This is a genomic window from Mycolicibacterium chitae (genome assembly GCF_900637205.1).
GTDB lineage: Bacteria > Actinomycetota > Actinomycetes > Mycobacteriales > Mycobacteriaceae > Mycobacterium > Mycobacterium chitae.
The window spans coordinates 2,226,179-2,456,864 of sequence record NZ_LR134355.1 but is presented as its reverse complement, the minus strand read 5'-3'; the positions used below and the strand labels follow the sequence as shown (position 1 = coordinate 2,456,864).

General features: G+C 68.2%; 194 protein-coding genes, 1 tRNA gene, 2 rRNA genes, 5 pseudogenes and 2 riboswitches (2 of these 204 cut by a window edge). Of the genes and pseudogenes, 74 read left to right on the top strand and 128 right to left on the bottom strand.

Going from position 1 to position 230,686, the window contains the following annotated elements; translation table 11 throughout:
- Positions 1-643, top strand: partial view of a cytochrome P450 gene (locus EL338_RS11500; RefSeq protein WP_435404902.1) — the 3' portion only. Its footprint begins 647 nt before the window's first position; only the last 643 of its 1,290 coding nucleotides appear in the window; the start codon falls outside the window, past its left edge; it ends in the stop codon at positions 641-643.
- On the opposite strand, the gene EL338_RS11495 is transcribed toward EL338_RS11500, so the two are convergent.
- A complete protein-coding gene (locus EL338_RS11495) occupies positions 640-1,065 on the bottom strand; it encodes a hypothetical protein (RefSeq protein WP_126333867.1) in 426 nt (141 codons plus the stop codon). The two genes, EL338_RS11500 and EL338_RS11495, sit on opposite strands and share 4 nt — an antisense overlap.
- A 64-nt stretch (positions 1,066-1,129) precedes the next feature.
- Between EL338_RS11495 and EL338_RS11490 the strand changes: the two genes are divergently transcribed.
- Positions 1,130-2,440 carry a cytochrome P450 gene (locus EL338_RS11490; RefSeq protein WP_126333866.1) on the top strand — a complete coding sequence of 437 codons (1,311 nt, stop codon included), beginning with the start codon at positions 1,130-1,132 and terminating at the stop codon, positions 2,438-2,440.
- A gap of 4 nt (positions 2,441-2,444) precedes the next feature.
- Here the strand turns inward: EL338_RS11490 and EL338_RS11485 are convergent, their stop codons facing one another.
- The 3 genes from EL338_RS11485 to EL338_RS11475 all read right to left on the bottom strand — a co-directional run bounded on the left by EL338_RS11485 (position 2,445) and on the right by EL338_RS11475 (position 4,945).
- A complete protein-coding gene (locus EL338_RS11485) occupies positions 2,445-2,846 on the bottom strand; it encodes a hypothetical protein (RefSeq protein WP_126333865.1) in 402 nt (133 codons plus the stop codon).
- A gap of 80 nt (positions 2,847-2,926) precedes the next feature.
- Entirely contained in the window at positions 2,927-4,039 is a 1,113-nt protein-coding gene (locus tag EL338_RS11480; protein ID WP_126336815.1) for a glycosyltransferase, read from the bottom strand.
- Positions 4,040-4,117: 78 nt separating this feature from the next.
- A complete protein-coding gene (locus tag EL338_RS11475) occupies positions 4,118-4,945 on the bottom strand; it encodes an acyl-CoA thioesterase (protein ID WP_126333864.1) in 828 nt (275 codons plus the stop codon).
- Positions 4,946-5,067: 122 nt separating this feature from the next.
- Here EL338_RS11475 and EL338_RS11470 point away from each other — a divergent pair, with 122 nt between their 5' ends.
- Complete coding sequence (locus EL338_RS11470) at positions 5,068-6,852, top strand: N-acyl-D-amino-acid deacylase family protein (RefSeq protein ID WP_126333863.1); 1,785 nt, start codon at positions 5,068-5,070, stop codon at positions 6,850-6,852.
- Positions 6,842-7,309 (top strand): nuclear transport factor 2 family protein, encoded by a 468-nt coding sequence (locus EL338_RS11465; protein WP_126333862.1) that lies wholly within the window; start codon positions 6,842-6,844, stop codon positions 7,307-7,309. Before EL338_RS11470 ends, EL338_RS11465 begins: the two co-directional genes overlap by 11 nt.
- 7 nt (positions 7,310-7,316) lie before the next feature.
- Here the strand turns inward: EL338_RS11465 and EL338_RS11460 are convergent, their stop codons facing one another.
- The 3 genes from EL338_RS11460 to bfr are packed head-to-tail and all read right to left on the bottom strand — an operon-like array spanning position 7,317 to position 10,383.
- Complete coding sequence (locus EL338_RS11460; RefSeq protein ID WP_126333861.1) at positions 7,317-7,811, bottom strand: carboxymuconolactone decarboxylase family protein; 495 nt, start codon at positions 7,809-7,811, stop codon at positions 7,317-7,319.
- Positions 7,812-7,853: 42 nt separating this feature from the next.
- Positions 7,854-9,845, bottom strand: coding sequence for an MDR family MFS transporter (locus EL338_RS11455; RefSeq protein ID WP_126333860.1), 1,992 nt, complete (start codon positions 9,843-9,845; stop codon positions 7,854-7,856).
- Positions 9,846-9,903: 58 nt separating this feature from the next.
- Positions 9,904-10,383: a bacterioferritin gene (gene bfr, locus EL338_RS11450; protein ID WP_126333859.1), complete on the bottom strand. Its 480-nt coding sequence runs from the start codon at positions 10,381-10,383 to the stop codon at positions 9,904-9,906.
- Positions 10,384-10,642: 259 nt separating this feature from the next.
- On the opposite strand from bfr, the gene EL338_RS11445 reads away from it, so the two are divergent.
- On the top strand, positions 10,643-10,831 hold the full coding sequence (locus EL338_RS11445) for a (2Fe-2S)-binding protein (RefSeq protein ID WP_126333858.1): 189 nt from the start codon (positions 10,643-10,645) through the stop codon (positions 10,829-10,831).
- On the opposite strand, the gene EL338_RS11440 is transcribed toward EL338_RS11445, so the two are convergent.
- Positions 10,828-11,583, bottom strand: coding sequence for an enoyl-CoA hydratase/isomerase family protein (locus tag EL338_RS11440; RefSeq protein ID WP_126333857.1), 756 nt, complete (start codon positions 11,581-11,583; stop codon positions 10,828-10,830). The genes EL338_RS11445 and EL338_RS11440 overlap by 4 nt on opposite strands.
- 11 nt (positions 11,584-11,594) lie before the next feature.
- Positions 11,595-12,302: an EthD domain-containing protein gene (locus EL338_RS11435; RefSeq protein WP_126336814.1), complete on the bottom strand. Its 708-nt coding sequence runs from the start codon at positions 12,300-12,302 to the stop codon at positions 11,595-11,597.
- Positions 12,303-12,336: 34 nt separating this feature from the next.
- Here EL338_RS11435 and EL338_RS11430 point away from each other — a divergent pair, with 34 nt between their 5' ends.
- From EL338_RS11430 to EL338_RS11380, 11 genes and pseudogenes are all read left to right on the top strand, one after another.
- Complete coding sequence (locus EL338_RS11430; RefSeq protein ID WP_126333856.1) at positions 12,337-14,337, top strand: FUSC family protein; 2,001 nt, start codon at positions 12,337-12,339, stop codon at positions 14,335-14,337.
- 41 nt (positions 14,338-14,378) lie between these two features.
- Positions 14,379-16,039, top strand: a pseudogene (locus EL338_RS11425) (tetratricopeptide repeat protein).
- A 105-nt stretch (positions 16,040-16,144) separates the two neighbouring features.
- A complete protein-coding gene (locus tag EL338_RS11420; protein ID WP_126333855.1) occupies positions 16,145-18,742 on the top strand; it encodes an ABC transporter ATP-binding protein/permease in 2,598 nt (865 codons plus the stop codon).
- Positions 18,739-20,484, top strand: coding sequence for an ABC transporter ATP-binding protein (locus tag EL338_RS11415; protein ID WP_126333854.1), 1,746 nt, complete (start codon positions 18,739-18,741; stop codon positions 20,482-20,484). Before EL338_RS11420 ends, EL338_RS11415 begins: the two co-directional genes overlap by 4 nt.
- An 11-nt stretch (positions 20,485-20,495) precedes the next feature.
- Complete coding sequence (locus tag EL338_RS11410) at positions 20,496-20,975, top strand: nucleoside deaminase (protein ID WP_126333853.1); 480 nt, start codon at positions 20,496-20,498, stop codon at positions 20,973-20,975.
- A complete protein-coding gene (locus EL338_RS11405; RefSeq protein WP_126333852.1) occupies positions 20,972-22,300 on the top strand; it encodes an alpha-amylase family glycosyl hydrolase in 1,329 nt (442 codons plus the stop codon). Before EL338_RS11410 ends, EL338_RS11405 begins: the two co-directional genes overlap by 4 nt.
- Before the next feature lie 64 nt (positions 22,301-22,364).
- A complete protein-coding gene (locus tag EL338_RS11400; RefSeq protein WP_163792127.1) occupies positions 22,365-24,551 on the top strand; it encodes an adenylate/guanylate cyclase domain-containing protein in 2,187 nt (728 codons plus the stop codon).
- On the top strand, positions 24,551-25,954 hold the full coding sequence (locus tag EL338_RS11395; RefSeq protein ID WP_126333851.1) for a mechanosensitive ion channel domain-containing protein: 1,404 nt from the start codon (positions 24,551-24,553) through the stop codon (positions 25,952-25,954). The genes EL338_RS11400 and EL338_RS11395 overlap by 1 nt, the downstream gene beginning before the upstream one ends.
- 64 nt (positions 25,955-26,018) lie before the next feature.
- On the top strand, positions 26,019-28,403 hold the full coding sequence (gene lon / locus EL338_RS11390) for an endopeptidase La (protein WP_126333850.1): 2,385 nt from the start codon (positions 26,019-26,021) through the stop codon (positions 28,401-28,403).
- A 107-nt stretch (positions 28,404-28,510) separates the two neighbouring features.
- Complete coding sequence (locus EL338_RS11385; protein WP_126333849.1) at positions 28,511-28,900, top strand: nitroreductase family deazaflavin-dependent oxidoreductase; 390 nt, start codon at positions 28,511-28,513, stop codon at positions 28,898-28,900.
- 25 nt (positions 28,901-28,925) lie between these two features.
- Positions 28,926-30,134 carry an NAD(P)/FAD-dependent oxidoreductase gene (locus tag EL338_RS11380; protein WP_126333848.1) on the top strand — a complete coding sequence of 403 codons (1,209 nt, stop codon included), beginning with the start codon at positions 28,926-28,928 and terminating at the stop codon, positions 30,132-30,134.
- Here the strand turns inward: EL338_RS11380 and EL338_RS11375 are convergent.
- The 4 genes from EL338_RS11375 to EL338_RS11360 all read right to left on the bottom strand — a co-directional run bounded on the left by EL338_RS11375 (position 30,094) and on the right by EL338_RS11360 (position 37,251).
- Positions 30,094-31,851, bottom strand: coding sequence for a Rossmann-fold NAD(P)-binding domain-containing protein (locus EL338_RS11375; RefSeq protein WP_163792125.1), 1,758 nt, complete (start codon positions 31,849-31,851; stop codon positions 30,094-30,096). The two genes, EL338_RS11380 and EL338_RS11375, sit on opposite strands and share 41 nt — an antisense overlap.
- A 108-nt stretch (positions 31,852-31,959) precedes the next feature.
- The gene (locus EL338_RS11370) at positions 31,960-33,447 is read right to left on the bottom strand and encodes an acetyl-CoA acetyltransferase (protein ID WP_126333846.1); all 1,488 of its coding nucleotides are present in this window, start codon (positions 33,445-33,447) and stop codon (positions 31,960-31,962) included.
- A gap of 25 nt (positions 33,448-33,472) precedes the next feature.
- Entirely contained in the window at positions 33,473-34,906 is a 1,434-nt protein-coding gene (locus tag EL338_RS11365) for an aldehyde dehydrogenase (RefSeq protein ID WP_126333845.1), read from the bottom strand.
- The gene (locus EL338_RS11360) at positions 34,903-37,251 is read right to left on the bottom strand and encodes a CaiB/BaiF CoA transferase family protein (RefSeq protein ID WP_126333844.1); all 2,349 of its coding nucleotides are present in this window, start codon (positions 37,249-37,251) and stop codon (positions 34,903-34,905) included. The genes EL338_RS11365 and EL338_RS11360 overlap by 4 nt, the downstream gene beginning before the upstream one ends.
- Positions 37,252-37,402: 151 nt before the next feature.
- Here EL338_RS11360 and EL338_RS11355 point away from each other — a divergent pair, with 151 nt between their 5' ends.
- The 3 genes from EL338_RS11355 to EL338_RS11345 all read left to right on the top strand — a co-directional run bounded on the left by EL338_RS11355 (position 37,403) and on the right by EL338_RS11345 (position 41,810).
- On the top strand, positions 37,403-39,871 hold the full coding sequence (locus tag EL338_RS11355) for a phosphoketolase family protein (RefSeq protein WP_126333843.1): 2,469 nt from the start codon (positions 37,403-37,405) through the stop codon (positions 39,869-39,871).
- An 89-nt stretch (positions 39,872-39,960) separates the two neighbouring features.
- On the top strand, positions 39,961-40,728 hold the full coding sequence (locus tag EL338_RS11350) for a CPBP family intramembrane glutamic endopeptidase (protein WP_126333842.1): 768 nt from the start codon (positions 39,961-39,963) through the stop codon (positions 40,726-40,728).
- A gap of 80 nt (positions 40,729-40,808) precedes the next feature.
- Positions 40,809-41,810 (top strand): Acg family FMN-binding oxidoreductase, encoded by a 1,002-nt coding sequence (locus tag EL338_RS11345; RefSeq protein WP_126333841.1) that lies wholly within the window; start codon positions 40,809-40,811, stop codon positions 41,808-41,810.
- On the opposite strand, the gene EL338_RS11340 is transcribed toward EL338_RS11345, so the two are convergent.
- Positions 41,807-42,130: a GlsB/YeaQ/YmgE family stress response membrane protein gene (locus tag EL338_RS11340; RefSeq protein ID WP_126333840.1), complete on the bottom strand. Its 324-nt coding sequence runs from the start codon at positions 42,128-42,130 to the stop codon at positions 41,807-41,809. The genes EL338_RS11345 and EL338_RS11340 overlap by 4 nt on opposite strands.
- Before the next feature lie 156 nt (positions 42,131-42,286).
- Positions 42,287-43,402 carry an alanine and proline-rich secreted protein Apa gene (locus tag EL338_RS11335; RefSeq protein WP_126333839.1) on the bottom strand — a complete coding sequence of 372 codons (1,116 nt, stop codon included), beginning with the start codon at positions 43,400-43,402 and terminating at the stop codon, positions 42,287-42,289.
- Between the two features lie 270 nt (positions 43,403-43,672).
- Between EL338_RS11335 and EL338_RS11330 the strand changes: the two genes are divergently transcribed.
- The 3 genes from EL338_RS11330 (at position 43,673) to EL338_RS11320 (ending at position 46,750) form a co-directional block, all read left to right on the top strand.
- Positions 43,673-44,350 (top strand): SDR family oxidoreductase, encoded by a 678-nt coding sequence (locus EL338_RS11330; protein ID WP_179967269.1) that lies wholly within the window; start codon positions 43,673-43,675, stop codon positions 44,348-44,350.
- A 32-nt stretch (positions 44,351-44,382) separates the two neighbouring features.
- The gene (locus EL338_RS11325; protein WP_126333838.1) at positions 44,383-45,300 is read left to right on the top strand and encodes an LLM class F420-dependent oxidoreductase; all 918 of its coding nucleotides are present in this window, start codon (positions 44,383-44,385) and stop codon (positions 45,298-45,300) included.
- Positions 45,301-45,379: 79 nt separating this feature from the next.
- Positions 45,380-46,750 carry a type II NADH:quinone oxidoreductase Ndh gene (locus tag EL338_RS11320; RefSeq protein WP_126333837.1) on the top strand — a complete coding sequence of 457 codons (1,371 nt, stop codon included), beginning with the start codon at positions 45,380-45,382 and terminating at the stop codon, positions 46,748-46,750.
- Between the two features lie 11 nt (positions 46,751-46,761).
- Here the strand turns inward: EL338_RS11320 and EL338_RS11315 are convergent, their stop codons facing one another.
- From EL338_RS11315 to EL338_RS11280, 8 genes are all read right to left on the bottom strand, one after another.
- Positions 46,762-47,400, bottom strand: a complete 639-nt coding sequence (locus tag EL338_RS11315) for an urease accessory protein UreD (protein WP_126336811.1) — start codon at positions 47,398-47,400, stop codon at positions 46,762-46,764.
- Entirely contained in the window at positions 47,400-48,083 is a 684-nt protein-coding gene (gene ureG, locus EL338_RS11310) for an urease accessory protein UreG (protein ID WP_126333836.1), read from the bottom strand. Before ureG ends, EL338_RS11315 begins: the two co-directional genes overlap by 1 nt.
- A 25-nt stretch (positions 48,084-48,108) precedes the next feature.
- Positions 48,109-48,744 (bottom strand): urease accessory protein UreF, encoded by a 636-nt coding sequence (locus EL338_RS11305; RefSeq protein WP_126333835.1) that lies wholly within the window; start codon positions 48,742-48,744, stop codon positions 48,109-48,111.
- A gap of 3 nt (positions 48,745-48,747) precedes the next feature.
- Positions 48,748-50,481, bottom strand: coding sequence for an urease subunit alpha (locus tag EL338_RS11300; protein ID WP_126333834.1), 1,734 nt, complete (start codon positions 50,479-50,481; stop codon positions 48,748-48,750).
- Entirely contained in the window at positions 50,478-50,792 is a 315-nt protein-coding gene (locus EL338_RS11295; protein ID WP_126336810.1) for an urease subunit beta, read from the bottom strand. Before EL338_RS11295 ends, EL338_RS11300 begins: the two co-directional genes overlap by 4 nt.
- A gap of 8 nt (positions 50,793-50,800) precedes the next feature.
- On the bottom strand, positions 50,801-51,103 hold the full coding sequence (locus EL338_RS11290) for an urease subunit gamma (protein ID WP_126333833.1): 303 nt from the start codon (positions 51,101-51,103) through the stop codon (positions 50,801-50,803).
- 76 nt (positions 51,104-51,179) lie between these two features.
- On the bottom strand, positions 51,180-51,590 hold the full coding sequence (locus tag EL338_RS11285; protein ID WP_126333832.1) for a PaaI family thioesterase: 411 nt from the start codon (positions 51,588-51,590) through the stop codon (positions 51,180-51,182).
- Positions 51,591-51,721: 131 nt separating this feature from the next.
- A complete protein-coding gene (locus EL338_RS11280; RefSeq protein WP_235666444.1) occupies positions 51,722-52,543 on the bottom strand; it encodes an iron reductase in 822 nt (273 codons plus the stop codon).
- A 251-nt stretch (positions 52,544-52,794) separates the two neighbouring features.
- Here EL338_RS11280 and EL338_RS11275 point away from each other — a divergent pair, with 251 nt between their 5' ends.
- The 4 genes from EL338_RS11275 to EL338_RS11260 are packed head-to-tail and all read left to right on the top strand — an operon-like array spanning position 52,795 to position 57,155.
- The gene (locus tag EL338_RS11275; protein ID WP_126333831.1) at positions 52,795-53,211 is read left to right on the top strand and encodes a BlaI/MecI/CopY family transcriptional regulator; all 417 of its coding nucleotides are present in this window, start codon (positions 52,795-52,797) and stop codon (positions 53,209-53,211) included.
- Between the two features lie 14 nt (positions 53,212-53,225).
- Positions 53,226-54,176 carry a M56 family metallopeptidase gene (locus EL338_RS11270; protein WP_126333830.1) on the top strand — a complete coding sequence of 317 codons (951 nt, stop codon included), beginning with the start codon at positions 53,226-53,228 and terminating at the stop codon, positions 54,174-54,176.
- A gap of 55 nt (positions 54,177-54,231) precedes the next feature.
- Positions 54,232-55,695, top strand: coding sequence for an NADP-dependent phosphogluconate dehydrogenase (gnd, locus tag EL338_RS11265; RefSeq protein WP_126333829.1), 1,464 nt, complete (start codon positions 54,232-54,234; stop codon positions 55,693-55,695).
- Between the two features lie 23 nt (positions 55,696-55,718).
- Entirely contained in the window at positions 55,719-57,155 is a 1,437-nt protein-coding gene (locus tag EL338_RS11260; protein ID WP_126333828.1) for a GuaB1 family IMP dehydrogenase-related protein, read from the top strand.
- Here the strand turns inward: EL338_RS11260 and EL338_RS11255 are convergent.
- The 3 genes from EL338_RS11255 to EL338_RS11245 are packed head-to-tail and all read right to left on the bottom strand — an operon-like array spanning position 57,108 to position 60,797.
- On the bottom strand, positions 57,108-58,187 hold the full coding sequence (locus EL338_RS11255; RefSeq protein ID WP_126333827.1) for an ABC transporter ATP-binding protein: 1,080 nt from the start codon (positions 58,185-58,187) through the stop codon (positions 57,108-57,110). The genes EL338_RS11260 and EL338_RS11255 overlap by 48 nt on opposite strands.
- Positions 58,180-59,733 (bottom strand): ABC transporter permease, encoded by a 1,554-nt coding sequence (locus EL338_RS11250; RefSeq protein WP_163792123.1) that lies wholly within the window; start codon positions 59,731-59,733, stop codon positions 58,180-58,182. The genes EL338_RS11255 and EL338_RS11250 overlap by 8 nt, the downstream gene beginning before the upstream one ends.
- 5 nt (positions 59,734-59,738) lie before the next feature.
- Entirely contained in the window at positions 59,739-60,797 is a 1,059-nt protein-coding gene (locus EL338_RS11245) for an iron ABC transporter substrate-binding protein (RefSeq protein WP_126333826.1), read from the bottom strand.
- A gap of 371 nt (positions 60,798-61,168) precedes the next feature.
- Between EL338_RS11245 and EL338_RS11240 the strand changes: the two genes are divergently transcribed.
- The 5 genes from EL338_RS11240 (at position 61,169) to EL338_RS11220 (ending at position 69,139) form a co-directional block, all read left to right on the top strand.
- Positions 61,169-62,539: a hemolysin family protein gene (locus EL338_RS11240; RefSeq protein WP_126333825.1), complete on the top strand. Its 1,371-nt coding sequence runs from the start codon at positions 61,169-61,171 to the stop codon at positions 62,537-62,539.
- Positions 62,539-63,594 carry a hemolysin family protein gene (locus EL338_RS11235; protein ID WP_126333824.1) on the top strand — a complete coding sequence of 352 codons (1,056 nt, stop codon included), beginning with the start codon at positions 62,539-62,541 and terminating at the stop codon, positions 63,592-63,594. Before EL338_RS11240 ends, EL338_RS11235 begins: the two co-directional genes overlap by 1 nt.
- A 6-nt stretch (positions 63,595-63,600) precedes the next feature.
- A complete protein-coding gene (locus tag EL338_RS11230; RefSeq protein WP_126333823.1) occupies positions 63,601-64,503 on the top strand; it encodes a 3-methyladenine DNA glycosylase in 903 nt (300 codons plus the stop codon).
- A 101-nt stretch (positions 64,504-64,604) separates the two neighbouring features.
- The gene (locus EL338_RS11225) at positions 64,605-66,818 is read left to right on the top strand and encodes a malate synthase G (RefSeq protein ID WP_126333822.1); all 2,214 of its coding nucleotides are present in this window, start codon (positions 64,605-64,607) and stop codon (positions 66,816-66,818) included.
- Positions 66,819-66,871: 53 nt separating this feature from the next.
- Positions 66,872-69,139, top strand: a complete 2,268-nt coding sequence (locus tag EL338_RS11220) for a vWA domain-containing protein (RefSeq protein ID WP_126333821.1) — start codon at positions 66,872-66,874, stop codon at positions 69,137-69,139.
- 10 nt (positions 69,140-69,149) lie between these two features.
- On the opposite strand, the gene gcvP is transcribed toward EL338_RS11220, so the two are convergent.
- From gcvP to EL338_RS11160, 12 genes are all read right to left on the bottom strand, one after another.
- The gene (gcvP, locus tag EL338_RS11215) at positions 69,150-72,005 is read right to left on the bottom strand and encodes an aminomethyl-transferring glycine dehydrogenase (protein ID WP_126333820.1); all 2,856 of its coding nucleotides are present in this window, start codon (positions 72,003-72,005) and stop codon (positions 69,150-69,152) included.
- 47 nt (positions 72,006-72,052) lie between these two features.
- A riboswitch (glycine riboswitch) is annotated at positions 72,053-72,160 on the bottom strand.
- A gap of 1 nt (position 72,161) precedes the next feature.
- Positions 72,162-72,259, bottom strand: a riboswitch (glycine riboswitch).
- Between the two features lie 44 nt (positions 72,260-72,303).
- Positions 72,304-72,918 (bottom strand): MerR family transcriptional regulator, encoded by a 615-nt coding sequence (locus EL338_RS11210; RefSeq protein ID WP_179967193.1) that lies wholly within the window; start codon positions 72,916-72,918, stop codon positions 72,304-72,306.
- Positions 72,919-73,138: 220 nt separating this feature from the next.
- Positions 73,139-73,633, bottom strand: coding sequence for a bifunctional nuclease family protein (locus EL338_RS11205; RefSeq protein WP_126333818.1), 495 nt, complete (start codon positions 73,631-73,633; stop codon positions 73,139-73,141).
- 49 nt (positions 73,634-73,682) lie between these two features.
- The gene (gene ftsR / locus EL338_RS11200) at positions 73,683-74,426 is read right to left on the bottom strand and encodes a transcriptional regulator FtsR (RefSeq protein ID WP_126333817.1); all 744 of its coding nucleotides are present in this window, start codon (positions 74,424-74,426) and stop codon (positions 73,683-73,685) included.
- Positions 74,426-74,905: a glycogen accumulation regulator GarA gene (garA, locus tag EL338_RS11195; protein ID WP_126333816.1), complete on the bottom strand. Its 480-nt coding sequence runs from the start codon at positions 74,903-74,905 to the stop codon at positions 74,426-74,428. Before garA ends, ftsR begins: the two co-directional genes overlap by 1 nt.
- Before the next feature lie 145 nt (positions 74,906-75,050).
- Entirely contained in the window at positions 75,051-75,446 is a 396-nt protein-coding gene (gcvH, locus tag EL338_RS11190) for a glycine cleavage system protein GcvH (RefSeq protein WP_126333815.1), read from the bottom strand.
- A 48-nt stretch (positions 75,447-75,494) separates the two neighbouring features.
- Positions 75,495-76,250, bottom strand: coding sequence for a DUF881 domain-containing protein (locus EL338_RS11185; protein ID WP_126333814.1), 756 nt, complete (start codon positions 76,248-76,250; stop codon positions 75,495-75,497).
- A gap of 10 nt (positions 76,251-76,260) precedes the next feature.
- A complete protein-coding gene (locus EL338_RS11180) occupies positions 76,261-76,593 on the bottom strand; it encodes a small basic family protein (RefSeq protein WP_126333813.1) in 333 nt (110 codons plus the stop codon).
- A 34-nt stretch (positions 76,594-76,627) separates the two neighbouring features.
- The gene (locus EL338_RS11175; protein WP_126333812.1) at positions 76,628-77,551 is read right to left on the bottom strand and encodes a DUF881 domain-containing protein; all 924 of its coding nucleotides are present in this window, start codon (positions 77,549-77,551) and stop codon (positions 76,628-76,630) included.
- Positions 77,548-78,135 (bottom strand): CDP-alcohol phosphatidyltransferase family protein, encoded by a 588-nt coding sequence (locus EL338_RS11170; RefSeq protein ID WP_126333811.1) that lies wholly within the window; start codon positions 78,133-78,135, stop codon positions 77,548-77,550. Before EL338_RS11170 ends, EL338_RS11175 begins: the two co-directional genes overlap by 4 nt.
- A 24-nt stretch (positions 78,136-78,159) precedes the next feature.
- The gene (gene secA2, locus EL338_RS11165) at positions 78,160-80,514 is read right to left on the bottom strand and encodes an accessory Sec system translocase SecA2 (protein ID WP_179967192.1); all 2,355 of its coding nucleotides are present in this window, start codon (positions 80,512-80,514) and stop codon (positions 78,160-78,162) included.
- A 50-nt stretch (positions 80,515-80,564) separates the two neighbouring features.
- Positions 80,565-82,205 carry an acetolactate synthase gene (locus tag EL338_RS11160; RefSeq protein WP_126333810.1) on the bottom strand — a complete coding sequence of 547 codons (1,641 nt, stop codon included), beginning with the start codon at positions 82,203-82,205 and terminating at the stop codon, positions 80,565-80,567.
- Positions 82,206-82,339: 134 nt separating this feature from the next.
- Here EL338_RS11160 and EL338_RS11155 point away from each other — a divergent pair, with 134 nt between their 5' ends.
- On the top strand, positions 82,340-84,256 hold the full coding sequence (locus tag EL338_RS11155) for an ABC transporter ATP-binding protein/permease (protein ID WP_276005305.1): 1,917 nt from the start codon (positions 82,340-82,342) through the stop codon (positions 84,254-84,256).
- A gap of 22 nt (positions 84,257-84,278) precedes the next feature.
- Here EL338_RS11155 and EL338_RS11150 read toward each other — a convergent pair whose 3' ends face one another.
- The 6 genes from EL338_RS11150 to EL338_RS11125 all read right to left on the bottom strand — a co-directional run bounded on the left by EL338_RS11150 (position 84,279) and on the right by EL338_RS11125 (position 91,633).
- On the bottom strand, positions 84,279-85,787 hold the full coding sequence (locus EL338_RS11150; RefSeq protein ID WP_126333808.1) for an FAD-binding protein: 1,509 nt from the start codon (positions 85,785-85,787) through the stop codon (positions 84,279-84,281).
- Between the two features lie 149 nt (positions 85,788-85,936).
- On the bottom strand, positions 85,937-86,617 hold the full coding sequence (locus tag EL338_RS11145) for an Rv1815 family serine proteinase (protein ID WP_126333807.1): 681 nt from the start codon (positions 86,615-86,617) through the stop codon (positions 85,937-85,939).
- Positions 86,618-86,842: 225 nt separating this feature from the next.
- Positions 86,843-87,451: a LysM peptidoglycan-binding domain-containing protein gene (locus EL338_RS11140; protein ID WP_126333806.1), complete on the bottom strand. Its 609-nt coding sequence runs from the start codon at positions 87,449-87,451 to the stop codon at positions 86,843-86,845.
- Between the two features lie 142 nt (positions 87,452-87,593).
- The gene (locus tag EL338_RS11135; protein WP_126333805.1) at positions 87,594-89,009 is read right to left on the bottom strand and encodes an NAD(P)/FAD-dependent oxidoreductase; all 1,416 of its coding nucleotides are present in this window, start codon (positions 89,007-89,009) and stop codon (positions 87,594-87,596) included.
- Positions 89,010-89,072: 63 nt separating this feature from the next.
- Positions 89,073-89,951, bottom strand: a complete 879-nt coding sequence (locus EL338_RS11130) for a sterol desaturase family protein (RefSeq protein WP_126336806.1) — start codon at positions 89,949-89,951, stop codon at positions 89,073-89,075.
- Positions 89,952-90,073: 122 nt separating this feature from the next.
- A complete protein-coding gene (locus tag EL338_RS11125; protein ID WP_126333804.1) occupies positions 90,074-91,633 on the bottom strand; it encodes a carboxylesterase/lipase family protein in 1,560 nt (519 codons plus the stop codon).
- 93 nt (positions 91,634-91,726) lie between these two features.
- Between EL338_RS11125 and EL338_RS11120 the strand changes: the two genes are divergently transcribed.
- Both EL338_RS11120 and EL338_RS11115 read left to right on the top strand, forming a co-directional pair.
- A complete protein-coding gene (locus tag EL338_RS11120; protein WP_126333803.1) occupies positions 91,727-92,077 on the top strand; it encodes a DMT family transporter in 351 nt (116 codons plus the stop codon).
- Positions 92,078-92,090: 13 nt separating this feature from the next.
- Positions 92,091-92,414, top strand: coding sequence for a DMT family transporter (locus tag EL338_RS11115; RefSeq protein ID WP_126333802.1), 324 nt, complete (start codon positions 92,091-92,093; stop codon positions 92,412-92,414).
- Here EL338_RS11115 and EL338_RS11110 read toward each other — a convergent pair.
- Entirely contained in the window at positions 92,394-93,575 is a 1,182-nt protein-coding gene (locus EL338_RS11110) for an MFS transporter (protein ID WP_235666443.1), read from the bottom strand. The two genes, EL338_RS11115 and EL338_RS11110, sit on opposite strands and share 21 nt — an antisense overlap.
- 87 nt (positions 93,576-93,662) lie before the next feature.
- Here EL338_RS11110 and malQ point away from each other — a divergent pair, with 87 nt between their 5' ends.
- The 4 genes and pseudogenes from malQ to EL338_RS11090 all read left to right on the top strand — a co-directional run bounded on the left by malQ (position 93,663) and on the right by EL338_RS11090 (position 99,103).
- Positions 93,663-95,792 (top strand): 4-alpha-glucanotransferase, encoded by a 2,130-nt coding sequence (gene malQ / locus EL338_RS11105; RefSeq protein WP_126333801.1) that lies wholly within the window; start codon positions 93,663-93,665, stop codon positions 95,790-95,792.
- A 124-nt stretch (positions 95,793-95,916) separates the two neighbouring features.
- Positions 95,917-97,320, top strand: a complete 1,404-nt coding sequence (locus tag EL338_RS11100) for an IS1380 family transposase (protein ID WP_126333800.1) — start codon at positions 95,917-95,919, stop codon at positions 97,318-97,320.
- Between the two features lie 147 nt (positions 97,321-97,467).
- Positions 97,468-98,505, top strand: a pseudogene (locus EL338_RS11095) (serine/threonine-protein kinase); the annotation flags it as partial.
- Positions 98,506-98,656: 151 nt separating this feature from the next.
- Positions 98,657-99,103, top strand: a complete 447-nt coding sequence (locus tag EL338_RS11090) for a hypothetical protein (protein ID WP_126333798.1) — start codon at positions 98,657-98,659, stop codon at positions 99,101-99,103.
- Position 99,104: 1 nt separating this feature from the next.
- Here EL338_RS11090 and EL338_RS11085 read toward each other — a convergent pair whose 3' ends face one another.
- Both EL338_RS11085 and EL338_RS11080 read right to left on the bottom strand, forming a co-directional pair.
- Entirely contained in the window at positions 99,105-99,977 is an 873-nt protein-coding gene (locus tag EL338_RS11085) for an SDR family NAD(P)-dependent oxidoreductase (protein ID WP_126333797.1), read from the bottom strand.
- Positions 99,974-100,822: an aldo/keto reductase gene (locus tag EL338_RS11080; protein ID WP_126333796.1), complete on the bottom strand. Its 849-nt coding sequence runs from the start codon at positions 100,820-100,822 to the stop codon at positions 99,974-99,976. Before EL338_RS11080 ends, EL338_RS11085 begins: the two co-directional genes overlap by 4 nt.
- A gap of 291 nt (positions 100,823-101,113) precedes the next feature.
- Between EL338_RS11080 and EL338_RS11075 the strand changes: the two genes are divergently transcribed.
- From EL338_RS11075 to EL338_RS11060, 4 genes are all read left to right on the top strand, one after another.
- The gene (locus EL338_RS11075) at positions 101,114-102,598 is read left to right on the top strand and encodes an aldehyde dehydrogenase family protein (RefSeq protein WP_126333795.1); all 1,485 of its coding nucleotides are present in this window, start codon (positions 101,114-101,116) and stop codon (positions 102,596-102,598) included.
- Positions 102,595-103,014, top strand: coding sequence for a nuclear transport factor 2 family protein (locus EL338_RS11070; protein ID WP_126333794.1), 420 nt, complete (start codon positions 102,595-102,597; stop codon positions 103,012-103,014). The genes EL338_RS11075 and EL338_RS11070 overlap by 4 nt, the downstream gene beginning before the upstream one ends.
- A 94-nt stretch (positions 103,015-103,108) precedes the next feature.
- The gene (locus EL338_RS11065) at positions 103,109-105,487 is read left to right on the top strand and encodes a xanthine dehydrogenase family protein molybdopterin-binding subunit (RefSeq protein ID WP_126333793.1); all 2,379 of its coding nucleotides are present in this window, start codon (positions 103,109-103,111) and stop codon (positions 105,485-105,487) included.
- A 2-nt stretch (positions 105,488-105,489) separates the two neighbouring features.
- On the top strand, positions 105,490-106,185 hold the full coding sequence (locus EL338_RS11060) for an SRPBCC family protein (protein ID WP_126333792.1): 696 nt from the start codon (positions 105,490-105,492) through the stop codon (positions 106,183-106,185).
- Positions 106,186-106,320: 135 nt separating this feature from the next.
- On the opposite strand, the gene EL338_RS11055 is transcribed toward EL338_RS11060, so the two are convergent.
- Together EL338_RS11055 and EL338_RS11050 are read right to left on the bottom strand one after the other, a co-directional pair.
- Positions 106,321-106,806, bottom strand: a complete 486-nt coding sequence (locus tag EL338_RS11055) for a (2Fe-2S)-binding protein (RefSeq protein ID WP_126333791.1) — start codon at positions 106,804-106,806, stop codon at positions 106,321-106,323.
- The gene (locus EL338_RS11050) at positions 106,799-107,698 is read right to left on the bottom strand and encodes an FAD binding domain-containing protein (RefSeq protein WP_126333790.1); all 900 of its coding nucleotides are present in this window, start codon (positions 107,696-107,698) and stop codon (positions 106,799-106,801) included. The genes EL338_RS11055 and EL338_RS11050 overlap by 8 nt, the downstream gene beginning before the upstream one ends.
- Before the next feature lie 187 nt (positions 107,699-107,885).
- On the opposite strand from EL338_RS11050, the gene EL338_RS11045 reads away from it, so the two are divergent.
- The 9 genes from EL338_RS11045 (at position 107,886) to aceA (ending at position 119,777) form a co-directional block, all read left to right on the top strand.
- Entirely contained in the window at positions 107,886-108,956 is a 1,071-nt protein-coding gene (locus EL338_RS11045; protein ID WP_235666506.1) for an FHA domain-containing protein, read from the top strand.
- Positions 108,953-110,023, top strand: coding sequence for a phosphotransferase (locus EL338_RS11040; RefSeq protein WP_126333788.1), 1,071 nt, complete (start codon positions 108,953-108,955; stop codon positions 110,021-110,023). The genes EL338_RS11045 and EL338_RS11040 overlap by 4 nt, the downstream gene beginning before the upstream one ends.
- A 127-nt stretch (positions 110,024-110,150) precedes the next feature.
- Complete coding sequence (locus EL338_RS11035) at positions 110,151-110,513, top strand: heme-binding protein (RefSeq protein WP_126333787.1); 363 nt, start codon at positions 110,151-110,153, stop codon at positions 110,511-110,513.
- Between the two features lie 197 nt (positions 110,514-110,710).
- Complete coding sequence (locus tag EL338_RS11030; protein WP_126333786.1) at positions 110,711-111,934, top strand: DUF7373 family lipoprotein; 1,224 nt, start codon at positions 110,711-110,713, stop codon at positions 111,932-111,934.
- Between the two features lie 2 nt (positions 111,935-111,936).
- A complete protein-coding gene (locus EL338_RS26845; protein ID WP_126336804.1) occupies positions 111,937-113,874 on the top strand; it encodes a serine/threonine-protein kinase in 1,938 nt (645 codons plus the stop codon).
- 49 nt (positions 113,875-113,923) lie between these two features.
- A complete protein-coding gene (locus EL338_RS11020) occupies positions 113,924-115,144 on the top strand; it encodes a DUF7373 family lipoprotein (RefSeq protein WP_126333785.1) in 1,221 nt (406 codons plus the stop codon).
- A gap of 25 nt (positions 115,145-115,169) precedes the next feature.
- On the top strand, positions 115,170-115,745 hold the full coding sequence (locus EL338_RS11015; protein WP_126333784.1) for a DUF4333 domain-containing protein: 576 nt from the start codon (positions 115,170-115,172) through the stop codon (positions 115,743-115,745).
- A gap of 31 nt (positions 115,746-115,776) precedes the next feature.
- Entirely contained in the window at positions 115,777-117,396 is a 1,620-nt protein-coding gene (locus EL338_RS11010) for a serine/threonine-protein kinase PknH/PknJ (protein ID WP_235666442.1), read from the top strand.
- 98 nt (positions 117,397-117,494) lie between these two features.
- Positions 117,495-119,777, top strand: coding sequence for an isocitrate lyase ICL2 (aceA, locus tag EL338_RS11005; RefSeq protein WP_126333783.1), 2,283 nt, complete (start codon positions 117,495-117,497; stop codon positions 119,775-119,777).
- Between the two features lie 15 nt (positions 119,778-119,792).
- Here the strand turns inward: aceA and EL338_RS11000 are convergent, their stop codons facing one another.
- The gene (locus EL338_RS11000; RefSeq protein ID WP_435404932.1) at positions 119,793-122,147 is read right to left on the bottom strand and encodes a Tex family protein; all 2,355 of its coding nucleotides are present in this window, start codon (positions 122,145-122,147) and stop codon (positions 119,793-119,795) included.
- Positions 122,148-122,211: 64 nt separating this feature from the next.
- Positions 122,212-122,622, bottom strand: a complete 411-nt coding sequence (locus tag EL338_RS10995; protein WP_235666441.1) for a hypothetical protein — start codon at positions 122,620-122,622, stop codon at positions 122,212-122,214.
- Positions 122,623-122,722: 100 nt separating this feature from the next.
- Here EL338_RS10995 and EL338_RS10990 point away from each other — a divergent pair, with 100 nt between their 5' ends.
- A complete protein-coding gene (locus EL338_RS10990; RefSeq protein WP_126333781.1) occupies positions 122,723-123,226 on the top strand; it encodes an Rv2253 family sensor-like surface protein in 504 nt (167 codons plus the stop codon).
- A gap of 6 nt (positions 123,227-123,232) precedes the next feature.
- Here the strand turns inward: EL338_RS10990 and EL338_RS10985 are convergent, their stop codons facing one another.
- The 13 genes from EL338_RS10985 to EL338_RS10930 all read right to left on the bottom strand — a co-directional run bounded on the left by EL338_RS10985 (position 123,233) and on the right by EL338_RS10930 (position 136,631).
- Positions 123,233-125,470: an NADP-dependent isocitrate dehydrogenase gene (locus tag EL338_RS10985; RefSeq protein ID WP_126333780.1), complete on the bottom strand. Its 2,238-nt coding sequence runs from the start codon at positions 125,468-125,470 to the stop codon at positions 123,233-123,235.
- Between the two features lie 132 nt (positions 125,471-125,602).
- Positions 125,603-126,190: a hypothetical protein gene (locus EL338_RS10980; RefSeq protein ID WP_126333779.1), complete on the bottom strand. Its 588-nt coding sequence runs from the start codon at positions 126,188-126,190 to the stop codon at positions 125,603-125,605.
- Between the two features lie 223 nt (positions 126,191-126,413).
- A complete protein-coding gene (locus EL338_RS26770) occupies positions 126,414-126,545 on the bottom strand; it encodes a hypothetical protein (RefSeq protein WP_258538481.1) in 132 nt (43 codons plus the stop codon).
- A gap of 92 nt (positions 126,546-126,637) precedes the next feature.
- Positions 126,638-127,624 carry a hypothetical protein gene (locus EL338_RS10975; protein ID WP_126333778.1) on the bottom strand — a complete coding sequence of 329 codons (987 nt, stop codon included), beginning with the start codon at positions 127,622-127,624 and terminating at the stop codon, positions 126,638-126,640.
- An 80-nt stretch (positions 127,625-127,704) separates the two neighbouring features.
- Entirely contained in the window at positions 127,705-128,211 is a 507-nt protein-coding gene (locus EL338_RS10970) for a DUF5994 family protein (protein ID WP_126333777.1), read from the bottom strand.
- Between the two features lie 231 nt (positions 128,212-128,442).
- Positions 128,443-128,793 (bottom strand): heme-binding protein, encoded by a 351-nt coding sequence (locus EL338_RS10965; RefSeq protein WP_126333776.1) that lies wholly within the window; start codon positions 128,791-128,793, stop codon positions 128,443-128,445.
- 48 nt (positions 128,794-128,841) lie between these two features.
- A complete protein-coding gene (locus EL338_RS10960; RefSeq protein WP_126333775.1) occupies positions 128,842-129,078 on the bottom strand; it encodes a hypothetical protein in 237 nt (78 codons plus the stop codon).
- 89 nt (positions 129,079-129,167) lie between these two features.
- The gene (locus EL338_RS10955; protein WP_179967191.1) at positions 129,168-131,561 is read right to left on the bottom strand and encodes an AAA family ATPase; all 2,394 of its coding nucleotides are present in this window, start codon (positions 131,559-131,561) and stop codon (positions 129,168-129,170) included.
- Entirely contained in the window at positions 131,554-131,772 is a 219-nt protein-coding gene (locus EL338_RS10950) for a hypervirulence associated TUDOR domain-containing protein (protein WP_126333774.1), read from the bottom strand. Before EL338_RS10950 ends, EL338_RS10955 begins: the two co-directional genes overlap by 8 nt.
- Positions 131,773-131,810: 38 nt before the next feature.
- The gene (locus EL338_RS10945) at positions 131,811-133,367 is read right to left on the bottom strand and encodes an enoyl-CoA hydratase-related protein (protein ID WP_126333773.1); all 1,557 of its coding nucleotides are present in this window, start codon (positions 133,365-133,367) and stop codon (positions 131,811-131,813) included.
- Between the two features lie 5 nt (positions 133,368-133,372).
- Complete coding sequence (locus EL338_RS10940; RefSeq protein WP_126333772.1) at positions 133,373-134,587, bottom strand: acetyl-CoA C-acetyltransferase; 1,215 nt, start codon at positions 134,585-134,587, stop codon at positions 133,373-133,375.
- Positions 134,588-134,610: 23 nt separating this feature from the next.
- The gene (locus tag EL338_RS10935) at positions 134,611-135,774 is read right to left on the bottom strand and encodes an acyl-CoA dehydrogenase family protein (RefSeq protein WP_126333771.1); all 1,164 of its coding nucleotides are present in this window, start codon (positions 135,772-135,774) and stop codon (positions 134,611-134,613) included.
- 38 nt (positions 135,775-135,812) lie between these two features.
- Positions 135,813-136,631, bottom strand: coding sequence for a CoA transferase (locus EL338_RS10930; protein WP_235666440.1), 819 nt, complete (start codon positions 136,629-136,631; stop codon positions 135,813-135,815).
- A gap of 118 nt (positions 136,632-136,749) precedes the next feature.
- On the opposite strand from EL338_RS10930, the gene EL338_RS10925 reads away from it, so the two are divergent.
- From EL338_RS10925 to EL338_RS26835, 9 genes and pseudogenes are all read left to right on the top strand, one after another.
- Positions 136,750-137,337, top strand: coding sequence for a TetR/AcrR family transcriptional regulator (locus EL338_RS10925; RefSeq protein WP_126333769.1), 588 nt, complete (start codon positions 136,750-136,752; stop codon positions 137,335-137,337).
- A 314-nt stretch (positions 137,338-137,651) separates the two neighbouring features.
- Positions 137,652-137,915: pseudogene (locus EL338_RS26840) on the top strand (hypothetical protein); the annotation flags it as partial.
- Positions 137,916-138,062: 147 nt separating this feature from the next.
- Positions 138,063-138,215 (top strand): hypothetical protein, encoded by a 153-nt coding sequence (locus EL338_RS26515; protein WP_235666585.1) that lies wholly within the window; start codon positions 138,063-138,065, stop codon positions 138,213-138,215.
- 111 nt (positions 138,216-138,326) lie between these two features.
- Complete coding sequence (locus EL338_RS10915) at positions 138,327-139,787, top strand: DDE-type integrase/transposase/recombinase (RefSeq protein WP_126333767.1); 1,461 nt, start codon at positions 138,327-138,329, stop codon at positions 139,785-139,787.
- A pseudogene (locus EL338_RS10910) lies at positions 139,784-140,317 on the top strand (ExeA family protein); the annotation flags it as partial. The gene EL338_RS10915 and the pseudogene EL338_RS10910, both read left to right, overlap by 4 nt.
- A 137-nt stretch (positions 140,318-140,454) precedes the next feature.
- On the top strand, positions 140,455-141,816 hold the full coding sequence (locus tag EL338_RS10905) for a Mu transposase domain-containing protein (protein WP_085130821.1): 1,362 nt from the start codon (positions 140,455-140,457) through the stop codon (positions 141,814-141,816).
- Positions 141,813-142,655 carry an IS21-like element helper ATPase IstB gene (gene istB / locus EL338_RS10900; RefSeq protein WP_126333766.1) on the top strand — a complete coding sequence of 281 codons (843 nt, stop codon included), beginning with the start codon at positions 141,813-141,815 and terminating at the stop codon, positions 142,653-142,655. The genes EL338_RS10905 and istB overlap by 4 nt, the downstream gene beginning before the upstream one ends.
- Before the next feature lie 49 nt (positions 142,656-142,704).
- Positions 142,705-143,004, top strand: a complete 300-nt coding sequence (locus EL338_RS10895; RefSeq protein WP_435404901.1) for a hypothetical protein — start codon at positions 142,705-142,707, stop codon at positions 143,002-143,004.
- A gap of 338 nt (positions 143,005-143,342) precedes the next feature.
- Positions 143,343-144,929: pseudogene (locus tag EL338_RS26835) on the top strand (FAD-dependent oxidoreductase); the annotation flags it as partial.
- Here the strand turns inward: EL338_RS26835 and EL338_RS26505 are convergent.
- Genes EL338_RS26505 through EL338_RS10880 form a run of 3 tightly spaced genes read right to left on the bottom strand, consistent with a single transcriptional unit; the run spans position 144,875 to position 147,322 of the window.
- Entirely contained in the window at positions 144,875-145,459 is a 585-nt protein-coding gene (locus EL338_RS26505; protein ID WP_235666438.1) for a ferredoxin--NADP reductase domain-containing protein, read from the bottom strand. The pseudogene EL338_RS26835 and the gene EL338_RS26505 sit on opposite strands and share 55 nt — an antisense overlap.
- A 46-nt stretch (positions 145,460-145,505) precedes the next feature.
- On the bottom strand, positions 145,506-145,745 hold the full coding sequence (locus EL338_RS10885; RefSeq protein ID WP_235666505.1) for a 4Fe-4S dicluster domain-containing protein: 240 nt from the start codon (positions 145,743-145,745) through the stop codon (positions 145,506-145,508).
- A 59-nt stretch (positions 145,746-145,804) separates the two neighbouring features.
- Entirely contained in the window at positions 145,805-147,322 is a 1,518-nt protein-coding gene (locus EL338_RS10880) for an aldehyde dehydrogenase family protein (RefSeq protein ID WP_126336799.1), read from the bottom strand.
- A gap of 298 nt (positions 147,323-147,620) precedes the next feature.
- Here EL338_RS10880 and EL338_RS10875 point away from each other — a divergent pair, with 298 nt between their 5' ends.
- The 3 genes from EL338_RS10875 to EL338_RS10865 all read left to right on the top strand — a co-directional run bounded on the left by EL338_RS10875 (position 147,621) and on the right by EL338_RS10865 (position 149,867).
- Positions 147,621-148,592, top strand: coding sequence for an SDR family oxidoreductase (locus EL338_RS10875; RefSeq protein WP_126333764.1), 972 nt, complete (start codon positions 147,621-147,623; stop codon positions 148,590-148,592).
- 61 nt (positions 148,593-148,653) lie between these two features.
- Positions 148,654-149,196 carry an RsbRD N-terminal domain-containing protein gene (locus EL338_RS10870; protein ID WP_126333763.1) on the top strand — a complete coding sequence of 181 codons (543 nt, stop codon included), beginning with the start codon at positions 148,654-148,656 and terminating at the stop codon, positions 149,194-149,196.
- Positions 149,196-149,867, top strand: a complete 672-nt coding sequence (locus EL338_RS10865; protein ID WP_126333762.1) for a PucR family transcriptional regulator — start codon at positions 149,196-149,198, stop codon at positions 149,865-149,867. Before EL338_RS10870 ends, EL338_RS10865 begins: the two co-directional genes overlap by 1 nt.
- A 254-nt stretch (positions 149,868-150,121) precedes the next feature.
- Here EL338_RS10865 and EL338_RS10860 read toward each other — a convergent pair whose 3' ends face one another.
- The 18 genes from EL338_RS10860 to EL338_RS10765 form a co-directional block, all read right to left on the bottom strand.
- A complete protein-coding gene (locus EL338_RS10860) occupies positions 150,122-151,123 on the bottom strand; it encodes a homoserine dehydrogenase family protein (protein WP_197721925.1) in 1,002 nt (333 codons plus the stop codon).
- A gap of 176 nt (positions 151,124-151,299) precedes the next feature.
- Positions 151,300-151,692 carry a hypothetical protein gene (locus EL338_RS10855; RefSeq protein ID WP_126333760.1) on the bottom strand — a complete coding sequence of 131 codons (393 nt, stop codon included), beginning with the start codon at positions 151,690-151,692 and terminating at the stop codon, positions 151,300-151,302.
- 2 nt (positions 151,693-151,694) lie between these two features.
- Positions 151,695-152,786 (bottom strand): ABC transporter ATP-binding protein, encoded by a 1,092-nt coding sequence (locus EL338_RS10850; protein ID WP_126333759.1) that lies wholly within the window; start codon positions 152,784-152,786, stop codon positions 151,695-151,697.
- Between the two features lie 318 nt (positions 152,787-153,104).
- Complete coding sequence (locus tag EL338_RS10840; protein WP_126333758.1) at positions 153,105-153,989, bottom strand: esterase family protein; 885 nt, start codon at positions 153,987-153,989, stop codon at positions 153,105-153,107.
- Between the two features lie 64 nt (positions 153,990-154,053).
- Entirely contained in the window at positions 154,054-154,260 is a 207-nt protein-coding gene (locus tag EL338_RS26500; protein WP_235666504.1) for a DUF732 domain-containing protein, read from the bottom strand.
- Positions 154,261-154,349: 89 nt separating this feature from the next.
- Positions 154,350-155,488, bottom strand: a protein-coding gene (locus tag EL338_RS10830; RefSeq protein ID WP_085980696.1) for an IS3 family transposase whose coding sequence is annotated in 2 segments (ribosomal slippage) — positions 154,350-155,218 and positions 155,218-155,488 — 1,140 coding nt in all. Because the reading frame shifts where the segments join, the coding sequence is not laid out codon by codon here.
- 265 nt (positions 155,489-155,753) lie between these two features.
- Entirely contained in the window at positions 155,754-156,407 is a 654-nt protein-coding gene (locus tag EL338_RS10820; protein WP_126333756.1) for a sigma-70 family RNA polymerase sigma factor, read from the bottom strand.
- Between the two features lie 265 nt (positions 156,408-156,672).
- Complete coding sequence (locus EL338_RS10815; RefSeq protein WP_396909334.1) at positions 156,673-157,182, bottom strand: CAP domain-containing protein; 510 nt, start codon at positions 157,180-157,182, stop codon at positions 156,673-156,675.
- A gap of 80 nt (positions 157,183-157,262) precedes the next feature.
- Entirely contained in the window at positions 157,263-157,949 is a 687-nt protein-coding gene (locus EL338_RS26935) for a hypothetical protein (protein ID WP_235666436.1), read from the bottom strand.
- Entirely contained in the window at positions 157,946-158,578 is a 633-nt protein-coding gene (locus EL338_RS10805) for an Rv1363c family protein (protein WP_126333755.1), read from the bottom strand. The genes EL338_RS26935 and EL338_RS10805 overlap by 4 nt, the downstream gene beginning before the upstream one ends.
- On the bottom strand, positions 158,545-159,984 hold the full coding sequence (locus tag EL338_RS10800) for an MCE family protein (protein WP_126333754.1): 1,440 nt from the start codon (positions 159,982-159,984) through the stop codon (positions 158,545-158,547). Before EL338_RS10800 ends, EL338_RS10805 begins: the two co-directional genes overlap by 34 nt.
- 1 nt (position 159,985) lies before the next feature.
- Positions 159,986-161,080, bottom strand: coding sequence for a virulence factor Mce family protein (locus EL338_RS10795; RefSeq protein WP_235666502.1), 1,095 nt, complete (start codon positions 161,078-161,080; stop codon positions 159,986-159,988).
- A gap of 59 nt (positions 161,081-161,139) precedes the next feature.
- Positions 161,140-162,456 (bottom strand): virulence factor Mce family protein, encoded by a 1,317-nt coding sequence (locus EL338_RS10790; RefSeq protein ID WP_126333752.1) that lies wholly within the window; start codon positions 162,454-162,456, stop codon positions 161,140-161,142.
- The gene (locus tag EL338_RS10785) at positions 162,453-163,802 is read right to left on the bottom strand and encodes an MCE family protein (protein WP_396909323.1); all 1,350 of its coding nucleotides are present in this window, start codon (positions 163,800-163,802) and stop codon (positions 162,453-162,455) included. The genes EL338_RS10790 and EL338_RS10785 overlap by 4 nt, the downstream gene beginning before the upstream one ends.
- Positions 163,803-163,804: 2 nt before the next feature.
- A complete protein-coding gene (locus EL338_RS10780; RefSeq protein WP_435404970.1) occupies positions 163,805-164,791 on the bottom strand; it encodes an MCE family protein in 987 nt (328 codons plus the stop codon).
- Between the two features lie 41 nt (positions 164,792-164,832).
- The gene (locus tag EL338_RS10775; protein ID WP_126333749.1) at positions 164,833-166,257 is read right to left on the bottom strand and encodes an MCE family protein; all 1,425 of its coding nucleotides are present in this window, start codon (positions 166,255-166,257) and stop codon (positions 164,833-164,835) included.
- 2 nt (positions 166,258-166,259) lie between these two features.
- A complete protein-coding gene (locus EL338_RS10770) occupies positions 166,260-167,078 on the bottom strand; it encodes an MlaE family ABC transporter permease (protein WP_126333748.1) in 819 nt (272 codons plus the stop codon).
- Between the two features lie 61 nt (positions 167,079-167,139).
- Positions 167,140-167,913 carry an MlaE family ABC transporter permease gene (locus EL338_RS10765; RefSeq protein ID WP_126333747.1) on the bottom strand — a complete coding sequence of 258 codons (774 nt, stop codon included), beginning with the start codon at positions 167,911-167,913 and terminating at the stop codon, positions 167,140-167,142.
- Positions 167,914-168,731: 818 nt separating this feature from the next.
- Between EL338_RS10765 and EL338_RS10760 the strand changes: the two genes are divergently transcribed.
- Positions 168,732-169,982, top strand: a complete 1,251-nt coding sequence (locus tag EL338_RS10760; RefSeq protein WP_126333746.1) for an NAD(P)/FAD-dependent oxidoreductase — start codon at positions 168,732-168,734, stop codon at positions 169,980-169,982.
- A gap of 55 nt (positions 169,983-170,037) precedes the next feature.
- Complete coding sequence (locus EL338_RS10755; RefSeq protein WP_126333745.1) at positions 170,038-171,138, top strand: NAD(P)-dependent alcohol dehydrogenase; 1,101 nt, start codon at positions 170,038-170,040, stop codon at positions 171,136-171,138.
- A 228-nt stretch (positions 171,139-171,366) separates the two neighbouring features.
- Here EL338_RS10755 and EL338_RS10750 read toward each other — a convergent pair whose 3' ends face one another.
- On the bottom strand, positions 171,367-172,332 hold the full coding sequence (locus tag EL338_RS10750) for an aldo/keto reductase (protein ID WP_126333744.1): 966 nt from the start codon (positions 172,330-172,332) through the stop codon (positions 171,367-171,369).
- 87 nt (positions 172,333-172,419) lie between these two features.
- Positions 172,420-174,009: a long-chain-fatty-acid--CoA ligase gene (locus tag EL338_RS10745; RefSeq protein ID WP_327391031.1), complete on the bottom strand. Its 1,590-nt coding sequence runs from the start codon at positions 174,007-174,009 to the stop codon at positions 172,420-172,422.
- Positions 174,010-174,280: 271 nt separating this feature from the next.
- Between EL338_RS10745 and EL338_RS10740 the strand changes: the two genes are divergently transcribed.
- The gene (locus EL338_RS10740) at positions 174,281-175,462 is read left to right on the top strand and encodes a helix-turn-helix transcriptional regulator (RefSeq protein ID WP_235666435.1); all 1,182 of its coding nucleotides are present in this window, start codon (positions 174,281-174,283) and stop codon (positions 175,460-175,462) included.
- A 40-nt stretch (positions 175,463-175,502) separates the two neighbouring features.
- On the opposite strand, the gene EL338_RS10735 is transcribed toward EL338_RS10740, so the two are convergent.
- The 3 genes from EL338_RS10735 to EL338_RS26490 form a co-directional block, all read right to left on the bottom strand.
- Positions 175,503-175,751, bottom strand: coding sequence for a 2Fe-2S iron-sulfur cluster-binding protein (locus tag EL338_RS10735; protein WP_327391060.1), 249 nt, complete (start codon positions 175,749-175,751; stop codon positions 175,503-175,505).
- Between the two features lie 92 nt (positions 175,752-175,843).
- On the bottom strand, positions 175,844-177,160 hold the full coding sequence (locus EL338_RS10730) for a cytochrome P450 (RefSeq protein WP_126333741.1): 1,317 nt from the start codon (positions 177,158-177,160) through the stop codon (positions 175,844-175,846).
- Between the two features lie 323 nt (positions 177,161-177,483).
- Positions 177,484-177,825, bottom strand: a complete 342-nt coding sequence (locus EL338_RS26490; RefSeq protein ID WP_235666434.1) for a hypothetical protein — start codon at positions 177,823-177,825, stop codon at positions 177,484-177,486.
- 107 nt (positions 177,826-177,932) lie between these two features.
- On the opposite strand from EL338_RS26490, the gene EL338_RS26485 reads away from it, so the two are divergent.
- Positions 177,933-178,208, top strand: a complete 276-nt coding sequence (locus tag EL338_RS26485) for a hypothetical protein (protein ID WP_235666433.1) — start codon at positions 177,933-177,935, stop codon at positions 178,206-178,208.
- 347 nt (positions 178,209-178,555) lie between these two features.
- Here EL338_RS26485 and EL338_RS10720 read toward each other — a convergent pair whose 3' ends face one another.
- The 12 genes from EL338_RS10720 to pgi form a co-directional block, all read right to left on the bottom strand.
- Positions 178,556-180,073, bottom strand: a complete 1,518-nt coding sequence (locus EL338_RS10720; protein ID WP_126333740.1) for an aldehyde dehydrogenase family protein — start codon at positions 180,071-180,073, stop codon at positions 178,556-178,558.
- 222 nt (positions 180,074-180,295) lie between these two features.
- The gene (gene gnd / locus EL338_RS10715) at positions 180,296-181,312 is read right to left on the bottom strand and encodes a phosphogluconate dehydrogenase (NAD(+)-dependent, decarboxylating) (RefSeq protein ID WP_126333739.1); all 1,017 of its coding nucleotides are present in this window, start codon (positions 181,310-181,312) and stop codon (positions 180,296-180,298) included.
- Positions 181,312-183,291: an enoyl-CoA hydratase-related protein gene (locus EL338_RS10710; protein ID WP_170217435.1), complete on the bottom strand. Its 1,980-nt coding sequence runs from the start codon at positions 183,289-183,291 to the stop codon at positions 181,312-181,314. The genes gnd (EL338_RS10715) and EL338_RS10710 overlap by 1 nt, the downstream gene beginning before the upstream one ends.
- Positions 183,292-183,347: 56 nt before the next feature.
- Positions 183,348-184,556 carry an acetyl-CoA C-acetyltransferase gene (locus EL338_RS10705; RefSeq protein ID WP_126333737.1) on the bottom strand — a complete coding sequence of 403 codons (1,209 nt, stop codon included), beginning with the start codon at positions 184,554-184,556 and terminating at the stop codon, positions 183,348-183,350.
- A 132-nt stretch (positions 184,557-184,688) separates the two neighbouring features.
- Positions 184,689-185,840, bottom strand: coding sequence for a CaiB/BaiF CoA transferase family protein (locus tag EL338_RS10700; protein ID WP_126333736.1), 1,152 nt, complete (start codon positions 185,838-185,840; stop codon positions 184,689-184,691).
- Entirely contained in the window at positions 185,837-187,024 is a 1,188-nt protein-coding gene (locus EL338_RS10695) for an acyl-CoA dehydrogenase family protein (protein ID WP_126333735.1), read from the bottom strand. Before EL338_RS10695 ends, EL338_RS10700 begins: the two co-directional genes overlap by 4 nt.
- The gene (locus EL338_RS10690; RefSeq protein WP_126333734.1) at positions 187,021-188,091 is read right to left on the bottom strand and encodes a phosphotransferase family protein; all 1,071 of its coding nucleotides are present in this window, start codon (positions 188,089-188,091) and stop codon (positions 187,021-187,023) included. The genes EL338_RS10695 and EL338_RS10690 overlap by 4 nt, the downstream gene beginning before the upstream one ends.
- Positions 188,092-188,097: 6 nt before the next feature.
- Entirely contained in the window at positions 188,098-189,210 is a 1,113-nt protein-coding gene (locus tag EL338_RS10685) for a TIGR03617 family F420-dependent LLM class oxidoreductase (protein WP_126333733.1), read from the bottom strand.
- A gap of 95 nt (positions 189,211-189,305) precedes the next feature.
- Complete coding sequence (locus EL338_RS10680) at positions 189,306-190,346, bottom strand: AraC family transcriptional regulator (protein ID WP_163792119.1); 1,041 nt, start codon at positions 190,344-190,346, stop codon at positions 189,306-189,308.
- Between the two features lie 172 nt (positions 190,347-190,518).
- The gene (paaK, locus tag EL338_RS10675) at positions 190,519-191,811 is read right to left on the bottom strand and encodes a phenylacetate--CoA ligase PaaK (protein WP_126336794.1); all 1,293 of its coding nucleotides are present in this window, start codon (positions 191,809-191,811) and stop codon (positions 190,519-190,521) included.
- A 61-nt stretch (positions 191,812-191,872) separates the two neighbouring features.
- Complete coding sequence (locus EL338_RS10670; protein ID WP_126333731.1) at positions 191,873-193,213, bottom strand: MFS transporter; 1,341 nt, start codon at positions 193,211-193,213, stop codon at positions 191,873-191,875.
- Between the two features lie 484 nt (positions 193,214-193,697).
- Complete coding sequence (pgi, locus tag EL338_RS10665; RefSeq protein WP_179967267.1) at positions 193,698-195,350, bottom strand: glucose-6-phosphate isomerase; 1,653 nt, start codon at positions 195,348-195,350, stop codon at positions 193,698-193,700.
- 180 nt (positions 195,351-195,530) lie between these two features.
- Between pgi and EL338_RS10660 the strand changes: the two genes are divergently transcribed.
- A complete protein-coding gene (locus EL338_RS10660; protein ID WP_126333729.1) occupies positions 195,531-195,710 on the top strand; it encodes a hypothetical protein in 180 nt (59 codons plus the stop codon).
- Positions 195,711-195,891: 181 nt separating this feature from the next.
- Here EL338_RS10660 and fgd read toward each other — a convergent pair whose 3' ends face one another.
- The 3 genes from fgd to EL338_RS26480 all read right to left on the bottom strand — a co-directional run bounded on the left by fgd (position 195,892) and on the right by EL338_RS26480 (position 199,101).
- Positions 195,892-196,902 carry a glucose-6-phosphate dehydrogenase (coenzyme-F420) gene (gene fgd / locus EL338_RS10655; RefSeq protein WP_126333728.1) on the bottom strand — a complete coding sequence of 337 codons (1,011 nt, stop codon included), beginning with the start codon at positions 196,900-196,902 and terminating at the stop codon, positions 195,892-195,894.
- Between the two features lie 218 nt (positions 196,903-197,120).
- Positions 197,121-197,873, bottom strand: coding sequence for a 3-hydroxyacyl-CoA dehydrogenase (locus tag EL338_RS10650; protein WP_126333727.1), 753 nt, complete (start codon positions 197,871-197,873; stop codon positions 197,121-197,123).
- A 574-nt stretch (positions 197,874-198,447) separates the two neighbouring features.
- Positions 198,448-199,101, bottom strand: coding sequence for a hypothetical protein (locus EL338_RS26480; RefSeq protein WP_235666432.1), 654 nt, complete (start codon positions 199,099-199,101; stop codon positions 198,448-198,450).
- Positions 199,102-199,416: 315 nt separating this feature from the next.
- On the opposite strand from EL338_RS26480, the gene mobF reads away from it, so the two are divergent.
- The 4 genes from mobF to EL338_RS26470 all read left to right on the top strand — a co-directional run bounded on the left by mobF (position 199,417) and on the right by EL338_RS26470 (position 207,800).
- On the top strand, positions 199,417-205,233 hold the full coding sequence (gene mobF, locus EL338_RS10640) for a MobF family relaxase (protein WP_126336793.1): 5,817 nt from the start codon (positions 199,417-199,419) through the stop codon (positions 205,231-205,233).
- A gap of 224 nt (positions 205,234-205,457) precedes the next feature.
- On the top strand, positions 205,458-205,775 hold the full coding sequence (locus EL338_RS10635; RefSeq protein ID WP_126333726.1) for a hypothetical protein: 318 nt from the start codon (positions 205,458-205,460) through the stop codon (positions 205,773-205,775).
- A 421-nt stretch (positions 205,776-206,196) separates the two neighbouring features.
- Entirely contained in the window at positions 206,197-206,283 is an 87-nt protein-coding gene (locus EL338_RS26475; RefSeq protein WP_234411628.1) for a hypothetical protein, read from the top strand.
- A gap of 116 nt (positions 206,284-206,399) precedes the next feature.
- The gene (locus tag EL338_RS26470; RefSeq protein WP_235666431.1) at positions 206,400-207,800 is read left to right on the top strand and encodes a tyrosine-type recombinase/integrase; all 1,401 of its coding nucleotides are present in this window, start codon (positions 206,400-206,402) and stop codon (positions 207,798-207,800) included.
- A 109-nt stretch (positions 207,801-207,909) separates the two neighbouring features.
- Here the strand turns inward: EL338_RS26470 and EL338_RS10620 are convergent.
- The 10 genes from EL338_RS10620 to EL338_RS10575 all read right to left on the bottom strand — a co-directional run bounded on the left by EL338_RS10620 (position 207,910) and on the right by EL338_RS10575 (position 217,185).
- A tRNA-Pro gene (locus EL338_RS10620) sits at positions 207,910-207,986 on the bottom strand.
- 83 nt (positions 207,987-208,069) lie between these two features.
- On the bottom strand, positions 208,070-209,065 hold the full coding sequence (locus EL338_RS10615) for a sulfite exporter TauE/SafE family protein (protein ID WP_126333725.1): 996 nt from the start codon (positions 209,063-209,065) through the stop codon (positions 208,070-208,072).
- Between the two features lie 231 nt (positions 209,066-209,296).
- Entirely contained in the window at positions 209,297-210,064 is a 768-nt protein-coding gene (locus EL338_RS10610) for a sulfite exporter TauE/SafE family protein (RefSeq protein WP_179967266.1), read from the bottom strand.
- Between the two features lie 87 nt (positions 210,065-210,151).
- Entirely contained in the window at positions 210,152-211,555 is a 1,404-nt protein-coding gene (gene der, locus EL338_RS10605; RefSeq protein WP_126333723.1) for a ribosome biogenesis GTPase Der, read from the bottom strand.
- The gene (gene cmk / locus EL338_RS10600) at positions 211,552-212,238 is read right to left on the bottom strand and encodes a (d)CMP kinase (protein WP_163792117.1); all 687 of its coding nucleotides are present in this window, start codon (positions 212,236-212,238) and stop codon (positions 211,552-211,554) included. Before cmk ends, der begins: the two co-directional genes overlap by 4 nt.
- Positions 212,235-212,984 carry a pseudouridine synthase gene (locus tag EL338_RS10595; RefSeq protein WP_126333722.1) on the bottom strand — a complete coding sequence of 250 codons (750 nt, stop codon included), beginning with the start codon at positions 212,982-212,984 and terminating at the stop codon, positions 212,235-212,237. The genes cmk and EL338_RS10595 overlap by 4 nt, the downstream gene beginning before the upstream one ends.
- A 1-nt stretch (position 212,985) precedes the next feature.
- Entirely contained in the window at positions 212,986-213,660 is a 675-nt protein-coding gene (gene scpB, locus EL338_RS10590; protein ID WP_126333721.1) for an SMC-Scp complex subunit ScpB, read from the bottom strand.
- Positions 213,657-214,496 (bottom strand): segregation/condensation protein A, encoded by an 840-nt coding sequence (locus EL338_RS10585; RefSeq protein WP_126333720.1) that lies wholly within the window; start codon positions 214,494-214,496, stop codon positions 213,657-213,659. The genes scpB and EL338_RS10585 overlap by 4 nt, the downstream gene beginning before the upstream one ends.
- On the bottom strand, positions 214,493-215,356 hold the full coding sequence (locus tag EL338_RS10580) for a ParA family protein (protein ID WP_126333719.1): 864 nt from the start codon (positions 215,354-215,356) through the stop codon (positions 214,493-214,495). The genes EL338_RS10585 and EL338_RS10580 overlap by 4 nt, the downstream gene beginning before the upstream one ends.
- A 122-nt stretch (positions 215,357-215,478) precedes the next feature.
- Positions 215,479-217,185, bottom strand: coding sequence for a thiamine pyrophosphate-binding protein (locus EL338_RS10575; protein ID WP_179967265.1), 1,707 nt, complete (start codon positions 217,183-217,185; stop codon positions 215,479-215,481).
- A 438-nt stretch (positions 217,186-217,623) separates the two neighbouring features.
- On the opposite strand from EL338_RS10575, the gene EL338_RS10570 reads away from it, so the two are divergent.
- Entirely contained in the window at positions 217,624-218,376 is a 753-nt protein-coding gene (locus EL338_RS10570) for an O-methyltransferase (protein ID WP_126333717.1), read from the top strand.
- Between the two features lie 6 nt (positions 218,377-218,382).
- Here the strand turns inward: EL338_RS10570 and xerD are convergent, their stop codons facing one another.
- From xerD to EL338_RS10505, 13 genes are all read right to left on the bottom strand, one after another.
- Complete coding sequence (xerD, locus tag EL338_RS10565; RefSeq protein WP_126333716.1) at positions 218,383-219,330, bottom strand: site-specific tyrosine recombinase XerD; 948 nt, start codon at positions 219,328-219,330, stop codon at positions 218,383-218,385.
- An 11-nt stretch (positions 219,331-219,341) separates the two neighbouring features.
- A complete protein-coding gene (locus EL338_RS10560; RefSeq protein WP_126333715.1) occupies positions 219,342-219,959 on the bottom strand; it encodes an NUDIX domain-containing protein in 618 nt (205 codons plus the stop codon).
- Positions 219,952-221,709, bottom strand: coding sequence for a CTP synthase (gene pyrG, locus EL338_RS10555; protein WP_126333714.1), 1,758 nt, complete (start codon positions 221,707-221,709; stop codon positions 219,952-219,954). Before pyrG ends, EL338_RS10560 begins: the two co-directional genes overlap by 8 nt.
- Positions 221,710-221,822: 113 nt before the next feature.
- On the bottom strand, positions 221,823-222,764 hold the full coding sequence (locus tag EL338_RS10550; RefSeq protein WP_126333713.1) for a copper transporter: 942 nt from the start codon (positions 222,762-222,764) through the stop codon (positions 221,823-221,825).
- A 1-nt stretch (position 222,765) separates the two neighbouring features.
- Positions 222,766-223,950: a putative cytokinetic ring protein SteA gene (steA, locus tag EL338_RS10545; RefSeq protein ID WP_126333712.1), complete on the bottom strand. Its 1,185-nt coding sequence runs from the start codon at positions 223,948-223,950 to the stop codon at positions 222,766-222,768.
- Between the two features lie 121 nt (positions 223,951-224,071).
- Complete coding sequence (gene recN, locus EL338_RS10540; protein WP_126333711.1) at positions 224,072-225,835, bottom strand: DNA repair protein RecN; 1,764 nt, start codon at positions 225,833-225,835, stop codon at positions 224,072-224,074.
- 3 nt (positions 225,836-225,838) lie between these two features.
- Positions 225,839-226,762, bottom strand: a complete 924-nt coding sequence (locus tag EL338_RS10535; RefSeq protein ID WP_126333710.1) for an NAD kinase — start codon at positions 226,760-226,762, stop codon at positions 225,839-225,841.
- Positions 226,759-227,568 carry a TlyA family RNA methyltransferase gene (locus EL338_RS10530; protein ID WP_126333709.1) on the bottom strand — a complete coding sequence of 270 codons (810 nt, stop codon included), beginning with the start codon at positions 227,566-227,568 and terminating at the stop codon, positions 226,759-226,761. Before EL338_RS10530 ends, EL338_RS10535 begins: the two co-directional genes overlap by 4 nt.
- A 7-nt stretch (positions 227,569-227,575) precedes the next feature.
- Positions 227,576-227,761, bottom strand: coding sequence for a hypothetical protein (locus EL338_RS10525; protein WP_126333708.1), 186 nt, complete (start codon positions 227,759-227,761; stop codon positions 227,576-227,578).
- Positions 227,762-227,774: 13 nt separating this feature from the next.
- Complete coding sequence (locus tag EL338_RS10520) at positions 227,775-228,791, bottom strand: HAD-IIA family hydrolase (RefSeq protein WP_126333707.1); 1,017 nt, start codon at positions 228,789-228,791, stop codon at positions 227,775-227,777.
- Between the two features lies 1 nt (position 228,792).
- Positions 228,793-229,635 carry a tetratricopeptide repeat protein gene (locus tag EL338_RS10515; protein WP_126333706.1) on the bottom strand — a complete coding sequence of 281 codons (843 nt, stop codon included), beginning with the start codon at positions 229,633-229,635 and terminating at the stop codon, positions 228,793-228,795.
- A 207-nt stretch (positions 229,636-229,842) separates the two neighbouring features.
- A 5S ribosomal RNA gene (rrf, locus tag EL338_RS10510) occupies positions 229,843-229,956 on the bottom strand.
- A 205-nt stretch (positions 229,957-230,161) separates the two neighbouring features.
- Positions 230,162-230,686: ribosomal RNA gene (locus tag EL338_RS10505) — 23S ribosomal RNA — on the bottom strand; it runs 2,589 nt beyond the window's last position.

Genomic DNA, 230,686 nt, shown 5'->3' with positions numbered 1-230,686 from the left:
CGGCGCCTTCGCGCACGAGCTGGCCGAGGACCGGCGGCGCGCACCGCGCGAGGACCTGACCACCAGCCTGGTGCAGGCCGACGTCGACGGGCAGCGGCTGACCTCGGCCGAGGTGGCCTCGTTCTTCATCCTGCTGGTCGTCGCCGGCAACGAGACCACCCGCAACGCCATCAGCCACGGCCTGCTGGCGCTGAGCCGCTACCCCGAACAGCGGCAGCTCTGGTGGGACGACTTCGCGGCCGTGACCCCCACCGCCGTGGAGGAGATCGTCCGGTGGGCCTCCCCCGTGGTCTACATGCGCCGGACCCTGACCCGCGATTTCGAGCTGTCCGGGGTGCCGATGGCCGCCGGGGACAAGGTCACCATGTGGTACTGCTCGGCCAACCGCGACGAGGAGAAGTTCGACAACCCCTGGCGCTTCGATGTGCGCCGCGACCCCAACCCGCACGTCGGTTTCGGCGGCGGCGGCGCGCACTTCTGCCTGGGCGCCAACCTGGCCCGCCGCGAGATCACCGTCGCCTTCGACGAACTTCGCCGCCAGATCCCGGACATCACCGTGACCGAGGAGCCGGCCCGGCTGCTGTCGGCGTTCATCCACGGCATCAAGCGGCTGCCGGTCGCCTGGACGCCGCCGCGCGGTTAGAGCGTGACGGTCTTCGGCCCCAGCGTCGTGCAGAACGCCAGCGGCGGCTGGGCCTGGTTGGCGCACCCGCGGCCGCGCACCGTGTAGCTCTGGCCGGGGACATACGGCGAGAGGTAGACCTGCGCCTTGGCGTAGCCGGGCAGCTCGGCGCACCGCCCCGCCAGGCTGCCGGTGGATAGGCACACCTGCGACGACGTCGGCTCGGCCGTGCCGTTGCAACCCGACGGGGTCAGCGACGCGTTGACCATCTTGGTGCCGGAGACCTCGACCACCTGCGGGTCGCTCATCGTGTATTGGCACAGGATGGGGTCGGCCGCGGGCTCCGCGGAGCCAACCGCCGCGACGCCCAGCGCACCGCCGAACAAACCGAGCACCGACATCGCGACCGCACCCGCACGAACAAGACCAGCACCAACCAGCATGGCCGGAAGCCTATGTCGTCGGCATCGGAACCGACAACGAAACGTGGCGGGTAGCTTGAATCCCGTGAGAGAACGCCTGCATTGGTTGGCGATGCACGGGTTCGTGCGGGCGGTGTCGCACGCGGCGGCCAAGCGCGGCGATCCGCAGGCCCGGCTGCTGGCCGACCCCACGGTCCGCGCGGACCCGGTCGCCTTCTGCGACGAGTTACACCAGCGCGGCCCGCTGATCCGGTGCCGGGTGAACTACCTGACGCCCGACCACGCCGTGGCCGATACGGTGCTGCGCTCCGAGGACTTCCGGGTCAACCGGCTGGGCACCAGCCTGCCGGCCCCGCTGCGCTGGCTCGAGGAACGCACCCGCGCCCAGACCCTGCACCCGTTGCAGCCGCCGTCGTTGCTGGCCGTCGAGCCGCCCGAGCACACCCGGTACCGCAAGACCGTGTCCTCGGTGTTCACCGCGCGCGCTGTGCAGAGCCTGCGCGACCGGGTCGAGCAGACCGCCGGCACCCTGCTGGACCGGCTGACCGCGGAGTCCGGTGTGGTCGACGTCGTCGACCGATACTGCGCGCAGCTGCCGGTCGCGGTGATCAGCGACATCCTCGGCGTGCCCGACGACGAGCGGGCCCGGGTCCTCGAATTCGGCGAGTTGGCCGCCCCGAGCCTGGACATCGGGCTGACCTGGCCGCAGTACCGCCGGGTCCAGCGCGGGCTCGACGGCTTCGACGCCTGGCTGGCCGGGCACCTGGCGACGTTGCGCCGCAGCGGCGGCGACGATCTGATGAGTCAGCTGATCCGTGCGGCCGACGAGGGCGACCAGCTCGACGAGCTGGAATTGCGCGCGACCGCCGGGCTGGTGCTGGCGGCGGGCTTCGAGACCACGGTCAACCTGTTGGGCAACGGGATTCGCATGCTGATCGAGGCGCCCGACCAACTCGAGACGCTGCGCCGCAACCCGGACGGCTGGCCGAACGCCGTCGAGGAGATCCTGCGGCTGGACTCGCCGGTGCAGCTCACGGCGCGGTTCACCACGGCCGACACCGAGGTGGCCGGGCTGCCGATTGGCGCGGGCGAGATGGTGGTGACCTACCTGGCCGCGGCCAACCGCGATCCCAAGGTCTTCGACGATCCGCACCGGTTCGACGTCACCCGCCCCAATGCCGCGCGACACCTGGCGTTCTCGGGCGGCCGGCACTTCTGTCTGGGTGCGGCGCTGGCCCGCGCGGAGGGCGAGGTGGGCCTGCGCGCGTTCTTCGACCGGTTCCCCGACGCGAGCATCGCGGGCACCGGGGTCCGGCGGGACACCCGCGTGCTGCGGGGCTGGTCCCGGCTGCCGGTCCGGTTGGGCACCGACCGGGCGCACGCGGGGTCCCGGTAGGGGCTCAGCGCGGCAGGTCGTCCGCCTGCGGCCGGTCGCCGGTCTTGACTTTCGGGTCGGTCTTGACCTTCGGGTCGATGGAGTCGGCGTGCTCGCGGCGCGCGTCGAGGTCCGCGCGACTCGAGGTCGCGGCGCTGTGATGCTGTTCAGCGCGATCGGCAAGGCGCTGCGCCTCGGCGGCCTTGGCCTCGGCCTCGGCCTGCGCGGCGCGGGCCCGCGCCTCGGTCTCGGTGGCCAGCGCGCTGCGGCGGTCGACCTGCACCGACTCCTGCTGTATTTCGTCCCGAATGCGTTCGGCCTTGCCGTGCATCTTGGTGTTGCGGGTCCGGCGGCCGACGAGCATGAGCACGCCCAGCACGATCAGTACCGCGACCACGGCAATGATGATCCAGAGGGCACCGTCCATGACTGTTCCTTTGCTCGGGGGGCCGTAGTGGTCGACGGCCCCGTCAAAAGGCGGTGTTCCCCGATCCGGCGATGCCAAACTCAGATCCGGCCGGCGCCCAACGCCGAGAGCATCCCGGCCGCGGCGCTCGACCAGGTGAAACATTCGGCGCGTCGGCGGGCGGCGAGCCGCCGATGGCGCTCCGGACGGTCGATGAGCGCGGTGACCGCCGCCGCGAGGGCGGCCGGATGGTTGTCGGCGCTGGCACCGCTGGCCGCGCAGAGGATCTCGGTGAGCGCCGAGGTCCGCGACACCACCGCGGGCGTGCCGCAGGCCAGCGCCTCGAGCGCCGCGAGCCCGAAGGTCTCGTGCGGGCCCGGAGCCAGCACCACGTCGGCCGTGGCCAGCAGCGTCGCCACCGCCGCCCGGTCGTCGATGAAGCCGGTGAAATCGACCGGCAGCCGGGCCGCCTGGCGCTGCAGGCGGGCGCGCAGCGGGCCGTCGCCGGCCACCACCAGGCGCGCATCCACCCCCGAATCGCGAAGGGCCGCAACGGTGGCGATGCTGCGGTCGGCCCGTTTCTCCGGCGACAGCCGCCCGCAGTGCACCAGCAGCAGCTGCCGCGGGTCCACCCAGCGGCGGCGCAGCGCCGCGGAGTGCCGGCGGGGATGGAAGAGCTCGAGGTCGACGCCGAGCGGAACGGTGACCGCGTTGGGCGCCCCGATCCGGTCGAACTCCTCGCGGGCGAACGCCGTGGTGCACAGCACCGTGTCGTAGTCGCGGGCGGTGCGCCGGTTGGCCACATCGGCCAGCGCCCGCGCGGCCGCGGTGGGCAGCAGCTGACCCGTCAACCGGTCGAGCCGCTCGTGGGAGATCATCACCGTGGTCACGCCGTTGCGGCGCCCCCAGCGGCCCAGCGAGCGCAGCGTGAAGCGGTCGGAGACCTCGAGCGCGTCCGGCGCCAGCGACTCGAGCACCTCGACGACGGGCCCCGGCAGCACCGCACGGTAGCCACCGGTCAGCGGGATTCGTCTGGCGGGCACACTGATTCGCACCACACCGGTGGGCAGCAGGGCGCGGTCCGGCCGCGGCCCGGGCACCACCAACGCGACGTCATGGCCGGCGGCCACGTACTCGGCGCCCAGCCGGTCGACCGCGGTCCGCAAGCCGCCGGATCGGGGTCCGTAGAAGTTCGCCACCTGCACCACCTGCACCTGCGCAAGCACAGCGGCCGCCGGTGTGCGGGCCCCCACGGCGGCACCACGAGCCGCTGAACCCGCGGTGAAATCCGCTCAGCGCGGCGGCGGGAAGTACATCTCCTGGGTGACCGTGCACACCAGGTCACCGTTGCGGTTGAACATCCGGCCCTGCGCCAGGGCCACGGCGTCGGCGCTGCTCGGCGAGGCGCGGTCGTACAACAACCAGTCGTCCAGCACCGGCGGCCGGTGGAACCACACCGAGTGGTCCCGCTGCGCCGAGGGACCCAGCTCGCCGCGGGCCGCGAAGGCCGGTTCGGTCAGGGCGATCGCCGACAGGTAGGCGACCAGGGCCGCGGCCAGGGCCGGGTCCTCGGGCACCGCCCCGCCGGGGCGCCACCAGATCCGGGAGCGCGCGGGCGGCAGGCGGTCGGCGTCGACGATGCGGCGCTCGTACCAGCGCAGGCTGGCCCACTGCCCGCGGCCGCCCTCGTCGTTCTCGGCGGCGTGCGGGGGCACCGGCGGCAGCGACTCCGGCTCGGGCACCGCCGGCAGCGGCGGCTGATACTCGATGGGCTCGGCCCCGCCGGCGCCGGCGGCCTTGAACGACGACATGGCCTCGAGCAGCACCTGACCGTCCTGGCGCGCGGTGACCCGGCGCGCCGAGAATGTGCGGCCCTCCTGCAACTCGACGACCTCGAAGTCCACCGGATGACGCGCGTCGCCCGGGCGCAGGAAGTAGGTATGCACGCTGTGCACCGCGCGGCCCGGCGCGGTCTGGCCCGCGGCCAGCAGCGCCTGCGCCGAGATGTGACCGCCCAGGATGTGATTGGCCGGGGCCGGCAGTTGTTGCCCCACAAAGGAGCTGGCGTTCACGCGGTCCAGCGCCAGGCTGGCCAGGACTTCACCGATCGACGACGACACCCGGTCAGCTTAATTCCGCGGCCACGAGGCGGAACCCGCAGGTCACGGTCACAGTAAACAAATCTGAAAATCTGTTCACCAAATCGTTGACTTCCGCCTTCCCGACGGGGTTCCATGGAGCTGTGACCTACGACACGATCATCCGCAATGGCCGCTGGTTCGACGGCACGGGCGCACCGTCGGCGATTCGCAACATCGGCCTGCGGGCCGGCCACGTCGTGGCGATCTCGCCGCACGAACTCGACGCCACCGACTGCCCGCGGGTCATCGACGCCACCGACAAGTGGGTGCTGCCCGGGATGATCGACATCCACACGCACTACGACATCGAGGTGCTCGGCGGGCCGGCGCTGGCCGAATCCCTGCGCCACGGCGTCACCACCGTCATGCTCGGGTCCTGTTCGCTGTCGACCGTGCACGTCGGCGGTATCGACGCGGGTGACCTGTTCGGCCGGGTCGAGGCGATCCCGCGCGAGCACGTCATCGCCGCCGTGGACGAACACAAGTCCTGGACCACCTGCGAGGAGTACATCGCCGCGCTCGAGGCGCTGCCGCTGGGCCCCAACGTCGCGGCCTTCCTGGGCCACTCCGACATGCGCACCGCGACCCTGGGACTGGACCGCGCCACCCGCGCCGACGTGCGGCCCACCGCCGCCGAGCAGGCCGCCATGGAGCGGATGCTCGCCGAGGCCCTGGCGGCCGGCTTCGTCGGGATGTCCTCGCAGCAACTGCTCTTCGACAAGGTCGACGGCGAGACCTGCCGGTCGCGCACGCTGCCGTCCACCTACGCCAAGCCCCGCGAACTGCGTCGACTCAAGGCGCTGCTGCGCCGCAGCGGCCGGATCCTGCAGTCCGGCCCGGACATCGAGAACCCGCTGAACCTGGTGTCTCAGCTGGCCCAGTCGGTGGGGCTGTTCCGGCGCAAGCTGAAGACCAGCCTGCTCTCGGCTGCCGACGTCAAGGCCAATCCGTACGCCATCAAGATCATGGGCCCCTCGGCCCGGCTGGTCACCCGCCTCGGCGGCGACTTCCGGTGGCAGCACCTGCCGGTGCCGTTCGAGGTCTACGCCGACGGCATCGACCTCGTGGTGTTCGAGGAGTTCGGTTCCGGTGCGGCGGCCCTGCACCTGCGCGACGAGGTGGAGCGCAACGCGCTGCTGGCCGACCGGGAGTACCGCCGGCGGTTCCGCAAGGATTACGACAGCAAGTTCGGTGTGCGGGTGTGGCATCGGGACTTCTTCGACGCCGAGATCGTCGCCTGCCCCGACGCCGCGGTCGTCGGAAGATCGTTCGGTCAGGTGGGCCGCGAGCGCGGGGTGCACCCCGTCGACGCGTTCCTGGACCTCGTCCTCGAGCACGGCCAGGAACTACGTTGGCGCACCACGATTTCCAATCACCGCCCCGAGGTGCTCAAGCAGATGGCCCGGGAACCGGGGATCCAGATGGGCTTCTCCGACGCCGGCGCACACCTGCGCAACATGGCCTTCTACAACAGCGGGCTGCGGCTGCTGCGCCACGTGCGCGACGCCGAACAGGCGGGCACCCCGTTCCTCAGCGTCGAGCAGGCCGTGCACCGGATGACCGGCGAGCTTGCCGACTGGTATCAGCTCGACGCGGGCCATCTGCGGATCGGCGACCGCGCCGACCTGATGATCCTCGACCCGAGCAAGCTCGACGACCGGCTCGACGCCTACGCCGAGGAGGCCGTGCCGCAGTACGGCGGGCTGTCCCGGATGGTCAATCGCAACGCCGACACCGTCGCGGCGGTGTTCGTGGCCGGCCACGCGGCCTTCCTCGACGATCGGCCGGCCGACGACCTCGGTGTGGTTCGCACCGGCAGCTTCCTGCGGGCCGGGCGGCCCGCCCCGGCCCCCACCGCGAAAGGCGATCTGGCCCATGCTGGTTGAGCGAACCGACACCACCGATGTCACCGCCCCCGTGCACGGGATGTGGCAGGCCCTCTCGGCGCGGGACTGGGACCGCGTGCAGACCTACCTCGCACCGGACTGCATCTATCTCGACATGCCCGTCGGGCCGGCGGCCGCCGCGCGTGGGCCGGAGGACATCGTCAAGCGCCTCAAGATCGGGCTGGAGCCGCTGGCCGGCTACCAGAACTTCCCCGGGTTGATGGTCGACAACGGCGTCGACGTCATGTACGAGCATCACGAGCAATGGCGTTGGGCCGGCGGGGAATCTGCGACGCTGAAGTTCGTCACCGTGCACAAGGTGCGGGACGGCAAGATCACGCTGTGGAAGGACTACTGGGACATGGCGGCGCTGGCCGACTGCGCTCCCCCGACCTGGCTGGCCGACTTCGCCACCGCCGACATGTCCTGGGTGTTCGACGCGACCGGCCTGGTCTGAAGCTCCGTCAGGCCCGCGCCGGGATGGTCAGCGCGCAGGTCTGGCCGATGTCGAGGGTGCGCAACATCCGCCCCATGCCGACCCACATCGCGCAGGACAGCGCCAGGTCGGTCAGCAGTTCGTCGGAGTAGTGCTCGGCGGCGCGGGCCCAGAAGTCCTCGTCGTCGCGCAGTTCGGTGTGCCCGGTGGCAAACCGGTGGGCGAATTCGGCGGCGATGCGCTCCTGTTCGCTGTACCCCGACCAGGTGCGCCACTCGTGCGCGTGGTCGTAGAGTTCCTCGTCCACGCCGGCGGCCGCACCGTCGGCGTCGCGGGTGTTGATGCACACCGCGCACTCGTTGGCGTGCGCGATCACGATGCGTGCCAACTCGCGAACCCGCATCGGCAACCGGTTCTGGTTGTAGACGGCGTGGGTGAAGCCGGCCATCGCGCCCCCGATGTCCGGCGATTTGAGCAGCCAGCCCGCGACGTCGTCGTCGGGAAAGTCTCCGATTCGGCTCATGGGCGCGATGCTACGCGCGCGGCGACACCATTGGAACGTGTTCTAGTTTTTTGCGGCCGCGGCGTCGTACCAGTCCCGCTGCACCAGCATGCGGTGCGCGATGCGGTCCAGCGCCGCAGTGACCTGCTGGCGGTCGGGGCGGCCGTCGAAGGACGACGAGGTGGCCAGCTTGGCCACGATCTGCTCGACGATGGCCGACGACACCGCGTCGACCCGGTCGACCCCGGCCGGGGTCAGCATCAGTTCCTCGCCGGCGCGCCGCACGCAGCCCCGGTCGACGAGCGCGTCGAACGTCGGCTCGAGCACCTCCCGGGGCACCCGCAGTCGCTCGCCGATCCGGGTCAGCTCCGCCGAACCGTAGACCTGCTGGTGCCGATAGACCTGCAGCAACGCCCACAGCTGCGGCACGTCCAGATCCCAGCGGTGCGCCGCGGCCAGATACCGCAGCCGGATCTCCGGCGCATCCCGGAACAACCGGCCGATGGCGACCTCGAGGATCTTCTCCCCCGATTCGGCGCCGGGCATGCCGAAGCCCTCGCCCAGATCGCCCGCCGCGGCGGCCTCGGTCTCGCGCAGCGGCACCTCCTTCAGGAACAGCGAGACCACGAAACCGAGCACCGCCACCGGCACCGCGAACAGGAACACGGTGCCCAACGATTCGGAATAGGCGTCGACGATCGGCCGGGCCATCTCGGCCGAGAGCCGATGCAGCGCCTGCGGGGATTCGGCGGCCTCCGGCGGGGCCCCGGAGGCGGCCAACGCGGCGGGGATGCGGGCGGCCAGGAAGTTGGCGAACAGCGACCCGAAGATCGCCGCGCCGAACGAGCTGCCGATGGCCCGGAAGAACGTGACGCCGGAGGTCGCGACGCCGAGGTCGGCGAGGTCGGTGGTGTTCTGCACCGTCAGGACCAGCACCTGCATGCACATGCCGATCCCGGTACCCAGCACGAATAGGTACAGCGCCTCGCGCCACAGCGGGGTCTCGACGTTCATCCGCGACAGCAGGAAGAAGCCGACCGCCATGATGGCCGTGCCCAGCACCGGGAAGATCTTGTAGCGGCCGGTGCGCCCCACCAGTGAGCCGCTGCCGATCGACGTGATCAGCAGACCGACCACCATGGGCAGCGTGCGCAGACCGGACTCGGTGGCCGACACCCCGTCGACGAACTGCATGTAGGTGGGCAGGAACGTCATCGCGCCGAGCATGGCGAAGCCGACGATGAACGCCAGGACGCAGCAGACGGTGAACACCGGGTTGGCGAACAGCCGCATCGGCAGGATGGGTTCCGTGGCGCGCAGTTCGACCACCACGAATGCGACCAGCGCCACGGCCGAACCGACAAACAGGCCGATGATCATCGGCGAGGACCAGGCGTACTCACCGCCACCCCAGCTGGTGGCCAGCGTCAGGCCCGAGGCGCCCAGACCCACCAGCACGATGCCGGCGTAGTCGATCCGCGGGCGGGACTTCTCGCCGAGAGCCGGGATGGCCACCGCCGCGACCGCGAACACCAGCACCGCCACCGGCAGGTTGATCCAGAACGCCCAGCGCCACGTCATGTGGTCGGTGAAGAATCCCCCGAGCAGGGGCCCGATGACGGTGGTCACGCCGAACACCGCACCGAGGGCGCCCTGGTAGCGGCCGCGCTCGCGCAGCGGGATCACCTCGCCGATCACCGCCATGGCGGTGACCATGATCGCGCCGCCGCCGATGCCCTGCACCGCACGCGCGGCCACCAGCGCGCCCATCGACCCGGCCAGCGCGCACAGGATCGAGCCGGCCAGGAAGATGACCACCGACACCTGGAAGACGGCCTTGCGGCCGAACAGGTCGCCGAGCTTGCCGACGACGGCGGTGGCGATCGTGGAGGCCAGCAGGTAGCTGGTGACCACCCACGCCTGGTGGCCGGCGCCGCCGAGGTCGGCGACCACCGTCGGCAGCGTGGTCGCGACGATGGTCTGGTCCAACGCCGCGAGCAGCATGCCCAGCAGGACCGCGACGAAGATCAGGTTGCGGCGCGCGGAACTGGTCATGCGGGGTGTATCGGCACCCCGGCCAATTTTGTTAGCAGAGCTATGCGAATTGGCCGGATCAGCTCGGCGGCCGCGACACGCACTGCGCCGAGTAGAGCTCCTCGCCGAGCTTGTCCATCAGCTCCAGCTGCGTCTCGAGGTAGTCGATGTGCGACTCCTCGTCGGCGATGATGCCTTCCAGCAGCGCCGCACTGGTGCTGTCCCGCTTCTCCCGGCACATGATCACGCCGGGCCGGAGCCGTTCGAGCACCTCGTACTCGATGGCCAGGTCCGCCTCGAACTGTTCGCGCAGCGTCTGGCCGACCCGCAGCGAGAACAGCCGCTGATAGTTCGGCAGGCCGTCGAGCAGCAGGATTCGGTCGGTGATGGCCTCGGCGTGCCGCATCTCGTCGAAGGACTCGGCACGGGTGTGCGCCGCCAGTTCGGTGAAGCCCCAGTTGTCCTGCATCTTGGAGTGCAGAAAGTACTGGTTGATGGCCGTCAATTCGCTCGAAAGCTGCTCGTTGAGCAACTTGAGCACTTCTGGATCGCCTTGCATTGGTTCTCCTCACACCAGGGGGCTGTCTAGGGAGTCGAAACCGCAGGCGACGTGGGCTGGACGTCGCGACTGCGTGTCTTGAATCTAGCCCACTTCGGGTGAGAAAACACGCCAAAACACACCGCCACCGCAAACGGCGCCGGGTAGGTAAGCCTCACATATGTGAAGGTAGGTAGGCCTAACAATAGCGCAGAAGTTAGGTTAGACTCCACTAATCGCGAAGTTCGCGGTCATCGATTTCAGCAAGGAGGCAACGTCGATGTTCGTCTGCCTCTGCACCGGCGCTACCAGCCACGAAGTCGCCGACGCCGTGGCCCGCGGGGCCTGCACATCCAAGCAGGTCGCGGTCGCGTGCGGGGCCGGTACGGACTGCGGACGCTGCCGTCGGACCGTCCGCGCGATCATCGAGGCCGAGTCGGCCAAGGTCAACAGCGTCGCCGCCAGCTAACTTTTTGCCTGATTGAAATCGGCCAGCGCGCTCGCGTTGGCGGCCCCACCCATCAACTCCGCGAAGCATGCGTTCTCCCGGTTGCGCGCCGCCGCCACCTCCGCGACGAGCGGCGCGGTCATCGTGCGCTTGACGGCCATCAGGCTGCTCAGCGGACGCGACGCGAGCACCTCGGCGTGGCGGCGCGCCTCCGGTAACAGGTCGTCGGGTTCGCAGACCTTCCACACCAGGCCCATCTCCCGGGCCTCTTGCGCGCCGATCCACTCCGAGGACATCAGCACCCAGGCCGCGTTCTGCCGGCCGATCAACTGCGGCAGCAGATACGACGACGCCGCCTCCGGGGCCACCCCCAGGCTGGTGAACGGACACTTCAGCCGCGCCGTGGTGGCCATGAAGGCCAGATCGGCGAAACCCAGAATCGTTGCGCCGATACCGATTCCAAAGCCGTTGACCGCACAGATCAGCGGCTTGGGGAACTCGGCGAGCGCATCGACCAGTCCGATGAAGCCGTGCTTGCCGGGGGTGAAATCCGGATCGGTGACCATCGCCTGCATCTCGGCCAGGTCGGTACCCGCGCTGAACGAGCGCCCGGTGCCGGTCAGCAGCAACACCGAGACCTCGGCATCGTCGGCGGCCGCCCGCAGCGCGTCCGTGGTGGCGTCGTACAACGCCTCGTCGAACGCGTTCAGCGCCTCCAGCCGATTCAGCGTCAGCGTGCGGACCCGGTTGTCGTCGGTGATCGTCAGCGTCACGAGCGCAGAGCCTACCGAGCGGCCCGCCACGGGGAACGCAACACATAGCGACTCGTCGGCACGGTGTCGACGTCGCGGTTCGCGCCGAAGGCCGACGTGCTGGCCACCATGCGCTCGATACGTTCGGCGAGATCGGCGTCGTCGGCCGCGCCGAAGAACGCCTTGATGTCGGTGACCGCGGCGTCGGGAAACAGTTCCTCGACGATGGCGTCCACCGCGGGCGCGTCCGGACTCAGCGCCCGCACGACGGCGTTCTGCGTGTAGCCGAAGGTCGTCTGGGTCTCGAGGGCCACCGCGGTGTGGTCGCGATGCCAGCGGGTGCGCCAGGTCGGCTCGTCGAGTTCGGGCGGCCGACGCAGCAGCGCGACATTGGCCAAACCCGGTGTGCGGGCCCCCAATTCAATTTCCGGAGCGCGCAGCGGCACCGACTCGGTGACCAGATAGCCCGCGACAGTGTCGGATTCGCGCGCCAGCCGCTGCAGCGCGGCGTCGACCTGCGGTCCGTAATGCTGATCGGTCCACAGGCTCAGCACCGCCGCGACCGGCGGATCCAGGGTGGTCAGCGTCATCAGGGACTCGCGCACCGCGGAATCCTTGACGTTCACGGCAAGTCCGGGCAGACCCAGATCCAGCAGTTCCTCGGCGACCGGGCCGCGCAGGCGCGCGCACCAGGAGTCGTCCGCGACGGCGGCGCGCGCCACGAGGATCACCTTCTCCACGATCGCGAACCTACCGAGCGGCATAATGGCAGCCATGTTCAGGGGCCTCGCCGTACCCCATTCGTGGCCGTACGTCGGCGAAGTGGCCCGCAGTCTGCTTCCGGTGTTGCTGATCGGCGCCATTGCGCTGCAGTGGGCCTCGCCCGCGGCGGCGGTCGCGGCGGCGGGCAGCGCCGCGGTCGTCGGCGCCACCGCCCTGCAGGACAGCGCGATCCGTCGACTACTCCCGATGTTGTGCGCCGTGGTGCTGGGCCTGGGCGTGGCGACGTTCCTCGGGCATCTGACCTCGCCGCACACCTGGTTGTACGTGCCCGTCGTCGGAGTCTGGACGCTGGGCACCGGTCTGTTCTGGGCGCTCAGTTCGCCGGCCGGGTTGGCCGCCGCGGCCGGCGCCGCGCTGATGGTCACCGCCCCGCCCACCCCCGCCGGCTGGTCGGCGGCGCTGGGTTCGGCCCTGGCGGCGGCGGCCCTGGCGGTCCTCGGCGGAGGGCTGCAGGTGCTCCTGGTCGCGGTCTGGCCGCGGCAGCGCTGGGTGGCGCAGCGGTCCGCGCTGGCCGACGCCTACGGCTGGGTCGCCACCACGGCACGCAAACTCGCCCTGAACCCCGCCGCCTCCTGGGACCCCACCCCGCTGATGGACCTGCGGGAGGCCGTCCACGCCACCGACCGGCACACCCGTCGGCGCCCGCCCGCGTTCCGGGGGAGCCACGCACTGCCCGAACGCATCGCGATGACGCTGAACGCGCTGCGCGCCGACGCCGACGAGCCCGAGGTCCGCGAGGTGCTGCTGGCCAGTGCCGACGCGCTGGCCGCCATCGGCGCGGGTGGGCCCGCCGCGCCCGTGGACGCCACGATTGCGTTGCGCCGCGCCGAAGACTGCGCCGCGGCGCTGAGCGGGTCGGCCGCGACGGCGGCCCAGCGCCTGCACACCCAGATCGCCAAAGCCGGTGCGCTGCAACTCCCCGGCTGGCCGGCCGCGCGGGGCACCGAGCAGGATCCGCAGGGCGGCCTGCGAGGTCACCTGCGCGCGGCCCGGGCCACCATCGCCGCGCAGTGCAACGGCGACTCCCCCATCCTGCGGCATGCGCTGCGGGTGACCGCCGCCGTGGTCGCCGGCCTGCTCATCGCCCGACTCACCGAGACGCCGCAGGGCTACTGGGTGGCCCTGACCGCGTTGCTGGTGTTGCGCCCGGAGACCGCGCACACCTACACCCGCTGCGTATCCCGCATCGCCGGCGTCACCATCGGTGTCGTGGCGGCCAGCCTCGTCACCGTGTTGTGGCAGCCGACGGGCATGGTGGCCGTGACGGTGGCCGTGGCGCTGCTCGCGCTGGCGTACGCGGTGGCGTCCTACGGCCCCGTACCGCTGTACGCGGCGCTGGCCGGCGGCATCATCCTCCTCATCGACATGGCCGGCACGACCGACAGCGCCGCCATGGGCCAGCGCGTGGTGGCCACCGTGGTCGGCGGCGGCCTCGCGGTGACCTGCCACGTGCTGCTGCCCGACCGCACCCTGGTCCGGCTTCGTCAGCGCGCGGGCGAGTTGTTACGCGCCGAAAGCGATTACGCGGCAACCGTTGTCCGCGCCTTCGCGCATCCGCTGGACCAGCCCGAGGTCACGTTGAGCGCGGTGTGGCAGCGCACCACCCGGGCGCGCTCGGCGTTCGAGGCCGCCGGCAGCGGCGTGCGCGCCGACATGGCCGAGGTGCGCCACTGGCTGACCGCCTACCGGGCCGCGCTCAACGCCATCACCGGCGCCTGCGCCGCCCTCGAGGCCCAGCTGCCCGCCGTCCACCACAGCACGCTGGACCCGCGCTTCGTCGTCGCCGTCGACGATTACGTGGACGCGCTGCAGGGCGAACTGCCCAGCGCCGGGCAGATGTGGACCATCGACGCCCGCCACCTGGCCGAGGCCGACGCGCAGCTGCGCCAGGCCGCGGCCCGGCTGGGCAAGCAGGACACCGCCCAACGCGTCCTGGTGGCCGAGACCGAGACCATCACCCGGCACCTGTTGACCGTCGCCGAATTGTCCTGAGGGCGCACTGGATAGCCCCGGTCGGCGTAGCGTGAGCAGGCGTGAGGAGCACCGGCCCGCAGCCCTACTACGACCTCGGTGCGCACCACCGTGCGGTCGACACCGCATCCGAGCAGGCCCAGCTGTGGTTCGACCGCGGGCTGGTTTGGGCGTATGCGTTCAACCACCAGGAGGCCATCGACTGCTTCGAGCGGGCGCTCACGGCCGACCCCGAGTTGGCGGCGGCGCGCTGGGGCATCGCGTATGCGGTCGGGCCGAACTACAACAAGGCCTGGGACGCCTTCGATCCCGCGGACCGCACCGCCTCGCTGGCGCGCGCCCGCCGGGAGCTGGACCTGGCCGCCCGGGGCCGCGCGAGCCCGGTCGAGCACGCGCTGATCACCGCGCTGGCCCGTCGCTTCCCGACCGACGATGCCGACGACCTCGACCCGCTGGCCGCCGGAGGCCGCGCCTACGCCGAGGCGATGGCGGAGCTGGCCGCCGCCCATCCCGACGACATCGACATCCAGGCCCTGGCCGCCGACGCACTGGTCAACGTCACGGCCTGGGCGCTGTGGGACACCGCCACCGGCGAACCCGCACCGGGATCGCTTGTGCGACAAGCGCAGCGGCTGCTCGAAGACGCGCTGAGCACCGAGGCCGGGCGCGTCCATCCCGGGGCGCTGCACCTCTACATCCACACGATGGAGATGTCGGCGCGGCCCGAGGCCGCGCTACCGGCCGCCGATCTGCTCCGCGACCTGGTACCCGACGCCGGCCACCTGCGACACATGCCCAGCCACCTGGACGTGCTGTGCGGCGACTATCACAGCGCCGTGGAAGCCAACCTGGCCGCCGAGGCGGCGGACCGCAAGTTCGTCGAACGCTCCGGACCGCTGAACTTCTATTCGCTCTACCGCGCCCACAACCTGCACTTCGTGGTGTATTCCGCGATGTTCAGCGGGCAATCGCGCATCGCGCTGCAGGCCGCCGACGACCTGGCTGCGCAGCTGACGCCGGAATTGCTGTCGATCGAGTCCCCGCCGATGGCCGACTGGCTGGAGGCGTTCGTTCCCCTGCGGGTGCACGTGCTGGTGCGCTTCGGCCGCTGGGACGACCTGATCGCTGCGCCGCTGCCCGCCGATCCCGCGCTGTACTGCACGACGACGGCCACCTGGCACTACGGCAAGGGCGTCGCCTACGCGGCGAAGGGCCGGCTGGCCGAGGCCGAACAGCAGCGGGAGCGGTTCGCCGCGGCCTGCCGGAGGGTCCCGGAGTCCCGCTACCTGTTCAACAACACCAGCCGCGACATCTGGCGGTGGCCGCCGCCATGCTCGACGGTGAGATCGACTATCGGGCGGGCAGATTCGACGCGGCGTTCGCGCACCTGCGCCGCGCCATCGCGCTGGACGACGGGCTGCCCTACGACGAGCCGTGGGGCTGGATGCAGCCGACCCGGCACGCCTACGGCGCGCTGCTGCTCGAGCAGGAGCACGTCACCGAGGCCGCCCGGGTCTACGAGGCCGACCTGGGCCTGGACCCGACGTTGAACCGCTGCTGCCAGCATCCGAACAACCTGTGGAGCCTGCACGGCTACCACGAGTGCCTGCAGCGCCTCGGCCGCGCCGGCGAGGCGGCCATCATCGAACGTCAGCTCGCGCTCGCCGCGGCCCGCGCAGACGTCCCGGTCCGGGCGTCCTGCGCCTGCAGGCTGTCGGCCTGAGCCGAGGAACCTACACCGCCGCGCCGCCATCGGTGAGGCTACCCTTAGTCGGCAGCCGCCCGGCGGCATCGCGGTCGATCCCCAGACCGCGGGAGAGGGGTGAACATGGCGCGCGGTTTCCAGGGCGTGATGATGAAGGGCTTCGGAGCCCGCGACCACCAGGCCACCGTCGTCGAAACGTTCCTGCTGGCCCCACGTTTCCTGCGGGTCCGGATGGTCTCGCCGACGTTGTTCGAGGACGCGGTGGTGGAGCCGACGTCGTGGCTGCGCTTCTGGTTCCCCGACCCCGAGGGCTCCGACACCGAGTTCCAGCGCGGCTACACGCTCTCAGAGGCCGACCCGGAGACCGGGCGCTTCGCCATCGACGTCGTCCTGCACGAACCCGCCGGCCCCGCCACCACCTGGGCCCGCGCCGCGACCGCCGGCGACACCGTCCCGGTGATCGTGCTGGGCTCGCGGGGTTTCACCGTTCCCGAGGCCCCCGAGGACCAGCCCGCCGGCTACCTGCTGATCGGCGACCCGGCGTCGATACCGGCCATCAACGGCATCATCGAGGCGGTTCCGGCCGAATTGCCCATCGAGGCCTACCTCGAATACCACGACGACGACGACCGGCAGATCCCGCTGGCCGAGCACCCGCGGCTGCGGGTGCAGTGGGTGCAGCGCCGCGACACCAACTCGCTGGCGGCGGCCATCGAGACCCGCGACTGGTCCAACTGGTACGCGTGGGTGACCCCCGAGGCCGGCTCGCTCAAGGTGCTGCGGACCCGACTGCGCGACGAGTTCGGGTTCCCGAAGTCCGAGATGCACCCGCAGGCCTACTGGACCGAGGGTCGCGCGATGGGCTCCAAGCGCGGCGACGAGAAGACCGCACCCGCGCCGGCCCGGCCCGCCGCCGAGACCGCTCCGGCCCCGGAACCCAAGCCGGCCGCCGCGCCCGCCGCGGCGGCCCGACAGGGCAGCTGGCGCGCGCAGGGTGCGGGCCGGCTGCTGGCACCGCTCAAGACGCCGCTGATCGTCTCGGGCGTGCTGCAGGCGATCATCACGCTGATCCAACTCGCGCCGTTCGTGCTGCTGGTCGAACTGGCCCGGTTGCTGCTCATCGGGGCCGAATCCGAGCGGCTGTGGAGCCTGGGCCTGGCCGCCGTGGGTCTGCTGGGCACCGGCACCGTGCTGACCGCGGCGCTGACCCTGTGGCTGCATCGGGTCGATGCGAACTTCGCCCGCGACCTGCGGGCCCGGCTGCTGACGAAGCTGTCCAAGCTCCCGCTGGGGTGGTTCACCGCGCGCGGATCCGGTTCGGTCAAGCAACTGGTGCAGGACGACACGCTGTCGCTGCACTACCTGATCACCCACGCGATCCCCGATGCGGTGGCCGCGGTCATCGCGCCGCTGGCGGTGCTGATCTACCTGTTCGTGGTGGACTGGCGGCTGGCGCTGGTGCTGCTGGTGCCGGTGCTGTTCGCCCTGGTGCTGATGTCGGTGATGTCCATCCAGTCCGGACCCAAGATCGGGCAGTCGCAGAAGTGGACGGAGCGGATGACCGGCGAGGCCGGCGCCTACCTGGAGGGCCAACCGGTGGTGCGGGTCTTCGGCGGCGCGGCGGCGTCGACCTTCCGACGCCGCCTCGAGGAGTACATCGCGTTCCTGGTGGACTGGCAGCGACCCTTCGTCGGCAAGAAGACCCTGATGGATCTGGTCACCCGCCCGTCGACGTTCCTCTGGCTGATCATGGCCGTCGGGACCCCACTGGTGGTGGCGGGCTGGATGGACCCGGTGAACCTGCTGCCGTTCCTGTTCCTGGGCACCACCTTCGGCGCCCGTCTGCTCGGTATCGGCTACGGGTTGGGCGGCATCCAGGGCGGCATGCTCGCCGCCCGGCGCCTGCAGGGAGCGCTCGACGAGAACGAACTCACGCTGCGGGCCGAATCGGGCGCTTCCGCGACGACACCGCTGCCCGACGGCACGGTCACCTTCGACCGGGTGACCTTCGGCTACCGCCCCGGTGTCGCGGTGATCGACGACGTCAGCCTCGAACTGCGCCCCGGCACGGTCACCGCCCTGGTCGGGCCGTCGGGGTCCGGGAAGTCCACGCTGGCCGCGCTGCTGGCCCGCTTCCACGACGTCGGCGCGGGCGCAATCCGCATCGGCGGCAAGGATATTCGCTCGCTGGAGGCCGACGACCTGTACCAGCGTGTCGGTTTCGTCCTGCAAGAGACCCAACTGGTGGCCGGCACCGTGGCCGAGAACATCGCGCTGGCCCGGCCCGACGCCGGCGCGGCGGAGATCGAGACCGCGGCCCGCGAGGCGCAGATCCACGACCGCATCATGGCGCTGCCGCAGGGCTACGACACGGTGCTGCAGGCCGGTGGGCTGTCCGGCGGCGAGCGGCAACGCCTGACGATCGCCCGCGCGATCCTGGCCGACACCCCGGTGCTGATCCTCGACGAGGCCACCGCGTTCGCCGACCCCGAGTCGGAATTCCTTGTCCAGCAGGCGCTCAACCGGCTGACCCGGGACCGCACGGTGCTGGTGATCGCGCACCGCCTGCACACCATCACCCACGCCGACCAGATCGTGGTGCTCGATCACGGCCGCATCGCCGAGATCGGCACCCACGACCAGTTGTTCGCCGCCGGGGGTCGGTACCGCGCGCTGTGGGATTCCGGTCGCGGCGCCGCGGTCGAGGAGGCCCGCCGATGATCCGCACGCTGCTCGCTCTCGTTCCCGCGGATCAGCGCGGCAAGATCAACGGCTACGCCGTCCTGACGGTGGCCTCGGTGCTGCTGCGCGCGGCGGCCACGGTGCTGTTGGTGCCGCTGGTCGCGGCCCTGTTCGGCGACGACCCGGCGCGGGCCTGGCCCTGGCTGGGCTGGCTGACCGTCGTCACCGTGGCGTGCTGGATCATCGACACCAGCACCGCCCGACGGGGTTTCGACCTGGGCTTCGCACTGCTCGACCACACCCAGCACGACGTCGCGGACCGGCTGCCGAACGTGCGGCTGAATTGGCTCGACGCCGACAACACCGCCACGGCCCGGCAGGCCATCGCCTCCACCGGGCCGGAACTGGTCGGCCTGGTGGTCAACCTGCTCACCCCGCTGGTCAGCGCCATCCTCCTGCCGGCCGCCATTGCGGTTGCGCTGCTGGCGATCTCGCTGCCGCTGGGGCTGGCGGCGCTGGTCGGGGTGGCCGTGCTGCTGGGCGCGATGTGGGCGGCCGGCCGGTTGTCGCGGCGGGCCGACGCCGTCGCCGACGAGACCAATTCCGCACTCACCGAGCGCATCATCGAATTCGCCCGCACCCAGCAGGCGTTGCGGGCGGCCCGCCGGGTCGCCCCGGCCCGCAGCCAGGTCGGCGCGGCGCTGGAGGCCCAGCACGGCGCCACGCTGCGGCTGCTGACCATGCAGATTCCCGGTCAGCTGCTGTTCAGCCTGGCCAGCCAGTTGGCGCTGATCCTGTTGGCCGGCATGACCACGCTGCTGACCGTGCGCGGGGAACTCGGTGTGCCGGAGGCGATCGCGCTGATCGTGGTGATCTCGCGTTACCTGGAGCCGTTCAGCGCGCTCAGCGAGTTGGCGCCGGCCATCGAGACCACGCGGGCGACCCTGGGTCGGATCCAGGCCGTGCTGGACGCGCCCACGCTGACGGCCGGCACCGCCGGATTGGCCGCGCCGCAGGCCCCCCGCATCGAGTTCGAGGACGTCACGTTCGGTTACGGGGATGAGCCGCTGCTGTCGAACGTGAGCTTCACGCTGGATCCCGCGGGCACCACGGCCATCGTCGGTCCGTCCGGTTCGGGGAAGAGCACCATCCTGGGGTTGATCGCCGGGCTGCACGAACCGCAGCGCGGCCGGGTGCTGTTCGACGGAGTGGATCTGGCGACGCTGACCCCCGAACAGCGCCGCGCCGCGGTCAGCGTGGTGTTCCAGCACCCGTATCTGTTCGACGGGTCGGTGCGCGACAACATCCTGGTCGGCGACCCGCAGGCCGGCGACGGTGCGGTAACCGAGGCCATGCGCCTGGCCCGGGTCGACGAGCTGACCGGCCGGTTGCCCGACGGCGATCGGACCGTGGTCGGCGAGGCCGGCACCGCACTGTCCGGCGGCGAGCGGCAACGGGTCAGCATCGCGCGCGCCCTGGTCAAACCCGCGCCGGTGCTGCTGGTCGACGAGGCCACCAGCGCCCTGGACACCGAGAACGAGGCCGCCGTGGTGGACGCGCTGACCGCCGATCAGCGGCCGCGCACCCGGGTGATCGTCGCGCACCGGCTGGCCAGCATCCGCAACGCCGACCGGGTGCTGTTCGTCGAATCCGGCCGCATCGTCGAGGACGGCAGCATCGAGCAGCTGCTGGTCGCCGACGGCCGCTTCGCCGAGTTCTGGACGCAGCAGCGCGCCGCGGCCGAATGGCAGATCGCCGGGGCCGCCGCCGACGGTGCGTAGACTCGGCGAGCGTGGCCGTGACCGAGGTGGATGTCGAATACCTGGCGCGCTGTGTCGAACTGGCGCGCGAAGCTCTCGAAGCCGGTGATGAACCGTTCGGCTCGATCCTGGTCGACGCCGACGGCAAGATCCTCTTCGAGGACCGCAACCGGGTCGCCGGCGGCGACGCGACCCGGCACCCCGAGTTCGCCATCGCGCAGTGGGCCGCGGCCAACGTCCCGCCCGTGCGCCGCATCCGGGCCACGGTCTACACCACCGGCGAGCACTGCCCGATGTGCTCGGCCGCCCACGCCTGGGTGGGTCTGGGCCGCATCGTCTACGCCACTTCGTCGGCGCAGCTGTCCACCTGGCGCGAGGAATGGGGCTGCCCGCCGGGTCCCGTTGCGCCACTGCCCATCACCACGGTGGCCCCGCGGGTCGTGGCCGAGGGCCCGGTCGCCGAGTTCGAGGACGAGATGAAGGCCTTGTACGAGGCCAGGTTTCGACCGTGACCACCCCTGGGTGGATCGCCCACGCAATCTGGTGGCAGGTCTATCCACTCGGCTTCGTCGGCGCCTTCCCGACCGACCCCGCCCCGACGCCCGAGGAACATCGGTTGCGGCGCGTCACCGAATGGTTCGACCACGCGGTGGCCCTCGGCGCCTCGGGAGTCGCGCTGGGCCCGGTGTTCGCCTCCCGCACGCACGGCTACGACACCACCGACCACTACCGCGTCGACCCGCGTCTCGGCGACGACGACGACTTCGACGAACTGATCGCCGCCGCCCACGACCGGGGCCTGCGGGTCCTGCTCGACGGTGTGTTCAACCACGTGGGCGTCGACTTCGCGCGCCATCGCGCGGCGCTCGACGGTGATCCCGCGGCGCTGAACTGGTTTCGGCGCGCACCGCGCGATCCGGGTGGCTTCGCCACCTTCGAGGGCCACGGCGACCTCATCGCGCTCGACCACGACAACGCCGAGGTGATCGACTACGTCGCCGACGTCTTGGCGCACTGGTTGGGCCGCGGCGCCGACGGTTGGCGCCTCGACGCGGCCTACGCGGTCCCGCCGCGGTTCTGGGCCCGGGTGCTGCCGCGGGTGCGCGCCGAGCATCCCGACGCCTGGTTCGTCGCCGAGGTGATCCACGGCGACTACCCGGGCATGGTCGGTGACGCCGGCTTCGACTCCGTGACCCAGTACGAGCTGTGGAAGGCGATCTGGAGTGCGCTCAACGACGGCAACTTCCACGAACTGGACTGGGCACTGCAGCGGCACAACGAATTTCTGGACACCTTCGCGCCGCTGACCTTCATCGGCAACCACGATGTCACCCGGATCGCCACCCAACTGGCCGATCCGCGCCACGTCGCACACGCCCTGGTGGTGCTGATGACGACCGGCGGAGTGCCCAGCATCTACGCCGGCGACGAGTTCGCCTTCCGCGGTCTGAAGGAGGAGCGCTTCGGTGGGGACGATGCGATCCGCCCCGAGTTCGGTTCTCCCCCATTGCCGGTCGACGACGCGGGCGCCGAGATGTTCGCGCTGCACCAGTTCCTCATCGGCTTGCGCCGCCGAAACCCGTGGCTGCACACCGCGCGTACCAGCGCGCTGCGGCTGGATAACCGGAGCTATCTGTACCAGAGCAGCGCCGCGGGTGCGACCGGGGAGACACTGCTGGTGGCGCTCAACCTGACCGAGGAACCGATGCCAATCCGACTGCCCGAACTCGGATTTGACCGCGCCGAACTGATCGCCGGCACGGGTGCCCCGCCCCGTGCCAGCACCACCGATGCGACGGTACCCGCGCACGCCTGGCTGATCCTGCAGCCGCACTGAGGACCCTCTGGGATGTTCGCGGTCGGCCACCCGCTCGGGGACTACCGGTTACCCTGCTCAAGTAATGACGGACACCGAAACTGAGCTACCGGTAGGCCACGACGCCGAGCATCGACGGACGACTCCCCGGCGGCGCTGGCGGCCCTCGGGATTCAGCGTCCAGTCCAAGCTGTTGCTGATGCTGCTGCTGACCAGCGTGGTCTCCGCCGCTGTCGTCGGCTTCATCGGGTATCAGTCGGGGCAGAGTTCGCTGCGGGCATCGGTGTTCGACCGGTTGACCGAGTTGCGTGAAACATCGACCCGTCAAACTGAGCGTCAGGCCAAGGAGTTGCAAGACACCATGGCCGTCTACAGTCGCGGGGCCACCGCCGTCACCGCGATGCGGGAGTTCAAACGAGGCTTCGCGGAACTCGCTGACGAGTCCGTGTCGCCGGAACAAGCCGAGCAGGTCAGCGAGTACTACTCTGAAGAGTTCAAGCCACTTGTCGAAAAGCGATCCGACACCGAACTCGATGTCGCCGGCTTACTACCGCAATCCAACGCGCAGACATACCTGCAATCCATCTATACGGCGCCCTACGACAGCGAGACCTACTCGATCGAGGTCGACGACGCCGGCGACGGTAGCGCTTGGTCGGCCGCCAGTAGGCGTCACCACGACTTCTTCCGCGATATGGTCACTCGCTTCGGCTACGACGACGTCATGCTCATCGATCTGGACGGCACCGTGGTGTACACCGCCTACCGGGGCGTCGATCTCGGCACCAACATCCTCACCGGCCCCTACCGCGAAAGCAGTCTGACCACTGCCTTCGAGCTGGTGACGAGTTCCCACGACGACGACACGGTGATAGCCACCGACTTCGCCCACTACCTGCCCAGCCACAACGAACCGGTGGCGTGGCTGATGTCGCCGATCGGTGAACCCGGCCGGATCGAAGGCGTGTTCGCGCTGCAGTACCCCATCGCCACACTCAACAGCATCGTGACCGCCGATGGAGACTGGGAAGAGGTCGGCACCGGGGCAACCGGTGAGGTTTTCCTGGCGGGACCCGACGGCAAGATGCGTACCGACTCCCGGCTTTTCCTCGAAGACCCCGAACGATACCGGGAAGCGGCGCTGGCCAGCGGAACACCGCTCGACGTGGTCGAACAGGCCCTCCAATTGGGCGGGACAACCCTGGTCCAGCCGGTGGGCGGGGAGGGCTTCGAGCGGGCCCAACGGGGTGAGACCGGGACCCTCGTCCAGCGCGATTATCTCGGGAACGAGGTCCTGATGGCCTACGGTCCGGTCAGCATGCCGGGGGTGCACTGGTCGATCGCGGCCAAGATCGACACCGCCGAAGCCTTCGCGCCGGTCCGGGCATTCACCCGCAACCTGGTGCTGTCCACAGTCGGCATCATCTTTCTGGTCTGCCTGGCTTCGATGTTCTTGGCCCGGATGTTCGTCCGCCCACTACGCGCTTTGGAGACCGGAACGCAGCGCATCAGCGCCGGCCACTTCGACACCACGCTGCCGGTCACTTCCCGCGATGAGTTCGGCGACCTCACCAGCGCGTTCAACGAGATGACGCGCAATCTGCGGTTGAAAGAGGAACTGATCGCCCAGCAGCGCAAGGAGAACGACGAGCTGTTGTTGTCTCTGATGCCCGCGACGGTTGTCGAGCGGTATCGCGAGGGCGACGAAGTGGTGGCGCAGGACCATCACAACGTCACGGTGCTCTTCGCAGACATCGTCGGCCTCGACGCGCTGTCGACCCAGTTGGATTCCAACGAACTGCTGTCGGTGGTCAATCGCCTGTTCCAGCAGTTCGATGCGGCCGCCGAACATCTCGGTGTGGAGCGGGTACGCACCATGCGCAGCGGTTACCTGGCCAGCTGCGGGCTCAACGTGCCCCGATTGGACAACACAGGCCGCACCGTTGATTTCGCCATCGAAATGGATCAGATCATCCGGCGATTCAACGCCGAAACGGGATATGACCTGGCACTGCGGGCCGGCATCGACACCGGACCGGTCAGCTCCGGGCTGGTTGGCCGGACCAACATCATCTACGACATGTGGGGCTCCGCGGTGAATCTGGCTTTCGAAGCGCAGCGCGGTTTGTCCCAACCCGGCATCTACGTCACCTCCGCGGTCCGTGACGCGACGCGGGAGTCCCGGCACTTCGTCGAGACCGGCGAAGTCACCGTTGGCCGCGGCTCGACGACCGTCACGGAGCCGATCTGGCGTTTGACGGAGAAGTCCTGATGACGTCGCTGTTCAGCTCGCCCTGGTTCTACTGGGCACTGGGAGTGGCCGTCGCGTTGCCCACCCTGCTGGTGGTGCTCACCGAGGTGGAGCATGTGCTGAGCAGACGCAGCAGTCCCCTGGTGCGTCCGCTCCACCTGATACGCGTCTACATCGTGCCGCTGGCCGCATTGCTGGTGCTGTTGGTGAAAGCCTCCGAGGTCTCGATCGAGGCGACCCCGGTGCGGGTGATCGCCACCGCACTCGGTTTCGTGGTGTTGGTCTTGCTGCTGTCCGGGACCAACGCCACCCTGTTCCAAAGCGCACCGGAAGGTAGCTGGCGTAAACGCATACCGTCGATTTTCCTGGATGTCGCACGAGTCCTGCTCATCGTCCTGGGCGTGGGGCTGATCTTCTCGTTCGTCTGGGGAGCCAACGTCGGCGGTCTGTTCGCCGCACTCGGTGTGACGTCGATCGTTATCGGCCTGGCGCTGCAGAACGCGGTGGGACAGATCGTGTCCGGTCTGCTCATGCTGTTCGAGCAGCCATTCGAACTCGGCGACTGGCTTGACACCCCCGCCGGCCGGGGCCAGGTCCGCGAGGTCAACTGGCGCTCGGTGCACATCGACACCGGCGATGGTCTGACCATCACACCGAACTCCGTGCTGGCGGGGGCCTCCTTCACCAATCTCAGCAGACCCACCGGCGTCCCTCATATCGCAGTGGAAACCACCTTCGCGGTGTGCGACCCGCCAGATCTCGTAATTGCCTTGCTGCGCACGGTCGCGGGCAGACTCCCGCAGCGCCACCTCGCCGTCGAGCCCACCGTGGTTCCGCTGGGCGCCGGCCGGTATCGCACCTCGATCCCGCTGCGCAGTCCCGCCGATGACCCCGCGGCCGGAGCCACCTTCCTGCGGTGGCTCTGGTATGCCGCGCGGCGTGCCGCCCTGCACCTCGACGGTGCAGCGGACGACCCCGGCACCGAGCAGCAACGATGGGATGCCATTGCAGAGGGAACACGGTCGCTACGGCTCACCCGGGCCGATCAACGCTGGCTGTTGGACCGGGCTCGATTGGTGCGCTATGGCGCCGACGAACTGATCGAAGCGGCCGGCAGCACACCCGACTCGATGAGGTTCGTCGTGGCCGGGCAGGTGATGCTGCAGACCGCCGTCGAGGGTGTACAACTCGGTGTGCGGGTACTGCAGGTCGGTGATCTGATCGGGCAGACCAGTCTGACCCGGGAACCCGTCGCCGCACGCGCGATAGCCGTCGGGGAGGTCACGATGCTCGAGGTGGACCGCGAGGACCTCGAAGAATTGGTCGCCGGACGGCCGGCCATGCTGCATCAGATCGGCCAGATCATCGACCGGCGGCGCCATGAACTCCGGCAGGCGGTGCGCGCGCAGACCGACGTCAACTGAGCCGGGCGGGAACAAACCCGACGCCACCAAGGTTGAGCGCAGGAGAATCAACTTTGGAGGTGTGATGTCCGAAACCACTGCTGCGCCGGTCGCGGTTCCCGTCCTGTTCGTGACCGAGCCGATCGTGCTGCCCGGCATGGTCGTGCCGATCGCACTGGACGACGCCGCGCAGGCCGCCATCGAGGCGGCCCAGGCCAGTGCGCCCGACGGCTCGGCCCAACTGCTGGTCGCGCCCCGCCTCGACGACCGCTACCCCACCCACGGCGTGCTGGCCTCGATCCTGCAGGTCGGGCGGATGCCCGGCAGCGCCGGGCAGGCCGCCGTCGTGCGCGGCGAACGCCGCGCGCACATCGGCGCCGGCACCACCGGGCCGGGCGCGGCGCTGTGGGTCGAGGTCACCGAGGCCCCCGAGGGCGCTGCGGGTGCCGACGGTGCCGACGGCGCCGCCACCGACACGGTCAAGACCCTGACCGCCGAGTACAAGCAGTTGCTGCTGGCCATGCTGCAACGCCGCGAGGCCTGGCAGATCATCGACTACGTCAACGGCATCTCCGATCCGTCGACACTGGCCGACACCGCGGGCTACGCGTCCTATCTCAGTAACGTGCAGAAGCGCCAACTGCTGGAGACCGTCGACGTCGCCGAGCGGTTGCGGCTGCTGATCGACTGGACCGGCGAGCACCTCGCCGAGGTCGAGGTCACCGACAAGATCGCCGAGGACGTCCGCACCGGGATGGACAAGCAGCACAAGGAGTTCCTGCTGCGCCAGCAGCTGGCCGCCATCCGCAAGGAACTGGGTGAAGGCAACGCCGAAGGATCCGATGACTACCGGTCCCGCGTCGAGGCCGCCGAACTGCCCGAGCACGTGCGCGAGGCCGCGCTGCGCGAGGTCGACAAGCTGGAACGCACCAGCGACCAGAGCCCGGAGGGCGGCTGGATCCGCACCTGGCTGGACACGGTGCTGGATCTGCCGTGGGCCGTGCACACCGAGGACTCGACCGACCTGCCCGGGGCCCGGGCCATCCTGGACGCCGACCATCACGGGCTGACCGACGTCAAGGAACGCATCGTGGAATACCTGGCGGTGCGCGCCCGGCGCGCGCAGCGCGGGATGGCCGTCGTCGGCGGACGCGGCTCCGGTGCGGTGCTGGTGCTGGCGGGTCCCCCGGGCGTCGGCAAGACGTCGCTGGGTGAGTCCGTGGCCCGCGCCCTGGGCCGCAAGTTCGTCCGGGTGGCCCTCGGCGGCGTGCGCGACGAGGCCGAGATCCGCGGGCACCGTCGCACCTACGTCGGGGCGCTGCCCGGCCGCATCGTGCGCGCGATCGGCGAGGCCGGCTCGATGAATCCCGTTGTGCTGCTGGACGAGATCGACAAGGTCGGCTCCGACTACCGGGGTGATCCGAGCGCGGCGCTGCTGGAGGTGCTCGACCCGGCGCAGAACCACACGTTCCGCGACCATTACCTGGATCTGGACCTGGACCTGTCCGATGTGGTGTTCCTGGCGACCGCCAACGTCGTCGAGAACATCCCCGGACCGCTGTTGGACCGGATGGAACTGGTGACCATCGACGGCTACACCGAGGACGACAAGGTCGCGATCGCCCGCGACTATCTGCTGCCCCGGCAGCAGGACCGGGCCGCACTGTCGGCCGACGAGGTGACGGTGACCGACGCGGCGCTGCGCAAGATCGCCGCGGACTACACCCGCGAGCCCGGGGTGCGGCAGTTCGAGCGGCTGCTGGCCAAGGCGCTGCGCAAGGCCGCGACCCGGCTGGTCGCCGGGGACGGCCCGGACACCGGGGCGATCGTCATCGACGAGCCGGAACTGGTCGACTACCTCGGGCGGCCCCGCTTCATCCCGGAATCGGGCGAGCGCACCGCGGTGCCCGGCGTGGCCACCGGCCTGGCGGTGACCGGACTCGGCGGCGACGTGCTCTACATCGAGGCCGGCGCCGGTGGGTCCGAGCCGGGCCTGCAGCTGACCGGGCAACTCGGTGAGGTGATGAAGGAGTCCGCGCAGATCGCGCTGTCCTATGTGCGTTCGCACGCCGCCGAACTCGGCGTGGATCCGGCCGCCCTGGACCGGCACATCCACGTGCACGTGCCGGCCGGCGCGGTGCCCAAGGACGGGCCGTCGGCGGGCGTCACGATGGTCACCGCGCTGGTGTCGATGGCCACCGGGCGCAAGGTGCGCGGCGACGTCGGGATGACCGGCGAGGTGACGCTGAACGGGCGGGTGCTGCCCATCGGCGGCGTCAAGCAGAAGCTGCTGGCCGCCCAGCGGGCCGGGCTGACGACGGTGTTCATCCCGCAGCGCAACGAGGCCGACCTCGACGACGTCGACGCCGAGGTGCTGGCCGCCGTGGCGGTCCACCCGATGACCGACGTCGCCGACATCGTCGCCGCGGCCCTCGAGCCGGCGCCGGCGGAGTCCATCGCCGCGGCGTGACGACCGGCCCGTCGCCGGGGGTGAACGTTGGCGTTCACCCCCGGCGGCGCCGTCGTTCGGGCCTAGACTCGTCGAAGCGGAGCATTCCCGACGAACGGACATCGCCCATGCTGGACCTGAACGATCTCAAGCGCCGCGTCGTGCATCCCATTCAGCGCTACCTGGTCAATCCCGTCGGACGTAACGCGCCGGTCACCCTCATCGAGACCACCGGCCGCAAGTCCGGGCAGCCCCGTCGCACCGCGGTGGGCGGACGGCTGATCGACGACCAGTTCTGGATGGTCTCCGAGCACGGCGAGCATTCCGATTACGTCCGCAACATCAAGGCGAATCCGGCCGTGCGGGTTCGCCACGGCGGCCGCTGGCGGTCCGGCACCGCCGCACTGCTGCCCGACGACGACCCGGCCGCCCGGCTGCGCCAACTGCCCGGGATGAACAGCGCCGTGGTCCGGGCGATGGGCAGCAACCTGCTGACCATCCGCATCGACCTCGACTGAAACCTCCCCGGGGGGGAGTACGAACATGTCCAGATCCACCCGATTTGTCATCGTAGGCGCCGGCCTGGCCGGCGCGAAGGCCGCGGAGGCATTGCGCGACAACGACTTCGACGGCCACATCGTCTTGATCGGCAGCGAGGAACGACTGCCGTACGAGCGACCACCGTTGTCCAAGGAGTTCCTGGCCGGCGCGAAGTCGGTGCCGGAGTTCACCGTCGCGCCCGCCGCCTGGTATCGCGACCACGACGTGGAACTCATGCTGGGCACCGAGGTGCGGTCCATCGACCCGCGCGGGCACACGGTCACGCTGCCCGACGGCGAACCACTCGGCTACGACAAGCTGTTGCTGGCCACGGGTTCCCGCGCGCGGCGCCCGGCGCTGACCGGGGCCGACGCCGACGGGGTGCACTACCTGCGCACCCTCGAGGACTCCGAGGCGCTCGACGCGGTGCTGCGCGACGGCGCGACGCTCGCGGTGATCGGCGCCAGCTGGATCGGCCTTGAGGTGACGGCCACGGCCCGGCAGCGCGGCGTGGCCGTCACAGTCGTCGACACCGCCCGGTTACCGCTGCTGGCCAGCCTGGGCCCGCAGGTCGGCGAGGTCTTCGCGGCGCTGCACCGCGACCACGAGGTGGACCTGCGGCTGGCATCGAGCGTCGCGGAGATCAGCACCGCCGACGGCCGGGCCACCGGCCTGCTGCTCGGGGACGGTTCCGAGGTGCGCGCCGACGCGGTGCTGGTGGCCGTCGGGGCCGCACCCAACATCGAACTCGCCGAGGCGGCCGGATTGACCCTGGCCGACGGCGGGGTGGCCGTCGATGCCTCGCTGCGCACCAGCGACCCCGACATCTCCGCGGTCGGCGACATCGCCGCGGCGCAGCACCCGCTGCTGGGCAACCGGATTCGCACCGAGCACTGGGCCAATGCGCTCAAGCAGCCCGCCGTGGCGGCACGCAACATGATGGGCAAGGACGACCCGCCGGCGGCCTACGACGAGCTGCCGTACTTCTTCACCGACCAGTACGACCTCGGGATGGAGTACGTGGGGCACGCCGACGCGGACGACCGCGTCGTGTTCCGCGGCGACGTCGCGGGCCGCGAGTTCACCGCGTTCTGGATCGACGAGCAGGATCGGGTGCGCGCCGGGATGAACGTCAACATCTGGTCGGGCCTCGACGACATCAAGGAGATGGTCAGGTCCCGAACGCCGGTCGATCCCGCCACATGGAGCTGACGCGCTGCAGCACGCCCGCGGGCTCCGGCGCGCGGTCGCGGCGCGGCTCGGCCGGCGCCTCGGGCACGGGATCGGGCAGCGGCCACCAGCGATCGTCGATGACCTGCGGCATGTTCAGCGCCAGCAGCCGTTCCCGTTCGGCGCGTCGGCGCGCGACCCGCAGCCGGGCGTCCACCGGGGGCGCCACCGCCTCGGCGAGCGTGAGGTAGCAGATGTCCTCCGCGTCGGCCAGCGTGCGGCGCGCCACCAGCCGAACACCCTTCTCCCGCAACGCCTCCCGCAACTCGTCGGTGTAGAACACGGCCGTGCCCCAGGCCAGCCCCCGGGACCGTCCGGCGGCCTCGGCCACCCGCAGCGGCCACGACGGGCGCTGCGGTGCGCCCGGGGTCGGCCCGGCGGTGCCGTCGGCCGGCTGCCGGGTCGAGGTGATCGCCGCGCTCTCCGGCGGCAGCAGGTGCTCGGCGCCGACGCACCCGAGGGCCACCGCCTCGATCGTCGCCCCGACCGCCGCCAGGGCCCAGCCCTGCTGGATCCGGTCCCGCAGCACCAGGATCCGGGTGTCGAGCACCGCATTGGGCGCCGAGGTCCACTGCGCCAGCCGCTGTTCGCGGCCCGCCGCGTAGTCCGCGCACCACCGCCCGTGGCGCCGGGCCACGGCCAGGGTGCGGGGCAGCATCGTCAGCCGGTGGCCCCGTCGGCCCACGGTGGCGGCCACCGCGTCGCTCACGGTGCGGCCGGTGAACACCCGGTGCCCGAACACCGCGGTGCCTCGGCGCTGCCACTCCTCGGCGAGCTTGCCGCGCAGGCCGAGCACCTCGCCGGTGGCGCGCTGCGCGGCGCGCAGACCACCGCACTGCACGTCCAGCGACATCGGGGTCAGCGGGCCCGGCAGCGCGTCGGTGACCCCGTGCGCATCGAACACGGCGTACCGCGGGTCGATGGCATCGTCGAACTCCCCCGCGCAACTCGCCGCGGCGTGCCCGTCGGCGCCGGGCCGGGTCCGCGGCAACGGTTCGGTGGGCACCGCGGCCAGCGCCCGCCCGGTGTCGGCCAGCGCCTCGGCCGCCGTCCACCCGCAGTCGAAGTCCCAATCCCGTTGCACCGCAGTCACATCCAGGACCGGCGCCGCCACCGGCCACACCGGCGCACGGCGCACGGCGACCGGGCCGAGCCAGCGTCGGGCCGAGGGCGCCGGGATCGGCTCGGGGGCGGCCAGATCGACGGTGCCCGTGCGGTGCGAGCCGACCGAGCGCACCAGGAACCGGCACAGATCGTCGGTGTGCAGCACCGGGATGGCCGCGTCGGCACCCGCGGCGCGCAGGGTCGCCACGGTGCGGTGCACCAGCGGGTCGGGTCGGCGGCCGACCAGCGCGGCGCAGCGGATCACCAGCGTCGGCCCCCAACTCGACGAGACCAGGTCCTCGGCGCGGCCGTAGCGCTCCGGGTCACCGGCGTGCGACACGAACAGCAACCGGGCGCCCGCCCGGGCCGCGGCGTCGGCGACCCGCAGCAACGCCGAGGTATCCGTCACCGGCGCCAGGTGGATCACGGCGTCGGCGTCGGCGACGGCGTCCTGCAGCGCCGGCGCGTCGATCCCCGCGCACACCAGGTCGACGGCCGGGTCGAGCTGTGGATGCGGGCGTTGCGTCACACCGGTCACCCGGTGGCCGGCGCCCAGCAGGTGCGTCGCCGCGGCACGTCCAATCACACTGGTCACACCAGTGATCACGATCTTCATCGTCCCCGACCCCCATCGGTACGTGACTGACAATAGGCCTCGGGAGAGGTTTGCGGAGCGGTTTCCGGCAACGCCCGGCGCCCCTGGCTACAGCAGGCTGGCCTTGCCGTCGGCGTGGACCTCCACCTTTGCCCCGGCCGGGTCCGCACCCTTGCCGTCGACCAGGCTGGCGGCCGCGTCCCGGTCGGCCACCAGGGCCAGCACGCGGGCGTCGTCGGGGGTGCGCACCGCGATGAAGGCGTTCTCCGGTGCGCCATCGCGACCGAACGGCACGGTCCAGGTCTCGAGGGTGCCGACGCCGGTCCAGTCGACCAGCGCGCGACGGGTCGGTTCCGCGTCGACGGCGTCCTGCACGTCCTCCCACCGGAAGCCACCGGCCGGCGGTTCGGTGCTGTACACGCCGAACGCATGCTTGGTCAGGTAGCCGCCGTTGGCGGTGATCAGGCCGCGGGTGCCGGGGGCGGCCACCAGCTTCTCGGCCATCGTGGCGATGGAGTGGGACACGTAGTTGTTCCACGGACCGCCGGCGAACGTCAGCCCGCCGGTGACCGTCAGCGGCCGGGCCGGGTCGTCGATGGCCACGCCGATCTCCGCGGCGGCCACCTGCACCGCCGACGGGAAGCACGAGTAGATGTCGATCAGGTCGATGTCGTCGATGCCCAGGCCCGCCAGTTCCAGGGCCCGCGCCGCGCCGATCCGGATCGCCGGCGACCGGTGGTAGTCCAGTCGTTCGGCGATCGAGTAGGTGTCGTGGCTGTCGGTGCCCGCCCACGGGAACACCCAGCGTTCGCGCGGGATCTGCAGGGCCGTCGCCTTCCCCACCGAGGTGAGGATCAGCACCGCGCCCTGGTCGACCATGTTGTTGGAGTTCAGCAGCTTGGTGTAGGGCCAGCTGATCATCCGGTTGTCCGGGCCCGGCTCGGCGATCTGCTCGGCGGTCCAGGCCTTGTTGCTCCAGGCGTGCGGATTCTGCTGGGCGACTTCGTTGAACCGCGCCCACAGCGCACCGATCTTGCGGCGGTGCTCGTCCTGGGTCTCGCCGGCCGCGACGCGCAGCGCCTCCTCGAACCACGGGTACACGTGCGACGGCAACGCCAGCCCGATGCGGTCCTGGGCCGGGCTGCTCATCTCGACGGCATCCTCGGCGCCCGGCGGCACGGGCACGGTGTCGTCCTGCTTGGACCAGTCCGGGCGCACCCCGGCGGCCTTCAGGCGTTTGCGGCTGCGCCAGGTCTCGGCGCCGGCGATCAGCACCACCTCGGCGGTGCCGGCGGTGATGTCGGCGCAGGCCTGGTTGACCAGCGACTGCGGGACGTTGCCGCCCACGCCGGTGTAGCGGGTGGCGGGGTCCTTGGCGCCGATCAGTTCGCCGAGCAGCAGGCCGGGGTCCCGGTAGCGCCAGGACAACAGGTTGACCACCCGGATGGCGTCGACGGCCGCCAGCACCCGCGCATCGGCGGCGCCGCGGGCGGCCTCGGCCATCAGCGCTACCGGCTCCTGCGGTGCGGCGACGCCGTCGGGCTGGTTGACCTGTCCGTATCCGACGAGGACCGGCGTTCGGGGATCGAGCGACATGCGAAAAGCCTTTCGGGAGTGGGGGTCAGGACGGGCCGGTGCCGTAGATCGACTTCACGCTGCGGAAGGCGGCCAGGCCCTCGGGGCCCAGTTCGCGGCCCAGGCCGCTGGCCTTGACGCCGCCGAACGGGGCGGCGATGTCCAGGGTGTAGCCGTTGATGCCGATGGTGCCGGTGTGCACCTGTCGGGCGATGCTCATCGCGCGCTCGCGGTCGGTGGTCCACACCGTCCCGCCCAGGCCGTACTCGCTGTCGTTGGCCAGGGCGATCGCGTCCTCGTCACCGTCGTAGGGGATCACCGCCAGGACGGGGCCGAAGATCTCCTCCTGGGCAATGCGATGCGCGTTGTCGACGTCGGCGAAGACGGTCGGTTCGACGAACCAGCCGCGGGGCTGATCCTTCGGGATCGAGCCTCCGGCAACCAGTTTGGCGCCGTCGGCGGTGCCGGCCTCGATGTAGCCGAGGATGCGGTCGCGCTGGCGCTCGCTGACCACGGGGCCGATCTCGGTGCTCGGGTCCAGCGGGTCGCCGACCCGCAGGCTGCCCGCCAGTTCCGCCAGCGCCTCGACGATCTCGGCGTAGCGCGAGCGCGGGGCCAGCACGCGGGAGTTCAGGTAGCAGGTCTGCCCGTTGTTGGTGAACGACTGCGTGCGCAGACCGGCCAGCGTGGCGTCCAGGTCGGCGTCGTCGAGGATGATGGCCGCCGACTTGCCGCCCAACTCGAGGGTCACCGGGCGCAGCAGGCGGCCACACACCTCGCCGATGGCGCGGCCGGCGACGGTGGAACCGGTAAAGGACACCTTGTCCACGCCCGGGTGCGCCACCAGGTGCACGCCGGTCTCGGTGCCACCGGGGACGATGTTCAGCACGCCGGGCGGCAGCCCGGCCTCGGTGGCGGCCTCGCCGAAAACCATGGCGTCCAAGGCGGTCTCGGGCGAGGGCTTGAGCACCACCGGACAGCCCGCAGCCAGCGCCGGGGCCAGCTTGAACGCCGCCAGCGCCTGCGGGTAGTTCCACGGGGTGATGGCCCCGACCACGCCCACCGGCTCGTGCCGGACCGTGGTATGCCCGGTGGGCCCGGAGCGCACCTCCTCCTCGGGCAGCGCGGTGATCAGGGCCGCGTAGTAGTTGAGCAGCACCGCCGGGAAGGCCCCGTTGACGCCGCGCGACAGCGACATCGGCATGCCGTTCTCGCGGGTCACCAGTTCGTTGGTGCTCGACGCGCGCGCCTTCAGGGCCTCGGCCAACGCCACCAGGATCTCGGCGCGTCGGGCGGCCGGGGTGGCGCGCCAGCCCGGCAGGGCGGCCCGCGCCGCGGACACCGCGTCGTCGACGTCGGCGGTCCCGGCGTTGGCACCGTCGCCCAGGGGTGTGCCGGTCGCGGCCTCGAGCACCGGGGTGACCTCGGCGCTGGGCCGGAACTGGCCGCCGATGTAGACCTGCCCGGTGATCGGGGTCATGTCGGCACCCTTTCGCCGCTGCTGAACAACACCCCGTCGGCCAGCAGCCGATCGATGCGAGCGTCGTCGAATTCGAGGATGTCCCGGCAGATCTGGTGGGTGTGTTGACCGGGCAGCGGCGCGGGTTGCTGCAGGGCGTTGGCGATGTGCCGGTACGGCGCCGGCCCGGATTCGGCGGGCAGTGGCCGCTCGATCAGCGGATGGTGCATGTCCTGGTAGGTGCCGCGGGTGCTGAGCTGCGGGTCGGCGAGCACCTCGGGTCGCCGCTGCATCGGCGCGGCCGGAACACCGGCGGCCTGCAGGGTCTCGGCGACCTCGGCCGGGGTGCGGGCCCGCGTCCAGTCGGCCCAGCCCGCCGGCTCCCCGAGCACCGCGGTGGCGGCCTGCCGGTCGGCCTCGTCGCGCAGCGAGATCACCGCCCACTCGTCGTCGCCCGCGCAGGGGTACACGCCGTCGGCGGCCGCGCCGACCTCGACGGCGGCGGGGTTGTCCTGCAGCGCGCGCTGCTCGACGAACAGCGTGTCGAGCTGGTTGATGCCCGCTTCGGCCTGGGAGACGTGGATGTGCGTGCCGGTGCCGGTGGCCGCGCGACCGATGAGCGCGGCCAGCGCGCCGATCGCGGTGATGCGACCCACGATGTGATCCGGGAAGACCGTGGTGGCGTCGAAGAACGGATGGCGGCCGGCCTCGGTGACGCCGTCGGGGGCGGTCCACAGGCTGGTCACGCCGGTGCTGGCGCGCACCAGCGGGCCGTAGCCCATCCGGGCGCTCCACGGGCCGGTGTCGCCGAAGGCGCTGCTCTCGGCGAGCACGATCGCGGGGTTGATCTCCCGCAGTCGCTCGTACGGAAACCCCAGTCCCGCAAGGGTTCCCGGCTTGAAGTTGGCGAACACCGCATCGGAGCGGGCGACCAGCTGCTCGAAGACCTCGGCGCCGCCGGGGCTGCGCAGCTCCAGGCCCAGCCCGAGGTTGTTGCGGTGGGTCCAGGCGAACGACTCGCTGAGCACCTGACCGGGCCGCCCCTGCCGCAGCCCGTCCGGATACTTGGCGCTCTCGACCTTGATGACTTCGGCGCCCAGGTCACCGAACAGCCGGCTCAGCTCGCCGCCGGCGACGATGATCCCGAGGTCGACGATGCGCAGCCCAGCGAACGGCAAACCCGCGCGGCGGTCCCCGCGGTCCTCGATGCGCACCTCGCGGGCGGGCCGGTCGGCCCAGTCGTCCGGCCCGGCGCCGGCCACCGGCGCCGGGGTGCGGAAGCCGAGGCGGGCGCCGTCGGCGGTGTAGTACCCCACCGGGACCCGGCCGCGGGCCCCGGGCACCAGCTCGGCCTCGGTGAACGCGCCGACCGCCGCGAAGTGCTCCGAGTCACCGACGGCCGAGGGCTCCAGCACCGCGGCCACCGGGACGCCGTAAGACTGCGCGGCGTCGGCGATCTCGGCCATCGTCATGGTCGCGAACATGTCGGTCAGCAGCGCGCCGATCTCTTTCCAGGCCAGGAACCGTTCGATGATGGTGTCGAACTTCGGGTCCTGGAACTGTTCGGGTTCGCCCAGCCAGGCGCGCAGGCCGTGCCACTGCCGCGGGGCCAGCACGACCATCCGCACGTAGCCGTCGGCGCACGGCAGGATCGGGTAGGCGTCCTGATTGCGCGGCCGGCCGCGCCACTTCTCGGCCCCGCCGGCGGCCGCGGCCTGTCCGTGCGACCCGAACGGCGGGTCGAGCGCCAGCACGACGGCCTCGAACCGGGAGAAATCGATGTAGTCGCCGCGGCCGGTGCGCAGCCGGTGGTAGTAGGCGACCAGGGTGGCCCAGGTGGCCTGCACGGCCGCGGTGGCCGAGGCGATGCCGTCCGGGGGCAGCACCGGCGTGCCGGTCGTGGGCCCGGAGCGCGACAGCGCCGAGGACAGCGCGTACAACACCGCGTCGGTGGCCCGCCAGTCCGCCCGCGGGCCGTCGAGGCCGAAGTCGGTCACCGACAGCGCCACCAGGTGGTCGAACCGGTCGGCCAGCTGCGCGCACGAGGCGCCGTAGGCGGCGGCCTGGCCGGGGGTGCCGGAGTCGATGACGATGTCGGCGGCGCCCGCCAGGCCCAGCAACCGTTCGCGGTCCCCGTCGTCGGCGGGATCGAGCACCACGCTGCTCTTGTTGGCGTTGTGCACGGCGAAGGCGATGCTGGTGCCCGCCAGCCGCGGCGCGGTGTGGCGCGCGGGACTGCCGCCGGGCGGTTCGACCTTGATCACATCGGCCCCGAGATCGGCCAGTATCCGACCGACGGCATCGCCGGGCCCACCGGAGAGATCGAGGACCCGCAGCCCCGCCAACAATGATTCGTCGCCCGACATCACACCTCTTCTTTCGCCGTGTCGGCAACCCTATCCGCAGCCACCGCCTCCCAACCAACCGGTGGGCCGTTTGTGCATTCCGGGTGAATCTTCGGCGCATTCGGACGCGCCGAGGTGTAGGCAGCACTTGGATGGGGGAATGCCCGCGAATATGACTGCCTGGAACACAGCGGAGATCGCCGACCTCGACGAGCAGACCCTGCAGCGGGTCGACGGGTGGTGGCGCGCGGCCAACTACCTGTCCGTCGGCCAGATCTATCTGCTGCGCAATCCCCTGCTGCGGACCCCGTTGTCGGCCGACGACGTCAAACCGCGCCTGCTGGGCCACTGGGGTACCACGCCGGGCCTGAACTTCCTCTACGCGCACCTCAACCGGGCGATCAGCCAGCGCCGCCAGTCCACCATCTACCTCACCGGCCCCGGTCACGGCGGCCCCGGCCTGGTGGCCAACTCCTACCTCGACGGCACCTACTCGGAGCTCTACCCCGACGTCAGCGAGGACGACGAGGGGCTGCGCCGGCTGTTCCGCCAGTTCTCCTTCCCCGGCGGCATCCCGTCGCACGTCGCGCCCGAGGTGCCCGGCTCCATCCACGAGGGCGGCGAACTCGGCTACGCCCTGTCGCACGCCTACGGCGCCGCGTTCGACAATCCGGACCTGCTGGTCGCGACCGTCATCGGCGACGGCGAGGCCGAGACCGGCGCGCTGGCCACCAGCTGGCATTCGAACAAGCTGACCAACCCCCGCGCCGACGGCGTGGTGCTGCCCATCCTGCACCTCAACGGCTACAAGATCGCCAATCCGACTGTGCTGGCGCGGATTCCGGAGGACGAGCTGCGCAGCCTGATGATCGGCTACGGCCACGAACCGTACTTCTTCGAGGTGCCCGACGACACCGCCGATCCGGCCGCCGAGCACGCCGCGGCCCATCGGCGCTTCGCCGCCCTGCTCGACGAGGTGCTCAACGAGATCGCCGCCATCAAGGCCCGCGCCGCCGACGGCGACGAGACCCGGCCGCGCTGGCCGATGATCGTGTTCCGCACGCCGAAGGGCTGGACCGGACCGGCCGAGATCGACGGCAACAAGACCACCGGCTCCTGGCGCGCCCACCAGGTTCCGCTGTCCAGTGCCCGCGACACCCCCGAACACCTTGCGGTACTGGCCGACTGGCTGGCCTCCTACCGGCCCGAGGAACTGTTCGACGACAACGGGCGCCTCGAGGCCGACATCGCCGCGCTGGCCCCGCCGGGCCGGCTGCGGATGAGCGACAACCCGCACGCCAACGGCGGGCTGCTGCTCAGGGATCTGCGGTTGCCCGACTTCCGGAAGTTCGGCGTGGACGTCCCGGCCCCGGGTGCCACCGTCGCCGAGGCCACCCGGGTGCTCGGCGAGTGGCTGGCCGAGGTGGTCCGGCTGAACCCGGACAACTTCCGGATCTTCGGCCCCGACGAGACCGCGTCGAACCGCCTGCAGTCCGTCTACGAGACCACCGACAAGCAGTGGAACGCCGAGTTCTACTCCCCCGACGTCGACGAGCACCTGGCCCGGGTGGGACGCGTGGTCGAGATGCTCTCGGAGCACCAGTGCCAGGGCTGGCTGGAGGGCTACCTGCTGACCGGCCGGCACGGGCTGTTCAACTGCTACGAGGCGTTCATCCACATCGTCGACTCGATGTTCAACCAGCACGCCAAGTGGCTCAAGGTCACCAACCACATTCCCTGGCGCCGTCCCATCGCCAGCCTGAATTACCTGCTGTCCAGCCATGTTTGGCGCCAGGATCACAACGGCTTCTCGCACCAGGACCCCGGCTTCATCGACCACGTGGTGAACAAGAGCGCCAATGTCGTGCGGGTCTACCTGCCGCCGGACGCCAACACCCTGCTGTCGACCTACGACCACTGCCTGCGTTCGCGGCAGTACGTCAACGTGGTGGTCGCCGGCAAGCAGCCGGCGCCGAACTTCCTGACCATGGAGCAGGCCGTCGCGCACTGCACCCGCGGGCTGGGCATCTGGGAGTGGGCCGGCAGCGAGCAACTGGGCGCCGACCCCGACGTCGTGCTCGCCGCGGCCGGCGACGTCCCGACGCTCGAGGCGCTGGCGGCGGCGGACATCCTGCGCACCCGACTGCCCGAGTTGCGGGTGCGCTTCGTCAACGTCGTGGACCTGATGCGGCTGCAGGACAGCACCGAGCACCCGCACGGCCTGCCGGGCCGCGAGTTCGACCAGATCTTCACCCGCGACCGGCCGATCATCTTCGCCTACCACGGTTATCCGTGGCTGATCCACCGCCTGACCTACCGCCGGACCGGGCACCCGAACCTGCACGTGCGCGGCTACAAGGAGGAGGGCACGACGACCACGCCGTTCGACATGGTCATGCTCAACGACCTCGACCGCTATCACCTGGTGATGGATGTCATCGACCGGGTGCCGTCGTTGCAGTCCACCTGCGCCACCCTGCGCCAGGAGATGGCCGACAAGCGGATCGCGGCCCGGGAGTACACCCGCGCGCACGGCGACGACATCCCCGAGGTGCGCGACTGGGTGTGGCCGGACGCGCGCAAGCTCGGCACCGTGGCCGCCGGCGCGGCCGCCTCGGCGACCGGTGGCGACAACGAATAGCGCGCCGTTCCGCTGACCTGGGCATCTGCCGCGGGCAGGTACGCTGATCCGGTTATGTCCATGCCACCACACCCACGGCCGTCACGCCCATGCCAAGCGCGGTAGCCGTACCGGCGGATGCACCGCATCCGTTGCTCATACAGTTGACGGCCCTGAACCGGTTCCGGGTCTACGTCGATATCGCGATCGTCATCGTGGTGCTCGCGCTGACCAATCTGATCGCGCACTTCACCACCCCGTGGGCCAACATCGCCACCGTGCCCGCCGCCGCCATCGGCCTGCTGGTCCTGGTGCGCTCGCGCGGGCTGGGGTGGGCCGAGCTGGGGCTGGGCCGCGAACACTGGAAGTCCGGCGCCGGCTACGCACTGGCCGCGGTGACGGTGGTCGGCGCGGTCATCGCCATCGGGGTGTTGCTGCCGATGACGCGCCCGCTGTTCCTCAACAACAACTACGCGACGCTGTCCGGCGCGCTGATCGCCTCGATGGTCATCATCCCGCTGCAGACCGTCATCCCCGAGGAACTGGCGTTCCGCGGGGTCCTGCAGGGTGCACTGACCCGGGCGTGGGGTTTCCGCGGTGTCGCGGCGGCCGGTTCGCTGCTGTTCGGGCTGTGGCACATCGCGACGTCGATGGGCCTGACCGCCAGCAACGTGGGCTTCACCCGGCTGTTCGGCGGCGGGGTGGTCGGCATGCTCATCGGGATCGTCGGCGCGGTGCTGGTGACCGCGGCCGCGGGTTTCGTCTTCACCTGGCTGCGCAACCGCAGCGGCAGCATCATCGCGCCGATCGCGCTGCACTGGTCGCTCAACGGCATGGGGGCGCTGGCCGCCGCGTTGGTGTGGCACGGCGCATTCTGACGCGGACGAAAGGACCAATGTCCCGCGATCGGTGACCATGAGCGGTGGTACCTCGGACCCTCCGGTGACACGCTGAATTCATGGAAAACCTGCTGCCGGACGAGACCACCGTCCTGGCCGCGCTCGCGCTGGCCATCCGGGCGCCCTCGATCCACAACACCCAGCCGTGGGCCTGGCGGATCGGCGACGGCACCGTGCATCTCTACGCCGACACCGAACGCCATCTGCCGCACACGGATCCGGCCCGGCGCGACCTGATCCTGAGTTGCGGGGCCACCCTGCAGCACTTCACCGTGGCGCTGGCGGCGCTGGGCTGGCAGACCCACGTGCACCGGCTGCCCAACCCCGACGAACCCGATCATCTGGCCAGCGTGGAGATCTGCGGTCCGGGCGGCAGCCAGCAGGACATCGCGCTGGCGGCGGCCATCCCGCGGCGGCGCACCGACCGTCGCGTGTACAGCTCGTGGCCCGTGCCGGCCGGGGATGTCGCCCTGATGGCGTCGCGGGCGGCGCGCAGCGGAGTCATGCTGCGCCACGTGGAGTCACCGGCGCGGCTGGCGGCGATTGTCGCCGGCGCGGTGCACGAGCACGCCCAGGACGTCGACTACATCGCGGAGCTGTCGATGTGGAGCGGGCGCTACGGCGCGCTGGCGGGGGTGCCCGCCCGCAACACCCCGCCGCCGGCCGCGCACGCGCCGGTACCGGGGCGGGTGTTCGCCTCCCCCGCGCTGACCCAGCCCGCGGGTGCGGCGGCCGATCTGGACGCCGGGGTGGTCCTGGCGCTCGGTACGGCCGGCGACGACCCGGTGTCGGTCCTGCGGGCCGGTGAGGCCACCGCGCTGGTGTTGCTGACCGCGACGGCCCTGGGGCTGTCCAGCTGCCCCATCACCGAGCCCCTGGAGCTACCGAGCACCCGGCAACTGGTGCGGGACACGGTGTTGGACCGCGATTGCGTGCCCCAGATGCTGCTGCGGGTCGGGTGGGCACCGCTGAACGCCGACCCGCTGCCGGCGACGCCCCGTCGTCCGCTCACCGAGGTGGTGCGCCGGCTCGACGGGACGCCGATCGACCAGCTGAGCTAGTTGTTGCTGCGGACCTTGCCGACGATCCAGAGCAGGATCACCGCGCCCAGGATGGCGGTGAACAGCGTGAACCACCAACCGCCGCTGGCGGTGTCGAGGAAGAAGCTGAGCAGGAAGCCACCGATGAGCGCGCCGACGACGCCGACCACGATGTTCATCAGGATGCCCGAGCCGCTGCCCTTGACGATCTTGCCCGCGATCCACCCGGCGATCGCGCCGATGATGATGTAGCCGATCCAGCCCACGCTGGTCAGCGTCGTCGAGCGGGCGAGGATGTCGACGGCTCCCGACGCCAGGTTCGAGACGAGTGCTGTATCCATCAGGTCCTCCTCGTTGTGTCAGATCCGGCGGAAGCGGGATCTTTGCTCAGATATACCTGGTCCGGGTAACGATTGGGTCGTCATCAGGGAACGAAAGCCGAAACCCCGATCCGCCGGTGGCGGGATCGGGGTTTGCGGACGTGACTGTTTCGGCGATCAGGCCGGCGGCATCATCTCCGGCACCGGGGTCTCGACCGGCACCGGGACACCGACCTCGCTGCGGCCCGGCACCGGTGCGGGTGCGTTCGGGTCCGCGGGGGCGGGCGCGGGCGCGTTCGGGTCCGCGGGCGGCGGCGGGGGTGCGTTCGGATCCGCGGGGGCGGGCGCCGGCGCGTTCGGATCGGCCGGCGGCGCAGCCGGTGCCGGCGGCGGGGTCCACGGGCGGATCGAGTTGGCGAGCGCCTGGGCGGCTTCCTTGTCGACCGGATCGTTCGAGGTGCCCAGCCACACGACGAACCAGCGCTCGTTGCGCTGACCGCGCGGCGCGTTGGCGGCCGCATCGCCGACCACGCCGGCCCAGATCTGACCGTCGGGCTTGGTGGTGTCGGTGAACTTCACCTCGTAGAACGACGCGGAGCCGGGCATTCCGTTCGCATCGAGCGGCACGGTCTCCTGGTTGAGGCGGGTACCGGCGAAGGGCATGAAGAACTCGCCCATGTCGGAGGCCAGCCGCACCGCGGCCTTCTCGTTGTCCGGCTCGGCGCCGGCGAACAGCTTCAGGTCCAGCCGGCCCAGCAGGATGCTGGTGTCGGTGGCGGCCGGGGCCGGCTCGCCCGGAGCGACCGGCGGGGCCTCCTTGGTCAGCAGCGCCTGCCCGTAGTTGAGCCGGCTGGCATCGCCGACGACCCAACCACCCGGCACGACGTAGCTGAAACCGCCCGCGGCGTTGTCGACGCGGCCCGGTTCGGGGGCCGGCGGGGCCTCGGGATCCGCCGGGGGCGCGTTCGGATCAGCCGGTGGCGCGTTCGGGTCCGCCGGAGGTGGCGGCGGCGCGTTCGGGTCCGCCGGGGGCGGCGGGGGCGCGTTCGGGTCCGCCGGGGGCGGCGGGGGCGCGTTCGGGTCCGCCGGAGGTGGCGGCGGCGCATTCGGATCCGCCGGCGGCGGAGCGGGAGCCTCGGTCCCCGGCGCCGGAGGCGGCGGCGGGACCGGGTCGGCATAGGCCAAGGAGCCCGGCAGCATCAGGGTGACGGCGCCCAGGCCAGAGGCCGCGGCGACCGCCAGCGATGCCCGCAAACCCTTACGCTGCTTCGAGTTGAGGTCCGGCTGACTCATGGCGACGAACCTACCGTGTTACGGCCGTGACGCAAGTGCGACTTGCTCACGATGCACTGCCGATTTCGCGCGTTTTGACGGCCCCGCCGGGCCGGATTGTGTCGCGATCGTGGCCGCGTCGAGTTTCGTCCTCTAGCTACTGTCCAGTAACATTGCTGGCGGTCGACGCCGTCACGCACGGAAACCCCAGGCACCGGCCCTTACGGTGTGCCACGATCGACTAGCGAATGGCGCTACTGGGGTTCAGCGGTGAACACGACAGGAGAGGTCATGGCGATGGAGGTGCTGGTTACCGGCGGAGATACCGAGCTGGGTCGCGCAGTCGCCGAGGAATTCCGCGATGCCGGACACAACGTCGTCATCTCCGGGGCCCGCCGCGACGAACTGGAGATCGCCGCCAAGGAACTCGAGGTCAACTGCATCGTCTGCGATCCGACCGACCCCGCGGCCCTGGCCGAGGCCCGCCCGTCGTTCCCGCGTCACCTCGACACCATCGTCAACGTCCCCGCGCCCCGGCACGAGGCCGGCGACCCGCGCACCTTCACCCCCGCCCAGCACGCGACGGCCTGGCACCGGGAGCTCGACGCCACCGTGCTGGCCCCGGTGTTGACGCTGCAGACCATCGGCGACCATCTGCGCTCCGGCGGCTCGATCATCAGCGTCGTCCCGGAAACCCCGCGCGAGGGCAGCGCCGCGGCCGCCGTCAAGGCGGCGCTGGCGGACTGGACCGCCGGGCAGGCCACCCAGTGGGGCACCCGCGGCATCACGGTCAACGTCGTGGCCACCGGGCGCGGCACCGAGCCGGGTTACGAGGGCCTGACCACCGTCTCCCCCTCGGTGGCCGGCGAGATCGCCCGGTTGAGCCTGTTCCTGACCTCGCCGTCGGCCCGGCAAGTCACCGGCCAGACCCTGCACGTCAGCAGCGGTGTGCCCGCGCATTTCGGCTGAGCGTCCCCCGGGGCGGCGAGTAGGGTCGAACCGTGACGATCAAACTCGGCCTCCAGATCCCGAAATTCTCCGACGACGCCGGTATCGAACAGCTGTTCCCGACCGTGCTCGCGCAGGCCCGCGAGGCCGACGAGGCGGGCTTCGACGCCGTGTTCGTGATGGACCACTTCTATCAGCTGCCCATGCTGGGATCGCCGGATCAGCCGATGCTCGAGGCGTATACGGCACTCGGGGCGCTGGCCACCGCGACCGAGAACGTACAGCTGGGCACCCTGGTCACCGGCAACACCTACCGCAACCCGACGCTGCTGGCCAAGGCGATCACCACGCTGGACGTGGTCAGCGCCGGCCGGGCGATCCTGGGCATCGGCACCGGCTGGTTCGAACTCGAACACCAGCAACTCGGCTTCGAATTCGGCACGTTCACCGAACGTTTCGACAAGCTCGGCGAGGCGTTGCAGATCATCCTGCCGATGCTGGCCGGCGAGCGGCCCAGTGTCGACGGCAAGTACTACAAGACCAGCGAGGCGTTCGCCAATCCGCGCTACCGCGACCACATCCCGCTGATGATCGGCGGCAGCGGTGAGAAGAAGACCATTCCGTTGGCGGCCAAGCACTTCGACCACCTCAACCTCATCACCTCGTTCGATGCGCTCCCGCACAAGATCGACGTGGTGCGCCGCCGGTGCGAGGACATCGACCGCGATCCCGCGACGCTCGAGACCAGCATGTTGATCACGGTGATCGTCGACGAGAACGGCTCCCCCGACGCGCTGCCCGAGGCCATCCGCGGCAACACCGCCATCGGCGGTCCGGAGGCCATCGCCGAGCAGATCAAAACCAAGGTGCTCGACGCCGGCGTCGACGGCATCATCTTCAACCTGCCGTTCTACACCCCCGGCGTCATCGCCTCGGTCGGCCAGGCGGTCCGGGCGGTGCTGGCAAACTGATATCTCGGTAGGCCCGAGTTGACGCCGACGACTACGGTGAAGGGGTACTTCCGATGTGTCCCTTGTCGAGGAGCCAATTGTGAGCCATCCCGGAGCAACGCCCTCCGATCGGCATAAAGTCGTCATCATCGGGTCAGGGTTCGGTGGCCTGACCGCTGCCAAGAAGCTCAAGCGCGCCGATGTCGACGTCAAGCTGATCGCCAAGACCACCCATCACCTGTTCCAGCCGCTGCTCTACCAGGTGGCCACGGGCATCATCTCCGAGGGCGAGATCGCCCCGCCGACCCGGCTGATCCTGCGCAAGCAGCGCAATGCCCAGGTGCTGCTGGGCGAGGTCACCCACATCGACCTGGAGAACCAGACCGTCGATTCGGTGCTGCTCGGCCACACCTACCGCACGCCGTATGACTCGCTGATCGTGGCGGCCGGCGCGGGCCAGTCCTATTTCGGCAACGACCATTTCGCCGAATGGGCCCCGGGCATGAAGACCATCGACGACGCGCTGGAACTGCGCGGGCGCATCCTGGGCGCCTTCGAGCAGGCCGAGCGGTCCAGCGATCCGGTCCGCCGGTCGAAGCTGCTGACCTTCGTGGTGGTCGGCGCGGGCCCCACCGGCGTCGAGATGGCCGGGCAGATCGCCGAGTTGGCCGACGACACGCTGCGCGGCGCGTTCCGGCACATCGACCCGACCGAGGCGCACGTCATCCTCATCGAGGGCGCCGGTCAGGTGTTGCCGCCGATGGGTGAGAAGCTGGGCAAGAAGGCCCAGAACCGGTTGGAGAAGATGGGCGTCGAGATCCAACTCGACGCCATGGTGACCGACGTGGACCGCAACGGCCTGGTGGTCAAGTACAAGGACGGCTCCACCAAGCGCATCGAATCGGCCTGCAAGGTGTGGTCGGCCGGCGTCTCGGCGAGCCCGCTGGGCCGCGACCTGGCCAAGCAGTCCGGTGTCGAACTCGACCGCGCCGGGCGGGTCAAGGTGTTGCCGGACCTGAGCATCCCCGGACACCCCAACGTGTTCGTCGTCGGCGACATGATGGCCGTCGAGGGTGTGCCGGGCCAGGCCCAGGGCGCGATCCAGGGCGGCAAGTACGCCGCGAACCTGATCAAGGCCGAACTCGGCGGCGCCGACCGGTCGACCCGCGAACCGTTCAGCTATTTCGACAAGGGGTCGATGGCCACGGTGTCGAAGTACTCCGCGGTGGCCAAGGTCGGCAAGCTCGAATTCGGCGGCTACATCGCCTGGTTGGCGTGGCTGTTCCTGCACCTGATCTACCTGGTCGGCTTCAAGACCAAGATCGCCACGCTGCTGTCCTGGGCCACGACGTTCCTCGCCCGCCAGCGCGGTCAGCTCACCATCACCGAGCAGCAGGCCTTCGCCCGCACCCGGATCGAGCAACTCGAGGAGATCGCGGCCGCGGCCGAGGACGAAAAGGCCGCCAGCTAACAGTCTTCGCGTTAGGCCGGGAGCGCCTCGCCCTGCCAGGTGCTCAGCGCTCCCCCGGCCGCCAGTTCGAGCACCGTGGCCCCGTGCCGATGGTGCCTGGGTCCGCCCGGGTAGCTCAGTTCGCTGATCGCCGCGCGGGGCGCGCCCAGCGCGTCGTCGCCCACCGCGCCGGAACCGAGGTCCACCCGGTGGCGCAGCAACGGCCGACCCGACACGTCGGCCCGCGTCGTCGAGCTCCAATAGCCCGCGCGCTCACCGGATCTGCCAATCTGGACGCGTTCGCGCACCCGCAGCACCCCGGTACCGCCGACGCAGGCGGTCAGCGCGGCGTGATGCTCGGCGCCGCCGGCGACCAGCGTGGGCTGCAGGTCGACGTCGAGGTCGCCCTCGGCGTGCAGCTCCAGCGCGGCATGCGAGATCGGCGTCGCCGGGCCGGGCAGCGCGATGGCCGCCGCGACGCTGCGCAGCCGCAGCACGGCGCCGGCCTCGACGACCACCCGCACGGTGATGCGGTCGCCGCCCAGCGGGGTGGCGGCCGAGGACACCAGGTGCACGGTGTCCGCACCGGTGCGCCGCCCGACGATACCGCCGCGAGACTCGATGTGCGGCAGTCGATCCGGCCGGGCCACCACCAGGATGTGGGAGTCCATCATCCAGTGGGCACCGGTGCGCTCAGCTGCGTGCGAACCCAGCCGAGCACGGCCGCGGCCGACGGGTCCTCGGTCAGGCTGATCAGCTCGGTGGGCCGGCCCGTGCGGACGGCGGCGGCGTCGCGGCGCATCACGTCGAGGTCGGCGCCGACCAGCGGGGCCAGGTCGGTCTTGTTGACCACCAACAGATCCGAGAAGGTCACCCCGGGTCCACCCTTGCGCGGCACCTTGTCGCCGCCGGCTACGTCGACGACGAAGATCTGCACGTCCACCAGCCCGGCGGAGAAGGTCGCGGTCAGGTTGTCGCCGCCGGACTCGACCAGGATCAGATCGAGGTCCTCGTGCGCGGCGATCAGGTCTTCGATCGCATCGAGATTGGCGGTGATGTCGTCGCGGATGGCGGTGTGCGGGCACCCGCCGGTCTGCACGGCGGCGATCCGGTCGTCGGGCAGCACGGCGTGCCGGCGCAGGAAGTCGGCGTCCTCGGTGGTGTAGATGTCGTTGGTCAGCACGGCCAGCGAGAGTTCGTCGCGCAGTTGCCGGCACAGCGCGGCGACCAGCGCGGTCTTGCCCGAGCCCACCGGTCCGCCGACGCCGATGCGCAGCGGTTCGCCGGGCCGGCGCACGCGGCGGGGCCGCTCGCGGTGGACGTGCGGTTGACCGTCGAGCAGATGTGGGGGCATGGGATTCCTTACTGCGGTGCGGGTTTCAGGAGGCGAACAGCGGCCGGTCGCGGTGGGCGTGGCGTTGGGCCAGCGCGTCGAGCAGCGGATCGGACAGCTCGGCCGGCCCGGCTGCGGCCTCGGCCGCGGTCTGCTCACACAGCCCGGCCAGCTCGAAGGTCAGCGCCGCGACGTCGGCCGGGTCCAGCGCCAACAGGCGCTGCGCGGCCGTGGCCGACCCGGTCATGGTGGTGTACACCAGCGCCAGCGCGGTGTGGTCCGGCGGCAACTCGGTGGCCCGGCCGACCATCCCGGCCACCACCGACAGGTGCGGTTCGCGGCCCAGTGCCGCCCACGGCTGCTGCGGCCAGACCCGCCGCGCCAGCCGCAGCAGGCCGCGGCCCTGGCTGCGCGAGGCCGCCCGGGCCGCCGGCGCCGGGGTCCGGGCATCGGTCTCGGCGTCGGCCCGCTCGAGGTCCAGGGCCCCGGTCTGGGTGGCGACGGCCAGCGAGGCCGTGACCAGCCCGTGGGTGCGGATCCGCCGGCGCAGGTAGGCCGCCACCGTGGCCGCATCGCACACCAGCCCGCCGGCGATCGCCTCCTCGATGCCACCGGAGTGCACATGACCTCCCGTCGGCAGCCGGGAGTCGGCCAGCGCGAGCAGGGTGGTCAGCTGAGCCATGGGTCAGAACAGGAAATAGCGTTGTGCCATGGGCAATTCGGCGGCGGGCTGTTCCTGCCAGACCTCGCCGTCGATGCGCACGGTGAAGGTGTCGGGCTCCACCTCGATGCGCGGCATGGCGTCGTTGTTGGGCAGGTCGGCCTTGCCGACCCGGCGGACGTCCTTGACCGCGGCCAGTCGGCGCCGGACGTCGAGGCGGTCGGCCAGGCCGTCCTCGAGGGCCTGCGGCGCGACGAAATGCAGCGAGGTGGCCGCCGCGGCCGCCGGCGCGGCGCCGAACATCGGGCGCGGCAACACCGGTTGCGGGGTGGGGATCGAGGCGTTGGCGTCGCCCATCGCGGCCCAGGCGATCATGCCGCCCTTGAGCACCGCGTGCGGGCGCACCCCGAAGAAGGCCGGCTCCCAGAGCACCAGGTCGGCGAGCTTGCCGACCTCCACCGAGCCGATCTCGTCGTCGAGGCCGTGCGCGACGGCCGGGCAAATCGTGTACTTGGCCACGTAGCGGCGGGCCCGCAGGTTGTCGTTGCCCGGGGGACCGGCCGGATCGCCGGGCAGCGCGCCGCGGCGGCGCTTCATGACGTGGGCGGTCTGCCAGGTGCGCAGCACCACCTCGCCGATGCGGCCCATGGCCTGTGCGTCACTGCCGATCATCGAGATCGCGCCCAGGTCGTGCAGCAGGTCCTCGGCGGCGATGGTCGACGGCCGGATCCGGCTCTCCGCGAACGCCAGATCCTCGGCGACGCTGGGCTTGAGGTGATGGCAGACCATCAGCATGTCCAGGTGCTCGTCGAGGGTGTTGACGGTGTGCGGGCGGGTCGGGTTGGTCGAACTGGGCAGCACGTAGGGTTCGGCGGCCACGGTGATGATGTCCGGCGCGTGCCCGCCGCCGGCGCCCTCGGTGTGGTAGGCGTGAATGGACCGCCCGCCGATGGCGGCGAGGGTGTCCTCGACGAAGCCCATCTCGTTGAGGGTGTCGGTGTGGATCGCGGCCTGCACCCCGGCCGCATCGCACACGGTCAGGCACGCGTCGATGGCCGCCGGAGTGGTCCCCCAGTCCTCGTGCAGCTTGAATCCCGCGGCGCCGGCGCGCAACTGCTCCCACATGGCCTCGGCGCTGACGGTATTGCCCTTGCCCAGCAGCACGATGTTCATCGGCCAGGAGTCCAGGGACTCGAGCATGCGGGCCAGGTGCCAGGCGCCCGGGGTGACGGTGGTGGCCTTGCTGCCCTCCGCGGGGCCGGTGCCGCCGCCGATGAGCGTGGTGATGCCGCCACCGAGCGCCTCGGCCATGATCTGCGGACAGATCAGGTGCACGTGGCAGTCGATGGCCCCGGCGGTGAGGATGCGGCCGTTGCCCGCGATGATCTCGGTCGACGGACCCACCACCAGGTCCGGATGCACGCCGGACATGATGTCGGGGTTGCCGGCCTTGCCGATGGCCACGATCCGACCGTCACGGATCCCGATGTCGGCCTTGATGATTCCCCAGTGATCCAGGATCACCGCACCGGTGATGACGGTGTCGGGGGCGCCGTCGGCCCGGGTGGCCCGGCCCTGGCCCATCGACTCGCGCAGCACCTTGCCGCCGCCGAAGACGGCCTCGTCACCGGCGTGTCCCGGCCCGCCGCTGCGGTCCTCGGTGATCTCGATCAGCAGGTCGGTGTCCGCCAGCCGGATGCGGTCGCCGACCGTCGGGCCGAACAGGTCGGCGTAGCGCTGCCGGGTCAGTTCGGTCATGGGTTGCTCAGCCTTCCCGGCGGGTCGAGACTCAGGCCGTGCACCTCGCGGGTGCCGCGCAACGGGACCAGCCGAACCCGGCGCGACACGCCGGGTTCGAACCGCACCGCGGTGCCCGCGGCGATATCGAAGCGGTAGCCCCGGGCGGCGGCCCGGTCGAAGGAGAGGGCCGAATTGGCCTGCGGCAGATGCACATGGCTGCCCACCTGCACGGGCCGGTCCCCGGTGTTGACGATCTCGAGTTCGAGGCGTTCGGCGCCGGCGTTGATCTCGATGGCGCCCGATCCCAGCAGGATCTCCCCGGGCAGCACGGACGGGTTCACGCGATCGGGTGGTGCACGGTCACCAGCTTGGTGCCGTCGGGGAAGGTGGCCTCGACCTGCACGTCCTGCAGCATCTCCGGGATGCCCTCCATGACGTCGTCGCGGGTGAGCACGGCGGTGCCGCTGACCATCAGCTCGGCCACCGTGCGGCCGTCGCGGGCGCCCTCGAGCAGATGGTCGGTGATGATCGCCACGGCCTCCGGGTGGTTGAGCTTGCACCCGCGGGCCTGTCGGCGCCGCGCGAGTTCGGCGGCATAGGACAGCAGCAGGCGGTCGGTCTCATGCGGTGTCAGGCGCATAGGCAGCGATCCTGCCACGCCCGCGGCCATCCGGCAGCACTCACACCCGCGGGCAATTCCCCTGAGGCAATTCCCCTCAGGCGTCGAGGTTCTGCAGCCGCACCTGACCGCGCGCGACCACCCGATCCTTCTCGTCGCGGATGGTCACGACCCACAGCTGCTGGCGCCGGCCGCGATGCAGCGGCTCGGACTCGGCGTAGACCGTGCCCGCCGAGATGGCGCGCAGGAAATCGGTGTTGTTGTTGACGCCGACGACGTTGCCGCCGCCGTGCTCGGCCAGCCACACGAACGCCGACGTGCTCGCGACCGATTCGATGATCGCGCAGTACACGCCGCCGTGCACGATGCCCATGGGTTGCAGCAGGGTCGGCTTGACCTCGAGTTGCGCGGTGATGCCGTCGGGCGTGACGTCGGTGAAGACCAGGCCCAGTTCGTTGTCGAAGGGCGACCCGAATCCGTCCGGGAACCCCGCGGGTGTTTGTTGCACGGTACTTGTCTACACCGTCGCACCCGAGAAAGCGGCGAGCCCCGTGCCAATGTGGCACGGGGCTCGCCTTCGATGGACCGGGGGTCTCTGCAGCCCTCAGGACTCCGGCGCGGTCCGGTAGCTCATGCTCATCAGGATAGGCAAGGCTGTCCTAATTTGGCAAGACCTTCCCCGCGAATGGCGCGAAGATTCTGCCGGGACTGGGCCGCGGGCACCCCGCCCAGGGTCGAACGGCCGCGCACCGGCAGCCCGAATCCCACCAGCGCGTCGAGAACCGCTTGGCCACGGCGCATTCCGATGACCTCGCTCGAGCCCGCCAGATGCGGCACCTGGGTCGCGGCGACCACGATCGCGGTCCCGACGGTGTGCCACATCGACGCGATACTCACCGCACCGCCGCTGACCTCGTGCAACCGCGCGAACAGCGGCGCCAGCGTCCGGTGGCAGCGATGAGCGATCCAGGTGGCCAGCGCCGCCTCGCTGGGCAGTTCCACCACCCCTTCGACCGAGTGGGACGTCGACGCGCAGGGATCGTCGGGCAACACCCGCAGCGTCGGATCCACCACGCCGAGCCAGTCGATGGCACCCTCGGAATCGACGTGGACCCAGAGGTTCTCCAGGCCGGTGTCCCAGGCGCGGCCTTCCAGCACCACGAGCGCGACCACCCGGCCGATCACCGCGTGGGCCAGCGTGGCGGCCAACTGCTGGGCGGCGGTCGTGCGGCTGTCCATCTCCATGGCAGCGGCGTGGAACATCAGATCGAGCCGCTCACCGCTCAGGGCCGACGCCAGCGGCCACCACCGTCGCTTGGACACATCGCCCATCACGGCGACGCCGTACACGCGCGGGCATTCCGGATACAGGTTCCGGAGCCGGCGGCTGGACTCATGGAGCGGCAGTACACGTCGTATCGCCATCCCCGCGATCAACGGATCGTCGACTACAGCAGTCACAGCACCTCCTTCATGTGATTAGGTAAGCCTAACCATAAAAGCATGTCTGGCCCGCGGTAGGCACCCTGTGACCGCTCTCACATCAGGGCCCGATCACCGGAAGGGGCGACAATATTGCCTGTACTAGGCGGTATCCGAGGATGAGGAATGGCCGGACCGGCACGGCGGTCGCCGTCCAGGGCGACGGACATACGACGCTGGGTAGTAATGGCAGGTACGCTTGCCACATCCCTGATGGAGATGAACGGATCATGGCAAAGACGGCGCGTTTAGGAGAACTGGAGCAGGCGGTCATGGACCGTCTGTGGTCCGCGCCTGAGCCCCAGACGGTGCGACAGGTGCACGAGGCCCTGTGTGAGCACCGGGATCTGGCCTACACCACCGTGATGACGGTGTTGCAGCGGCTCGCCAAGAAGCACCTCGTGGTGCAGCACCGCGACGACCGCGCCCACCGCTATGCCCCCGCGCACGGGCGCGACGAACTGGTGGCCCGGCTGATGGTCGACGCGTTGGACCAGGCCTCCGACAGCGGCAGCCGCCGCGCCGCGCTGGTGCACTTCGTCGAACGGGTGGGCTCCGAGGAAGCCGACGCGCTGCGCCGCGCGCTGGCCGAACTGGAAGCGAAACATGGCCTGACAGGGCCTGCTGGCGAAACCGCCGCCGACTAAGAGACACTGTCAGCGTGTCCGCGCTGGCCTTCGCCCTTCTTGCTGTGCTGCTGGTCGGTCCCGTGCCGGCCGTGCTGGCACGGGCGCAGTGGCCGCAGCGGGCGCCGCGGGCCGCGGTGGTGCTCTGGCAGGCCATCGCGATCGCCGCCGTCCTGTCCACATTCAGCGCCGGCATCGCCATCGCCAGCCGCCTGTTGCACGTCGGACCTGACGGTCGCCCCGTGCGTTCGATCGGCGCGGAGATCGAGCGGCTCGGCTGGCCGCTCTGGCTCCTCTACATGACCGCGTTCGCGGTGACCTTGCTGGTGGGCGCGCGCCTGATCGTCTCGATCGTCGGCGTGGCGATCGCCACCCGGCGCCGCCGCGCGCACCACCGGATGCTGGTGGATCTGCTTGGCGTGAACCATGAATCGCGCGCGGCTCGCGTCCGCGCCCGCACCGGTGAGTTGCGCATCCTCGACGTCGATCAGCCGCTGGCCTACTGCCTGCCGGGGGTGCGCAGCCGCGTGGTGCTCTCCGAGGGCACGCTGACCCACCTGGCCGATCCCGAGGTCACCGCGATCCTCGCCCACGAACAGGCCCACCTGCGCGCGCGCCACGACCTGGTACTCGAGGCGTTCACCGCGGTGCACGCCGCCTTCCCGCGGTTCGTCCGCAGCGGCAGCGCCCTGGACGCGGTGCGCCTGCTCATCGAATTGCTGGCCGACGACGCCGCCGTGCGCGCCGCCGGTCCCGCTCCCCTGGGCCGCGCCCTGGTGGCCTGCGCCGGCGGGCACACCCCGGCCGGCGCGCTGTCCGCCGGCGGCCCCACCACGCTGCTGCGGGTGCGCCGCCTGGCCGGCCAACCCAACAGCGCCGCGCTCGCGGCCGCCGCCTACGTGAGCGCCGCAGCGGTCCTGGTGGTGCCCACCCTCGCCGTCGCGGTGCCCTGGTTGACCGAGTTGCGGCGCCTGCTCACCGGCTGACCGGGCCGATCTGCTATCAAGACTGTTGCGTGACAACTCAATCGAAAGGTGTTCCATGACCGCCCCCGATCCGAAGTCCACCACCGGCACCGCCCAGATCGGGGTCACCGGCTTGGCCGTCATGGGCTCGAACATCGCACGCAACTTCGCCCGGCACGGGTACACAGTCGCGCTGCACAACCGCTCGATCGCCAAGACCGACGCGCTGCTCGCCGAGCACGGTGGCGACGGCAAGTTCGTCCGCAGCGAGACCATCGCCGAATTCCTCGATGCGCTCGAGCGTCCGCGCCGGGTGCTGATCATGGTCAAGGCCGGCGAGCCCACCGACGCCGTCATCAACGAACTCGCCGACGCGATGGAGCAGGGCGACATCATCATCGACGGCGGCAACGCGCTCTACACCGACACCATCCGTCGCGAGAAGGCCATGGCCGAGCGCGGCCTGCACTTCGTCGGCGCCGGCATTTCCGGCGGCGAGGAGGGCGCGCTGAACGGCCCGTCGATCATGCCGGGCGGGCCGGCCGAGTCCTACAAGTCGCTGGGCCCGCTGCTCGAGGAGATCTCCGCGCACGTCGACGGGGTGCCGTGCTGCACCCACATCGGACCCGACGGCGCCGGGCACTTCGTCAAGATGGTGCACAACGGCATCGAATACTCCGACATGCAGCTCATCGGGGAGGCCTATCAGCTGCTGCGCGACGGCCTGGACATGAGCGCCCCGCAGATCGCCGAGGTGTTCACCGAGTGGAACTCCGGGGACCTGGACAGCTTCCTGGTCGAGATCACCGCCGAGGTGCTCCAGCAGATCGACGCCAAGACCGGCCAGCCGCTGGTCGACGTCATCCTCGACGAGGCCGAACAGAAGGGCACCGGGCGCTGGACGGTGAAGTCGGCGCTGGATCTCGGGGTCCCGGTCACCGGCATCGCCGAGGCCGTCTTCGCCCGCGCGCTGTCCGGCTCGGTCGCCCAGCGCCAGGCGACCACCGGACTGGCGTCGGGCCGGCTCGGCGAAAAGCCCTCCGATGCACAGCAATTCATCTCCGACGTCCGCCGGGCGCTGTACGCCTCGAAGATCATCGCCTATGCGCAGGGCTTCAACCAGATCCAGGCCGGCAGCGACGAGTACGGCTGGGACGTCACCCCCGGCGATCTGGCGACCATCTGGCGCGGCGGCTGCATCATCCGGGCGAAGTTCCTCAACCGGATCAAGGAGGCCTTCGACGCCCAGCCGGATCTGCCCACCCTGATCGCGGCGCCGTACTTCCGCAGCGCCATCGAGGAATCGGTGGACAGCTGGCGGCGCGTCGTGGGCACCGCCACCACGCTGGGCATCCCGATCCCCGGGTTCAGCTCCGCGCTGTCCTACTACGACGGCCTGCGCACCGAGCGGCTGCCCGCGGCCCTGACCCAGGGCCTGCGCGACCTGTTCGGTGCCCACACCTACGGCCGCATCGACGCCGACCGCGAGAAGCGCTTCCACACGCTGTGGAGCGGCGACCACAGCGAAGTCGAGGCCTGAGCCGCGCCACTACACTCGGTGACGTGCAGTTTCTCAACGGACACCAGCCGCCGTACGACCTGACCTACGACGACGTCTTCGTCGTTCCCAACCGCAGCGACGTCACCTCTCGCTTCGACGTGGACCTGTCCACCAGCGACGGGACGGGCACCACCATCCCCGTCGTGGTGGCGAACATGACCGCCGTCGCCGGCCGGCGGATGGCCGAGACCGTCGCGCGCCGTGGCGGGATCGTCGTGCTGCCCCAGGATCTGCCGATGGACGCCGTGCAGCAGACCGTGGACTTCGTCAAGAGCCGGGACCTGATCGCGGACACGCCGGTGATCCTGAGCCCGGACGACTCGGTCTCCGACGCCACCGCGCTGATCCACAAGCGGGCCCACGGCGTGGCGGTCGTGGTGTTCGAGAACCGGCCCATCGGGCTGGTCACCGAGGCCGCCTGCGTCGGGGTCGACCGCTTCTCCCGGGTCCGCGACATCGCCGTCACCGACTTCATCAGCGTCCCGGCGGGCACCGAACCGCGCGAGGTGTTCGAGAAGCTCGAGCACGCGCCGATCGACGTCGCGGTGCTCACCGCGCCCGACGGCACCCTGGCCGGGGTGCTGACCCGCACCGGCGCCATCCGCGCCGGCATCTACAGCCCGGCCGTCGACGCCCGGGGCCGACTGCGGGTGGCCGGGGCCGTCGGCATCAACGGCGACGTCGGCGCCAAGGCCCGCGCCCTGGCCGAGGCCGGGGTGGACGTGCTGGTGGTCGACACCGCCCACGGCCATCAGGTCAAGATGCTTGACGCCATCAAGACGGTGGCCTCGCTGGATCTGGGGCTCCCGCTGGCCGCCGGTAACGTGGTCTCCGCCGACGGGGTGCGCGACCTGGTGAACGCCGGCGCCTCGATCGTCAAGGTCGGGGTGGGTCCCGGCGCCATGTGCACCACCCGGATGATGACCGGCGTCGGGCGCCCCCAGTTCTCCGCGGTCCACGAATGCTCCTTGGCGGCAAAGGAACTCGGCGCCCACGTCTGGGCCGACGGCGGCGTGCGGCACCCGCGCGACGTCGCCCTGGCGCTGGCCGCCGGCGCCTCCAACGTGATGATCGGATCCTGGTTCGCCGGGACCTACGAATCCCCGGGCGATCTGATGCGCGACCGCGAGAACCGCCCGTACAAGGAGAGCTACGGGATGGCCTCCAAGCGGGCCGTGGCGGCGCGCACCGCCGGGGACAGCGCCTTCGACCGGGCTCGCAAGGCGCTGTTCGAAGAGGGCATCTCGACCTCCCGGATGGCGCTGGATCCCGAGCGCGGCGGCGTCGAGGACCTGCTGGACCACATCACCTCCGGGGTGCGCAGCACGTGCACCTACGTCGGGGCGTCGACCCTGGCCGAACTGCACGAGAAGGTGGTGCTCGGTGTGCAGTCAGCCGCCGGCTTCGCCGAGGGCCACCCGCTGCCCACCGGCTGGTAGCGGATAGGCCAGCACGGTCCCGTCGACGTGCACCCGCAGCGCGTCGCCGGTCTGCACCGCGGTCGCCGGCGGCCCGTGCAGGACCACCGGGGTGCCGTCGGCCAGTCGCACGTGCAGCGCGACCTGCGCGCCGTAGAACCGGCGCGCCGTGAGAGTCCCGACCGCGCCGTCGTCGGATCCAAGGCGTAGCTGCTCCGGGCGGAACACCACGACCGCCGGTCCGTCGGCCGTGCCGGTGCGCACCGGATGCGCCCCGAGCGCGGTGTGCGCCACCCCGGCGCGCACGTCGCCGGTCAATTCGACGGTGTCGCCGACGAATCGGGCCACCGCCAGGGTGGCGGGCCGGTCGTAGACCTCGGCCGGGGCGGCCTGCTGGGCGACGGTGCCGGTGAGCACCACGGCCACCGTGTCGGCCAGCGACAGCGCCTCGCCCTGATCGTGGGTGACCAGGATGGCGGTGGTCTGCGACTCGCGCAGGATCGCGACGATGTCCTCGCGCACGCGGACCCGCAGCCCGGCATCGAGTGCGGCGAACGGTTCGTCGAGCAGCAGCACCCGGGGCCGGGCCGCCAGCGCCCGGGCCAGCGCCACCCGCTGCTGCTGACCACCGGAGAGCTGATCGGGACGCGCGTCACCGAGTCCGCTCAGCCCGACCAGCTCCAGCCAGTGCTGCACCGCCGCAGCCGATTCCGCCCGGCCCATGCCGTTCATCCCGAAGGCGATGTTGCCGGCGACGCTGCGGTGCGGGAACAGCGCCCCCTCCTGCGGCATCAGCCCGACCCGACGGCGATGCGCCGGTAGCGACCTGCCCGCCCCGGCCACCGGAGAACCGCCGATGTGCACGGTGCCGGAGTCCGGTTCCTCGAAGCCGGCCAGGATGCGCAGCAACGTGGTCTTCCCGCAGCCCGACGGGCCCAGCACCGCCGTCGTCGTACCGGCGGGCACCCGCAGGTCGACACCGCCCAACACCCGTTGGGCACCAAACGATTTAGTGACCCCGGCGACGGTGACCTCGGCGGCGCGCTCAGCCATGTCCGACCTCGGCCGGGCGGGTGGTCCACACACCGAGCAGCGCCGTCGGGATCGCGGCGAACACCAACAGCCCCACCGCGTAGGGCGCGGCCCCTGCGTAGTCGCTGACAAAGCTGTGTCCCCACAGTCGGGTGGCCAGGGTCTGGGTCCCCGTCGGGTGCAGCAACAACGTCACGGGCAACTCTTTCATGCAGTTCAGCAGGACCAGCGCGGCGCCGGCGGCAATGCCCGGGGCCGCACCGTGGGCGGTCACGGTGGCGAAAGCGCGCAGCGGCGAGCGGCCCAACGCGCGGGCCACCTCCTCGGTGCGCAGCGGCGTCGACTCGACCGCCGAGCGCACCGAACCCACCGCCAGCGGGATGAACAGCACCGCGTAGGCCAGGATCAGCAGCGGTTCCTGCTGATAGATCGGGCGCAGCAGCAGCACGCCCACCGACACCATCGCAATCGCGATGACGATGCCCGGCAGGCCGTGCGCGATGTAGCTCGCGCTCTCCAACAGGCGGGCCGCCGGCGTGCGGTAGCGGGCCGCCAGCACCCCCAGCGGTAGGGCGGCCACGGTGGTGACCACCGCGGCGACCAGCGACAGCCACACCGTGGCGCCCAGCGCGTCCCACCACACCCGGCCGTCCCAGCGCACCCCGCCGGCGGTCAGCCACCGCGACAGCGCATAGAGCGGAATCACCAGCGCCGCAACGACTACCGCGAGCGCGGGGGCCATGGCCAGGCCCTGCCAGCGGCCCAGCCGCAGCACCGGGGCCGGACGCGAGAGCCCCGACCCCACCCGCGCGCCGGCGTGCCCGCGGGCCCAGCGTTCGGCGATCACCAGCGCCAGCGCGAACACCAGCAGCAGCAGCGAGAGCACCGCGGCCCGGGCCGGGTTGAACCCCGAGCGGTAGGCGCCGTAGATCACCCAGGTGAACGCCTCGTAGCGCATGGCCGCGACCGCGCCGAAGTCGCTGAGCACGTACAGCGCCACCAACAACGCGCCCGCGGAGATGGCCGGGCGCGCCTGCCGCAGCGTGACTCCGAACAGCACGGCCAGGCCGTGGTGGCCCAGCGAGCGCGCCACCTCCTCTTGGGCGGGGTCCACCCGCGCCAGCGCCGCCAGGGTGGTCAGGAACACCAGCGGATAGCTGACCAAGGTCAGCACCAGCGCCGAGCCCCACAGCCCGCCGATCGTCGGGAACAGCGAAACCCACAGGAACGCCAGCAGATAACTCGGCATGGCCAGCGGCAGCGTGAGGACCACGGCCAGCACCCGGCGCCCGCGCACGTCGGTGCGCGAGACCAGCACGGCCAGCCCCACCCCGAGCACCACGCAGGCCGCGGTGACCAGCACCACCAGCAGCAGCGAGCGGGCCACCAGTTCGGCGGTGCGCTGCTGGAACAGCTCGTCGACCACGAAGGCCAGACCGCGATCCAGGGCGCGCTCCCCCAGATAGATCAGCGGGATGAAGGTGCCCGCCACCACCGCGGTCGCGGCCAGCAGCAACGCCGCCGGCGGCCTGGTCCTCGACCCGGCGCCCGCCGGGTCGCTGCGCAACGCTGTCAGTTTGTCAGCAGACCGGTCTCCACCAGCAGCTGCTGAGTGGCTTCGAGGTCATCGAGCGACGAGAGGTCCACCGCCGGCGGGTTCAGGTCGGCCAGCGGCGGCATGTCACCGTCGGGCTGCACGCCCTCGATCAGCGGATACTCGGCGGTCTCGGTGGCGAAGAACTGCTGCGCGGACTCGCCGACCAGATAGGCCGCGAACTCCTGGGCGGCCGCCGGGTTGGGCGCCGACTTCAGCACGCCGACGCCGGCCACGTTCACCAGGCCGCCCGGATCGCCGGGGGCCATGAACTTGTTCTGCGCGACGACGTTGTCGGCCCCCTTGCTGTCGATCAGCTCGTACAGGTAGTAGTGGTTGACCAGGCCGAGCGCGACCTGACCGGAGTCCACCGCGTCCCGGACCGCGCCGTTGCCCTCATAGGGCTTGGGGTCCTGGGCCTTGAACGCGCGCAGCCACTCCTCGGCGCCGTCGTCGCCGCGCAGCACCCGCAGGGCGGTCACGAACGACTGCCACGACGCGTTGCTGGGGGCAAAACCGATCTGCCCCTTCCACTCCGGGGCCAGCAGACCGTCGATGGTGTCCGGCGGGTTCGGCGCCAACTCGGGGTTGTAGACGATGACGCGGGCCCGGCCCGAGACGCCCACCCAGGTGCCGTCGGCCGCCGAATATTGTTCGGGCACCGCGGCCAGGGTGTCGGCCTCGATCGGGGCGAACAGCCCCGCGTTCGACACCGCGCCCAGCGCGCCGGCGTCCTGCGAGAAGAACACGTCGGCCGGGGATTGATCGCCCTCGGTGAGCAGCTGCGCGGCCAGCTCACCCGAGCCGGCGTAGCGCACCTCGACCTCCACGCCGGTGTCGCTGGTGAACTGCTCGAACAGCGGCGCCACCAGGTCCTCGCTGCGCCCGGAGTAGACCAGGATCTTCTGGTCCTCGGCCGCGGTCGCGCCCGGGGTGTCGGTGGCTTCGGGTTCGGATTGCGTCCCCGATCCGCAGGCGCTCATGGCGACCATGGCCGCTGCCGCCGCAAAGCTCGTTGTGATTTTCGAGATCGACATTCTCGAGATCGACGTTCTTGAGATCGACTTCGCCATACTTACTCAACCCGCCATATCGGTAGGGAACAGTGCCTTCGTTGATCGTCGGGAATGTACCACGCAGCCAAGCCTTGCCTACCCGGATGAGCAGGCACTTTTGCGCGGCGTTCTCGCGCGATTCGTTCGGACGCTAGGATGTGTGTTCTCGTGTGCCGCTCCGGTACACGGCCGTCGAGTCAGGAAAGGGACCACGTGCCGCAGGCACCCGTCGAGGCTGCCCCCACCGGGCGGGACCTCCAGGTAGCGCGGTCTTCGTCCGCCACCGCCGAACCCGAAGAACCTTCCTCTATTCGGCCGGGCAGTAGGCCCGGCGTCCGTTTCGAGGCGACCCGATGAGCGGCTGGCTCACCGCGTTGAGCGTGCTCGCGATCCTGGTCCTGACGGCCGGGACCGCGTTGTTCGTGGCCGCCGAGTTCTCCCTGACCGCGCTCGAGCGCAGCACCGTCGACGCCAACGCGCGCACCGGCGACCGCCGCGACAAGTTCGTGCAGCAGGCGCACCGCACACTGTCCTTCCAGCTCTCCGGCGCCCAGATCGGCATCTCCATCACCACGCTGGCCACCGGTTATCTGGCCGAGCCGGTGGTCGCGCGGCTGCTGCGCCCGCTGCTGGACGCCACGGGTCTGCCGGACAACGTCGCCGGCGGCGTCGCCCTGGCGCTGGCGTTGCTGATCGCCACCTCGCTGTCGATGGTGTACGGCGAGTTGGTGCCGAAGAACCTGGCCGTGGCCCGGCCGGTGCCCACCGCGCGGGCCAGCGCGGGGCCGCAGATCCTGTTCTCCACTCTCTTCACCCCCGTCATCAAGGCGACCAACGGGACCGCGAACTGGATCCTGCGCCGGATGGGCATCGAACCCGCCGAGGAGTTGCGTTCGGCGCGCTCCGCGCAGGAACTGGTGTCGCTGGTGCGCACCTCGGCGCGCAGCGGCGCGCTGGATCCGGTGACGGCCACGCTGGTCGACCGGTCGCTGCGGTTCGGTGAGCGCAGCGCCGAGGAACTGATGACGCCGCGCTCGAAGATCGAGTCGCTGCAGGCCGACCAGACGGTGGCCGATCTGGTGGCCGCGGCCACCGAGACGGGATTCTCCCGGTTCCCGATCGTCGAGGGCGATCTGGACGAGACCGTCGGCATCGTGCACGTCAAGCAGGTCTTCGAGGTGCCACCGGCCCAGCGGGCCCACACCCGGCTCTCCACGCTGGCGCAACCGGTCGCGGTGGTGCCGTCGACCCTCGACGGTGACGCCGTCATGACCCAGGTCCGCGCCAACGGCATGCAGACCGCCCTGGTGGTCGACGAGTACGGCGGCACCGCGGGCATGGTCACCGTCGAGGACATGATCGAGGAGATCGTCGGCGACGTCCGCGACGAACACGACGACGAGACCCCCGACGTCGTGCAGGCCGGCCGCGGCTGGCACGTCTCCGGTCTGCTGCGCATCGACGAGGTCGCCACCGCCACCGGATTCCGCGCCCCCGAAGGCGATTACGAGACCATCGGCGGACTGGTGCTCGACGAGTTGGGCCACATCCCGGAGAACGGCGAGTGCGTCGAGTTGCACGCGTTCGACCCCGACGGCGGCTACGAGGACCCGGTCCGCTGGCTGGCCACCGTGGTGGCCATGGACGGTCGGCGCATCGATCAACTCGAGCTCACCGAGATCGGCCGCCACGGCGGCGAACCCACCGAGAGGAGTTCGCACTGATGGGCGGCGATCTGTTCGGTGTGGTGTTGACCGTGGTGCTGCTGGTGGCCAACGCCTTCTTCGTCGGTTCGGAGTTCGCGCTGATCTCGGCGCGCCGCGACCGCCTCGAGGCGCTGGCCGAGCAGGGTAAGAAGCGCGCCGTGACGGTGATCCGCGCCGGCGAACAACTGTCGCTGATGCTCGCCGGCTCGCAGCTGGGCATCACGGTGTGTTCGATCCTGCTGGGCCGGGTCGGCGAACCGGCCATCGCGCATTTGCTGGAAACCCCGTTCGACCTGCTCGGCATCCCGGACGCGGTATTGCACACGGTGTCGTTCGTGGTGGCGCTGGGCCTGGTGGTGACGCTGCACGTGCTGCTCGGCGAGATGGTGCCCAAGAACATCGCGATCGCGGGCCCGGAGACGACGGCGATGCTGCTGATTCCGGCCTACCTGGTCTATATGAAGGCCGCCCGCCCGTTCATCGCGTTCTACAACTGGTGCGCCAACATCACGTTGCGGATGTTCCGTGTGCAGCCCAAGGACGAACTCGACGTGACGGTGTCCACCGTCGAACTCGCGGAGATGATCGCCGAATCGGTGTCGGAGGGTCTGCTCGATCCCGAGGAGCACACCCGGCTGACCCGCGCGCTGCAGATCCGCACCCGGGTGGTCGCCGACGTCGCCGTGCCGCTGCACAAGATCCGTGCCGTGCCCGTCGCCGCGCCGGGGGCCGGGCCGACGGTCGGCGCGGTGGAGCGGGCCCTGGCCGAGACCGGATATTCGCGGTTCCCGGTTGCCGACAGCAACGGCGTGTTCACCGGCTACCTGCACATCAAGGACGTCCTGGCCCTCGGCGACGATCCCGAGGCCGTGGTGGATCCGTCGGTGGTGCGTCCGCTGCCCCGCGTCGCCGCGTCCCTGCCGCTGCCCGATGCGCTGTCCCGGCTGCGCCGGACCAACAGTCATCTGGCGCTGGCCACCGACGCGGCGGGCACCGTGGTGGCCATGGCCGCGCTCGAGGATCTGGTGGAGGACCTGGTGGGCACCGTGCGCGACGGGACACACCGGGTCTAGGCCGTGATGTATCAGGTTCTGCCCGAACGGATCTGGACCGAGCGCGCCGAAGAGCACCGGGTGCGCGTCGAGGACTTCCTGGCCGCGCACTCCGGCGACGGCGGACCGCACCCGGTGTGGGACTTCCTGTTCACCTACTACAGCCTGCGCCCGCGGCAGCTGCTGCGCTGGCATCCCGGCTACGGGGCGGTGCTGGCCGGCCCGCGCGCCCGCGGCTACCTGGGCCGCACCGGCTACGTCGAGACCACCGACGGGGTGACCGTGAGCGCGCAGTACCGCGACGGCCGGCTCGACACCGTCGGCTTCATCGCCGAGTTGCTGTCCGCCACGGCCGGGCGGCCGGCCCAGCACCACTGCTTCGGGTTGCACGAGTGGGCCATGGTGTACCGCAGCGACGAGGTGCGCCACGCGGCGGTGCCGCTGCGGCTCGGCCAGGCCGGCACCGACGCCGTCGTCGAGTCCATGCCGCTGCGCTGCAGCCACTACGACGCCTACCGGTTCTTCACCGCGTCGGCCGCGCCCCGCAACGCCGCGCGGTTGACCCGAGAGACCCAGCGCGACCGGGAGCAGCCGGGCTGCGTCCACACCAACATGGATCTGTACAAGTGGAGCTACAAGCTGATGCCGTTGCTGGACTCGGCGTTGCTGCTCGACTGCCTGGACCTGGCCGCCGCCGCCCGCGCGCTGGACATGCGCGCCAGCCCCTATGACCTGCGTGCCTACGGTTTGGCCCCGATCGGCATCGAAGACCCGGCCGGGCGCGCCGAATACGTCCGGCTGCAGGCCGAGATCAGTCGCCGGGCCGCGCCGCTGCGCGCGGAGTTGATCGACCGCTGCCGGGCCCTGCTGAGCCCCCGCGAGGTCGTTGCTGGCGCGGCGGGCGGCAATCCCGGTCCGGCGTCGGGCTAGGCCGGTGCTCGGGGGTGTGACCTGCGCCAGGATCCCGCCGTGTGCGAACCAGCAGGTTACCCATGGGTAGGATGGATGGGATTGCCGGCCGAGGAGGAGTAATGACTGAGCGCGTGACCGTGGGCAACCTGCGAGTGGCCAGGGTGTTGCACGACTTCATCAACAACGAGGCGCTGCCTGGCACCGACATCGCACCCGAGGACTTCTGGGCCGGCGTGGACAAGGTCGTCGCCGACCTGACCCCGCAGAACGAGGATCTGCTCGCCCGTCGCGCCGAGTTGCAGGCGCAGATCGACAAGTGGCACCGGGCGCGCGTGCTCGAGCCGCACGACCCCGAGGCCTACAAGGCCTTCCTCACCGAGATCGGCTATCTGCAGCCCGAACCCGAGGACTTCACCATCACCACCTCCGGCGTGGACCCCGAGATCGCCTCGACGGCCGGTCCGCAGCTGGTGGTGCCGGTGCTCAACGCGCGCTTCGCGATCAACGCCGCCAACGCGCGATGGGGCTCGCTGTACGACGCGCTCTACGGCTCGGATGTCATCAGCGAGGACGACGGCGCCGAGAAGGGCACCAGTTACAACCGGATTCGCGGCGACAAGGTGATCGCCTACGCCCGCAACTTCCTCGACGAGGCCGCCCCGCTGGCGTCGGGTTCGTGGGCCGACGTGACCGGGCTGACCGTCGACGAGGGCGCGCTGCGCGTGGCCGTCGGCGCCGAGGATGCGGTGGCGCTGGCGAGCGCCGAGCAGTTCGCCGGCTACACCGGCGACGCGGCCGCCCCGACGTCGGTGCTGCTGGTCAACCACGGCCTGCACATCGAGATCGAGATCGACGCCGACTCGCCGATCGGCGCCACCGACAAGGCCGGCATCAAGGACGTCATCCTGGAATCGGCCGTCACCACGATCATGGACTTCGAGGACTCGGTGGCCGCCGTCGACGCCGAGGACAAGGTGCTCGGCTACCGCAACTGGCTGGGCCTGAACCGCGGCGACCTGGCCGAGGAGATGACCAAGGGCGGCAAGAGCTTCACCCGGGTGCTCAACGCCGACCGCACCTACCTCGGGCCGAATGGCCCCGAAGATGAGGCGCTGAGCCTGCCGGGCCGCAGCCTGCTGTTCGTCCGCAACGTCGGGCACCTGATGACCAACGACGCCATCGTGGCCGGCACCGACGGCGGCGAGGACAAAGAGGTCTTCGAGGGTATCCAGGACGCCCTGTTCACCAGCCTCATCGCCATGCACGGGCTGAAGGTCTCCGAGGCCAACGGCCCGTTGAGCAACAGCCGCACCGGTTCGATCTACATCGTCAAGCCGAAGATGCACGGCCCCGACGAGGTGGCGTTCACCTGCGAGCTGTTCAGCCGCGTCGAGGACGTCCTGGGGCTGCCCGAGGGCACGCTCAAGGTCGGCATCATGGACGAGGAGCGGCGCACCTCGGTCAACCTGAAGGCCTGCATCAAGGCCGCCGCCGACCGCGTGGTGTTCATCAACACCGGCTTCCTGGACCGCACCGGCGACGAGATCCACACGTCGCTGGAGGCCGGGCCGATGGTGCGCAAGGGCGCGATGAAGAGCCAGCCGTGGATCGCGGCCTACGAGGACGCCAACGTCGACGCCGGCCTGGCCGCCGGGCTGTCGGGCCGGGCCCAGATCGGCAAGGGCATGTGGGCCATGCCGGACCTGATGGCCGACATGGTCGAGCAGAAGATCGGGCAGCCGCGCGCCGGCGCCACCACCGCCTGGGTGCCCTCGCCCACCGCGGCGACCCTGCACGCGTTGCACTACCACCAGGTCGACGTGGCCGCGGTGCAGGCCGAGCTGGCCGGCAAGTCCCGCACCACCCTCGACGAGCTGCTGACCATTCCGCTGGCCGACCCGGCGTCGCTGACCTGGGCGCCCGAGGAGATCCACGAGGAGGTCGACAACAACTGCCAGTCGATCCTGGGTTACGTGGTGCGCTGGATCGACCAGGGTGTGGGCTGTTCGAAGGTGCCCGACATCCACGACATCGCGCTCATGGAAGACCGTGCCACACTGCGGATTTCGAGCCAGCTGTTGGCCAACTGGCTGCGCCACGGCGTGATCACCGCCGAGGACGTGCGCACCAGCCTGGAGCGGATGGCGCCCGTGGTCGACCGGCAGAACGCCGGGGATCCCACCTACCGGGCGATGGCCCCGGACTTCGATTCCAGCATCGCGTTCAAGGCTGCCGAGGAACTCATCCTCGCCGGCGCCGAGCAGCCCAATGGCTACACCGAGCCGATCCTGCATCGGCGGCGCCGAGAGCTCAAGGCCAGCTTGGGCAAGTGACTAAACTCAGCTCGAACGACCGGGTCAAAGACGAAAGTCAGGGGTGATTAGGCGTGGGTAGGCACCGTATTCCCGACCCCGACGATTCCGACGACCAGTACGAGAGCGAGCAGTACGACCCCGGCCAGTACGAGGCGGACCAGTACGACGCCGACGGTGCCGCCGGTCGCGGCCGGCACTACCGGGAGGAGTCCCCGGAGGACGCCCCCGAGGGCGTCTACCGCGAGGACCATCCGGCCGGCGGCTACAACTACGCCGCCGAGTACGAGTCGCGGTACCCGGACGAGCCCGCCCCGTCGGAGAGCTTTGCGGCGGGGGGCTATGGATCCCAGAGCTACGAGGGATCCCCGGGCTACGAGGGGTCCCAGAGCTACGAGCGCGACGAGTACGACACCGATCCCTACGGTGAGACGCGCTATCAGGACAGCGGCTATGCCCCCCGCTACGACGAAACCGGTTACGACGACGCCGGTTACGACGACGCCGGTTACGACGACGCCGGTTACGACGACGCCCCGGACGCCGAGGACCGCGGGGAGGCCGACGATTCCTTCGGCTACGCGGCGACCGACGTGTTCTCCGCCGAGTCGGGCGGCCCCGGGCAGACCTCCGGCGGGCACCGCAACGACGGCGAATGGACCGGCAGCCACCGCACCGTGGCCCCGGGCCGGCGCGGGGTGAGCGTCGGCGTCATCGTCGCGCTGGCCACCGTCGTCGCGGTGGTGGCCGGGTTCATCATCTGGAAGTTCTTCGGCGACGCGCTGTCGGACCGGTCCGACGTTGCCGCCGGGCGCTGCCTCGAGGGCGACGCCAACGTCGCGGTGGTCGCCGACTCGGGGATCGCCGAACAGGTCGAGGCCCTGGCCTCGAAGTTCAACGAGACCGCCGGACCCGTTGGCGACCACTGCGTCTCGGTCAGCGTGACGACCGCCGGTCCCGACGCCGTCGTGGGCGGACTCAGCGGGGAATGGCCCGCCGACCTGGGCGAAAAGCCCGCGCTGTGGATCCCGGCCAACTCGGCCTCGGAGGCGCGCCTGCAGGCCGCGGCCGGCCCGGAATCGGTGACCAACAGCAAGTCGCTGGTGTCCTCCCCCGTGCTGCTGGCGATGCGTCCCGAGCTCAAACCGGCCCTGGCACAACAGACCTGGGATTCACTGCCGGGCCTGGAGGTGCCGGACTGGGGCCCGCTGCGGTTGGCGCTGCCGGCGACCGGCAACAGCAATGCCGCCGACCTTGCCCTCGAGGCGGTCGCGGCCGCCGCCGCCCCGCCGGGCGCCCCAGTCACGGCCGGCGCCGGCGCGGCCGCGCGGTTGCTCGCCGAGGCACCCGAGTTGGCCGACGACAGCGCCGACGAGGCGATGAAGGCGCTGCTGGACGGCGACGACCCGGCGGCCGCCCCGGTCCACGCCGTGGTCACCACCGAGCAGCAACTGATCCGGCGCTCCGGCGACATCGCCGACGCGAAAGACGTGCTGACCTCGTGGATTCCGCCCGGCCCCGTGGCGGTCGCGGACTTCCCCGCGGTGCTGCTGGCCGGGGACTGGCTCGGCGAGGAGCAGGTGGCCGCGGCCAGCGAGTTCGAACGCTTCATGCGCCGCCCCGAACAACTGACCGCGCTGACCGAGGCCGGCTTCCGCGTCGAGGGCGAAGACGCGCCCACCAGCGACGTCACCGACGGGGCCGCGATCGAGCAGACGCTGTCGGTCGGCGACGATGCCGCGCGGCTGGAACTCGCCGAGGCGTTGAGCACGCCCGCGGCTGCCAGCGGCGGCCCGGCGGTGTCGATCATGCTGGACCGATCGCTGAACCTGGCCGCCTCCGTGCCGGCGATCAACGCCGGCATCGACGCGCTGCCGCCGGACTCCGCGGTCGGACTGACCACGTTCGACGCCGCGGCCGGCACCACGCTGGTCAACCTGGGGGCGCTCACCGACGACATCAACGGTCAGTCCCGCCGGGACGTGTTGACCTCCACCCTGGGTGGGGTCAGCCAGGCCGGCGGCGCGGTCTCGTTCACCACGCTGCGCAACGTCTACGCCGACGCGCTGACCAATTTCAAACCGGGACAGCCGAACTCGGTGCTGGTCATCACCTCCGGGCCGCACACCGACCAAACGCTGGGCGCCCAGGGCCTGCAGGACCTGATCCGCAGCAGCGTGGATCCGGCCCGCCCGGTCGCCGTCAACGTCATCAACGTCGGCGCCGACCCGGACCGTCCCACCTGGGAGGCGGTGGCCGAGATCAGCGGCGGCACCTACCAGAACGTGCCCGCCTCGGACTCCCCCGAGTTCGCGGCGGCGGTCGACGCCCTACTGGCCTAAGCCCCAGCCGCTAGGCGAACGCCTCGATCGGCGGGCACGAGCACATCAGGTTGCGGTCGCCGTAGGCCCCGTCGATCCGGCGCACCGGCGGCCACACCTTGGGCCGGAAGGCCTTGCCCAGCGGGTAGGCGGCCTCCTCCCGGGTGTACGGGTGCGTCCACTCGTCGACCAGCAGGCACTCGGCGGTGTGCGGCGCGGCGCGCAACGGGTTGTCGTCGGCCGGCCACTGCCCGGAGCCCACCTTGTCGATCTCGGCGCGGATGGCGATCATCGCCTCGCAGAACGCGTCGACCTCGGCCAGGCTCTCGCTCTCGGTGGGCTCCACCATCAGGGTGCCGGCCACCGGGAAGCTCATGGTGGGCGCGTGGAATCCGTAGTCCGCCAACCGCTTTGCCACGTCGTCCACCGTGACGCCGGTGGCCTTGGTGAGCGGGCGCAGATCGAGGATGCACTCGTGGGCGACCATGCCGTTCTCCCCGGTGTAGAGCACCGGGTAGTACTCGTCGAGCCGGCGCGCGACGTAGTTCGCCGAGGCGATCGCGGTCAGGGTCGCCGACCGCAGCCCGGTCGCCCCCATCATCCGGATGTAGGCCCAGGTGATCGGCAGGATCGAGGCCGAACCGAACGGGGCCGAGGACACCGGCGCGCCGCCGGGCAGCTGCCAGCCCAACTCCTCGGACAGCGGGTGGCCCGGCAGGAACGGCGCCAGGTGTTCGCGCACCGCCACCGGCCCCACCCCCGGTCCGCCGCCGCCGTGCGGGATGCAGAAGGTCTTGTGCAGGTTGAGGTGGCTCACGTCGCCACCGAACCGGCCCGGGCGGGCGAGCCCGACCAGCGCGTTCAGGTTGGCCCCGTCGACATAGACCTGACCGCCGGCGTCGTGCACGGCCGCGCAGATCTCGGCGATGTCGTGCTCGTAGACGCCGTGCGTGGACGGGTAGGTGATCATCAGCGTCGACAGCTTCTCGGCGTGCTGGGCGACCTTGGCGCGCAGGTCGTCGAGGTCCACGTCGCCGTTGTCGCGGCAGGACACCACGACCACGCGCATGCCGGCCAGCGCCGCGGAGGCCGCGTTGGTGCCGTGCGCGCTCGACGGGATCAGGCACACGTCGCGGTGGCCCTCGCCGCGGCCGGCGTGGTACTCGGCGATCGCCAGCAGGCCGGCGTACTCACCCTGGGAGCCCGCGTTGGGTTGCAGCGAGACCGCGTCGTAGCCGGTGATCCCGGCCAGCCAGGCCTCCAGGTCGGCGACCACCCGGCGGAGCCCGGGCGCGTCGGAGGTGGGGGCGAACGGGTGCTGGCGGGCGAACTCCGGCCAGGTGATCGACTCCATCTCGGCGGCCGCGTTGAGCTTCATCGTGCACGAGCCCAGCGGGATCATGGTGCGATCCAGCGCCAGGTCCTTGTCGGACAGCGCGCGCAGATAGCGCATCATCGCGGTCTCGGTGCGGTGCGTGGTGAACGCCGGGTGGGTCAGGAACTCCGAGGTGCGGTCGGCGATCTGGACCGGCTGCGGGGCCGGGGCGGGGTCGACACCGAACGCCGCGAGCACCGCGGCGACGTGCGCGTCGGTGGTGGCCTCGTCGCAGGACACCGACACGTGGTCGGCATCGACGCGCCACAGGTTGATGCCGTCGGCCTTGGCGGCGGCGACGACGGCGTCGGCGCGGCCGGGCACCCGGGCCAGCACGGTGTCGAAGAACTTGTCGTGCACCACGGCCGACCCGAGCGCGGCGGCGATCGCCTCGGCGTGGCCGTGCACGCGGCGAGCGATGGCGGTCAACCCCTCGGCGCCGTGGTAGCTGGCGTACATCGCGGCCATCACCGCGAGGAGCACCTGGGCGGTGCAGATGTTCGAGGTCGCCTTGTCGCGGCGGATGTGCTGCTCGCGGGTCTGCAGCGCCAGCCGGTAGGCCGGGGCGCCGTCGGCGTCCAGGGACACCCCGACCAGCCGCCCGGGCAGCTGGCGGGCGTGCTTGCCGTGCACGGCCAGGTAGCCGGCGTGCGGCCCGCCGAATCCCATTGGCACACCGAAGCGTTGGGTGGTACCGAAGGCGACGTCGGCGCCGAGGTCCCCGGGCGCGGCGATCATCGTCAGCGCCAGCAGATCCGCGCCGACGGCCACCAGCGCGCCGCGCTCGTGGGCCTGCGCGATCAGCGCGGAGTGGTCGACGATCCGGCCGCTGGCCCCCGGCAGTTGCACGATGACGCCGAAGAAGTCGCCCTCGGGCAGCCCCTGGGTCAGGTCGGCGGTGACGATCTCGATGCCCAGCGGGCGGGCCCGGGTCGCCAGGATCGCCGCGGTCTGGCCGAACAGGTCGGCGTCGACGGCCAGCTGATTCGCCTTGCTCTTGGTCGCGCGGTGCATCAGCGTCATCGCCTCGGCGGCGGCGGTGCCCTCGTCGAGCATCGACGAGTTGGCCAGTTCGAGCCCGGTCAGGTCGGCGACCATGGTCTGGAAGTTCAGCAGCGCCTCGAGCCGGCCCTGGCTGATCTCGGGCTGGTACGGCGTGTACGCGGTGTACCAGGCCGGGTTCTCCATGATGTTGCGCAGCAGCACCGGCGGGGTCAGGGTGTCGTAGTAGCCCTGGCCGATCATCGACACGGCGACGGTGTTCTGCTCGGCCAGCGCCTGCAGCTCGGCCAGCGCCTCGTGTTCGGAGGCCGCCGCGGGCAGCTCGCGCAGACCGGGTGCGATCCCGTCGGCGCCCAGCGCGTCGAGGATGTTGGCGGGCAGCGCCTTGGCGGCCAGCGCGTCGAGGCTGTCGACCCCGATGACCGCCAGCATGGTGGCCAGCTCGTCGCGATCCGGGCCGATGTGGCGGTCGACGAACTCCGGGGACTGGGGGTTGGTCTGCTCGGTCAAGCTGGGGACTCCTCCGCGACGGGGTGGCTACGCCGATCCCTCGGCGTTCCTCCCCCTCTGTCGTCCACCCGGCACCGGGCGCCTGAGAGATTCGGCGTGAGCCTTTCCCCATGGGCGGGTGGCCGGACGGGCCGGTCACCGCTTTCCAGAGGCATCGTGTCCGGCGCGGTCCTGGGGCCTGAGAGGTTGACGGAGAGGTGTTGCTCCTTCGGCGTCCGCGACTGGCGATCACGGAACTCTCCCGCGCTGGGGCGATGCGTGTAGCAGTTTACCCCGGCGCGGCGTGACGGCGTCCGACTCAGCCGGTCTTGCGGTCGCGGTGCTTGCGCCGCGAGGCCAGCTCGTCCTCGGGCGCGGCGATCGACTCGCCGCCGTCGGCACGCTCACCTGGGAAATCGGCGATCGCGCCGGTCAATTCGCGCATGGCCCCGCTCACCGCGATGCCGAACACGCCCTGGCCGCCCTGCAGCAGGTCCACCACTTCCTCGGCGGACGTGCACTCGTAGACCGTGGTGCCGTCGGAGAACAGCGTGATGTTCGCCAGGTCCGAGACGCCGCGCTGCCGCAGATGGTCGACGGCGACGCGGATGTTGTGCAGCGAGATGCCGGTGTCCAGCAGCCGCTTGACGATCTTGAGGACCAGGATGTCCTTGAACGAATACAGGCGCTGGCTGCCGGAGCCGGCCGCGCCGCGAATCGACGGCACCACCAGCGAGGTCCGTGCCCAGTAATCCAACTGCCGGTAGGTGATGCCGGCGATCTGGCAGGCGCTGGGCCCGCGGTAGCCGACCAGTTCGTCGGGCACCGAATCGTCCGGGAACAGGCCCGCCTGCACCGGTTCGGAAACACCGACGTCGGCGACCTGTCCCGCTGCGTCGAGGTCAAGTTGTCCCTGACGTGGCTGCTCGCTCACCCGTGCTTCCTCTCGCCGAATAGGCTCCTGAAGAGCATACGCTCATCCGCCGGTTCCCATGCCGACCTGAGTCGACTCGGGGCTCCTGTGCGTCGGTGCAAGTATGGCCGCTCGTCGGCCATGGCCCACCCATCCGCCGGGCGTGTCGAACCACAGAACCCCAGTTGAGACGCTTCCGTGACATAGCGCCCGCCCCGGGCCACGCCGCGGCCCGACCGGCTCAGGTGGCCTTGAAATCGTCCGGCGAGACGCTGTCGAGAAACTCCTTGAACTTCTCCACCTCGTCCTCGCGGACCCCGCCCTCGGACTCCTCGTCGGACTCGTCGGGGATCAACAGCCCGGCCTCGGCGAGCACCGCCTCCTCGACGAAGATCGGCACGCCCACCCGCAACGCGATCGCCACCGAATCCGAGGGACGCGCGGAGACCCGGATGTCGCGGTCGAAGACCAGGTCGGCGTAGAACGTGCCTTCCTGCAGGTCGACGATGCGGACTTCCTTGAGTGAATGACCAAGGGCACCAATGAGATCCTTGATCAAGTCATGGGTCAGCGGCCGGGCCGGTTCGACACCCTGCTGTTCGAGCGCAATGGCGGCGGCCTCCGGCTGGCCGATCCAGATGGGCAGATAGCGATCGCCGTTCGTCTCGCGCAGGAGCAATACCGGCTGATTCTGCGGCTGCTCTACGCGTATGCCAACCACACGAACTTCACCCATCAGTGTCTGCCCTCCGCATGCCCGTGAGCTCCACGGCCAACTGTAGTCCTCACCGATGCAGAACGTCGCGTACCGCCGACTTGATCAACGACGTGTGCAAGGTGATCGCCAGTGCGGCGACCTCACGCGCCAGATCGTCGGCGCGGTCGCGGGCACCGGCCTTGTCTGCTTTGACCAGCGGGCCGGCGATCTGGGCGATCAGATCGGACTGCCGGTCGGCGGCCGACCGGAACGCGCGCAGATGCCGCGGTTCCACGCCGTAGTCGGCCAGGGCGCGGGCGCACTGCAGGATCACGACCGCGTGTTCGTCGAAGAACCCACCGGGTCCGGTGGTGATGATCCCGGCCTTGAGCAACGCGCCCAGCAGTTCCTCGCCGGCCGCGGTGTCCGCGCCGCTCTGTTCCAGCACGTCCTCCCGGCTGAGCCGGACCCGCACCGGGCCCATGGCCGAGGCCGGCAACCGCTCGCCGTCGTCGGTCGAGACCAGCGTCGGGACGCCGTACGGCGACGCCGCCTGCGGCAGTTCTCCGTCCGGCTGCGCGTCGAGCTGGGCCTTGATCACCTTCAGCGGCAGGTACTGATCGCGCTGGGCGGTCAGGATGAACCGCAGCCGGGCACAGTCGTAGGCCGTGAATCTCCGATACCCCGACGCCGAGCGCTGCGGCGTGACGAGCCCCTCTGCCTCCAAGAACCGAATCTTGGAGATGGTGACATCCGGGAAATCGGGTCGTAGCAGGTCCAGAACCGCTCCGATCGACATCCCGGCGTACGCGGGAGTATCGGGTGCGGTCACTAGCCCTCGGATCCCCCGTCGCCGTTCTTCGGGCCGGTCAGGAACACCAGCCGGAACTTGCCGATCTGGACCTCGTCGCCGTTGGCGAGCACCGCCGAGTCGACGGGTTCCCGGTTGACGTAGGTGCCGTTGAGGCTGCCCACGTCGACCACCTGGAACTCGCTGGTCTCGAGCCGGAACTCGGCGTGCCGGCGGCTGACGGTGACGTCGTCGAGAAAGATGTCACTGTCGGGGTGCCGGCCGGCCGAGGTGGTCGGCTGATCGAGCAGGAACCGCGATCCTGCGTTGGGTCCGCGCTTGACGACCAGCAGCGCCGAGCCGACCGGTAGGCCCTCGACCCCGGAGACTGCTCCTTCGCCGCCGCCGGCGGCCGGGGCGTCCAGTTCGTTGAGGAAATCCGCCCGGAACACCGAAGTGGTTTCCACGGTCAGGTCGTCAGGCGACTGATCCGCTCCCGAACTGCTGTCCTTTTCCGTCACACGCTGCTCCTTACAGGCTGCTTGTGGCGCTATCGCCGGTGAAACTCGCCCACCTTAACCGTCGCGAACACGACGTTACCGCGCGGTGGGCACCGATGTACCCGGCACGGACAGAAAGGGTGGTGGCCAGAACCCTAACAACTCCTCATTCGGTCAGCGTGGCGCGGTAGCCGTCGGCGTCGAGCAATCCGGCCAGGCCGGCGTCCAGTGCGCCCTCCTCGACCTGCAGGTCCAGCAGCCAACCGGCGCCGTACGGATCGGAGTTCACCAGGTCCGGGCTGGCCTCCAGATCGCCGTTGACGGCAATCACTTTCGCCGACAGCGGCGCGTAGAGATCCGACACCGACTTGGTGGACTCCACCTCGCCGAAGGAATCCCCGGCGCTCAGCGCCGTGTCGACCTCCGGCAGTTGCACGAAGACCACGTCGCCCAGCGCCGACTGCGCGTAATCGGTGATGCCGACGCGGACGGTGTCGGTGCCGGTGCGGCGAACCCACTCGTGCTCCGCGGTGTATTGCAGATCTGACGGGACCTCGCTCACAGCGTTCCTCGATTCCTTTGGCTGCCCCGGGCGGGATCGCACGGGTTCTTACTTGACGGGCTGAGCGTATTGGCGGGGTTTCGGTTGCCGCAAGGTGGTCACGTCGACGCGCTCGGACTGGGTCAGCTCCATCGAGCCGCCCACCCGCTCCACGCTGTCGACGGCGCCGCCAGGAATGTTCATCGCCGCGGCCAGCGTCGGCGGATCCCCAATGGCCAGAACCGAATACGGCGGCGTCAGGACCACGCCGTCGATCAGCAGTTCGGCCGGGGGGCCGGTGACCCAGGTGTCGACGCCGACCCGCACGCTGCGGTCGGCCGCGTTGATCTGGATGGCCTCGGCGCCGGCGGCGCGCAACTCGTTGATGACGTCGAGCAGCGTCTCCGGGGCGACGCCGCGGGCCGGGTCCTCGATGACGACGGTCACCCCGGGGCCCGTGGCGGCCACACTTCCCACCAGGATCGACAGCGCGGCCAGCCGGGCGCGCGCGTTGTCGATGGCGGCCTGATCGGAGGAGCCGGAGGCCTCCAGCGAGGACAGAGTGCGCTGCAGCTCAACGACTTCGGTGTTCAGCGCGGCCTCGCGCTGCTGCAGCGAATCCAGCAGCACCACCAGATCGGCCGGGCGCGCCGACTCCAGCGCGTCGCCGCTGTCGGTCTGGCGGACCTGGGTGACGATGGCGGCGCCGAGCGCCACACACAGCGCCACCGCGAGCACCACGAACAGCCGCTCCGAACGCGACCGCGCCGCAGGCTCTTCGGGCAACTCGTGGCGGCCGTGCGGCTCGGGGTCGGGCTGGTTCATGGCGGCCCCCTCAGGCCCCGAACAGCCGGCGCCGCAGCGCGGCGGCGTTGCCGAAGATGCGGATACCGAGCACCACGATGATCGCGGTGGACAGCTGCGTGCCGACGCCGAGTTGGTCACCGAGGTAGACGATCAGCGCGGCCACCAGCACGTTGAACACGAACGAGATCACGAACACCTTGGCGTCGAAGATCCGCTCCAGGTACGCGCGCAGACCCCCGAAGACCGCGTCGAGGGCCGCGACCACGGCGATCGGCAGGTACGGCTCGACGACCTCCGGGACGCTGGGCTGGAACACCAACCCGAGCACGATGCCGACCACCAGCGCGGCGATGCCGATCAATTCCGGTCCCCCTTCGTCGTCCGTGCGTTTCCGGTCACCGCGGCTCGGTCCTCGCGAAGGTGACCTCCCGCACGGTGCCGGCCGGGATGGCCAGCCCCTCGCCGGCGCTCACGGTCACGCCGACACCATAGGAGGTTTCCAGCAGCCGTAGCCGCCGCAACCCCGTACTGCGGTCGAAGTTCTCGGCCATGGTGTTCGGCGGGCCGATCGCCAGGATCTCGTACGGGCTGGTGATGGGGCGGTTGTCCACCAGGATCGCGCCGCCGGCCTGCCGGATGGTCACGTTGGGCCCGATCCGCACCCCGCCGACCGAAATCGCCTCTGCGCCACTGCCCCACAGCGAGTTGACGGTCAGCTGCAGGTCGCGGTCCAGGATCACCTGCTGACTTCCCGGCAGCCGCTGCTTGGAGACGTCGGTGAGGTCGCGCGCGGCCCCCGGGTCGGTCACGGTGATGGTCAGCCCGGGGCCGATGACCGCCGAACCGGCCGCCGCCAGGCCGAGGGTGTCGAGCTGGTCGAGCAGCTGATTGCCCTCGGCGTCGTCGGCCAGCTGCCGGCGGGCGACCTCGTCCACCTCGGCCACCAGGGCGTTGCGCCGGGTGGTGAGCTCATCGGCGCTCGCCGAGGTCGACTTCACCGATTCGGCCAGCGCGCGCTGCGTCGCCGACACGCCGGGGGCGGTGGAGCGCGCCTGCGCCATCGCCGCGGCGAACACCGCGGCGATCAGCAGGGCCGCCAGCGCCTGCCAGGCCCAGTCGCCGCGGCGGCGTGGCCCGGAATCGGTGCGCGCGGCCGCGGCCGCGGCGTAGCCGGGGTCGAGATGTTCGGACAGCAGCGAGCGCAGCAGCGACGGCACCGGCAGCTTCTGCACCCCGCGGGCCTGCCCGGCCGACAGTCCCGCCCGCGGCTCGTAACCGCCGAGCGCGTAGCCGGCGGGCTTGCGCTCGGGGTCGGTCACCGCGGCACCCGGGGTAGCTGTCGCACCACCATGGCGACCTGGATCAGGTAGAGCACGAACGACCACAGGTACATCCCGATCCCCCAGATCAGGAAACCCCAGCCGCAGGCGCCGATGACATTGCTCCACAACGCATCCCACTGACCCAGCAGGATCAGCGGGAACGCCGACATCAGGGCGAAGGTGGCCGCCTTGCCGATGTAGGTGACCGGCAGCGCCGTGAGCCCGCGACTGCGCAGCACCGGCAGCATCGCGGCCAGGATTCCGTCGCGCGCCAGCAGCAGCACGATGATCCACCACGGGATGAGGCCCGCCACCGCGAACACGATCGGGATGACGATCATGTACAGCCGGTCGACCGCGGGGTCCAGCAGCTCGCCCAGCCGCGAGGACTGGTTCATCACCCGCGCGATCTTGCCGTCGGCCCAGTCCGAGGCGCCGCTGATCATCAGCACCGCCACGGCCCACCCGTAGGACTGCGTGCCCAGCAGCAGGTACACGAAGACGCCGATGAGCACCAGGCGCACAACGCTGAGCACGTTGGGAACGGTCAGAACCCGATCCCGCGCATCCCCCGCGTCCATGGCCCCTAACCTAGTTGGCCGCAATCAGCGGAACACCCCAGGCAGGCTCAGAGCCGACAGCGTGTCGTCCTGGAGCGGGTTGTCGTGCACCATGTACGTCCACGTCGAGGTGGGGCGGGCGAGCTTGGACAGGTCCAGGCCCGGTTCGTCCTCGAGCACGTTGGCCGTCTCGAAGGTCTGCTGGGCGGCCTCGATGGCGTCGGCGGCCAGCGATCCGAACGCGTCGACGGCCATCCGGTGGAACTCGTCGAGCGGGTTCTGCCGGCCCAGCGCCCGCAGGTGGATGCTCTCCCGGATGTCGGCGAGGAAGGCCTGGTGGTCGGCCCAACCGCGGTCCAGGTGGTAGAGCATGATCAGCCGGCAGATCCGCTCGAGTTCGTCCTCGGACACCGCTTCGGCGAGTTCCTCGTAGCGCTCCGGCGCGCGTTCCTTGAGTTCCTCGCGGGCCGTGGGCGTGGACAGCAGCGTGTTGCGCCGGTCGACGATGATCGCCCGCTGCTGGGCGACCAGCTGGTTGTACCGCCAGGTGTTGGCGTGCACGTCGAGCAGCCGGCCCTCGGCCACCCGCTGGGCGTGGTCGATCAGCGAGGCGGCCTTGGCATTGGTGATGCGGCCCTCGTCGTCGGTCTCGGTGGGCAGCTTGCCGGGCTCGAGGTGGCTGGCCACCACCTCGTCCTCCCAGCTGGCGAAGAACACCGAGGAGCCCGGATCGCCCTGGCGCCCGGCGCGGCCGCGCAGCTGATTGTCGAGCCGTTCGGTGGTGTGCCGGCCGGTGCCGACGACGTGCAGGCCGCCGAGCTCGGCCACCGTCTTCTCGTCGTCGTGTTCGCGACCGTCGGTGCCCCCGAGCCGGATGTCGGTACCGCGCCCGGCCATCTGGGTGGACACCGTCACGGCGTTCAGCTTGCCGGCCTCGGCGATCACCGCGGCCTCCTCGGCGTCGTTCTTGGCGTTGAGCACCACCGCGGGCACCCCGCGCTTGACCAGCCGCTCGTGCAGTTCCTCGGACTCGGCGACGTCGTGGGTGCCGACCAGCACCGGCCGCCCGGTGGCGTGCACCTCGGTGATGTGGTCGATGATCGCGTCCATCTTGGCCGCGGCGGTGATGTAGACCCGGTCGACCTCGTCCTCGCGGATGTTCGGGGTGTTCGGCGGGATCGGCGACACGCCCAGCTTGTAGAACTGCCGCAGCTGCTCGCCGGCGGCCAGCGCGGTGCCGGTCATCCCGCACACCCTCGGGTAGCGGTTGATCAGCGCCTGCACGGTGATGGTGTCGAGCACCTCGCCGGTCTCGGTGGTCTCGATGCCCTCCTTGGCCTCGACGGCGGCCTGCAGGCCGTCGGGCCAGCGCTGCAGCTGAGCGATGCGGCCGCGGGAGGCGTTGATCAGGCGCACCGCCCCGTCGCGGATGATGTAGTGCACATCGCGTTCGAGCAGCACGTGCGCGTGCAGCGCGACGTTCACCTCGGTCAGCGTGGTGCCGACGTGTTCCTCGGAGTACAGGTCGATGCCGCCGAGGGCCTTCTCGACTTTCTGGGCGCCGGCCTCGGTGAGGTGGATGTTGCGCCGGTCGCTGTCGGAGTCGTAGTCCTCCCCCGGGGTCAGCGAGCCGACCAACTCGACGATCTCGAGGCGCGGGGTCTCGCGGTGGGTGGTGCCGGCCAGCACCAGCGGCACCAGCGCCTCGTCGACGAGGACCGAGTCGGCCTCGTCGATCAGCGCGACGTCGGGCTTGGGCGACACCAGATCGGCGACGTCGGTGACCAGCTGATCGCGCAGCACGTCGAAGCCGATCTCGTTGACCGAGGCGTAGGTGACGTCGCAGGCGTAGGCGGCGCGGCGCTCCTCGGCCGTGGAGTTCTCGGTGAGCCAGCCGACGGTGAGTCCCATGGCCTCGAGCAGCGGGCCCATCCATTCGGCGTCGCGGCGGGCCAGGTAGTCGTTGACCGAGATGACGTGCACGTGCCGGCCGGCCAGCGCGTAGCCGGCCGCGGCGATCGCGCCGGCCAGGGTCTTGCCCTCACCGGTGGCCATCTCGACGACGTCGCCGGCCAGCATCCGCAGGGCGCCCTGCAGCTGCACATCGAAGGGCCGCAGCCCGGTGGCCCGCTCGGCGGCCTCCCGGGCGATGGCCAGGAACTGCGGGATGTCCGACGACTCGGCCAGATCGCCGAGGGCCAGCAGCTGGGCGGCCTTGCGCAGCTGCTCGTCGTCGAGGCCGGCGGCCTTGGCGTCGAACTCGGCCGAGGCGTTGACCTCGTTCATCGAACGGACCTGGATCTTCTCCGAACTCGCGCCCAGGAGCTTCCAGAAGCGACCGCTCAGGCGTCCGCCGGTCTTGGCGCCGGCTCTTGTTTCAGTCTTGGAGGTGCGTGCCACAGGTTCACGGTACGCGGGCGCGCCGCGGCTGCGGCCCGCTGGTCCGCCGGTCAGGCCAGGTTGGAGCGGCGCGGGTAGGCCACCGTGGGATCGGTCAACGTGTTGACGACGGCGGGCAGCCCGGACTCGAAGGCCCGGCGCAGCGCGGGGCGCAGTTCCGCGGGCGCCGACACCAGCTCGCCGTGTCCGCCGAGGGCGGCCGCCACCTGGTCGTAGCGGGTGCCCGGGCGCAGGTCGGCGACCACCGAGTAGCCGTACAGCATTTCCATCGGGTGCTTCTCCAGCGCCCAGATGCCGTTGTTGCCGATCACCGAGACCACCTGGACACCGTGGCGCACCAACGTGTCCCACTCCATCCCGGAGAAGCCGAAGGCGCCGTCGCCCTGCAGCAGCACCACCTGCCGTTCCGGGCGGGCCAGCTTGGCGGCCAGCGCGTAACCCGGTCCCGACCCCAGACAGCCGAACGGCCCGCTGTCGAGCCAGGCACCCGGCACGTAGCTGTCGATGACACGCCCGGCGTACGAGCCGAAGTCGCCGGCGTCGATGACGACGATGGCGTCGCGGTCCAGCATCGGGCGCAGCTCGGCGTAGACCCGCATGGGGTGCAGCGGGGCCCGGTCGTCGGCCAACTCGGCGGTCTCGCCGGCGCGGACGGTGGTCTCGGCCTCGCGCAGCGCGCCGATCCACTCCTCGTGGTCGCCGCCGCCCCCGGAGCCCAGGGCGGCCAGGATCCTCGGCAGGTCGCCGTAGAGTTCGGCGGCCACCTCGCGGGGATGCGCGCGCTCGGGCCGCACCCGGTCGGCGACGATCAGCGCGGTCTCGGGGCCGAACACCGCGCCGAATCCCAGCCGGAAGTCCATCGGGACCCCGACCACCACGGCGACGTCGGCGCCGCGCAGCGCCTCGGCGCGGGCCCGGGAGAACGCCAGCTCGTGGTCGGCCGGCACCGCGCCGCGGGCCATCCCGTTCATCAGCACCGGGATCCGCCGCGACTGCGCCAGCGCCAGCAGTTGCTCCTCGGCCCGGCCCCACCACACGTTCGTGCCGGCCATGATGACCGGTCGCCGCGCGGCGGCCAGCAGGTCGACGGCGCGCTGCAGCTGATCGGGCTCGGCCGTGGCCGGGGCGCGGGCCACGGTCAGCGCCCCCGGACCGCCGGCATCGGCGGCGGTGCCGAACACGACGTCCATCGGGAAGTCGATGAAGGCCACTCCCGACGGCGCCGACACCGTCGCCAACAGGGCCTCGTCGACCATCGCGGCCACCGCGTCGGGCGCGGGAGCCGTTGCGGCATAACGGGTCAGCGGCGCGACGAACGGGACGTGGTCGATCTCCTGCAGCGAGCCCATGCCCCAGCGTGCCGCGGGGGCGCGCCCGCCGAGCACCAGCATGGGCGACTGATTCTGTTGGGCGGCGCCGATCGCGCTCATCCCGTTGGTGACGCCCGGTCCCGCGGTCAGCGCCGCGACCCCTGGCACCCGGGTGACCTTGGCCCAGCCCTCGGCGGCGAATGCCGCGGTCTGCTCGTGGCGGGTGTCGATCAGCCGCACGCCTTCGCTGCGGCAGCCGTCGTAGAGGGAGAACAGGTGTCCGCCGGACAGCGTGAACATGGTGTCGATGCCGTTGGCCCGCAGCCGTCGGGCGATCAGTTGACCGGCGTGCACGGGATTCGCGGGAGCGTCGGTGCTCATGGCGGCAGCCTAATCACCCGTTTCGGCGCGCGGCGTCGCCGCGGGGACGTTGCTGCGGTAGCTTCGCCGCAGAGATTTCGCGGCGGCAGGCGTCGTCGGGGTGGATGAGGCAGGAGACGTCGCTGGTGAACGCGTTGGAACCGTTCTCCCCCAGCCTGAACTGGGGGCAGGAACTCGTCACGTCGTTGATGTGGATTGCGAAGGGCTGGGCGATTGCGGCCGCGTGCACCTTCGCGTTCGTGTTCCTGATCGTCAAGTTCACCCGGTGGGGCCGGCAGTTCTGGCGGATCACCAGCGACTACTTCACCGGCCCGGGGAGCGTGCTGGTGTGGCTGTGGCTGGCGGCGTTGCTGCTGTCGGTCACCGCCGGGGTGCGGTTGTCGGTGTTGTTCAGCTTCCAGGGCAACGACATGTACTCGGCCGTCCAGATCGCGGTGCAGGGCATGGCCGCCGGCGACGAGGCGGTGGAACAGTCTGGTGTCAGCGGCTTTTGGGCCGCGTTGTGGATGTTCGCGCTGCTGGCCACGCTGCACGTGGCCCGGATCATGCTGGACCTGTTCATGACCCAGCGGTTCATGCTGACCTGGCGGGCCTGGTTGACCGACCGCCTGACCGAGGACTGGCTCGATCACCGCGCCTACTACCGGACGCGGTTCATCGACGACACGATCGACAACCCAGATCAGCGCATCCAGGCCGACATCGACATCTTCACCGCCGGCGTCGGACCGCTGCCCAACGTGCCCACCAACCTGAGCACCAGCACGCTGCTGTTCGGCGCGGTGTCCTCGATCATGTCGGTCATCTCGTTCACCGCGATCCTGTGGAACCTCTCGGGCGAGTTGACGTTCCTGGGCATCACCATGCCGCGGGCGATGTTCTGGGTGGGCCTGCTGTATGTGTTCATCGCGACGGTGATCGCGTTCTGGATCGGCCGCCCGCTGATCCTGCTGAGCTTCAACAACGAGAAGTTCAACGCCGCCTTCCGGTACGCGCTGGTGCGCCTGCGCGACGCCGCCGAGTCGGTGGCCTTCTACCGCGGCGAACTCGCCGAGAAGCTGCAACTGAGCCGGCGGTTCGAACCCGTGGTGGACAACTACAAGCGCTACATCAACCGGAACATGGGCTTTCTGGGCTGGAACCTGTCCATCAGCCAGATCATCGTCCCGCTGCCCTGGCTGCTGCAGGCCCCGCGGCTGTTCGCCGGCGAGATCCGGTTCGGCGACGTGACGCAGAGCGCGACGGCCTTCAGCGAGATCCAGAACGGGTTGTCGTTCTTCCGGAACTCCTACGACAGCTTCGCCGGCTGGCAGGCGGCGATCATCCGACTGCACGGCCTGGTGGTGTCCAACGAGCAGGGCCGGGCGCTGCCGTCGTTGACCGTGGAGCCCAGCGCGGCGGCCCTCGTCGAACTCGACGAGGTCGAGGTCCGCACGCCCGATGGCAAGCAGCTGATCGACCCGGTGGACCTGCGCCTGGACGTCGGCGACACCCTGATCGTCAGCGGCAAGTCCGGCACCGGGAAGACCACCCTGCTGCGCAGCCTCGCGCAGCTGTGGCCGTACACCACCGGCACGCTGCGCTGCCCGTCGGGAACCAACGAGACCATGTTCCTGTCGCAGCTGCCGTATGTGCCGCTGGGCGATCTGCGCGGGGTGGTGTCCTACCCCAGCGGCCCCGGCGAGATTCCGGACGAGAAACTGCGCGCGGTGCTGGGCCGGGTCGCGCTGCCGCAGCTGGCCGACCGCCTCGACGAGGTGCACGACTGGGCCAAGGTGCTCTCGCCCGGCGAGCAGCAGCGGGTCGCGTTCGCCCGGATCCTGCTGACCAGGCCGAAGGCGGTGTTCCTGGACGAGGCCAGCTCGGCGCTCGACGAGGGGCTGGAGTTCATGCTCTACCAACTGGTGCGCGACGAGCTGCCCGACACCGTGCTGATCAGCGTCGCGCACCGGGCCACCGTCGCCCAGCACCACGAGCAGCGCCTGGAGTTGCTCGGCGGCGGCGCGTGGCGGCTGGGCCGGATCGAGGACCCGGCGGCGCCGGTGTCCTGACCTAGGTGACCTATTAGGTGACCTAGGAGCGGGCCGCGGTCGCCAGCGCGGCCGCGTGCGCGCCGGCCCGGCGGCCGAAGAACGAGCCCTCGCCGAGCTGGGTGCCGCTGGCGTAACCCTTGCCGTCCTGCGCGATGTTCGACGCGCAGGCACCGGCGGCGTAGAGGCCGCGCACCGCCGTGCCGTCCGCGCGCAGCACCTCGCCGTCCAGCGACACCGCCAGCCCGCCCATGGTGAACCCCGAGTACATCGCGCGCCCGAGGGACAGATCGAAGGCCGCCCACGGCCCGGTGTCCTGGGCCGCAACGTATTCGGGCTGCTTGTGGAAGTCCGGGTCGACGCCGGCGGCGGCGTTGTCGTTGTAGCGCTGCAGCGTGGCGACCAGGTTGCCGGCCGGGATCCCGAGGGCCTCCTCCATCTCGGCCACGGTCTCCCAGCCGTCGATGAACTTGATCAGCGGCATCTCCGGCATCTGCATGTGAGCCTCGTCGACGATCAGGTAGGCGGTCTGATCGGGCTGCTCGAGCACGAAGGCCGAGGTGCGCGAGTGGTAGGAGTCCTCGGCGACGAAGCGCTGACCGTCGGAGTTCACGATGATGCCGGTCAGCAGGATCTCCGGCGGATACGCCGCGGCCGTGATGAACAGTTGGTCAAGGCTTTTCGCGACGCCGCCGGCCGAAACCCCCAGCCGGATGCCCAGCCCGTCGTCGTTCGGGTTGCCCAGGATGTAGGGCGCCACCAGGCCGTGGCTCTTGGTGCGTCGCGGCTGCCCCAGCGCCGGGGTGTGCTCGGCCACCATCTCGGGATTCATCGCGAAGCCGCCGGCGGCGATGATCACCGCGTCGGCCTTGACCGCGCCGGTCTCGCCGAAGTGCTTCCAGGTCGCGCCCACCACGGCGCCGTCGTCGTCGACCACCAGACCGGTCGCGCCGGTCTCGTAGCGGAACCGCACGCCGAGTTCCTCGGCCCGCTTCAGCAGCAGGTCGATGACCATGGCCGCACCGCCGAGTTCACCGGGCACCGGCACGGAGTGCCCGCGCGGGGCGGGCTTGGCCTGTTCGAGGAACGGCCACACCTTCTCGTTGCCGGTGTAGGACAACCCCTCGGTGCCCGGGGGCACCACGACCTTGCCCGGGTAGTAGCTGCGTTCGAACTGGAAACCCAGGGCCTCCAGCCAGTTGAAGTGCTCGACGCTGCCCTCGCAGTAGGCGCGGATCTTCTCGTGGTCGGGATCCTGGGCGACGGCGACGAGGTACTTGTACATCTCCTCGGGTGTGTCGTCGTGCCCGGTGGCTTGTTGCACGGCGGTGCCGCCGCCGAGGTAGAAGTGGCCGCCGGCCATCGAGGTGGTGCCGCCGCCGGCGGCGGCCTTCTCCAGCACCAGCACTGTCGCACCGGCCGCGGCCGCGGTGACCGCCGCGCAGCCCCCGGCGATGCCGAAGCCGACGACCAGCACGTCGACGCCGTCGGTGGCCTCGGCCCACCCGGCGATGTCAGCGGCGTTGGTGGTGGGCGGGATCTCGGTGCTCACGCTTGCTCCTGGACAGCAGTCTGGACACTAATACTCATCGGGTCGCAGAATAGCCCAGGATGGCCCGCCGACGGCAGAACCCCCGGTAGATCACCGAAGATCAGGGCCGCGGCGGCACGCTGAACACGTTCTAGTTCGGCGCGGGTGGGTCAGGCGGCGGGAATGAACGCGGCGGTGTTGACCACGCCGACGTCCTCGCGGATCTGATCGGAGGTCGACTGCCACGACACGGCGGCCGGGAACCCACCCCAGGTGCTGTTGAAGATCCCGATGATCACCGCGCGCGGGCCGTCGACCACGTAGACCGGACCGCCCGAGTCGCCCTGCTGGCTCACGACGCCGTCGGCCATGGTGAACCAGCCGTTGTTGACGGCCTTGACCGTGCCGCAACTCTCGCCGGTGACGACGCCGAAGTGGCAGACCGGCTGGCCGACCTGCGGCAACCGGCCGGGTTCGGCGGCCAGTTGGCGGCCCCCGGGCATCACGTCGTTGACCGCGACCTCGGGACTGAGCACGATCGCGCCGTAGTCGGCGATCAGGTCGTCGGTGCGCACGGTCGCGCCGTTGGGGGTGTTGTCGCGGAAGGCGGCCAGGTTGCCGATCACATTGCCCTGCACATCGGAGACGGCGCCGTTGCCCCGGCAGTGACCCGCGGTGAATGCGACCCGACGGCCCGGGTCGACGAATCCGAGGGTGCAGACGTTCTTGCCTTGGCGGATCTCCATGCCGGGATGGACGAGCACCCCCGGGTTCGCGCCGGCCGGGATGGCCGGCAGCGCCAGCAGCAGCGCGCCGAGTGCCGACGCCAATAAGACCGACCAGACGGCCATCAAGCCAGACCACCGAGTATTGGGGCGCATGCCAGCTCCGATCGGTCGGGGCCGGAGATGCAATCCGGCCGGTGTCAATTGACTTACCCAGTTATCGGCACATCGTGATGTCATCGTTACTGACGCGCCACCAGCTAGGTACCCAAACGGCCGAATCGGTATGCCTCCCGCAAGCAACAGCGGCCCGATCCGTCCAGGACCGGGCCGCCGCGGCGAGTGGACTGATCAGTCCGGAATGGTCAGCACCTGACCGGGATGAATCAGATCCGGGTTGGCGACGCCGCTGGCGTCAGCAATCCGCTGATATTTGCTGCCGTCGCCGTAGAAGCGCTCGGCGATGGCCCACAGGGTGTCCCCGGAGGCCACCGTGTAGGTCCGCGGAGCCGCCGGCGCCGGCGGAGGCGGCGGCGGGGTGGGCGTCTCGGCCGCGGCCGGGGTTACCTCGGGCTGCGCAGCGGGTGCGGCGGCCGGTTCCGGGGCCTTCTCCGGCGGCGGGGCGTCGGTGGTGTCGGTCTTGGAGGACCACACCGCGTCATCACCCGAGTACAGCACCAGGTTGCGGTCGTCCTGCAACACCAGCTTGACGTTCTTCTTGCCCTTGGTGTCGGAGTGCCAGATCGGCTTGTCCGCCGTGTAGAGCACGAAGTTGCCGTCCTTCTGGACCTCGGCGCGAACCACGTCCTGGCCGTTGGTCGCAGTGGCCCAGACCGCTTCGCCCCGCGCGGCGAGCACCAAGTTGCCGTCGTCCTGCAGGGTCAGCGTGTAAGCGCCGTTCTTGGAAGTCAGCGACTCCCCCTTCGAAAGCTTCTGCCCTTCGGCGAGACTGTCTCCCACGTGCATCCTCTTCTCTTGGAGTGATTCGGTGATCTGCCGGGGAGCATCGGTGGTCATGGTGCACCGCACCGATCCGGCCATCGGTGAGCTTACTGATCGGTCATTTGCTAGGAAAGCTTTCCACTCGCCGGGATCGCCTGCCTCAGGAATCGAAGCCCAGCCCCAGCCGGTCCAGGGCGCGCAGGAGCACGTTGCGCCGGCCCGCGCGGTGATCGGCCCGGTCCAGCGACCATCGGGTGGCCTGGATGCCGATACTGGCCAACGGTTCGGGCGGGAACGGCAGCGGCGTGGTGCGGACCATCTCCAGACGGCTGCGCTCTGTTTGCCGGCCGTTCACCAAATCGAGGCAGACGTCGGCGCCGAAACGCGCCGCGGCGACCCCGAGCCCGGTGAATCCGTTGACGTAGGCGACGCGGCCGCCGTGCGCCGATCCCCAGTGCGCGCAGAACCGGGTGTTGGTGTCGATGGCGCCGGCCCAGCGATGCGCGAACCTGACATCCGACAGCTGCGGGAAGGTCAGGAAGAAATGCGCCGCCAGCCGCCGGTAGCTCGCGGGCCGGTGTTCGTAGGCCGGGTCCACCCGGCGGCCGAAGTGGTAGACCGCGTCGTAGCCGCCCCACACGATCCGGTTGTCCGCGGACAGCCGGTAGTAGTGGAACTGATTGCCGCTGTCGCCCACCCCCTGCCGGCCCGTCCACCCGATCCGGTCCAACTGCTGGGCGCTCAGGGGTTCGGTGGCCAGCACGTAGTCGTACACCGGCACGGTGTGCAGCCGATTACGGCGCAGCAGGCTGGGAAACACGTTGGTCGCCAACACCACTCGCTCGGCGATGAGGTCGTGCCCGGCGGCCTCGACATGGATGCCGGACCCGACCGACCGCAGCGAGGTGGCCGCGGCGTGCTCGTAGATGCTCACCCCGGCGTCGGCGCAGGCGCGGGCCAGTCCGACCGCCAGCTTGGCCGGGTTGACCAGTGCACAGGTGTCGGGTTCGAACAGCCCGGCCAGATAGGTCGGCGACGACAGCTTGGCGCACACCTGCTCGCGGTCCAGGAACTGCCCCTCACTTGCATCGGCGGCCGCGCGCAGCCATTCGACCTGATGCGGTTCGACGGCGACCGACAGCATGCCGGTGCGTTCCCACTCGGCATCGATGCCCAGGCGCTCGATCTCGTCCTGCATGCCGTTGAGGTTCTCGAGGCCCAGGGCCTGGAGTTCGGCGAGCTCGTCGGGCCAGCGTGAGCGTCCGTTCTCGGTGCCGTGGGTCAGGCTGGCGTCGACGAATCCCCCGTTGCGCCCCGAGGCGGCCCAGCCGATCCGGTCGGCCTCGATCAGCACGATGTCGGCCGACGGATCCTGCTGCGCGGCATGCAGTGCGGTCCACAGACCGGTGTAGCCGCCACCGACCACCAGCAGGTCGCACCGCAGCGGGCCGGCCGGCGCGGGGAACTCCGGGCGCGCCGGGCCGAGTTCGTCGAGCCACATCGAACCGAAGGCCGAATCGGCCAGCGACCGATCGATCAGCCGGGGATCGACGTGACGGTCAAAGACGGTCTGCACAGTCTCGCTAGCGTACGGGCAGCGCCGGGCCCCGGCAGGGATTCGGCCAAGCTGGGAGGGCGGTCACGACGCGAGGTCGGCGGGCTCCGCGACGCGGGGTTGCGGCGCCCAGCCGGGCGGGCCGAAGACGTAGCCGAGGCGGTCGCGCAGCCGGGGCGCGGCCCGCACGTCCCGGGCGATGGCCGCGTACTCGTGGGTCTGCAGCTTCCAGATGTTGAAGGTGTCCACCGGCTTGGTCAGGCCGTAGTTCGGGCGGAACAGTTCGGGCTGGAAGGTGCCGAACAGCCGGTCCCACAGGATCAGGATGCCGCCGTAGTTCTTGTCCAGGTATTCCGGATCCCGACCGTGGTGCACCCGGTGGTGCGACGGCGTGTTGAAGACGAATTCGAAAGGACGCCAGAGCTTGTCGATGCGTTCGGTGTGCACCCAGAACTGGTAGATCAGGCTCAGCGAGAACGCGAAGAAGACCATCCAGGGCGGGACACCGAGCAACGGCAGCGGCAGCCAGACCAGGATCTCGCCGCTGTTGTTCCACTTCTGCCGCAGCGCGGTGGCGAAGTTGAAGTACTCGCTGGAGTGGTGCGCCTGATGGGTCGCCCAGACCAGCCGGACCCGGTGGGCCATCCGGTGATAGAGGTAGAAGCCGAGGTCGACGCCCACGATCGCGATCACCCAGGTGTACCACTGCGTGGCCGACAACTGCCAGGGCGCGACGTAGGCGTAGAGGGCCGCGTAGCCGAGCAGCGCCAGGAACTTCCAGGCCGCCATCGTGGCCACCGACACCAGGCCCATCGACACGCTCGCGACCGCGTCGCGGCGGTGGTAGCCGCCCGACGGCGGCCGCGTGCCGGCCGGGACCTGCTCGAGTTTGCGCGCCGCGACCCATTCCAGGATCAGCAGCAGCACGAAGAACGGGATCGCGAACAGCACCGGGTCGCGCATCTGCGGCGGCAACACCGTGAGCGCGTCGGACACCCAGTGGAAAAGGCCCTGCACGACGGCGATTCTAGCCGCCCCGCGGCGGCTTGTTCAACATAGTGTCAGTAGCGCCCGCGGCGGAGCGATCAGCGGAAACTCAACACCTCGTCGCCCCACGCGGCCCGGATCTCGCGATCCAGGTCCTCGACCACCGAATCCTCGCGGTCGATGAGCAGCGTCGCGCGGTCCTCGGGGGTGAACCGGCGCCACGGCTCCCCCGCCGGCCCCACCGGTTCCTGACCGCGCGCGAAGTTCACCCAGCGACCCTGGATGCGATCCGACAGCGTCCGGCCGGCCTTGAGACCGCCCAGCTTGAACGTGACGTCGCGCGAGCCCATCACCAGATTGCCCCACACGTAGGGCAATTCGGTGGCGTGCGCCGCGCCGAGACGCAGCACGCGCAGCATCGTCGTCGCCCAGTCGAAGCGGTAGAGGTACACCGGCGCGACGGCGCTGTGCCCCTCGGCCAACCACAGGGTCGGCATCCGGAAACCGACGTCGCGGGCCACGTGCAACCCCCGCGCCCGGGGCCGCACCCCCGGGTAGGCCGCCTCGATCTCCTCGTCGGTGGGGATGGCGAGTTCGGGCTGCTCGGTGGCGATCTCGTCGAACATCGTCCGGATGGTCTTCGGCGCGATGGGCATCAGCGGCGACTTCATCCAGCGGAACAGCGCCGCCTCGTCGCGGTTGGTGCCGATGATCAGCGGCACCGGGTGCGAACGGCCCTCCCGGGCGAGTTTGATCGGATAGTCCGGGATCAGGTCGCCGTCGACGATCGGCGCGAAGGCCAACGTGCCCGGCGTGCTGCTCGGCACGTGATCGAAGACCTCGTAGGAAGCCTCGACCAGGGCCTCCACCGGTACCGAGCGCGCCTCGTCGACGCTCACGCCCAGTCGGCGCAGCAGCATCTCGGCCACCCGTCGGCCCCGTTCCCCGTCGTAAGCCGAAGTGGCGGGCGAACTCTGGGCAATCGCGCGATGGAACAGCCCGGCGGCCGCGGGCGCGGTCAACAGGGTGGTGACGATCCCCGCGCCGGCCGATTCCCCGAACAGGGTCACCTGCTGCGGGTCGCCGCCGAAGCGGGCGATGTTGTCCTGGACCCACTGCAGGGCCAGCACGGCGTCGCGGATGCCGACATTGGTGTCGAACTGCTCGGCGCCGCCGAGGCCGCCGAGTTCCAGGAAGCCGAACGCCCCGAGCCGATAGTTGATCGAGACGACGACGACGTCGCGGGCCGCCAGCGACCGGCCGTCGTAAAGCGGTTGACTCGACGCGCCGAGCAGGTAGGCCCCGCCGTGCAGCCAGACCATGACCGGTTTTGCGGCCCCGCCGGCCGGCGCATCGGAGGACATTTGGGAGGGCGCCCACACGTTGACGAACAGGCAGTCCTCCGAGGACCGGGTGCCGGTCCCGAGCGGGACGGGGCTGTCCGGCTGGGGGCAGACCGCCCCGTAAAGGGTGGCGTCGGCGATCTCGGTCCACGGTTGCGGCGGCCGCGGGGCGCGCCACCGCAACTCGTCGACCGGCGGTGCCGCGTAACGGATGCCCTTCCAGGCGGCGACGGTGCCGTCGTCGGTGCCCCGGACCGGGCCGTACACGGTCTCGATGATCGGATAGCTACGCACGCGCACTTTCGCCGCGGTCATCTGGTCACTCCTTTGCGGTCGACGCCCGACCGCCCATGTTACTCGCCGGTACGATACGGACTCGCTGGTCGCGGCGGGTCTATCCTGTCCCCCGTGCGCAAATGGGCGCTGCTGAGCGCAGCGATCGCGACCGAGGTGACCGGAACGCTGGCCTTGCGGGCATTCCAGGATCACGCCGGTTTCCTGGCCCTCGTGATCCCCGCCTACCTGGGTTCGTTCCTGCTGCTGGCCCTGGTGCTGCGCACCGGCATGCCGGTGGGCGTGGCCTATGGCATCTGGGGCGCGTGCGGCACCGCGCTGACCGCGGCGCTGGCCACGGTGATCTTCGCCGATCCGTTCACCGCACCCATCGTGATCGGGATCGGGTTGATCATCGCCGGGGTGCTGCTCATCGAGTTCGGTAGCCACCGCGCCCAGACCCAGCGCGCGGCGGTATCGGCCTGATGGGGTGGTCCTGATGTGGTGGGCACTGGCGGGCGCGATCGCCATCGAGGTGCTCGCCACCCTCGCGCTGCGCGCCTCCGACGGGCTGCGCAAGCGGTGGTGGGCGATCCCGGTGGTGCTCGGCTACGTCGCCTCGTTCGCGCTGCTGTCGGTGTCGTTGTCGATGGGCATGCCGGTGGGCGTGGCCTACGGCGTGTGGTCGGCCAGCGGGGTGGCCCTGGTCGCGCTGCTGGCCCGGGTGCTGTTCGCCGAGGTGCTCACGCCGATGATGGTCGCGGGCATCGGTCTGATCATCGCCGGCGTGCTGACCATCGAGCTATTCGGCGCGCTCGGCTGAGGTCGTCGACCGCAGGGTCGCGGCCAGCAGCGCGATCCCGATCCCGGCGGCCACCACCAGCAGCAGGCTGACGCGCAGGCTGAGCGCGTCGGCCAGCACCCCGACCACCGCCGGCGACAGCAGGAAGCCGAACCGCATCATCCAGCTCACGATGGTCAACCCGGTGCCCGGACGCAGGCCCTCGACGTTGTCGGCGCCGTGGAAGGCCGCCGGGATCGCGGTGGCCACCCCCAGGCCCGCGAGCGCGAAGCCCAGGATGGTCATCGGCACGCTCGGCCACGCCAGCGCGGCGCCCATGCCGGCGGCGATCAGCAGGCCGCCGGTGCGCACCACCGTGCGTTCGGAGAAGCGGTCGACCAGCCGGTCCCCGAGCGTCCGCCCGACGAACTGCAGGCCGACCATGGCGATGAAGCCGGTGGCCGCCACCGCGGCGGGCGCCCCGAAGTCCTCCCGCAGATACACCGCCGCCCAGGAGCTTCCCGCGTCCTCGACGAACGCGCCGGCCAGCGCCAGGGCCGCCAGGGCGGCCACCGGAACCCAGACCGCCGGCGATCGGAGAGAGCCGCGCACCCGCTCCGACGTCGCCGCCGCGGTGGGCTCGGGCCCGGCGGGCAGGTGGCGGTAACACAGCAGGCACAGCGCCGCGACCACCGCCGCGGTGGCGCTCAGTTGCACCACCCGGTCGATGCGCAGCGCCATCGCCGCCGCGGCGATGCCGCCGCCGGTGACCGCGCCCACCGACCAGGTGGCGTGCAGGGAGTTGATGATCGAGCGGGAGTAGTCGCGCTGCACGATCAGCCCCGAGGCGTTCTGCGCCACGTCGGTGACGGCGTCGACCGCACCGGCGACGAACAGCGTCGCGGCGAACAATGCCGCCGAGGGCGCCGCCCCGGCCGCCACGGTCAGCGCCGCCAGCAGCAGGCTGCTGACGACGGCGGCCGGGGCCGCGCCGAAGCGGCGGATGATGCGCGCCGCCGCCCACCCGGCCAACAGCGCCCCGGTCGAGAACGCCGCCACCGACAGCCCCAGCAGCGTGTTGGTCAACTGCAGGTCGGCCTTGATCTCCGGGTAACGGGGCACCAGGTTGGCGAAGACCGCCCCGTTGGTCAGGAACAGCACCGCGACGGCGAACCTGGCCCGGCGGAGACGATCGGCACTCACCTGTCGATGGTGCACCATGATCCCCGGGGCCGCGTTGCGCCGCCGTCCCGCCGCGACATCGGCCGCCACTGCACGCAAGATGGACCCATGACCCCCACCGACGCCGTCCTGGCCGAACTCGCCGAACGCCACGGGGTGGCCACCGGGTACGACGACTGGACGGGCCGGCGCGTGGAGGTCCCCGAGTCGACGCTGGTGGCGGTACTCGACGCCCTCGGTGTTGCGGCGGGCACGCCGGCCGAACGGGAGCGGGCGCTGGCCGCGGTCGATCGCGCGCACTGGTCGAGGCCGCTGCCGGCCACGGTGCTCGGGGTCGCCGGCCGGCCGGGTTCGTTCTGGGTGCACGTCAGCCACGGCGCTCCCGCCGAGGTCTGGCTGCGGCTCGAGGACGGCACGGTGCGCTCCGATCTGCGGCAGCTCGAAAACCACACCGCACCTTACGATCTCGATGGACGCCTGATCGGCGAGGCCACCTTCGCCCTGCCCGCGGACCTGCCGCTCGGTTACCACCGCATCTGGCTGCGCAGCGGCGAATTCGAGACCAGCGCCGCACTGATCGTCACCCCCGGCTGGCTCGGACTGCCGGCCCGGATGGGCCACACCCGGACCTGGGGACTGGCCACACAGCTCTACAGCGTGCGCTCGCAGCGGTCCTGGGGCGTCGGCGACTTGACCGACCTGACCGATCTGGCGGTGTGGTCGGCGTCCCGGCACGGGGCCGGCTACCTCGTGGTGAACCCGCTGCACGCCGCCGCCCCGACCCGGCCCATGGAACCCTCGCCGTACCTGCCCACCTCGCGGCGCTTCGTCAACCCGCTGTACCTGCGGGTCGAGGCCATCCCCGAATACGCCGAACTGCCCAAGCGCGGCCGCGTGCGTCGGCTGCGCGAGGAACTGTCCCGACGCACCGAGCGCGACGTCATCGACCGCGATGCGGTGTGGGCCGCCAAACGCAAGGCGCTGCGGCTGGTGCACCGAGTGCAGCGCTCGGCCGGCCGCGAACTGGCATACGCGGCCTTCCGGGCCCGGCGCGGTCCGGCGCTCGACGACTTCGCGACGTGGTGCGCGCTGGCCGAACGCTACGGCGACGACTGGCATCAATGGCCCGACCGACTGCAGGATCCACGCTCGGAGGCCGTCGCTGAGTTCGCCGAAAAACACGGCGCCACCGTCGATTTCCACCGCTGGCTGCAGTGGCAGCTCGATGAGCAGCTGGCCGCGGCGCAGACCTCGGCCCTGCAGGCCGGCATGGTGCTCGGCGTCATGCACGACCTGGCGGTCGGGGTGCACCCCAACGGCGCCGACGCCTGGGCCCTGCAGGACGTGCTGGCGCTGGGGGTCACCGCGGGCGCCCCGCCCGACGAGTTCAACCAGCTGGGCCAGGATTGGTCCCAGCCCCCGTGGCGGCCCGATCAGCTCGAGGAACAGGAGTACGGGCCGTTCCGCGAGTTGATCGCGCACGTGCTGCGCCACGCCGGCGGGGTGCGGGTCGACCACATCATCGGGTTGTTCCGGCTGTGGTGGATCCCCCGGGGCGCCGCACCGACGGAGGGCACGTACGTGCGCTACGACCACGAGGCGATGATCGGCATCCTCGCCCTGGAGGCGCAGCGCGCCGACGCGGTGGTCGTCGGCGAGGACCTGGGCACCGTGGAGCCCTGGGCGCGGGACTTCCTGCGCTCCCGCGGCCTGCTGGGCACCTCGATCCTGTGGTTCGAACTCGACCGCGACGGCGACGGCCGGCCGTTGCCGGCCGAGCGCTGGCGCGAATACTGCATGTCCTCGGTGACCACCCACGACCTGCCGCCGACGGCGGGCTACCTGGCCGGCGAACACGTCCGGATCCGCCTTGAGCTGGGCTTGTTGACCCGCTCGGCCGAGCAGGAGACCGCCGAGGACCGGCGCCAACAGCAGGCCTGGCTGGCCGAGTTGCGCAGGGTGGGCCTGCTCAGCACCGACCAGGCGGAGCCCGAGGCGGTGATCACCGCGCTGTACCGCTACCTGGGCCGGACCCCGTCGCGGCTGCTGGCGCTGGCGCTGCCCGACGCGCTCGGTGATCCGCGCACCCAGAACCAGCCCGGGACCACCGACGAGTACCCCAATTGGCGTGTGCCCCTTGGCGACTCGACCGGCAGCCCGATCCTGCTCGAAGAGGTGTTCACCGACCCGCGGGCCGCGGCGCTGTGCCAGACCCTGCGCCACGCAACGCGCAAATAGCTTAGCCTCGATCCACTGATGAATTGGCTGGTCAGTGAGTGTCGGAACGAGGAAAGTGCCCCTTGAGCTGGGATGATTGGTGTTCTCTAGGCATCAATCAGACCGGTTCAGAAAGGCACTTCCAGTGCAAGTGTCCCATAGGTTCGCCGTGTCCTCGGCAGTGTTCGACGATGCCCATCTCGTGTCGTGCGCTGGGCTTGTGCCGGTGATGACCTTGGCGGAGCAGTGCGGACTGACGGCGCTGCTGGAACGCAAGGTTCGGTTCACCTGCGAGCGGATCAAATCTGGTGCGGCCAATCCGTCACCCAAGCTGAGCACGCTGATCGCCGGGATGTGCGCCGGTGCAGACAGCATCGATGACCTCGACATCGTGCGCTGCGGCGGGATGAAAACGCTCTTCGACAGTGTGTATGCGCCATCCACGATCGGAACTTTGCTGCGGGAGTTCACCTTCGGTCACGCTCGCCAACTCGATGGTGTGCTGGGAGAACACCTGGGCGCACTCTGCGAGCGAGTGCCACTGCTGCCCGGTGCTCACGAACGGGCATACATCGACATCGACTCGCTGCTGCGCCCGGTCTATGGTCACGCCAAACAGGGCGCTTCCTACGGACACACCAAGATCGCCGGGAAACAGATCTTGCGCAAAGGTCTCTCACCGTTGGTGACCACCCTGAGCACCGACCACGGCGCTCCGGTGATCACCGGAGCCCGACTGCGGGCCGGAAAGACCAACTCTGGCAAGGGCGCAGCGAGCATGATCGCTGCGGCCGTGGCGACCGCCCGCGGGGCCGGAGTCAGTGGCCAGATCCTGGTCCGCGGCGACTCCGCCTACGGCACCAGCACCGTGGCCGCGGCCGCCCGCCGCGCCGGAGCCCGGTTCTCGCTGGTGCTGAACAAAACAACAACCGTGGCTGCGGCGATCGAGTCGATCCCCGAGAACGCCTGGACCCCCGTGTCCTACCCGGGTGCGGTCCGCGACCCCGACACCGGTGTCTGGATCTCCGATGCCGAAGTCGCCGAAATCGGCTACACCGCCTTCAGTTCCACCGAAACCCCGATCACCGCCCGCCTGATCGTGCGCCGCGTCAAAGACGCCCGCTACCCCGACGCGTTGTTCCCGGTGTGGCGGTATCACCCGTTCTTCACCGACTCCGGCGAACCCATCGATGCCGCTGATATCACTCACCGCCGCCACGCGATCATCGAGACCGTGTTCTCAGATCTGATCGACGGACCCCTGGCCCACATGCCCTCAGGACACTTCGCCGCGAACTCAGCATGGATCCTGTGCGCGGCTATCGCCCACAACCTGCTGCGCGCCGCCGGCGTACTCGCCGGAGGAACCCACGCGGTGGCCCGCGGGGCCACCTTGCGCCGCACAATCGTCAACGTCGCGGCCCGGCTGGCCCGGCCCCAACGCCGACCGATCTTGCACCTACCAACACATTGGCCGTGGACAGACCAGTGGCTGGCACTGTGGCGCAACACCATCGGCTACAGCCCACCAGCAGCCACCCCCGCCTGACCACCGCCGAGAGGCCCGACCAGAAAACCACAGGAAAAGCTGGACAGACCAGCGACTACCTCGTGCTCACACCCCTGCAGACCGAAAAACAGCCACAACAGACACATCAACCACTTCAGTCCACGGATCGAGGCTTAGGCTGCCGTCATGCCGTTATCCGGCGGTGCCGAGTTCGCGGGCTATACGATCATCCGCCCCCTGGGCGCCGGGGGGATGGGTGAGGTTTATCTCGCCCACCATCCGCGACTGGCCCGCCACGATGCACTGAAGGTGCTGACCGCCGCGGCCGCCGACGACCGCGAGTACCGGGAGCGGTTCGACCGGGAGGCCGACGTGGTCGCGAGCCTGTGGCATCCCCACATCGTCGGGGTGCACGACCGCGGCGACCACGACGGCAGGTTGTGGATCTCGATGGACTACGTCGAGGGCACCGACGCCGCCGCGATGATCGCCGGGCATCCGCAGGGGCTGCCGCCGGCCGAGGTGGCCGGGATCATCTCCGCGGTCGCCGACGCCCTCGACTACGCGCACGACCGTCATCTGCTGCACCGCGACGTGAAGCCGGCCAACATCCTGATCGCCCACCCGGGCACACCCGATCAGCGGATCCTGTTGGCGGACTTCGGGATCGCCCGCCGCGATGACGACACCAGCAGCCTGACCGCCACCAACATGACCGTCGGCACCGTCTCCTATGCGGCCCCCGAACAGTTGATGGGCGCCAAGCTGGACGGCCGCGCCGACCAGTACGCGCTGGCCGCCACCGCGTTCCATCTGCTCACCGGCGGTCCGCCGTTCCAGCACTCCAACCCCGCGGTGGTCATCAGCCAGCACCTGACCGCCTCGCCGCCGAAGTTGGCAGCCCGCCGGCCCGACCTCGCCCACCTCGACCCCGCGCTGTCCAAGGCGCTGTCGAAGGATCCGGCGCAGCGGTTCGACCGGTGCGTGGATTTCGCGCGCGCCCTCGGCCACCAGCTGGGCACCGAACCGACCGCCCCCGCCCTCGCGGTCAGCGCCCCGCACTCGCATCGGCAGGCGTCCGGTTCGCGGCCGTCGTGGCTGCGCCCGACCGTGCTGGTCCCCCTGGTGCTGGCGGTGTTGCTACTGGTGGCCGTGGCGTTCGCCGCCGGGGAGTTCATCGGTGTGCGGGAGGCCGGGCCCACCCACCCGACCACCAGCGAAACCCCCGGCTGACGCGGCGACGAACATCCGATGAACGGCACGGCGAGCGAACGCCGCGTGAAACACTTCGCCGCCCGGCGGCGATGAGTCCATAAGTTTCACAGGTGTCCCAACTGCGATATCTTCACTCCGCAGAACCGTTTGGAGGTCGTGCGTGAAGAAGCTTGCCCTGTTCGCCGTCGGTGTCAGTGCCGCCGTCTCGATGGCGGTGGTGGGTGCCACCCAGGCCAACGCGGCCCCGCCCGACGTCACCGGCGAGCCCTACGGCAAGGCCGTGGCCGTGCTGAAGAACCAGGGTTACCGGGCCATCTTCGGCGGCTCGATCGGCAACGACCTGCCCCAGTCGCAGTGCGTGGTGATCGCCCAGGAGTCCTCCGGCAAGGGCGCGCAGCGGCTGCGGCTGGACTGCAACCTGGCCCCCGGCCAGGAGCGGCCCGACGCGCCCAACACCCACCGCCTGGTGCCGCCCGGCGGTTCGATGCCCGGCGGCGTCGCCGGCAGCAACCCGTCGATGCCCGCCGACCAGGGCCAGCAGGGCGGGGCCCAGCGTCCCACGCCCGGCGCGGGCACCGTGACCGTCACGCCGCGGCCGGTCGGCTGACTCAGCCGCCGACCATGCCGTGCAGCTCGGCCAGCGTCCACGGCGCCGTGTCGTGGTGATCGCGATAGCCGAGCAGCGTGGGGGTGGGCCGGTCGAAACGGCCCACGAAGCCGCCCGCGCCGATCAGGATCTGCCCGCTCACCGCTGAGGCGAGGTCGCTGACCAGATAGGCGTACAGCGGCGCGACATACTCCGGCGGCGCCACATCGCGGGCGCCGTGCGTCGAGGCGTCGTCGAGCAGGCCCCGCCGATTGAGGTCGGTGATCTGCTGTTCGTAGTCGGGTCCGGTCGACAGCCGGGTCTTGGCGCCCGGGCACACCACGTTGGCCCGCACCCCGTGCTCGGCAAGTTCGGCCGCGATCGCCATGGTCAGGCCGTTGACCGCGCCCTTGCCGGCCGGGTAGCCGGTGCCGCCGTAGTCGCCGAGGAAGGCGAACGAGCTGGTGTTGACAATCGCCCCGGCGCCGCGGGCGACCATTCGCGGCGCGATGGCCCGGCAGGTGTGGAAGACGGTGCCCAGGTGGGCGTCGATGAGCTCCTGGAACTGCGCGCCGGTGACGCTCAGGATCGACGAGGCCACGGGTTCGGCGATGCCGGCGCAGTTGACCAGGATGTCGGGTTCGCCGTGGGCGACCGCGGCGGCGTCCACCAGCGCCGCGGCGGTGCCCTCGTCCGAGGGGGAGCCGGCGAAACCGGCGGCGGTGTGCCCGGGCTCGCGGATGGCGGCCACGCTCTGCTGCACCGCGGTCTCGTCGCGGCCGTTGACCGTCACCGCCGCGCCGAGGGCGGCCAGCAACTCGCTGACCGCCCGTCCGATGCCCCGGGTGCCGCCGACGACGACGGCCGAGCGTCCGTCCAGCCGCGGTTCGCTCATTCCGGGATCCAGTCGAAGGTGTCGGGATCGGGGCCCAGCCGGCCCGGGACGCCCTTGTCCAGCCCGCTGATGTCGGCCATGGTCTGCCCGTCGAGGGCGAAGTCGAACAGGCCGGTGTTCTCCTTCATCCGTTGCGGCGAGACCGATTTCGGGAAGACGATGTCGCCGCGCTGGATGTGCCAGCGCAGCACCACCTGGGCCGGCGTCTTGCCCAGGCGCTCGGCGATGGCGGTGATCGTCGGGTCGCCGAGCACCCGCCCCTTGGCGATCGGCGCCCAAGCCTCCGTGGCGATCTCGTGTTCCAGGCCGTAGGCGCGCACCTCGTCGTTGGGGTAGTACGGGTGGACCTCGATCTGGTTCACCGCGGGCACGGTCTGCGAACCCTTGGCCAACACCTCGAGGTGCGCTGGCAGGAAGTTCGAGACGCCGATGCTGCGCGCGCGGCCACTGGCGGCGAACTCCTCGAGCACCTTCCAGGTGGACAGGAAGTCCCCGCCGTAGCGGGTGGGCAGCGGCCAGTGGATCAGGAACAGGTCGACGTACTCGCTGCCCAGGGCGGCCAGGGTGGCATCGAAAGATCTTCGGGCGGTGTCGGGTTCGTGGTTCGAGTTGTTCAGCTTGCTGGTCACGTAGACCTCGCTGCGGTCCAGCCCGGCGTCGCGGATCCCCTGCCCCACCCCCGCCTCGTTGCCGTACATCTGGGCGGTGTCGATGTGGCGGTAGCCGATCTCGAGGGCCTGGCGCACCGCGGTCGCGGTCTGCGCCGGCGGGATCTCGTACACGCCGAAGCCAAGCTGCGGGATCTGCGACCCGTCGTTGAGGGTGACGGTCGGGACGGTGCTCATCGTGCCTCCAGGGCTCAGGGGTCCACCCGCAACCCTATGCGGGAATACCGCGGGTGTTCACCTGGTTACACCCAGCGACGGTGCCGGATCCCCCGGGCCCCATCAGAAACCGTCGCCACGAGCGACCACTCGCCGAGAGGCGTGACCGACACCGTCCGGCGGCCGCCGAGCCTCGCGCTCGGCGGCTTTTTCGTTGGGCATTTCGACACCCGGACGTGGGTGACATAGTCGACAATCTCTGTAAAGCTGTCTCAGTAACCACGTTTCCGAGTGCTTGTGAGGGTGTCGACGATGACGAGTGTGCAGAACGAGACCGGCGTGTTGGCGGGCGAGCCGCGCATGCTGATCGACGGAGAGCTGACCGAGACGGCCGGCGGCGCCACGTTCGATGTGATCCACCCGGCCAGCGAGCAGGTCGCCGGGACCGCGACCGACGGCACGGTCGAGGACATGGCGCGCGCGGTCGGTGCGGCACGGCGCGCGTTCGACGAGACCGACTGGTCCCGGGACAAGGACTTCCGCTTCAACTGCCTGATGCAGTTGCACGCGGCGCTGGAAAAGAACCAGGAGCGGCTGCGGCGCATCCTGATCACCGAGGTCGGCTGTCCGGTCACGGTCAGCGGCAGCCAGATCGAAAGCCCCATCGCCGAGGTCAAGCACTGGGCCGAGCACGGTCGGGACTTCGACTACCTCGTCGACAACGGCGTGCACGAAACTCCCCTGGGCCCGGCCCGGCGCAAGCTGCACTATGAGCCCGTCGGCGTGGTGGGGGCGATCACTCCGTGGAACGTGCCTTTCTACCTCAACATCGCCGAGACCATCCCGGCGCTGATGGCCGGCAACACCGTCGTCCTCAAGCCCGCGCAACTCACCCCGTGGTCGGGCAGCGAACTCGGCCGCATCGTCGCCGAGGAGACCGACATCCCCGCCGGGGTCTTCAACGTCGTGACCTCGAACGCCAACGAGGTCGGCGCCGCCCTTTCCGCCGACCCGCGGGTCGACATGATCACCTTCACCGGCTCGACGGCCACCGGCCGGGCCATCCTGGCCGCCGGTGCCCCGACGGTGAAGAAGACGCTGCTGGAACTCGGCGGCAAGTCGGCCCACATCGTGCTCGACGACGCCGACTTCAATTCCTCGCTGCCGCTGGCGGCGATGATGGCCTGCGTCATGTCCGGGCAGAGCTGCATCCTGCCCAGCCGCATCCTGCTGCCGCGCTCGCGCTACGAGGAGGGCATCGAGATCCTCAAGACCAGCATGGCCAACTTCCCGGTCGGTGATCCCTGGACGCCGGGCAACATGCAGGGCCCGCAGATCAGCGAGACCCAGCGGCAGAAGGTGCTCGGGCTGATCAAATCCGGCATCGATGCCGGGGCGCGGCTGGTCACCGGCGGCGGGATTCCCGAGGCGCTGCCCGTCGGCTACTACACCGAGGCCACGCTGCTGGTCGACGTCGACCCGGATTCTCAGATCGCCCAGGAGGAGATCTTCGGCCCGGTCCTGACCGTCACGCCGTATGACACCGACGACGACGCGGTCGCGATCGCCAACAACACCATCTACGGGCTCTCCGGCGAGGTCTCCAGCGCCGATGTCGACCGCGCGTTCTCGGTGGCCACCCGGATGCGCACCGGCAACGTCACGATCAACGGCAAGAGCCACTTCGGCATCGACTCCCCCTTCGGCGGCACCAAGCAGTCCGGTCTGGGCTACCGCAACGGCACCCACGGCTACCAGGAGTACCTCGCGATCAAGACCATCGGCATGCCCGAATGAGCCAGACCGCCGAGATCGCCGAGATCACCGCGCTGCTCAACCGCTACGCCCGCGCGGTCGACAGCAAGGACTGGGAGTTGTACCGCTCGGTGTTCACCGCCGATGCGCACATCGACTACAGCTCGGCCGGTGCCGTCGTCGGGAACCGCGAGGAGGTGGTGGAGTGGTTCGCGGCCAATTTCGGGGTGCTGCCGTGGAGCATGCACTACATCACCAACGTCGAGATACTCGACTCCGACGGCGACACCGCCCGGGTGCGGGCCATGTTCTACAACCCCATGCAACTGCCCGGGATGGCCGAAACCAGCGCGTGCGGTGGCTACTACCACCACGAACTGGTGCGCACCCCGGACGGCTGGCGCAGCCGCAACCTGCGCGAAGAGAACATCTGGTTCACCAACCGCCCGGGCGGCTGAGCCAGTCCTGTACTGACCGAAACCCAGCTAGTACGCTGCTGAGCGAGTGCTTAGCAGCGCAGCCCGCTGCGTGACGAAATGGGGACGATTGCCGATGGCTGACACCGCTCTCGAGACCGACTCCCGGCCGGCCAGCCGGTATGCCGGCCGGCGAGTACCACGCGTGGAGGACAACCGACTGCTGACGGGGCACGGCACCTTCGTCGACGACGTCACGCGGCCGGGCATGCTGCACGCCTGTTTCGTCCGCAGCCCGTTCGCCCGCGCCAAGGTCAACAAGATCGACGCCACCGCCGCGCTGGCGCACCCGGGAGTCATCGCGGTGCTCACCGCCGAGGACATCAACCCCGACGTGCTCGAGGCCTGGCATGCGGTGGCGGGCAAGGACGTTCCCGACACCCCGCGCCCGCCGCTGGCCGAGGCCGAGGTGAAGTTCGTCGGCGACCCGGTGGCCATCGTGATCGCCGAGGACCGTTACGTCGCCGAGGACGCGCTGGAACTCGTCGACGTCGACTACGAGCCCATGCCGCCCGTCGCCGACTTCACGAAGGCCGTCCAGGCGGCCACCGAGCACGGTCACATCGTGCACGAGCAGTATCCGGACAACCAGGCCGGCGGGATGGCCGGCATGCCGCCGGACGAGGAACTGTTCGCCGGCGCGGCCCATGTCGCCCAGGCGCACATCTATCAGCAGAGCTACGTGCCGGTGCCGATGGAGACCCGCGGGTTGGTGGTCGAGTGGCAGGCCGCCCCGGGCGAACTGACGGTCTGGGCGTCCACCCAGGCCCCGCACGAGTTGCGCGCGTTCGCGGCCCGCCTGCTGGGTCTGCCGGCGCAGAACGTGCGGGTGATCATGCGCGACACCGGCGGAGGCTTCGGCCAGAAGGTCGTGCCGATGCGCGAGGACATGTGCATCCTGCTGGCCGCGCGCAAGGTGCCGGGCCCGCTGAAGTGGATCGAGGATCGTCGGGAGAACCTGATGACGGCCGGCCAGGCCCGGCACGTCGACGGCAAGGTGCGGTTGGCCTTCGACGACGACGGCGCGATCCTGGCCGGCGACATCGATTTCGTGCAGGACATCGGCGCCTACCCGACGCCATACCCGGTGCTGACCACCGCGGCCATCGGCATGTTCTTCCCCGGCCCGTACCGGGTTCCCAAGTGCAGCTTCAACTATCAGACGGTGTTCTCGAACACCGCCGGGCTGGCGGCCTACCGCGGTCCGTGGCAGTACGAGACGTTGTCGCGGGAAATCCTGCTCGACATCGCCGCCCGCCAGATGGACATGGACCCGGTGGAACTGCGGCGCCGCAACATCCTGCGCGGCGACGAGATGCCGTACTTCAACCCCAACGGCATGCCCTACGACCACGTCGCCCCGGCCGACACGTTCGAACAAGCCGTGAAGATCCTCGACCACGAGGGCTTCCGCAAGGAGCAGCGCGAGGCCCTCGAGCAGGGCCGCTACATCGGTCTCGGCTTCTCCGCCTACATCGAGCCCACCGGCGCGGCCACCGGCCACCTCGGCACCGAGGGCGCGACCATCCGGATGGAGTCCACCGGCAAGATCAACGTCTACGTCAACGGCGGCTCGACCGGCAACAGCCTCGAGACCACCGTCGTGCAGTTGACCGCCGACGCCCTGGGCGCCGACATCGAGGATGTGTCGACCATCCAGGGCGACACCGCGGTGACCCCCTACGGGGCGGGCACCCAGGGCAGCCGCAGCGGCCCCATGACCGCCGGCGCCGTCGAGGAGGCCGGCACCATCCTGCGCAAGCAGGTGACCGCGATCGCCGCATCGATCCTGGGCGTCGAGGCCGGCGAGATCGAATTGGCGAACTCGAAAGCCGTCGTGGCCGGCGACGACAGCAAGAGCGTGAGCTTCGCCGACATCGCCTACCGCGCCTACTACGACCCGGCCCAGCTGCCCCCGGGCACCTCCGCGCTGCTGGAGGCCACGGCGCGGTTCGCCTCCCCGCCGACGGCAATGATCCACTGGGCCAACGCGACTCACGCCTGCACCTGCGAGGTCGACGTCGTCACCGGCCACGTGACGCTGACCCGCTACATCGTCAGCGAGGATGTCGGGCCGATGATCAACCCGAACGTCGTCGAGGGGCAGGTCGCGGGCGGCACGGTGCAGGGCATCGGTGGCGCGCTGCTCGAGCATCAGGCCTACGACGCCGACGGCAACCCGCTGTCGTCGACGTTCGTCGACTACCTGCTGCCGACGGCCACCGAGGTGCCCAGCATCGAGTTCGGCCACGTCGAGATCCCCGGCCCGGGGGTCGGCGGCTACAAGGGCTGCGGCGAGGGTGGGGCCATCGGTTCCCCGCCGGCGGTCATCAACGCCATCAACGACGCGTTGGCCCCGCTGGGCGTCACCATCACGAAGATGCCCGCCACCCCGGCCACGATCGTCGCGGCGATCGAAGAGGCCGCCCAGAACACCGGAAGCGAAGGACAGTAAAAGTGGAGTTGGTCAACGAGTTTCGCGTTCCCGTGCCCATCGACCAGGCCTGGGAAGTGCTGACCGATGTCGAGCGTATCGCGCCGTGCATCCCCGGCGCCCAGTTGCTGTCGGTCGACGGCGACGCGTTCACCGGCGCGGTGAAGGTGAAGGTCGGCCCCATCACCGTGCAGTACCAGGGCAACGCGGCGTTCAAGGAGAAGGACGAGCAGGCCCACCGCGCGGTGATCAAGGCCAGCGGCAAGGAGACCCGCGGCCAGGGCAACGCCGCCGCGCTGGTCACCGCCGAACTCAAGGACGAGGGCGACTCCTGCACCTGCGTGCTGACCACCGATCTGACCATCTCGGGCAAGGCCGCGCAGTTCGGCCGCGGGGTGCTCGCCGATGTGGCCGGCAAGCTCATCGACCAGTTCGCCGCGCGCCTCGAGGCCGACCTCGCCGGCACCTCCCCCGCGCCGGCCGCATCGCTTTCGTCGGCACCCGCCGGTGCGACGGCCGCTGCGGCCCAACCGAATACCCATGACGACGACGCCGCCTCGCTGGATCTGCTCTCGGTGATCGCGGCGCCGATGGCCAAGCGTGCGCTGCCGGTTGCCGCCGGCCTGGTGGCGGGCCTGGCGCTCGGGCTGTTGTTCGGCGGTCGGCGCTCGCGCCAGCCCTTGGTCGTGGTGCTGCCGCCGGGGGCCGGACTCGGCTGACCCGCGGGACCGAAATTGCCTGAGGGCGGAGATTCGCGAGAATCTCCGCCCTCATCGCCTTGTGGTCACCGCCTTGTGGTCACCGCCTTGTGGTCACCGCCTTGTGGCGCCGCGGCTTGGGGCCGCCCCGCGGCGTCAGACGCGCTGCGCGTCGCCCGCCTCGACCACCTGATGGACCGCATTCACGATGCCCTGATAGCCCGTGCAGCGGCAGAAGTTGCCGGACAGGCCCTCGCGGATCTCCTCGTCGGAGGGGTTCGGATTCTCCCGGAGCATCGCGGTGATCGACATGACGAAGCCCGGCGTGCAGAACCCGCACTGCAACCCGTGGCATTCGCGCATCGCGGCCTGCACGGGCGACAGTTCACCGTCGGCGGCGGCCACTCCCTCGACCGTGGACACCTCCTTGCCGTCGGCCTGCACGGCGAAGACCAGGCAGCCGCGCACCGCGACCCCGTCGAGCAGCACGGTGCACGCACCGCAGGAGCCATGCTCGCAGCCCAGGTGCGTACCGGTCAGGCCGCAGCGCTCACGAACGAAGTCCGCCAACGTCATTCGCGGCTCGACCACGGACTCCACCTCGCGGCCGTTGACGGTCATCTCGACGATGTGCTCATGCATATGCGTTCTCCCTGCTGGCCTCGGTGACGGCATCGGTGATGGCCCGCGACACCATCGCGGCGCCCACGCGGGTGCGGTAGGACACCGACCCCTGCTGATCGGCGGGGATGTCGTCGAGTCCGCGCATCGCCAGCCGGCCCAGTTCTTCGGCGGCCGCGGGCGTCTGCAGATCGGACAGTGCGCGGCCGACCGCGGCCTGTTCGGCCTCGCGGGCGCGCCGCGGCGTGGAGCCCAGGCCCAGCAGCCCGATGTTGCAGCGCCGCACCCGGTCGTCGTCGTCGATCTCGGTGGCGACGGTGGCGCCGGCGATCGCGAAATCGCCGTGGCGGCGCGCGAATTCATGGACCGCGAAGCCGCTGCGACCGCCCCACACCGGGAAACCGACGGCGGTGAGCACCTCGCCGGGCGCCAGCGTGGTCTCCCACAGCCCGGTGAAGAACTCGGTGGCGGGAATCTCGCGGCGCCCCGACGAGGACGTCGCCTCGATCACGGCGTCCAGCGTCAGCGCGGTCGTCGGATACTCGCCGGCCGGGTCGGCGTGGGCCACCGCCCCGCCGAGCGTGCCCCGGTTGCGGATCTGGAAATGACCGATCAGCGGGGTCACCCGGTTGAGCAGCGGGACGTCGGCGCGCACCACCTCGTCGACGCCGACGGCGGCGTGGGTGGTTCCGGCACCCACCCACACGGTGTCGCCGCGGCGTTCGACGCCTTGGAGTTCGGCGAGGCGGGAGATGTCCACCAGGTTCTCGAAGAACGTCAGGCGTAACGCCAGCATCGGCGTCAGGCTTTGCCCGCCGGCGAGGATCTTGGCGTCCTCACCCAGCTCGTCGAGCAGGGCGAGCACGTCTTCCAGATCGTGCGGGCGGTGGTAGGCGAATGGGGCTGGTTTCATGAATGCCCTCCTGAAACCCGGGGGCGTACAGGGCTGCTGTGCACTCGCTCAGTTTAGAGCACGGCCTGGTGATCGCCATCACTGGTCGACCGATCAACAAAATGTAGCAGCGCAACAGTTATCCTGCGCTATGCTCGCCTGGAATCCCGAAGACGTAGCGATGATGTAGCAGGAGGGCGTGGCGACGATGGACTCCGCGGAGATCGGAGCAGCCAATCCCGACCCCGCGAGCCCGCCGAGGCTGACCGTGCGCTGCGGCGGGCTGACCCGGTCCGCCGATCCTGCCGACGGCGAGATCACCATCGGTCGCGACCCCGACTCGAGCCTCCATTTCAACTTCGGCTGGATGTCGCGCACCCACGTCCGGCTGCGCCCGGAGGGCGGCGGCTGGGTCGCCGTCGACAGCAGCCGCAACGGCATGTTCGTCGACGGGGTCCGCCACGAATCGATCCCCGTCGCCGACCGGATGACGCTCAAGCTCGGCGACGCCGACGGCTTCGCGGTCCAGTTGTACCTCGGCGATGACACCGGGTCGGAGGAAACCACCACCGAGGAGCCCGTCGACCCCGGCATCGCCCGGGCCGGCGCGGCGGTCGCGGCGCGCCGACGCGAACTCGAACTCACCCAGCGCGGCCTGGCGCGCGACAAGATCATCAACGCCGGGGCGCTGATCTCCTTCGAGAAGGGCCGCAGCTGGCCGCACGAGAGCACCCGCGCCAAGCTCGAACAGGTGCTGCAGTGGCCGCCGGGCGCCATCTCCGGGATCCGGCAGGGCGCCCCCTCCCCCGATGAGGAAGCCACGCAGGTGATCTCGACCTCGGTGGCCTCACCGCTGATCGCCCAGACCATCCAACTGGCGCTCAAGAGCGTCGACACCGCGATCGCCGCACTGCCGGACCCGAGCGCACCCGAGTACCACTCCGCGGCCGGCGCCATCCTGTCGGATCTGCGTAACCTGCGCGCGGTCGCCGGCGAGGCGGCGCGCAACGCGCCCGGCGCGCCCGCGCTGGTCATCGCGCTCGGCGGGGTGCGCCGCCGCTACGACGACCTGATGCTCAGGGTGGCGGCCACGCCGAAAGCCTCGGTGGGACAACGCCTGTTCGCCGCTCGGCACCGAACCAGCCTCACCGCCGAGGACGCGGCGCTGGCGGCCGGGCTGTCGGTGAACCTCATCGAGGCCGCCGAGGCCGACCAGCCGTTGCCGGCGCTGGCCGAATCGGCGATCGCCGCACTGCTCACCGAACTGGAGGCCTCATGACCGCGCCGGGTGGCGAAGCCGAACTGGTGCCGGTGCTACCGGCCCACCGCCTCGACGAGACCGCGCTGGCCCGGTATCTGCGCGAGCACCTCCCGGGCTTCGACGGCGAGGTACAGATCCGCCAATTCCAGGGCGGCCAGAGCAATCCGACGTATCACCTGGCCACCGCCGAGGGACAGTACGTGCTGCGCAAGAAGCCACCGGGCAAGCTGCTGCCCCGCGCCCACGCCGTCGAACGCGAATACCGGGTGATCTCCGCACTGGCCGACAGCGATGTGCCGGTGCCCCCGGCCCGACTACTGTGCACCGACGAAAGCGTCCTCGGCACCGCGTTTTTCGTGATGGACCACGTGCCCGGCCGGGTCTTCCCGGACCGCGTGCTGCGCGACGGCACCCCCGAGGAGCGCGCCGCGGCCTACGCGGATCTGGCCCGGGTGCTCGCCGCGCTGCACCGGGTCGATTGGCGCGCGGCCGGATTGACGGACTTCGGCCGGCCCGACGGGTACCTGGAACGGCAGGTGGCGCTGTGGACCCAGCAGTGGGAGGCGGCCCGCTGCGAGGAGATGCCGCAGATGGACCTGCTGGCCGACTGGCTGCCGCGCCATCTCCCACCCGACACCGAACCCGCGTGCATCGCCCACGGCGACTACCGCCTGGGCAACGTGCTGCTCGGCCCCGCCGAACCCCGCATCGTCGCGGTCCTGGACTGGGAACTGGCCACCATCGGTCACCCGCTCGCCGATCTGGCCTACACCTGCCTGACCTATCACTTCGACGCCGGGCCCACGGGTCTGGAGGGCGTCGCCGGTGAGGACCTGAGCGGCACCGGGATTCCGAGCCAGGACGAGTTCGTCGCGGCCTACTGCGAGCATGCCGACCGACCGATCCCCGAGTCGCTGGACGTGTTCCTGGTGTTCTCCATGTTCCGGCTGGCCTCGATCGTCGCCGGGGTGTGGCGGCGCGGACTCGACGGCAACGCCGCCGATGCCCGCGCCGGTACCGACGTGTTCCGTAATCGCTACCGCGCCATGGCCGAACGCGCGTGGGAGCTCGCCCAACGGGTGTGAACACCGCGGTGGGCGCGGAACGCACCCGGAGGTCAACTCCGGTGCGATCGCGGCCACGATGATTTAATGCCTAACGGAACTTCCGATCGTCACGACCGATTCGATCCCTGACACCTAAGGAGCCGCTATGTCTTCCATCGCCCGCCGTCTCGCCGTGGGGCTCATCGGCACCGGGGCAGCCGCGGCGATCCTGGCCGTCGCTCCGACCGTGTCCGCCGATCCGCTGCCGCCCAACTGCACCGCCGCGGACCTGGCCGGCATCGCGTCCGGGGTGGCCGCGTCGACCTCGGCGTACCTGTTCACCCACCCCGAGGTCAACGCCTTCTACACCGATCTCGAGGGCTCCGACAAGGCCGCCATCACCGCGGCTCAGGACGAGTACTTCGAGGCCAACCCGCAGGTCGCCGCCGAACTGGCCGGCATCCGGGCCCCCTTGGTCGACGCCCAGAACCGCTGCGGCACCTCGGACACCTTCGACGAACTGCCCTGATCCTCGGCGTTCGCTGACCGCACAACCGAACAACGTCGTGTAGCCGATCCCCGGCGGATGCCCCCTTCTCGTGGGTGCCTCCGCCGGGGATCGGTCGTTTGGGCGTCGGGCTCGCCGTGATCCCGGCCACGTTCCGAGGTGAACTACCGGTAGATTTGCCTGCGGCCGATGATGCGACGGCAGGAACGAGGGGGCGGATGGGTCGGAGCGCGCTACGCGCCGTCGCGGCTGCCGCGGTGGCGCTGCTGCTCGCCGGCTGCGCAACGGTGCACAGCGGCACCGCCATTCGCGACCCGCGGGCGGACCCCCGCACGGTGAACACGGCCCTGCTCGACCCGGGCGACCTGCTCACCACGCCCCGACCGGCGCTGGGCACCGCCGGTGACCGGGCCGCCGGCGCGTTGCTGGAGGCCCGCCGGATGGCCGAGTTCGTGGTCGTGCCCTTCGAGGTGGATGTGACGCTCAACGGCGTGCCGCCGGTCCCCAACGGCCCCGTGGTCAGTCCCGACTCGTTGGGCATGACATTCCTGAACTCCCTGATCCCACCCGCGGTGCACCCGCACGACTTCGTCACGGGATTCCAGAGTTCGGCCGGTACCCGAGCGGCTTCGTTGACCCGCGTCACCAACGTCGTGCTGCGGTTCGCCGACCCCGACAACGCCGCCGCGGCCGCGCGCGACATGGGCGAGGCCACGCTGCAGAACCCGATCGTGGTCAATCCGAGCCCGGAGAAACAATGGCGCGCCGTCCCCCGCGAGGACCGCCCCGAGGTGCTGCTGTACCAATCCGACGGCGGCGGCTGGACCTCGGTGCGCGCCATCACCGCCCACGGCCCCTATGTCCTGGCGCAGCTGACTCAGGACAAATCGGCCGAGAACGCAATCGCTTTGGCGCTGGCCACCGTCGACAAACAGCGCCCCGCGTTGGACCGCTTCGTTCCCACCGCCGTGGATCAGCTCGCCGCGCTGCCGGCGGACCCCACCGGGCTGATCGCCCGATCGCCGGTGCTCCCCGAGGGCCCGCGCGCCCATGCCTCCGGGGTGTACGGCCCGCATGCTGCGCTGAACTTCATGGACGACCCGGTCCGCGATCAACCGCTGTTCGACGACGTCGGTCTGCAGTGGATGCTGCTGTCGATGGCCAACGTCTATCAGACCCGCGACGCCACCGGCGCCGGCCAATTGGCCGACGGCTTCGTCGCCCAAGTGTCCGACCGGAAGTTCACCCGGGCCCAGCCGATCGCCGGGATGCCCACGGCCCGCTGCCTGACCTCGCCCGCGGACGACCCGACGATCCTCGATGGGCCGCTCACCTACTGCGTGGCACCGGTCGAGGAGTACCTGATCGAGGTGACCTCGACCCAGCCCGCCGACGCACACCAATTGGTGGCCGCGCAATACCTGATGTTGGTCGCGCCGTGACCATGCCGACCGGCACGGTGATCGCCGGATACACCATCGAGCGCAAACTCGGCGCCGGCGGCATGGGGACGGTGTACCTGGCGCGGCACCCGTCGCTACCGCGCAGCGACGCCCTGAAGGTGTTGTCCGCCGAGTTCTCCGCCGACCCGCAGTTCCGCGCCCGGTTTCGCCGGGAGGCGGATCTTGCTGCGGGACTGGATCATCCGAACGTCGTGCGGGTGTACACCCGCGGTGAGACCGACGACGGCCGGTTGTGGATGGCCATGCAGTACGTCGAGGGCACCGACGCCGGCGCGGTCCTGGACGCCGGCCCGATGGACCCGGCCCGCGCGGTGCACATCGTCGCCGAGGTCGCCAAGGCGCTCGATTACGCCCATTCCCGCAAGCTGCTGCACCGCGACATCAAGCCCGCCAACTTCCTGCTGGCCGGGCCGGCCGGGCCGGCCGAACGGGTGCTGCTCGCCGACTTCGGCATTGCCCGCGCCGCCGACGACGCCACCCGCCTGACGGCCACCGGATCGATGGTCGCCACGGTGGCCTACGCGTCACCCGAGGCCGTGGAGGGCCGGCCGCTGGACCACCGCTCCGATCTGTATTCGTTGGGCTGCGCGCTGTTTCGGATGCTCACCGACCGCACCCCGTTCCAGGGCGTGGGGCCGATGTCGGCGGTGATGATGGCGCACGTCATGCGCCCGCCGCCGCGGGTCAGCGAGGTGGCGCCGTGGGTGCCGCCGGGCTTCGACGCGGTGATCGCGACGGCGATGGCCAAGGATCCCGCCGCCCGTTACCAGAGCGCCCGCGACCTCGCCCTCGCCGCGCAGACGGCGTTGGCCGGCGGCCAACCGGCGCCACCGCCACCGCCGCCCGACACGCCGGCTGCGGCCTATGGCGAACCCGCGCCGAGTTGGATGACCGACGCCACCCAGACCTATCCCAGCGGGTACTACAGCGGGCCGCACACCCACCCGGGCCCGCCGCACGGGCGTCCTCGCCGCCGTCGCCGCGGCCTCTGGCTGACCGCCGGGGCGCTGGCGTTGGTCGCGGTGGTCGTCAGCGCGGTGCTGCTGATCCCGCGCGGCGAGGACCGCACCCCGTACCCGGCGCAGATGTTCGCCCACACCTTCGGCGCCACCCGCCTCGATCAGCGGCCCACCGCCGTCGCGGCGCTGGGTCCCGGCGACGCCGACACGGCGCTGTCGCTGGGGGTGCAACCGGTGGCGCTGCTGGCCCCCGGCGGCACGGTCCCCGGTTGGCTGCGCACACTTTTCGACGACGAGCCCACCCTCCTGGCGACCGCCGACCCCACCGCCATCGCCGCGGCCCACGCCGACCTGATCATCGACACCGGCATCGGCCTCGACCGGCAACTCTACGACCGGCTCGCGGCGGTCGCACCGACGATCACCCGGCCCAATACCAGCGGGCTGCCGTTCACGCCGCAGCTGCAATTGTCCTGGCTCGGCGGCATTCTCGGCGAGGGCACCCGCGCCGCCGAGGTCGCCCGGGAACTCGGCGCCGAGCAGTCCGCACTGCGTGCCGAGAACCCGGAGTTCGCCGACAAGACCGTCACGGCGTTCTACTTCACCTCCTCGGGTCTGTCGGCCGCGCTGGCCGAGTCGCCGGCCGGCGCCTACCTGACCAGCCTGGGCTTCACCTACAACTCGAAGCTGCCCGGCCGGCCCGACGGCGCCCCGGAGATCCCGCTGCACCCCGACGCGCTGTTCGGCTATCCCAGCGATGTCGCGGTGATCGTGCGCACCGATCCGGCCGCCGGCAACGGCGCCTTCGGTGGGCTGCCCGATACCTTCAGCGCCTACGGTGGCGCTCAACTCGTCGTCGACGAACCCGATGTCGTGGCCGCCCTGGCCGGTGCGGGCCCGGCGGCCACGCGCTACCTCAACGACACCCTGGTACCGCAATTGCAGGACCGCCTCGGATGAGGGCGGCCGTAGACTCTGCCGAATCGAACGCCGGAAGGGGGACACCGCGGTGACGGTGCGAAAGCTGCGCTCGGCAGCGCTGACGGTGACGGCGGCGCTGCTGCTCGGCGGGTGCGCGAGCACGGTGAGCGGTACCGCGCTGCGCCACCCGGACTTCGATCCGCAGGCCGCCAATCCCGCCCTGCTGCAACCCGGCAACTACCCCACCACTCCGCGGCCCGCACTCGGCCCCGCGGGGGCCTCCGGTCACCTCGTGGAAGCCCGCCGGATGGCCGATTACACGGTGCTGCCCTTCCAGGTCGATCCCGCCCTGGTCAAGAGCAGCGGCATGGGCGTCGGCGTCATCAAGGATGCCGCGGCCGTCGTGAAGGCCTTCCCCGCGCCGATCCCGGCCGGGGCCGACCACAACTTCGTCGCCGGCTTCACCACGCTGGCCGATAACCAGGGCAAGCAGCAGCGCAGCATCCAGAACGCGGTGCTGCGGTTCGCCAGCCCCGAGGATGCCGAGGCCGCGGCGGCCGACATGCATGCCCGCAGCGCCGCGGTGTCCAACATCTTCGACGAGACTCCGCGGCCCACCCAACCGACGGGCGTCCCCCGCTATCCGGACACCCGGGCGGTGACCTGGGGAGGCGGCGGCCAGGAGAACGCCAAGGTGCTCGCGTTCACCCCGCGCGGTCCCTTCGTGCTGGGGCAGTTGACCATCTCGGTGGGCGGCACCGAGGCCGCCGCGGAGACGGTCGCCGCGACCCTGGACCAGCAGATCCCGCTGCTCGACCGGTTCGCGCCCACCCCCGTCGCGGACCTGTCCGGCCTTCCGCTGGACGCCACCGGCCTGGTGGCCCGCACGCTGCCGCCGCCCGCCGATGACCGCAAGGTGTACCAGGGCAGCTACGGAGCGCACGGCATCCTGGCGTTCTCGAATGCCCCCGCCGTCGACGCGCGGGTGTTCGAACAGGCCGGGGTCACCGAGGCCGTGATCGGACGCACCACCACCTACGCCGCGCGCGACGCCGACGGGGCCGCCTCGATCGTCGACCAGTTTGCGAAGACCATGGCGGACAACGGATTCGAATCCGCCGAAGCCGTTCCGGGACTGCCCGGGGCGCGATGCCTGCAGCAGCTGCCGCCCGAGAAGTCCCGCGGCACCCCGCCGCGCTTCTACTGCACCGGCACGGCCGACGAGATCGTCTTCGAGGTCTCGGCCGGTCAACTCGCCGATGCGCATCAGATGGCGGCCGCGCAGTACCTGATGCTGACCGCCGAATAGCCTGCCCGACCCACCCGGAGGACCGATGAACGACGCTGGACCGCAGTGGCCCGACGGCAGCGTGCCCCCGACCCAGGGCTGGCAGCCGCCGCTGCCGCCGACCGGGCCCTATCAGCCCGGCCCGCCCGGCCAGCACCCGCCGGCTCAGCCACCGCCCGGCTACTACCCGCCGCCGCCCGGCCCCTACCCAGGCACCTACGGCCAACCCCAGTGGCAGCCCGGTGGATATGGGCCCCCGCCGGGGTTCCCGATGGGTCCGCCGCCGCGCCGCCGGCGCCGCACCGGGCCGATCGTCACCGCCGTGGTGGCCGCGGCGCTGATCGCGGTGGGCATCATGGCGTTCTGGGCGCCCGGATTCCTGCGCACCGAACAGCTCGACATCAACGCGGTCCAGGACGGCGTGCGGCACGTGCTGACCGACACCGCCGGCGGCTACGGCGCGGGCGAGGTGACCGACGTCCGCTGCAACAACGGCGCCAATCCCACCATCGAGTCCGGCGCGACCTTCGGCTGCGAGGCCACCATCAACGGCACCCCGCGCCAGGTCGAGGTCACCTTCGCCGACGACCGCGGCACCTACTGGGTGGGCGCGCCCACCTGAGGAGCCTGGACGACGGCGATATCGTGGCCGGGTGACGGGGACCATCGGCATCGGCTCGGTAGTGTCCGGCTACCGGATACAGGGCAAGCTCGGCGCCGGCGGCATGGGCACCGTGTACGCGGCGGCCGATCCTGAACTGCCCCGGCTCGACGCGCTGAAGGTGATGTCGGCCGAACTGTCCGCCGATCCGGAGTTCCGGGCCCGCTTCCGGCGCGAGGCCGACATCGCCGCGAGCCTGGATCATCCCAACATCGTCTCGGTGTACGACCGCGGCGAGTCCGCCGAGGGGCGCCTGTGGATCGCCATGCAGTTGGTCGACGGCACCGACGCCGACGCGGCCCTGCGCGCGGGCACCATGACCCCGCAGCGCGCGGTGCACATCGTCGCCGCGGTGGCCGAGGCCCTGGACTACGCGCACTCCCGGCGGGTGCTGCACCGCGACATCAAACCCGCCAACTTCCTGCTGTCCGGGCCCGTCGGCCCCGAGGAGCGGGTCCTGCTCAGCGATTTCAGCATCGCCCGCGCGGCCGACGACGCCGGGATGACCGCCACCAACGCGGTGATGACGACCATGGCCTATGCGGCCCCGGAGGTGCTCGACGGCCGGAACGTCGATCACCGTTCGGACCTGTACTCGCTGGGTTGCGCGCTGTTCCAGCTGCTGACCGGGCGCACGCCGTTCGCGGACGCGCCCAGCATGGCGGCCCAGGCCATGGCGCACCTGCAGCGCCCGGCGCCGCGCCCCAGCGAGTTCGCGCCGCTGACACCGGCTTTCGACGCGGTGGTGGGAACCGCGATGGCCAAGGATCCGGCCCACCGCTACCCGTCGGGTCGCGCGCTGGCCGCCGCCGCGGCCGACGCGTTGCACCGGCAGGCCCCGCCGCAGCCCCGCTTCACGCCGCCGCCTCCCCCGCCGCGGTCACGCACCGGCGTGAAACTGGCCGCCGCGGCCGGCGCGGCGCTCCTGGTGGGTGCCGGCGTGTCGGCCGCCGTGGTGCTGCGCGACGACCCGGCACCCGCGCCGAGCGCCGCACCGACCACTGCCGCCCCGGCCCCGGCGGCCGTCACCCTCGCCGACGCCGACCTGCCGGACGCGCTGCTGCCCGCCGAGGAGATTTCGGCGGTCATGGGCATCCCCATGCAGGCCAGCGGTTCGTCCGGCGGGTTCTACAACGACCGGTTGATCAACGTTCCCGAATGCACCGCCGTGATGTACCCGGCGCAGCAGTCGGCTTTCCAAAACAGCGGCGCCACAGCACCCTTCACGCAGGTGGTGAATCCGGTCGACACGCAGATCAAGGCCAGCGTCGTGCAGAGCGTGATCGCCTTCGGCACCGCCGAACTCGCGCGCAGCTTCGTGGACCGCCAGGCCGGGCTGTGGCCGGGCTGCGCGGCCAAGACCGCCCAGGTGTCGAAGGGTTCCGGCGAGCCCACTGACGACTGGCGGCTGGGCAACACCGCGCGCACCGACGAGACGCTGACCGTGACCAACAGCCGGGTCGGCAGCGAGGTCACCTGCCAGCGCGCGCTGCGGCCCGTCGCCAATGTCGTCGTCGACGTCAACGCCTGCCTGACCGGGGCGGTCGGCGACCGCGCCGACACGCTGGCCGGACAGATCGCCGACCAGATCTCCAGCGGTAACGGTGGGTGATCGACGAACTTCATGCCAGCATGGAGGTTCGTCGCGATAATCGACTGACCGCCCTCGGGTGCCTCGCGAGGCCCCGAGCTCACAGAGGAGCAGCGCGCATGTCAACTCTCAACACAAGCTTCCAGGAGTACTTCGAGGCAGACATCGCCGCGACTCAGGCGTATTTCGACAGCCCCCGGTTCGAGGCGGTGACCCGGCTGTACTCCGCGCGCCAGGTCGCCGAGCAACGCGGCACCATCCCGTCGGACTTTCCGGTGGCGCGCGAGGCGGCCGCCGCCTTTTACCCGCACCTGCGGGAGCTGTTCAAGCAGAAGAAGAGCATCACCACGTTCGGCCCCTACTCGCCGGGGCAGGCAGTGGTCATGAAGCGGATGGGCATCGAGGGCATCTACCTCGGCGGCTGGGCGACCTCGGCGAAGGGCTCGATCAGCGAGGACCCGGGCCCGGACCTGGCCAGCTATCCGCTCAGTCAGGTGCCCGAGGAGGCGGCCGGGCTGGTGCGGGCGCTGCTGACCGCCGACCGCAATCAGCAGTACCTGCGTTCGCGGATGTCCGACGAGCAGCGCGCCGCCACCCCCGCCTACGACTATCGGCCGTTCATCATCGCCGACGCCGACACCGGCCACGGCGGTGATCCGCACGTGCGCAACCTGATTCGGCGGTTCGTCGAGGCCGGCGTGCCCGGCTATCACATCGAGGACCAGCGGCCGGGCACCAAGAAGTGCGGCCATCAGGGCGGCAAGGTGCTGGTGCCCTCCGACGAGCAGATCAAGCGGCTCAACACCGCCCGCTTCCAGCTCGACATCATGCGGGTGCCGGGCATCATCGTGGCCCGCACCGACGCCGAGGCCGCCAACCTGATCGACAGTCGCGCCGACGAGCGCGATCAGCCGTTCCTGCTCGGCGCCACCAACCTCAAGGTGCCCGCCTACAAGTCGTGCTTCTTGGCGTTGATGCGCCGGTTCCACCAGCTGGGGGTCACCGAACTCAACGGCCACCTGCTCTACGCGCTGCCCGATGCCGAGTACGCCGCGGCCGAGGCCTGGCTGGAACGCCACGGTCTGCTGGCGCAGGTGGCCGATGCGGCCAAGGCCTGGCTCGACGGCGCCGAAACCCTGCTGGACGCCACCTTCGACAAGGTCGAATCGGCCTTCGTGGAGGCCTGGCAGGACGACGCCGGGCTGGACACCTACGGCGGCGCCGTGGGCGATCTGCTCGAATACCGTGAACGCGAGGGCGAATCGGCGGCCATGACGGCGGCCGAGTGGCGGGAGTTCGCGGCCACCGCGTCGCTGTTCTCGGCCCGGGAGAAGGCCAAGGAGTTGGGGGCCGACGTCGCCTGGGACTGCGAACTCGCCAAGACCCCCGAAGGTTATTACCAGGTGCGCGGCGGCATTCCGTACGCCATCGCCAAGTCGCTGGCCGCGGCCCCGTTCGCCGACATCCTGTGGATGGAGACCAAGACCGCCGACCTGGCCGATGCGCGTGAGTTCGCCGAGGCCATCCACGCGGTGTACCCGGACCAGATGCTGGCCTACAACCTGTCCCCGTCGTTCAACTGGGACACCACCGGCATGACCGACGACGAGATGCGCGCCTTCCCCGAGGAACTCGGCAAGATGGGCTTCGTCTTCAACTTCATCACCTACGGTGGCCATCAGGTCGACGGGGTGGCCTGCGAGGAGTTCGCCACCTCGCTGCGCCAGGAGGGCATGCTGGCGCTGGCCCGCCTGCAGCGCAAGATGCGGCTGGTCGAATCCCCTTATCGCACACCGCAAACACTGGTCGGCGGCCCCCGCAGCGACGCCGCGCTGGCGGCCTCCTCCGGCCGGACGGCGACCACCAAGGCGATGGGCAAGGGCTCCACCCAGCACCAGCATCTGGTGCAGACCGAGGTGCCCAAGAAGCTGCTGGAGGACTGGCTGGCGCTGTGGGGCGAGCACTATCAGCTCGGCGAGCAGTTGCGCGTCGAGTTGCGCCCGCGCCGCGCCGGCTCGGACATCCTCGAGCTCGGCATCTACGGCAGCGCGCCCGACCCGCTGGCCAACGTGGTGGTGGATCCGATCAAGGACCGGCACGGCCGCAGCATCCTGACGGTGCGCGACCAGAACACCTTCGCCGAGCAGTTGCGGCAGAAGCGCCTGATGGACCTGATCCACGTGTGGCTGATCCACCGGTTCAAGGCCGAGATCGTCTACTACGTGACGCCGACCGAGGACAACATCTATCAGACCGAGAAGATGAAGTCGCACGGCATCTTCAGCAACGTCTACCCCGAGGTCGGCGAGATCATCGTCGCCGACGTGAACCAGCCCCGCATCGAGGAGCTGCTCGCCGCCGACGGCGCGGCGCTGGGCCGGCTGATCCGCAAGGAGGACTGAGCCGGCCCCGCCCGGTTACCGGCCGAAGCCGGCGTCGCGCAGCGCCTGGGCCATCGACCCCGCCGGTGCCGCGGACTCCCGCCGGGAGTTCTTGGCGCGGTTCGGGTTCCGCTGCTCGCCGCGGTTCTTCTGGCCGCCGCCACTCTTGCCGCCGCCACCCTGGCCGCCGCCGCGCGGGTTCGGCGCGCGCTTGCCGGCGGCCGGGGTGTCGTTGAGGCGCAGGCTCAACCCGATCCGCTGCCGCTCCACATCGACGTCGAGGACCTTGACCCGCACCACCTGACCGGAGCGGACCACCTCGTGCGGGTCGGAGACGTAGCGGTCGGCCATGGCCGAGACGTGCACCAGGCCGTCCTGGTGCACGCCGACGTCGACGAACGCGCCGAAGGCCGCGACGTTGGTGACCACGCCCTCGAGCACCATGCCGACCTTGAGGTCGGCCACCTTCTCCACCCCGTCGGCGAACGTCGCGGTGGTGAACGCCGGACGCGGGTCACGACCCGGCTTCTCGAGTTCGGCGAGGATGTCGGTGACCGTGGGGATGCCGAAGTTCTCATCGGCGAAGTCGGCGGGCCGCAGGGACCGCAGCGTCTTCTCGGCGCCGATGATCTCGGCCAGCGTGACCCCGGAGCGGTCCAGGATGCGACGCACCACCGGGTAGGCCTCGGGGTGCACGCCGGAGGCGTCCAGCGGGTCGTCGCCGCCGCGGATCCGCAGGAAGCCCGCGCACTGCTCGAAAGCCTTGGGGCCCAGGCGCGGAACGTCGAGCAGACCCCGGCGGCTGCGGAACGGGCCGGTGTTGTCGCGGTGCGTGACGATCGATTCGGCCAGCGATTCGGTGATGCCGGAGACCCGGGCCAGCAGCGGCACCGACGCGGTGTTGAGGTCCACCCCGACGGCGTTCACGGCGTCCTCGACGACGGCGCCCAGACTGCGGGCCAGGATGCCCGGGGTCACGTCGTGCTGGTACTGGCCGACGCCGATCGACTTGGGTTCGATCTTGACGAGCTCGGCCAGCGGGTCCTGCAGCCGGCGGGCGATCGACACCGCGCCGCGCAGCGTGACGTCCAACTCGGGCAACTCGTGGGCCGCGTAGGCCGACGCGGAGTACACCGAGGCGCCGGCCTCGCTGACCATCGCCTTGGTCGGCGGCTTGGCCCCGGCGGCGCGCATGTCGGCGATGAGCTCGGCGGCCAGCGCGTCGGTCTCCCGTGAGGCGGTGCCGTTGCCGATGGCGATCAGCTCGACGCCGTGCCGGGCGACGAGCGCGGCCAGCGTGGCCTTGGCGACGTCCCACTGCTTCTGCGGCTGATGCGGGAAGATCGCGCAGGTGTCGAGCACCTTGCCGGTGCCGTCGACCACCGCGACCTTCACCCCGGTGCGAAAGCCCGGGTCCAGCCCGAGGGTGGTGCGGGTGCCCGCCGGGGCCGCCAGCAACAGGTCCTTGAGGTTCGTGGCGAACACCGCGACCGCCTCCTCCTCGGCGCGCTGCCGCAGCCGCATCCGCGCGTCGACCGCCGCGGAGAACATCAGCCGCGTACGCCAGGCGAACGACACGACCGACGACAGCCAGGCGGTGCCGGCAGCGCCGGCGGTCATGTCGATGCCGAGGGTGCGGGCCACCATGGCCAGGTAGCCCTCGTCGGCGCCGCCCTCGAGGTTCAGCGCCAGGACCTTCTCCTTCTCCCCGCGCATCACCGCCAGCACCCGGTGCGACGGGCAGGTCTGCAGGGCCTCGCCGAACTCGAAGTAGTCGCGGAATTTCTGCGCTTCCGGGGTTTTGGCGATCTCCTCGGAGGCCGGCGCGGTCCGCAACGCACCCTCGGTCCAGAACTTCTCCCGGATCTCCCCCACCAGCTCGGCGTCCTCGGCGGCCCGCTCCACCAGGATGTGGCGGGCGCCCTCGAGCGCGGCGGCCGCGTCGGCCACCTGGTCGTTGAGGAATCCGGCGGCCTCGGCCTCGGGCACCAGCGCGGGATCGGCGAGCAGCCGGTCGGCCAGCGGTTCCAGCCCGGCCTCGCGGGCGATCTGCGCCTTGGTCCGGCGCTTGGGCTTGTAGGGCAGGTAGATGTCCTCCACCCGGGCCTTGGTGTCGGCGGCCAGCAGCGCCGCGCGCAGCGCGTCGGTGAGCTTGCCCTGCTCGTCGATGGAGGCCAGCACCGCCGCGCGCCGTTCGTCGAGCTCGCGCAGGTAGCGCAGCCGCTCCTCCAGGGTGCGCAGCTGACCGTCGTCGAGGCTGCCGGTCACCTCCTTGCGGTACCGGGCGATGAACGGGACCGTGGAACCCTCGTCGAGCAGGCGGACCGCGGCGGCGACCTGGGTTTCCGCGATGGCCAGTTCCTCAGCGAGACGGGCGTTTACGGACTTCACGGGCAGGCTCGAATTCACCCGCAGGACCCTACCGAACCCGTCCGACAGCGGGGTGGAACGGGCCCTACAGTGTCGCGGTGACGGGCCCCAACCGCTGGCAGTCCGGGGCCGGCGGGTTGCCCACCCAGCGCCCGCAACCACGGCCCGTGGCGGCGTAGGCGGTGCCGGGCCGGTGCGGCCCCAAGTAGACCTGCGCCTTCTCGGGTCCGTGGGCCTGCATGCAGGTGGTGGTCGTGCCGTCGCCGTCGACCTGCAGGCAGACCACACTGGAGTACGGTTCGGCCGGCCACCCGCAGTCGTCGACCTCGAGGGTGGCGGTGACCATGTCGACGCCGGAGATGTGCACCACCTGCGGTGCCGACAGTCGGTAGGTGCACGGCGGCGGCGGGCCCGCGTGTGCGGCGCCGCTGCTGAACGCCACCCCGGTGAACGCCAACAAGATTGCCGAACCCAGGGCCGCGGCCAGCCGAATCATGCCGTCATGGTAATTCGCGGCACCCGCACGCGAGCCCGGAATCGGCGCCGGGATTGCCCGGAACGTGCACAACAGATGTCCCGTCTGTCACAGTGAACCCATGCCAGACACGAACTCGCGCCGCGCAGTCGTCGTTGCCGCCGCCCTGCTGGTGGGTCCGCTGCTCGCGGCACCGGTCGCCCACGCCGACGAGGCGTTCTGGGGTGGTCGCTACAAGATCACCTTCCACACCGACCAGAAGTCGGGCACCAGCGTGGCCGCCTCGCAGCAGGAGACCGCCTACACCGCCGGCTATGTCTTCGAGACGGACTGTTCCTCGGGTACCTGCGTGGCGACCGCCACCGACGGGCCCACGCCGAAGGACAACGTGCCGAAGGCGATGCGCTTCGACTGGACCGGTTCGGTGTGGACGCGGACCAACAACTGGAACTGGGACTGCCTGTTGCCCGACGGAACCATCACGTTCGACCCGGCGAAGTCGGTGACCACCTACACGCCGCAGTCCGATGGGTCGCTGAAGGGCACGTTCGACACCACCATCGCCGACGGGGCGTGCGCGGGCACCGTGGTGATCCCGCTGACCGCGGTGCCCGCCCCGCTGTAGACCGCGTCAGACCGCGGCGCCGCCGATCAGCTCGTTGAAGGTCTTGCTGGGGCGCATCACCGCGGTGAGCTTCTCCGGATCCGGGTAGTAGTAGCCGCCGATGTCGGCGGCGCTGCCCTGCACCTCGTTGAGCTCGGCGACAATCGCGTGCTCGTGCTCGGCCAACGCCTTGGCCAGCGGCGCGAACTGCTTGGCCAGCTCCGCGTCCTCGGTCTGCTCGGCCAACGCCTGCGCCCAGTACATCGCCAGGTAGAACTGGCTGCCGCGGTTGTCCAGCTCGCCGGCCTTGCGCGACGGACTCTTGTTCTCGTCCAACAACTTTCCGGTCGCGGTGTCCAGCGCCTGGCCCAGCAGCTTGGCCTTGGCGTTGTCGGTCTTGGCGCCCATGTCCTCGAGGCTGGCGCCCAACGCCAGGAACTCGCCGAGGGAGTCCCAACGCAGGTGGTTCTCCTCCACCAGCTGGTGCACGTGCTTGGGCGCCGAGCCGCCGGCACCGGTCTCGTACAGGCCGCCGCCGGCCATCAGCGGCACGATCGAGAGCATCTTGGCGCTGGTGCCCAGCTCCAGGATCGGGAACAGGTCGGTCAGGTAGTCGCGCAGGATGTTGCCGGTCGCGGCGATGGTGTCCTGGCCGCGGACCGCCCGCTCGATGGTGTACCGCATGGCCCAGACCTGCGGCATGATCTGGATGGTCAGCCCCTCGGTGTCGTGATCCTTGAGGTAGGTCTTGACCTTCTTGCGCAGCTCGACCTCGTGCGGACGCTCGGTGTCCAGCCAGAACACCACCGGCATGCCCGACGCGCGGGCGCGGGTCACGGCCAGCTTCACCCAGTCCCGGATCGGGGCGTCCTTGACCACCGGCATCCGCCAGATATCGCCCTCCTCGACGTTCTGGCTGAGCAGCACCTCGCCGGTCTCGATATCGACGATGTTGGCGACGCCGTCGGCGGGGACCTCGAAGGTCTTGTCGTGGCTGCCGTACTCCTCGGCCTTCTGCGCCATCAGGCCGACGTTGGGCACGGTGCCCATGGTGGTCGGGTCGAACTGGCCGTGGGTCTTACAGAAGTTGATCATCTCCTGGTAGATCCGGGAGAAGGTGGACTCCGGGTTGACGGCCTTGGTGTCCTTGGTGCGGCCGTCGGCGCCGTACATCTTGCCGCCGAGCCGGATCATCGCCGGCATCGAGGCGTCGACGATCACGTCGGACGGCGAGTGGAAGTTCGAGATGCCCTTGACCGAGTCGACCATGGCCAACTCCGGGCGATGCTCGTGGCAGCGGTGCAGATCCTGGATGATCTCCTCGCGCTGCGAGGCCGGCAGCGTCGAGATCTTGTCGTACAGGTCGGACATGCCGTTGTTGACGTTCACGCCCAGCTCGTCGAACAGCTTCTCGTGCTTGGCGAAAGCGTCCTTGTAGAAGACCTTCACCGCGTGACCGAACACGATGGGGTGCGACACCTTCATCATGGTGGCCTTGACGTGCAGCGAGAACATCACACCGGTCTTGTAGGCGTCCTCGATCTGCTCTTCGTAGAACTGGTAGAGCGCCTTCTTGCTCATGAACATGCTGTCGATGACGTCGCCCTCGTCGAGCTTGACCTCGGGCTTGAGCACGATGGTCTCGCCGTCGGCGGTCTCGAGGACCATCTTGACGTTGCGGGCCTTGTCCAGCGTCATCGACTTCTCGCCGTGGTAGAAGTCGCCTTCCTTCATGGTCGCGACGTGCGTGCGGGAGGCCTGCGACCACTCACCCATGCTGTGCGGGTGCTTCTTGGCGTACTCCTTGACGGCCTTGGGCGCGCGGCGGTCCGAGTTGCCTTCGCGCAGCACCGGGTTCACCGCGCTGCCCAGGATCTTGCCGTAGCGCCGCCGGATCTCTTTTTCCTCGTCGGTCTTCGGGTCACCCGGGAAGTCGGGCAGGTCGTAACCCTTGGCGCGCAACTCCTTGATGGCGGCCAGCAGCTGCGGCACCGAGGCGCTGATGTTCGGCAGCTTGATGATGTTGGCCGACGGGTCCTGGGTGAGGGCGCCCAGTTCAGCGAGGTTGTCGGGCACCTTCTGCTCGTCGGTCAGGCGGTCGCTGAACTCGGCGAGGATGCGCGCCGCGACGGAGATGTCGCTGGTCTTGACGTCGATGCCGGCCGCGCCGGCGAAGGTCTGGACGATCGGCAGGAACGCGTAGGTCGCCAGTAGCGGCGCCTCATCGGTCAGCGTGTAGATGATGGTCGGCTGCTCGGCGCTCATGCATGTACTCCCGGCGTGGTGTAGTCGGTCAGGTCTCGTGGGGCACCGCGCTGTGATCGCGGCTACCCCGTAGTGACGGCTACCAGTATCGCCTGCGGTGGTCCCCCGCGCGCGACTGGGCCGGGATCTACATTAGGCCCCGCTGAGCGCCGGCGGGCGTTCCCGCCGCCGACCGAGCCGGCCGTCGTGCCACTGCGCGACCGAGTGCGCGGTGTGGGCGACGTCGTCGTCGGGGCCGAGGACCTCGTAGGTGGTGGCGAGGTCGTCGGTGCCGTTGATCTCGCACTCGTAGCCGATCCGTGCCGTCAGTTGCCGCACCCAGCGGACGGCCTGCGGCCGTTCGGTGGCGTCGGCGAGCCGCGCGTCACCGAGGACCAGCAGCCGGTCCGGGTCCGCCGAGACGATGGTGTCGGTGACGAACTCGGTGATCTGGTCCTCTTCGACCCGCAGCAGCTTGCGCGACCGCCGCGAACGATCCTCCCGGAAAAGGGATTCCAGGGTTTCGTCGTCGATCACCACCAGGAGCGAGTCGATGTTGTCGCTCAACCGCTCCAGCTCGGCCCGCCGGGCCATTGCCTCGGCCGGCGTCGAGACCGCCGGCGCACCGCCGTAGATCGCGGTGTCACCGCGGCGGCGGAACTCCTCGAGGATCACATCGAGCAGTGGTGTCTGCCGGCCGAGGACGACAACCGCCGGGACGGAACTGCCTGCCGTCAACATAAGCCCTCCTAGCTCATGGGGCCGACGATGTTACATCGGCCCATTTCCGCGAAATAAGACTTCCGAATTTTCGGATTATGCCCTGCGCCATCTCACGAAATTTGAGCAGGCGGCATGTCACCGCAGCCTTTAAGCGACTAGAGATTTCCAGCTGACACAGGGCGCTTCAGTTCGTCGTGCGACACACCCTGTACCCACTGTCCGAGCAGTTCAGAGCGTTGCGTCAGACGCGATCCCGCTTACGCTTGGAAGCAACAGAGCCGTCGTCGGCGAACTTGGCGCGCTTTTCTGCGCGGCGTTCTTTAATTGTCATTTGTGGTTTCTTCTGGCCACGACCCCGCGACTTGTTACTCACTCTTGCGGCTCCTTTTACAAAGCGACAATCATGCTGTATAGGCGACCATACCCGAGAAAAAAATAAAAGCCAGTTGCGCTGCGCCGGGTGCGTCAGCGCCCGCGAACCAGCCTGAACTGCTGGTTCATCATGTCCAGCAACTCCGGGGTCAGCATCCCGCCGGCGTATTCCACCCAGCACCAACTGCGCGCCGGGGCGGTCCCGGCGCCGTCGCTCACCACCCGACCGAAGTAGTGCAGCGGACTGCCGCTGGTGTCGAAGGCGAAGTTGTAGGAAGCGGCGCCCACAGTCGCCTCCAGGGCGGTCATCTTCCCGTTCTCGTCGAAGGTCGGGGTCGCCACGATGTCGCGATGCACGGTGGTGACGCCGTCCTCGAGCAGGTAGCCGGGCCCGAAGTCCAGCCCGTCGCGCCCCTGCCAGAAGCTGCCGCCACCCAGCCGACCGTCGGGGTAGGCGTGCAGCCAGGACATCCACATGCCCTGCAAGTGCCGCGCGACGGGAAGCTCGGTGTAGATCATCCCGGGCGGGCCGTACGCGAAATCCTGGTGGGCATATCCGGACACCTCGACACCGTCGATGATCCCGGTCGCATACATCAGCTCGTGGCGGTAGTGCACCTGATGCTCGATGCCCGGCTGGATCGGAACGTGGGTGATGGCCACGTCGCTCACCGTGCGGCCGTGCAATTCCCAGCGATTCCCGGCGTCGTACCAGTGAAATCCGTCATCGTCCCACTCGAACCGGCCGCTGGGATAGCTGGTCTGCAACCGGTCGCCGCTGTCGGTGTAGGTCAGCGGCTCGAACCAGTCGATTCCGGAGTACTCGCTGAACAGGTGGGTGGCCTCGGCGCCGGGGTGCAGGGCGCGGAACCCGCACACCGGGGACACCACGTGGGTCATCCCGGTCACGAAGTCGTCGGTGCCACGCAGACCCAAATAGTTGCGGCCCGCTTGGTCGCTGACCACCGCACCTACCCAGACGCCGCCGAGGGTGACATCCGGCCCGGGGGTCCATTCGCGTCGGTAGTGATCGAGCGTGGGTGCCTGCCTGGTGACGCTGAAGTCCACTCGATCCAGCACCCGATACCCCCCTGCGTTCGACGCGGCTACACCCGGGAGTATCGGGTGCCGCCGAGCGCCGTGTCAGGCGTTCGGTCGGATCAGCGGTCGTCGCAGCGCTGGAGGGCCATCGCTTCCGCGGACAACTCGGCGTAGCGCTGCAGCAGCGCGGCGGCGGCAACCGGTTCGGCCGAGCATTCGACCAGGTCGAGCATCTTGTGCGCGATGACCGCCGGGGCCGCCGGGGCGACGACGAACAGGATCGCGGTGCGGGAGTGCGTGCCCATCAGGCCGATCGTCTCCCGGTGGACCATCCGGTAGGGATCCACCGAGATGGCCGAACCGTGCTTGATCAGCCGGGACGGCGCCGTCGTCCACAGGACGGGGTCGTAGACGACGCGGTGGATGGATCCGATCCACCGGCTGAAGACGGCCACCAGATCGGGCAGCTCTGATCCCAGGTTGGCGCTGGTGGGCCACCAGGCCCCGTCCACACAGCCGTGCGCCGATCCGGCGCGGGACAGCGCCAGTCGTCTGTTCTCCGCCTTCGCGGGCGCTGTCTTCGCGGGCGCACCCGCGCCGCGAGTCGATCCATCCTTGGTACGCATCGAAGCTTGATGCCCCCATCTGGCCGCGAAACGGCCACGAATTCCAACCTGCGATGACGCGAACGCGGACATTCGTCGCACAAGGGATCGCCGGTGTCCGTAACCCTACCGCACGCTGGAAACCGCGCGCGGCGCTGGATCGGCGGCGACATCAAGTCCGTTGCGCAACAGTGACATTGGCATGTCATACAGTTCCGTAGCCAAACGCAATACGGGCGTAGGGTGGCGGTATCAATCCTCGTCGTCGGACTTGGCCAGCCCGCAGCGCGCCCGGAAGTCGGTCATCGGCTGCCGGATCCCCTCCAACTCGGCCGAAAGTTGCGGGTTCTGCGCCCGCCACTCGTCCGCCTTGGCGCGCCGCCCGTCCGCGGGTTGGTAGCGCAGATCGGAGAAGAACGCATTCACCTCCGGGTGAGCGAATACGTAGGCCGACAACGCGGTAGAGACGCCGGCCTGCACCCGGGCCTGGTCGGCGATCGAGCAACCCGGGGGCGCCGGTTGCGCCGAGGCCACGGCGCCGGAACCGAACAGGGCGGCGCCGGCGATCGCCGCGGCACCTACGGATCGGACGAAAACAGACATTTCCACTCCTCTATTTGGGTCGAGCCACAAGCGATCACCGTGTCGTCGCTAGTTTCCGAACGCGGCGCCGCCGCCGAACTGCATGTCCTCGGTCTCGTTGGGATCGTCGTGGATGAGCTGGAGGTCGTCGTCCCCGCAGGTGTCGATCCCGAGGTCGCAGTACGGGAATTCGACGGGAATCGGAGCGACCGACACCGGGCTGGCACCCGCGACCGGGACCGCCGCGAAGGCGGTGACCAACGCGGCCGCGGCAACGATCGGTATCTCATGAATCGCTTTGCGCACAGCTACCTCCGCCGGTTGGGCCAGTTCACACTGGACACTGAACTTCCCGCGCGGAGAAGAACTCAAACACTGGCCGCGCCGCGGCGCAGTCAGCGGCCGGTGAGCCAGTCGAGGAACTCCGCGGCGGTGAACACCGGCTTGCCGTACTCCTGGGCCTTGCGCGCCTTGCCGGACTGGGTGCCGGCCTCGGCGATCACCAGCACCTCGCACCGGGTTTTGGTCACCGTGCGCACCGGGGACAGTCCCGCCGCGGCGGCCAGTCGCTCCATCTCGTCGCGCTCCACCACTCGTCCGGTGTGATCGAGAGCGGTTCCGGTGAAACAGATTCGGGCCCCGGCCACCAGCACCTCGCCGATGTCGACGCGTGACGGGACCGCCTCGTCCAGGGCCTCGGCCAGATCCTGCGCTCCCAGCAACGTCGAGGCGGCCCGCAATCGCTGAACCACGTCATCGGGCAGCGTCGCCCGGGTGGCCGCCTGTCGCAGCTGGTCGGCCGCGGCCTGACGCGCGGTCCCGTCCCAGGTGGACTCGTCGGTCAGGGCGGCCGGCATCTCGGGCGCCGTGCCCAGCAGCGCGGCGCCAAGCTTTCGGCTGACCCGCAGCAGCGCCGACAGCGCCGGTAGGTGCCGCGCGGCCGGCGTCTCGACGTCGTGGTCGCGGCTGATCAGCAGTCCGGACACCGATAGTCCGGACACCGATTCGACGGGTTCGGGCTCCTCGAACGGCGACGCACCTGCCGATACCGTTGTCCCAGAATGTAGTTCGAGTGCAGACCGAGCCCGTTCGAGTGCGGTGCGGCCGCGGATCGGAGCGCCTTTCAGCTCGATGCCCAGCGGCATCGCGGTGACGTAGCCGAGGCGTTTGAGTTCGAAGTCGATCAGCCCCAGGGTCTCATCGACGGCGACGCCGACGGGGGTGCAGCCGGCGAGCATCGGGGCGATCACCCCCCAGGCTTCCCGCAGGGTCGGGGCCAGCAGGACATCGGAGACGCTGATGCCGTAGGCGGTCCGCGCGTCGGCCAGGTCGCGCTGCGGGTTGATCAGGGTGGAAACCGCGGTGCCGTCGTCGAAGGCGACCGCGAACTCGACGGGGCGGGGCCGCGACATCCGGCCCTCGTCGCCGACGGTGAGCATGCCGATGGCGCAGAATCGGCGCGCCTGGTCGCCGGGGGTCGAACCGCGCAGGAAACGGGTGATGCGCCGGTCGATCTTGAGGTCCTTGGGCAGCACCGGGCGTTTGAGCACCAGGCCGGCCAGCGAAGTGCAGCGGCTCAGCGCGACGTACAGCTGCCCGGTGGAGAACATGCCGCCGGTCAGGTCGACCACCAACCGATCCAGGGTTTGGCCCTGACTCTTGTGGATGGTGATCGCCCACGCCAGCTTGAACGGCAACTGGGTGAACGTGCCGATGACCTGGCGGCGCAGCGTTCCGCCGTCGACCACCGGGCGCGTCGCCTCCCAGGTGAACGGCGCGACGTCGGCCACCGAACCGTCCGGGAACTCGATCTCGACCACCGTGCCGAAGCGGTCGTAGCCGACGCCCACCACCCGGCCGATCGAGCCGTTGACCCAGCGGTCGGACTGGTCGTTGTTGAGCATCATGACCTGAGCGCCGACCTTGAACCGCAGCTCGTCCTCGATCGGCTTGTCGAACAGCGACAGATCGCCGGATTCCTGGGCGCGGTGCAGCAACTCGTCACCCGGCAGCCGCTCGAGGTGCTGCCGGTTGCGGGCCGTGACCAGCCGGTTGGTGGGCGCCAGCGTCAACCAGAACTCGTCGGGCGGCGGCACGAACTCGTTGTCGACCCGCGCGTTGAGGTGTTCCTGGGCGTGCCCCAGCAGGACACCCTCGCGAATCTCATTGAGGATCATGGTCATCCGCTGGTCACCGAGCTGGCGGAACACGGTGGTCAGCGACAGGGTGGGAAAGTCCTCGCGCTCGAAGGCCTTGGCGGAGAAGAAGTACGGGGTGTCGTAGACCGTCGAGAAGTACTGCTGTTCGCCCTCCCCCACCACCGGCGGCAGCTGGTAGAGGTCACCCACCAGCACCACCTGCACGCCCCCCAACGGGGCGCCGGGGTCCGGGCCGAACCGCTGCAGCGCGGTGGCCACCATGTCGAAGACGTCGGCGCGCACCATCGACGCCTCGTCGATGATCAGGGTGTCCAACGATGCGAGCGTCTTGGCGAACCGGCCCGGCCGGTAGACACCGCCGGTGACGTCCGCCAGCGTTGTCGTGGTGCGGAATCCGAACAGGCGGTGGATGGTGTAGCCGTCGACGTTGAGCGCGGCGATCCCGGTGGGTGCGACCACGACGACGTTGCGGTCGGTGCCGGCCATGAAGTGGCGGATCAGCGTCGACTTACCGGTGCCCGCCTTGCCGGTGAGGAACAGGTGTCGGCCCGCGGCCAGCAGGCTCAGCGCTTCCCGGAACTCGTCGGTGAGGACCAGCGGGTCGCCGGCGGGCGCCAGTTCGTCAATCATCGTCGACAAGACTCAGAGCGCCGCCCTTGTGCGCGGCGATGTGATCGGTCTTGTCGCTCTTGATTTCGTACTGAGGTTCGTCTTCGGAGGCGCGGCGGGGGTGGCCCTTGTAGTCGAAGTCCTTGGTGTGGACCTTCGTGATCTTGCCGGAGACGTGACCCGCCTCGGGGTTCCACGTCACGTGATCGCCGACGGCGAAACGCTTCGGCATCGGTCCTCCCTTCGTCAGTGGCTCCATTCAAACACCCGTCAGGCGCGCTGCACCGCCCCCAGGGATGCGGGCAACCGGAAGCGCTCGCCGTAGCGGCCGGCCAGGGCCTCGGCGCGGCGCCGGAAGGCCTTCTCGCCACCCGGGTAACCGGCGACGAACTGCCGGACTCCCCCGGTCCATGCCGGGAAGCCCAGCGCGAACAGCGACCCGACGTTGGCCGCCGCATCGGAGTCGACGACCCCGTCGTCGAGCGCCTGCTGCGCCGCGATGACCTGGCTGAACAGCAGCCGGTCCTGCAGATCGCCGAACGGTACCTCCGGCTCGCGCACCGTGTTCCACTGCTCCCGCAGACCGTCCCAAAGCCGGGCCCGTTGGCCGTCGAGGTAGTCGTAGAAGCCGGCCCCGCCCGGCGCGCCGGGCCGGCCAAGGTCGAGCATCGTGCCCACAACCCCGTCGGCCGAGGTCTCATCGATGATCTCGCGCAGGGTCGCCAGGCCAAGTTCGTCGGCGGCCTGCAGCGGGGGCACCGCGTAACCGGCCTGGGTCGCGGCCTGTTCGATGACGGCCGGATCGATCCCGTCGGCCAGCATGCGGATCGCCTCGATCAGCTGCGCGGCGCGCACCCGCGTGGTGAACTCGTCGCCGACGACGCCGGCGAGGTCTTGCGGTTGTGAGCCTGCGCTCTGCACGGCCTGCACGTCGAAGAAGAACGCCTGCACCATGTTTCGGGCCACCGGGCTCTTGACCAGCGAGACGAAGTACCGCGATTCGATGAGCTGGGCGGTGTCGAAGTCGACCTGGGCGCCCTCCACGGCCGCGGCCAGGATCGCACGCGGCGCCGGCATGCGGTCGGTCCCGAGCCGCTTGTGCAGGTTCGCCGGGAACGCGGGGAGGTTCTGCGCGAACGCGGGCTCCGACGGTTCGCCGCCGGGGATGCGGTATCCCCGGACATCCCAGGGTTGGGTATGCGCATCGGGGTGGGCGGCAATCCACGCCTTGGCGGCCGGGACAAGTTCGTCGATGCCGCCGACGACGTCGTCGACAAGGCCGATCTCCTGGGCCGCGACCGGCTTCAGCCGGGCCCCGGACAGCAGCACCGCCGTCAGCGCCGGTTCGATGCCGAGCAGGCGCACCGTGCGCGCGACGCCGCCCGCGCCGGGGAGCACACCCAACTGCACCTCGGGCAGGCCCATCCGGTTGCCGGGTACGTCGGCGGCGATGCGGTGGTGGCAGGCCAGCGCGAGCTCGAGGCCCCCGCCGAGCGCGGCGCCGTTGATCGCCGCCACCACCGGCAGGCCGAGGGTCTCCAGGCGGCGCAGCTGTGCCTTGAGTCCGGTCGCCAGCGCCATGACGTCGGCGGGGTCGCTCGGCATCACCTGCTCGACGAGCACGTCGAGGTCCATGCCGGCCAGGAAGGTCTTCTTCGCCGAGGCGATCACCACCCCGGTGATGCCGTCGCGTTCGGCGTCGATGCGGTCCAGGGCCTGGTCGAGCGCCCCACGGAAGGCGTCGGTGATCGTGTTGGCGCCCGCCCCCGGGGCGTCCATCGTGAGGACAACGACGCCGTCGGCGTCCTGGGTCCAGTCAATCGCCATGGCGCTCACAGCCTCTCGATGATCGTTGCCACACCCATGCCGCCGGCGACGCACAGCGTGATCAGTCCGTAGCGCGCATCGCGGCGTTCGAGCTCGTCGAGCACGGTGCCCAGCAGCATTGCCCCGGTGGCGCCGAGCGGGTGCCCCATCGCGATGGCGCCGCCGTTGACGTTGTACTTCTCGTCGGGCACGCCGAAGTGACGTTGCACGTGCAGGGCGATCGCCGCGAAGGCCTCGTTCATCTCGAACACGTCGATGTCGTCGATGGTGAGCCCGGCCTGGGTCAGCGCCTTGTCCACGGCCGGCAGGGGCCCTTCGAACATGAGCACCGGGTCGGCTCCGCTGGTGGCGGCCGCCACGACGCGGCCACGCGGGGTCAGGTTCGAGGCCGCCCCGGCCTCCTCGGAGCCCACGAGCACCAGCGCGGCCCCGTCGACGATCCCGGAACTGTTGCCGCCGGTGTGGATGTGCTCGATGCGCTCGAGGTACGGGAACTTCTGCATCGCCACCGCATCGAAGCCGCCGGCTGCACCGATGGCGGCGAAGGCGGGTTTGAGTTTGGCCAGATCCGCCACGGTGGTTGCGGGCCGCATGTGCTCGTCCCGGTCCAGGATGATGATGCCGTTGATATCGCGTACGGGGACAACGGACTTGGTGAAGTAGCCGCCGGACCACGCCGCGGCGGCACGGTTCTGCGAGCGGATCGCGTAGGCGTCGACGTCGTCGCGGGTGAAACCGTTGATGGTGGCCAGGACGTCGCATGCGACACCCTGCGGGATGTAGTAGTTGTCGTAGGCCGTGGCCGGATCGTTGGCCATCGCCCCGCCGTCGCTGCCCATCGCGACCCGCGACATCGATTCGACGCCGCCGGCCAGGACGAGTTGGTCGAAGCCGGAGCGCACGCCCTTGGCCGCGACGTTGACCGCTTCCAGCCCGGAGCCGCAGAAGCGGTTGAGTTGCACACCTCCGACGGTGTCCGGAAGCTTGGCGAGATTGACCGCCGTGCGCGCGATGTCCGCGCCTTGATCACCGACGGGCATGACGACACCGAGCACCAGGTCGTCGATCCGGTCCTCGTCCAGATCGGGGTGACGCGAACGCAATTCGTCGATGAGTCCCACCACCAGCGAGATGGGTTTCACACCGTGCAGAGCGCCGGTGCTCTTCCCTTTGCCCCGCGGGGTCCGGATGGCGTCGTAGATGTAGGCCTGCGTGGTCATGTGCGGGTTCCTTTTCGCTGCGCTCACAGCGAGCGGCTGATGATTTCCTTCATGATTTCGCTGGTGCCGCCGTAGATCTTGTTGACGCGGGCACCGGCGTAGGCGCGGGCGATGGGGTACTCCATCATGTAGCCGTAGCCGCCAAAGAACTGCACGCACCGGTCGACGACGTCGACGCCCTTGTCGGCGGCGACGAGTTTGGCCATCGACGCGGTCGCCGGGTCGTTCTTGCCGTTGACGTACTCCTGGATGCAGTAGTCGACGGTGGTCTTGATGGACAGCACCTCGGCTTTCAGTTCGGCGAGTTCGAACTTGGTGTTCTGGAACTTGATCAGGGCCTTGCCGAACGCCTCGCGCTCCTTGGTGTAGCGCACCGACTCGATGACCGCCGCCTCGGCCATGCCGGCGCACGAGGAAGCGATGATCAGCCGCTCCCGCGCCAACTGCGACATGAGCTGATAGAAGCCCTGGCCCTCCTGCTCGCCGAGCAGGTTCGCCACCGGCACCCGCATGTCGGTGAAGAACAACTCCCGGGTGTCCTGGCCGTGCTGGCCGACCTTCTCCAGCACGCGACCGCGCTGGAATCCGACGAGATCAGAGTTCGTCTCGGCGACGATCAGCGACACTCCGCCCGCACCCTTGGTGCTGTCGGTCTTGGCGACGATGACCAGAAGATCACAGTGGGTTCCGTTGGAGATGAACGTCTTCGAGCCGTTGATCACGTAGTGGTCGCCGTCGCGGACCGCGGTGGTCTTGACCGCCTGCAGGTCGGATCCGGTGCCGGGTTCGGTCATCGCGATCGCGAGCACCTTGTCCCCGCTGATGATGCCGGGCATCCAGCGCTGCTTCTGTTCGTCGTTGGCGTAGGTGTTGATGTAGTGGGCCACGATCGGCGAGTGCACGAGCCAACCCGACGCCGAGTCCCCCGCCAGCACGAGTTCCTCGGCGATGACGGCGGACAGTCCGAAGTCGCCACCGATGCCGCCGAACTCCTCGGGCAGGTCGACGCCGAGCAGGCCGGCGTCGCCGAGCTTATTCCAGAACTCGCGATCCACCTGGTGCTGTTTGGCCCAGCGTTCCTGGTGCGGGGTGGACTCCTTGCGGAAGAACTCCGCTGCGTGCGTACGCAGCGCGCGGTGTTGGTCGGTTTCCCACGTGGCGCGGTAGTCGGGGAACAATTCAGACATCAGGTCACCTTCTGTAGTTCGGTTCTGTCGTTCGGGAGTTACTGCTGCACCGCGTTGAGCGGGATGTCCGCCTGCGCGGCAAGGGATTCGAGCTCTGCGGCGGTCTTGTCGGCGAACGCCGCGCGCAGGCCGTCGTGCGTGCCGTCGGCCGCGAAGGTCTCCAGAACACGGCTGAAGAAGTGCGGTTCGATGGCGCCGAGGGCGATGTACCCGTCGGCGCAGGGGTAGATGCCGTAGCCGGGGAACGCACCGCCGAGGATCGCGCCGTCGCCCATGAGGCGGTACCGCACGGCATCACCGGCGCGGGCGGCGGCTTCCTCGAGCACGACCCGGTGACTGCCGCCGCGGCCGGCGGCCCCCGCGGCGATCAGCGCGGCCAGCGCGGTGGACACCGCGCGCTCGGCGCCGAGCAGGTCCGCGATCGGCACCTTCGGCATCGCCGGCGGCGTCAACGTGCCGTGCACCGCCTGGTAGTTGAGGTCATGTCCGGGCACCTCGGCGGCAGCACCGTCGTGGCCGACGATCTCGATCAACGACAGCCGCGGGAAGTTCTCCTGCGGGCGCGCCAAACCCAGGCGGGCCAGGGCCGACGGACGCATCGAGGTGATGAGCAGGTCCGCCTCGGCGAGCAGGTCGTCGAGCTTGGCCCGGTCGGACTTGATGTCGAGGGCGACCACGGTCTGACGCTCGATGAGCTGGGCATACCAGTCGGGTGCGGCGGACGCGAGGGGGTCGCCGGTCGGCGGTTCCACCTTGGTGACGGTCGCCCCGAGTTCGGCGAGGCGCGCCGCGGCGAGTGGGCCCGGCAGGTTGATCGCCAGCGATACGACCCGCACCCCGGCCAGTGGCAATGACACTTCGCTTTCCGCCTTCCGTCTCGACATTACAAGTGTAACGTAAAATATTCAGATGTAACGCCGATTGGCCCCTCTGTACGCTAAGTGGGCCTTGACGGCCCGACACAGGAGGTGAGCGGTGGTGGACCCACGGGCGTCGAACGACGACCTCACGGCCCGGGCGCGGGTGCGCAACGCGGCCCTGGACCTGTTCGCCCGCGAGGGTGCGGACCGGGTTTCGCTGCGCGCGGTGGCCGCGCAGGCCGGCGTGACCCACGGCCTGGTGCAGCACCACTTCAAGTCCAAGGCCGGCTTGCGCGACGCGGTCGATCAGTTGGTCGTGGACTACTTCGAGGGCGCGCTGCGAGAGGCGGAGCCCGCCGACGACCCCGGCGAGCACGCGGCGGCCCGCGATGCGGCGGTCCGCCGCATGCTCGAAAAGAACCCTCCCGTCGTCGATTACGTGCGCCGCGCAGTCCTGTCCCCGTCGGGCGAGGGGGCACACCTGCTCGGCGTGCTGGTCGATCTGACCCATCGCGAAGTCGGCGCGCTGCGGGACGCGAATCTCGCCTCCTCCCAGCGCCGGATGTCCACGCAGGTGGTATCGGTCCTGCTGCGGCAGATGGGCGAGCTGTTGCTGAGCCCGATGGTGGACGCGGTGTGGCAGCGGGTCGCCGAGCCTGGCGAGGAAGAACGGCCGACGTTGACCATCCGCGTCGAGGATTAGGCACCCGCCAACCGCCATCGTGGCCAACGCCATAGCTTCGAGGTGAAGGCGTCCCAGATCACTGCCCGCGGGTGGGGCCGGTCACAACCAAGCCCTGCCGCGAACCTACGGACCAAGCGCCACCGCAGCTCGCTGCGCGCCCGCTGTGAACAGGGAGTTTCCCAAGGCCCAGCATCACCGCGACCCGACGGAACGCCACACGCTACAGCGTCGGGCACAATCCGTCGCACAGAGGGGGTCCGTGCTCCGCCGCTCGCACCGGATGGTAATGCGATGCGGGTCTTTGGCCGGATCGCCGGTAACGTCCGCTCCTCGTGAACAGATCTCAGCCGGCCCGGAGTCGGCGTCGCCGCTCCTCGGCCATTGCTGCGGTCATCGTGCCCACGGTCGCGATCCTGGTCGCCGGTGCCGGCACCGGGCCGGCCCCACGACGGGCTCGATGCCGGTCATGTCTGGTCACCCACGTGCTGCTACCGGTGATCACATTGCTGCGCAGAGGGTATGGCGTCCAGATCATCTGGAATGCACTGGTCTTGCGGGCCCACGGTTGGGGACATCGCCGAATCGCTGAGAACCTGGGGCTGCCGGCGAGCACGGTGCGTGGTTGGCTACGCCGAGCGGCCGGTCGGGTGGGCCCGTTGCGGGCGTGGTTCCTTCAGGTCGCGGTGCGCACTGGGGTCGACGTGGCAGTGCCAGACGGGTCCGGTTGCGGTTGGGGTGAGCTGGTGGCTGCGATCGTGACCGCTGCTGCGGCGATCGGTGCGCGGTTCGGCCCGACTGGGGTGCTGGGCGTGGTGAGGCCACCGCTGGTGATGGTGGCGGTCAGCGGTGGCCGGTTGTTGGCGCCGGGCTGGCTACCGCCGGCTCGACGGATCTGAGCAACACCAGTTGCCCCTGACGGCGGTGCGGTGTGATCGGTGATCCTCGCCAAGGCACTTGCCCGGCAATGGTTTCGGGTTGGGCCGTCAACGGTGTAAGGAGATGTGGCGGTGTCGTTGGAGGACCACAAACGTCGGGAACGTGCCCAGGCGATCGGGCTGTTTCGGTATCAGTTGATCTGCCCTGCCCTTGATGAGGGGTTGTCGACCAAGCAGCGCGGGAAACTTGTCCGCGAGATCGCTGAGCGCCGGCATATCGATCCGTTCGGCGCCCAGCTGCAGGTGGCGCGGGCGACGCTGGACCGTTGGATCCGCCGCTACCGGGCCGGCGGGTTCGAAGCATTGGTCCCGGAACCGCGGCGGTTGGGCACCCGTACCGACACCGCAGTGTTGGAGCTGGCGGTCTCACTGAAACGGGAGAACCCGGCCCGCACTGTGGCCCAGGTGGCCCGGATCCTGCGGACCGCGACCGGATGGGCGCCCTCGGAGTCGACCCTGTTGCGCCACTTCCACCGCTGTGAGGTGATGGGCCCGAGAGCCGGTCAACCCGCCGAGGTGTTCGGCCGGTTCGAAGCCGCTGACCCCAACGAACTGTGGGTCGGCGATGCCCTGCACGGCCCGCGGGTCGGGGACCGCAAGACCTACCTGTTCGCCTTCCTCGATGACCACAGCCGACTGGTGGTCGGGCACCGCTTCGGGTTCGCCGAAGACACTGTGCGCCTGGCGGCCGCCCTGAAGCCGGCGTTGGCCGCCCGCGGTGTTCCCGCCTCGATCTATGTCGACAACGGTTCGGCGTTCGTCGATGCCTGGTTGTTGCGGGCGTGCGCGAAACTCGGGATCCGGCTGGTCCATTCGGCACCGGGGCGCCCGCAAGGCCGCGGCAAGATCGAACGGTTCTTCCGCACCGTGCGCGAACAATTCCTCGTCGAGGTCACCGACACCACCGCCGAGGACCTCACCGCCGCCGGGGTCGATCACCGCGCGGCGTTGTTGGAGCTCAACCGGCTGTTCATGGCCTGGACCGAAACCGAATACCATCGCCGCGCCCACTCCGAAACCGGACAACCGCCGCTGACCCGGTGGGAGGACGGCTGGAACCGCTTCGCCGGGTTGCCCGCGTTGCCAACGGCCGCAGATCTGACCGAGGCGTTCTTGTGGTCGGAGTTTCGGGTGGTCACCAAGACCGCCACCGTGTCGCTGCATTCCAACACCTACCGGGTCGACCCCGCCCTGGCCGGACGCAGGGTGGAGTTGGTGTTCAGTCCTTTTGATCTGGAGACCATCGAGGTGCGCTACCGCGACCAGAGTTTCGGTGCCGCGATCGCGCACACCATCACCCGCCACGCACATCCGAAAGCCCGACCCGAAACCCACGATCCCACGCCACCAGCGGCCACCGGGATCGACTACCTGGCGTTGACCGCCGCCGCCCACCACGAGCAGCTACGCCAGGATGAACGCATCGGTTACCACGCCCTCTACGGCACCGACACCAACCAGATTCCCGGTCAACTGTCGATCGCCGACCTCGACCCTGACAACGAGGCTGATGAGGACGAGGTGCTGGCATGAGTATCGAACGGCTGCAATCGCATTGGGGTTTCAGCCGGATGCCGTTCGGGCGGAATCTGGCGCCGTCGATGCTGCACCGCCACCCCGGCCACAGTGAAGCGATCGCCCGCATCGACTGGTGTGTGAATCAGTGCGCCATCGGGGTCATCACCGCCGAAGTCGGTGGCGGCAAAACGGTGGCCATCCGGGCCGCCGCGACCGCCCTGGACCCCGCCCGACACGTCATCATCTACCTGGCCAACCCCACCATCGGAGTGCGCGGCATGCTCACCCACATCGTGGCCGCCCTCGGGCACACCCCGGTGTTTCACACCTCTCGACTGGCCCCTCAGGCCGCCGAAGCCCTGGCCGCTGAACACGCCGAACGCGGCCGCAACCCCGTACTGGTCGTCGACGAAGCCCATCTTCTCGACAATCATCAACTTGAAGCGATCCGGCTGCTGACCAACCACGACATGGACTCCGGGTCACCATTCGCGGTGGTGTTGGTCGGCCAACCCACCTTGCGCCACCGCCTGCGCCTCGGGGTTGACCGCGCTCACTGAAATTCCCCACTGACGCTCATCGAAATTCCCCACCCGTGTGGCTCCGCCGAGAAGGGCGGGCCTCCCTCGATGCTGCTGGTGTCTGACGCCAGTAGCTCCAGTCGAAGGAGGCCCGCTTTCTCATGCTCACATGGGAGGACGACATGGAAGTACACGCCCTACGAAAACGTGGTTGGTCGATCTCTGCGATTGCCCGTCACACCGGATTCGACCGCAAAACAGTCCGCAAGTATCTGGCCGGCGATGGCAAGCCCGGAGTGCGGGCCAGGTCGGGTCCGGATCCGTTCGACCCGTTCGTCGACTACGTGTCGGCCCGGCTGGTCGAGGACCCGCACTTGTGGGCCCGCACCCTTTACGACGAGCTCGAAGACCTAGGTTTCGGGCTGTCGTATCAGAGCCTGACCCGCAACATCCGCACCCGAGGTTTGCGGCCGGATTGCCAGGCTTGCCGCACCGCCACCGATCGGCCCAACGCCATCATCGCGCATCCGCCGGGTGAGGAAACCCAGTGGGACTGGCTGGAATTGCCCGATCCTCCCGAGTCGTGGGGTTGGGGCAAGAAGGCGTTCCTGTTGGTCGGATCGCTGGCACATTCTGGGAAATGGCGGGCAGTGCTCTCACCGTCGATGGATCAACCGCATCTGGTCGCCGCGATCGACAAGATTTGCCGCGGCCTGGGTGGACTGAGCAGGGTGTGGCGGTTCGACCGGATGGCCACCGTGTGTGATCCCGGCTCAGGTCGAGTCACTGCATCGTTTTCCGGGGTGGCCAAACATTACGGGGTGTCGGTGGCGATCTGCCCGCCGCGCCGCGGTAACCGCAAAGGTGTGGTCGAGAAGGTCAATCACACTGCCGCGCAACGCTGGTGGCGCACCCTGGCTGACGACATGACCGTCGAACAGGCCCAAGCCAGTGTGGATCGTTTCTCCCGTGTGCGCGGGGACACCCGCATTCGGGCCACCGTCGGCGGGCGATCCTCGGTGGCCGTGGTCGCCAAGGCCGAACCGCTGGCGCCGGTGCCGGCGGCGCCGTATCCGGTGATCGTATCGCAGTCCCGGACCGCCTCGCGCCAAGCGTTGGTGTCCTACCGCGGCAACCGGTACTCGGTGCCACCGGAGCTGGCTGCCGCGCAGGTGACGATCAGCCATCCAATCGGTGGCCAGTTCTGCGACATCGCCACCACGAGTGGGATCGTGATCGCGCGACACCGCATGGCTGCCGACGGGCTCGGTGTGATGGTCCGCGACAGCGGCCACATCATCGCCCTGGACACCGCGGCGATGGCCACCGCCAACCCCGGGCGACCGCACCGCCGCAAGGAACGCATCCCACCCGGCCCGGCCGCCAAAACCGCTGCCGCACAACTGCGTGCGCTCCGCGACACCACCGCCAATTCTGCCGAATCAACCACGCCATCAACCGATTCCACTGTCATCGACCTGTCCGTCTACGAGCGGGCCGCCCAGAAAAGGACCCTGCAATGACCCCCACCCCACGCACCCCGAAAACCACCACCGAGACACCGGCGGCCGCGGCAAGCCGCTATCAGCAACTGCGGTCGCACCTGGCCGAGCTTAAACTCACCGCTGCCGCCGAGGCCCTGCCCTCGGTGCTCGACCAGGCCACCGCCGAGGGCCTGTCGATCACGGTGGCCCTGGAGCGGCTGCTGGCCGCCGAAGTCGATGCCAGCACCGCCCGCCGCCTCGCTGGAAGATTGCGGTTCGCCAACCTGCCCACCCCCGCCACCCTCGCCGATTTCGATGTCGACGCCGCCGCCGGCATCGACCGCGCACTGATCGACGAACTGGGCACCTGCCGCTACCTCGAATCGGCAACCAACGTCCTACTGATCGGCCCGCCGGGCACAGGAAAAACGCACTTATCAGTTGGATTAGCAAGGGCCGCAGCACATGCCGGATACCGCACCTACTTCACTACCGCCGCCGACCTGGCCGCACGCTGCCACCGCGCCGCCATCGAGGGACGCTGGGCCACCACCATGCGGTTCTACGCCGGCCCAACACTGCTGGTGATCGACGAACTGGGCTACCTGCCACTACCAGCTGAGGCAGCCTCGGCGCTGTTTCAAGTCGTATCCCAACGCTATTTGAAGACCAGCATCGTCATCACCACCAACCGCGGGGTCGGCGCATGGGGCGAAGTACTCGGTGACACCACCGTCGCCGCCGCCATGCTCGACCGCCTCCTACACCGCTCCGTGGTCATCAACCTCGACGGCGAGTCCTACCGGCTACGCGACCACCACGCCGCCGCCGAAAGCCTCCGCCGAGCCGCCACCGGAACCCGTCATCCCCTACACTGACCGGTGCTCACAGGTGAGGAATTTCGGCGAGCACACCTGGGGACGTTCGATGAGCGCGATCAGGGTGCTGGCTGCCTTGGATCAGCGCATCGCGGTGCGCTACACCCTGCCCGGAATGAGTCCAGCCGACACCGCCGACTACATCAGCCATCACACCAAGATCGCCGGCCGCTCCGACACCCTGTTCGCCGACGACGCCGTCACGCTGATTCACAACGCCTCCCGCGGGCACCCCCGCGCCGTCAACAACCTCGCCCTGCACGCCTTGACCGCGGCGTTCGCAGCCAGCCATTCCATCGTCGGGGAGAAAGCCGCCCGCATCGCGATCAGCGAAACAGCCTCAGACTGACCGAGATTCCCACCACCACGACCACAACCGCATCACCTCGACGACGATCCCGTCACAGAGACCACCACGGCCCCGCTCACCACACCGAGCGGGGCCGTCCTCATCACCACGTCATCACCACCACCGATGACGCCGACGTGGTCACCGTCAATGACGCGCAACACCAGGACCCGGCACGAAGTGTCAGCGCCGGGCCCTGGCAACTTCAGGCGTCTCTTCAGGTGGCCGCGGGTCCGGCCGCACGCTGTTCGCGCCGGGCGCCCTTGAGACTGTGGCCCCGGCAGACGTCGAATGGATCCCACTCCGGTCCATGTTCGGGCAGCGCGGCCACGTCGGCGATGACCTCGCCGGCGTGGAAGGCACGGAAAAGGTCGCGACCGAGGATCTCGGAGGCACGCATCCTTTTCTCGCCCGCCGAGCTCCTGTCCCGGACCGACATCGCCGAACCTGCCCTGGAAAAGCTGCGTGAGAGCCGCATTCGGGAAGTCGTCGTCCTGGGTAGGCGGAGTCACCTGAACGCAGCGTTCGCCAATGCCGAACTGGAGGAGTTGGCGCACCTCACCGATGTCGACATCGTGGTCGATCCTGCCGACCTCGCCCAAGCAACAGAACATCTGGCGTCCGCGTCCGGACCCGTACGACGCAAGCACGCGGCGCTCACCGGCTTCGCCGACGGCGAGCGAGGCGGCGCATCTCGCCGCATCGTTCTCCGGTTCCTGTCCTCACCGCTGGAACTGTTGGGCACCGACCGCGTCGAGGCAATGCGGATCGGCCGCAACCATGCATCCTTCGACGAGGCAGGTTCCGAGCGCGCAGTTCCGACCGGTGTCGACGAGGTGCTCTCGACCGGACTCGTGCTGCGGTCGATCGGTTACCGCGGCGCGCCCATCCCCGGCCTGCCGTTCGACGATGCCAAGGGTGTCGTACCCAACCAGGATGGTCGTGTCACCGAGCGGGCCGGGACCTATGTCGCGGGCTGGATCAAACGGGGCCCGACCGGAATCATCGGGACGAACAAGAAGTGTGCAAGAGACACCGTACGGTCGCTGCTGCACGACGCCGACGCCGGCCGGATTCCGACAACGGGAACGCTCGATCGGGCTGCGTTCACGGCGCGAATCCACCAGTCCTGCAAGAACATCGTCGATATCGACGGTTGGCGGTCCATTGATGGCCACGAACGGGAAACGGGCGCAGCCACCGGCCGTCCTCGCGCCAAGCTCACCGAGGTTCCCGCGCTGCTCGACGCAGCGGTCGCTCCGCGCCGCGGCACCCGGGGCGCCAAGCGGTACGACGTCATCGTGGTCGGCTCCGGCCTCGGCGGTATGACGAGCGCCGCCTGCCTCGCCGCAAGTGGCAAGTCGGTGCTCGTGCTCGAACAGCACGAGATACTGGGTGGTTGCTCACAGACGTTCCGGCGCAAGGGCAGCTGGGAATTCGACTGCGGTGTCCACTACGTGGGTGGATGCGTACGCGGATCCGACGGAATGATCGCCACCATGCTGCGCGGCCTCGGCATCGAGGACCGCATCGAGTGGTCCCGGATGGACGACGACGGAATCGACACCGTCATGTTCCCTGACCATACTTTCCGGGTTCCGACGAACTGGGACGGTTTCGCCGACAACCTGGCCGAGGCATTCCCCGAGGACGCCAAGGGATTACGCGGCTGTGTGCGCGAATTGCAGCTCATCGGCGACGGTGCCGACCGGGTCAACGACGTACCGTACTCGTATCAGGTTCTGCTGCCGCTGGCCAAACGCCCGCTGGAAGCTGCCGCGATCATCCGAGGACTGCAGCAGCCGATCGGGCGCATGTTCGACCGGTACAAGCTCGGCCCCCATGCGCGAGCCGCGCTACTGTCACTGGTTCACCTCCACAACACCGCTCCGTCGCGGACACCGGCTCTTCTGGTGGCTGCACTACTGCGGGTCTTCTTCAAGGAGGGCGCCTTCTTCCCGACCCGCGGCGGCCAAGACCTGCCCGCGACGTCGAGTGCGGCGTTGCCGTTGCCGACAACAACCGCCCGCTCGACCCCGAAGTCCACGTCGAGATCTGCCTGGTCCGGGTGGCCGTTGTACCATCCCACCAGCCTGCGGGCCGGCAGGCTGCCGGCCAACTGTTCACCGGGAATCCCGAGGCTCTGGTCGTCGGAGGCGCCCACCGCATAGATGACGGCGTCGAACCATTCGGACAGTTCGTCGGCCGTGACGTCGGTGCCGATCTCGACGTTGCCGTGGAAGCGGAATTCCGGCCGGGTGGCCACCGATTCGAACAGGTGACACATCAGCTTTTTGTCTTGATGATCGGGGGCCACGCCGCCGCGCACCAATCCCCAGGGGGTCGACAACCGTTCGAACATGTCGACCTCGACCTTGCGGTCGCTCAGCGGGACGGTCCGACCATCGACGAAGGTTCCGCCTTCGATGCCGAGCAGGTGCGCTGCGGCATACATACCTGCGGGTCCTGACCCAACGATTGCGACCCGCAGCGCCCGACCGTCACTCATGATTCGCTGCCTCGAAATAATCGCGATTGAATCCGGTGTATGCGCTCCACCGTGCGGGAAGCCGACTCTCGTCGTACACGGCGTCGACGGGACAGGCATCGACGCACGCCCCGCACTCCAGACAGGATTCGGGATTGATGTAGAGCTGTTCGGCCCGGGCGAAGTCAGGATCGTCCGGGGTGGGATGAATGCAACCAGCCGGGCAGACCTCCAAGCAGGAGTAGTCCCCCACGCACGGCGCGGCGATTACGTAAGTCACAGTGGCCCTTCCTTCTGATGCGTTGAGCGACGTCAGTCAGCGTGACCGAGCAGGATGCCGAACGGCTTGGCCGTACGACCTGCGGATAAATCCAATTGCACGGTCTTGACCTCGGTGTAACCGTCGAGTGCGTTCGGGCCGAGTTCGCGACCCAGTCCACTCTGCTTGTAGCCGCCGAACGGTACTTGGCAGTTGATCTGGTGGGCGTCGTTGATCCACACGTTGCCGCTCTGGATGCGCGCCGCGATCGCCAGGGCCCGCGCATTGTCGGTCGACCAGATGCTCGCCGCCAGACCGTACTCACTGTCGTTGGCGATGGCGACGGCCTCGTCGTCGTCGTCGTAGGCGATCACCACCAGGACCGGACCGAAAACTTCCTCGCGTGCGATCGGCATATCGTCGCGAACGCCGGACAGGATGGTCGGCGAAACCCAGAACCCGCGCTCGAATCGTTCACCCTCGGGTTGATGTCCACCGAGTTCAATTGTGGCACCCGATGATTCGGCGTCACGGACATACTCGAGGATTCGCGCCTGCTGGTTGGCACCGATGACCGGACCCATGTCGGTGTCGAAATCACGAGTATCCCCCAGGACAATAGTCTTGGCCCGGGCGACCAGCCGCTCGACGAACTGATCATGGAGACGGGCGGGAACGAGCGCGCGGGTACCCGATACGCAAACCTGACCCGAGTACACGAAGCAACCGAAGAGCACGCCGTCGACCGCCATGTCCAGATCCGCGTCGTCCAGGACGATGGTCGGGCCCTTGCCGCCGAGTTCGAGTGTGACCTGCTTGACGGTCCCCGAAGCCAACCGCATGATCTCGCGGCCCACCTGAGTCGAGCCGGTGAACGCGATCTTGCCGATATCAGGGTGTCCGGCGAGATGGGCACCGGCGACTTGCCCTGTGCCGGTGACGACATTGAGTACGCCGGGGGGCAGACCGGCCCGTTCGGCGATCCTCGCGAACTCCAGCATCGACAACGGCGTCCGCTCGTCGGGCTTGACCACCACACTGTTGCCGGCCGCGAGTGCCGGGCCCACTTTCCACAGTGCCAGCAGCAGCGGAAAGTTGAAGGGAGCAATCGCGCCCACCACACCGATCGGCTCTCGATGCACCACGCTCTGGCTGAGGGCCGGGAATGTCGAGATGGGTGCAGCTCGCTGCCATTCATACGATTCGGCGAGATCTGCGAAGTATTCGAAATGGGCCAGCGCGTAGCCGATGTGGAAGCCCGTCGCCTGACGAATGGTGGCGCCGTTCGCGGACAACTCGAGTTCGATGAGTTCGTCGGCGACCGCCCGGGCTGCCGCGGCGATGCGCCGCATGACCAGCGCCCGCTCCTGCGGCGGTATGGCCGACCACACCCCACTCTCGAAGGTCTCTTTCGCCGCTGCGACGGCGGCGTCTACGTGTTCGATGCCGCCGATGGAAACCGTGGCCGCCACGGATCCATCGTTGGGATCGAGGATGGGGTGACGCTCGGAAGTATCGACGTCCCGGCCGCCGATTCGCATCGCATGGTGCCTGACTTCAACTGTTGTCATGCGGACTCCTTGACAGTCGTGACCCTCCGGACCCGCTGGTACAGCGGTCGAGATTCCTCCATGCAACCACGGCGTAACGCGATGGTCATTGGCCCGGAAGGGGCATCTTCCTGCCTCCGACGGGGCAGTGTCGGACAGGTCGGGTGCCGTCGCCACGCCGCCACCGGTCGTGGCAAATAGTCCCGCGCGGAGCATCGATTGCTCCCGCAGCGCCCTACCGTCAGGCGCCGACACCTCTCACGCTGTTCTCTGCAGTTCGAATCGGCCGGCATCGGTCGGAATCACAGAGGAGTAAAACATGGGAACCAAGGAACCGCTGTCCAGGATTCTGATCTTCGGCGCCAACGGACATATCGGAGGTCCGGCCGCCGCGGCCATCCGGCGCGACGCACCCGCGGTGTCGCTTCGACTGGTCACCCATCAGGCGGCGTCGGCGGAGACACTGCGAGGCAAGTTTCCCGAGGCAGAGGTGGTCGTCAGCAACTATCTGGACCTACCCGGTCTGATCGAGGCTTTCGACGGCGTCGACGGTGCCTTCGTCGTGACTCCCGACTTTCTGGACGAAGAGACCGCCATGACCAACATCGTCGCCGCCGCCCGGCATCACAACGAGCTACGTCATCTTGTCCGGCTTGTTGCGGATCCCATCGGAATGACGATCGAAAGGGTTCCGGCCACCCTCAAGACGTCGTTCGGCGGAGGTACCGCAGTCCAGCATCTTCGTGCCAAGCACATCCTGGACCGCAGTGGATTGCCGGTCACCTATATCAACAACGCGGCCTACTTCATGGACAACTTTCTCACCTGGTTCGCGGACCCGATTCAGCGATCCCGAAAACTGGTTGTCCCGCGTAACCGCCGCATGGGGTTCCTGGACCCCACCGATACCGGCGAGTGTGCCGCCGCGATCCTGTTGTCGGAGTCAGCGGGCCACATCGGGCAGATCTACCACCTCGACAACGGACACGACGTCATGCGCTTCGACGAGGTGGCCGAATTGGCCTCGAAGACACTGGGCGAGAAGATCGAGTTCGATGGCACCGACGAGGGCTTCGAGCAACACTGCGGGGACGCCGTACGGGCGTATTACGGCCGGCCCGACGCGGTCGAGTACTACCTGGCGTACTTCCAGTTCGATCAGGACAACGAGACGGTGTGGCGGAAATCGGACATAGTCCAGTTTCTCATCGGGCGCGCAGCGAAAACGCTCGAAAGGTGGTTCGCCGAGAACCGGGAGGCAGTCCTGGGGCTCGTGCCCGCCGGCCGTTGAACCCTCCGAGCCGTACGGCGCGGCCTTGACGGCGCTCCGTACCGGCTCGGACCATGTAGCCATGGCCACGCCGCACATCGCCGATGTCGAGGACTCGGCCGAAGAACTGCTGCGAGCCCTCGCCGTCGAGATGCTCGGAGAGGTCGAGCAGCTGGCGTCCGATATCGGCGACGCAGTCGCCCGGTTGGTCAGCGCTCCTGCAGCTCTTGATGATTCGTCCTATTCGGATGTGCTGCGGCGCTCGACGATCACCAATCTGGAGGCGTTCCTCTCCGGGCTGGCGTACGGCACCCATCCGAGTCCGCGGGACCCTCCGACGGGCGCGCTGGAACTGGTGGACCTCGTCGCCAGCGATGCGCAGGCGCTGCCGGTGCTGCTCCGCATCTACCGTATCGGCGCCGCCCAGACGTGGCGACATGTCGCGGAGCGACTCGGCAGAAGGATAAACGACGCAGCCGTACTCTCTGCGCTCGTTCTTCTCGCCAGCGAACGCCTGAACGACTACGCCGACCAAACCGTGCAGTGCCGACGGAAAAGTGGGACGAACGCCGCCTCGAAGCGTCGCAGCGGGGACTGCAGCGAGATGCACTTGTCCGGGCACTGATGCGCGGCGAAAGCATCGACGTCGAAGCTCTCCGTTACCCGTTCGAGCGGCATCACATCGCGTTCGCAACACCGTCCGGCGAAGGACGTGCAGAAACACGGCTCGGCGCTGCCCACGTTATGACGCAACGGCTTCCGCCCGCACCTTCCATCATCTTGACTGGGCACGCCGGCGCCGACACCGTGTGGTTGTCGTTCGAAACCCCACCCACCCGTGCCCAGATCTTCCAGTTGGCGGGAACATTGTCCGGGCACGTCGGTGTGTCGGCGACGGCTTCCGGTGTCGGAGGGTTCATCACGGTTGCCCATGAGGCTCGCGACACGTTGGAGGCTGCGATCAAACTGCACCCATCGGGTGGCGTCGAGACCTTTCACAGCCGCGCGCTCATCACCACGCTCCTGGCTTCGTCGCCCCGACGAGCGCGTCGATTCGCACAGGTGATGCTGGGCCCGCTGGCGCTCGACAGCCCGGAGGCGGAGCGCCTGCGTAGCACCCTGCGCGCTTATTACGCCTGCGGCGGAAGCAAGGTCGCCGCAAGTTCGACACTGCTCGTGCACGAGAAGACGGTGGCCTACCGGCTGAGACAGGCCAGCCGCCAACTGGGAGTTTCCATTGACGACCACCGCGTCGATACTGAGGCTGCGTTGTCGGTGTTGTCGGTAATGCGTTGACAGGTCAGTCGGCACGGCACGATCGGGGTATGTCCCACTGCAACCATCAGACCAAGACTGCTTCGACGGAGGATAATTCGGCCGTACCACTGACGACCCCGTCATCGATGTCGATTGCGACAGCATTCCGCTGCACGCCGACAACCCGAAGCCATCGAAATAGCCCGCGCCGTGCGGCGCGGACTCGCAGACAACGGCATCACCGTCCGCTCGGGACCGCGCCAACCGCCGCCGACCGATAGCGGCACGGATTCCTAGAAAAAGCCGCTACCGCTGCCGGGCAGCAGCGCCAGTGTGTCCTTGAACATGGCCCGCGCCGCGCCGACCGGGCTGGACCGGCCACCGGAGACGGTGATCTCGCCGGCATCCCCACAACTGAAAGTCACCGCCTTTTCCGGGCCCCGCAGAACACCGAACGGCAACTGGGAGCTGTCGAATTCGCGTAGTGACACCTCGACCACTCCGGGGTTTTCGAGGCGCGCAGCGGCGACATGCCGTACTACTGCGCCATGTCGCCGCGCACGGACGGCCCGGCCTGCGGTGGACTGATCGATGGTCTCCAGAGCACCGTCACAGTCGGCCGGGTCCCACTGCCATAAAAGCGCGGTGAGTAGTCGCAGCTTCGTCGCCGCGTCTGCACCGGACAGGTCCGCCGATGGGTCGGCTTCGGCGATCCCCTTGCGCTGTGCCACCTTTACGGCTGCCGCCAACGTCTCGCCTTCGGCGAGGGTATCCAAGACGAAGGTAGCTGTCCCGTTGAGACATCCGCGTACCTCGTCGACGTCGAAGCCGCGCAGCACCGTGCGCGCGAAATCGCCTGCGGGCAGGGCAGCGCCGGTGGCTCCCGAGATCCGAATTGCGCGACTCGCCCTCCTCGCGGCGGTCTGCAGCTCGCTCCATCCGGACAGCAACGGTGATTTGGTGGCGGTGACCAGGTGTGCACCATGGGTCAGCACCGCAAGCGCGTCCGACAGCGCAGCCTTGGCACGGTGCGCATCTGAGGGTACGGCCTGCACCGCCACCCGTGGCCGAATTGTGGCGAGGGCGTCGGTCAGCGACGCGCGCGGCTGCCAATCCTCTTGCGGCGACGGTGGTCCGGTGGCGCCGACTCCGAGCATGAGTTCGCGCGAACTGGTGCGGATCCCGGCTATGTGGAGATCGCAGCCATATCGTTCGCGAACGAGCTCACGGTTCTCGCGGACCAGCCGAGCGTAATGTCGACCCACCGGGCCATAGCCGAGGAGAAGTATCGGCACTGCTGGAATGCAGGCACGGGCCGGATCAGCCGTGCCGGCCGACTCTTGTGACCGGTGCGAATCAGTGTGCGATCGTCCCATAGTGCGCCTCCGCTCCGGCCAGAATCAAAACTCTGGATGGGACTACCTTAAGTACGTCAGGCACCCGATCTCGTGGCCGATTCGCGGATTGCCGCTCAGCGGTTGACGACGGCGGGTGGCTTCGCCACTTGCAGAAGACGCTTCGCGCGTTCGCTTCGCCGTGGAATCAGCGGGGCCTGCACTCGCGCCGGTTCCGCGATGGCCGGTAAAGCCGCGGATGCAATGCGGATGCGAGCGGCGAGACCACGCAAGACGGTTTCAGCGTCACTACCGACAAACCCGTTGACCCACGCCCACAGCGAGGCTGAGAGCCCTGGCGGTATGGCGGTGTCGCTGGAGGTGAACCGTCGCAACAGCTCGATGATCGATTCCCGGTACTCCCCGGCCCCGATCCGTATGCACAGACGCATCCGCGTTGCCTCGTCGAGAATGACGTCGGCTGCGTCCAGTAGAGCCCACACGAAGGTGAACTCCTCGGCTCGATTCATGGCTACATTCCTCCTGTTGGGCTGACGGTCGGAAGGGACGCCGTCGGGGCGTCCTCGTCGACTGGGCCGGGACGAGCCGCCGCCGACCCCTGCGCATTCCTCGCACGCCCGATACCGGTGCCATCGAGGTCATCGAGGATGGCTTCCTGGGCGGCTGGCGGCAGCGTGTGCAGGATCTCGCGCACGCGGGCCTGCCGACGCGCCACACCCTGGCGTTCGGGCATACCCGGGGTCGCCGAGAGCTGCGGGGGCACACCCTCGATCTCCTCGACACCACCGTCGTGCTGGCCCTGCTCAAGCATGGCCGCCTCGGCGGCCGCGGTGGCCTCGTCCTTCTCCTCCGACATACCGATCGGCCCGATGCGCCGACCGTTGAGGAACTGCTTGACCACCGGCTCCTCCGAGGTCAGCAGAACCTCGCGGGGGCCGAACATGACCAGCTTCTTGCGGAACAGCATGCCGATGTTGTCGGGCACCGTGCGGGCGATGTTGATGTTGTGCGTCACGATCAGCACCGTCGCGTCGATCTGGGCGTTGATATCGATCAGCAACTGCGACAGGTAAGCGGTACGCACCGGGTCCAGACCGGAGTCCGGCTCGTCGCACAGGATGATCTTCGGGTCCAACACCAGGGCGCGGGCCAGGCCGGCGCGCTTGCGCATACCGCCGGAGATCTCACCGGGGAACTTGTGCCCGTCATTGGGCATACCGACCAGGTCCAGCTTCTCCATCACGATGGAGCGGATCTCGGACTCGGACTTCTTGGTGTGCTCACGCAGCGGGAAGGCGGTGTTGTCATAGATGTTCATCGACCCGAACAGCGCGCCGTCCTGGAACAACACACCGAACAGGGTCCGGATCTCGTAGAGCTCCTTGGCCGAGCACTCCAGGATGTTGGTGCCATCGATCACGATCGAGCCGCGCTCGGGGCGCAACAGGCCGATCAGCGACTTCAGAAACACCGACTTACCCGTACCCGACGGGCCCAGCAGCACGCTGACCTCACCGGCGGGAACGGTCAGTGTGACGTCTTTCCAGATCTTCGACGACCCGAACGACTTATTCAGGTTGGTCACGTCGATTTGGACGCCCATAGATCAGATCCTTTCTGCAGAACTCGGTTCGAGACCCATCACACGCAGCCGCTTGCACATGGGCTGGTCGGGACGAAATCGTCTGGTGACGGTGCAGCGGGATCAGCGGGTGGTTGATTCTGGGTCAGGTCGACGCTGTGCTCCAAGTGCGGGGCGATCGGGACAAAACTGCAGAAGAACGAGAACGCCAGCGTGCAAGGGTCTTCCACAGGATCGGCAACCGCCGGCGACGCGGCGGAAACCCCGATGACGGCGAAGACAGTTACTGCTGAGCAGATTCGTCGAAGAACTGGATATACCGCCCGCATCATCTGCTCCCTATCCGATCGACATGGCCAGGTCACCCGAGAGGGCGCCGAGTTGCTGCGACCAGGAACCCCAGTCGTGCTGACCACCGGCCGGGAAGTCGAAGTGCCCGTTACGCCCGCCGATCGAGCGGTAGTGCGAATAGAAGGTGCGGTTGCTGCCCTGCGCCTGCGCGCAGTCGTTGATCATCGCCACCGGATCGCTGCACGTCGTGGTCTGCGGGCTGAAGATCCACAGCCGGGTGTTGTTGTCCACCAACAGCTGGGCGTGTACGTCGGGGTCGTGCCACTTCCACCGGCCGAACTGCACCGGGCCCCACATGTTGTGCGTATCGACCCCACCGAACTGCGCCATCCCGGCGGTGATCGCGCCGTTCTCGTAGGTGCGCGACGGGGTCAGGAACCCCGACAGCGAACCCGCGTAGCGGAACCGGTCGGGATGGAAGGTAGCCAGCATCAACGCGCCGGTGCCGCCCTGCGAAGCGCCCACGACACCGTGTCCGCCGGGCGCCAGTCCCTTGTTGGCCGCCAGCCAGTTGGGCAACTCGGTGGCCAGGAAGGTCTCCCACTGCCTGCTGCCGTCCTGCTCCCAGTTGGTGTACAGGCTCCATGCCCCACCGGCCGGGGCGACCACCGAGATGCCCTTACCGGCCAGGGTGTTCATCGCGTTGCCCGCGGTCACCCAGTTGCTGACACCGGGGCCCGCGTTGAACGCGTCGAGCAGGTACACCGCATGGGGGCCGCCGGCCTGGAAGGACACCGGGATATCGCGGCCCATGGCCGCCGAAGGAACCATCAGCTGCTCGACCCCGTCGGCTATGGCCACCGCGGCGTTCCACAGCGAAATCGCCAGCACCACGGTCAACGCCACGCGCAAAGCTGCTATCGGATAACCCATGTCGAAATCCTCCCGACGGCATGTGTGGGCACGCCCGTGGTGTTGCAATCATCGAGAGCGATCCTCATCCGGTCATCCCCGGTCGGTACCCGGCCGCCGATTCCCGAAGCCGCGTGATCTGCGCAGGGCGTAGTTCGTTGGCAGCTTGACTGAGCAGGTAGCCGGCCTGGTATTCGTCCGAGGATCCGAAATCGCGCCCCACGTCGCCGACGATGACGCCATATGAGTCACCGCGCGCAATCCTGTCGCAAATGTCGTATCCGTATCGCACTGCTCTATCGGCATTCTCAACGGAGTAGCCTGGGCGAACCGTCACGTTCACCAAGTACGCTGAGGGGGACCCGTTTGGTGGTCCACTCGTTATGCGACTTGGGGTTGGTGGGTCGTGGCCCACTGTAGAGCGAACTCGGTCGGGGTGAGTTCACCGTGGGCGGAGTGGGGTCGGTTGGCGTTGTAGTCGATCCTCCAGTCTTCGATGATCACGCGGGCTTCGCGTAGGGAGTCGAAGCGCCAGGAGTTGAGCAGTTCGTCGCGCAGGCGACCGTTGAATGATTCGATGAAGGCGTTCTGCCAGGGCGAGCCGGGATCAATGAAAAGTGAACCAGCACTGTTGAATCGGCACCAATCGCTCACGGCGTGGGCGACGAACTCAGGACCGTTGTCGAAACGCACGTACCGCGGCGCCCCGTGGGTCAGCGCCAGGCGATCCAGCACGTCGACGACGCCGTCGGCGTTGATGGCGCGGTCGACCTCGATCGCGAGTGCTTGGCGGGTGAACTCGTCGATGACGTTGAGCATCTTGATGGTGCGGCCATCGGCGGTGGTGTCGAACTGGAAGTCCATCGCCCAGATGACGTTGGGGCGGATCGGTGACATCGCGCCGACGGCGACGCCGATACCGGTGAGACGCTTTTTGCGGCGCCGCTGCGGAACCCGAAGGCCCTCTGCGCGCCACAGTCGACGGATGCGCTTGTTGTTGACCTGCCAGCCGGCGCGGCGGGCCATCTTGGCCGCCCGTCGCCACCCCCAGCGTGGCCGGTCAGTGGAGAACTTGCGCAGCCAGGCCCGCAACTCGGCTTCCTCGGTGGTCACCGGCGCCGGGGTCAGGCGCATTGTGGACCGGTGGATGCCCACGACGGTGCAGGCGCGGCGTTCGGACACCCCGAACCGCTCACGCAGCGCCGCTACGGCGCTGCGCTTGCGGTTCGGGGTCAAAAGTTTCCCGCCGAAATCTCCTTGAGCATGTCGATGTCGAGAGCCTGATTGGCGACCAGCTTCTTGAGCCGGGCGTTCTCGGCCTCGAGCTCTTTGAGCCGTTTGGCCTCGTTGGCCTTCATGCCGCCGTACTGGGCTACCCAGCGATGCCAGGTCGATTCGGCGATCTCCAGGTGCCGACACACCTCAGCGAGCTCCTGGCCGCTCCCGAGCAGCTTGTTGCCCTCGGCCAGCTTGCGGATGATCTGATCCGGCGTATGCCGCCGGCGCTTGTTCGATGCCATGTCGTTGTCGATTCTTCCTTGCCCGCAGACCGGGCAACAGAGTCGCACAACGACTGGACCACTACGAGGGGCTCACCTCAACGCGACCGTGTCCGCGCCGGCAGGGGCGATGCCCGCGACGCTCAGACACGTTATCGTTGCCAGGCACGTCACGGCACCGTAAGTCATCCGGCGGCCGAGAGCTGCTGCAGCCAGACAAGTTCCAGAGTTCCGGCTCACATTTTCACCACCTAGTGGTCGATGTCACTCTCACCAATGGAACCAGTCACTGTCGGCCGAAGCCAGACCCAATCAGTACTGTTTTGCTCTCTCGATCGGGATACGCGTTCGACGTCGCGGCCCTGGCAAGCACACGTCGCGTTTGGCATTCGTGGCCCGGACCAAGTAGCTCGCGTAACCGCTCCCGAGCACGCCAGGACCTCGACATCACAGTTCCGGCAGGAATATTCAGTATCGCTGCAGTCTCGGCATATGTATAGCCGAGGACGTTGGCGTAGTAGACCGCCTCGCGCACGCCCTCGGGTAAGGAGCTCATCGCTTCTCGAAGAGCGTCGTCTCCGACACGTTTGAGGGCTTCGGTTTCTGCGGACTCGCATATTGGTAGTTCCAGAGCATCCCAGTCGCCCAGTACTTCGGCGGAGATCTCGATCGGCCGTCGAGCGGTTCTTCGATGCGAATTCGCCCATCGGTTGTGCATTATTCGGAACAGCCACGCGCTGAGGTTGGTCCCCTCCGTGAACGTATGGAACCCCACGAAGGCATGCATCAACGTTTCCTGCAGAAGATCCTCTGCGTCACAACGCGTTCGCGTCAGTCGTCGCGAATGACGAGCCAGCGCCGCGAGAAACGGTCCCACATCTGCGGCGAATCGGGCCGAGGCGGCGTCCGCCGACACGTTCACACCACCCGGCTCCATCATCGTGGTAACTCGTCAACGACAGCGCGTGGCTTTACCGACTGACTCGTCACACCTACTACTCCCTTTCGGACGGCACGGCGCCTCCACGAAACTTCGAGCGCCGCATGTCGTCCGCGGTTCTGGCCGCCGTCAACCCGCTCAGCGACACACTGATTCGTACCAGCGAAGGCGGCGCCACGACCAATGATCGGGCGTCAGCCTGAGGCCACCCAACGCTGAATTCTGACACGCCGCCGAGGCGACCGCTGTCCCCGGCGCTACCGACTCACTCGGGCTTACCGTACAGCGCAACCACCACGCTGCGGTCCAGGCTGTTGGCCGACCACACTCCCATCTCGGTATTCGCGCAATCAGCCATGACCCCCATGGCGACAGGGTCGCGATACCACCGATTGATGATGTCGACACCATTGATCGCAAGCGCGGGGTTGATCGCCACGGTTTGAGAAACCGACCCGTGATAGCCGGCGGCAAGCGCTCTGCTTTGCGGCGTGGAGCCATCGGATCCGAGATCACCACCGAGCGCGCGGTTGTTCAAGACATCGTTGGTGTGCCACTGGGCTGCCAGTTGCAGTTGGCGGTTGATCTTGACGTCATTGGTGCAACCGGCCTGATGCTGCACGGTGAACACATTGGCCACCACACTGTCGTTGAGACGCTTGTTGTTCGGCACCAGCGTGTTGTTATCGTCCGCCATGGCCGGCGGCGCCGACAGCGCCATCACCGTCACGGCAGACAAGGCGACGGCTGTAGTCGCCCATCGGCAACGCTGCATCTGACGCTCTACTCTCGACGAGATCGCGGGCACCCCGATTATCGTTCTCCCACTGCGGGACAGGTTCATGGTCTGCTCACCTACACAGGATCGAATCGATCGACAAGCCAACGATTGTCGACCTTGGCCAGTGACACGCGAACGCTGGACGACGTACTCGTCGGCGCGTCCTTGCCCACAGTCACAGCCTGATTCACGAAGAGCAGCACAACTGCTCGATCATCAGAGGCAGACACGGACGCTCCCGCCGGAATGGTGGCTTCGGCTGCGATCTGCTTCTGTTGCGCGCCGGGAATGACGACGTCGCGGGTGAGCGAGGTATAGGTTTCCAGGAACTGGCCTGTCAAATGAGCACGAGCGGCGTCGAGGTCCTTCTCGACGGTCTCAGGACGGTATGACAGGAGCGCGATGGTTGCATCAGTGGCAGCGCGAACGGACTCCGTGGCGGCGACCTGATCGCTGTGAGCAGTGTCGTTCTGCCACTTGATGACACCTGCACCGACTGCCAGCGCTACCGCCAGTACGCCGACACCTGCGTAGGTTGCCTTACTTCGCCACTCCGACCGTCTGCGGTGCGGGTGGTCACCGTCCGCGAGAGGTCCTGCCGTCGTGACCGGTACAACCCGCAACACGCCTTCTGTCGACCCAGGTTCGTCGATCACAACCTCGGCGGAATCGGGAGGGGTAACCGGCGCATCGTCGACACTCGCATCGTCTGCCGCATCGCCACTTCCGCTGATGCGGCCTGAACTCTTCCGAAACTTCACGGGACGAACTCCACACGCGAGACTTTGATCTGACCGTCGAGCTCTTGAACCGAGATGCGCATCCGCCACGCACGCGGAGCAGGCTCGGCGCCTGCTGTACTTGTCGTCTGCACTGATACGGCGATCAGCGCTTGGGCTTCGTTCGGTGCCTGCGATTCCAGCGCCGCTTCAGTGATCGTGCCTACCGACACCGACTGAGCTTGTTTGACTACTTCGACGAAAGGCTGAGCACGCTGGGCGAACTCATCGTGAAACTCGCCGCCGGCGGTTTCCATGATTCTCTTGACATCGTCGTCCGCTCGTTGCCAGTCGATGGTGGTGAGGTTGAGAGCCGCTTGCCGTGCGGCCTGTAGGAATCGCATGGCGTCTTGATGAGCGCTCCGAATCTGGTACGCCTGGAACCCCCACCACCCCAACAGTCCCGACAGTGCGACCACAACTGCCAGTCCGATCACGATCGGCCGCCGCAACGACAGGATCGTCGATCGTCGCCTACGCGGTGTCGCCGATACGCCGTCTTCACTGCCGACGTGAGAGTCAGCGGATGCCGACCCTTCGCTCACGACGACATCATCCGCGGAATCAGCCGGCACAGTCAGGGTGTCGGGGGAAGAAGCATTGTCTCCCATGTTTTTTCCTTCGGTGCGGTTTGGGCAAGGTCTGCTTGGGTGTAGCTACGGCCGTCCGGTCCGATATAAGAACCCGTGGCTTGGTCGTAATACGCGACCGCTATCGGTGGTGGCGGCACTCCCTGCTCTTCGCCGGGCCGCAATTGCGGAATGCCCTGCCCGCTCAGCGTGGCGTTCGGATCACCCTTCCAGTTGAACCCATTGTTGAGGGGCACGAAGTTCTGGTCGCTTTCGCACTCCTTGACCGTGGCCGCCCTCTTGCCGGGCACCGTCGCGCACGGTGTGTTGCGTGCGCCACGCACGTTGAACGGTGCATCCTGTGGCACTCGACAGTAGAGGTCACCGGGAGCTCTTTCGGGAGCGTCCTGCATGGCGGCAGTGCGAGCTTGCTGGGCGGGCAGGTAGCCGGTGGTGCACGGGGGTGGCAGGTTGAGATTCAGATTGAAGCTCAGGTACAGGCCCTTGTAATCCTGCTTGGTGTGCACATTGGCGGCGTACGAACCCTGTTCGACGGCCAGCAACTGCGGCAGCAACACCAGCAACTGCTCGATGTTGTCGTGGTAGGCCAGCCCCACCTGTCCGACGCTGACCAGATTGGCCATCAGCACCGGCAACGTAGCTTGCAGCCGCTCGACGAGCTGGCGGGCTTCACCCAGCGCCGGGCCGCCCTGGGTGATGACACCCCGCACGTCGTTGTCGTGCTCGGCAAGCTGCCGGGTCACCGTCGCCACATGCGAGGCCCAGCCCTGAATCGCCGCCGACGTCTCAGTCTGCGAGTCCAGCACGGGTTTCACGTTGTCGATCAGGGACAACATGGAATCGAGGTTCTCACGGGCATCGATCGACAGATCGGTGGCGCCATCGACGATCTTGGACAGCTCTGGCCCGAGCCCCCCGACGGCCTCGAACGATTCGTCGATGACGGTCTTGAGGTTTTCCCGGGGGACGGCCTTCAATCCCGTGACGACGGCATCGAGAACATTGTTGATATCGCGGGGCACCGTGGTGTCCTTCAACGCGATCACATCGCCGTTCTTCAAAGACGGTGCCGATCCGTTGCGAGGCAACAATTCCACGTACTGTTCGCCGATGGCCGATTGGCTGTGGACCTCGGCGACGAGATCGCTGGGTACTGCGACATCCGATCTCAGGGTCAAGTCGGCGACCACACCTGAGTCATCCAGGCGTACCGATTGCACACGGCCGATCTCGGTACCTCGGTAGGTGACATTGCCACCCTCGTACAGCCCACCGGTCGTCGGCAGTTCCATCGACACCGTGTAGTGCCCGATGCCGAACAGTTTGGCCGGCAACTTCATGTAATTCACGCTCATCAGGGTCAGCGCGACAAGCGCCAGGACCGAGAAGATGGCCAACTGTATGCGTGCTTGGCGGTTCAATCGCATCTCAACGCCCCTGATCCATGCGGTAAGGAGCGGTGAGTGGATTGCTCACTCCCCCGGGTCCGGCGGTCATGCACGGACTGGGGAACTGGCCGATGGTGCGCCCCCACTGCAATTCCAGCCACGTCAGATCGCACTCCCACCGAGTACCGGTGAAAAAGCCGGCATCGATCCGGCTGAGCGTCAGATCGACCACGGCGGTGAGGTTGGTGCTGTCGCCTCGTTGGAACTTGTCGAGGTTCTCGTTGGAGAAGGGATAGGTCGGAATCAGGCCGAGGGATTTGGTCAGGCTCGGCCCGGCGTTGGCCAGCGACTCCAGCACAGGTCCGACGTGCTGGAGTTCCTTGACGAGATTCTCCTTGCTCTGGTTGATGGTGTCGGTGGTCAGTGCACTGAACTCGCCCAACGCGTCAGCAGCCTCGGTGAGGTTGCCGCGCTGGTTGTTGAGCACAGCCAACGCCTCGGGGATCGTCTCGACTGCGCGATCGAGGACCGGTTGCTGTGCGGCAAACTTGCCGACAAGGTTGTTCAGACTGTCCGTCGCGGCGATGATGTCCGAACTCTGATCGTTGAGATTGCCGGCAAAAGTAGCCGACTGCTCGACCAGGCTCCGAAGATCCCCCTCACGGCCGCGGAACGCTGTACTCAGAGACTCGGTGACGTCCCCCACCTGGCCGATGCCACCTCCATTGAGCACCAGCGACAGCGAAGCCAGCGTCTGCTCAGGTGACGGGAATGATCCGGTCCGCGACAGCGGGATCAGCGCTCCGTCGCGAAGCCTCCCCTGCGCCGACTCGTCGGTCGGCGGCCCCAATTCGATGTGCAGCGAACCGAATATGGTTGTCGTCCCGATCTTGGCAGTGGCATTTGCGGGTAGGACGACGTCACCGTTGAGGCGCATCGAAACCAGGGCGTGTTGGCCTTGTAGCTCAATCTTCGACACATGCCCGACCGTCACATCGGCGACGCGTACCCGTGAATTCGGATCGATGTTGCTGACGTCGGGCATCTGTGCCTGCACAAGATAGGAGCCCTCGCCCTTGCCTTCGGTACCGGGTAGCGACAGCGAGTTGATGCCACGCCACCCGCACCCCGACATCGATACGCACACCACCAACGTGGTCAGGACTGCCACGGCACGACGCTTGAATGCGGTGGTCACGAGCCACCGCCGGGAATCATCATTCCGGGAAGGCCGGCAGTCGGGTCGGTCGAGGTCGAAGGCGCAGCCTCGGCCGCCAGCGGGGCACCCGGCACCGAGACGGCCTGGTTCGGCTGCGGCGAATCCGGCAGCGGCGGAACGTAATCAGGTCTCATCCAGTCCTCGCTGTAGGTGATTTCGTTGGGTCGCGCCTGTGTGCCCACCAGAAGGTTCTCCCCCAACGGTGGGAAGTTGTACTGCCGGTTCTTCACGATCGGGGCCAGGTATTGCACGCACAGTTTGGAGGCCTGCTCGGCACCCATGCGGGACGCCGCCTGAATCGCACCGCACAGGAATGAGATCGGGTTGGCGAAGTTGTTGACCATCAGCGCCCCGGTCAACGAACCGTTGGCCGGTTCGTAGATGTTGTTGAAGTTCGACGCGGCGGTGGGCAGGATGTGCAAGACCTGCTCCAGGTCATCAAGACTCGCGGTAACGGCCGCCGAAATGGATGCCAACTTATCCGAGGCGGTGCCGATCGGTTCGCGGTTCTCAGCCACGAAGCTCTGCACGTCACCGACGACGGAATTGAGATCCTGCACAGCCTGCCCGATCTCGTTGGGGTCATCGGCCAGCAGGCCGGTCACCTCCGCGAGGTTGACGTTCAACTGGCTCAGCAGATCTCCGCTGTCGCTCAGGGCGGTCACCAGAGTCGAAAGGTTCTTGATGGTGCCGAAGATGTCCTTGCTGTGGTCACCGAGCGCCGACACGGTCTGCGACAACTTGATCACGGTGTCGCGGATCTCGGGCCCTTGTCCCCGCAAGTTGTCAGCTGCAGTGTTGATCAGGGAACCCAGGGTGCTCACACCGCCCGGTTCCGTCGGCTGCAGCATGTCGGTGATTCGTTCCAGTTGTGCGCGGACGTCGTCCCATTCCACCGGCACCGCAGTGCGTTCCAGCGGAATGACGGTGCCGCCGGTCATCGTGGCACCGCCTGAGTACGGAGGTGTGAGTTGGATGGCCCGGCCGGTCACCAGTTGAGGGGACAGGACTACCGCGTTGGCCTCTGCCGGTACCTCGTACTTGCTGTCGACCCAGAAGGTCACCTTCGTGCGCTCCGCCTCGGGTTCGATCTTGTCGATCTCGCCGACGTTGACCCCCCGGATACGTACGTCGTCACCTTCGAACAGACCCGTGCTGTTCTCGAAGTAGCCGACGATCATCATCTTGCCGATATGGTCGGCGAGCTTGACCACGACGAAACCTGCGGCGACCAACACGGCGACCAGCACGGCGGCCAGCACGACCCGCGGGTTGCGAATCCACGTACTCACGGTTGGCCTCCTGTCGGCGGTTCACCCGGAGCCGGCACGAACACCGGCGAGGGTGTGGGTTCGGTCGTGGACTGCACGCCCGACGGGTTTGGAGCAGGTGGACCGGGCGGCGGCCCTCCCGGCGGCGGGGCAGACAGCGGGGCCCTGTACGGGTAACAACCGGTCGGACCGGGTAGCGGGATCCCAGGCGGCCCGCACCCCGGATCCCCTGGGTTGCCGGTGATGGCATCGGGAAGAGTCAACTTGGGGTCACCGCCCTGACCCGTGCGTGGATACGGCACCGGCAATGCGGGGGTGCCGGGCTGACCCACCTGCGGGTCGGTGCGCTCCGAGGGAAGCAGCACGTTCGGGTCGAGACCCAGATCGGAGAACGCTGCATCGACGAAGGGTTGAACGAACTGTCCCGGCAACAGATTGACGACGTAGGCCTTGAAGAACGGGCCTGAAGCCACCGTCTCGCCCAACGACAGCGCATACGTACTGAGGCCCTTGACTGCCTCCTGGATACGCTCTTTCCTGTTGTCCACAATGGTGAGGACCCCGTTGAGCTTGTCCAACGCCGGCTTCAGTTCTTGACGGTTCTCGGCGATGAACGCTTTGAGCTGCTGGGAAACCGCGGAGATGTTCATGGACAGCTGGTCCAAGGCCGCACTCTGAGAACGCAATTGGACGAGCAACGCGTCGGTGTCTTTGATGAGACTGACGATCCGGTCGGTGCGCTGTGCCAGTACGTCGGTGGCCTTGGCCGCGTTATCCAACAACGAGCGCAGTTGTTCGTCGCGGTTGTTCAAGGTGTCGGCGAATCGTGCGACACCCTGAACAGCGTCGCGCAACTGTGGCGGCGTGTCAGCGAAAGTCTCTGCCAGTGTCGACAGGGAGTCAGAGAGCTGGTTGGTGTCCAGGCCACTGATGGTCGCCGCCAGATCGCCCAGCGCGTCCGGCAATTGGTAAGGCGATGTGGTCCGATCCAGAGGAATCGGTCCGCTCAGTTGCTCCTCGCCACTCGGGACCACATCGAGCTCCTTGGTTCCCAACAACCCTTTGGTTGCGATGGCAGCCTCGGTCCGCTCACCCATGTGGATGTCCCCGGGCACGTCAAACGTGACCAGCACGCCTGGGCCCTCGAGTTCGATATCGGTCACTTTGCCAACGGGATAACCCGACACCTGCACGGTGGCACCCGTGAAGAGACCGCCGGCATCCTCGAAATAGGCCGAGTATTTCTCATTCTGATTGACAAACGGCAACATCTGGTTTCCGAGTGCTCCCGCCACGACTGCCGCGACCACAACCAGGCCGATGGCGCCGATGACGAGCGGATTACGTTCGGAGAAGGGTCTGGTCATCCTCATTTCGGCGCACACCGCCCGGTGGTCTGACCCGCAACTTTGACAAAGACCGGTTGGCCGCCCTTGCCGTTGAGCTTCAGCACGACATCGCAGAAGTAGAAACTGAAATAGTCGCCGTACATGCCCTGCCGATTCAGCATCCGATATTTGTCGGGCAGCTCGTTGAGGATCCTGTCGAAGTATTCGTGGTCGAGCAGGATATTGCCTGCGACGCGGTCGGTTTCGGCGACGATCTTGCGGACCGGCTCACGGGTCTGGGTGAGAAGGTCGGCGATCGAGCTCGTCGCGGCGTTCGTGTAGGCGACGGCGTTCGAGATGTCGGTCTTGCGCTCGGCCAACCCGTGGACCAGTTCCGACAGGTTCGTCACGGCCTTGCCCAGCTGATCACTCTGGCCGCCCAGCGAACCCAGGACGACGTTCAGATTGTTGACCACCTCTCCGATCAGGACATCACGGTCGGCCAAGGTGTTCGTGACTGCCGCGGCCTGACTCAGGAAGGACCCGATGGTCGGGCCTTCGCCCTGAAGAGCCTGCACCAACTGACCGCTCAATTCGTTGACCTGCTGTGGATCCAGAGCCCGAAACAACGGCCGGAAGCCGCCGGTGACCGAATCCAAGTCCAGCGCAGGTTGGGTCCGTTCCAACGGGATCGTCTGTCCCGGGCGCAGCACGCCGGGCTCACCCGCACCGTCGAGCAGCGTCATATAGCGGCCGCCGATGAGGTCGTCGTAGCGAATCTCGGCACGTGTGCCCCTGGTCAGTACCGCTTCCTGCCCGGCGGTGAAATCCACCCGGACGGTCGAGTCCCGGTTCACCGCGATATGGCTGACTTTGCCAACCTCGACTCCGGCGACGCGGACCATGTCTCCCTCACGCAGGCCGGTCACGTTGGTGAACTGAGCGCTGTACTTGTTGGAGTCCCCTCCGAACCGGAACTCGCCGAACACCACGACAGTCGCGGCAAGCGCCAGAGCGCAGACGGTCATGAAGAGGCTGAGGCGAAGAATGATGCGCTTGAGGTCCTTGGTCACGGTGTTCCTCCTTCCTGGGACGTGACGGGGGTAGCAGCGGGCTGAGCAGGTACCGCCCCCGGCGGCGGCGCCGGCGCCGCCGGGACAACTGCCGGGGCGGCGGGCGGCACTCCCGGCCAGAGCGGGACTCCGCCGGGGCCATAGAGCGCGGCGCCGTACGGCGGCGCGCCGGGATAGGGCACCGGACCCGGCGCCGGGCCAGGCAAGCACTGTCGGATGCTCGGAGGTTCCGGTACGCCGCGAGTAACCGGCAGATAGTTCGCGTAGCAGGGACTTCCGATCCCGGGATTGGGCCGGATGTCCAGCCCCCTACCCCACCCGGTGTTGGTGATCAGCTGGCGGACAGGGAAATTCTTGGTGACGTCGGGCAGCGACCCACACCCCGGTCGTCCACCCGGACCGCCCTTGGCGCCTACGACCGGCAGGTGTTCGGGGTAGGAGTAAGGGTCGTTGCCGGGCAGAAGTGCCACGTCGACCACGAAGGTTCGTCCGTCACCGCCCCAGATTCCCTTGCCGTTCTCGATCAGCCAGTCCGCACCCTGCAGCGAACAGGTATAGCTTGGGCTGTACATGTTGAGCAGTTGCGTGGTCGGTTCCAGGCTGTTGATGGCATCGATCAGGTTGTGCTGACTCGAGGCGAGCAGGCTGGTTCCGCTCTGTGAGAGCCCGATGGCGTTGAGCAGCAATCCATCAAGAGAGTCCTTCTGCTCAACGAGCGTCGAACTCGTGGTCGACAAGGTGTCGAGGATGGTCACGATGTCGTCTGCCGCTACATCGTAGGTGTCGCCGAAATCCTTGAGCGAGCGGATATCTTCGCGGAAGACATCGTTGCGAGCGTTGAGTTCGGTCAGAACCACGTTGAGGTCCGAGGTCGCCCGCCCAATCCGCTCGCCACGCCCGCGCACCGCATCGGCGACGGCGGTCAGAACCGAATTCAGCTTGACCGGATCGATCAATTCGAGAAGATCCACGACATTCTCGAAAACGGTGTTGACCTCAGCGGTCACGTTGGTGGACCGCAAGTGGGCGCCGGCCGCCAACCGTTGTGGACTGGGATCTGCGGGCGCGGTGAGCTGCACGAACTTCGCGCCGAACACCGTGGTCACCGCGATTTTCGCCTCGACGTTGGCGGGAATGTAGCGGATCTGGTCGCGGTCGATGTCCAGCTTCAACTGGGCGCCGCCTTGGCCGCCACTCGATATCTCGCTGACCCGACCGACGTCGACGCCGCGCAATTTCACCTTGGCACCGGTTTCCAACACCAAACCGGATCGATCCGATGACAACGTCACCGGTATCACCGACCGGAAGGTACCCAAGAACGACGTGGCGGCAATGAAGACCAAGGCAACCACCGCCACTATCAGAAAGACGGGCCACCATCGGTTCGAGATGCGTTGCTCCCCGGGTGCAGAATTCACGATCAACCCGCCAGTCGGAAATTGCCGGACTGTCCATAAACGGCCAGTGTGACTCCCATGAGCACGATTGCGCCGACGACCATCGACGCACGCACGGCGCGACCCACGGCTTCACCCACCCCTGCGGGGCCCCCGCCCGCGGTGTAGCCGTAGTAGGTGCAGATCAGCATGACCACGACGATCATCGCAATGGTCTGCGCGAAGGACACGACAAGGTCACGAGTATTGAGGAACGTATTGAAATAGTGGTCATAGACGCCTCCGGCTTGGCCGTACACGAAAACGGTGCCGTAACGAGCGGCAAGGAAGCCCGCCATCAAAGCGACGGCGTAGAGCGGGATGACCACAATGGTTCCGGCGAGCACACGCGTTGCTGCCAGGTAGCTCACGCTCCGGATGCCGATGACCTCCAGCGCGTCGACTTCCTCGTTGATCTTCATTGCACCGATCTGGGCGGTGGCACCTGCGCCGATGGTTGCGGTGAGGGTGACCTGGGCGGTTCCAGGAATGATCAGTCGGGGGATGAAGAAGGCGGCGGCGAAGCCTGTGAAGGCTTCAACCCCGATGGACCGAAATTGGGTATAGCCCTGGGCAGCAACGATTGCACCGGTGGTCATGGTCATGAAGCCGACGATGACAATCGTGCCGCCGATCGAAGCGAGTGCCCCAGAACCCAGACCCATCTGGGCGATCAGTCGCAGCACCTCGGGGCGGTAGTTAATTGCCGCGTCGGGAATCCGAACCAGGGTCATGAAATAGAACCGGGTCTGCGCCCCGAAACGGTCCCATCCGCCAACTACCGTGGCCTGGGCACGCGCCATGCGTGGAAATCGTTTTGACGCTATGGATCTGGCTGTCGGCTGGGTCACGTTTTGTCCCATCTCATTGCAGTGTGAATTGGACACCGATGGCGGTGACGATGACGTTGACGGTGAAGAGCACCATGAAGGAGAAGACGACTGTTTCGTTCACGGCATTGCCCACACCCGCTGGTCCGCCGCCCACCGAGATTCCCTTGTAGCAGGCGATCAGGCCGGCGCCCAACCCGAACAGAAAGGCTTTGATGATCGACACGACGACGTCACCGAGTCCGGTCACCACCGTCATCCCGGCGACGAAGACACCGGCCGACACATTCAAGGCGAAGACGCAAAAGACAAAGGACGCAACCATTCCCACAAGCACGACCAGGCCCATCAGTGCCACCGACACGGTGGTGGCGGCCAACACCCGAGGGATGACCATAGCCTGGATCGGATCGATCCCCATGACACGTTGAGCGTCCAGTTCCTCGCGGATCGTTCGCGCACCCAGGTCGGCGCACATCGCCGTCGCACTTGCGCCGGCCGTCACCAATACAGTGACGATCGGCCCGATCTGATTGACGATGAAAAACGCAGCGCCGGCACCTGAGAAATCGGCGGCGCCGAACTCACCCAGGAGAATGTTGAAGATGAAGGTGTTGATCACCGCGTAGGGGATGATCATGAGAACAGCGGGCAGCATCGAAACCCTTGCCACGAACCAGGACTGACTCAGAAACTCCCTCCAGGCCAAGGGTGTCGTGGCAATACCCACCAGCACGTCCAGCGTCATGCCGAAAAAGCTCCCCACCGCACGGATGGGTTTCGTGAGGGTGTCACTGGCGAGCATCATGCGATCACCCGACCGCGTCGAGTACACGACTCGTCAGGACAAGCGGGGGCGAAATTAGTCATAGCGCCTCGCGACGTGAAGCGCCTGGCTGCTCGACCGAGCGGTGAAGCCAGTGGTCATGTTTTGTGGTCATATCCTCATCTTCTAAGTGCGTGTGATTCGCCGAGGCCCATCGCTCACCGGCGAACGAGCCTCACCCACTGTTCGAACGTTGCACCTCTGGCACATAGGCACTATCGTCAGACTCGAAATTGACGCTGGAGTCAACCGATGGGCCGCCGGCAAGACCGAGGGAACAGCGCGAGGCCAACCGCTTCGACGTGTTGCCCTCGCAGAAAATCACTTCGGTGTTGCTGACCATCACAGCCCCTTTTGGTGACCGATCCGCCTTGCCTCTCCACTGACTGAGGCAATGTCGCGGTATAAGCCTCGACCCAGCGGCCCAACACTACGTCGCGGCGGAAGTGTTGGTTCTATCTCTGACATAACTGCTGTGATGCAGATTACGTGCGCTCCATCGGGTCGCACATCGCCCGTTGGGGTAGCCGCACTCTCCCGTTCGGTCGATATTTGCCGTCTCGGCGCGCATGCGCGGCCTACCCGATCCGGACGCATGCGGGACGGAAGCCGCCTGCCCCTCAGCGGCACAAGCCGCAAGTCCAAGCGTGCCAGCCGATTGCCCCCTTCTGGGCTGCGCAATCACTCCTTCGGGAGGCGAAATGGCTGCGTGCTTTCGTGACACTTCATGGATAAGTGTGTGGCCTGCTGTAGACAAGCCACGGCCCGCAGCGTCGAGCCGCCGGTGAGATCGGAGAACCATGACGACAGCTCTCGAACAATCCGATTCCCCTGCGACGGTCGTCGTCGGTGCAGGCCATGGGGGTGGCACGCTGGCTGCACAGTTGAGGCAACAGGGATACCGCGGTCAGATCATCCTGGTCGGCGCCGAGCCACATCTGCCCTACCACCGTCCGCCGCTGTCGAAGAAGTTCCTCTCGGGTCAGTACGAGCAATGGCTTCGCCCCGACGACTTCTACACGTCTCAAGACATCGACGTCCGGGTGAATACGACGGTGTCCGCCATCGACCGACCAGCCAGACGCATCATTACTGCATCCGGTGTCGAAATCGGCTACGAGCACCTGGTATTGGCCACCGGGGCAACGGCGCGCAAGCTGGACGTTCCCGGTGGCTCACTGGAGCGGATCCTCACTCTTCGCAACCTCGACGACGCTGCGCAACTGCGCAGGATCGTGCCGACTGCCGGCAACGTTGTCATCGTCGGAGGCGGATACGTCGGCCTGGAGGTCGCCGCGGAAATTTCAGCCCGTAGCGCGGCGAAGGTGACGGTGTTGGAGCGCGAGCATCGGATCTTGGCACGGGTGGCCAGTCCGACGTTCTCGGATCTGATGCACCGACAGCACGCCAGTAGAGGCATCGAAATACTCACTGAGACAGACGTAGTCGGGTTCTCCGGCGACAGCAACGGGGCAGTCTCGGCGGTTCGGCTGTCCAATGGGGATGAAATCACTTGTGGCGCAGTGTTGGTGGGCGTGGGCGCTGTCCCGTGTGACGGGCTCGCAAGGTCTGCTGGATTGCTCTGCGACAAGGGAATCGTCGTCGACGGGGAATCACGTTCCAGCGATCGCTCGATCTTCGCCATCGGTGACGTTTCGCAACGGAGCCTCGGCGACAGCGCAGAACCCATCCGGTTGGAAAGCATCCCCAACGCCGTTGAGCAGGCCAAGCAGGTAGCCGCAGCCATCACCGGCAGCCCGATCCCGCGCCCGGAGGTGCCGTGGTTCTGGTCGGACCAGTTCGACCTTCAGCTCAAGATCGCAGGATTGATCCGCGCGGACACAGTCACCGCGGTGCGCGGCGACCCGGATACCGGAAAGTTCGCGATCTTCCATCTCGATCAAAATGACACCGTCGTCGCCGTGGAGACGTCGAACAGTCCGCAATCCTTCATGGCCGGCAAGAAGGCGATCGCCGATCGCAGTCGCGCGGTTCCGGGCTTGCTCTCAGACCCTGCTGTGGGCTTCAAAGAATGCTTTGTGAGCCAATGATTTCCAAATGTCCCGGCTCCGGTATCACCGCTAGAACGCGATAGAAAGGCACACCATGCAAATTTCAGCCGCAGTAGTACACAAGGTCGACTCACCTTTCGCCATGACCGAGGCGGAGCTGCAGCCCCCAGCCGCGGATGAGGTGCTCGTTCAGATCGCCGGTGTCGGCATCTGTCACACCGACATCGCCATCCGGGATGGCCACCTACCGTTCCCGCTGCCCGGTGTGCTCGGCCATGAGGGCAGCGGCACCGTGCTGGCGGTCGGCTCCGATGTGACGGAGGTCGCTGTCGGCGACAAGGTTGCCATCAGCTTCAACAGTTGTGGCGAATGCCGAGAATGCTCGAAGCAGGATCCTGCCTATTGCCACAAGTTCATGGAGGCCAACTTCGGCGGCGTACGCGCAGACGGATCGACGACTCTTGCGGCCGCAGGAAATTCTCTGGGCTCCAACTACTTCGGCCAATCATCGTTCGCCACGCACGCGATCGCGCGCGAACGCAATGTGGTCCGACTGCCCGAAGATTTTCCGATCGAGCTCGCAGGACCTCTCGGTTGTGGCGTACAAACAGGAGCCGGCGCCGTTCTGAATTCTCTGGATGTCCAACCAAATTCGACAATTGTGATCGCGGGCGCCGGCTCGGTCGGGCTGTCAGCGGTGCTCGCAGCGGTGGTTCGGTCCGCCACGACGATCATCGTGGTGGAACCACACCGGAGCCGGCGTGAACTGGCTGCCGACCTGGGTGCAACACACGTGGTCGATCCGGCAGACGGCGAACTCTCGGCCCAGATTCGGGCCATCGCGCCGTCGGGAATCGACTACGCTCTGGACACCACGGCGGTGGCGGCCGTGGTCGAACAGCTGGCAGCGTCGCTCGGGGTGCGGGGAGTGCTCGGCTTGCTCGGTGTGCCCGCCGATCCGCAGGCGAGCTTCAATGTCGGATTGTTCCAGGTACCCCTGCTGGGTATCACTATTCGCGGCATCGTCGAGGGCGACTCCGACCCCAAGACCTTCATCCCATATCTCGCGGATCTGCACAGCAAGGGCCAGTTTCCCTTCGACAAACTGATCACCACGATGCCGCTGAGCGAGATCAACGAAGCAACCGCCGCCCAGCACCGCGGCGATGTCGTCAAGGTGGTTTTGACTCCCTGACAACGGTTCGCCGCTTGCTGGTTTCACGCGCAGCGGCCTGGTGAACGAAAACCGAACTCACCCCGCCGAGAGTGGATCCTCTGTAGGACACTTTCGGCGGGGTGAGTTCTTTTGCGGCAACCAGCACGTCGCTTCGAGACCCGGTGGCACCGCCCCGGTGATTACGTAGGCCCAGGTCGTTGCAGAAGCCGGGGCCCGACTGACCCAGGAACGCGCGATCTGCCTACGTCAGTTCCACTCGGGCAACATCGCATCGATGTAGCGGGCACCGTGGCCCCCCGCCGGCAGAATCTCCGCGACTCGCTCCAGCACAGCAGGCGAGACCTCGATATCGGCGGCCGCGGCGTTCTCCTCTACCCGAGATGCCTTCCGGCTGCCGGGAATCGGCACGATGTCGTCACCCTGCGCAAGCAGCCAGGCCAGCGCGAACTGTGACAGCGAAGCACCCAGTGATTCGGCGAGGCCGGCGAGCTGTTGCATGGCCTGGGTGTTCTTGTCGAAGTTCTCGCCCTGCCACCGCGGGTCATATTGACGGATATCGCCGTCAGAGTATTCAGTTGCCGGTTTCGCGGTGCCGGTCAGGAATCCTCGCCCGAGCGGCGAATACGCCACGAAGCCGATACCGAGCTCGCGCAGGGTCGGAAACAGGCTCTCGACGTCGCGCTCGAACAACGAGTATTCGGTCTGCAGAACCGATACCGGCTGCACCGCATGTGCGCGTCGAATGGTCTGTTCGCCTGCCTCGCTGAGTCCGAAGTACTTGACTTTCCCCTGCTCGATGAATTCCCGGACAGTACCTGCAACATCCTCGATCGGAACATTCGGATCGACGCGGTGCTGATAGAAGACGTCGACATGATCGACGCCCAGATTGCGCAGGCTGTTGTGCAGAACCTCGCGAATATGGTCGGGACGGCTGTCGACACCGAGGTCCGGAGCTGTGAAGCCGAACTTCGTCGCGAGCACGACATCGTCGCGGAAGTCCTTGATTGCGCGACCCACGATTCGCTCGTTGTCGCCCCACCCGTACATCTCGGCTGTATCTATATGGGTGATGCCCAGTTCGTAGGCGCGCTGGATAGCAGCGGTTCCACCTTGTTCATCACCCTCGCCGTACGCGACGGAAATGCCCATCGAGCCGTAGCCGATCGCCGACGAGGTCAGCCCGAGATTTCCCAACTGCCGCTGTTGCATTGGATTGAAGTCCTTCCGATTGTGGTTTGACGGTCGCAGCCGATCGGTCTCAGCCGATGTCCAGAGTGCTATCAGGTCCGGCCACGGTCAGATGGCCGGCGCCGGTTTCTCGTCGGTTGTCGAGAGACGCTCGCTTCTCAGGTCTCGCTTGAGCACCTTGCCCGTCGGCGTACGCGGCAAAGACTCGACGAATTCGAAGGTGCGGGGCGTCTTGTATCCGGCAATGGCCGATTTGACGAACACACGAAGGTCGTCGGGGCTGGTGCCCTGCTCACGCAGCACCACGACAGCGTGCACCCGTTCACCCCAGCGATCGTCCGGTAGGCCGATCACCGCACAATCGCGCACCGCAGGGTGTGCGGAAAGCGCGTTCTCCACCTCCACGGAGTACACATTCTCGCCACCGGTGACGATCATGTCTTTGAGCCGATCGACGATATAGAGGTAACCCTGGTCATCGAGGCGCCCCACATCTCCCGTTCGCAGCCACCCGTCGACAATGGCGGCGGCGGTGTCATCGGGACGGTTCCAGTAGCCCTGCATGATGTTCCCGCCGCGCACCGCGATCTCGCCGACGGATCCGACCGGCAGAACTGCACCGTCGGCGTTCTGGATGCGCACTTCGGTGTGCAGCAGCGCTCGACCGGCGGATTCCAAATGACCGAGTTGATGGTCTGACGGCAGCAGGAACGTCGCCAAACCGGCCAGCTCGGTCATTCCATAGGCCTGGGTGAAACCCGCGCGGGGAAATGCGTCCATGGCCTTTTTCAACAGACCCTGAGCAATGGGTGAGCCCCCGTAGAGAATGCTCTCGACACAGCCCAGATCCCGACCTGCGGTCCCCGGATTGTCGACGATTGCCTGGATCATCGCTGGCACCAGGGTCATACCGGTCACCTGCTGTTGTTCGATCACATCGAGCAATGTGTCCGGATTGAACGCCGGCACCGAAACATGCTTTCCACCCAGCAGAGTCTGGACGATCCACCCGGTGAAATCGGCGAGGTGAAACATCGGGGCGACGTGCAGATATGTGCCGCCGGCACGGAACAAACCGTGGCCGGCGGCGCCCAGGCCCGAGGTGACGATGTTCGCGTGACTGAGCATGACGCCTTTGGGGAAGCCGGTGGTGCCGCCGGTGTAGAAGAGTCCCGCCAGAGCGCTGCCCGACCGACGCGCGTCGGCTATGGGTTCATGCTCGGCGATCAGACCCTCGTAGCTGAGCATCCCGTCCGGACACGGAGCGTCGCCACAGTGGATGAGGGTCGTCAGGCCGGGATAGAGACTCTTGAGCGCAGGACCGAGGGGCGCGAACGCGTCGTCCACGATCAACACACTGCACTCGCAGTCGGCCAACGAGTAGGCGATCTCCCCGGCGACCCAGCGGGTGTTCACCGGGGTCAGAACCGCATCAGCCCAGGCCGTCGCCAGGATCGCTTCGGTGTAGCGGTCCGAGTTGAGGGCGAGTACACCCACGCGGTCATGCGACCGGACACCGAGTCGGCGAATTGCGGCGGCCAACCGGGCAACGCGGTCAGCAACCTCGCCGAAGGTGCGGGTGCGATCTCCGTGCACGGTCATCACCGCATCGGGGTCGCGCTGCAACGACCGATGAAATCCTTGCGTCAAATACATCGAGATACTCCTAGTCGTCGCCTCGTGGCGCTTGGCCGACATGAGGTTCGCCCTTTGCGGACGGCAACGCCTCCCACCGACTCAGTGAAGGACGCTACGGTCGGACCTACTGGACGGACAGGGCCAAAGCGAGCAAAGTCACTCACCGTTTCGCTACCTCACTTCCCCTGACGAGGGGAAACGTCCCGAGGCGTACGCTGGTGGGAGGTTTGCTGCTTGCATTAACAGTGGCGCCGATCACATAATTGCCGGGCCCCTGCCCCGGATGGATGGACGAGGGTGAAGAACCAGCAGGAAGGTGCGGTGACTGAAGGTGACTGAGACGGACACGCAGATCGACGTGGGATCGCACATCGATCAAGCTCGCGAGATCCTCAGTCGAACTGCGGGATTTCTCGGCGATCGCGATTCGGTCCACCAAAGCTTCAGCAAATGGGATCTGTATGCGGCAGATGCGGCGCTCTCGGACGCCGCTGCGAAACTGCGGGAACGCTGCGCCGCCGGCGAAGAAGCGATGAGCAAGCTGCAGGCCTCGGCCCTTCAGTTGCAGGCCGCCCAGCTGCAACTGACCCTCAAGGACACCCTTCTCACCGTCGGTAGCAGCCGCATCAATGCCGCTCATCGTGCGATTCACCGTCTCCGTGACACGCGGTCTCTGAAGGCGCTGACCGAGCGGGCGCCCCGCGAGGTGTACGAAATCGGATTCACCCGGGTGTTGTTCTCCCGCCTCGAGAACGGCATCTGGTACGCCTACTCGGCGTTCGTCGGGGACGATGCCGAGCAGGCGAACACCATGGTGGAAGCGGGATTGTCGAACCCACGCCGGCTCACCCATGTGTTGCCGGAGTGTGAGATGGTGCGCCGGGGAACCCCGATTCTCGTGCTCAACGCCGTCGATGACCCACGGGTGTACCCCGAGCTCAACAACGTCACCCGGAGCGTCGGCTATGTGGCCGCCCCGGTGTTCAGCTGGGGCTCCGCTGTGGGGTTGCTGCACGCCGATCATCACACCGGCGTCCAGGGTGTGCACGAGTTGGATCGAGATGTGCTGGGCGCATTTGCCGAGGGACTCGGGACCGCCTTCGAGCGAAATTCGCTGCTCGAACGCCTGCGGTCGATGCGCCAGGCCGCCAGCGACTACCTGCAGACAGCGAATGCGCTCGCGGACGATTTCACGGTCGACGTACTGGACCTGGCCGGGCCCGCGACGCCCGTTGCCGAATCGATGCTCACCGACGAGTTCATCTCGCCGCCCAACACCGGTCGGCGCGCCGGGCCGGACTCGCTTGCCGACCTGACCGCTCGCGAAAGAGAAGTCCTCAAGGCACTCGCCACCGGCAGAACCAACGCGCAGATTGCTGCCACCCTTTTCGTGAGTGAAGGCACCGTGAAATCTCACGTCAAACGCATCCTTCGGAAAACCGGGGCGAGCACCCGAACCGAGGCGGTGTCAATGCTCCACCGCGGACGGAGTGCCACCTCCGACGCGGTGTGAGAGCACTGACCTCGGGCAGCTCACGAAGTTGATTTATCCGTCAACCCTCGCGGGTGGGGACCGTCAGACGTAAGCCGTCACACTCACCGGTCACCACGAGTTGGCAGGAAAGGCGGGACCGCTCACAGTATTCGGCCGTGAACTCCAAGAGCTCGCGTTCCTCATCGGATGGCTCTCCCAGTACCGAATACCAGGCCTCATCGATGTGAACGTGGCAGGTCCCACAGGAGCAGGACCCCCCACATTCGGCATCGATGCCGGGCAGGTTCTCGTTGACAGCCGCATCCATGACTGAGGTGCCTACCGGAACGTCCACAGTGGCGGAGGTCCCGTCGGGCAGCTCATAAATGACCTTAGGCATCTGACTTTTCCCTGGTTGAGTTAGGCTTTGGCGAAGGTAAACCGAGCGGGCACGTGCCGAAGTCCGCCGACGAAGTTCGTGAGTGCGACCTTCGGTTCACCCGTCAGTTCGATTTTTTCCACGACCGGCAGCAGTTCTTCGAGCAAGACCCGCATTTCCATTTTCGCGAGGTGCATGCCGATGCACATGTGCGGGCCGTACCCAAATGCGATGTGCTTGTTCGGTCGGCGATCGATGATGAACTCTTCGGGTCGATCCATCACGTCCTCGTCGCGGCTGCCCGATTGGAACAGAAGCATCAGCCGTTCGCCGGCCTTGATCTCCTGCCCGCGCAGCGTGTAGTCGGTGACGGCACGCCGCGTGAAGTGCTTCACCGCGGACGCCCAGCGCACCCCTTCGTTGACCAGATCCGGCACCAGCGACAGGTCGGCCCGCACCCGGTCGAGCAGTTCGGGCTGCTTGGCGCACTGCAGCAAGATGGTGGCGACGGAGGTGGACGTGGTGTCGTGGCCGGCCGTGGCGATCGCGATGAACCAGCCGTAGCTGTAGCTCTTCGGGAAGTACTCCCCGTCCGGGGTTTTCGCGGCAGCGATGACGGTGGCGAGATCCTCACGCGGGTTTGCCCGCCGGTCTTCGACGAGTGCGTCGAAGTACGCGTTGAAATCGGCCACCGTGGCCGTCCACTGCTGGGCAGCGGCTTCGGGGGACAGCGGTTCGACGTCTTCGCGCTGGGTATCGGGGTCGTTGGTGCCGAAGAAGTCCTGAGTCAGCGCCATCATCCGCGGCTCATCCTCAGGAGGCACACCGAACAGGGTCATCATGACGTGCAGCGGATACGCGAGCGCGAAGTCATTGACCACATCGATCTCACGATCGCCTTCAGCGATCAGGCGACGGACCGACTCTTTCGCGTTCGCCCGGATCTCGTCCTCCCACCGCTTCAGGTTGGCCGGCCGGAACCAGTCGATACCGATGTTCTTCACTTCGGTGTGCTGAGGCGGATCGAGGTAAGGCAGCGCATCCATCACACGGAGGTGGCCACCCAACAGCTGCTTGGTGAACTCGTCTCCGGCCTGCGTCTGCAGCACGCAGTGATTCGTCCCGCCCGCGATGAACGTCTGCGGCTGGCGTTCCACTTCCATGATGTCGGCGTGCTTGCTGATCAGCCACAGGGGGTCGTAACCGTCCACCTCCACGCGTCCGACCGGCGCATTGTTGCGCAGCCATCGGTATGCCGCGAAAAGAGCGTCCTCATCGACGTGTCCTTCCGGCAGTACGATCTGGCGAGCGATCTCGTCGGGGATCAGGACCGAATCAGCGACCTGGGTATCCGTCATGGTTGCCTCTTTTCCTTCAATTGCGTTGTGTGAAAGTGTTTGCAGCCATATCCCCTGGCTCGGGGCTTGTACATCTGGAATAAGTCTGCGACCAGGAACAGTGATGCGCGACACTCCATCGGGTCGCTTAACTGCCCATATAGGGATATTTCGGTACGTAACGGCAGGTGAACGACGATGGACCGCCAAACACCCGGAATTACCGGACACCGTTTGGGCGCGCCACGTCCCCCGTGCGTTGCGAAATGCCGCCGGTATGGCCCGGCCCGATTTCGCGTGGCGAATTTCTGCCGAATTGCACTGTGGCGCCGAGGCGCCTGACGCTAGGTCTTCAGGTGCTGCAGCATCTGCTCGACCCGATTCATCTTGACCCGTGGCCTGCCGGTCGATGCTCCTGCCGAACGCTCGTGGCGATCGAGTCGTCGCCAGTCCTCGTAGGTCACACGATCGGGCACCCGGGACGCGATCCGCGCCCCCGCCTCGTCCCGGTCGAGCGCCGTCGAATCAGAAAGTCGACCGAGGCGGACGTCGTCGAGAAGCGCGCGGACGGTGTCGCGTGCGCACTTCTTGTTGGTGCCGAAGATCCCCTTGCGCCAAACGATGCCTGGCGATAGTCGCGCCGCCCCAAGACACGAACCTCGCGAAGACTGTTGTCCCGCAGACATTCCAAGGCGCCGTCGGCAATATCCGTTCATTCCAGATGCGGAATGGGTGTGGTGAGAACACGGGCAACATCCAGCGCGACATTGCCGTTACCGATGACCACTGCTCGATGCCCAGAGAGGTCGACATCGAGATCGGCGTACTTCGGTTGGTCGCTGTACTAGCCGACCAGTTCGCGGGCCGAAAGGCGGCATGTGAGTTCCTTACCTGGCGGGTCCAGATTCGCGTCGTCCGGGCATCCGACCGCATAGATGACAGCGTCGTACCAGCCCGTGAGTTCAGCTGGCAGCAGATCGCGACCGATACCGACGTCGCCGAAGAACCGGAAGCCATCGCGCGCAGCAATCGCGTCGAAACACCGGCGACGAGCTTCTTCTCCGGATGATCTGGTGCAACGGCATGTCGGACCAACCCCTAGGGTGTCGGCATACGCTCGAACATGTCGACTTCCATCGACCGGTCCACACGGTCGACAAGACGGCCGTTTAGCCATGTGCCGCCCGCGTATCCAGCAGGTGTCCTGCCGCATAGAACCCTGCCGGCCCGGCCCCGACGATCGCAACGCGCATCAGATGAATTGCGAACGATTGATGGCCGAATAGTTAACGAGCTTAGGTAATCATTCCGCAGGCGGCTTCGCATATGCCGCATTACAGTCGCTCTGTTCGCTGGGTCATGGACGCCTCCGGAACAACGGATCTCAGCTACCCGTGACTGAGCCTGCTTGTCGCTTCACTCGGCATGTCCGAGCAAGATGCCGAACGGCTTCGCTTTCAGGCCGGTGGACAAATCCACCTGCACCGTTTTCGCCTCGGTATAACCGTCCAGCGCATCGGGCCCGAGTTCACGGCCGATGCCACTCTGCTTGTATCCGCCGAAAGGCACCTGACAGTTGATTTGATGTGCGTCGTTGATCCACACACTGCCACTCTGGATCCGATCCGCAATTGCCAGCGCCCGGCCATTGTCGGTGGACCAGATGCTGGCCGCCAGACCGTAATCGCTGTCATTGGCGATTGCGACCGCTTCGTCGTCGTCGTCGTAGGCGATGACAACCAGTACCGGGCCGAACACTTCCTCACGGGCGATCGGCATGTCGTTGGTAACGCCGGACAAGATGGTCGGCGACACCCAGAAACCGCGCTCGAACTGTTCACCGCCAGGTCGACTGCCACCGAGTTCAACGGTGGCACCATCGACTTCGGCGCGCCGGATGTGGTCGAGGATCCGCGCCTGCTGCTTTCCATCGATCACCGGTCCCATGTCGGTATCGAAGTCGCGCGTGTTGCCCAGGACGATGGTCTTGGCGCGTTCGACCAACCGGCGCACGAATTCGTCGTGTAGCCGTCTCGGAACGAGTGCGCGAGTACCGGATACACAGATCTGACCCGAATACACGAAGCACCCGAACAGCACGCCGTCGACAGCCATGTCCAGATCAGCGTCGTCGAGCACGATGGACGGACCCTTGCCACCGAGTTCCAGCGTGACTTGTTTGACCGTTCCCGAGGCCAATCTCATGATTTCCCGGCCCACCGACGTCGATCCGGTGAAACCGATCTTTCCGACATGAGGATGTTCGGCAAGGCGGGCGCCGGCGACCCGTCCGGGCCCGGTGACGACATTCAGAACGCCCGGGGGTAGGCCATTGCGTTCAGCGATCCTGGCGAATGCCAACATCGACAGCGGCGTCCGCTCATCGGGCTTGACAACCACACTGTTGCCCGCCGCCAGAGCGGGGCCAACCTTCCACAGCGTCAGCAGCAGGGGGAAATTGAATGGAGATATCGCGCCGACCACCCCGATGGGTTCGCGATGCACCACGCTCTGGCTGAGCGCCGGGAAATCCGAGACGGGTGCTGCACGTTCCCATTCGTAGGTCTCGGCCAGACCGGCGAAATATTCGAAATGCGCCAGCGCATAACCGATGTGAAAGCCGGTCGCCTGGCGAATGGTTGCACCGTTGGCCGCTTGTTCCAGCTCGATCAGCTCATCGGCCGCTTCGCGCGCCGCGCCGACAATGGCGCGCATGATCGCAGCCCTCTCATGGGGCGTCTTGGCCGACCATACTCCGCTTTCGTACGCTGCCTTGGCTGCGGCAACGGCGTCGTCGACGTGGGAAGCATCTCCGTCGGGCACGGTCGCCACCACGGATCCGTCGCTGGGGTCGATGATGGAGATTTTTCCCGCGGTATCGACATCGCGCCCACCGATCCGCATCTGGTGGTGCGTGGTTTCGACCGTGGTCATATACCCTCCTGAAAGATTCTTCGACTATCGGCAGCCGGAGCGCGAGATCCCCGACAGCATGGGCGTCGCGCCGTACCGCGGACGCCGCGCATTCGGACCTTCATTTGTTCGCCGGCAGGAGCGCCAGAGTTTCTCCATGCAATCACGGCCTGTGAGCGAGGTCACCAACCCGGAAGCGGCAACTTTGTGCCTCCCCCGGGATAGCGATGCCCATCGGCCGTCCTATACGTGGACCTCCCGGTGCCCACCGAACGCCTCCCTCATCGCGGACAATGCCTTGTCCGCATAGATCGCTTCACCCCTGGAGCTGAAACGTTGATAGAGCGCCGCAGTGAGTACGTGGGCCGGGACGCCGAGATCGACGGCTGCCTGAACGGTCCAGCGCCCCTCACCCGAATCGGCGACGCGGCCGGAGAACCTCTCGAGGTCCGGATCCTGGGACAACGACGCCGCGGTGAGATCCAACAACCAGGACGATATGACGCTTCCGCGCCGCCAGACCTCGGCGACGTCGTCCAACTGAAAGTCATAGTTGTAGAAGTGCGCGTCACCCAGTGGTGCGGTCTCGGCGTCGGCGCGGCGGTCCGAGGTGCCGGCACCCGCGCTCCGCAGTATTGCCAGCCCCTCGGCCAGTGCTGCCATCTGACCGTATTCGATGCCGTTGTGCACCATCTTGACGAAATGACCGGCACCCGCGGGCCCACAGTGCAGCCAGCCCTGCTCGGCTGTCGTAACGGCATCCGGACGATTCTGCGTTCGTGGCGCGGAATGAACACCGGGAGACAATGTTTCGAAGATCGGTCGCAGTTGCTCGACTGCGGCAGCAGTCCCGCCGACCATCAAGCAGAAGCCGCGATCCCGGCCATAAATGCCGCCGCTGGTGCCGACATCGACGAATTCGATGCCCTTCTCGGCCAGACTTTGGGCGCGCGAGACGGCGTCCCGGTAGAAGCTGTTGCCGCCGTCTACCACAACGTCTCCGCTGAGCAGAAGTGGAACCAGGTCGCCCAAGACAGCTCCGGTGAGCGCGGCAGGCACCATCAACCAGATGATCCGCGGTCCCGGACCGCCGGCGTCGACTGCGCCGGCAAGGGAGTTCGCGACGATGGCACCGCAGTGCTCCAACTCCGCGGCCGCCGCTGGGTTCTGGTCGTAGACGACACAGGTATGACCGGCACCGTGTAGTCGTTGTACGAGCGCCGAGCCCATCCGCCCCGCGCCGATCATGATCAGCCGCATTAGCTTTGGGCTCCCACGACACTGCCGATCGGCGCGGTCAGGACAGCCGGATCAAACCGTCGTCCCCACGATTGCGCAAGGATTCGGGCGCGTTCGGCGAACCCTTCGGGTCCTCCTGCGTACTGCTGGATGTAGTTGACGGCGCCGCCTGTCCAGATGGGATAGCCGACTCCGAGTATGGATCCGACATTGCCCTCGGCCACCGAGTGCAGGATCTTGCGGTCCAAGCACGCCGCTGCCTCCAGTGCTCCCGCAAACAGTAAGCGTTCCTGAATTTCGACGAGGCCGACCTCGAGGGTTGCAGGTGCGAACTGGTCTTGCAGACCCTGCCACAGATGACCTCGGCGGGCCTCCGGGTAGTCGTAGAATCCCCTGCCGGACACCTGCCCGGTCCGGTCGAGTTCTCCCACCATGGTGTCGAGGACTGTGCGCGGTGACGAATCGTCGGAGTCGGCAGCGTGGTCTGTCACCGCATCGATCAGTTCGCGAAGTTCCGGCAGGCCAATTGCATCGGCAAGCCGAAGGACACCTGAGGGAAAACCGGCCTGATAGGCGGCCTGCTCGATGGCGGCCGGCGAAACTCCATCGGAGAGTAGGCGCAACGCCTCACCGAGGAAGGCCGCCAGTACCCGGTTGGCGTAGAAGCCCGCCGCGCCGCCCACAACAATGCTCGTCTTGTTCATTGCCCGGGCGAGGTCGACCACCACGGACTTGGCATGGTCGTTGGTGGTGTCGGCGATGGCGATTTCGGCGAGCTCCATCCGGTCGACCGGGGCGAACAGATGAAAACCAACTAGATCCGACGGGTCAGCGACGTGGTCGGCGAGGTCGGCGAGCGCCGTCCACGACGAGTTCGTGGCGACCGCTGTCCCTGCGCCGACAAGTTCACTCACCTGGCTCAAAACCTTGGTGCGAGAGGCGAGGTCAGAAAACATCGTTTCGATCAGGACATCGAAGTGACCGGTAATCGCGTCATCGACACCGTCGACCACAACGGTATCGAGACCCGCGTCTTGGCACAACTTCTCAATTCCTCGTCCCATCGGATTGTCACCGAGGATGAGTACGCGTCGGTGCTGCAGTCCTGAGCCGTCCGTCAGAGCCCGTGAGCGCGCTCGCGCTGATCGCACATCGAAGAATGTCCCTTTGATGATGTTCGACGACACCTGACCGCCGACAAGTTGGGCACAGTACCGGGACTCGATTCTTTGGGCATTGCCGAAGTCGACGAGGGTGCTCTCCACTGCCGTGGAGACGATCGCCTGGACGGCATCCGACGGGGCGCCGCGGGTCTTCTTGCGGGCTTTTGCCGGCAGCAGAGCCAACATCGACGCGGTCTCCGGGTCGCGAGCGCTTCCACCGGGAATCCGGTAACCGCGTTCATCCCAGGGTTTCCGCGAGAGCGGGCCGGCCGCAAGCCACCGCCGGGCCGCCGGCACCAGGTCGTCGTCGCTGCCGACCAACTCGTCGACAAGACCGACCTCCAGCGCACCCCCCGGACTGAACCGTGTGCCAGGTATCAAGATCAGTTCCAGTGCCTTGGCCAACCCGAACATGCGCACTGTCCGTACGATTCCACCCGCGCCGGGCAGCAGCCCCAGAGAGACTTCGGGCAATCCGATCAACACGTCCGGGCGATCGACAGCGACCCGGTAGTGGCAGGCCAGACTGAGCTCGCACCCACCACCGAGAGCAGCGCCGTTGATGGCGGCCACGACGGGTACACCCAGCGTTTCGAGTCGGCGAAATCCAGCTTTCAGATCGTCGAGCAAGGCATGCACGGCCGGGACGTCCTCGGGTCCGGCCGTTGCGAAGGATGCCAGGTCAGCTCCGGCGAAGAACGTCCGCTTGGCCGAGGTCAGAATGACACCGGTGATCGAATCCCGGTCCTTTTCGAGCTGATCGAGAAGCTCGGGAAACTGGCGGCGAAAATTCTCGTTGGCTGTGTTCACGGCCTGCGACGGGTCGTCGATAGTCACCACTACGACGCCGGCATCGTCTCGATTCCATGTAAACATCTTCTGGTCTCCTCTACTTAGATGCGCTCGACGAGTGTTGCGACGCCCATACCCGCCCCGATACACAAGGTCACCACCGCGCGACGGGCGTTGCGCCGTTCGAGTTCATCGACGACGGTTCCGATCAACATGGCACCGGTGGCACCCAGGGGATGCCCCATGGCGATGGCGCCCCCGTTGACGTTGACACGATCCATGGGTAGATCCAGGTCGCGTGCGTACTTCAGCGCCACGGAAGCGAATGCTTCGTTGATCTCAAAAAGGTCGATGTCATCGACGTCGAGTCCCTCCCGCGACAACAGCTTCCGAGTCGCGGGTGTGGGTCCGGTCAGCATGATCGTCGAGTCTGCCCCGGAGGTCGCCGTCGCCACGATCCGGGCACGCGGCGTGAGATTCAGCTGCTTGCCCGCCTCTTCCGACCCGATGAGCACCAACGCTGCACCATCGACGATTCCGGATGAGTTGCCGGCGTGGTGAACGTGATTGATCGCCTCTACGTTCGGGTACTGCTGCAGCGCGACCGCATCGAAGCCCGCCTCTCCGAGCGGTACGAACGCCGGACTCAATTCACCGAGCGACTCCACGGTACTGGACGGACGCAGATGCTCATCACGATCAAGTAGTAGCGCGCCGTTCTGATCGCGGACCGGGACAATCGATTTCGCGAATCGTCCCTCGTCCCAACTGGCCTTGGCGCGTTGCTGCGAGCTGACCGCATACGCATCCACGTCCCCGCGATCGAACCCCTCTATCGTGGCGATCAGGTCAGCCGAAATACCTTGTGGCACATAATTTGTCGAGAAGGCGGTAGCCGGATCATCGAACCACGCGCCACGATCGGATCCCATGGGTACACGGGACATCGACTCGACTCCGCCTGCGACGACGATCGAGTCCCAGCCGGAGACAACCTTCTGCGCCGCAATGTTCACCGCCTCCAATCCCGAGGCACAGAAGCGATTCACCTGCACTCCGGCCGCAGTTTCCGGCAATCCGGCAGCCAACGCCGCGATCCGCGGCAGCACCGAACCCTGCTCCCCCAGCGGCGACACCACTCCGAGGACGATGTCATCGATGAGATCGGGATCGAGGTTCGGCTGGCGCTGCAGCATCGCCTCGATGAGACCGACGACGAGATCGATCGGCTTGACAGTGTGCAGAGCGCCGGACGGTCGCCCCTTGCCACGAGGTGTACGCAGGACGTCGAAGATGAGTGCATCGGTCATAGGGATTCTCCATTGCAGATCAAACGCGCTTGTAACGGGTGCTGTGGCTGCTCGGCGTTCGCGAGCCACGTGGATCAACTTGTCAGCGATGCCGTCGAAGGTGACTGACCCCGACGCCCGGTTGTTCCAGGGTCAGTTCGTGTTCGCTTCGCTGCGCACGCGGTGCGGCCATCCGCCGCTCGCGGCAACCGAGGCCCGGATCTCGTCGGAATGCTGCCCCGGCATCGGATGGCTGCGGGGAGCGGTCGTCGGCGTACCGCTGAATCTGGGCGCGGGTGCGGGCTGAGTCACCCCATCCACGTCGAGAAACGTGTTGCGCGCGATGTTGTGCGGATCAAAGGGTGCCTCCGCAGGGGACAGCACGGGCGCAACACACGCGTCGGTGCCGTCAAAGATCGCAGACCATTCGTCCAGTGTCCGGGTTCGCACCCGTTGCGCGACCTGCTGTGTGAGAGCCGGCCACATCGCTCTGTCCTGGTGTCCTGCAGTCCACGTGGGGTCCTCGGGTGAGAATCCCAGACCGCCGATGAATTCGCGATAGAACTGCGGTTCGATCGCCCCGACGGCGAGATGGCGGCCGTCTGCGGTCTCATAGACGTGATAGAAGTGCGCGCCACCGTCGAGCATGTTGGACGCGCGGCTATCCGACCACAGTCCGGCCGAACGCCACACGTGCAGCATCGTGGTCAGCAGTGCGGTCCCGTCGGTGATGGCGGCGTCGACCACCTGTCCGGTGCCGGTCAGCGAGGCATGGTGAACGGCAGCGAGAATGCCGAAGGCAAGCAACATTCCGCCACCTCCGAAATCCCCGACGATGTTCAGTGGGATGACCGGATCGGACTGCTGTGTGCCGATCGGAAAGAGGGCCCCCACCCTGGCGATGTAATCGATGTCGTGACCCGCCCGGTCTGCGAGAGGTCCGTCCTGCCCCCATCCGGTCATCCGCGCATACACGAGTCGCGGATTCACGCCGAGGCTGACGTCGGGACCGACACCCAGGCGTTCCATGACTCCCGGCCGATATCCTTCGATGAGCACATCCGCGTCGCGGATCAGGCCCAGCGCAAAAGCGATATCGTCGTCGGTCTTCAGGTTGAGGGCAACGGAACGTCTGTTGCGATTCAGGAAGTCCCGGTCCGGCGAGACCGGGTTACCCGCGTGCCCGCTGGGACGATCAATTCTCACGACATCGGCGCCCAGGTCGCCCAACAGCATTGCGGCGAACGGAGCAGGGCCAATTCCCGCGAACTCGACGACCTTCAGCCCGGACAGCGGTCCGGTCACGAACGTTGCCGTTCAGTGCGCAGGATCTGGCGAGCGATGGCGTACTTGTGCACTTCGGTAGGTCCGTCGTACAGACGGAAACCACGAATATCGCTGAAGATCATGCCGATCGGCGTCTCGTCGGAGATGCCGATCCCGCCCAGAACCTGCACGCAGCGATCCGCCACCTTGAACAGTTCCTCCGAGACAAGCGCCTTCACCATCGAGCTCTCATGGCGACCGCGCTGCCCCTGATCCAAAGTCCAACACGCCCACCAGATCGCCAATCGGCATTGCTGCAGCGCAATTTCGTTGTCTGCGAGCATGAAGCCAACTCCCTGATGCTCACCGATCGGCTTTCCGAATGCAGTGCGGGTCTGCGCGTACTCGACCGCGATGGACTGAGCACGAGCTGCAGCGCCCAGCCACCGCATGCAATGCGTCAGTCGCGCGGGTGCAAGCCGCAGTTGAGCGTATCGGAATGCGCTTCCGACCTCACCGAGCAAGCTCGACGCCGGCAACCGAAGGTCCGTGAACGTCACCACGCCGTGGCCTTCGACATAGTTTCGGTCCATGGTGGACATGACGCGGTCGATGCTGATTCCGGGCGTGTCGCCCTCGCAGAGGAACAGCGTCGCCCCGGACGGCCCGTGGTCGTTCTCCTGGACATCAGCCATGATGATCCAGACCTGCGCACCCGTGGCGCCGGTGATCAACCACTTGGTTCCATTGATCGTGTAGGTGGTTCCGTCGAATGTCGCGGTGGTCTTCAGCTGGCCCGGGTCAGATCCCGCACCGCCGGGCTCGGTCATCGCGAACACCGATCGCTGGTGGCCCGCGATCACCGGCTCGAGGAACTTCGCCGACTGCTCGTCATTGGCGATCTTGTTGAGCAGGAACATGTTCCCCTCATCCGGGGCTGCGCAGTTCAAGGCGACGGGTCCGAGGGTGGACCATCCTGCTGCTTCGTACAGCACCGCCTGGTCCACATGCGACGGTTCCCGACCTCCATGCCGGGTCGGTGCCTGGAACGTCAGAAGCCCGCGCTTGCGCGCCAACTCCACGAGCTCCTGGCGCAGTTCGTCGGAAGGACCGTGGGCGGTGAGGCGTGGATCGGTTTCGAACGGAATAATCTCCTCCGTCACGAACTGCCGGATCTCCTCGGCCAGCGCCGTGACTGAGGCGGGAACGGAGAAGTCGATCATTGGTGCTCCTTAATCGTGTTGATTGCGCGCTCGAACAGGAGCACGGTGGTCTGGTGTAGTTCCTCGCCGGTCTTCTCCGGTGCCAGGCCGGCACACGCGCGGGCGTGCGTGCCCTCCAGGACGATGCCGAGTTTGAAGCACGCCAGGACGACGTACCAAGCAATCGCGTCGAGGTTTCGGTCACTACCCGCTGCGTAGCGTGCGACCAGTTCTTCAGGCGTCGCCAGTCCGGTCTGACTCATGAGTCCGGTGCCGAACATGCCCGGAACACCGGGCAGTTGCCAGGTCGCGAGAACCCAACCCAGGTCTAGGAGCGGATCCCCGATGGTGGACATCTCCCAGTCGACGATGGCCGCGACCTCGGCGCTGTCATGCTTGAACATCGCGTTGGCGAAGTGGAAGTCGCCGTGCAGGATGCCCGGTCGCCACGTCTGTGGCAGGTTGGCTTCCAGCCACGAGGCGACGCGGTCGACTCCTGGGATCTGGGGGCCGCCGTAACCGTCGAATTGGTCAAAACTGTTCAGTTCTGCCATCCACCGCGGAACCTGCCGTTCCAGGAATCCCTGCGGCTTACCGAACCCATCGAGACCGGCAGACAGATAGTCGATTTCACCCAGTGCAGCGAGCGCGTCCATCAGGTGCAGACCCATGTCTCGGCGTACTTGCGCACTCCCGGCATGCAGTGCCGGCAGCTCCAAACTCGGGTTGAAGCCATCCACGCGTTCCATGAGGTAGAACACAGCATCCCCGAGCACCGTCGGGTCGTCGCAGACTGCGACGGTCCTCGGGTGGGGAACTCTGGTGCCGGCGAGCGCGTTGAGCACCCGACTTTCTCTGAGGATGGCGTCGTTGCTACGCGGCCTCAGGTGCCGTGGTCCTCTGCGCAAGATGTAGGTGCTGGGTTCAAGATCGAACTGAACCATGATGTTCTGCGTTCCACCCCCGACGGGCCGCACACCGGAAACGTCGCCGGCCCCGATGCCAGAGGATGCCAGCCAGTCCGTCAGGGCAGCAACCTCGGCGGCGGTCAGCTCGACACTTTCGTTCCGTACCGGATCGTTGCTCATGGCGACTTACGCTCCGGCTCCGGATAGCTCGCCTCTGATCGCCGCGCGTGCAGCGCTTCCGTCAGCTCGCTCCAACGTCGCAGCGAGGTCGGCGAGGACCTGCCGGTCGTGGTCGTCGTGGACCGCGATGGAGAACTCGATGTCGGTGACGTGATCGCCGTAGCGGTCGAGCAGCTTCTGGCCTATCTCGTCGTGGGTTCCGATGACCGCGAACTGATCGAGGATCTGATCGTCGATGAGAACCGGGAGTTCCTCCCAGCGTTGAGCTTTCGACAGGGTCTTCGCCTCGGCCGCCAATTCGTCGAGTCCCAGATGTTGGAAAGCCGCTGCGTACCCGGGCGTCGAGGCGTAGAACGCAATCCGGGCACGCGCATCGCGAATCTTCGGGGTGAGTTCTTCTTCGGTGCGCGCCGAGGCCACCAGCGGTTTCATGCACACTCGGAACGAGTCCAGATCGCGCCCGGACTTGGCCGCACCTTTACGTACCGCGGGCAGCATCACCTCGGCGATGTAGGACGGTGTGCAGACCGGATGCGGGCGTATGCCATCGGCAACCTCGCCGGCAACACCGCACATGTACTTGTTGACCGACGCGAGGTGAATCGGGATGTTCGGATGTTCGATCGGACCCGCATTGAACAACGGAACCATCAGGGACAGTTTGTAGTGCTCGCCTTCGTAGTTCAGCGGCGCGCCGGACTGCCAGCAGTCCCAGACCGCGCGGACAGCGGCCACGTAGTCCCGCATCCAGGGACCGGGCGGAGCCCATTCCATGCCGTAGCGACGCTGGATGTGACCGCGCACCTGTGAACCGAGGCCAAGGGTGAACCGGCCTTTCGACAGTTTCTGCAGTGTCCACGCGTTCAACGCCATGACAGTTGGGCTGCGGGGAAAGGCGATGGTGACACCGGTTGTCAGATGGAGTCGCGAGGTCGCGGCCGCTGCAAGCGTCAGCAGGGTGAATGGATCGTCCTTTGTCTCTTCGACGACCAGTCCGCTGTATCCGATGTCCTCCAGGAACCGGGCGTTGTCGGCCACAGTGGTGATGTCGAGGGGAACGTCGGATGCGCGGAGCCCAGGGTCGACCTTCCCCAGTGGCAACAGAGTTTCGATCCGCATTCACAAGCTCCTTGCTACGAGGTGTCCTCTGAAGGTAAGCCCGCGAATGGATTCCGATACAGGACCAAAGGCGACGATTCAGTGCACGGAAACTGTCACGCCTCGGAGTCCGGGGTTCGGAACTGTTTGGCGAGGCGATCTCGGTAAGCGGTTGGACTGTCCCCCGTCCACTGCTTGAATGCCCGCGTGAAGGCGCGTGCTTCACGGTAACCAACCAGCTCACCGATTCGCTCCACGGCCATGGACGTGGACAGTAGGCGGTGTACCGCGATGTCGCGGCGGATGTTCTCCTTGATCGCACGGTAGGACGTCGACTCGTCACGCAATCGCCGGCGCATGGTTTGCTCGGTCATCGTCAGTTGACGGGCTACTTCCGGCAGAGGCGGAAAGTTCAGCGGCAGAGCATGTCCTGCAAGAAGCGCTGCCCGCACTTGTCGGGCGGTGCTGAACTCGTCTTCGGGGACGGTCATGAATCCCAACGGAGCCAGAGAGAGGAAGCGCTTCAGCTCCGCTCGATCACGCACAATCGGCTTCTGCAGGAACTCACGGTCAAAGACCAGCGTCGTCGCGGTGCTGTCGAAGATGTGCGGGCATCGAAAAATATACGCAAGCTCGTGAGCGTAATGAGCAGGACGGGGATAGGAAAACGTAGCTTCCCGCAACGGAGGCACACCGCCGGCAAGCCAGCCGACCAACCGATACCAGATAGTTGCCCAGAACTCGAGAAAATAGTGCGTTGGATCCAAATCCGGTTCGAGAAACCGGATTTCGAGTCGAACAGTGGTGGGGGTCTTGCTCAGTGCCATTTCCATCGACTCGTGTTGCGTCAGGTTGTAGAACAAGACCCCCTTGCGCAGCGCCTGCTCGACCGACTGCTCTGCGATCAGAGTGTGCGTCATCAGCGCAAAGATTCCGGGTTTCGCGGGCCGCGCGAGGAAGCCCATGTGTTCGTCGTCGAGCGCGTACCACACGAGTTGCACCAACCGAGCCAACAGGGTGACGTCGCCACGCCAAGCTGGATCGAAGACCTCACGCCGTGTCAATCCGACGTCACGTAGCAAAAGGTCCGCGTCGATACCTCGGCGTTCCGCGCCCTTGATGGTTTCTTTGAAGTAGTGCGAGGATGACGTGGGCACTGTTACCGATGCTCTTTCAACAACCTTGCGGCGTCGCGCGCCGGCTACCATTCATCGAACCCGCCGGAAGCCGTACTTTCACGACTTCGAGAGCGTCCGACGGTCCCGATCTTAAGGCACCGGCCCCGTCGATCCGCCCCATATCGACAAATGGCGCGCGGGTTGCCGACTGCTACCTCCTTTGGTCCACGACCCGGTTGATCTTGCCGTCGGATCGTGGCAAGCTACCACTCTCGACGATCGCTACAGCAGCGCTGACACCGATCGAGTTCTTGATACTTGCCTCGAGCTCTGCCGCAGCCCGGACCCCCGCCTCGGCCGTGCGGTCGCCTCTCATCTCGACCTCCACTGCCAATCGGTCGAGCCGCCCACTCTTCGACAGGATGAGTCGGAAGTGAGGCGAGAGGTCACTGCTACGGACTACTAGCTCCTCGATCTGTGTGGGAAATAGGTTCACCCCTCGCAGGACGATCATATCGTCGGACCTGCCCGCGACCCTGGCGATCCGCCGAAAGTTCTCGCACGCAGTTCCTGGGAGTAGCGTCGTGAGATCTCTTGTTCGATAACGTATTACGGGAAATGCCTCTTTGGTGAGCGAGGTGAAGGTCAGGTCTCCCTCGACACCGTCATCAAGCACCGCACCGGTCGCCGGGTCCAGGACCTCCGGGATGAAGTGATCCTCCCAGATATGCGGACCGTCTTTGGTGTCGCGAAACTCCTGCGCGACGCCCGGCCCCATCACCTCGGAGAGGCCATAGGTGTCGAGTGCGTCTATGCCAGTGCGAGATTCGATCTCCGAGCGCATTTCTTCCGTCCAAGGCTCCGCACCCAGAATTCCTATGGATAGGCTGGTTTCGCGCGCGTCCAGGCCCTGACGGTCGAATTCGTCCAAGAGGGTCAGCATGTAGGACGGTGTCACCATGATGATGTCCGGTTCGAAGTCCTTGATGATCCGAACCTGCCGTGCCGTCATTCCTCCGGATGCCGGGATAACCGTGCAACCGAGCTTCTCGGCACCGTAGTGAGCTCCGAGGCCGCCGGTGAAAAGTCCGTATCCGTAGGCGATGTGAATCTTATGACCTGCGCGCCCACCTGCCGCCGTGATGCACCTGGCCACCAGGTTCGACCAAGTCTCGATGTCATTCGCGGTGTAGCCCACCACAGTGGGTTCGCCAGTTGTTCCGCTCGAAGCGTGAATGCGCCGGACTTGGTCCTGCGGCACGGCGAACATGCCGAATGGGTAGTTGTCGCGGAGATCAGCCTTCGTCGTCGTAGGAAACTTCGCCAGGTCGTCCAACGAGCGGCAATCATCGGGGTGGACACCGAGTTCGTTGAATTTGTGCCGATAGAACGGCACATTCGTGTATGCGTGATGCAGCGTCCGTCGCAGCCGCTGAAGCTGCAATTCGCGGAGTTGCCCGAGGTTGATGCACTCAGCCGAGTCAACGGTGCGATACTTGGTCATCGGTTCTTCGAGTTGATTCATCAACGCCTCTTCCTGCTCCGCTCAACGGGTCGTACAAACATCAGTTGGTCCACGTGGGACGTGTCTGACGGGTGAGAGCCGTCAGGCAAAGCAGACTCAGTGTGGTCACCACGCCGAGGTAGATCGTGATGGACAGACTCGTGTTGGTCGCCGTGTAAAGGCCGGTCGCCACCGTGGGCGCGATTCCGCCGCCCAGAATCGAACCGATCTGATAGCCGATCGAGGCTCCGCTGTAGCGGATCTCGGCCGGAAACAGACCGGCGAAGAGCGCGGCCATCGGCCCGTAGACGATTCCCATAGCGACCGCGACTCCTACCATGACCAGCACGATCGCGGCCGTCGAGCGCGTGTCGACCAACGGGAACAGGACCAGCGCCCAGGCACACAGAGCCGCCGAGCCGATCGTCAGGACTCGACGCCGCCCGATTCGGTCGGACAGTCCAGCCGCGACCGGAGTCACGACCAACCACACACCGGCAGCCAGCAGACTGACGATCAGGATGACCGTACGGTCCAGATTCAATGCCGTCGTCGAGTAGTTGAGAAGGTAGGCCATGAAAATGTAAGCGACGGCGTTGATCCCGATGAACGCCCCTGCAATGAGCCCGACCTCTGACCAGTGGTCACGGATGACCGCAACGATCGGGAGTCGCGGCTCGGCGCGTTCGTTCATCACAGTCTTGAATGCAGGTGTCTCGTCCAGTTTCAGCCGGAGCACCAGCCCGACGATGATCAATATTGCACTGCCCAAGAAAGGAATCCGCCATCCCCACGAAATGAAAGCCTCGGGGCTGATCGCTGCAGTCACGGCGAGAAACACCACGTTGGCCAGGATCAACCCGGCGGGCACACCCATTTGAGGGAAGCTTCCGTAAAAGGTTCTGCGTGCTGCCGGGGCGTGCTCCACCGCGATCAGCACCGCGCCGCTCCACTCGCCACCGACGCCGAAACCCTGGAGGAATCGCAAACTCACCAAGAGAATCGGCGCCCACACCCCGATCGTCTCGTACGTCGGTAGCAGTCCGATGCCGACCGTTGAGAAGCCCATCAACAGAAGCGATGTGACCAGCATTGACTTGCGCCCGATTTTGTCACCGAAGTGTCCCATCACCACGCCGCCCAGCCGACGTGCCAGAAAGCCGACCGAATAGGTGGCGAATGCGGCTAGGGTTCCCGCGCCGGCCGAGTATGTCGGGAAGAACAGGGGACCGAAAACCAGGGCCGCGGCCAACCCATAGACGAAGTAGTCGTACCATTCGATCGACGTACCCACCAGACTGGCAATGGCGGCCTTCAGCGGTGAGGAGGTCGGAGCCGGCGTTTCTGCTGTCGCTGCGAGTTCTGGCGCAGGTGGCCTGTTCGCGGTCGATTCTGCAGGCATCACGTCTCCCGTGGATTCGGCGTGGTGGTCGGCTACGCAATCAGCATTGCGCTGTGACGCCGGACACCAATCCAATCGCGTGGTCGCCGCGAACGACAGGACAGAAGCAGACTCACGACCTCACCGAATCGTCCATAAGCCGGCCGTGCTGCGGCCACGCCGAGTCATAGTCGAATCACGACACGTCGACTACAGAATGGTCACTAAACTGGCATGACACGACTCCGAATGGTCTGTCGGAACGACTCGTTCGCTTCACAAAATCACGGACATCTACGCCGCCGGTGAGCGGCGAGGCTGCGACCGCCCTGAGGGACCAGACAAATCCGCACCCAGCCGCGGCATGCGTTCACACAGCTCTATGGTCCCGGCCGACCACAACGATTTCGTTGATCCAGCCGAGTCTGTGCAGGCGTGGTTTGGTCTTCCGCCATCTGGAGAAACGCGCCGCCGGTCAGCGGATACGCGTGTTCCGCCGTTTTACTCAGGGAGTGCGGCCGCGTTGCGTGCGGTACTGGCGTACCAGTGCATCGGTCGAGGTGTCACTCTGCGGTGCGGGGGATGCGGCCTCGGTGATGACCGGCAGCAGCGCCTTGGCCTGGGTCTTGCCCAGCTCCACACCCCACTGATCGAACGAATCGATACCCCAGATCACACCCTCGGTGAACACCTGATGCTCGTAGAGCGCGATCAACTGGCCGACCACCGACGGTGTCAGCTTGGTCGCCAGGATCGAGGTGGTCGGGCGGTTGCCCGGCATGACCTTGTGCGGCACGACGTCGGCGGCGGTTCCCTCGGCTGCGATCTCCTCGGCGGTCTTACCGAAGGCCAGCACCTGGGTCTGGGCGAAGAAGTTGCTCATCAGCAGGTCGTGCATGCTGCCGGTGCCGTCGGCGGTCGGCAGGTCGTCGGTGGGCTCACTGAACCCGATGAAATCCGCCGGGATCAACCGGGTGCCCTGGTGCAGCAACTGGTAGAACGCGTGCTGCCCGTTGGTTCCCGGTTCGCCCCAATAGATTTCGCCGGTGTCGGTGGTCACCGGGGATCCGTCGGCCTGCACCGATTTGCCGTTGGACTCCATGGTCAGCTGCTGCAGATACGCCGCGAACCGGGACAGGTCGTTGGAGTAGGGCAGCACCGCACGGGACTGCGCGTCGAAGAAGTTGTTGTACCAGAGCCCGATCAGGCCCAGCAGGGCCGGCGCGTTCTCGGCCAGCGGTGCGGTGCGGAAGTGCTCGTCGACCAGATGGAATCCGGCCAGGAATTCGGCGAACCGCTCCCGGCCGATCACCGCCATCACCGACAGGCCGATGGCGCTGTCCACCGAGTACCGTCCGCCGACCCAATCCCAGAAACCGAACATGTTCGCCGTGTCGATGCCGAACTCCTCGACCAGCTTGGCGTTCGTCGACACCGCGACAAAGTGCTTGGACACCGCGTCATCGCCGAGTTCAGCGGTGAGCCAGCGCCGCGCCGCGGTCGCGTTCGTCAGGGTCTCCAGGGTGGAGAACGTCTTGGAGGCGACGATGAAAAGTGTTGTGGCCGGGTTCAATCCGTCGAGTTTGGCGACCAGGTCGGCCGGATCGACATTGGACACGAACCGGGCCGCGATACCGGCGTCGGCGTAGTGCCGCAGCGCGTCGTACACCATCACCGGGCCCAGATCGGACCCGCCGATCCCGATGTTGACCACCGTCGTGATCCGTTCGCCGGTCGCGCCGGTCCACTGCCCGGACCGCAACCGCTCGGTGAAGTCACCCATCGCGTCGAGGACGGAATGCACATCGGCGACGACGTCCTGGCCGTCGACCGTCAGGCTCGCGTCGCGCGGCAACCGCAGTGCGGTGTGCAGCACCGCCCGGTCCTCGGAGGTGTTGATGTGTGTCCCGGCGAACATCGCGTCGCGGCCGCCCACCAGGTCCGCGGCGTTCGCCAGATCGACCAGCAGCGCCAGGGTTTCACGGGTAACACGGTGCTTGCTGTAGTCGATGTAGAGGTCGCCGACGGTGAGGGTGAGCTCGGTGCCGCGGGCGGGATCGTCGGCGAACAGCTCCCGAAGATTCTTCGACGCGATGGCCTCACGATGACGAACCAGCGCTTCCCAGGGAAGGGTAGCTGTGATGTCTCCGGTTCCAATATGATCTGCCATGACCATCCCCTTTCTCGGTGCGCTTCGAGGACGCAGCACAGCGTTATTCTGCGTGACAACGATCCGAGGTTTTGACTGACCGGCCGCGCCTGCAACCGCAGCGTACATGAAGCGCTTATCACCCGAAGATCGTTGTGCCACTAAGTTTCTCAACGAACGACCTTTGGCATGCGCCAACTGGCGGGCTACCGCCACCAACGAAGCGAGATCAACATGTCGCAGCACCTGCCGCGCCGGCCGAGTTTCGTCCGGACCACGCATCGCCTGACCAAGGTCTACGGCCTCATGGCCGGCCGCAGCGACGACGAAGGTCGGCTGTATCAGCGGATGCACCGAGGATTCGATTAAGGCCTGCGAAACAGTAGAAGAGATCATCGAACTGGGAGTGCTGGTATCCACCACCGCCGGGGACGCTGGTCGACCTGTTCCGCACCTGCGAGGACGGCTCTCCTACCATGAACGCCGTTGCCGCCCTGCGCAATAAGTTCAGCGGTTACGTCGCAAGAACCGCCGCCGACTAGTGCCGGTGTCAGCCCAGTTTGCGCAAGCGTGGTTCTAGATCCCGCTGAAACAGCTCCAGGAAGCGACGCTGATCGTGCCCGGGTGCGTGGAACACCAGGTGGTTGAGTCCCCAGTCCACGTAATCCTTGACCTTGGCCACGGCCTCGTCGGGATCCGAGGCGACGATCCACCGCTTGGCCACCTGCTCGATGGGCAGCGCATCGGCGGCCTTCTCCATCTCGATCGGATCATCGATGGAGTGCTTCTGCTCGGCGCTCAGCGACAGCGGCGCCCAGAACCGGGTGTTCTCCAACGCGGCTTGCGGATCGGTGTCGTAGGAGATCTTGATCTCGATCATCCGGTCGACGTCATCGGGATTCTTGCCGGCGGCCTCGGCGCCCTCGCGCATGGCCGGGATCAGCTTGTCCTTGTAGAGCTCCTCGCCCTTGCCGGAGGTGCAGATGAACCCGTCCCCGGCCCGGCCGGCGTACTTGGCCACCTGCGGCCCGCCGGCGGCGATGTAAATCGGGATACCGCCCTCGGGCACGTCGTAGATCGAGGCGCCCTTGGTCTTGTAGTACTCACCCTCGAAGTCCACCCGGTCACCCAGCCACAGCTCACGCATCAACCGCACCGACTCGCGCAGCCGGGCGTAGCGCTCCTTGAACTCGGGCCATTCACCCTCGTAGCCGGTGGCGATCTCGTTGAGTGCCTCACCGGTGCCCACCCCGAGGAAGATCCGGTTCGGGTACAGACACCCCATGGTGGCGAACGCCTGGGCGATGACGGCCGGGTTGTAGCGGAAAGTCGGGGTCAGCACCGAGGTGCCCAGCTGCAGCCGCTTGGTGCGCTCGCCGACCGCAGTCATCCAGGCCAGCGACCACGGGGCGTGTCCGCCCTCGTGCCGCCACGGCTGGAAGTGATCGGAAACGGTGGCGCTGTCCATGCCGTGTTCTTCGGCAGCGACACCCAGTTCGACGAGCTCACGCGGCGCGAACTGCTCCGCCGACGCCTTGTAACCCAGTTTCAGTTCAGCCATTGCTCTGCAACTCCTTGGAGCGTCGGAATCAGCCCCTGTGGTGGATAGTCTGCCGCTTCCTCCGCGACAACGAAATTGCGCGGCGACAGAACCTTGGTTCCTGCTTGCGGTCAGGCAAGAACGTCGCGGCCGCACCGTCAGGGTATCGATCCGGCGCGAAGAGGTTCGCTCCGTCTCTGATGTATCGCACCAGCAGACGGGTTGGGTCCGACGGGCTGTTACCGAGGAGCCATACGAATGGCACCGTCGAGTCGGATTACTTCGCCGTTCAACATGGGGTTCTCAACGATGTGAACAGCTAGGGCACCGTACTCGTCTGGGTCGCCCAGTCGGGCTGGGTGCGGCACCTGCTTACCGAGCGACTTCTGAGCCTCCTCCGGCAGCGATGCCAGCATCGGCGTCATGAACAGACCCGGCGCGATGGTGACAACCCGCACCAATTCCCTGGACAGATCCCGGGCTATCGGAAGAGTCATTCCGACTACACCCGCTTTTGACGCAGAATATGCCGCTTGCCCGACCTGCCCTTCGTAGGCGGCCACCGATGCGGTGTTGATGATGACACCACGTTCGCCGTTGATCGGCTCAGTTCGGACGATGCGTTCCGCAGCCAGTCGAATCACGTTGAATGTGCCGATCAAATTGACTTCGATCACTTTCCGAAAGCTCGACAGCGGGAACGGCCCGTCTTTGCCGAGCGTCTTGACCGTGTTAACCACACCCGCGCAGTTCACGGCGACGCGGACTGCTCCGAACTTTTCGGCAGCGTCCAGCGCTGCAGAAACCGAATCCGGGTCCGTGACGTCGGTTTCGACGAACGTCGCGCGGTCACCGAGCGGAGCTATCGCGTCGGCGCCCTTGAGGTCCAGGGCAACGACCCGCGCTCCGGCGCCGATAAGCCGCCTGACAGTGGCTAGCCCGAGCCCCGACGTGCCGCCGGTGACGACGGCTACGGCGTCTTTGAGGTCCATGTGATCTCTTCCTTTGGACGTGAATCTGTTCTGGCACCTAGGCGCGTTGTAATGCGCCGAAAGGATTTGCATACCTACTTGCGCTGCGCCATCGAGCCAAAGCGCAGACGCACATGGCGCGCGGACCTCACATTCGTCTGCACCTAGTCCGCTGCGGGAGTGGCGCGCCTTGCATGCGCTACGCCGGCCACTGTCAGATGATTCCGCTCCAGATCGTCTCTGCGAAAGGACAGAATCGGACGTATTGTTGCACCGAATCGACCGGCACATGACACAGGCATCTGGCCCGGCGATCAACATTCACTGATCTCGCCGATCTGAAAACCGCTACCAAGATTGGTGCAGCCCACACAAAGTTCCCCGACGCTGCACGGTGCTGAGTTGAGATGACCTCGGCGGCGTTCGGGAGTATGGGTAACATCGTCGATCTGGTCCAGTGGTACCCCGTCACAGAGGTACGCGCCAACACGGTCTTCAGTGGGACGGCGTCGCGACCTTCACGCCACAAATCGACCGCGACGTATGCCACAACGTCGCCGCCTCGCAACGTATATCAGTCGTCGCCGCTGCGCATCTACGCCGTGTGCTCCACGGTGTTGCCTTCGAGCCGGGCGCGACGTGCTGATGGGGACCTGTCGCTGCGGCGATCCTCGGCAGCCTGCACACGCTGATCGACAACTAACTGTCCCGCGATTCTCGTAGCCGTCGAACCTATTCGCCAGCAGTCATTCAGGGCGGCTCCCGCGGCCCGCCCTGGGCTCTCACGCCGATGCTGCGTCCGCCGGCGGCTGGCCGGCCTGGGGGTCGACCCCTGGGCTGTAGGGTCGGACACGGCCTCCAGAACGGCTGCATGCGAACCATTCCCGGCAGTCGGCTTCTCGAATTTCGGAGCATGCCGTGACATGGCGCGGACGATCCCGATTCCGACGTCGGTCCGTGCGGCGATGGACGTCAGCGTCTCACCACGGCCCTGCATACGTGCGACCGCCGCGCCGGCCTGGCCGCTATGGACGTCCATCCGTCTCGCTGCTTCTGCGTCGACCTGTGCGCGCAGCTGGGCCAGGCGCTCTTTCTTCCACGTTTCGACTTCGGCGAGCTTGCCGATCGCGACGAGAAAGTCCGCGGCGTCATCGATGTTCGCCTTATCGTGCGCGGCGCGTTGCTCGTTGGCGCGTCGGGTCGCTTCGCGTGCTCGGCGCCGGGCTTCAACTTTGGATGTTGCTGTCATGGGTGCCGAGCGTAGAAGGCCGCAGGGCGACCGGGCCACCACCACAGCCACATTCGCCTCTCAAGATTTTTCGCCTCACGGCGTGCACCCGCCGCCACTCACCCTCCCCAATTCCCACAGCCCGCGCCGTTCACCGCCGGCACCGCACCCAACCCCTGCCGTGGCGACCGTCGACCGTCACCACCCCGGCAGACCACACACCTCTTGCATTCAGGGGTGCTTTCTGAGAGTTGTTTGAGAACTGCCGGTTTGGTGGTGGAAAATTTTTCACCAACGGGGTTTCGTCCCGGACATGGTGGCATCCAGGTACGCGTCATGGTGATGACGCTGCACAAGCTGACCGCCGGGGACGGATACCTGTACCTGGTGCGCCAAGTCGCCGCGGCCGACGATACTCAGCGCGGCCGCTCGACGTTGGCCGACTACTACTCGGCGAAAGGCGAAGCACCGGGCCGCTGGCTGGGACGCGGATTGGCCGCCTTGACTGAGACCGCCGGACCAGACATCAATCCTCGATCACGCCGGGATACTTGGTCGGTCGAGGCGGGTTCGGATGTCGGCGAAGCACAGATGCGCGCCCTGTTCGGAGAAGGCCTGCATCCCAACGCCGAACGCATCGAACGGTTCGTCGCCGGCCACGGCGTCGGTGCCCAGCGTACTGCTAGCCAGCTCGGGCGGAAGTTCTACATCCGCGACGGTGAACCCGAGTTCGCGCGACGGCTCGCGATCGCCTACCGCGAGCACAACGCTGCCGCCGGAGCGCACTGGAACACCACCATCGACCCAGAGGTCCGCGCTCGTCTCCGCACCGATATCGCCGTCGACATGTTCGGCGAGCAGTACGCCCGCCCACCTGCCGATGATCGCGAACTCTCGGGCTTCATCGCCCGCAACACCCGGGCCCGTACGACCGCCGTCGCCGGGTACGACCTGACCTTCTCCCCCGTGAAATCCGTTTCCGCACTGTGGGCTATCGCCCCACTCGCCGTCGCGGAGAAAATCGAAGCCGCCCATGACGCCGCTGTTGCCGATGTTCTCGACTGGTTGCAGGACCATGCGGCATTCACCCGCCTGGGCACCAACGGTGTCGCTCAGGTCGACACCGAAGGACTGATCGCCGCGGCGTTCACCCATCGCGATTCCCGCGCCGGGGACCCCGACCTACACACCCACATCGCCGTCTCGAACAAGGTCTGCCACGTCGACGCCAACGGTGTGCGCCGCTGGGTCGCCCTCGACGGCCAACCGCTGCACCGCAGCGTGGTCGCCGCCTCCGAGATGTACAACACTCGTCTGGAAGCGCACCTGTCCGCCAGTTTGGGTGTGTCCTTCACCGAAAAGTCCCATGGCAACGGGAAACGACCCGTCCGCGAAATCGTCGGAATCTCGGAGGAATTGCTGTCGCGGTGGTCGAGCCGACGCGCCATGATCGAGGGCCGCACCGCTGAACTCGCCACGCAGTTTCAGACCGATCATGGTCGCGAACCGACACATGTCGAGATCATCGCCCTCGCCCAGCAGGCAACGTTGGAAACGCGCGAAGTCAAGCACGAGCCGCGCTCGCTGGCCCAGCAGCGCGCGACCTGGCGGGACCAGGCCGTGGAGGTCCTCGGCCGCGACGGCGTGCAGCGGATGCTGGCCGACACTCTTGATCACGCCCACCAACTCGATCGGCGTCCGGTGACCGATGATCGGTGGGTGTCGGCGCGTGCCGGCAAAATCATTGCCACCGTGTCCCAAACCCGCGCGACGTGGCAACGTCACCATGTCCGCGCCGAGGCCCTGCGCGTGGTGCGCCACCACAACGTGGCGCACGATGTTGCACTCGTCGATCGCATCACTGATACCGCACTGTCGGAGTCGTTCTCGGTGCCGCACGCTGTCGTCGGTGACGGCGAGTTGGGTGAGCCTGTCGCCTTGCGTCGCCGGGATGGCGCCAGTTTCTACACCCGGTACGGGACGCAGATGTTCACCAGCCGCGAGATCCTGGCCGCCGAACGCCGCATCCTGACCGCTGTCGCACGTGTCGACGGCCGCTGCGCCACCGACCTGGATGTCGAGTTCGCCCGCGCCGATGCCGAGCTACGGGGCCGCACGCTCAACCCCGGTCAGGTCGCACTCGTCGCCGAGATGGCCACATGCGGGCGGCGGGTGGCGCTCGCGCTCGCACCGGCAGGCACCGGCAAGACCACCGCCATGGCTGCCCTGGCCCATGCGTGGCGCAGCTCCGGCGGGCACCTGCTGGGTTTGGCCCCGACCGCCGACGCCGCGATCGTCCTCGACGAAGACCTCAACTCCCGTACCGACACCATCGACAAATACGTGCACACCATCGACCGGCCCGCCGCCGCGCAGCCCCGGTGGTTTCGCCGCGTCGGACCCGACACGTTGATCATCGTCGACGAAGCCGGCAAGGCCTCCACCGCCGGCCTCGACCGCCTCATCAGCGATGCACTGTCGAAAGGCGCGAGCGTGCGCCTCATTGGCGATGACGGACAACTTTCGTCGATCTCGGCCGGTGGTGTGTTGCGTGATATCGCCGAGGCCACCGATGCGCTCACCTTGACCGAAGTCGTGCGCTTCAAGTCTGCGGCTGAGGCCGCTGCCGGGCTGGCGCTGCACGACGCCGCCCCGGCCGGGATCGCCTTCTACATCGACCACCACCGCATCCATGTCGGCGCCGAGGACACCGCCGCCGACATGGCCTACCGGGCGTGGCGCGATGATCTGGCCGCCGGCGCCGATTCCATCCTGCTCGCCCCCACCAACGACATCATCACCACCCTCAATGCCCGCGCCCGCGCCGACCGCATCGCCACCACCCCCGACGCAGAACACCAGCCCGCGGTCGTCCTGTCCGACGGGCTGCACGCCAGCGTCGGCGACACCATCCGCACCCGCCGCAACAACCGCCGAATCCTCATTGGCCGCGACGATTACGTCCGCAACGGCTACCGCTACACCATCACCGACGTCCGTCCCGACGGCGCCGTCGTCGCCCGCCATGTGCGCAGCGGTCGCCAGGTCACCCTGCCCGCCGACTACCTCGCCGAACACGTCACCCTCGGGTACGCCGCGACCATCGACTCCGCACAAGGGCTGACCTCCGGAAGCCGCACCACCACCGGCACCTGCCACATCGTCGGCTCAGATCAACTGACCCGCCAACACCTCTACGTCGCCATGACCCGCGGCACCGACGAAAACCACCTCTACCTGTCCACCGCCGAAGCCGATCCCCACCGCCTGCTGTCCCCGAAAGCCACCCATCCCGACACCGCCGTCGACGTCCTCACCCGCGTGCTGGCACGCGACGGCGCGCAGGTGTCGGCGGCCACTGCTGCCCGGCAAGCCGCCGACCCGGCCGCCCGGCTACAGGCTGCCGCCGACATGTTCTACGATGCCCTCGGCGCCGCCGCCGAACACCACCTCGGACCCCGCACCCGCGACCACCTCGACACCCTCGCCGACACCGTCGTGCCCGACCTCAGCACCCGAGAAGCGTGGCCGGTGCTGCGCCGCCACCTCGCCATCCACGCGGTGGACGGCGCCGACCCCCGCCACCTGCTCACCGACGCCCTCGCCAAAGGCGACATCCACAACGCCGCGGACCCCGCCGCCGTCCTGGACTACCGCATCGACCCCGCGGGCGCCCATTGCGTCGGGGTCGGCGTCTTACGTTGGCTGCCCGCTATCCCCGACACTCTTACCCGCGATCCGCACTGGGGCGACTACCTGGCCCGACGCGAAACCCTCGTCCAGGATCTGGCTGACGAGATCCGCGCCCGTGCCCGCGACTGGACCCCCGCCACCGCCCCCGCCTGGGCACGACACCTCATCACCGTCAACACCGCGCTGACCGCCGAGATCGCCGTCTTCCGTTGCGCCACAGGTGTGCCTGACTCCGACACCCGCCTCACCGGTGCGCCGAAACGCCCCGTCCGCACCCGCGCCGTCCAGACACTGCTGCAACGCCACGCCGCCGCCGGCATCAGCCGACACAGCGCCGACACCACCCGCTGGAACGACCTCATCGACCACCTCGACCCACGACTGCGCGCAGACGCCTACTGGCCCCAGTTGGCCACGAAACTTGCTCAGGCCGCGCGCAGCACCCCTCATTTCCGCGACATCCTCATCGACGCGGCGCACCTCAAGCCGCTGCCCGATGAGCAACCCGCCGCCGCACTGTGGTGGCGCATCATCGGCGCACTCTCCCCCACCACCACGCTGGCCACCACCCACTCCCGGCTACGCCCCACATGGTTGCGCGACCTCGACGACATCTTCGGCACCGCCATCGCCGAGACCATCTGCGCCGACCCCGCCTGGCCCGGCCTGGTCGCCGCCATCAGCGCCGCCGACCCAACCACCTGGACCCCGCGCGACCTGCTACAGCTGGCCGCCGAACACCTCGCCGACGATGACGAACCGATTCCGGTCGCCGACTACGCCCGGCTCATCACCTACACCGTCGACGCCTTCACCCACCGCCTCGCAGCACACCCCGGCGCCGACGAACTACCCCTACCCGCTGACGTACCAGCCGACCCGTTCGAGGAAGAAGCACTCTTCCCGCCCGACCCTGCCCACCCCGACCCTGCGCTGCCCCACGACTCGGCGTCCTACCTCGTGCATCAGGTCCTTCCCGCCGATGTCGGGCACACCTATGAATATGGCACCGGCCCGATCGACGGGCTTCGATTCGAAGACCTCACTACCACCGCACCCCCACGGCAACCGCTGGTCACCATCGAGCTCCTGCGCTCGCTGCAAGATCAGTACCGCACCGCCAGTCACCAATTGGACATCCTCGACGATCAGGTCAAGGCCGACAACGGGCCCGCCATGCGTGCCGCCGCCGACGAACTCATCCGGATGCGCCGCCAGGTCGACGCCGACCGACCGTACCGTCATGCCGTGACTGACATCGTCGCGCAGTGGTCAGAGGCCGACGCCGCGTTCAACGATGCCCTGCTGATGGTCAAACATGCCCAGAATCGACTGCTATCGCTGCGCGCCGACCCAGACGCCGACGAACTTGATATCGCCTCAGCCCAAGCCGATCTCGTGTTCCACAACGAATTCCTGCCCGACACCGACCCCGCCGCGCAGTTTCAACCTTTGCTCGAGCAGGCACGCGCCGCGCGGGCGCACGCAGCCGGCGGCGAACCGATTGCCAGCGAACGCGACATCGACGCACTCCGCAATACCGCCAGAAACGACGACCGCACGACCCGAACAGCGTTACACGTGCGCTGCGACACCCTGATCACACAGATCAAACGCGCCGAGCGCGACATCGCACTGGCCTTCGCATCAGCGCACAGTGCCGCCGAGACCACCCTGGAGGCACTACGCGAACCCGCAGAGATAGAACTCGACGTCCTGCGCGCCGCGCGCCACGTCGATATCGACCACGCACCGCTCGCCATCACCGATTCTGCACTCGATGCGATCGACCCCATCATCGCCGCGCGACTCAAAACACTGGCCGCTCAGCCATACCGGGTCGGCTACGTGCACGCCGACAGCACCCATCCCGACACCGCCGCAGCTCTTCGCGCCCTGCACACGGCAGCCAACACCTATGATCGAAAAGTGCTGTGGCTCAGCACCAACGAAAATATCGCAGACCAGGACTCTCGGCTCGATGCTGCCAATAGCACTTTCCGATTCGACAACGATATCGACAGCCTCGCCGAAGAGCTTCACGTCCTGGGGCCCCACCCCATCGTCATCATCGACAACCCAGCGGACACAGACCCGGGTCATCTCGCCGACGTCCTTCGGTGCGTCACCGCGAACAACGCCCGCGCCATCATCCTCGACCCCAGCACCAGCGTCCCTGGGCCGGCCTCAAGCGCATTGCGCCTCCTGGCCACGACCCTGCCTTGGGCCACGCAGCTCGGACACACCCATCACCGACGACCAACCGTGCCCACGCCAGCCATCACCCTCGCCGCCGGCCACGACCGCACCCGACTCGGCAATGATTGGCGACACCTACTCAACGACTACGACACCACCCTTCGCGCCATCCGCTCCGCACACCGACTACAACTCACCCTCTCCTGGAACACCCCCCGTCACGACCGAGAGCAAGATCTCGGCGCCAGCATCGACGACTAGCATCTGCGACTCTTCGTCGTGACGCGCTCATAGGCAGAATTCGCTGCTGTCCAACATATTTCGGCGTACTGTGAAGGAATGGCACGCTCAGCCTTTCTCCATCGTTCGACTCACGACGGCTACCGCCACGAGGCCCTGTGTCGCGGGGGACGATCATGACCCGGCAACATGCTCTCGCACTGCGGCGTCGGACATCACGAGTACGAGCGTGTGACACCGAGGCAATGCCGCTGGCTCTTGATCCGGAAGTCCTGAGCACGGTTCAGGCGGTCTACAGCTCCGAGCTAGGCCTTCCTGACGATTGGACTCAGTCGCGCCGTACAGCTTTCCTCAATGCTGAAGCTGAGAAGATTACTTGGATGGTTCGCGCACGGGCGGGCACCATTGGCGACGAACGGGTCTACCAATGGACTCGGCAGCACGGCATGCCGCCGGATTTGGAAACTCAGCGCCAATTGTTCAGCTCCGCACGAACGGAGGCGCTGCGCGCAGTTTTGCGAAGCGAATTGTACGAACTCATTGATTTCGGAGTCGACGACTGAGCGAGAAATTTCAGACGCCCCATAAGCATCGCTCTTGATTCGTCGACTTCATTATTGGATGACGCGGCTCATTCGGAGCCGGATCGAAATCTGCAGTGGTTCCATTGCGAAATTTTCTTCATTTGTCTCCTTCGTTTGCGGACACTCGGCGAAAATTCGCTATTGCGACACTATTTCGCGGCGGATACACCTACCGCGGTGGACAGCACGTCACGATTGCGCATACCGTCAATCAAGCCGAACGAATCTTGAGAAAGACGCGCGAAGCCCAAGCACTGGCCCTGAGGCAACGTCGCCTCTCCGGCTTTTGAGGAGGTGAATAGCGTTGAGTAACAGTTCTTTAGATGGCCTGCCGTTACTCCTTCCGGTACCGCGCGCAGCGGTACTGCTGGGTATCAGTCGCGCGTCGGCATACCGGCTCGTGTCCACAGGCGAACTTCCGTCAAAGCGACTCGGCGGACGTGTCTACGTCGTAACCGCCGAACTTCGTCAGATCATTGCGGCATAATCGAGTGAGATCCTCGTCGCTGCGCGGTATCCGCGCAGCTTCTGTTGAGGCGAGGCTTCCCAGCGCCGCAGTAGACACGCGTGGTCCACTGCCTTCACTCCCGCAGGATCGGTCTCGTGAATTCAATCCCCAACGCTTCGCCGGGTCAGTCGAAGCACGACAGGTCGAAACGTGCCCGTCGAGCTGAGCCGATCACCAAACGGACGTCCAAGGATGGCTCGATCAGCTATGAGTTCCGCGCCGACGTTGGCAGCAAGCCGGACGGTAGCCGAGACAGACGTCGGTTCACCTACCGCACGCTGACCGAAGCGAAGCGCGAATACCGTCGCATCACAACTGAAGTCACGATCGGTGTCTACGCACGAAAGTCGACGCTCACCGTGGCCGAGGCATGTGATGAATGGCTGGCGGGGCGCCGCGGAATCCGCAGCGTCACACTCCAGGGCTACAAGCACGACCTCGCCGTCGTTAAGCGTTTCCTCGGAGGCAGGAAGCTCCAGCAGCTCACCAAAGCCGACGGCGATGCACTCGTGGACTACATGCTGACCAGCGGTCGGCGATCCAGAAGGGGCCACAACCCCGAGAGCCTTGCCGGACGAGTCTTCGAGCTCGTCGCGGCACATCCTGAAGGCATCTCCATCGCCGATCTCGCCGCCGCCTTCCCCAATGAGGACGTGCACACATGCTTGTCCGGTCTGAAGCGAGCCAACCGCGTCGCACGACTTCGCCGAGGTGTCTACGCACCGCCGGACCCCAGGGCCGAAACAGCGAGCGCCGGCGGAGTCAAACCCATCACTGTCCGCTCGACGTTGACCACCTTCGGCATGGTCATCCAGTCCTTCGTCGACCAGGGCACACTCAGCCGAAATGTCATCGCGCTGGTCGAGCGGCCAGCCGACCCGCTCGTCGACGACAAGCCTGCGACGGCCAAGTCGTGGACACTCGCCGAAGTCGATGCGTTCCGCAAATCAGTGCGCGACGAGCGGCTCTATTCCTGCTGGCTGCTGAGCTGCTATGGCCTGCGCCGGTCCGAGGTGCTCGGCATCCGATGGTCAGCGCTGGAGGGCGACACGTTGGCCATTCGTCGGAGCCGTGTCCTGGTCGGCAATGACGCCGTCGAGGGCATGCCCAAGTCCCGACGCAGCCTTCGCGAGCTACCGCTACCTCCGGAACTGGCGGCAGCTCTGGAAGAACTCAAGGCACGGCAGCAGGAAGAAACTCACAACGCGGGTAACGCGTGGTCCAATGACCGTCTGATCGCTGTCCGGGCCGACGGCACCCCGATCCGCCATGAGTGGTACTCCGATGAGTTCCAGCGACTGCGTGCCCGCGCCGGCCTGCGCCGTCTTCACCTCAAGGGTCTCCGCAACACCAGCGTCAGTCTGATGTTGGCCGGTGGTTTGCCAGTCCACGTCGTTGCCGCGTGGCACGGGCACGACCCCGCGGTATCTCTGTCCATCTACTCCGACGCTCAGCGCGAGGATCTGCGCGCCGCCGGCGCCGCACTCTTCGGCTGACTCTCGGCCCACTGAGATCCGCTTGGGACACTGTTGGGACACTGGGCAAATTCTTAGGGCCCGCCGAAATGACGAAACCCGCTCCGACCGAGGTCAGAGCGGGTTTTCTTGGTCGGGCTGACAGGATTTGAACCTGCGACCACTTGACCCCCAGTCAAGTGCGCTACCAAGCTGCGCCACAGCCCGTGTGCCGAAGTGAACTCCGGCAGCGAGACAAAAGCCTACCGCAGAGGCCTCTGCAGCCCCAATCCGGTCCGGCGGCGTGCCGTCTATCGACGGGTCTCGCCCACCACCTGCTCGGCCGGCTGCGCCAACTCCTCGATCTCCACCGGCGCTTCGACGTCCACCTCGGCGTCGAGTTCGGCGTCCAGCTCGGCGGTCTCGAGTTCCTCGGGGACGAACTGCGGGGCCCGCGAGGCGCGCCAGGCGTAGACCAGCAGGCTCACCCAGGCCACCAGGATGGTCACGTAGACGGCCACCGACCACGCGCCGGTGATGTCGAAGTACTTCAGCAGCTTCTGGCTGTTGGTCAACACGATGACGCCACCGACGGCAGTGCCCAGCAGCGCCGGGCTCACCTTGGTCACCAGCCACGCCGCTAGCGGTGCGGCGATGACGCCGCCGATCGCCAGGCCCGCCACGATCGGCAGGTTGTTGAGGAACTCCTCGCGCAGGCCGATCACGAAGCCCACCGACGCCGACACCGCGACCAGGAACTCCGAGGCGCTCACCGACCCGATCACGGTCCGCGGCGCGGTCTTGCCCTGCGACAGCAGCGTGCTCGTGGTCACCGGCCCCCAGCCGCCACCGCCGGAGGCGTCGATGAACCCACCGAACAGGCCCAGCGGGGCCAGGAACTTCGTCTTGTGCGGCGTGTGGGTGCTGCGCAGCCCGGGCGGGCGGCCCAGCGAGAACCGCACCAACACGTAGGCGCCGATGCACACCAGGATCCCGGCCATCAGCGGCGCCGCGTCCTCGGTGGACAGCGACGCCAGCACCGTCGCCCCGAGGAAGGCGCCGACGGCACCGGGCACACCGAGCTTGGCGACGATCGACCAGTCGATGTTCTTGAACTTCCAGTGCGACAGGCCCGAGGCGAATGTCGTGCCGACCTCGGCCAGATGCACCGCGGCGCTGGCCTGCGCGGCCCCTACCCCGCTGAGGACCAGCAGCGTGGAGGCCGTGACACCGAAGGCCATGCCCAGTGCGCCGTCGACGAGCTGCGCGCCGAGGCCGACGAGGGCAAAAAGTATGAGCGAACGCATCGGGTCCGGCTACTTTCACATGAACGGGTCACCGCAGAATGACCACAGGGACGAAGGGCTGCGCGTCGTTAACGCGGACAACACCATTCGTCGAACGCCATCAGGCGACGCGACGGCCAGAAGGGCTCCAGGGCGGAGACGTCGGACGGCGACGGTGCGTGAAGCAACCGAACAGCCATCGGAGTCCCTTCCTCAGTAACCGCAACCAGTAACCGAAACCTGCACGACACCTTACAGGGTCACCAGCCGGTACAGCCCGATGAGTCCCACCACGACGATCACGGCGCGCAGGGCGGTCGGCGACAGCCGTCGGCCGTAGTGCCCGCCGAGGTAGCCGCCCACCAACGAACCGACTGCGATCAACCCCGCCGCGGCCCAGCTGATCCGGTCGAACGCGACCACCGTGTAGGCCACCGCGGCAACGATGTTGACCAGCAGCGACAGCAGGTTTTTGGCGGCGTTCATGCGCTGGATGTCCTCGGGCAGCAACGCCCCCATCACCGCGATCAGCAGGATGCCTTGGGCCGCGGTGAAGTAGCCGCCATAGACGCCGACGGCGAAGGTCCCGGCGACCAGCGCGGCCATCCGCCCCGCGGAGATGACGTCGATGTCGCGCCCGGCGGCCTCCGCCCGGGCCCGGGCCCACGCCTGGATCCGCGGTCCGATGACCACCAGCACCAGGGCGAACACCAGCAGGATCGGGACCACCGTGGCGAACACCGTCTCGGGCAGGTGCAGCAGCAAGAACGCCCCGATGCCCGCCCCGATCAGCGACGCCGGGACCTGCCAGCGCAGCCAGCGCTTCTGCCCGCCCAGTTCGCGCCGATACGCCCAGGTTCCCGACACCCCGCCGGCGACCAGGCCGACGGCGTTGGACATCGTCGCCGTGACCGGCGGGAAACCGAGCGTCACCAAGGTGGGAAACGTGATCAGCGTGCCGGATCCCACGAGCGCATTGATCGCACCGGCACCGACTCCGGCCAGGGCAATCAGGATCATGTGGGTCACCGACACCGGGCAGACCCTACCCGGCACGGGTTTGGCGTGATCTCCCATGCTGACCGTGGGAAATCACGCCGAAATCACCTACTTGCGGGCGCGCTTCTCCCGCACCCGCACGTTGATCCGGATCGGGCTGCCCTCGAAGCCGAACGTCTCGCGCAGGCGGCGTTCCAGGAACCGGCGATAGCCCGCCTCCAGGAATCCGGTGGTGAACAGCACGAAGGTCGGCGGCCGCGCGGTGGCCTGGGTGGCGAACAGGATGCGGGGCTGTTTGCCGCCGCGCACCGGCGGCGGGTTGGCCGCGACGATCTCCTTGAAGAACGTGTTGAGCCGACCGGTCGACACCCGGGTGTCCCAGGACTCCAGCGACGTCTCCAATGCGGGCACCAGTTTCTGCACCGCCCGGCCGGTCATCGCGGAGATGTTGACCCGCGGCGCCCACTGCAGCTGGGCCAGTTCGCGGTCGATCTCCTTGTCCAACAGGTAACGCCGGTCCTCGTCGACCAGGTCCCACTTGTTGAACGCCAACACCAGGGCCCGGCCGGCCTCGATCACCATCGACAGCACCCGCTGGTCCTGTTCGCTGATCGGCACCGACGCGTCGATCAGGACGATCACCACCTCGGCGGCGTCGATGGCGCCGTGCGTGCGCACCGAGGCGTAGAACTCGTGACCGCTGGCCTGCCCGACCTTGCGGCGCAATCCGGCGGTGTCCACGAAACGCCATGTCTTGCCGCCCAATTCGATCATCGAGTCGACGGGGTCGACGGTGGTGCCGGCGACGTCGTGGACCACCGAGCGCTGTCCGCCGGCCAGCCGGTTCAGCAGCGAACTCTTGCCGACGTTGGGCTTGCCCACCAGCGCCACCCGCCGCGGTCCGCCGGTCTTGGGGCCGACCTCCGAGACGGCGGGCAGCTTCTCGACGACGGCGTCGAGCAGATCGGCGACCCCGCGGCCGTGCATGGCGCTGATCGGGTGCGGCTCCCCCAGCCCCAGCGACCACAGCGCCGCGGCCTCGGGTTCCTGCTTCTCGCCGTCCACCTTGTTGGCGGCCAGGAACACCGGCTTGCCGGAGCGGCGCAGGTTGCGCGCGGCGGCCTCGTCGCCGGAAGTCGCGCCGACGACGGCGTCGACCACCAGGATGATCGCGTCGGCGGTCTGCATCGCCACCGTCGCCTGCTCGGCGACCAGTTGCTGCAAACCCTTCGCGTCGGGTTCCCAACCGCCGGTGTCCTGCACGACGATCCGGCGCCCGGCCCACAGCGCGTCGTAGGACACCCGGTCGCGGGTCACGCCGGGCAGGTCCTGCACGACGGCTTCGCGGCGCCCCAGGATCCGGTTCACCAGGGTGGACTTGCCGACGTTCGGCCGGCCCACCACCGCGATCACCGGCGGGGGTGCGGTGAATTCCTCGAGCTCCTCGGCGTACTCGGAACCGTCGATCTCCCAGTCGCTTTCGTCGGACCAGGTACCGTCCTCGGAGGTCATCGCACCGCCTCACTGCATCGCTCGGCCAGCCCACGCAGATGGGCGATCACTTCGGCCTGGGTCATCTCGCCGGTGTCGACCACCACGGCATCCTCGGCGGCGCGCAGGGGTGAGGTCGCGCGGGTGGAGTCCAGATCGTCGCGCCGGCGCACATCGGCCAGCACGCCCTCGTAGTCGTCGCCGAGCCCGCCGGTGACGTTCTGGTCGTTGCGGCGCCGGGCCCGGATCTCGGCCGAGGCCGTCAGGAAGATCTTCAGGTCGGCGTCGGGCAGCACCACGGTGCCGATGTCACGGCCCTCGACCACGACACCACCGGGTCGATGCGCCAGCGCGCGTTGCATCGCGACCAGGCGCTCGCGCACCGCGGGGACCGCCGAGACCGCCGACACCGCGCGGGTGACCGCGTCGCCGCGGATCTCGGCCGAGACGTCCTCGCCGGCGAGATAGGCGCGAGAGTCGTTCGGGTCGTCGCCGACGGTGATGGGGGTGTCGACGGCGGCGACGGCCGCCGGATCGGCGGGGTCGGCGCCGGCCCGCAGGACCGCCAGGGTCACCAGGCGATACATCGCCCCGGTGTCCAGGTAGCGCGCGCCCAGCTCGGTGGCCAAACCCCTTGAGACGGTGGATTTTCCAGTTCCGGCAGGTCCGTCGATGGCGACGACCACGCCGCGGGATGCGCTCACAGACCCACCGCCTTGTACAGTTCGCTGATCTCCTTGCGGTTCAGCGCGCGAATGCTGCCGGGCCGCTGCTCCCCCAGCGACACCGCGCCGATGTCGGTGCGCACCAACGCTTCCACCGGGTAGCCGACGGCGGCCATCAGGCGCCGGACGATGTGCTTGCGCCCTTCGTGCAGCGTGACGCTGACCATGGACCGGCCCGGGATGGTGTCGACCATCGCGAAGTGGTCCACTTGGACCGGGCCGTCGTCGAGTTCGACCCCGGCGCGCAGCTTCTTGCCCAGCCCCTTGGGGACCTGCCCGGTGACCGTCGCCAGATACGTCTTGGGCACCTCGAAGGACGGGTGCATCAACCGATGCGCCAAGTCCCCGTCGTTGGTGAGCAGGATCAGCCCCTCGGTCTCGGCGTCCAGGCGCCCGACGTGGAAGAGCTTCTTGTTACCGCGGACTCGGTGCTCGATCAGATCGCCGATGCAGGGCCGGCCCCGGTCGTCGGACATCGTCGAGTGCATGCCGACGGGCTTGTTCAGCGCCAGATACACCAGATCGTCGTCGACCAGCACGCGCGCACCGTCCACGCGGATCACCGAGTTGTCGGGGTCCACCCGGGTGCCCAACTCGGTGACGATGCGGCCGTCAACCTCGACGCGGCCGTCGCGGATCATCCGCTCGGCCACCCGTCGGGATGCAATTCCGGCCTGCGACAACACTTTCTGCAGTCGCACGCCCTCGGTGGAGTCTTGCGACATCTCAGTCCTCATCCATGTCGAGCGCGGGTGGTTCTTCCGTCGCCCCACCGGCGTTGAGCTTCATGAACCGCGGTTCGCTGTCCAAGGTTTCCGAAAGGTCGTCGATCACATCGACGTCGGGCAGCAGCGGCGCGATGTCGGGCAGGTCGGCCAGCGAGGTCAAACCCAGCCGCTCCAGGAACAGTTCGGTGGTCGCGAAGCTGGCCGCGCCGCTGTCGGGATCTGCGCCGGCCTCGGTGATCAACCCGCGGGCCAGCAGGGTGCGCATCACCGCGTCGACGTTGACGCCGCGCACGGCGCTGACCCGCGCGCGGGTCACGGGCTGCCGGTAGGCGACCACGGCGAGGGTCTCGAGGGCCGCGCGGGTGAGCTTGGTCCGTGACCCGTCGAGCAGCAGGCGTTCGACGTAGGGCGCGAAGCGCGCGCGGGTGTACATCCGCCAGCCGCCGCCGGCCTCACGCAGGTCGATGCCGCTGTCCCGGTCGGTGAACCCCTGGGCCAGCTGCGGCAGCAGGGTCTCGATCCGCTCGACGGATTGTCCGGTCGCGGAGCCGAGCGCCTCGGCGCTGATCGGGGTGTCGACCACCAGCAGCAGCGCCTCGAGCACCCGCGTCAGTTCGTCGTCGTCCAGGTCGGGGGCAGACGCCTCTGGTTCCAGGGCATCCGGTTCAGTCATTCTTGATCTTCCACCAGCTCATCGCGCATTTGTTGGTCCGTGAGACGGTCTCCGGTCCACGCAACCTGGAGCACACCAAGGGGTTCTAACTGCTCGAATGCTACCGCCCGGGATCGGTACAGCTCGAGCAGCGCCAGGAAGCGTCCGACGATCTCGATCGGGATCTCGCAGTCGGCGACCAGCTCGGTGAACGACGCCCACTGCCCGGCTCCGCGCTCCTCGAGCATCCGCAGCAGATGCTGGGCTTGCTCGGGCACCGACACCTTCGGGTGGTGCAGATGGTCGGTGCCGACGGTGGGGACCGGCCGCGGGGTCAGCGCACTGGCGGCGATCTCGGCGAACGTCCGGGCGTCGACCCCGATCATCACCTCGGGCAGCAGCTCGGCGAACTGATCCTCGAGCGCCACCGCCCGCGGGTAGCTGCGCAGGGCCGCGGCCTCGAGCTCGGCGAACATCAGCGCGACGTGCTTGAACGCGCGATATTGCAGCAGCCGGGCGAACAGCAGGTCGCGGACCTCGAGCAGCGCCAGGTCGTCCTCGTCGTCGACCTGACCGGCGGGCAACAGCCGGGCGGCCTTCAGGTCCAGCAAGGTCGCGGCCACCACCAGGAACGTCGTGGTCTCCTCGAGTCCCAGCTGGGAGCCGATCTCCTTGGTGTAGGCGATGAACTCGTCGGTGACCTGGTGCAACGCCACCTCGGTGACGTCGAGCCGGTGCGCGAAGATCAGCTGCAGCAGCAGGTCGAACGGGCCCTCGAAATTGTCCAGTCGGACCTGAAATCCGGTCGCGGGCTGCTCGGCCTGGTCGGCTCCGTCGGATGTCTGGGTGGTCGTCACGTGCCGAACCGGTGGATGACCTCGGCGGCCAACGCTCGGTACGCTTCGGCGCCGGAGGACTTCGGCGCCCAGGTGGTGATCGGTTCGCCGGCCACGCTGGTTTCCGGGAACCGGACGGTCCGGGTGATCACGGTGTCGAACACCAGGTCCCCGAAGCGTTCCACGACGCGCGCCATCACCTCGCGGGCGTTGACGGTGCGGCTGTCATACCGGGTGATCAGGATGCCGCTGATCGACAGGCGCGGGTTGAGCCGGTCGCGGACCTTGTCCACGGTGTCGGTCAGCAGCGCCAACCCGCGCAGCGAGAAGTATTCGCACTCGGTGGGGATGATCACGCCGTCGGCGCAGGCCAGCCCGTTCACGGTCAGCAAGCCCAGCGACGGCTGGCAGTCGACCAGCACGTAGTCGTAGCGGTCCAGCACCGGGTGCAGGGCACGGGCCAGGGACTGTTCCCGGCCGACCTCGTTGACCAGCTGAATTTCCGCCGCCGACAGGTCGATGTTGCTGGGCACCAGGTCCATGCCGCTGACCCGGGTCTTGATCAGCACGTCTTCGATCGACACCCGGGGCTCGATGAGCAGGTTGTGCACCGTGTTCTCGAGCTCGTAGTGCGGCACACCCAACCCGGCGGACAGCGCGCCCTGCGGGTCGAGGTCGACCAGCAGCACGCGGCGGCCGCACTCGGCGAGCGCGGCGCCCAGGTTGATGGTGGAGGTGGTCTTGCCGACGCCGCCCTTCTGGTTGCACATTGCGATGACCTTGGCCGGGCCGTGTGAGGTCACCGGCTGCGGCGTCGGGATCGCTCGCGGGGGTCGGCCCGTGAGACCGAGTTCGCCGGCGCGGTCTGCGTCGTCGGTCACGCGTCCTCACCCCGGTCGATCGGTCGTGTGGCGGACATTGCAGGGAAGTCTAACGTGCAGATCGGCCTGCGAAGGGAGACCCGCGGGCAACGCGTCGGCGAGGTCGCGTCCCGGTGCCTGCCTCAGGCGCTGGCGGGCACCGCCAGGTAGTCGGCATCCGGCACGTCGCGCGGGTCTTCGGCGGGGGCTGCGACGGCGTCGAGAAACGGTGCGAAGGGCGGAATTTCGTCGGCCGAGCACTCGATGCTGATCACCGACGGCCCGGGGGTCGCCAACGCCTCGGCCAGGGCCGCAATCAGCGCGGCCATGTCGGTGACGTCGGTCGACCACAACTCGGGGAACATCGCGGACAGTCCGGCACCCAGGTGACTGGGGCGGAACCTGTTGTAGCTGTAGCGATCCCCGTAGTAGAGCCGCTCGCGGGTGGCCGACATCGCATGCGCGTTGTTGTTGAACAACACGAACGTCACCGGCAGTTGATGCTCGATCGCGGTGTGCAACTCCATGCCGTGCATGTAGAACGAGCCGTCGCCGGCGATGACGACGGTGCGTTGCCGACGTCCGATCGCCACGCCGATCCCGGCGCCGAAGCTGTACCCCATCCCGCCCATGCCCACCGCCACCAAGAACCGGCCGCCACGCCGGGCGGGCAGGTAGTGCAACGCCGCGGCGCCGGTGTTGCCGGCGTCCACCACGACGTTGACATCGGCGGGCAGGGCCGCGTCCAGCGCTTTCATCGCCGGCCGGTAGCGCACCCCGGCGGCCTCGACCCGCGGTGTCGCCAACTCGGTGGGCGGTACCGGTTCCGGCGTCCGCAGGCCGAGGGGGCGGCCGCGTCCGGTCAGCTTGCGGCTCAGTTCGGCCAACGACCTCTGCAGATCGTCGGTGTGCACGTGGGTGCACGGCAGATAGGGCGGGGCCGACCCGATCGAGTAGGTCCGTGTGCCGCGCAGCGCGGTGTCCAGACCGGCGCGCGCGGTCAACGGCAGCCGGGTGCCCACCAGCAGGCACACCGCACTGTCCTGCACCGCGTCGACGGTCGCCGGGTGCCCCATCGCCCCGGTGATACCGAGGGCACCCGTGACGTCCTTGGCGCCGGGCACGCAGGCCAGACGCGCACCCAGCAGCGCGCACAGCTTCTCCAGTTCGGCCCGGGCGCCGTCGCGCGCGACCTGCTCCCCGGCGATGATGGTCACCGTCCCGCGGGCGGCGCGCAGCGCCCGCGTCAACGGGTGCGGATCCCCGATCTGACGACGACGGGCGCAGGTGTGCACGCGGTCGCGGGGCGGACGACAAAGATCGAGTTCGGCTTGCTGAATATCTTTGGGCAGCAACAGTACTGCCGGTCCCCCGGCGCAGGCGGCGATGATCGCCCGCGGCAGCGCTGACCGGATGTCGTCGGCGGTGGTGACGCGTTCACAGAACACCGAGACCGCCCCGAACAACGCTTCGGCGTTCAACGATCCGTTGCATCCGCTGGTGTCCCCGGCCGCCCCGAGCCCGTCGAGCGTGCTGGGCGGCTGTCCGATCAACGCGAGCACCGGTGTTCGGCTGCTCAGCGATTCCCCCAGCCCCGGAATGACGTTGAGCGCCGCGCCACCGGAGGCCGCCAGCACCACGCCCAGTCCGGCGCCGCCGCGGCAGTAGCCGTCGGCCATTGCCGCAGCGGCGAATTCGTGTTTGGCCAGGACCGCGGTGATGTCGCGACTGAAATGCGCGGCGTCGAACAGGTCCTCGATGTTCTCGCCGTCCACGCCGAACACATGGGTGACGCCACCTGCCGCCAGGTGAGCCAGGATGTGGTCGGCGACGCGGACAATTGCTGGCATCATCGACTGCCCCCTCACAGAGGGCCCAGCACCGCACCCCAGCGACCCCCCAGCCGCTCGGCCCCCCCTTGCCTGCCAAACACTACAACCGCGACGGGGCGAACGTCGGCGTATTTGCGGCCCGCTCTCGCGGTGCTTGCACATTCAACGATGACGGGTGCCATGGTCTTCCTCATCGGGGCCTCTACCTACGCGTTTTATACCTCCGAGCGTCCGCGACGGCCGCAGATTGGGTGTCCCGCCGCGTACGGGCCCGACCCGCTGCGTCCCCGGCGGCAAATCCCGTGCGACCACTCGATTTTGCGCCCGCGTCAACGACGGCGGTGCCGGCAACGCTACCGGCTTCCGCAGTGCCGCCCTCCCCGGCCGCATTTCTCGACGTTGCTGCGACGTCGACCCCCTTCCCGGCGGCACCGGCGGCCGATATCGTCGTGCGCGATGAGATGGCAACGCCAACTGCCCTTCCTGCGGTGGTCGTTCTGGCGCCTGGCGATGGGCGTGCGCAACATCCCGAAGACGGGTCAGGTCGGCGACGGCCGCGAGGCCGCCGCCGCCGACTACGTCGTGGCCAACGCGCGGCGCAACGACCCCGAGCACGTGCTGGCCACCATCGACGACTTCGCCTACACCAAGGCGTATCTGATCAACATCGGCGAGGAGAAGGGCGCGCTGCTCGACGCCGCGGTGCGCCGGGCCGACCCCACCCTGGCGCTGGAGTTGGGCACCTACTGCGGATACGGCGCGCTGCGAATCGCCTGCGCCGCACCGCGAGCGCGGGTGTACTCGGTCGAACTGTCGGCCGACAACGCCGGCCAGGCCCGGCGGATCTGGGAGCACGCCGGCGTCGCCGACCGGGTCACCTGCGTGGTCGGCATCATCGGCGACGGCGGCGCCACTCTCGACGCGCTGGACGCCGCACCGGGATTCGGGCCCGGTGCGCTCGATCTGCTCTTCATCGACCACGACAAGAACGCCTACCTGCCGGACCTGCAGAGCATCCTCGAGCGCGGCTGGCTGCATCCCGGCTCGATCGTCGTGGCCGACAACGTGAAGATTCCCGGCGCCCCGGCCTATCGCGCCCACATGCGCGAGCAGCAGGGTCGGCGGTGGCGCACGGTGGAGCATTCGACGCACGCCGAGTACCAGAACGTGCTGCGGGACCTGGTGCTGGAGTCCGAGTTCCTCGGCTGAGGACTGCTACTGCGCGCGCGGATGCGCGCCGGCCCACACCTCGCGCAACGCGTGGACGGTGACCATGGTGTAGATCTGCGTCGTGGTGACCGAGGCGTGGCCCAGCAGTTCCTGCACGACGCGCACGTCGGCGCCGCCGTCGAGCAGGTGGGTGGCGAACGAGTGCCGCAGCGTGTGCGGGGACACCGCGCTGGTGATGCCGGCCCGCTCCGCGCTGTCCTGCAACACCTGCCAGGCGCTCTGCCGGGACAGCCGACCGCCGCGCGCGTTCAGGAAGATCCCCGGGGTGCCGCGACCGCGGCGGGCCAGGTCCGGACGCCCGCGCACCAGGTAGGCGTCCAGCGCGGCGACGGCCGGGCGGCCCACCGGGACCAGGCGCTGCTTGCCGCCCTTGCCGCGCAGCAGCACCGCACGCGCCTGGGTGTCCACATCGTCGAGATCCAGGCCCACCGCCTCGGAGATCCGGGCGCCCGTCGAGTAGAGCAGTTCCAGCAGGGCCCGGTTGCGCAGCGTCAGCGGTCCGTCGGACTCACTGTCCCCGCCGGCGCCCTCGAGCAGGGCCAGCACCTCGTCGAGGGTCAACGCCTTGGGTAGCCGCCGGGCCGGGGTCGGGGGTTTGACGGCCCGCGCGACATCCACGTCGGTGACGCCCTCCGCGGTGGCGAATCGGTGCAGTCCCCGCACGGCGATCAACGCCCGTGTGGCCGATACCGCCGACAGCGCCGGCACCCCGTTGTCGGGATCGCCGCGGCGCAGGGCGACCAGGAAATCGCTGACGTCGGTCTCGGTGACCGCGGCCAGGTCCGCGATGCCGCGGGACACCAGATGCTGGTGATAGCGCCGCAGGTCGCGGCGGTAGGAACTCAGGGTGTTCGCCGCCACGCCGCGCTCGATGGTCAGGTGGTCCAGGTACCCCTGCAGTTGACCGTCGAGCGCGGATTGGAAGGTCGTCACCGAACCGGCCCCTATCGCTCTCGCGCCGCGAAGCGCCACGGCCGGTCGGGCCAGTCCACCGTGACCGCCCGGGTCTCGGCGTGGCCGTTGCGTACCGCGTGGGCGGCCAGGATCCCCGCTACCGCAGAGGAATTGACGATCTCGCCGGAGAACACCCGGGCCACGGCATCGGCCAGCGGGACGCGGGCCACCGTCATGTCGGCCTCCTCGTGGGCGGCCTCGGGCCGGTCCACCTCCGACAGGCCGGTCGCGAGGTAGATGCGCACGGCCTCGTCGGTGAAACCCGGTGTGGGGGCGACGTCGACGAGCACCGCCCAGTCCCGCGCCGCCAGGCCGGCCTCCTCGACGAGTTCGCGCGCGGCGGTCAGGTGCGGCGCCTCGCCGTGTTCGTCGAGCAGTCCGGCGGGCAGTTCCCACAGCCGGCGGCCCAGCGCGTGCCGGTATTGGTACACCAGTACGACGTTGTCCCGGTCGTCGAGTGCGACGACGGCGACCGCGCCGTAGTGCTCGATGACGTCCCGGCGGGCCACCGCGCCGCCGGGCATCGACACCTCGTCGGCGCGCACGGCGAAGATCTTTCCAGTGAACCGGGTTTCGCTGGAGACGGTGTCGAACTCGTGCTCACCCACGGGATGCGGGCTCTTGGATCAACGGGTCCGCATCCTCGTGCTCGGCTCCGTTGGATCGATGCTCCGGCAGTTCCACCGGAAGCCGCTCGGCGGCCTTGTAATCCATTGCCGCGCCGATGAACGCCGCGAACAAGGGGTGCGGGCGCGTGGGCCGGCTCTTCAGTTCGGGGTGGGCCTGCGTACCCACCAGGAAGGGGTGGATGTCGCGGGGGTATTCGACGAACTCCACCAGCTTGCCGTCCGGCGAGGTGCCGGAGAACTGCAGGCCGCTCTCGGCGATCTTGTCGCGGTAGGCGTTGTTCACCTCGTAGCGATGCCGGTGCCGTTCGGAGACATCCACGGTGCCGTAGGCCTCGGCGACGATCGAATCCTCTTGCAGCACCGCGGGGTAGGCGCCCAGCCGCATGGTCCCGCCCAGGTCGGCCTCACCGGCGACGATCTCCTCCTGGCCGGCCATGGTCGCGATGACGGGATCCGGCGTGTCGGGCTCGAACTCCGCCGAACTCGCCTCGGCCAGGCCCACCGAGCGGGCGGCCTCGATGACGATGCACTGCAGGCCCAGGCACAGACCGAACAGCGGGATGCCGCGGTGACGCGCGTATCGGATCGCGCCGATCTTGCCCTCGATGCCGCGGATCCCGAAGCCACCCGGGATCAGCACCCCGTCGACGTCGCCCAGGGCCGCCGCGGCGCCCGCGTCGGTCTCGCAGTCGTCGGAGGCCACCCAAACCATCTCCACCCGGGTCCGGTGTTTGAAGCCACCGGCGCGTAGCGCCTCGGCCACCGACAGGTAGGCATCCGACAGGTCGATGTACTTGCCCACCAACGCAATCCGGACCGTCTCGTGGGGTTCGTGGACGCGCTCGAGCAGGTCGTTCCACTGCGTCCACTCCACGTCGCGGAACGGCAGGTTCAGCCGGCGCACCACGTAGGCGTCGAGTTCCTCGCGGTGCAGCACCTTGGGGATGTCGTAGATCGACGGGGCGTCCGGGGTGGAGATCACGCCGTCGATGTCGACGTCGCACATCAGGGCGATCTTGTTCTTCAGCCCTTCCGGGACGTCGCGGTCGCAGCGCAGGATCAACGCGTCCGGCGAGATACCGATGCTGCGCAGCGCCGCCACCGAGTGCTGGGTCGGCTTGGTCTTGAGCTCACCGGACGGCTTGAGGAACGGCACCAGCGATACGTGTAGGAAGAAGCAGTTGTCCCGACCCACCTCGTGGCGGACCTGACGGGCGGCCTCGAGGAACGGCAGCGATTCGATATCGCCCACCGTGCCGCCGATTTCGGTGATCACCACGTCGGGGCGGTTGCCGTCCTCGTCCGGGTCGGCCATCTCCAGGACGCGGTTCTTGATCTCGTCGGTGATGTGCGGGATCACCTGCACGGTGTCGCCGAGGTATTCGCCGCGACGCTCCTTGGCGATCACCGTCGAATACACCTGACCGGTGGTGACATTGGCCGAGCCCGAGAGGTTGCGATCGAGGAACCGCTCGTAGTGCCCCACGTCGAGGTCGGTTTCGGCGCCGTCCTCGGTCACGAACACCTCACCGTGCTGGAACGGGTTCATGGTGCCGGGATCGACGTTGAGATACGGGTCGAGCTTCTGCATCGTGACCTGCAGTCCCCGCGCGGTGAGCAGCTGACCCAGGCTGCTGGCGGTCAACCCCTTACCTAGCGAGGACGCGACACCACCGGTGACGAACAGGTGCTTTGTCGTGGTGTGTGGATGCCTGCGTAGCGATGGCAAGTGCAACCTCCGTGGTGATGGAGCAGGGCGAGCTGGGCCTGCTGACCCACGGAAGTCCACCTTAACACCGACCCGCGGAAGTCGTTGCTGACGCGCCGGGTGGGCCTGTTGCGCTACTGGGTGACGGTCAGCGCGGTGGCGCCCTGGCCGACGCCGTACTGGCCCGGCTTGGCGCCGTTGATCAGGTCCTGCAGCCCCAGCACGGCCGTGATGCGGCCGGATTCGGCATCGATGTTGTCGACCGAGCTGACCGCGGCGGTCAGACCGCTGTCGGAGCGCAGCACCGCCACCGCCCCGGTGCCGGTCGCCGAACCGTGCCGACCGGCCAGCACCGTGCCCGACCCGTGCGGGGCCAACGCCGCGGCGAACCGGGCGACGGTGGCGCCCTGGTTGCCGGCGTCGTCGCCGAGCGGTCCGCCGGTGACGATGACCGCGGTGTCGGCCGCGCCGACGTTGTCCCCGGAGTAGGCCAGGAACCCGGTGTCGCGCAGCGCGGCCAGCACCGTCTGGCGCTGCAGATCGTCGACCCGCGGCGCCTTGGGGTCGCGGTTGATCAGCATCGTGATGCCCAATAGATCGCCGGCCTGGGAGCCCTGATCGACCAGCGTCGTGCTCAACTGCGTGCCGGCGGGCAGGATCGACGAGTTGACGACGGTCTTGAGCTTCTCGGCCGAGTGGGCGTCGACGAATTCCTGGGTGAGTTCGATGCCGCCGGTGACCGTGCCGCCGGCCTGCTCGATGACCCGGTTGAGCGCGTCGAGGTCGTGCTCGTTGGCGTCGGGGGTGCGGAACACCACCACCGACTTGTTCGCCAGGGCGTCGCGGACGATCCGGGGCGCCACCTGGGTGTCGAAGTCGTTCGCGGCGCCCAGGCGTTCGTTTAGTGCGTTCTTGTCATCGGTCAGCGCGTTGATCTGGCCCTGCAGATCGCGCTTCTCCTCGCGCAATCCCGACAGCAACGTGTCGGAGAGCAGACCCGAGCCCAACACCACCCCGACCGCCAGCGCCAGGAACACCGCCGCCAGCGAAATGGCGTGTGAGCGAAGGGATATCACGCTAGGTCACCCAGCCCTGCACCCACAGCGTGAACTGGTTCCAGTACTGCGTGACCCACTCCAGCACTACGGTGTCGGTGCGGGACACCCACAGCGCCACGATCACCGCGATCAGCATGGCCAGCACCAGCAGCGCCACCGAACCGCCGGAGATCCGGCTGCGGTACAGCGTGGCCACCGCCTTGGCGTCCACCAGCTTCTGCCCCACCTTGAGCCGGGTCAGGAAGGTCGACGGGTTGCTCTGCTGCCGGGTGCGGTCGAAGAACTCCTCGATGCTGGCGGTGTGACCCGCGGTGACGATCAGCGCGGCGCCGTGGTGGTCGGCCAGCAGCAGGGCCAGGTCGGCGGCCGAACCGGCCGCCGGGAACGTCATCGCGCCCACGCCGAGATCCTGGATGCGCTCGAGCCCGGGCGCGTGGCCGTCGGCGTCGGCCGGCAGCACCACCTGCGCACCGCTCTTGAGCACCTCGGCGCTCATCTGCTCGGGGTCGCCGACGATCAACTGGGGCCGGTAGCCGGCCTTGCGCAGCAGATCGGCGCCGCTGCCCACCCCGATGAGGACGGGCTGATACTCCTTGATGAACGGCTTGAGGCCCTTGAGGTCGTCGGCGGCGTTGGGCTCCTCGGCCACCACGACCACGTGCCGCCGGCGCAGGTCCACGTCGATGTCGGGGATGCCGATGCCGTCGATCAGCAGCGGGCTCTCGCTGCGGATGAACTCGATGGTGTTGCCGGCGAACGCCTCCAGATGGCTGACCAACCCGCTCTTGGCCTCGTGCATCTTGTCGACGATCTCTTCGTCGGTGCGTTCGACGCCCAGGATCAGGCGGCGGTCCCCGGAGTACACCCCGCCGTTGTGCAGGCGGATCCGGGCGCCGTCCTTGACCTTCTTGAAGACCTCGGGGCCGGTCTCGTCGATGAGCGCGATGCCGTTGGTCACCAGGACTTCGGGCCCGAGGTTGGGATAGCGGCCCGAGATCGACGGCGAGGCATTGACCACCCCGGCGATGTTGGCCTCGATCAGGGCGTCGGCGGTGACCCGGTCCAGGTCCAGCACGTCGAGCACCACGATGTCGCCGGGCTCCACCCGGCGCAGCAGACGGTCGATGTCGCGGTCCACCCGCGCCGTGCCCACCACACCGGGTCGAGAACTGCTGTTACGAGAGAGAAGCGCTGCCATCCTCATGGCAGCCGATTCTGTCGGTCAATGGCGGCTGAGCCGGGGAGGCGCGCCGTAACTTCCGCCTCAGAAGTCACATTGCGTCACATCTGCAACAGAATCGAGAGCTTGGGCTGCTATGCCGGGCTCACCCGGGCACCCGGTCCTGCTGGGCGGCCTCGAGCAGCTCACGCGCGTGGGCGCGACCGGTGTCGGACTCCCCCAGCCCGGCCAGCATCCGCGCCAGTTCGGCCACCCGCTCGTCGTCGTCGAGGCGCCGGACCCGGCTGGAGCCGTCCCGCGCGAGCGCATCGACCACCAGGTGGGTGTCGGCGTAGGCCGCGACCTGCGGCAGGTGCGTGACGACGATGACCTGATGCGTGCGAGCCAGCCGCGCCAGTCGCCGACCGATCTGCACCGCCGCCCGGCCGCCGACCCCGGCGTCGACCTCGTCGAACACCATCGTGGTGCCCTCGGCCGAGGCGGACAGCACCACCTCCAGGGCCAGCATGACCCGGGAGAGTTCGCCGCCGGAGGCGCTCTTGGTCAGCGGCAGCACGGTGCTGCCGCGGTGCGCGGTGAAGCCGAACTCGACGGCGTCCACCCCGGCCGAGCCGGCGTGCACGGTCTGACCGGAGGCCAGCGTCAGCGGCGCCGAATCGTCGGCCCCGGCGGGCATCGGCACCACGTCGATGGTGAACTCCGCCTGCGCCATCGCCAGCCCGGCCAGTTCGGCGGTGACGGCCTTGGCCAGTCGCTTGGCGGCCTTGGTCCGGGTGCGGGTCAGTGCGGTGGCGACGTCGGCCAGACGGGCGGCCCGCTCGTCGACCCGCTGTTGCAGCCCGGCCAGGGCCTCCTCGGAGACATCGAGTTGCGACAGGCGCTCCCGCGCCTGGTCGGCCCACGCCAGCACCCCGTCGATGTCGGGGGCGTACTTGCGGGTCAACGTCCGCAACTCGGCCTGCCGCGCCAGCTTGGTCTCCAGGGTGCTGGCATCCGAGGGCAGCTCGCCCAGATACCCGCCCACCTCGCGGGCCACATCCTCGACCACGGTCAACGCGTCGGTGAGCTGACGGCCCAGCCCCTGCAGCGTCGCGTCGTCGGTGGCTTCCAGCGCGGCCTTGGCCTGCGCGACGAGTTGGGCCGCCGAGGCGGCGATCTCCGCGCCGTCGGCGTCGTCGCCACCGGCCAGCGACATCCGCGCGGTGGTCGCCGATTCGCGCAGCGCGTCGAGTTCGGAGAGCCGCTTGATCTCAGCGACCAGTGCCTCGTCCTCGCCCGGGTTCGGGTCGACGCCGTCGATCTCTTCCAGGGCGAAGAGCAACCGGTCGGATTCCTGGGCCAGTTCGCGGGCGCTGTTGGTCCGCTCGGCCAGATCGCGGCGGGCCTGCAACCACTCCTCGCGCAGCCCCCGGTAGCGCCGCAGCGCGTCGGCCACCTCGGCGAAGCGGTCCAGTGCGGCGCGCTGCTCCTCGGAGCGCATCAGCCGCAGCTGGTCGTTCTGCCCGTGCAGGGTGAGCAACTGGGTGGTGAACGTGCTCAGCGATTTCGCCGGCACGCTGCGCCCGCCGAGATAGGCCCGCGACGGCCCGTCGCGGCTGACCGAGCGCAACGCGATCACGCTGCCGTCCTCGTCGCGCTCGGCGCCCGAGGCATCGAGGATCTCGTCGATCTGGCCGCCCAGCCCGTCGCCGACGTCGGTGGTGCTGAAGCGACCCTCCACCACCGCGCGGGTGGCCCCGGAACGCACCCGGTTGGCGTCCGCGCGCGCCCCGCCGAGCAGGTGCAGCCCGGTCACCACCATGGTCTTGCCGGTGCCGGTCTCACCGGTCAGCACCGTGAGGCCGCGATCGAACTCCGCGTCGGCGGCCTTGATGGCGCCCAGCGATTCGATTCGGATTTCGGAGAGCACGGGCTACTTCCCCCGCCAGCCGGTGACCGGCAGCCGGAACTTGCGGACCAGGCGGTCGGTGAACGGCGCGCTGTCCAGGCGAATCCACTTGACCGGCTTGGCCGATCGGGTCACCTCCAGGCGGCTGCCGGCGGGCAGCGGCATCTCCCGGCGCCCGTCACAGAACACCAGCGCGTCATGCCCGTCGGGCTCGAGTTCCACCGCGATCTTGGCCGCGGGACTGGTGACCATCGGCCGGGCGAACAGGGCGTGGGCGTTGTTGGGCACCACCAGGATTGCCTCCAGGTCGGGCCACAGCACGGGGCCGCCGGCGGAGAATGCGTAGGCCGTCGACCCGGTCGGCGTCGAGACCAGCACGCCGTCGCAGCCGAACGCCGACACCGGGCGCCCGTCGACCTCGACCACGACGCCGAGCACCCCGAGGCGCGGACGTTTCTCCAGGCTGGCCTCGTTCAATGCCCAGCCGCGGTTGATGACCTCACCGCCGACGGTGACGACGATGTCCAGCGTCATCCGCGTCTCCACGCGGTAGACGCGGTTGATCACGTGGTCGAGCACGGCGTCGATGGCGTCGGCCTCCGCCTCGGCCAGGAACCCGATCCTTCCGAGGTTGACGCCCAGCACCGGGATGTCGGCGTTGCGCGCCAATTCGGCTGCCCGCAAAAATGTTCCGTCACCGCCGAGGACCATCACCAGCTCGCAGCCCTTGGCGGCGTTCTCGTCGGCGTCGACGACGTCGATCTCCACACCCCGGGCGCGCATGTCCTCCGGCGCTAACCGCAACGTGCCTCGGTCGACAGCCTCGGCAGAGAGCACGCGGAGCGCAATTCCGTTGTCGCCCAGCATCTTCTCCACATGGCGGGCCACCTCGGTGGCACTCTCTCGGCCGGTGTGGACGACCAGCAGGACGGTTCGTTCAGAGGTCATTGCGGCCCTTCATCGACCGACCGCGCGATGGCGGCTTCCAATTGCTCATCGTGCACGGCGCGGTCGGGGTCGGACCGCAACCACAGGAAGTACTCCACATTGCCCGACGGGCCGGGCAGCGGGCTGGCCACCGCGGCCATGGTGTACCAGTTCAGTTCGGCGGCCCGGCGCGCCACCGAGAGCACGGCGCTGGTGCGCAGGGCGGGGTCCTGCACCACCCCGCCGGCGCCCACCTGGCCCTTGCCGACCTCGAACTGTGGCTTCACCATGGGAACGATATCGGCGTCCTTCGACGCGCACGCGGCGAGTGCGGGCAACACGGTGCCCAGCGAGATGAAGGACAGGTCCGCGACGACGAGATCCACGTTGCCGCCGATCATCTCCGGCGTCAGTTCGCGCACGTTGGTGCGTTCGATGACGACGACGCGCTCATCGGAGCGCAATGACCAGGCCAGCTGGCCGTAGCCGACGTCGACGGCCACCACTTCGCGGGCCCCGCGGTCCAGCAGTACCTCGGTGAAGCCGCCGGTGGAGGCGCCGGCGTCCAGGCAGCGTCGGCCCGCGACGTCGATCCCGAACGCGTCGAGGGCACCGATGAGTTTGTGCGCGCCGCGGGACACCCAGGTCCGTTCCCCCGCGTCGGCGACCTTGAGGGTGGTGTCGGCGGTGACGGCGGTGGCGGGCTTGGACGCGGGCATCCCGTCGATGCTGACCCGCCCGGCGCCGATCAGTTCGGCGGCCTGTTGACGGGACCGCGCCAGTCCCCGCCGGACCAGCTCGGCGTCCACTCGCATACGCCGCGCCACGCTGCGTTCAGCCCTTCTCCACGGATTCCAGCGCCCGGACCAGCACGTCGTGGGCCTCCTCGAGGCGACGCGCGATCTCGTCGATGTCTACCTCGGCACCGTGGCCGGTGGTCTCGTCACCGAGGTCGGCGGGCGGCAGGGCGGCGAGCAACTCGTCGATCTGCGCGCGGATCTCGTTCGGGTCGGTAGCCATTTCGGCCCCTACGCTAGTCGATGGCCTCGTCCAACAGCGCCCAGCGCCGCAGGGCGACCGCCGCGGTGTCGTCGCCCGCGGCGACGCGGACCCCGTCGAGCCCGGCGTCCCAGATCGCTCGCGCGGTGGCGCGCACGACGCCCAGCCCGTCGGCGCTGTCGTCGTGGCCGGCCGCGTGGACCGTCGCGACGCCGTCGGCGTGGGTGACCCGCCAGGCCGGCTGGGCACTCATCGACAGCCGCTCGGCCTGGCCGTGCAGGCCCGCCAGGGTCTCGGCGATGAAGCTCGGCCGCTCGGCGGGGATCGCGTGCACCGCCTCGCGTGCGGTGCTCACCCCGGTGAGCACCATCAGGCTGGGCAGCCCGGCGGCGTTGGCGCCGGCGATGTCGGTATCCAGGCGGTCGCCGACCACCAGTGGGGTCCGGAACTGCCCGCGGGACAACGCATCTGCCATCAACGTCGGGGCCGGCTTGCCCGCCACCTGCGGGACGGCGTCGGTGGCGGTGCGCAGGGCCGCCACCATCGATCCGTTGCCCGGCAGCAGGCCGCGCTCCGAGGGCAGGGTCTTGTCGACGTTGGCCGCGACCCACAGCGCCCCCGCGCGGATGGCCAGCGCGGCCTCGGCCAGCACGGCCCAGCCGGTGTCCACCGAGTGCCCCTGCACGACGGCCACGGGGTCCTCGGCGAAGCTGCGCACCGGGATCAGACCCACCGCGCTGATCTCGTCGGCCAGCGCCTCGGTGCCGACGACGAGCACATGCGCCCCGGCGGGTAGTTGTTGGGCCAGCAGGCCGGCGGCGCTCTGCGCACTGGTCACCACGTCGTCGGCGGCGGCGGCGACGAAGCCGAGTTCCCGAAGGTGCGCGGCGACCTCGTCGGCGCTGCGCGAGGCGTTGTTCGTGACGTAGAGCTGCCGCGCGGTGGCCGCGGCCAGCGCTTCCAGCGAGTCCTCGGTGGGGGCGTGACCGCGGAACACGGTGCCGTCGAGGTCGAGCAACAGGCAGTCGTGGGTATGGGCGAGCGTGGTCACGTCAGGCGAGCTCGCTGACCCGCTCTTCGGCGTCGGTGACGCCGTCGACGTCGGCGCGGCCGGAGTGCAGGAACCACTGCAGCGCTTCGTCCTTGCGGTCCAGGGCCAACAGCGCCTCGGCGTAGGCGTAGAACAGCCGCGCGGCGGTCTGGCCGGTGCGCGACGGGTCGGGCGCCGGTGACGCCAGCACCGCCAGCGCCTGCTCGAGCTGGCCGAGGTCGGCGCGGGCGCCGGCGGCCACGATGCGCAATTCGTCGGCGTCGTCGCCCTCCAGGGCCGCCGCCTCCGGGCTGCGGGCCAGTTCGATGGCCCGTTCCGGGCGCCCCACGCCGCGTTCACAATCGGCGATCAGGGGCAGCAGCACCGACTTGCTGCCCATTCGACGGGCAGCGCGCAGTTCGGCCAGGGCCTGGGCCCAGTCGCCGCAGCGGTAGGCGGCGATACCGACAGCCTCGCGGATCGCCGCGATGCGGCCCGAACGGGTCCGGGCGGCCTGGGCGTGCGCCAGTGCGGCCTCAGGGTCCTCGTCGATGAGTTCGCCGGCGGCCACCAGGTGGCGGGCGATCGTGTCGGCCGTGGTTTTATCCAACGTGGTCAGTTCGCGCCGGACATCCGGCGCCAGCTGCTTGGCGTCGATCTCGGGCGGGATCGTCGGGCCGCGACCGCGGTCGGCGTCGCCACCCTCGCTACGCGGTCCGCCGGGCCCGGACTGCGGCTGTGCCCGGCGAGCGCGATTGGGACCCGAGCGGGCCGGCGCCTGACGCCGCTGACCACCACGTTGATCGCGGCGCGGACCGCCGCCGCGTGCTGGGCGCTGTTCGCCGCCCTGCCTGTTGTCGACCACTGGGAACCTTTCGCTACGAGATATTCACTCAGGATACGGCCCGAGTACGCCCGGCAACGATTCGCCGGGAATCGCGAAGGGAAAGACGGACAATTGTTCGCCAGATAAACCATTCCGAGCGTCAAATGGACAAATGCAATTGCCGTACAAATGCCGTACAAATAGAAACGCCCCCCACGGTTGGTGGGGGGTGTTTCTATTGTGTGTGTTCGGCGGTGTCCTACTTTTCCACCCGTGTTGGGTAGTATCATCGGCGCTGGCAGGCTTAGCTTCCGGGTTCGGGATGGGTCCGGGCGTTTCCCTGTCGCTATGTCCGCCGTAACTCTATTTTCTTGTGTGGTGCCGGCCTGTTCCGTGTGGGGTCGCCCCTTGTTGTGTGGGGCGGGGTCCCGTGGTCGGGGGCACCGTGTTCACCAAGAAAGGTGTTTTTGGTGGTGGGATGCAATGTTTGTTGCATTCGTGGGTTGTGGTTGCGAGACGCGTGGTGTTTACCGAACAGTTTTTGTTCCCCACGAGGGGTGGGGTTGTTGGTAAGTTTTCGGCCGGTTAGTGCCAGTTCCCTGCACACATTGCTGTGCTTCTAGGTCTGGTCTATCAATCCCGTGGTCTGCGGGGGGCCTTATCCCTCCTAGAGGGTGAGAAACCTGGTCTTGGAAGGGGTTTCCCGCTTAGATGCTTTCAGCGGTTATCCTGTCCGAACGTGGCTATCCAGCCGTGCCCCTGGTGGGACAACTGGTGCACCAGAGGTTCGTCCGTCCCGGTCCTCTCGTACTAGGGACAGATTTCCTCAAGTTTCTGACGCGCGCGGCGGATAGAGACCGAACTGTCTCACGACGTTCTAAACCCAGCTCGCGTGCCGCTTTAATGGGCGAACAGCCCAACCCTTGGGACCTGCTCCAGCCCCAGGATGCGACGAGCCGACATCGAGGTGCCAAACCATCCCGTCGATATGGACTCTTGGGGAAGATCAGCCTGTTATCCCCGGGGTACCTTTTATCCGTTGAGCGACACCCCTTCCACTCGGGGGTGCCGGATCACTAGTCCCGACTTT

Bases quoted from the DNA above. Each gene is read 5' to 3' on its own strand.
- EL338_RS10685 (WP_126333733.1), bottom strand. From the start codon at position 189,210: ATGCGGATCGAAACTCTGTTGCCACTGGGGAAGGTCGACCCTGGGCTC.
- EL338_RS10750 (WP_126333744.1), bottom strand. From the start codon at position 172,332: ATGCAACAGCGGCAGTTGGGAAATCTCGGGCTGACCTCGTCGGCGATC.
- EL338_RS10895 (WP_435404901.1), top strand. From the start codon at position 142,705: ATGAGCGCGATCAGGGTGCTGGCTGCCTTGGATCAGCGCATCGCGGTG.
- EL338_RS11495 (WP_126333867.1), bottom strand. From the start codon at position 1,065: ATGCTGGTTGGTGCTGGTCTTGTTCGTGCGGGTGCGGTCGCGATGTCG.
- EL338_RS10805 (WP_126333755.1), bottom strand. From the start codon at position 158,578: ATGGGAGACAATGCTTCTTCCCCCGACACCCTGACTGTGCCGGCTGAT.
- EL338_RS10980 (WP_126333779.1), bottom strand. From the start codon at position 126,190: ATGTTGACGGCAGGCAGTTCCGTCCCGGCGGTTGTCGTCCTCGGCCGG.
- EL338_RS10905 (WP_085130821.1), top strand. From the start codon at position 140,455: ATGCTCACATGGGAGGACGACATGGAAGTACACGCCCTACGAAAACGT.
- EL338_RS10880 (WP_126336799.1), bottom strand. From the start codon at position 147,322: ATGACAACAGTTGAAGTCAGGCACCATGCGATGCGAATCGGCGGCCGG.
- EL338_RS11245 (WP_126333826.1), bottom strand. From the start codon at position 60,797: ATGTCGATCTCGAAAATCACAACGAGCTTTGCGGCGGCAGCGGCCATG.
- EL338_RS11290 (WP_126333833.1), bottom strand. From the start codon at position 51,103: ATGCGCCTGACACCGCATGAGACCGACCGCCTGCTGCTGTCCTATGCC.
- EL338_RS11070 (WP_126333794.1), top strand. From the start codon at position 102,595: ATGAGCCAGACCGCCGAGATCGCCGAGATCACCGCGCTGCTCAACCGC.
- EL338_RS11380 (WP_126333848.1), top strand. From the start codon at position 28,926: ATGTCCAGATCCACCCGATTTGTCATCGTAGGCGCCGGCCTGGCCGGC.
- istB (WP_126333766.1), top strand. From the start codon at position 141,813: ATGACCCCCACCCCACGCACCCCGAAAACCACCACCGAGACACCGGCG.
- EL338_RS10970 (WP_126333777.1), bottom strand. From the start codon at position 128,211: ATGCGTACCAAGGATGGATCGACTCGCGGCGCGGGTGCGCCCGCGAAG.
- EL338_RS10785 (WP_396909323.1), bottom strand. From the start codon at position 163,802: ATGACCAGACCCTTCTCCGAACGTAATCCGCTCGTCATCGGCGCCATC.
- EL338_RS10535 (WP_126333710.1), bottom strand. From the start codon at position 226,762: ATGACCTCTGAACGAACCGTCCTGCTGGTCGTCCACACCGGCCGAGAG.
- EL338_RS10705 (WP_126333737.1), bottom strand. From the start codon at position 184,556: ATGACCGATGCACTCATCTTCGACGTCCTGCGTACACCTCGTGGCAAG.
- EL338_RS10720 (WP_126333740.1), bottom strand. From the start codon at position 180,073: ATGACCACGGTCGAAACCACGCACCACCAGATGCGGATCGGTGGGCGC.
- EL338_RS11050 (WP_126333790.1), bottom strand. From the start codon at position 107,698: ATGAAACCAGCCCCATTCGCCTACCACCGCCCGCACGATCTGGAAGAC.
- EL338_RS10635 (WP_126333726.1), top strand. From the start codon at position 205,458: ATGCCGCTGGCTCTTGATCCGGAAGTCCTGAGCACGGTTCAGGCGGTC.
- EL338_RS11085 (WP_126333797.1), bottom strand. From the start codon at position 99,977: ATGAGCGAACCGCGGCTGGACGGACGCTCGGCCGTCGTCGTCGGCGGC.
- EL338_RS11115 (WP_126333802.1), top strand. From the start codon at position 92,091: ATGTGGTGGGCACTGGCGGGCGCGATCGCCATCGAGGTGCTCGCCACC.
- EL338_RS11035 (WP_126333787.1), top strand. From the start codon at position 110,151: ATGTCTTCCATCGCCCGCCGTCTCGCCGTGGGGCTCATCGGCACCGGG.
- EL338_RS11355 (WP_126333843.1), top strand. From the start codon at position 37,403: ATGACTGCCTGGAACACAGCGGAGATCGCCGACCTCGACGAGCAGACC.
- gnd (WP_126333829.1), top strand. From the start codon at position 54,232: ATGACCGCCCCCGATCCGAAGTCCACCACCGGCACCGCCCAGATCGGG.
- EL338_RS11255 (WP_126333827.1), bottom strand. From the start codon at position 58,187: ATGGCTGAGCGCGCCGCCGAGGTCACCGTCGCCGGGGTCACTAAATCG.
- EL338_RS11015 (WP_126333784.1), top strand. From the start codon at position 115,170: ATGAACGACGCTGGACCGCAGTGGCCCGACGGCAGCGTGCCCCCGACC.
- EL338_RS11065 (WP_126333793.1), top strand. From the start codon at position 103,109: ATGGCTGACACCGCTCTCGAGACCGACTCCCGGCCGGCCAGCCGGTAT.
- EL338_RS11240 (WP_126333825.1), top strand. From the start codon at position 61,169: ATGAGCGGCTGGCTCACCGCGTTGAGCGTGCTCGCGATCCTGGTCCTG.
- EL338_RS11335 (WP_126333839.1), bottom strand. From the start codon at position 43,402: ATGAGTCAGCCGGACCTCAACTCGAAGCAGCGTAAGGGTTTGCGGGCA.
- EL338_RS11045 (WP_235666506.1), top strand. From the start codon at position 107,886: ATGGACTCCGCGGAGATCGGAGCAGCCAATCCCGACCCCGCGAGCCCG.
- EL338_RS11130 (WP_126336806.1), bottom strand. From the start codon at position 89,951: ATGCGCGACCCGGTGCTGTTCGCGATCCCGTTCTTCGTGCTGCTGCTG.
- steA (WP_126333712.1), bottom strand. From the start codon at position 223,950: ATGAGGATGGCAGCGCTTCTCTCTCGTAACAGCAGTTCTCGACCCGGT.
- EL338_RS10985 (WP_126333780.1), bottom strand. From the start codon at position 125,470: ATGAGCGCCGAGCAGCCGACCATCATCTACACGCTGACCGATGAGGCG.
- EL338_RS10840 (WP_126333758.1), bottom strand. From the start codon at position 153,989: ATGGGTTATCCGATAGCAGCTTTGCGCGTGGCGTTGACCGTGGTGCTG.
- EL338_RS11185 (WP_126333814.1), bottom strand. From the start codon at position 76,250: ATGAACCAGCCCGACCCCGAGCCGCACGGCCGCCACGAGTTGCCCGAA.
- EL338_RS10735 (WP_327391060.1), bottom strand. From the start codon at position 175,751: ATGGATGCGGCTGTCAACGAGAACCTGCCCGGCATCGATGCCGAATGT.
- aceA (WP_126333783.1), top strand. From the start codon at position 117,495: ATGTCAACTCTCAACACAAGCTTCCAGGAGTACTTCGAGGCAGACATC.
- EL338_RS10610 (WP_179967266.1), bottom strand. From the start codon at position 210,064: ATGATCCTGATTGCCCTGGCCGGAGTCGGTGCCGGTGCGATCAATGCG.
- EL338_RS10945 (WP_126333773.1), bottom strand. From the start codon at position 133,367: ATGGCGATTGACTGGACCCAGGACGCCGACGGCGTCGTTGTCCTCACG.
- EL338_RS10575 (WP_179967265.1), bottom strand. From the start codon at position 217,185: ATGCCAGCAATTGTCCGCGTCGCCGACCACATCCTGGCTCACCTGGCG.
- EL338_RS26490 (WP_235666434.1), bottom strand. From the start codon at position 177,825: ATGTCTGCGGGACAACAGTCTTCGCGAGGTTCGTGTCTTGGGGCGGCG.
- EL338_RS11370 (WP_126333846.1), bottom strand. From the start codon at position 33,447: ATGTCGCTCGATCCCCGAACGCCGGTCCTCGTCGGATACGGACAGGTC.
- EL338_RS10730 (WP_126333741.1), bottom strand. From the start codon at position 177,160: ATGACGGATACCCAGGTCGCTGATTCGGTCCTGATCCCCGACGAGATC.
- EL338_RS11305 (WP_126333835.1), bottom strand. From the start codon at position 48,744: ATGGCTCAGCTGACCACCCTGCTCGCGCTGGCCGACTCCCGGCTGCCG.
- malQ (WP_126333801.1), top strand. From the start codon at position 93,663: ATGACCCCCACCGACGCCGTCCTGGCCGAACTCGCCGAACGCCACGGG.
- EL338_RS26845 (WP_126336804.1), top strand. From the start codon at position 111,937: ATGCCGACCGGCACGGTGATCGCCGGATACACCATCGAGCGCAAACTC.
- bfr (WP_126333859.1), bottom strand. From the start codon at position 10,383: ATGCAAGGCGATCCAGAAGTGCTCAAGTTGCTCAACGAGCAGCTTTCG.
- EL338_RS11340 (WP_126333840.1), bottom strand. From the start codon at position 42,130: ATGGATACAGCACTCGTCTCGAACCTGGCGTCGGGAGCCGTCGACATC.
- EL338_RS10770 (WP_126333748.1), bottom strand. From the start codon at position 167,078: ATGGCGCGTGCCCAGGCCACGGTAGTTGGCGGATGGGACCGTTTCGGG.
- EL338_RS10780 (WP_435404970.1), bottom strand. From the start codon at position 164,791: ATGACCGTCTGCGCTCTGGCGCTTGCCGCGACTGTCGTGGTGTTCGGC.
- EL338_RS10955 (WP_179967191.1), bottom strand. From the start codon at position 131,561: ATGATTGACGAACTGGCGCCCGCCGGCGACCCGCTGGTCCTCACCGAC.
- EL338_RS11360 (WP_126333844.1), bottom strand. From the start codon at position 37,251: ATGTCGGGCGACGAATCATTGTTGGCGGGGCTGCGGGTCCTCGATCTC.
- EL338_RS11055 (WP_126333791.1), bottom strand. From the start codon at position 106,806: ATGCATGAGCACATCGTCGAGATGACCGTCAACGGCCGCGAGGTGGAG.
- EL338_RS11040 (WP_126333788.1), top strand. From the start codon at position 108,953: ATGACCGCGCCGGGTGGCGAAGCCGAACTGGTGCCGGTGCTACCGGCC.
- EL338_RS11125 (WP_126333804.1), bottom strand. From the start codon at position 91,633: ATGACCGCGGCGAAAGTGCGCGTGCGTAGCTATCCGATCATCGAGACC.
- EL338_RS10850 (WP_126333759.1), bottom strand. From the start codon at position 152,786: ATGGGCGTCCAAATCGACGTGACCAACCTGAATAAGTCGTTCGGGTCG.
- EL338_RS10660 (WP_126333729.1), top strand. From the start codon at position 195,531: ATGCGCCAACTGGCGGGCTACCGCCACCAACGAAGCGAGATCAACATG.
- EL338_RS10650 (WP_126333727.1), bottom strand. From the start codon at position 197,873: ATGGACCTCAAAGACGCCGTAGCCGTCGTCACCGGCGGCACGTCGGGG.
- EL338_RS11300 (WP_126333834.1), bottom strand. From the start codon at position 50,481: ATGACCGAACTGACCCGGCAGCGCTACGCCGACCTGTTCGGCCCGACG.
- EL338_RS11225 (WP_126333822.1), top strand. From the start codon at position 64,605: ATGACTGAGCGCGTGACCGTGGGCAACCTGCGAGTGGCCAGGGTGTTG.
- lon (WP_126333850.1), top strand. From the start codon at position 26,019: ATGTCCGAAACCACTGCTGCGCCGGTCGCGGTTCCCGTCCTGTTCGTG.
- EL338_RS10875 (WP_126333764.1), top strand. From the start codon at position 147,621: ATGGGAACCAAGGAACCGCTGTCCAGGATTCTGATCTTCGGCGCCAAC.
- EL338_RS10815 (WP_396909334.1), bottom strand. From the start codon at position 157,182: ATGCAGCGTTGCCGATGGGCGACTACAGCCGTCGCCTTGTCTGCCGTG.
- EL338_RS11235 (WP_126333824.1), top strand. From the start codon at position 62,539: ATGGGCGGCGATCTGTTCGGTGTGGTGTTGACCGTGGTGCTGCTGGTG.
- EL338_RS10965 (WP_126333776.1), bottom strand. From the start codon at position 128,793: ATGTCTGTTTTCGTCCGATCCGTAGGTGCCGCGGCGATCGCCGGCGCC.
- EL338_RS11170 (WP_126333811.1), bottom strand. From the start codon at position 78,135: ATGGACGCGGGGGATGCGCGGGATCGGGTTCTGACCGTTCCCAACGTG.
- EL338_RS11315 (WP_126336811.1), bottom strand. From the start codon at position 47,400: ATGGACTCCCACATCCTGGTGGTGGCCCGGCCGGATCGACTGCCGCAC.
- EL338_RS10940 (WP_126333772.1), bottom strand. From the start codon at position 134,587: ATGACCACGCAGGCCTACATCTACGACGCCATCCGGACCCCGCGGGGC.
- EL338_RS10670 (WP_126333731.1), bottom strand. From the start codon at position 193,213: ATGCCTGCAGAATCGACCGCGAACAGGCCACCTGCGCCAGAACTCGCA.
- EL338_RS11415 (WP_126333854.1), top strand. From the start codon at position 18,739: ATGATCCGCACGCTGCTCGCTCTCGTTCCCGCGGATCAGCGCGGCAAG.
- EL338_RS11350 (WP_126333842.1), top strand. From the start codon at position 39,961: ATGCCAAGCGCGGTAGCCGTACCGGCGGATGCACCGCATCCGTTGCTC.
- EL338_RS26505 (WP_235666438.1), bottom strand. From the start codon at position 145,459: ATGTATGCCGCAGCGCACCTGCTCGGCATCGAAGGCGGAACCTTCGTC.
- der (WP_126333723.1), bottom strand. From the start codon at position 211,555: ATGACCTCCGAGGACGGTACCTGGTCCGACGAAAGCGACTGGGAGATC.
- EL338_RS10595 (WP_126333722.1), bottom strand. From the start codon at position 212,984: ATGTCGCAAGACTCCACCGAGGGCGTGCGACTGCAGAAAGTGTTGTCG.
- EL338_RS10765 (WP_126333747.1), bottom strand. From the start codon at position 167,913: ATGATGCTCGCCAGTGACACCCTCACGAAACCCATCCGTGCGGTGGGG.
- EL338_RS11075 (WP_126333795.1), top strand. From the start codon at position 101,114: ATGACGAGTGTGCAGAACGAGACCGGCGTGTTGGCGGGCGAGCCGCGC.
- scpB (WP_126333721.1), bottom strand. From the start codon at position 213,660: ATGACTGAACCGGATGCCCTGGAACCAGAGGCGTCTGCCCCCGACCTG.
- EL338_RS11160 (WP_126333810.1), bottom strand. From the start codon at position 82,205: ATGAGCACCGACGCTCCCGCGAATCCCGTGCACGCCGGTCAACTGATC.
- EL338_RS10745 (WP_327391031.1), bottom strand. From the start codon at position 174,009: ATGTCGGCCAAGCGCCACGAGGCGACGACTAGGAGTATCTCGATGTAT.
- EL338_RS11395 (WP_126333851.1), top strand. From the start codon at position 24,551: ATGACGTCGCTGTTCAGCTCGCCCTGGTTCTACTGGGCACTGGGAGTG.
- EL338_RS10615 (WP_126333725.1), bottom strand. From the start codon at position 209,065: ATGCGTTCGCTCATACTTTTTGCCCTCGTCGGCCTCGGCGCGCAGCTC.
- EL338_RS11230 (WP_126333823.1), top strand. From the start codon at position 63,601: ATGTATCAGGTTCTGCCCGAACGGATCTGGACCGAGCGCGCCGAAGAG.
- EL338_RS10795 (WP_235666502.1), bottom strand. From the start codon at position 161,080: ATGTCGGGGTGCGGGTGGCGTGGCATCAACTCGCTGTCGCTACCCGGT.
- EL338_RS10755 (WP_126333745.1), top strand. From the start codon at position 170,038: ATGCAAATTTCAGCCGCAGTAGTACACAAGGTCGACTCACCTTTCGCC.
- EL338_RS11080 (WP_126333796.1), bottom strand. From the start codon at position 100,822: ATGAGCACCGTCCCGACCGTCACCCTCAACGACGGGTCGCAGATCCCG.
- EL338_RS10570 (WP_126333717.1), top strand. From the start codon at position 217,624: ATGAGATGGCAACGCCAACTGCCCTTCCTGCGGTGGTCGTTCTGGCGC.
- EL338_RS11145 (WP_126333807.1), bottom strand. From the start codon at position 86,617: ATGGCCGTCTGGTCGGTCTTATTGGCGTCGGCACTCGGCGCGCTGCTG.
- EL338_RS11345 (WP_126333841.1), top strand. From the start codon at position 40,809: ATGGAAAACCTGCTGCCGGACGAGACCACCGTCCTGGCCGCGCTCGCG.
- gnd (WP_126333739.1), bottom strand. From the start codon at position 181,312: ATGCGGCTGATCATGATCGGCGCGGGGCGGATGGGCTCGGCGCTCGTA.
- EL338_RS10950 (WP_126333774.1), bottom strand. From the start codon at position 131,772: ATGCCGAAGCGTTTCGCCGTCGGCGATCACGTGACGTGGAACCCCGAG.
- EL338_RS10935 (WP_126333771.1), bottom strand. From the start codon at position 135,774: ATGTCTGAATTGTTCCCCGACTACCGCGCCACGTGGGAAACCGACCAA.
- EL338_RS10870 (WP_126333763.1), top strand. From the start codon at position 148,654: ATGGCCACGCCGCACATCGCCGATGTCGAGGACTCGGCCGAAGAACTG.
- EL338_RS11430 (WP_126333856.1), top strand. From the start codon at position 12,337: ATGTTCAGGGGCCTCGCCGTACCCCATTCGTGGCCGTACGTCGGCGAA.
- EL338_RS11275 (WP_126333831.1), top strand. From the start codon at position 52,795: ATGGCAAAGACGGCGCGTTTAGGAGAACTGGAGCAGGCGGTCATGGAC.
- EL338_RS11460 (WP_126333861.1), bottom strand. From the start codon at position 7,811: ATGAGCCGAATCGGAGACTTTCCCGACGACGACGTCGCGGGCTGGCTG.
- EL338_RS11465 (WP_126333862.1), top strand. From the start codon at position 6,842: ATGCTGGTTGAGCGAACCGACACCACCGATGTCACCGCCCCCGTGCAC.
- EL338_RS11365 (WP_126333845.1), bottom strand. From the start codon at position 34,906: ATGACCCCGATCACCGGGCAGGTCTACATCGGCGGCCAGTTCCGGCCC.
- fgd (WP_126333728.1), bottom strand. From the start codon at position 196,902: ATGGCTGAACTGAAACTGGGTTACAAGGCGTCGGCGGAGCAGTTCGCG.
- EL338_RS11385 (WP_126333849.1), top strand. From the start codon at position 28,511: ATGCTGGACCTGAACGATCTCAAGCGCCGCGTCGTGCATCCCATTCAG.
- EL338_RS10760 (WP_126333746.1), top strand. From the start codon at position 168,732: ATGACGACAGCTCTCGAACAATCCGATTCCCCTGCGACGGTCGTCGTC.
- EL338_RS11485 (WP_126333865.1), bottom strand. From the start codon at position 2,846: ATGGACGGTGCCCTCTGGATCATCATTGCCGTGGTCGCGGTACTGATC.
- EL338_RS10525 (WP_126333708.1), bottom strand. From the start codon at position 227,761: ATGGCTACCGACCCGAACGAGATCCGCGCGCAGATCGACGAGTTGCTC.
- EL338_RS11030 (WP_126333786.1), top strand. From the start codon at position 110,711: ATGGGTCGGAGCGCGCTACGCGCCGTCGCGGCTGCCGCGGTGGCGCTG.
- EL338_RS11400 (WP_163792127.1), top strand. From the start codon at position 22,365: ATGACGGACACCGAAACTGAGCTACCGGTAGGCCACGACGCCGAGCAT.
- EL338_RS26480 (WP_235666432.1), bottom strand. From the start codon at position 199,101: ATGACAGCAACATCCAAAGTTGAAGCCCGGCGCCGAGCACGCGAAGCG.
- EL338_RS10690 (WP_126333734.1), bottom strand. From the start codon at position 188,091: ATGAGCAACGATCCGGTACGGAACGAAAGTGTCGAGCTGACCGCCGCC.
- EL338_RS10865 (WP_126333762.1), top strand. From the start codon at position 149,196: ATGCGCGGCGAAAGCATCGACGTCGAAGCTCTCCGTTACCCGTTCGAG.
- EL338_RS10995 (WP_235666441.1), bottom strand. From the start codon at position 122,622: ATGATTCGGCTGGCCGCGGCCCTGGGTTCGGCAATCTTGTTGGCGTTC.
- EL338_RS26485 (WP_235666433.1), top strand. From the start codon at position 177,933: ATGCCCAGAGAGGTCGACATCGAGATCGGCGTACTTCGGTTGGTCGCT.
- EL338_RS10695 (WP_126333735.1), bottom strand. From the start codon at position 187,024: ATGATCGACTTCTCCGTTCCCGCCTCAGTCACGGCGCTGGCCGAGGAG.
- EL338_RS11205 (WP_126333818.1), bottom strand. From the start codon at position 73,633: ATGGGTGAAGTTCGTGTGGTTGGCATACGCGTAGAGCAGCCGCAGAAT.
- mobF (WP_126336793.1), top strand. From the start codon at position 199,417: ATGGTGATGACGCTGCACAAGCTGACCGCCGGGGACGGATACCTGTAC.
- EL338_RS11420 (WP_126333855.1), top strand. From the start codon at position 16,145: ATGGCGCGCGGTTTCCAGGGCGTGATGATGAAGGGCTTCGGAGCCCGC.
- ureG (WP_126333836.1), bottom strand. From the start codon at position 48,083: ATGCCCCCACATCTGCTCGACGGTCAACCGCACGTCCACCGCGAGCGG.
- EL338_RS11445 (WP_126333858.1), top strand. From the start codon at position 10,643: ATGTTCGTCTGCCTCTGCACCGGCGCTACCAGCCACGAAGTCGCCGAC.
- EL338_RS10800 (WP_126333754.1), bottom strand. From the start codon at position 159,984: ATGCGATTGAACCGCCAAGCACGCATACAGTTGGCCATCTTCTCGGTC.
- EL338_RS10855 (WP_126333760.1), bottom strand. From the start codon at position 151,692: ATGAATCGAGCCGAGGAGTTCACCTTCGTGTGGGCTCTACTGGACGCA.
- EL338_RS11455 (WP_126333860.1), bottom strand. From the start codon at position 9,845: ATGACCAGTTCCGCGCGCCGCAACCTGATCTTCGTCGCGGTCCTGCTG.
- EL338_RS10990 (WP_126333781.1), top strand. From the start codon at position 122,723: ATGCCAGACACGAACTCGCGCCGCGCAGTCGTCGTTGCCGCCGCCCTG.
- EL338_RS10820 (WP_126333756.1), bottom strand. From the start codon at position 156,407: ATGATGGAGCCGGGTGGTGTGAACGTGTCGGCGGACGCCGCCTCGGCC.
- EL338_RS11330 (WP_179967269.1), top strand. From the start codon at position 43,673: ATGGCGATGGAGGTGCTGGTTACCGGCGGAGATACCGAGCTGGGTCGC.
- paaK (WP_126336794.1), bottom strand. From the start codon at position 191,811: ATGACCAAGTATCGCACCGTTGACTCGGCTGAGTGCATCAACCTCGGG.